This is a genomic window from Providencia vermicola, assembly GCF_020381325.1.
GTDB classification, from domain to species: Bacteria; Pseudomonadota; Gammaproteobacteria; order Enterobacterales; family Enterobacteriaceae; genus Providencia; species Providencia vermicola.
In genome coordinates, this window is record NZ_JAGSPI010000002.1 from 288,356 (window position 1) to 464,507 (window position 176,152).

General features: G+C 41.9%; 163 protein-coding genes, 1 tRNA gene and 1 pseudogene (1 of these 165 only partly in view). 73 read left to right on the forward strand and 92 right to left on the reverse strand.

Going from position 1 to position 176,152, the window contains the following annotated elements; translation table 11 throughout:
- Positions 1–59 carry the beginning of a CsgG/HfaB family protein gene (locus KDJ85_RS03915; protein WP_225818548.1) on the reverse strand. It extends 616 nt beyond the left edge of the window, so only the first 59 of its 675 coding nucleotides appear in the window; it begins with the start codon at positions 57–59; the stop codon falls past the left edge of the window.
- A gap of 596 nt (positions 60–655) precedes the next feature.
- On the opposite strand from KDJ85_RS03915, the gene KDJ85_RS03920 reads away from it, so the two are divergent.
- On the forward strand, positions 656–1,951 hold the full coding sequence (locus tag KDJ85_RS03920; protein ID WP_225818549.1) for an MFS transporter: 1,296 nt from the start codon (positions 656–658) through the stop codon (positions 1,949–1,951).
- A 245-nt stretch (positions 1,952–2,196) separates the two neighbouring features.
- On the opposite strand, the gene KDJ85_RS03925 is transcribed toward KDJ85_RS03920, so the two are convergent.
- Together KDJ85_RS03925 and KDJ85_RS03930 are read right to left on the reverse strand one after the other, a co-directional pair.
- Entirely contained in the window at positions 2,197–3,327 is a 1,131-nt protein-coding gene (locus KDJ85_RS03925; protein ID WP_225818550.1) for a thiamine pyrophosphate-dependent enzyme, read from the reverse strand.
- Positions 3,324–4,577 (reverse strand): hypothetical protein, encoded by a 1,254-nt coding sequence (locus tag KDJ85_RS03930; protein ID WP_225818551.1) that lies wholly within the window; start codon positions 4,575–4,577, stop codon positions 3,324–3,326. Before KDJ85_RS03930 ends, KDJ85_RS03925 begins: the two co-directional genes overlap by 4 nt.
- A gap of 276 nt (positions 4,578–4,853) precedes the next feature.
- On the opposite strand from KDJ85_RS03930, the gene KDJ85_RS03935 reads away from it, so the two are divergent.
- The gene (locus tag KDJ85_RS03935; RefSeq protein ID WP_225818552.1) at positions 4,854–5,567 is read left to right on the forward strand and encodes a UTRA domain-containing protein; all 714 of its coding nucleotides are present in this window, start codon (positions 4,854–4,856) and stop codon (positions 5,565–5,567) included.
- Between the two features lie 93 nt (positions 5,568–5,660).
- Here KDJ85_RS03935 and KDJ85_RS03940 read toward each other — a convergent pair whose 3' ends face one another.
- From KDJ85_RS03940 to KDJ85_RS03995, 12 genes are all read right to left on the reverse strand, one after another.
- A complete protein-coding gene (locus tag KDJ85_RS03940; RefSeq protein WP_225818553.1) occupies positions 5,661–7,343 on the reverse strand; it encodes an electron transfer flavoprotein-ubiquinone oxidoreductase in 1,683 nt (560 codons plus the stop codon).
- A gap of 9 nt (positions 7,344–7,352) precedes the next feature.
- Positions 7,353–8,303 (reverse strand): electron transfer flavoprotein subunit alpha/FixB family protein, encoded by a 951-nt coding sequence (locus KDJ85_RS03945; RefSeq protein WP_225818554.1) that lies wholly within the window; start codon positions 8,301–8,303, stop codon positions 7,353–7,355.
- A gap of 15 nt (positions 8,304–8,318) precedes the next feature.
- Complete coding sequence (locus tag KDJ85_RS03950) at positions 8,319–9,074, reverse strand: electron transfer flavoprotein subunit beta/FixA family protein (protein ID WP_225818555.1); 756 nt, start codon at positions 9,072–9,074, stop codon at positions 8,319–8,321.
- 152 nt (positions 9,075–9,226) lie between these two features.
- The gene (locus tag KDJ85_RS03955) at positions 9,227–10,666 is read right to left on the reverse strand and encodes a purine-cytosine permease family protein (RefSeq protein ID WP_225818556.1); all 1,440 of its coding nucleotides are present in this window, start codon (positions 10,664–10,666) and stop codon (positions 9,227–9,229) included.
- Positions 10,667–10,949: 283 nt separating this feature from the next.
- Positions 10,950–12,089, reverse strand: a complete 1,140-nt coding sequence (locus KDJ85_RS03960; protein ID WP_225818557.1) for an acyl-CoA dehydrogenase family protein — start codon at positions 12,087–12,089, stop codon at positions 10,950–10,952.
- Positions 12,086–13,270: a CaiB/BaiF CoA transferase family protein gene (locus KDJ85_RS03965; RefSeq protein ID WP_225818558.1), complete on the reverse strand. Its 1,185-nt coding sequence runs from the start codon at positions 13,268–13,270 to the stop codon at positions 12,086–12,088. The genes KDJ85_RS03960 and KDJ85_RS03965 overlap by 4 nt, the downstream gene beginning before the upstream one ends.
- A 51-nt stretch (positions 13,271–13,321) precedes the next feature.
- On the reverse strand, positions 13,322–14,989 hold the full coding sequence (gene hutU / locus KDJ85_RS03970; protein WP_225818559.1) for a urocanate hydratase: 1,668 nt from the start codon (positions 14,987–14,989) through the stop codon (positions 13,322–13,324).
- A 711-nt stretch (positions 14,990–15,700) separates the two neighbouring features.
- Positions 15,701–16,402, reverse strand: coding sequence for a high-affinity branched-chain amino acid ABC transporter ATP-binding protein LivF (gene livF / locus KDJ85_RS03975; protein ID WP_225818560.1), 702 nt, complete (start codon positions 16,400–16,402; stop codon positions 15,701–15,703).
- Positions 16,402–17,181: a high-affinity branched-chain amino acid ABC transporter ATP-binding protein LivG gene (livG, locus tag KDJ85_RS03980; protein ID WP_225818561.1), complete on the reverse strand. Its 780-nt coding sequence runs from the start codon at positions 17,179–17,181 to the stop codon at positions 16,402–16,404. The genes livF and livG overlap by 1 nt, the downstream gene beginning before the upstream one ends.
- Positions 17,178–18,449, reverse strand: a complete 1,272-nt coding sequence (locus KDJ85_RS03985) for a high-affinity branched-chain amino acid ABC transporter permease LivM (protein WP_225818562.1) — start codon at positions 18,447–18,449, stop codon at positions 17,178–17,180. The genes livG and KDJ85_RS03985 overlap by 4 nt, the downstream gene beginning before the upstream one ends.
- The gene (gene livH, locus KDJ85_RS03990; RefSeq protein ID WP_225818563.1) at positions 18,446–19,372 is read right to left on the reverse strand and encodes a high-affinity branched-chain amino acid ABC transporter permease LivH; all 927 of its coding nucleotides are present in this window, start codon (positions 19,370–19,372) and stop codon (positions 18,446–18,448) included. Before livH ends, KDJ85_RS03985 begins: the two co-directional genes overlap by 4 nt.
- A 103-nt stretch (positions 19,373–19,475) precedes the next feature.
- Entirely contained in the window at positions 19,476–20,585 is a 1,110-nt protein-coding gene (locus KDJ85_RS03995; protein WP_225818564.1) for a branched-chain amino acid ABC transporter substrate-binding protein, read from the reverse strand.
- 379 nt (positions 20,586–20,964) lie between these two features.
- Here KDJ85_RS03995 and panM point away from each other — a divergent pair, with 379 nt between their 5' ends.
- Positions 20,965–21,390, forward strand: a complete 426-nt coding sequence (panM, locus tag KDJ85_RS04000) for an aspartate 1-decarboxylase autocleavage activator PanM (RefSeq protein WP_225818565.1) — start codon at positions 20,965–20,967, stop codon at positions 21,388–21,390.
- Positions 21,377–21,766: a VOC family protein gene (locus tag KDJ85_RS04005; RefSeq protein ID WP_225818566.1), complete on the forward strand. Its 390-nt coding sequence runs from the start codon at positions 21,377–21,379 to the stop codon at positions 21,764–21,766. The genes panM and KDJ85_RS04005 overlap by 14 nt, the downstream gene beginning before the upstream one ends.
- 99 nt (positions 21,767–21,865) lie before the next feature.
- Here KDJ85_RS04005 and rpoH read toward each other — a convergent pair whose 3' ends face one another.
- The 4 genes from rpoH to ftsY form a co-directional block, all read right to left on the reverse strand.
- Complete coding sequence (gene rpoH / locus KDJ85_RS04010) at positions 21,866–22,741, reverse strand: RNA polymerase sigma factor RpoH (RefSeq protein ID WP_225818567.1); 876 nt, start codon at positions 22,739–22,741, stop codon at positions 21,866–21,868.
- Positions 22,742–23,013: 272 nt separating this feature from the next.
- Positions 23,014–23,991, reverse strand: a complete 978-nt coding sequence (gene ftsX / locus KDJ85_RS04015) for a permease-like cell division protein FtsX (protein WP_225818568.1) — start codon at positions 23,989–23,991, stop codon at positions 23,014–23,016.
- A complete protein-coding gene (gene ftsE, locus KDJ85_RS04020; RefSeq protein ID WP_206083498.1) occupies positions 23,984–24,649 on the reverse strand; it encodes a cell division ATP-binding protein FtsE in 666 nt (221 codons plus the stop codon). The genes ftsX and ftsE overlap by 8 nt, the downstream gene beginning before the upstream one ends.
- Before the next feature lie 6 nt (positions 24,650–24,655).
- Entirely contained in the window at positions 24,656–26,563 is a 1,908-nt protein-coding gene (gene ftsY, locus KDJ85_RS04025) for a signal recognition particle-docking protein FtsY (protein ID WP_225818569.1), read from the reverse strand.
- 275 nt (positions 26,564–26,838) lie between these two features.
- Here ftsY and rsmD point away from each other — a divergent pair, with 275 nt between their 5' ends.
- Both rsmD and KDJ85_RS04035 read left to right on the forward strand, forming a co-directional pair.
- Positions 26,839–27,420 (forward strand): 16S rRNA (guanine(966)-N(2))-methyltransferase, encoded by a 582-nt coding sequence (gene rsmD, locus KDJ85_RS04030; RefSeq protein WP_225818570.1) that lies wholly within the window; start codon positions 26,839–26,841, stop codon positions 27,418–27,420.
- Between the two features lie 9 nt (positions 27,421–27,429).
- Positions 27,430–27,726 (forward strand): DUF1145 family protein, encoded by a 297-nt coding sequence (locus KDJ85_RS04035; protein ID WP_206083495.1) that lies wholly within the window; start codon positions 27,430–27,432, stop codon positions 27,724–27,726.
- Between the two features lies 1 nt (position 27,727).
- On the opposite strand, the gene KDJ85_RS04040 is transcribed toward KDJ85_RS04035, so the two are convergent.
- A complete protein-coding gene (locus tag KDJ85_RS04040; protein WP_225818571.1) occupies positions 27,728–28,078 on the reverse strand; it encodes a DUF2500 family protein in 351 nt (116 codons plus the stop codon).
- 122 nt (positions 28,079–28,200) lie between these two features.
- Here KDJ85_RS04040 and KDJ85_RS04045 point away from each other — a divergent pair, with 122 nt between their 5' ends.
- The 3 genes from KDJ85_RS04045 to KDJ85_RS04055 all read left to right on the forward strand — a co-directional run bounded on the left by KDJ85_RS04045 (position 28,201) and on the right by KDJ85_RS04055 (position 32,540).
- The gene (locus KDJ85_RS04045; RefSeq protein ID WP_225818572.1) at positions 28,201–28,830 is read left to right on the forward strand and encodes a lysoplasmalogenase; all 630 of its coding nucleotides are present in this window, start codon (positions 28,201–28,203) and stop codon (positions 28,828–28,830) included.
- 155 nt (positions 28,831–28,985) lie between these two features.
- On the forward strand, positions 28,986–31,388 hold the full coding sequence (locus tag KDJ85_RS04050; protein ID WP_225818573.1) for a zinc/cadmium/mercury/lead-transporting ATPase: 2,403 nt from the start codon (positions 28,986–28,988) through the stop codon (positions 31,386–31,388).
- A 189-nt stretch (positions 31,389–31,577) separates the two neighbouring features.
- Complete coding sequence (locus tag KDJ85_RS04055) at positions 31,578–32,540, forward strand: Rpn family recombination-promoting nuclease/putative transposase (RefSeq protein WP_225818574.1); 963 nt, start codon at positions 31,578–31,580, stop codon at positions 32,538–32,540.
- Between the two features lie 138 nt (positions 32,541–32,678).
- Here KDJ85_RS04055 and tusA read toward each other — a convergent pair whose 3' ends face one another.
- Positions 32,679–32,933 carry a sulfurtransferase TusA gene (tusA, locus tag KDJ85_RS04060; protein WP_225818575.1) on the reverse strand — a complete coding sequence of 85 codons (255 nt, stop codon included), beginning with the start codon at positions 32,931–32,933 and terminating at the stop codon, positions 32,679–32,681.
- A 166-nt stretch (positions 32,934–33,099) separates the two neighbouring features.
- Here tusA and KDJ85_RS04065 point away from each other — a divergent pair, with 166 nt between their 5' ends.
- Positions 33,100–33,768 (forward strand): 7-cyano-7-deazaguanine/7-aminomethyl-7-deazaguanine transporter, encoded by a 669-nt coding sequence (locus tag KDJ85_RS04065; RefSeq protein ID WP_225818576.1) that lies wholly within the window; start codon positions 33,100–33,102, stop codon positions 33,766–33,768.
- An 86-nt stretch (positions 33,769–33,854) separates the two neighbouring features.
- Here the strand turns inward: KDJ85_RS04065 and glpC are convergent, their stop codons facing one another.
- Genes glpC through glpA form a run of 3 tightly spaced genes read right to left on the reverse strand, consistent with a single transcriptional unit; the run spans position 33,855 to position 37,985 of the window.
- Entirely contained in the window at positions 33,855–35,048 is a 1,194-nt protein-coding gene (gene glpC, locus KDJ85_RS04070) for an anaerobic glycerol-3-phosphate dehydrogenase subunit GlpC (RefSeq protein ID WP_225818577.1), read from the reverse strand.
- Complete coding sequence (gene glpB / locus KDJ85_RS04075; RefSeq protein ID WP_225818578.1) at positions 35,045–36,340, reverse strand: glycerol-3-phosphate dehydrogenase subunit GlpB; 1,296 nt, start codon at positions 36,338–36,340, stop codon at positions 35,045–35,047. The genes glpC and glpB overlap by 4 nt, the downstream gene beginning before the upstream one ends.
- A complete protein-coding gene (gene glpA / locus KDJ85_RS04080) occupies positions 36,330–37,985 on the reverse strand; it encodes an anaerobic glycerol-3-phosphate dehydrogenase subunit A (protein ID WP_225818579.1) in 1,656 nt (551 codons plus the stop codon). Before glpA ends, glpB begins: the two co-directional genes overlap by 11 nt.
- A 436-nt stretch (positions 37,986–38,421) precedes the next feature.
- Here glpA and glpT point away from each other — a divergent pair, with 436 nt between their 5' ends.
- Together glpT and glpQ are read left to right on the forward strand one after the other, a co-directional pair.
- Positions 38,422–39,771, forward strand: a complete 1,350-nt coding sequence (gene glpT, locus KDJ85_RS04085; protein WP_225818580.1) for a glycerol-3-phosphate transporter — start codon at positions 38,422–38,424, stop codon at positions 39,769–39,771.
- Positions 39,772–39,864: 93 nt separating this feature from the next.
- On the forward strand, positions 39,865–40,938 hold the full coding sequence (gene glpQ, locus KDJ85_RS04090; protein WP_225818581.1) for a glycerophosphodiester phosphodiesterase: 1,074 nt from the start codon (positions 39,865–39,867) through the stop codon (positions 40,936–40,938).
- Between the two features lie 72 nt (positions 40,939–41,010).
- Here glpQ and epmA read toward each other — a convergent pair whose 3' ends face one another.
- Positions 41,011–41,988 (reverse strand): elongation factor P--(R)-beta-lysine ligase, encoded by a 978-nt coding sequence (gene epmA, locus KDJ85_RS04095; RefSeq protein WP_225818582.1) that lies wholly within the window; start codon positions 41,986–41,988, stop codon positions 41,011–41,013.
- Positions 41,989–42,820: 832 nt separating this feature from the next.
- Here epmA and frdA point away from each other — a divergent pair.
- From frdA to KDJ85_RS04120, 5 genes are all read left to right on the forward strand, one after another.
- Positions 42,821–44,617, forward strand: coding sequence for a fumarate reductase (quinol) flavoprotein subunit (gene frdA / locus KDJ85_RS04100; protein WP_225818583.1), 1,797 nt, complete (start codon positions 42,821–42,823; stop codon positions 44,615–44,617).
- Positions 44,610–45,344: a succinate dehydrogenase/fumarate reductase iron-sulfur subunit gene (locus KDJ85_RS04105; protein ID WP_004258616.1), complete on the forward strand. Its 735-nt coding sequence runs from the start codon at positions 44,610–44,612 to the stop codon at positions 45,342–45,344. Before frdA ends, KDJ85_RS04105 begins: the two co-directional genes overlap by 8 nt.
- A gap of 14 nt (positions 45,345–45,358) precedes the next feature.
- On the forward strand, positions 45,359–45,754 hold the full coding sequence (frdC, locus tag KDJ85_RS04110) for a fumarate reductase subunit FrdC (protein WP_004258617.1): 396 nt from the start codon (positions 45,359–45,361) through the stop codon (positions 45,752–45,754).
- A gap of 15 nt (positions 45,755–45,769) precedes the next feature.
- The gene (gene frdD, locus KDJ85_RS04115; protein ID WP_225818584.1) at positions 45,770–46,123 is read left to right on the forward strand and encodes a fumarate reductase subunit FrdD; all 354 of its coding nucleotides are present in this window, start codon (positions 45,770–45,772) and stop codon (positions 46,121–46,123) included.
- A gap of 345 nt (positions 46,124–46,468) precedes the next feature.
- On the forward strand, positions 46,469–46,867 hold the full coding sequence (locus KDJ85_RS04120; protein WP_225818585.1) for a hypothetical protein: 399 nt from the start codon (positions 46,469–46,471) through the stop codon (positions 46,865–46,867).
- Positions 46,868–46,939: 72 nt separating this feature from the next.
- Here KDJ85_RS04120 and tetR read toward each other — a convergent pair.
- Positions 46,940–47,541: pseudogene (gene tetR / locus KDJ85_RS04125) on the reverse strand (tetracycline resistance transcriptional repressor TetR).
- A gap of 81 nt (positions 47,542–47,622) precedes the next feature.
- Between tetR and tet the strand changes: the two are divergent.
- The gene (gene tet / locus KDJ85_RS04130) at positions 47,623–48,825 is read left to right on the forward strand and encodes a Tet(A)/Tet(B)/Tet(C) family tetracycline efflux MFS transporter (RefSeq protein WP_225818586.1); all 1,203 of its coding nucleotides are present in this window, start codon (positions 47,623–47,625) and stop codon (positions 48,823–48,825) included.
- 93 nt (positions 48,826–48,918) lie between these two features.
- Here tet and KDJ85_RS04135 read toward each other — a convergent pair whose 3' ends face one another.
- The 3 genes from KDJ85_RS04135 to KDJ85_RS04145 form a co-directional block, all read right to left on the reverse strand.
- Entirely contained in the window at positions 48,919–49,242 is a 324-nt protein-coding gene (locus KDJ85_RS04135) for a cupin domain-containing protein (RefSeq protein ID WP_225818587.1), read from the reverse strand.
- Positions 49,243–49,270: 28 nt separating this feature from the next.
- Entirely contained in the window at positions 49,271–50,566 is a 1,296-nt protein-coding gene (locus KDJ85_RS04140) for an MFS transporter (RefSeq protein WP_225818588.1), read from the reverse strand.
- A gap of 65 nt (positions 50,567–50,631) precedes the next feature.
- Positions 50,632–51,792, reverse strand: coding sequence for a mandelate racemase/muconate lactonizing enzyme family protein (locus KDJ85_RS04145; protein ID WP_225818589.1), 1,161 nt, complete (start codon positions 51,790–51,792; stop codon positions 50,632–50,634).
- Positions 51,793–52,030: 238 nt separating this feature from the next.
- Between KDJ85_RS04145 and KDJ85_RS04150 the strand changes: the two genes are divergently transcribed.
- The 5 genes from KDJ85_RS04150 to KDJ85_RS04170 all read left to right on the forward strand — a co-directional run bounded on the left by KDJ85_RS04150 (position 52,031) and on the right by KDJ85_RS04170 (position 58,178).
- Positions 52,031–52,759 (forward strand): GntR family transcriptional regulator, encoded by a 729-nt coding sequence (locus tag KDJ85_RS04150; RefSeq protein WP_225818590.1) that lies wholly within the window; start codon positions 52,031–52,033, stop codon positions 52,757–52,759.
- A gap of 175 nt (positions 52,760–52,934) precedes the next feature.
- Positions 52,935–53,516 (forward strand): TetR/AcrR family transcriptional regulator, encoded by a 582-nt coding sequence (locus tag KDJ85_RS04155; protein WP_225818591.1) that lies wholly within the window; start codon positions 52,935–52,937, stop codon positions 53,514–53,516.
- Positions 53,517–53,768: 252 nt separating this feature from the next.
- Positions 53,769–55,910 carry a TonB-dependent siderophore receptor gene (locus KDJ85_RS04160; protein WP_225818592.1) on the forward strand — a complete coding sequence of 714 codons (2,142 nt, stop codon included), beginning with the start codon at positions 53,769–53,771 and terminating at the stop codon, positions 55,908–55,910.
- A gap of 16 nt (positions 55,911–55,926) precedes the next feature.
- Positions 55,927–57,063, forward strand: coding sequence for an ABC transporter substrate-binding protein (locus tag KDJ85_RS04165; protein WP_225818593.1), 1,137 nt, complete (start codon positions 55,927–55,929; stop codon positions 57,061–57,063).
- Between the two features lie 11 nt (positions 57,064–57,074).
- On the forward strand, positions 57,075–58,178 hold the full coding sequence (locus KDJ85_RS04170; RefSeq protein WP_225818594.1) for a hypothetical protein: 1,104 nt from the start codon (positions 57,075–57,077) through the stop codon (positions 58,176–58,178).
- Between the two features lie 74 nt (positions 58,179–58,252).
- Here the strand turns inward: KDJ85_RS04170 and KDJ85_RS04175 are convergent, their stop codons facing one another.
- Together KDJ85_RS04175 and KDJ85_RS04180 are read right to left on the reverse strand one after the other, a co-directional pair.
- A complete protein-coding gene (locus KDJ85_RS04175) occupies positions 58,253–59,437 on the reverse strand; it encodes an MFS transporter (RefSeq protein ID WP_225818595.1) in 1,185 nt (394 codons plus the stop codon).
- Between the two features lie 57 nt (positions 59,438–59,494).
- Complete coding sequence (locus KDJ85_RS04180) at positions 59,495–60,271, reverse strand: hypothetical protein (protein ID WP_225818596.1); 777 nt, start codon at positions 60,269–60,271, stop codon at positions 59,495–59,497.
- A 185-nt stretch (positions 60,272–60,456) separates the two neighbouring features.
- Between KDJ85_RS04180 and KDJ85_RS04185 the strand changes: the two genes are divergently transcribed.
- Complete coding sequence (locus tag KDJ85_RS04185) at positions 60,457–60,678, forward strand: helix-turn-helix domain-containing protein (RefSeq protein WP_225818597.1); 222 nt, start codon at positions 60,457–60,459, stop codon at positions 60,676–60,678.
- Between the two features lie 94 nt (positions 60,679–60,772).
- On the opposite strand, the gene sugE is transcribed toward KDJ85_RS04185, so the two are convergent.
- Positions 60,773–61,087, reverse strand: a complete 315-nt coding sequence (sugE, locus tag KDJ85_RS04190) for a quaternary ammonium compound efflux SMR transporter SugE (RefSeq protein WP_004258648.1) — start codon at positions 61,085–61,087, stop codon at positions 60,773–60,775.
- Positions 61,088–61,354: 267 nt separating this feature from the next.
- Between sugE and KDJ85_RS04195 the strand changes: the two genes are divergently transcribed.
- From KDJ85_RS04195 to KDJ85_RS04205, 3 genes are all read left to right on the forward strand, one after another.
- Positions 61,355–62,263 (forward strand): EamA family transporter, encoded by a 909-nt coding sequence (locus tag KDJ85_RS04195; protein WP_225818598.1) that lies wholly within the window; start codon positions 61,355–61,357, stop codon positions 62,261–62,263.
- A 342-nt stretch (positions 62,264–62,605) separates the two neighbouring features.
- A complete protein-coding gene (gene cstA / locus KDJ85_RS04200) occupies positions 62,606–64,699 on the forward strand; it encodes a pyruvate/proton symporter CstA (RefSeq protein ID WP_225818599.1) in 2,094 nt (697 codons plus the stop codon).
- 245 nt (positions 64,700–64,944) lie between these two features.
- Positions 64,945–65,142, forward strand: a complete 198-nt coding sequence (locus tag KDJ85_RS04205; RefSeq protein ID WP_004908094.1) for a YbdD/YjiX family protein — start codon at positions 64,945–64,947, stop codon at positions 65,140–65,142.
- 78 nt (positions 65,143–65,220) lie between these two features.
- Here KDJ85_RS04205 and efp read toward each other — a convergent pair whose 3' ends face one another.
- Positions 65,221–65,787, reverse strand: a complete 567-nt coding sequence (gene efp, locus KDJ85_RS04210) for an elongation factor P (protein ID WP_004258667.1) — start codon at positions 65,785–65,787, stop codon at positions 65,221–65,223.
- 43 nt (positions 65,788–65,830) lie between these two features.
- Here efp and epmB point away from each other — a divergent pair, with 43 nt between their 5' ends.
- Positions 65,831–66,859, forward strand: a complete 1,029-nt coding sequence (epmB, locus tag KDJ85_RS04215; RefSeq protein ID WP_225818600.1) for an EF-P beta-lysylation protein EpmB — start codon at positions 65,831–65,833, stop codon at positions 66,857–66,859.
- A 47-nt stretch (positions 66,860–66,906) separates the two neighbouring features.
- Here the strand turns inward: epmB and KDJ85_RS04220 are convergent, their stop codons facing one another.
- From KDJ85_RS04220 to KDJ85_RS04235, 4 genes are all read right to left on the reverse strand, one after another.
- Positions 66,907–67,251: a DUF4156 domain-containing protein gene (locus KDJ85_RS04220; RefSeq protein ID WP_047756639.1), complete on the reverse strand. Its 345-nt coding sequence runs from the start codon at positions 67,249–67,251 to the stop codon at positions 66,907–66,909.
- A gap of 411 nt (positions 67,252–67,662) precedes the next feature.
- Positions 67,663–69,306, reverse strand: a complete 1,644-nt coding sequence (gene groL / locus KDJ85_RS04225; RefSeq protein ID WP_225818601.1) for a chaperonin GroEL — start codon at positions 69,304–69,306, stop codon at positions 67,663–67,665.
- A gap of 51 nt (positions 69,307–69,357) precedes the next feature.
- Positions 69,358–69,651 (reverse strand): co-chaperone GroES, encoded by a 294-nt coding sequence (locus tag KDJ85_RS04230; protein ID WP_206083465.1) that lies wholly within the window; start codon positions 69,649–69,651, stop codon positions 69,358–69,360.
- A 162-nt stretch (positions 69,652–69,813) separates the two neighbouring features.
- Positions 69,814–70,329, reverse strand: coding sequence for an FxsA family protein (locus KDJ85_RS04235; RefSeq protein ID WP_206083464.1), 516 nt, complete (start codon positions 70,327–70,329; stop codon positions 69,814–69,816).
- Between the two features lie 440 nt (positions 70,330–70,769).
- Between KDJ85_RS04235 and aspA the strand changes: the two genes are divergently transcribed.
- The 6 genes from aspA to KDJ85_RS04265 all read left to right on the forward strand — a co-directional run bounded on the left by aspA (position 70,770) and on the right by KDJ85_RS04265 (position 76,220).
- A complete protein-coding gene (gene aspA, locus KDJ85_RS04240; protein ID WP_206083463.1) occupies positions 70,770–72,194 on the forward strand; it encodes an aspartate ammonia-lyase in 1,425 nt (474 codons plus the stop codon).
- 146 nt (positions 72,195–72,340) lie between these two features.
- Positions 72,341–73,663, forward strand: coding sequence for an anaerobic C4-dicarboxylate transporter (locus KDJ85_RS04245; RefSeq protein WP_206083462.1), 1,323 nt, complete (start codon positions 72,341–72,343; stop codon positions 73,661–73,663).
- 674 nt (positions 73,664–74,337) lie between these two features.
- Positions 74,338–74,631: a helix-turn-helix domain-containing protein gene (locus KDJ85_RS04250; RefSeq protein WP_225818602.1), complete on the forward strand. Its 294-nt coding sequence runs from the start codon at positions 74,338–74,340 to the stop codon at positions 74,629–74,631.
- Positions 74,632–74,845: 214 nt separating this feature from the next.
- On the forward strand, positions 74,846–75,418 hold the full coding sequence (gene dicD, locus KDJ85_RS04255) for a division control transcriptional repressor DicD (RefSeq protein ID WP_412990682.1): 573 nt from the start codon (positions 74,846–74,848) through the stop codon (positions 75,416–75,418).
- A gap of 126 nt (positions 75,419–75,544) precedes the next feature.
- Positions 75,545–75,620: transfer RNA gene (locus KDJ85_RS04260), tRNA-Phe, on the forward strand.
- Positions 75,621–75,812: 192 nt separating this feature from the next.
- Complete coding sequence (locus KDJ85_RS04265) at positions 75,813–76,220, forward strand: DUF2628 domain-containing protein (RefSeq protein ID WP_225818603.1); 408 nt, start codon at positions 75,813–75,815, stop codon at positions 76,218–76,220.
- A 111-nt stretch (positions 76,221–76,331) separates the two neighbouring features.
- Here the strand turns inward: KDJ85_RS04265 and KDJ85_RS04270 are convergent, their stop codons facing one another.
- On the reverse strand, positions 76,332–77,903 hold the full coding sequence (locus KDJ85_RS04270) for an AbgT family transporter (RefSeq protein WP_225818604.1): 1,572 nt from the start codon (positions 77,901–77,903) through the stop codon (positions 76,332–76,334).
- A gap of 455 nt (positions 77,904–78,358) precedes the next feature.
- On the opposite strand from KDJ85_RS04270, the gene KDJ85_RS04275 reads away from it, so the two are divergent.
- Positions 78,359–78,733: a DnaJ family domain-containing protein gene (locus tag KDJ85_RS04275; protein ID WP_225818605.1), complete on the forward strand. Its 375-nt coding sequence runs from the start codon at positions 78,359–78,361 to the stop codon at positions 78,731–78,733.
- A gap of 2 nt (positions 78,734–78,735) precedes the next feature.
- Here KDJ85_RS04275 and KDJ85_RS04280 read toward each other — a convergent pair whose 3' ends face one another.
- The 18 genes from KDJ85_RS04280 to KDJ85_RS04365 all read right to left on the reverse strand — a co-directional run bounded on the left by KDJ85_RS04280 (position 78,736) and on the right by KDJ85_RS04365 (position 93,943).
- Positions 78,736–79,437, reverse strand: coding sequence for an AraC family transcriptional regulator (locus tag KDJ85_RS04280; RefSeq protein ID WP_225818606.1), 702 nt, complete (start codon positions 79,435–79,437; stop codon positions 78,736–78,738).
- A 254-nt stretch (positions 79,438–79,691) separates the two neighbouring features.
- Positions 79,692–80,027 (reverse strand): tRNA-binding protein, encoded by a 336-nt coding sequence (locus tag KDJ85_RS04285; RefSeq protein WP_206083449.1) that lies wholly within the window; start codon positions 80,025–80,027, stop codon positions 79,692–79,694.
- 193 nt (positions 80,028–80,220) lie between these two features.
- Complete coding sequence (locus tag KDJ85_RS04290; protein ID WP_206083448.1) at positions 80,221–80,547, reverse strand: DMT family transporter; 327 nt, start codon at positions 80,545–80,547, stop codon at positions 80,221–80,223.
- Positions 80,548–80,569: 22 nt separating this feature from the next.
- Complete coding sequence (locus tag KDJ85_RS04295) at positions 80,570–80,995, reverse strand: DMT family transporter (RefSeq protein WP_225818607.1); 426 nt, start codon at positions 80,993–80,995, stop codon at positions 80,570–80,572.
- 53 nt (positions 80,996–81,048) lie between these two features.
- Entirely contained in the window at positions 81,049–81,738 is a 690-nt protein-coding gene (locus KDJ85_RS04300) for a hypothetical protein (RefSeq protein WP_225818608.1), read from the reverse strand.
- A 14-nt stretch (positions 81,739–81,752) separates the two neighbouring features.
- The gene (locus tag KDJ85_RS04305; RefSeq protein WP_225818609.1) at positions 81,753–82,397 is read right to left on the reverse strand and encodes a phosphate propanoyltransferase; all 645 of its coding nucleotides are present in this window, start codon (positions 82,395–82,397) and stop codon (positions 81,753–81,755) included.
- On the reverse strand, positions 82,394–82,810 hold the full coding sequence (locus KDJ85_RS04310) for a BMC domain-containing protein (RefSeq protein WP_225818610.1): 417 nt from the start codon (positions 82,808–82,810) through the stop codon (positions 82,394–82,396). The genes KDJ85_RS04305 and KDJ85_RS04310 overlap by 4 nt, the downstream gene beginning before the upstream one ends.
- A 13-nt stretch (positions 82,811–82,823) precedes the next feature.
- Entirely contained in the window at positions 82,824–83,774 is a 951-nt protein-coding gene (gene cutD / locus KDJ85_RS04315; RefSeq protein WP_225818611.1) for a choline TMA-lyase-activating enzyme, read from the reverse strand.
- Between the two features lie 77 nt (positions 83,775–83,851).
- On the reverse strand, positions 83,852–87,283 hold the full coding sequence (cutC, locus tag KDJ85_RS04320; protein WP_225818612.1) for a choline trimethylamine-lyase: 3,432 nt from the start codon (positions 87,281–87,283) through the stop codon (positions 83,852–83,854).
- A 59-nt stretch (positions 87,284–87,342) separates the two neighbouring features.
- A complete protein-coding gene (locus KDJ85_RS04325; protein ID WP_225818613.1) occupies positions 87,343–88,473 on the reverse strand; it encodes a 1-propanol dehydrogenase PduQ in 1,131 nt (376 codons plus the stop codon).
- Between the two features lie 8 nt (positions 88,474–88,481).
- The gene (locus tag KDJ85_RS04330) at positions 88,482–88,739 is read right to left on the reverse strand and encodes a EutN/CcmL family microcompartment protein (protein ID WP_047757248.1); all 258 of its coding nucleotides are present in this window, start codon (positions 88,737–88,739) and stop codon (positions 88,482–88,484) included.
- A 26-nt stretch (positions 88,740–88,765) separates the two neighbouring features.
- Complete coding sequence (locus KDJ85_RS04335) at positions 88,766–90,379, reverse strand: acetaldehyde dehydrogenase (acetylating) (protein ID WP_225818614.1); 1,614 nt, start codon at positions 90,377–90,379, stop codon at positions 88,766–88,768.
- A 69-nt stretch (positions 90,380–90,448) separates the two neighbouring features.
- Complete coding sequence (locus tag KDJ85_RS04340) at positions 90,449–90,727, reverse strand: BMC domain-containing protein (protein ID WP_006658501.1); 279 nt, start codon at positions 90,725–90,727, stop codon at positions 90,449–90,451.
- A gap of 14 nt (positions 90,728–90,741) precedes the next feature.
- Entirely contained in the window at positions 90,742–91,026 is a 285-nt protein-coding gene (locus tag KDJ85_RS04345; protein WP_206083438.1) for a BMC domain-containing protein, read from the reverse strand.
- A gap of 20 nt (positions 91,027–91,046) precedes the next feature.
- The gene (locus KDJ85_RS04350) at positions 91,047–91,325 is read right to left on the reverse strand and encodes a BMC domain-containing protein (protein WP_004249182.1); all 279 of its coding nucleotides are present in this window, start codon (positions 91,323–91,325) and stop codon (positions 91,047–91,049) included.
- Between the two features lie 616 nt (positions 91,326–91,941).
- A complete protein-coding gene (locus KDJ85_RS04355; protein WP_047757242.1) occupies positions 91,942–92,460 on the reverse strand; it encodes a FidL-like protein in 519 nt (172 codons plus the stop codon).
- Positions 92,457–93,314: a transcriptional regulator gene (locus KDJ85_RS04360; protein WP_225818615.1), complete on the reverse strand. Its 858-nt coding sequence runs from the start codon at positions 93,312–93,314 to the stop codon at positions 92,457–92,459. Before KDJ85_RS04360 ends, KDJ85_RS04355 begins: the two co-directional genes overlap by 4 nt.
- A 56-nt stretch (positions 93,315–93,370) precedes the next feature.
- A complete protein-coding gene (locus KDJ85_RS04365) occupies positions 93,371–93,943 on the reverse strand; it encodes a TetR/AcrR family transcriptional regulator (protein WP_225818616.1) in 573 nt (190 codons plus the stop codon).
- Positions 93,944–94,258: 315 nt separating this feature from the next.
- On the opposite strand from KDJ85_RS04365, the gene KDJ85_RS04370 reads away from it, so the two are divergent.
- A complete protein-coding gene (locus tag KDJ85_RS04370; RefSeq protein WP_225818617.1) occupies positions 94,259–94,819 on the forward strand; it encodes an NADPH-dependent FMN reductase in 561 nt (186 codons plus the stop codon).
- Between the two features lie 83 nt (positions 94,820–94,902).
- On the opposite strand, the gene potD is transcribed toward KDJ85_RS04370, so the two are convergent.
- The 4 genes from potD to potA form a co-directional block, all read right to left on the reverse strand.
- Positions 94,903–95,952 carry a spermidine/putrescine ABC transporter substrate-binding protein PotD gene (potD, locus tag KDJ85_RS04375; RefSeq protein ID WP_225818618.1) on the reverse strand — a complete coding sequence of 350 codons (1,050 nt, stop codon included), beginning with the start codon at positions 95,950–95,952 and terminating at the stop codon, positions 94,903–94,905.
- A 163-nt stretch (positions 95,953–96,115) separates the two neighbouring features.
- Positions 96,116–96,901, reverse strand: a complete 786-nt coding sequence (gene potC, locus KDJ85_RS04380) for a spermidine/putrescine ABC transporter permease PotC (protein WP_206083433.1) — start codon at positions 96,899–96,901, stop codon at positions 96,116–96,118.
- Positions 96,898–97,761 (reverse strand): spermidine/putrescine ABC transporter permease PotB, encoded by an 864-nt coding sequence (gene potB, locus KDJ85_RS04385; protein WP_225818619.1) that lies wholly within the window; start codon positions 97,759–97,761, stop codon positions 96,898–96,900. Before potB ends, potC begins: the two co-directional genes overlap by 4 nt.
- Positions 97,748–98,857, reverse strand: a complete 1,110-nt coding sequence (potA, locus tag KDJ85_RS04390) for a spermidine/putrescine ABC transporter ATP-binding protein PotA (RefSeq protein ID WP_225818620.1) — start codon at positions 98,855–98,857, stop codon at positions 97,748–97,750. The genes potB and potA overlap by 14 nt, the downstream gene beginning before the upstream one ends.
- 986 nt (positions 98,858–99,843) lie before the next feature.
- Here potA and KDJ85_RS04395 point away from each other — a divergent pair.
- A complete protein-coding gene (locus KDJ85_RS04395; RefSeq protein WP_225818621.1) occupies positions 99,844–101,490 on the forward strand; it encodes a fumarate hydratase in 1,647 nt (548 codons plus the stop codon).
- Positions 101,491–101,604: 114 nt separating this feature from the next.
- Here KDJ85_RS04395 and KDJ85_RS04400 read toward each other — a convergent pair whose 3' ends face one another.
- From KDJ85_RS04400 to KDJ85_RS04425, 6 genes are all read right to left on the reverse strand, one after another.
- A complete protein-coding gene (locus KDJ85_RS04400) occupies positions 101,605–102,570 on the reverse strand; it encodes a fimbrial protein (RefSeq protein WP_225818622.1) in 966 nt (321 codons plus the stop codon).
- A 13-nt stretch (positions 102,571–102,583) separates the two neighbouring features.
- Positions 102,584–103,102 (reverse strand): fimbrial protein, encoded by a 519-nt coding sequence (locus tag KDJ85_RS04405; protein ID WP_206083428.1) that lies wholly within the window; start codon positions 103,100–103,102, stop codon positions 102,584–102,586.
- Positions 103,103–103,145: 43 nt separating this feature from the next.
- Entirely contained in the window at positions 103,146–103,874 is a 729-nt protein-coding gene (locus KDJ85_RS04410) for a fimbrial biogenesis chaperone (RefSeq protein ID WP_225818623.1), read from the reverse strand.
- Positions 103,875–103,884: 10 nt separating this feature from the next.
- Complete coding sequence (locus KDJ85_RS04415) at positions 103,885–106,380, reverse strand: fimbria/pilus outer membrane usher protein (RefSeq protein WP_225818624.1); 2,496 nt, start codon at positions 106,378–106,380, stop codon at positions 103,885–103,887.
- Positions 106,381–106,463: 83 nt separating this feature from the next.
- Positions 106,464–107,021, reverse strand: a complete 558-nt coding sequence (locus KDJ85_RS04420; protein WP_206083425.1) for a fimbrial protein — start codon at positions 107,019–107,021, stop codon at positions 106,464–106,466.
- 200 nt (positions 107,022–107,221) lie between these two features.
- Positions 107,222–107,458 (reverse strand): helix-turn-helix domain-containing protein, encoded by a 237-nt coding sequence (locus KDJ85_RS04425; RefSeq protein ID WP_225818625.1) that lies wholly within the window; start codon positions 107,456–107,458, stop codon positions 107,222–107,224.
- A 1,279-nt stretch (positions 107,459–108,737) separates the two neighbouring features.
- Between KDJ85_RS04425 and KDJ85_RS04430 the strand changes: the two genes are divergently transcribed.
- The 9 genes from KDJ85_RS04430 to KDJ85_RS04470 all read left to right on the forward strand — a co-directional run bounded on the left by KDJ85_RS04430 (position 108,738) and on the right by KDJ85_RS04470 (position 117,692).
- On the forward strand, positions 108,738–109,727 hold the full coding sequence (locus KDJ85_RS04430) for a nitrilase family protein (protein ID WP_225818626.1): 990 nt from the start codon (positions 108,738–108,740) through the stop codon (positions 109,725–109,727).
- An 87-nt stretch (positions 109,728–109,814) separates the two neighbouring features.
- Complete coding sequence (locus KDJ85_RS04435) at positions 109,815–110,699, forward strand: LysR family transcriptional regulator (protein ID WP_225818627.1); 885 nt, start codon at positions 109,815–109,817, stop codon at positions 110,697–110,699.
- Positions 110,700–110,796: 97 nt separating this feature from the next.
- Positions 110,797–111,795 carry a 3-oxoacyl-[acyl-carrier-protein] synthase III C-terminal domain-containing protein gene (locus KDJ85_RS04440; protein ID WP_225818628.1) on the forward strand — a complete coding sequence of 333 codons (999 nt, stop codon included), beginning with the start codon at positions 110,797–110,799 and terminating at the stop codon, positions 111,793–111,795.
- Positions 111,792–112,793, forward strand: coding sequence for an NAD-dependent epimerase/dehydratase family protein (locus tag KDJ85_RS04445; RefSeq protein WP_225818629.1), 1,002 nt, complete (start codon positions 111,792–111,794; stop codon positions 112,791–112,793). The genes KDJ85_RS04440 and KDJ85_RS04445 overlap by 4 nt, the downstream gene beginning before the upstream one ends.
- Entirely contained in the window at positions 112,793–113,596 is an 804-nt protein-coding gene (locus KDJ85_RS04450; RefSeq protein WP_225818630.1) for an MBL fold metallo-hydrolase, read from the forward strand. The genes KDJ85_RS04445 and KDJ85_RS04450 overlap by 1 nt, the downstream gene beginning before the upstream one ends.
- Positions 113,597–113,604: 8 nt before the next feature.
- Positions 113,605–114,870, forward strand: a complete 1,266-nt coding sequence (locus KDJ85_RS04455; protein ID WP_225818631.1) for a F390 synthetase-related protein — start codon at positions 113,605–113,607, stop codon at positions 114,868–114,870.
- On the forward strand, positions 114,867–115,478 hold the full coding sequence (locus KDJ85_RS04460; RefSeq protein ID WP_225818632.1) for a phosphatase PAP2 family protein: 612 nt from the start codon (positions 114,867–114,869) through the stop codon (positions 115,476–115,478). Before KDJ85_RS04455 ends, KDJ85_RS04460 begins: the two co-directional genes overlap by 4 nt.
- A complete protein-coding gene (locus KDJ85_RS04465; protein WP_225818633.1) occupies positions 115,475–116,599 on the forward strand; it encodes a sterol desaturase family protein in 1,125 nt (374 codons plus the stop codon). Before KDJ85_RS04460 ends, KDJ85_RS04465 begins: the two co-directional genes overlap by 4 nt.
- On the forward strand, positions 116,589–117,692 hold the full coding sequence (locus KDJ85_RS04470) for a fatty acid desaturase family protein (protein WP_225818634.1): 1,104 nt from the start codon (positions 116,589–116,591) through the stop codon (positions 117,690–117,692). The genes KDJ85_RS04465 and KDJ85_RS04470 overlap by 11 nt, the downstream gene beginning before the upstream one ends.
- Before the next feature lie 38 nt (positions 117,693–117,730).
- Here the strand turns inward: KDJ85_RS04470 and KDJ85_RS04475 are convergent, their stop codons facing one another.
- A complete protein-coding gene (locus tag KDJ85_RS04475) occupies positions 117,731–119,047 on the reverse strand; it encodes a polysaccharide deacetylase family protein (protein WP_225818635.1) in 1,317 nt (438 codons plus the stop codon).
- A gap of 341 nt (positions 119,048–119,388) precedes the next feature.
- Between KDJ85_RS04475 and KDJ85_RS04480 the strand changes: the two genes are divergently transcribed.
- The 3 genes from KDJ85_RS04480 (at position 119,389) to KDJ85_RS04490 (ending at position 122,897) form a co-directional block, all read left to right on the forward strand.
- On the forward strand, positions 119,389–120,501 hold the full coding sequence (locus tag KDJ85_RS04480; protein ID WP_206083414.1) for a mandelate racemase/muconate lactonizing enzyme family protein: 1,113 nt from the start codon (positions 119,389–119,391) through the stop codon (positions 120,499–120,501).
- Positions 120,502–120,692: 191 nt separating this feature from the next.
- Positions 120,693–122,003 carry an MFS transporter gene (locus KDJ85_RS04485; RefSeq protein ID WP_225818636.1) on the forward strand — a complete coding sequence of 437 codons (1,311 nt, stop codon included), beginning with the start codon at positions 120,693–120,695 and terminating at the stop codon, positions 122,001–122,003.
- Positions 122,004–122,162: 159 nt separating this feature from the next.
- Positions 122,163–122,897, forward strand: coding sequence for a Crp/Fnr family transcriptional regulator (locus KDJ85_RS04490; RefSeq protein WP_225818637.1), 735 nt, complete (start codon positions 122,163–122,165; stop codon positions 122,895–122,897).
- On the opposite strand, the gene exuR is transcribed toward KDJ85_RS04490, so the two are convergent.
- Positions 122,898–123,659, reverse strand: a complete 762-nt coding sequence (gene exuR / locus KDJ85_RS04495; RefSeq protein WP_225818638.1) for a transcriptional regulator ExuR — start codon at positions 123,657–123,659, stop codon at positions 122,898–122,900.
- A 237-nt stretch (positions 123,660–123,896) separates the two neighbouring features.
- Here exuR and KDJ85_RS04500 point away from each other — a divergent pair, with 237 nt between their 5' ends.
- The 7 genes from KDJ85_RS04500 to KDJ85_RS04530 all read left to right on the forward strand — a co-directional run bounded on the left by KDJ85_RS04500 (position 123,897) and on the right by KDJ85_RS04530 (position 130,278).
- Complete coding sequence (locus KDJ85_RS04500) at positions 123,897–125,390, forward strand: UxaA family hydrolase (protein ID WP_225818639.1); 1,494 nt, start codon at positions 123,897–123,899, stop codon at positions 125,388–125,390.
- Positions 125,391–125,582: 192 nt separating this feature from the next.
- A complete protein-coding gene (locus KDJ85_RS04505) occupies positions 125,583–126,434 on the forward strand; it encodes a MurR/RpiR family transcriptional regulator (protein WP_206083409.1) in 852 nt (283 codons plus the stop codon).
- Between the two features lie 187 nt (positions 126,435–126,621).
- Entirely contained in the window at positions 126,622–127,053 is a 432-nt protein-coding gene (locus KDJ85_RS04510) for a PTS sugar transporter subunit IIA (RefSeq protein ID WP_225818640.1), read from the forward strand.
- Between the two features lie 9 nt (positions 127,054–127,062).
- Positions 127,063–127,536: a PTS sugar transporter subunit IIB gene (locus KDJ85_RS04515; RefSeq protein ID WP_206083407.1), complete on the forward strand. Its 474-nt coding sequence runs from the start codon at positions 127,063–127,065 to the stop codon at positions 127,534–127,536.
- A 45-nt stretch (positions 127,537–127,581) separates the two neighbouring features.
- Positions 127,582–128,373 carry a PTS mannose/fructose/sorbose/N-acetylgalactosamine transporter subunit IIC gene (locus KDJ85_RS04520; protein ID WP_225818641.1) on the forward strand — a complete coding sequence of 264 codons (792 nt, stop codon included), beginning with the start codon at positions 127,582–127,584 and terminating at the stop codon, positions 128,371–128,373.
- The gene (locus tag KDJ85_RS04525) at positions 128,370–129,221 is read left to right on the forward strand and encodes a PTS system mannose/fructose/sorbose family transporter subunit IID (protein ID WP_206083405.1); all 852 of its coding nucleotides are present in this window, start codon (positions 128,370–128,372) and stop codon (positions 129,219–129,221) included. The genes KDJ85_RS04520 and KDJ85_RS04525 overlap by 4 nt, the downstream gene beginning before the upstream one ends.
- A 13-nt stretch (positions 129,222–129,234) precedes the next feature.
- Positions 129,235–130,278 (forward strand): tyrosine-protein phosphatase, encoded by a 1,044-nt coding sequence (locus KDJ85_RS04530; protein WP_225818642.1) that lies wholly within the window; start codon positions 129,235–129,237, stop codon positions 130,276–130,278.
- A gap of 187 nt (positions 130,279–130,465) precedes the next feature.
- Here KDJ85_RS04530 and araD read toward each other — a convergent pair whose 3' ends face one another.
- A complete protein-coding gene (gene araD, locus KDJ85_RS04535; protein ID WP_225818643.1) occupies positions 130,466–131,164 on the reverse strand; it encodes an L-ribulose-5-phosphate 4-epimerase in 699 nt (232 codons plus the stop codon).
- A gap of 454 nt (positions 131,165–131,618) precedes the next feature.
- On the opposite strand from araD, the gene KDJ85_RS04540 reads away from it, so the two are divergent.
- The 7 genes from KDJ85_RS04540 to KDJ85_RS04570 all read left to right on the forward strand — a co-directional run bounded on the left by KDJ85_RS04540 (position 131,619) and on the right by KDJ85_RS04570 (position 139,712).
- Positions 131,619–132,431, forward strand: coding sequence for a DeoR/GlpR family DNA-binding transcription regulator (locus KDJ85_RS04540; RefSeq protein WP_225818644.1), 813 nt, complete (start codon positions 131,619–131,621; stop codon positions 132,429–132,431).
- A 213-nt stretch (positions 132,432–132,644) separates the two neighbouring features.
- Positions 132,645–133,637: a substrate-binding domain-containing protein gene (locus tag KDJ85_RS04545; RefSeq protein ID WP_206083796.1), complete on the forward strand. Its 993-nt coding sequence runs from the start codon at positions 132,645–132,647 to the stop codon at positions 133,635–133,637.
- A 157-nt stretch (positions 133,638–133,794) separates the two neighbouring features.
- Positions 133,795–135,312, forward strand: a complete 1,518-nt coding sequence (locus tag KDJ85_RS04550; protein WP_225818645.1) for a sugar ABC transporter ATP-binding protein — start codon at positions 133,795–133,797, stop codon at positions 135,310–135,312.
- Positions 135,305–136,294: an ABC transporter permease gene (locus KDJ85_RS04555; RefSeq protein WP_206083400.1), complete on the forward strand. Its 990-nt coding sequence runs from the start codon at positions 135,305–135,307 to the stop codon at positions 136,292–136,294. The genes KDJ85_RS04550 and KDJ85_RS04555 overlap by 8 nt, the downstream gene beginning before the upstream one ends.
- 13 nt (positions 136,295–136,307) lie before the next feature.
- Positions 136,308–137,342, forward strand: a complete 1,035-nt coding sequence (locus KDJ85_RS04560; protein WP_225818646.1) for an ABC transporter permease — start codon at positions 136,308–136,310, stop codon at positions 137,340–137,342.
- A gap of 19 nt (positions 137,343–137,361) precedes the next feature.
- Positions 137,362–138,225: an L-ribulose-5-phosphate 3-epimerase gene (locus tag KDJ85_RS04565; protein WP_225818647.1), complete on the forward strand. Its 864-nt coding sequence runs from the start codon at positions 137,362–137,364 to the stop codon at positions 138,223–138,225.
- 11 nt (positions 138,226–138,236) lie between these two features.
- Positions 138,237–139,712: an FGGY-family carbohydrate kinase gene (locus KDJ85_RS04570; RefSeq protein WP_225818648.1), complete on the forward strand. Its 1,476-nt coding sequence runs from the start codon at positions 138,237–138,239 to the stop codon at positions 139,710–139,712.
- A gap of 58 nt (positions 139,713–139,770) precedes the next feature.
- Here KDJ85_RS04570 and KDJ85_RS04575 read toward each other — a convergent pair whose 3' ends face one another.
- Positions 139,771–141,114: a phosphoethanolamine transferase gene (locus KDJ85_RS04575; RefSeq protein WP_225818649.1), complete on the reverse strand. Its 1,344-nt coding sequence runs from the start codon at positions 141,112–141,114 to the stop codon at positions 139,771–139,773.
- A 512-nt stretch (positions 141,115–141,626) separates the two neighbouring features.
- Here KDJ85_RS04575 and KDJ85_RS04580 point away from each other — a divergent pair.
- The 4 genes from KDJ85_RS04580 to KDJ85_RS04595 are packed head-to-tail and all read left to right on the forward strand — an operon-like array spanning position 141,627 to position 145,653.
- Positions 141,627–142,379 (forward strand): sugar phosphate isomerase/epimerase family protein, encoded by a 753-nt coding sequence (locus KDJ85_RS04580; protein WP_225818650.1) that lies wholly within the window; start codon positions 141,627–141,629, stop codon positions 142,377–142,379.
- Between the two features lie 3 nt (positions 142,380–142,382).
- The gene (locus KDJ85_RS04585; RefSeq protein ID WP_225818651.1) at positions 142,383–143,366 is read left to right on the forward strand and encodes a sugar kinase; all 984 of its coding nucleotides are present in this window, start codon (positions 142,383–142,385) and stop codon (positions 143,364–143,366) included.
- A 13-nt stretch (positions 143,367–143,379) separates the two neighbouring features.
- The gene (locus tag KDJ85_RS04590) at positions 143,380–144,660 is read left to right on the forward strand and encodes an MFS transporter (protein ID WP_225818652.1); all 1,281 of its coding nucleotides are present in this window, start codon (positions 143,380–143,382) and stop codon (positions 144,658–144,660) included.
- Between the two features lie 12 nt (positions 144,661–144,672).
- Positions 144,673–145,653 (forward strand): NAD(P)-dependent oxidoreductase, encoded by a 981-nt coding sequence (locus tag KDJ85_RS04595; protein WP_225818653.1) that lies wholly within the window; start codon positions 144,673–144,675, stop codon positions 145,651–145,653.
- A 49-nt stretch (positions 145,654–145,702) separates the two neighbouring features.
- Here the strand turns inward: KDJ85_RS04595 and KDJ85_RS04600 are convergent, their stop codons facing one another.
- On the reverse strand, positions 145,703–146,725 hold the full coding sequence (locus tag KDJ85_RS04600) for a LacI family DNA-binding transcriptional regulator (protein WP_225818654.1): 1,023 nt from the start codon (positions 146,723–146,725) through the stop codon (positions 145,703–145,705).
- Between the two features lie 80 nt (positions 146,726–146,805).
- Positions 146,806–147,759, reverse strand: coding sequence for a DNA-binding transcriptional regulator DsdC (dsdC, locus tag KDJ85_RS04605; protein WP_225818655.1), 954 nt, complete (start codon positions 147,757–147,759; stop codon positions 146,806–146,808).
- Between the two features lie 209 nt (positions 147,760–147,968).
- Here dsdC and dsdX point away from each other — a divergent pair, with 209 nt between their 5' ends.
- Positions 147,969–149,306 (forward strand): D-serine transporter DsdX, encoded by a 1,338-nt coding sequence (gene dsdX / locus KDJ85_RS04610; RefSeq protein ID WP_206083389.1) that lies wholly within the window; start codon positions 147,969–147,971, stop codon positions 149,304–149,306.
- 12 nt (positions 149,307–149,318) lie between these two features.
- Positions 149,319–150,653, forward strand: coding sequence for a D-serine ammonia-lyase (gene dsdA / locus KDJ85_RS04615; protein ID WP_225818656.1), 1,335 nt, complete (start codon positions 149,319–149,321; stop codon positions 150,651–150,653).
- Between the two features lie 41 nt (positions 150,654–150,694).
- On the opposite strand, the gene KDJ85_RS04620 is transcribed toward dsdA, so the two are convergent.
- From KDJ85_RS04620 to KDJ85_RS04645, 6 genes are read right to left on the reverse strand one after another with little or no spacing between them, the layout of a single operon-like run.
- Positions 150,695–151,744: an osmoprotectant NAGGN system M42 family peptidase gene (locus KDJ85_RS04620; protein ID WP_225818657.1), complete on the reverse strand. Its 1,050-nt coding sequence runs from the start codon at positions 151,742–151,744 to the stop codon at positions 150,695–150,697.
- Between the two features lie 5 nt (positions 151,745–151,749).
- Positions 151,750–152,520 (reverse strand): FadR/GntR family transcriptional regulator, encoded by a 771-nt coding sequence (locus KDJ85_RS04625; protein WP_225818658.1) that lies wholly within the window; start codon positions 152,518–152,520, stop codon positions 151,750–151,752.
- 18 nt (positions 152,521–152,538) lie between these two features.
- The gene (locus KDJ85_RS04630) at positions 152,539–153,333 is read right to left on the reverse strand and encodes an ATP-binding cassette domain-containing protein (RefSeq protein WP_225818659.1); all 795 of its coding nucleotides are present in this window, start codon (positions 153,331–153,333) and stop codon (positions 152,539–152,541) included.
- Entirely contained in the window at positions 153,330–155,147 is a 1,818-nt protein-coding gene (locus KDJ85_RS04635) for a dipeptide/oligopeptide/nickel ABC transporter permease/ATP-binding protein (RefSeq protein WP_225818660.1), read from the reverse strand. Before KDJ85_RS04635 ends, KDJ85_RS04630 begins: the two co-directional genes overlap by 4 nt.
- On the reverse strand, positions 155,144–156,091 hold the full coding sequence (locus KDJ85_RS04640) for an ABC transporter permease (RefSeq protein WP_338050579.1): 948 nt from the start codon (positions 156,089–156,091) through the stop codon (positions 155,144–155,146). The genes KDJ85_RS04635 and KDJ85_RS04640 overlap by 4 nt, the downstream gene beginning before the upstream one ends.
- 18 nt (positions 156,092–156,109) lie before the next feature.
- Positions 156,110–157,669: an ABC transporter substrate-binding protein gene (locus tag KDJ85_RS04645; protein ID WP_225818662.1), complete on the reverse strand. Its 1,560-nt coding sequence runs from the start codon at positions 157,667–157,669 to the stop codon at positions 156,110–156,112.
- A gap of 162 nt (positions 157,670–157,831) precedes the next feature.
- Here KDJ85_RS04645 and KDJ85_RS04650 point away from each other — a divergent pair, with 162 nt between their 5' ends.
- From KDJ85_RS04650 to KDJ85_RS04665, 4 genes are all read left to right on the forward strand, one after another.
- The gene (locus KDJ85_RS04650; protein ID WP_225818663.1) at positions 157,832–158,494 is read left to right on the forward strand and encodes a DUF1028 domain-containing protein; all 663 of its coding nucleotides are present in this window, start codon (positions 157,832–157,834) and stop codon (positions 158,492–158,494) included.
- An 883-nt stretch (positions 158,495–159,377) separates the two neighbouring features.
- Positions 159,378–160,796 (forward strand): NAD(P)/FAD-dependent oxidoreductase, encoded by a 1,419-nt coding sequence (locus KDJ85_RS04655; RefSeq protein WP_206083381.1) that lies wholly within the window; start codon positions 159,378–159,380, stop codon positions 160,794–160,796.
- 124 nt (positions 160,797–160,920) lie between these two features.
- Positions 160,921–161,421 (forward strand): RidA family protein, encoded by a 501-nt coding sequence (locus KDJ85_RS04660; RefSeq protein ID WP_225818664.1) that lies wholly within the window; start codon positions 160,921–160,923, stop codon positions 161,419–161,421.
- A 212-nt stretch (positions 161,422–161,633) separates the two neighbouring features.
- Entirely contained in the window at positions 161,634–163,100 is a 1,467-nt protein-coding gene (locus tag KDJ85_RS04665; protein ID WP_225818665.1) for a hypothetical protein, read from the forward strand.
- 388 nt (positions 163,101–163,488) lie between these two features.
- Here the strand turns inward: KDJ85_RS04665 and KDJ85_RS04670 are convergent, their stop codons facing one another.
- The 14 genes from KDJ85_RS04670 to KDJ85_RS04735 all read right to left on the reverse strand — a co-directional run bounded on the left by KDJ85_RS04670 (position 163,489) and on the right by KDJ85_RS04735 (position 175,493).
- Positions 163,489–164,247 carry an iron ABC transporter ATP-binding protein gene (locus tag KDJ85_RS04670; RefSeq protein WP_225818666.1) on the reverse strand — a complete coding sequence of 253 codons (759 nt, stop codon included), beginning with the start codon at positions 164,245–164,247 and terminating at the stop codon, positions 163,489–163,491.
- 1 nt (position 164,248) lies between these two features.
- Complete coding sequence (locus KDJ85_RS04675; protein WP_047757179.1) at positions 164,249–165,238, reverse strand: iron chelate uptake ABC transporter family permease subunit; 990 nt, start codon at positions 165,236–165,238, stop codon at positions 164,249–164,251.
- Positions 165,225–166,187, reverse strand: coding sequence for an ABC transporter permease (locus tag KDJ85_RS04680; protein ID WP_047757178.1), 963 nt, complete (start codon positions 166,185–166,187; stop codon positions 165,225–165,227). Before KDJ85_RS04680 ends, KDJ85_RS04675 begins: the two co-directional genes overlap by 14 nt.
- Before the next feature lie 3 nt (positions 166,188–166,190).
- Positions 166,191–167,159, reverse strand: coding sequence for a siderophore ABC transporter substrate-binding protein (locus tag KDJ85_RS04685; RefSeq protein WP_206083376.1), 969 nt, complete (start codon positions 167,157–167,159; stop codon positions 166,191–166,193).
- Positions 167,160–167,516: 357 nt separating this feature from the next.
- The gene (locus KDJ85_RS04690; protein ID WP_206083375.1) at positions 167,517–167,789 is read right to left on the reverse strand and encodes a helix-turn-helix domain-containing protein; all 273 of its coding nucleotides are present in this window, start codon (positions 167,787–167,789) and stop codon (positions 167,517–167,519) included.
- A 14-nt stretch (positions 167,790–167,803) separates the two neighbouring features.
- Positions 167,804–168,646, reverse strand: a complete 843-nt coding sequence (locus KDJ85_RS04695) for an MrpH family fimbial adhesin (protein ID WP_225818667.1) — start codon at positions 168,644–168,646, stop codon at positions 167,804–167,806.
- Between the two features lie 17 nt (positions 168,647–168,663).
- The gene (locus KDJ85_RS04700; RefSeq protein ID WP_206083373.1) at positions 168,664–169,194 is read right to left on the reverse strand and encodes a fimbrial protein; all 531 of its coding nucleotides are present in this window, start codon (positions 169,192–169,194) and stop codon (positions 168,664–168,666) included.
- Positions 169,194–169,679 carry a fimbrial protein gene (locus KDJ85_RS04705; protein ID WP_225818668.1) on the reverse strand — a complete coding sequence of 162 codons (486 nt, stop codon included), beginning with the start codon at positions 169,677–169,679 and terminating at the stop codon, positions 169,194–169,196. Before KDJ85_RS04705 ends, KDJ85_RS04700 begins: the two co-directional genes overlap by 1 nt.
- A gap of 11 nt (positions 169,680–169,690) precedes the next feature.
- Complete coding sequence (locus KDJ85_RS04710) at positions 169,691–170,245, reverse strand: fimbrial protein (protein ID WP_206083372.1); 555 nt, start codon at positions 170,243–170,245, stop codon at positions 169,691–169,693.
- Positions 170,238–170,819 carry a fimbrial protein gene (locus tag KDJ85_RS04715; RefSeq protein ID WP_225818669.1) on the reverse strand — a complete coding sequence of 194 codons (582 nt, stop codon included), beginning with the start codon at positions 170,817–170,819 and terminating at the stop codon, positions 170,238–170,240. The genes KDJ85_RS04710 and KDJ85_RS04715 overlap by 8 nt, the downstream gene beginning before the upstream one ends.
- 13 nt (positions 170,820–170,832) lie before the next feature.
- Positions 170,833–171,585 carry a fimbria/pilus periplasmic chaperone gene (locus tag KDJ85_RS04720; protein ID WP_225818670.1) on the reverse strand — a complete coding sequence of 251 codons (753 nt, stop codon included), beginning with the start codon at positions 171,583–171,585 and terminating at the stop codon, positions 170,833–170,835.
- A gap of 35 nt (positions 171,586–171,620) precedes the next feature.
- Positions 171,621–174,311: an outer membrane usher protein gene (locus tag KDJ85_RS04725; protein WP_225818671.1), complete on the reverse strand. Its 2,691-nt coding sequence runs from the start codon at positions 174,309–174,311 to the stop codon at positions 171,621–171,623.
- Between the two features lie 20 nt (positions 174,312–174,331).
- Positions 174,332–174,883 (reverse strand): fimbrial protein, encoded by a 552-nt coding sequence (locus KDJ85_RS04730; protein ID WP_225818672.1) that lies wholly within the window; start codon positions 174,881–174,883, stop codon positions 174,332–174,334.
- Positions 174,884–174,962: 79 nt separating this feature from the next.
- The gene (locus KDJ85_RS04735) at positions 174,963–175,493 is read right to left on the reverse strand and encodes a fimbrial protein (protein ID WP_206083367.1); all 531 of its coding nucleotides are present in this window, start codon (positions 175,491–175,493) and stop codon (positions 174,963–174,965) included.
- Positions 175,494–176,152: the final 659 nt, after the last annotated feature.

Below are 176,152 nucleotides of genomic sequence, written 5' to 3' on the forward strand. Positions count from 1 at the left end.
CCACTAAGTACTGCGCTTGCAATAAAAATGAATGCAATGCTGAGTTTTGATATATTCATTTAGCTATCTCAATTAAATTTAATTAGAATTAATTTTTTGCAAGTCTATTTTGCATCAATTATTGAGTAGAATCTAGTTATTATTACTCATTCACTTTGATTAATAAAGCCAACAGTAATTGAATGGGTATTTAAAAACCGTAAAACTATTGTATTAATTATTTAATCGACGTAAAAACCCCATTAAGCCCATGTCATCATCATTAATGATGACTCAATTAAAATCATCATTAACATTCTATTTATATAAATACGATGAAGTAAACAAGGTTAATAATTGTCGATAATAAAATTATCATCTAAAGTGAAGTCAATTATTCTATTTATGTTTTATATTATTTTTGATTATTTTTTACTCATATGCATTCTATTAATTATTACTGTTAGATATCTATGAGATATAACCCTATAAAATTTATACATGTCCCCGAACTATCCAATAGGGTTTTCTGCACACTATATCCATATCCTGCATTATTTTAACTTTTTATTAACATTAGTGATTGTGCTTTCTCTCAGAAACAGTAAGTGTAGGGAGGAGATGTTATGACCATAAAAATAAAAATTATTAAACCCTCATGAGAAGAGAGTTAATTATGACGATGCAAACAATCGCTGTGAAATCATTCACTTCCACAAAAACAACATCAAAAGTTTTGCTGATTTGCTGGATGAGTATTTTGTTTGAAGGATACGATGTTGGCGTAATGGGGGCGGTACTCCCTACCCTTGCCGAATACAAGCAATGGAGTTTATCGCCTCTTGAGCTAGGAGCTCTAAGTAGTTATGCATTAATAGGTATGTTTTTTGGTGCCTTTATTATCGGCACACTAAGCGAATTATATGGTCGGCGGCGCATGTTATTAGCCTGCGTAACGTTATTTTCAGTCACCATGTTAGGCGCTGCATTGGCGCCCACACCATGGGTTTTTGGGATTATGCGTTTTATTGGTGGAATTGGTTTAGGGGGGGTAATTCCTGTTGCCGCAGCTTTAACCATTGAATATTCCCCCAGTGAAAAACGCTCATTTAATTATGGCATTATGTATTCTGGTTATTCATTGGGGATCTTAAGCGCAGCGCTAGTCGCTATATGGTTGCTTGAACAATTCGGCTGGCGAAGCGTGATTGCTTTTGGTGCATTACCATTATTACTTATTTGGCCAATGGCACGCATTCTCCCTGAATCACTCGAATATTTAACCCATAAAGGCTTACACAGTGAAGCCAAGGTATTAGCTAAAAAGCTTAATATTGATTACCAACCGACATCGGAACATGTGCAACATAAACACCAAAGTATTAAAGAAATTGTTGCCGTTGTTTTTGCTTGGCGCTACTTACGAGCTACAGCTTGTTTTTGGATAGCTTTATTCTGCGGTATGTTATTAGTCTATGGATTAAATACTTGGCTACCTTCTATCATGCGTAAAGAAGGATATAACTTAGGTTCTAGTTTAACATTTTTAATTGTATTTAGCTTAGCCTCTGCACTGGGGGGATTATTCTTAGGAAAAATTGCAGACAGATATGGTGTTCGGAATTCTGTGGCCTTTTTCTTTTTACTTGGTGCTATTGGTGTGGGAAGCTTGATATTCAAGCAAAATATTTATATGAACTATGTGCTCGTCGCCTTTGCAGGGGTCGGTAGTATTTCAGCTGCATTGATATTAACAGGTTATATTGCCAATTATTACCCATCCAATGCGCGCGCATCTGCAACGGGTTGGGCACTTAGCTTCTCGCGGATTGGTGCTATGACAGGACCAATGTTTGGTGCATATATTGCGAGCCTTGGAATTGCCACCAGTTGGAATTTCATTGCATTTGCTATTGTTGCCATTATTGCTGCGATTGCTGTTATCTTATTACCAACCAAACAGATCGCATAATATGATTAAAAGGATAGAATATATTCTATCCTTTTTAAAACTCCATCAATTTTAATGCTAATCTAAATAATAGTATTAGCTTTAAAATAATGAACAGGGTGTATGTGAAGTAAAAAATAAAAAAACAGAATACTTAATTCATTAAATATTGTTTAATAGTATCAATCTATTATGAAAATATTAAAACATTATGTAATTATACTATTAAATAGAGGTGTGATAACACACCTCATAGATTAGCTATATTAAAAAGCAGATTGGTAAGAAACCTGAGCACCTTTAGTGAGAGTCCCCTCATTTGAGTAAGTACTTTCTACTTCAATAAAAGACTGGTTTTCCCCATTAAATATTTTATTGTATAGTGGGAGATCTGGACGATAGCGGATTTTCTTTGTAGCAATATCCATCATCAAATATTGTTGCGAACCATTACCTGAAATCGAAACAATTAATCCTTGGTTGCCAACGTTTAAACTATGTAAATTGTTATAGCCACTCTCTGCGATTAATTCGAAGTTTCCATTGGGGTGAAATTGCATTAACGAAAACAATCGGCGAGACGGTTCTTGAGCAATAACAAAAATATCACCATTGCGATTTTGTGCCACTTCATTAATACGTACTGGTAGCCATTTACTGCTAATCACCTGCTTGCTTGGAATATCCATCACCACTTCCAGTGATCCCATTTGATGGCCATAGCTATACCACATGACGATTTTGTCTCTATAAGTAGCAAAATTAAATTCAGATCGACTATCAATTTCTTCAGGATACAATGACTTAGCTAATTCACGAACATCCATAAAATGTTCCCATGACATGCCTTTATCTTGACTGATAAAAATCTTTTCATTACTCGCCACAACATAAGCTGGATAATTTTTAGATTGATAAATTTTACCGGTTATCAATGCAGAAAATTGAACGCCTGATTTATCTTCCCATGGAATAATTTCACTTGCTGATAGCGTCGTTAAATCAATAATTTGGTAGCCATCTCTAAGAAATAATAAGCATTTTTTTCTCTCGCATATCGCATTATAGAAGCTTTTATCACCACGAGTAATAAAACGAACACCTTGATTATCTGCAAATAATACTTGATAGTCATATTCTCTTTCATATGCGTATGGATTATATGATGAGTAGTAATAATTTGAACTCTGGCTTTTTTGCGTCACAATTAATGTGCCATTTTCAGCAGGAAAAGTCGTCGCCCAATCATAATTAGTAATTGCAGAGCGGTTTTCTTGATGATGTTCTATTTTCCAAGCAATACTGCCGCCTCGCACAAAAATTAAAACGGTCGATAACAAACTTAATGTAAAAACTACAGTTAATAAAATAAAGCGCTTGCTAAGAAAGGGGTTCATGAACGCACCTCCGTCACATAATCTGTTTGACCATGTTGGCGACGTAAATGTTTCAAAATATATTGTGACTGGTAATAAGCATTACCTCGTCGGGAAAATTGGTAATATATTGCAACGCCTAAACCAATTGAAAAGCTTATCCCCAATAAAATGGTTGTTGTAACGCTAATATACATCCCCCCTGTATCTAGGATATTAACCCAATCCCAATAGTCCCAATAATTGCCTTTTTCTATTGTTTCAGAAGTCGTCAGACCGACAGCAATAAGAACAAAGAAAATTAAAAGAAAGCAGGTAAATCCCCATAAGCCGAAATAAAAACCACGTTCTTGTGGAGCACCTCGGCCAATTAGGCTGTAGGCAAGCCCGTCTTGGTGATTATAGATGCCAAATATTGCCTGCTCATTTGAATGGTCTCGAATATTTTTATGGAGAACTTCGAGTTTATCCCCCTGTGCGATAAATAAGCTATGATTATTAAATAAAGGCTCATTTGCCGAAACCAAAACATCCATATGACTTTTATTTATTTGTAAACTAATAAGGTTCAGTGCTTGTTCTGTGTCCCCTGCTTTAACAGTCAAACTTCGGTTATCCGTAATATTTACTTTGCCACAAGTCACCGATAATGATGTTTCATCCATGTTAACATCGACTGCCTTGCTTATTTTACTGGCCTTAGATGTTGCATTTTTAATACTATCAATCTCAATCAATGGGCTATGTTCATTAATTTTAAATCGCCCTTCTATGACGAGATCTAACGCGGTTAAAATTCGTTTTCTCCTCGGGCTCATAATGCGCTTCGTTTCGGCAAGCGCAAGGCCAAACAAAACAATACCACAAAAAGCGGCACAACCCAGAATTGCCACCAGCGCTATCATTAGAAAGCTATCTTCAGCAGCCATAAAGCAATAATACACTACAGGGATTAAGGCCATTAACACGAGCGAAATGATATATTGCTTACCAAGAGAGCGTGTAAAACTCACATTTCTATCGGGCTCTAATCGACCATGTTTTTCATGATAGACCCATTCTAACCAATAGCTGCCATCGTTCAGTTCTTCTGCACAAATAATCAAAGAGTCGCCTTCTTGTAGGCGCTCCAAAAAAATCCTACTATTTTTAAAGTCATCTTGATTAAAGAAAAAAACCTTCCCTGACGCTATCAGCCTTGCCATACCAATTGGACTGACATTTTGATAATCACACTGAGTAAGATTGACATGGAAATATTGAACTCGCATGAATAATGCCTATTTCGCTAAGTAAATTTAACATTATGATAATAAATAAAGGCATATTGCCCTAGCGAAACTTATCTTATAATAAAATAATTCAGATAATGACGAGTGCCCTTAAGCACCTATTTTTCGAGGTTTTATACTTCTAAATACGCGCCATCTACTAGTAAAGCCAATAATTACTGATAAACTTGCACTCACAAAAAAGTCTATACATATAATATGGCAATAGAATCGATTTACTCGGCCTTCCTCTAACGACAATTTTGAATAAAAGCGATGACATCACAACCTGCTTATAAGCAAATTCAGTCTTACATTTTACGCAGCATTGATTTGGGTATTTTTAAACCCGAAACACAGATTCCCACAGAGCTTGAGCTATGTGCGCAGTTTAATGTCAGCCGTATGACAGTAAACAAAGCCATTTCTGAATTAAGCCAAAAAGGGATTTTAAACCGAATTGCAGGTAAAGGTACTTTTGTTGCGACACAAAAGCATGAGCTTCCAGTGACAAAAGCATTTGATATCTTTGATGAAATATCTCTAAGTGGTAAGAAGTATAGTGGGCACCAATTGCAATTAAAAGTCATCCCTGCATCTGCAGAAATTGCGCTACAACTCGGAATTAGTGAAGGAAGTGAGGTCGGCTATTGTAAAGTGCTACATTTTGAAAATGATATCCCTCTCATGTTGGAAGAACGCTACGTTAACCACGTAATCGTTCCTGAATTTGTTAAGCAAAAATATGGGGATACAGAAACACCAAGTGGCTATTTACAACGCCATTTCCCTGTAAGTGAAATGGAACACACCATAGAAGCGGCATTAGCCACAAAATCTATCGCGCAATCATTATCGATTAAAGAAAATTCACCTTGCCTGCAACTTAGGCGTCGAACCTGGACTGGAAATACGCTGATTAGCTACGTCAATATGGTCACAGCAGGTTCTCGCTACAAATTAAAATTACATTCGCGTATTGAGAATTAATGCAAAGATAAAAAAATGGGGCAAAATTGCCCCAAAGCGACTGATAAATATAAAAAAGACATCAAGCACATCTACATCACAACAAATTTGTTTTCACATCCCCTGATATATTGGCCCTTCCCCACCTTGCGGTGCAGTCCAAGTAATATTTTGCAGTGGGTCTTTAATATCGCAAGCTTTACAATGCAGGCAATTTTGCGCATTAATCTGTAACTTCTCTTGGTGTTGCTCGCCAATAATTTCATAAACCCCAGCAGGGCAATAACGCGTTTCTGGCGCAGCATATTTCTCTAAATTGACTTGAATCGGTACATTTATATCTACCAGTTTAAGATGGCAAGGTTGATCTTCTTCATGGTTAGTATTTGATAAAAACACAGAAGAGGGTCTGTCAAAGGTCAGTTTTCCATCAGGCTTAGGGTAAGTGATTGGTTTGAAGTTTTTAGCTTCTTTCAATCTTTCATGATCCGCTTGTTTAATCTTTAATGTCCATGGGCTACGGCCTTTTAACAATAATTGCTCTACACCAAATAACATTGAGCCCATCACTAATCCCTTTTTCATATAAGGTTTAAAGTTACGAGTCTGGTAAAGCTCTTGATATAACCAGCTCTGCTCAAATCTTTGGCGATATTCAAGTGTAAATTGAGTAAAATCAATCGACTGATTTTTAAAGCACGCTAAAAAAGCGTCTGCAGCCAATGATCCACTTTTTACTGCGCAATGCGTTCCTTTAATTCTGGCCCCATTAAGAAATCCAGCATCATCACCGATTAATGCGCCCCCAGGAAAACTCAATTCAGGGAGTGCGGATAATCCTCCAGCAACCATCGTTCGTGCGCCGTAACTAATCCTTTCCCCACCCGATAAAAAAGTACTAAAGGAGGGGTGTGTTTTTAAGCGTTGAAACTCTTCAAATGGGGATAAATACGGGTTTTCATAATTCAGACCAACAACTAGCCCTACCGCAACTAAATTCTCACCGTAGTGGTAGGCAAACCCACCGCCGTAAGTGTGGTTATCTAACGGCCAACCAACAGAGTGAATAACTAGTCCTGCTTGATGTTGTTCTTTCGGGATCTGCCAAATTTCTTTAATTCCTAAACCATAGCTTTGTTTGCTGCTATTTGAATCTAAATTAAAATGATTTATCAATTGCTTACCTAATTGACCACGACACCCTTCGGCAAAAAATGTCATTTTAGCCAGTAAGTTCATTCCAGGTTGGTACATCGCTGTTGGGTTACCCGATTTATCTAACCCCATATCACCCGTTGTCACACCAGTGACCTGGCCAGCATCATCAAAAAGTACCTGCGTTGCAGCAAAGCCAGAAAAAACGTCAACCCCCAAATCCTCGGCTTCACCAGCCAAAGCCGCGCTCACTTGCCCTAGACTACCAATTAGATTTCCTTTATTTTTTAGACAATTAGGTAATAGTGGTAACGGTAATTGGCTTGAGCTATTTGCTTTTAACCATAAAAAACTGTCCTGACTGACGGGGGTTAGCGGCGTCGAAATTTTATCTTGCCAATCAGGTAATAATTCATTTAATGCACGAGGATCTATCACTGCACCTGACAGAATATGGGCGCCTATTTCTGCACCTTTATCAATCAAACATACTGACAGTTCAATATCTTGCTCAGCAGCAACCTGCTTTAAACGGATCGCCGCTGATAATCCCGCAGGCCCACCACCGACAATCAGGACATCAAATTCCATCGATTCCCGCTCAGGAGCCTCGTTTACATTTTCTCTATTGTCGATAGCCATATGCACCTCTTACGCAAGCGCTTTATCAAGTTCAGGTAAGATTTCAAACAGATCACCGACAATACCGTAATCTGCGACTTGGAAGATTGGCGCTTCTGGATCGCTATTTATGGCAACGATCACTTTGCTCTCTTTCATCCCTGCAATATGTTGAATTGCACCAGAAATCCCAACGGCAATGTATAACTCTGGCGCGACAATTTTCCCTGTCTGCCCCACCTGATAATCATTGGGCACATACCCTGCATCTACCGCAGCGCGGGATGCGCCGACAGCAGCACCTAATTTATCTGCGATGGTTTCTAATAACGCAAAGTTTTCACCCGAACTTAACCCCCTCCCTCCCGAAATCACGACTTTCGCTGAGCTCAATTCTGCGCGACTAACTTGTGTGAGTGACTGGCTTTTCAGTTGAGCCCGTTGAATAAGTTTATTTGGTGTGATGTGTTCAATTTCTGCGCTATGTTGTGCTTCACATACGCCACTAAATGCCGAGCTGCGTACAGTGATCACCACCTGCTGCCCATTATTTTGTACCGTTGCCAACGCATTCCCTGCATAAATAGGTCGAATAAAATTTTGATCATCAATGACTTGTGTGATGTCAGAAATTTGTGCGATACCTAATTTTGCGGCAACACGTGGGGCGATATTTTTACCAAAGGTTGTCGCAGGAAACAGTAAATGGCTATAATTTTGTGCAACAGAAACAATCGCACTGGTCATGGGTTCCGCCAGTTGGTCTTTCAAAGCATCTGATTGAATCGTTAATACTTTATTTACACCTTTTAAGCTCGCTGCTTGTTCCACCACGTTTTCAGTGTTGTCTCCCGCAACAAGTAAATGCAATTGTCCACCCACAGATAGAATATCCAGTGCAGCCGTAATACTATGAAAAGTTGATGATTTTATTGTTTGGTTATCATGCTCAACAATAACTAAAACTGATGATTGGCTCATTGTCATTCCCCTTGGTTAAATCACTTCTTTTGCTTGTAAGGTGCTCACTAATGCCGCTGCATCATTGAGTAAAGTACATTGCCCTGCCCGTTTTTTCGGTTCAGACACCTTGATAGTTTTGGTTTGCCCCAAGGGAGAGAAGTTCATATTCGAAATATCGATGATATCTAACGGCTTTTTCTTTGCTTTCATGATGTTCGGCAAAGTTGCATAACGGGGTTCGTTGAGGCGTAAATCGGTTGTCACAACCGCAGGGAGTTCCATTGCCAGCGTTTCCAAACCGCCATCAATCTCACGAGTAACTTGCAGTGAATTACCCTCAACAACAATTTGTGATGCAAATGTCGCCTGACCACAATCTAATAATGCGGATAACATTTGCCCTGTTTGGTTACAGTCATCATCAATCGCTTGTTTGCCTAATAAAATTAAATCAGGTTGTTCATTTGCCACCACTTGCTGCAATAAACGAGCGATATCAAGTGATTCTAAAACTAACTCTGTTGGGCGTTGAATTAAAATGGCGCGGTCTGCCCCTATCGCCATCGCACTGCGTAAGGTTTCTTGATAACTGATATCCCCAATAGAAACGGCAATAACTTCAGTCGCTTTACCCGCTTCTTTTAAGCGCACCGCTTCCTCAACCGCAATTTCATCAAAAGGATTCATCGCCATTTTGACGTTAGCTAGCTCAACTCCCGAACTATCGGCTTTAACTCGTACTTTAACGTTGTGGTCAATCACTCGCTTCACTGCGACTAAAATTTTCATAGCAACTCCTATCCCAATTCTATTAACGATTGGCTTTTATAAAGGTGGTTTGAATCGTTTTTAGGTTGAAGGAAGCCTTAGCAGTGAGAATTTCACTGCTATTGGCTAGCTCAATGTGTTCTTTTATTAATTAAATCAAATAATGTATTTGGTTATTTCGAGGTTGGTAATATCAACCTATCCGCCACAGACATTGGCCATATTTTAATCGCGATATAATAAATAATACTGGTCGCAACTAAGCCCACAATCCATGAAATATCCACGCCACCAAGTTGTTCGACTAGTGGGCCAGTGTAGAAACCCGTTGAGATAAATGGCATTTGGATCAGTACGCCAATGATGTAAGTGAAAATCCCCACTTTGTTCCAGCGACCATAACGACCGTTCGGGTTTGCAAGTTCAGGCACATCGTAGCGGCCCTTTGTCACCCAGTAATAGTCAACCAAATTGATCGCACTCCATGGAGTGAAGAATGCCAGTAAAAACAGTAAGAAAGCGGAGAATAGTTTTAAGAACGAGTGCTGGCCAGCTAACCCTAATAAGGTTGAAAAACTCACCATTAAAACGATAAAAAACAATCTTTGCCCTTTCGTAATGGTGTTTTTCCCTCTAAAACCGCAAACAATCGCTGCCATTGACATAAAACTGCCATAAGCATTTAATGCCGTGATGGTCACTTTCCCAAAGAAAATAGTGATATACAAAAGCGCTGCAATTAACCCTGTACTTCCCAAGCCCACAATGTAGGAAACCTCATTACCCGCAAACTTATCCCCTGCTAAGGCTGCAGCAAATACCCCTAAAATCATTGACGCTTGCGTTCCGATAACAGTCCCTGAGCCTACCGCCATAAAGGCTTTAATGGTTGGTGTTTTGGTGGGTAAATAACGGGAATAATCAGCAACATAAGGGCCGAAAGCAATTTGCCAAGATGCCGAAAGGGACATCGCTAGCAAGAAATGTGTCCAATCAAAATGGCGATTTTCCATTAATATGGATACATCATTCATGTAAAACAGACGGAAGAATAGATAAAAGAATGCAATGACACCAACTACGCTCGCGACCTTACCTAAAATATGAATGATCCGATAACCACAGATAGTGATCCCAATAATCACCGCACCAAAAATTAAGATCCCAACCCAATCCGTCACATGAAGCAACTGCCCAACCGCTTGGCCTGCTAATACCGTTCCACTGGCAGAAAACCCAACATACATCATACAAACCAATAAGATAGGAATAACCGCACCATAAACACCAAATTGTACACGGCTTGAAATCATTTGAGGCAGTCCCAGTTTAGGCCCTTGCACCGCATGCAATGCCATCACAGCTCCACCTAATAATTGACCAATTAATAAACCAATTAATGACCAAAACACATCGCCACCAAGCACAACAGCGAGCGCCCCTGTAACGATAGCGGTAATTTGTAAGTTAGCACCAAACCAAAGTGTAAACTGGCTAGATAAGGTGCCATGGCGTTCAGATTCAGGAATGTAATCGATGGAACGCGCTTCAATAAGCGGGACATTGTCCTGCCGACCTTTTTGCCCTGTTGCGATGTCGTTTGAAACTGTCATGGTAACTCCTCTTTAAGCAGGCTGGCTTAAAGAATGAACCAATTAACTGTAATGAATCCGTAAAAACTGTGACGGTAAGTACAGTGATTACACATTACATTGGGTGATGTTTTATCTGTTATCCACCCATAATCAATAATTGAAATACATTCTTAAACCTGATTGTTGTTGTGTTTTTAATTCCATGATCCTGTTGTCAGGTAGTGCTTCCTATGTTGCTTGACTCGCGAGTAGCCGCCTGTCCCGTCTACCCGCTTCTGGTAAAAATAATGATTTCAATGAATTACACTGCATCCAATACAGCACGCGAAATAATAATTTTTTGAACTTCGGATGTGCCTTCAAAGATACGCAAAATACGTGCGTCACGAACATACCGCTCAAGGGGTAAATCACGAATATACCCATATCCCCCATGAAGTTGCAGCGCAGCATCAGTGACAAACCCCGCACACTCTGCCGCAAACAGTTTTGCTGTCGCCGATTGCAAACTAAAACGCTCACCTGAATCACGCAGCTCTGCAGCACGCCAAGTCAACATCCGAGCAGCTTCAAGCTGTGTATGCATATCCGCAAGGCGCCATTGTGTGCCTTGGTATGCCGCTAATGGTTTTTTGCCAATTTGACGCTCTTTCACCCAGCCCAGCGTGCTTTCCATTGCCGCACGAGCAATGCCCAGTGACGTTGCAGCGACTTCAACACGGCCTTTGTCTAAGACTTCCATTGCAGTATGGAAACCTTTATTTTCTTCACCGAGTAAAGCAGATTCAGGTAACCAGCAATTCAGTGCTAGCTCGTAAATTGTACTGCCGCGTAACCCCATAGTTTTTTCTGGCTGAGAAAATGCCACACCCTCAGTACCTTTTGGGATCATAAATGCGCTAATACCCCGAGCCCCCGCTTCAACATCTGTTTTGGCATATAACACAATAAAATCCGCTTCTTTGGCGTTAGTAATATAGTGCTTATTCCCGCGAATACGCCAGCCACCATTTTCACGCGTTGCAACAGTGCGCATATCTGCAGGGTTCGAACCCGCAGCGGGCTCCGTTAAACCAAAAGCACCCAGTAACTCACCTGAAGCCGCTTTCGGTAACCAATACGCTTTTTGTTCTTCCGTTCCACCAATCAAAATAGAGTCAGTGGCTAAAAAATGAGCGGTTAAAGAGGATGATGTCGAGGCACAAGCTGCCGCGACGGCTTCAACAATCATACTCATCGCAATACTGCCAAGGCCAAAACCGCCATATTGTTCAGGTAGGTTAATTCCCCAAGCGCCCATTTCGCCTAATGCGGTTAAGCTTTCTGCACAAAATGTTTCCGTTTCATCGTAACGCTGTGCGTTGGGTTGCAAAATATCGCGACACACTTTTTCAATCGCATCCACAATAGCTTGTTCTGTTTCATTAATTTCAAAACTCATTGTACGGCCTCCCTATTTTTGCTTGTTGTTCTTGCCGATTTATACAGTGCATTTGCTTCGCCCAAAACAGGAGCTCTTCGTGTTGAATGGGGTTTTTTGCCATTAAAGAACACTGGCTGAGAGATCAGTGGAGTCCCACCATCATTCAGGTGTGTAAGAACCTGCCGAACTTGAGCATGCTCGCTTTGTGTCGCTTGCTGTAGGTTATGAATTGGCGAGGCGGGAACCCCCGCATTTAGCAGTAAATCACACACTTCATCTACCGTTTTTTGCGCAGTCCACCCCTCAATTTCCCCCCTTAACTCCCCATGGTGGCGTGTACGGCTTGGGTCATCTTGAAAGCGTGAGTCCTGACATAAATGCATTTTTCCCATACATTCACAAAAACGTTGGAACAGTTTTTCACTTGCAATGGCTATCACCACTAAACCATCTTTGGCATGGTAAGTATCAAATGGTGTGGATACAGGGTGACGATTACCCACTAAACTCGGTGCTTTATCATGTGCAAATAGGTTAGAAAGTCCCGTTAGTTGCATACTGAGCAAAACATCCACCATCGCAACATCGATATATTGCGCCTCTTCGTTATGGCGCTCTCTGGCAAATAACGCACTGCTAATCGCCCAAGAAGCAAACATCCCCGCACACACATCGCCAATAGATTCACCACTGCGCGTAGGCCCCGTTTCAGGGAAACCCGTCACGCTCATCAACCCTGACATGGCTTGTGCCACTATGTCGTAAGCGGGGTAGCTCGCGAGTGGGCTATTTTGTCCAAAACCGGAAATGCTCGCATAAATTAATTTTGGGTTGTGTTGCTTTAAGCTGTCAAAATCGATGCCAAGGCGCTTCGTGACGCCAGGGCGAAAGTTTTCAACTACCACATCACTTTCTTTAACTAGCTGAAATAAAATGGCGCGATCTTCCTCTGCTTTGAGATCCAGCTCAATGCTGCGTTTTCCTCGATTGATCAACCCGTAATAAACACTTTCCCCCCCAATAAAAGGCCCTAAGTGACGGCTATCATCACCATGATCGGGCACTTCAATTTTGATCACTTCTGCACCGAGGTCGGCCATCATTCCTGTGCAATAAGGCCCTGCTAAAACACGACTTAAATCAATAACTTTGATCCCAGCCAGTGGCCCTTGTCTTTTCTGAGTTGACGCAGCATTCATACTGAATTCCTTATTTTCCAGAAAGTTACCGACCTAAGTCGGCAAACGACATTACTTCACCATTGGCAAATTCAAACCTTGCTCTTTCGCACACTTAATGGCGATGTCATACCCCGCATCCGCATGGCGCATCACCCCTGTCGCAGGGTCATTGTGCAGAACACGCGCTAAGCGCTTATCCGCAGCATCAGTACCATCACAAACAATCACAACGCCCGAATGTTGAGAGAAGCCCATGCCAACGCCACCGCCATGATGCAAACTCACCCATGTCGCACCACCTGCTGTATTCAGTAGTGCATTCAGTAGTGGCCAATCAGAAACTGCATCAGAGCCGTCTTTCATGGATTCTGTTTCGCGGTGAGGACTAGCAACAGAGCCTGAATCTAAGTGGTCACGGCCAATCACAATAGGGCCTTTTAGCTCGCCATTTTTCACCATTTCGTTAAAAGCGCGTCCTAATCTTTCGCGGTCTTTTAAGCCAACCCAACAAATACGCGCTGGTAGCCCTTGGAAAGCAATTCGCTCACGCGCCATGTCTAGCCAGTTATGTAAATGCTTATCGTCAGGCAGTAATTCTTTGACTTTTTGGTCTGTTTTATAGATGTCTTCAGGGTCGCCAGACAACGCGACCCAACGGAATGGGCCAATGCCTTCACAAAACAGAGGACGAATATAGGCAGGAACAAAGCCTGGGAAATCAAAGGCATTTGCGACACCTTCATCTTTTGCCATTTGGCGAATGTTATTACCGTAATCAAACGCGGCCGATCCACGTTTTTGCATGGTTAACATGGCATCCACTTGCTCGGCCATACTTTTTTTCGCAGCGCTGGTCACTTCAGCGGGTGCAGTTTCTTGTTTTTCGCGCCATTGGCTTAATGTCCAACCTTGCGGTAAATAACCATGTACTGGGTCATGAGCACTAGTTTGGTCGGTGACTGAGTCAGGTGTGATATTGCGTTTCACTAATTCGCTATACACATCCGCTGCATTGCCTAATAGGCCAACAGAAACAGGCTTGCCAGAAACTTTGGCTTCCTCAATGTACTGCAGCGCTTCATCAAGAGAAGTCGCTTTTTTATCCACATAACGTGTTCTTAAACGGAAATCGATACGGCTTTCATCACACTCGACAGCAATCATACTAAACCCAGCCATAGTGGCCGCTAATGGCTGTGCACCGCCCATCCCGCCTAATCCACCAGTTAGGATCCAACGCCCTGCGGCCTTACCATTAAAATGTTGTTTTGCTAGTGAAACAAAGGTTTCGTAAGTACCTTGGACGATCCCTTGGGAACCGATGTAAATCCACGATCCTGCCGTCATTTGGCCGTACATCATCAAGCCTTTACGATCTAACTCATTGAAGTGATCCCAATTTGCCCAGTGTGGTACGATGTTGGAGTTAGCAATCAGAACGCGAGGCGCATCAGCGTGGGTTGGGAATACACCAACAGGTTTACCTGACTGGACTAACAGCGTTTGGTCGTCTTCCAGTGTTTTTAGCACTTCTAAAATTTTGTCGTAACACTCCCAATCACGGGCTGCACGACCAATGCCACCATACACCACAAGGCTTTGCGGGTGTTCAGCCACTTCAGGGTCAAGGTTGTTTTGGAGCATGCGGTAAACGGCTTCAGTCAGCCAACTTTTGCAGGTTTTTTCGCTGCCACGGGGTGCGCGGATCACACGTGTTGAGTCAGTACGGTTTAACATGGTTGTATCCCCTATCATCCATTTTTAATTAACGCTAAATTAACAACTTTTGGTGATAATAATCTGTGAGGTACTTTGTTAGTGACTGTACACTTTTATTTTAAGTCGATTAATCAATTGAAAATCAATTAATTAATGATTCACCAACTTGCTCAAAGCTATTTATTCACTGAAGCTATTTCTCTTGCATTTAAATATATATACATTTACTTCACAAAGTATATACATTTAATTTTGAAATTTTATACGAAGAGTGGAGGTCTGAAGGAAAGGGGAGTTATACAACAATAAGTAGCTCTCTGTTTCTATAGGAAAAGTTGTATATACATTTAATTTTATGTATATAAACAAGCAAATAATGGATTTGCGAGTCGCTTCACAGAACCTTGCAACAATGTATAGAGGTCAAATTTAAAGCCTCCTCCAAAATGCAGTACATAAAAAAACAAAAACGGGCCATCTATATTCATAGATGACCCGATAACCAAAAAAAGTGATTGATGACTTAATTTTCTAAATCATTCGCGTTGTGGCTAGGCGGCAAGTGAAGCTAAGCCCTAGGAACATACACAAGTATGTGACTAGGGTTAGCGAGTGAAGCCAACACCGCCACAGCACGAAGGATGACGAAAATTGGGAGCATACACAAGTATGTGACTAGAGTTAGCGAATGAAGCCAACACCGCCACAGCGCGAAGGATGACGAAAATTTTAGCCACCGAGATAAGCGCTGCGTACTGCCTCATTAGCCAATAACGCTTTCCCGCTATCTTCCAGCACTATGTGCCCATTTTCCAATACATACCCACGGTCAGCGAGTTTTAGGGCTTGATTCGCATTTTGCTCCACGAGGAAAATTGTCATTCCCTCTTCTCGCAGCTGCAAGATAGTGTCAAATATCTGCATAATGATGATTGGCGCTAGCCCCAATGAAGGCTCATCCAGTAGCAACAATTCAGGTTGGCTCATCAATGCTCGTCCGATTGCCAACATCTGCTGCTCCCCACCAGACATCGTCCCTGAACGCTGAGTACGACGCTCATATAGCCTAGGGAACAGCTTATACACTCGCTCAATGCGTTCTAGATACTGTTGGCGCGTGGCAAAAAAGCCGCCCATGGCAAGGTTTTCTTCCACAGTCATACGGGAAAAAACTCGTCGCCCCTCTGGTACAAGCGCAATATCTTCACGCATTATTTTTGAGGTCGGTAACTGAGTAATATCCACATCACGATACAATACTTGCCCTTCAGAAGCCCTTGGATCACCACAAAGCGTGCTTAAAAGCGTGGTTTTACCCGCCCCATTTGCCCCAATCAGGGTGACAATCTCCCCCTTTTGGATATTTAAGCTAATCTCATGTAATGCTTGAATTTTCCCATAATGAGCAGAAACTTTTTTAAACTCTAACATCAGTAAGCTTCCCCCAAATAGGCTTTAATAACATCAGGATGCTGACGTATTTCACTTGGTGTGCCATTCGCCAATGGTGTGCCCTGATTGACGACGTAAATGCGATCTGAAATCCCCATGACCAGCTTCATATCATGTTCAATCAATAAAATTGCAACATTATGATGAGTACGTAATTCGGCAATTAACTCATCCAAGTCATTGGTTTCTTTTGGGTTAAGCCCTGCTGCGGGTTCATCTAACATTAAAATTTCAGGGCGTGTCACCATGCAGCGTGCAATTTCTAACCGACGTTGCTGCCCATACGCCAAGTTACCCGCTTGCCGATTGGCAAATGGCAGTAAATCCACTCGTTCTAACCACTTAACCGCATTATCTAAAGCCGCAGACTCTGCACGGCGAAACGCTGGGGTTTTCAACAGCCCTGAAAAAATGCCACTTTTTAAATGCTGATGCTGCGCGACTAGCAGGTTTTCGATGACAGTCATTTCTTTAAATAACCGCACATGTTGGAATGTACGGATCACACCAAGACGCGCAATAGCTTGCCCTGTTAGACCTTCGAGATGCTTTTCTCGATACAAAATCGTTCCACTAGTTGGCTTATAAAACCCTGTTAAGCAGTTGAAAATAGTTGTTTTTCCTGCGCCATTGGGCCCGATTAGAGAAACAATTTCCCCTTGATTAATGGTTAGCTCAACATTATTCACAGCAAGTAGACCACCGAAGCGCATGGTTAAACCGCTGACTTGTAATAAAGGCGTGGTTAATTGGCTCATACACCCTCTCCTTCAGGTATTTTTTTCACCTGAACCTGACGGCGTTTCATCGGCAATAAGCCTTGCGGCCGCCAAATCATCATTAGCACCATCAATGCCCCCAGCAGTAACATGCTGTATTGGTTGAGGTCACGCATCATCTCCCTTGATACAACTAAGATAATCGCCGCTAAAATAACAGAGGTTTGTGAGCCCATTCCACCCAGTACCACGATGGCTAAAACAAACGCGGACTCAACAAATGTAAATGATTCAGGGCTAATAAACCCTTGCCTTGCGGCAAATAACGTTCCCGCAAACCCCGCAAATGCGGCACTGATAGTGAATGCAGTGAGTTTGATACGCGTCGGGCTTAAGCCAAGTGAACGGCACGCAATTTCATCTTCACGCAGAGCTTCCCAAGCGCGGCCTAATGGCATCCGCAGTAATCGATTGATCACAAATAGGGTTAAAACCACCAGCAATAAAGCGACAAAATAAAGGAAAATGATCCGATCGCCTGGATTGTAATCTAACCCAAAAAAGTTATGGAAAGTATCCCAGCCATCTTTTGCTGTTCGGCTAAATTCAAGGCCAAAAAATGTCGGTTTTGGCAATTGGCTGATCCCATTCGGCCCTCCCGTAATCTCCGTATTATTCAGTAATAAAATACGAACAATTTCCCCAAAACCCAACGTTACGATGGCGAGGTAATCTCCCCTTAACCTTAGAACTGGAAAGCCCAGTAAAAAACCAGCCAATGCGGCTGTTAGCCCTGCTATTGGTAAGCTTTCCCAGAAACCAAAGCCATAATAATGGTTTAGCAAACCAAAGGTATAAGCGCCAATCGCATAAAAGCCGGCATAACCTAAAACCAATAAGCCAGATAAACCCACAACCACGTTTAACCCCAACCCTAACATTACATAAATAAGGGTTAAGGTGGCGATATCAACGCTTCCACGTGAAACAATAAATGGCCAAATGATGGCTGCGATAATGATAACAACAGCAAGAATTTTTTGCTTAGTCGTCGAGCCGTCAAAATCAGGGATCGACCACGCTTTTTTAGGTACACCTTGCCAAACCTTGCTTAAGGTTGGGCGAACCAATTGATAAACAAAAATGATCGCAATCCCAGCGATGATCCAGTTCCAACGAACAGAATCTCCTACTGTTACCACCAACTTTGTACCATCCAAGGAAAGCTGTAAGCCCATCATAAATAAGGCTAAAATAAAGAAGGTTACCGATGCCACAATGGCATTAATCCAATTTTCTTTTCTCATACCTTTTCGACCTCCGGACGTCCCAGAATGCCGGTTGGCATGATTAACAGAACACCAATTAATAAACCAAATGACACAACATCCTTGTATTCAGTACTTAAATAAGCAGAAGTCATCGCCTCTGCAACTCCAAGGATCAAGCCACCTAACATAGCACCTGGAATACTGCCAATCCCACCTAATACTGCAGCAGTAAAAGCTTTCATGCCTGCCATAAAGCCAATGTAAGGATTGATCACACCATAAAATTGCCCCAATAAAACCCCTGCCACAGCAGCCATTGCAGCACCGATCACAAAGGTGAGTGAGATAACACGGTCAGTATTGATCCCCAATAAACTGGCCATTTTGAGATCTTCAGCACAAGCACGGCAAGCACGCCCCATTTTCGAATAACGAATAAAAAGGGTTAATGCCAACATGGCAAGGAGCGTAACTACCCAAATAGTGAGCTGCATTTTTGTCACAGTTGCTTCAAAACCGTCGCTTTCCCCTAATATCCACTGGCCTGTAATTAAGCTAGGTAGTGCAAGATCGCGGGAGCCTTGAGACAAACTAACGTAGTTTTGCAAGAAGATTGACATCCCGATCGCTGAGATTAATGCGATCAGACGTTTAGAATGGCGTACTGGCCGATAAGCAACTCGCTCGATGCTCCAACCATAAGCACTGGAAACGATGATCGCCGCAATAAAGGCAGCTGCTACAAGGATCCAACCAACATCAATCCCTAGCATCATCAAACCTGCAATCACGATAAAAGAGACATAGCTCCCGATCATATATACTTCACCGTGGGCGAAGTTAATCATCCCAATGATGCCATACACCATCGTATAACCAATAGCGATCAACGCATAGGTGCTGCCAAGGGTTAATCCATTAAGAAATTGCTGAATAAAATAAAGAATTTGATCTGACATAAGACTTTCCTTTCGAACTGCTTGTCCTGAATAGAGAACAGAAGCCGGAAGCGAGTCAACTCACTTCCGGTTATTGTTCACTACGTTGGAACACTACTGGGTACTATTTTATAGGAGTGGAAGTCCCATCTTTGTGCCATTCAAACACGCCAAATTCGAACCCTTTCAGGTCACCATTTGGTTGCCAGCTCAGTGTGCCCATTACGGTATCTACTGGATTTGCTTTCAGATCTTTGACTAAATCTTCAGGTTCAATGCTCCCTGTACGTTCCATTGCTGTGGTTAAGCCTTGGATTGCTGCATAAGTTGTCCACACAAATGGCCCCGTTGGGTCTTCTTTTTTCGCTTTGATGGCATCAACAATTGGTTGGTTAGTTGCGACTTGGTCATAACGTTTTGGCAATGTCACTAACATCCCTTCAGACGCATCACCTGCAATGTTAGACAGCGAAGAGTTACCCACACCTTCAGGCCCCATAAAGCGAATATTCAGGCCTGCCTGTTTTGCTTGGCGTAAAATTTGCCCCATTTCTGGGTAGTAACCACCAAAGTAAACAAAGTCCACGTTCTCTTTTTTCAGCTTCGCAACTAAAGCAGAGAAATCTTTATCTCCAGCCGTGACACCTTCAAACATCACTTCTTTCGTACCTGCTTTATTGAGGCTTTCACGAACAGAACGCGCTAAACCTTCACCATATTGTTGTTTATCATGAACAACAGCGATACGTGATGGCTTAATTTCTTCAAGAATATATTTCGCTGCCGTAGGGCCTTGGTCAGAGTCCAATCCCGTTGTACGCAGCACCATTTGGTAACCACGTGTCGTTAAATCCGCATTGGTTGCCGCAGGCGTGATCATGATAATGCCTTCATCTTCATAGATATCCGATGCAGGTTGTGTGGAAGAGGAGCATAAATGACCAATAACATGGCGAATTCCGTCATTGATGACTTTGTTTGCAACCGCAACCGCCTGTTTCGGGTCACATGCATCATCGTATTCAACGGCAACTAATGTGTTGCCATTGATCCCACCCTTTGCATTTATATCTGCAATCGCTTGGCGAGCACCTGTAAACTCCATATCACCATATTGTGCGACAGGGCCAGACATCGCACCCACAACGGCTATTTTAATTTCCTTCGCCCATCCTGCTGAGCTGAACGCCATTGCGATACAGCCCGCTAATAATGCTTTATTCATATTCTTCATTTTATCGTCCCCGTCTTCATGGTTCTGAGTGTTTGTGTTTGATTTATAATCGTTTATTATGGTTGACAGGTACAATGCCTGATATTTCAAAATACAGCTAATAAGGCTATATATTTCATGGTATTAAACAAGATAATTATGCTAAATAGCAAATGGATATGGTAGGTTATTACGTTAGATGCAGAATAAAAAACTGATGTGTTTAAGTAGGTTTTTTGTAAATACTAGTGTTATATTCTAGTTAAATTTAAATTAATCCGAGCGAAACTCGGAAAATGCAGTCTGACAAAATTTTTCTCTCTAAAATCAAAAAATCGGTTACAGATCACTCTGGCAGGACGAGTAGCTGCAACCCTTGCAGGGAAACAGATAAAACATCATGAGACTCACTATTATCCCTTTGGTCAATCCTACTGAGCAGCAGTATCAAGACTTGGATAAAATCTGGCCAGACCAGAACATTGATAAACGTGTACAACCGTTCGGTGAAATGCACTTAATTTATGCAGCCCGCTTTAATGATAGATTACTTGCCGCAGCAAAAGTCACCATTAACCAAAGACAAGGCATTATTGATGATTTTTGCGTGCGAGAAGTTACTCGTAGGCGCGGTGTTGGCCTTTATTTATTACAAGAAATACGCCAAGCACACCCAGAAGTCATGGTATGGCAATTTAAGTTTAATCAGTTAGATGAAAAACAAGTTCAAGTCATGCATGCATTTTTAACCACTTGTGGATTTCACACCACTTCACAGACTGGTGTATGGGAATTCATCGTAGGCCATTTTAATGAAATTAAATAAAATTCACCATATTGCGATTATTGCTTCCCACTATGAAGTCAGTAAAGATTTTTACTGCCGCATTTTAGGGCTGAATTTACTTAGTGAACATTATCGCCCTCACAATGACTCATGGAAGGCCGATTTAGCATTTGGTGAACACTATCAAATTGAATTATTTGGCTTTCCAAACCCACCAGCAAGGCCTAGTTACCCAGAAGCAGCAGGGCTTCGCCATTTGGCTTTTAGCGTTGATAAGTTAGATGAGTGGATTGCCTATTTAACAAAACAAGGTATTGCATGTGAAGCGGTGAGAACTGATCCCTATACACAAAAACGATTTACGTTTTTTGCTGACCCTGATGGCCTGCCATTAGAGCTGTATAGCGAAGAATAAATAAGAAATATAATCTGTTATATAAACGAATGAAAACAATTATCTGCATCTATATCCCCTTAAAGGCAATAAATGCAGATAACTTTAGAATGAAATAAACTACATTTCGTCGTCGCTTTCTTCCATCGCTAAACGCAATTTTTTCATTGCGTTTTTTTCCAACTGACGAACACGTTCCGCAGAAACACCGTATTTATCGGCTAATTCCTGTAATGTGGTTTTGTTGTCGTCATCTAACCAACGAGCACGAATGATATCTTGGCTGCGCTCATCTAATGAGTCTAGCGCATCCGCTAAACGATCAGTTGCATGACTTTCCCAGTTATCATCTTCAATTGAGCCAGCAAAGTCAGATGATTTATCCTGTAAAAATAATACAGGCGCGACAGGGCCTCCGAAATCAGCACTGTCATCGTCATCTGACATATCAAATGCCATGTCTTGCGCCGCCATGCGTGATTCCATTTCGCGGACATCTTTGGTACTCACACCAAGCTCTTGGGCAACCATATCGACTTCGTCTTGATTAAACCAACCAAGACGCTTCTTATTTTTTCTTAAGTTGAAAAATAATTTACGCTGCGATTTTGTGGTGGCAACTTTAACAATTCGCCAATTACGCAGAACATATTCATGAATTTCCGCTTTGATCCAATGCACAGCAAAGGAAACGAGGCGCACTCCCACTTCAGGGTTAAAACGGCGCACAGCTTTCATCAGGCCGATATTGCCCTCCTGAATTAAGTCCGCTTGCGGTAAACCATAACCTGCATAACTACGAGCAACGTGAATAACAAAGCGCAAATGCGATAAAATCAGTTGCTTTGCAGCATCCAGATCGCCGTTATAATGCAGCCGTTCAGCAAGTTCCTTTTCTTCCTCAGCGGTGAGCATTGGGTAAGCATTAGCAGCCCGAACATAGGCTTCAATACTTCCTTGCGGAACAAGCGTTAATGATTGCATGTCTTTGGTCATTCAGATCCTCTATAAATATTAGGAATGAAATTTATTCGATGTTGATAACCATATAGGTTAACAATGAAAAAACGATATGCTGTAAACAAGTAGATAGTCTACCAGTTTCACCGCATTAAATAAATTATATACAAGAATTGTTAACGGTGGGTCAATATAGGACAAAACAATTCAGACTAAGTTCATTTTTAAAGCCAATATCTAATATAATCAAGGGCTAGGGTAACATAACCACCAATAGCCCTTACTAAAAATGACAAGAAAACAAACGGTTACTCAGGTGTAAAATGACGTAAATGTTGTAATGTGGCTAACCATGCTGCAATCCACCCCACCATCGCTGACAATAAAAGGATTAATAGGGATTCTTCCCAAAGTAACCCCTCAATATGAAATTGTGTGCCAAACACACTCGCGACTTGTGCCACACCACTACCTAGTTGCCAAACCAATAAGAAGGTCATGATCAGCGAAATAATCGCCCCCACACCACCGAGCACAATGCCGCCATTTAAGAATGGCCGCATAATAAAGCCATCTGTCGCACCAATTAATTTCATTACATTAATGGTGTCTCGCCTTGCGAAAATGTTGAGACGAACACTATTACCTATCACTAAGAACAAAGACACAATCATGAGAATACCAATGACTGAGGCTATTTTGCCCACCAGGCTCGTCAAGGCAGCAAGCCGCGCAAACCAGCTATCATCCATACGTACTTCTTCAATACCATCAACTTGGCCGACTCTATCCCTTAATGTCGTTAAGACATCCGACCCTTCAAAATCAATTTTGGGTGTGATGATAGCCACAGCAGGCAATGGGTTTTCTTCTAACATATCCAATGCGGTACTAAAGCCTGACCAGCTGCGAAACTCGCTCATGGCTTGATCCCGTGATAAATAATTCACATGATCAACGCCTTCAAGTGCTTGCAGTTGCGTCACGACATTTTGCCCACCTTGTTCATCAAGGGATTTATCCAGATAAACCGTAAGTTGTGGCGTCGGATACCACTGTGCCGCAGCTTGAGATACGTTTTTCCAAACCACATAACATAAACTTGGCAAAGTTAATGAAATCGCAATCACCATGATGGTCAAAAAGGTTGCCAAAGGCTGTCTGAGCATATCTGCCAGTGCATTCAACCAAGAATAACGCCATTGTTCGCGCCATCCCCCTTTGAGTGCCTTGCTTTTTGATTGCATTGCACGTTCAGGCTTGGCTCTTCGAGCATTCTTAGCCATGTTGACCTCCAAGCATCCGACCTTCACTTAATGTCAGAACACGGTAGTTACGACGCTCAATCAACGCAACATCATGGGTTGCCATCAAAACCGTCACTCCCACACGGTTAAACTCTTCAAACAACCGCATAATCCCTTCCGATAATTCGCCATCAAGGTTACCCGTTGGCTCATCAGCCAAGAGCATTGTCGGCTTATTAACGACCGCGCGAGCAATACCCACTCGTTGTTGCTCACCGCCAGATAATTGAATCGGAAAATTTTTTGCTTTGTCTAATAAGCCCACTTTATCCAATGCTGCAGAAACACGCCGACGAATATCTTCCGTGCTTGCACCAGAGATAATCAAAGGCATCGCAACGTTGTCATACACGGTTCGGTCAAATAGTAAGTGATGGTCTTGAAAAATCATCCCAATCTGCCGACGCAGAAAAGGGATCTCCCGATTTTTCAATCGACTAATATCATGACCATTAAACAGAATATGACCCGCACTTGGGCGTTCTATGCCGCAAATGAGTTTGAGTAACGTACTTTTACCTGCGCCTGAGTGGCCTGTTAAAAATGCCATCTCCCCGGGTTGTAGATGAAAATCAACCCCTTGGAGAGCTTGGCGGCCACCGCGATAAGCTTTACTAACGTGTTCAAAGCGAATCATCGAAAATTATTCCTCTCGGGCAAATAGGGCCTCGATAAAGTCATCGGCTTTAAATGGACGTAAATCTTCAATCCCTTCACCGATACCAATATAACGAATTGGAATACCAAATTGATCGGCAATCGAGAAAATTACGCCACCTTTTGCTGTGCCATCGAGCTTAGTCAATGTTATACCTGTCAGACCGACCGCTTCATCAAAAAGTTTCGCCTGACTCACTGCATTTTGTCCAGTGCTCGCATCCAGCGTTAACATAATTTCATGCGGAGCATTTTCATCCAGCTTTTTCATCACTCGGACAATTTTTTTCAATTCTTCCATCAAGTGTGATTTATTTTGTAAGCGGCCTGCGGTATCCGCAATCAACACATCTACACCTTTGGCTTGGGCTGACTGAATAGCATCAAAAATAACAGACGCTGGATCTGCGCCTGTGTGCTGCGCAACAACAGGTATTTTATTGCGTTCACCCCAAACCTGTAATTGCTCAACCGCAGCGGCACGGAAAGTGTCCCCTGCAGCCAACATCACGCTTTTGCCTTCAGACTGATATTGGCGAGCTAATTTACCAATCGTGGTGGTTTTACCCACACCGTTAACCCCAACCATAAGAATAACATAGGGTTTTTTATCTTCGATCACGAGCGGTTTATCAACTTTCGCTAAAATATCAGACATTTCCTCACGCAATTTGCCATACAACGCTTCGGCATCTTTGAGATCTTTACGGCTTGCATGAGCCGTAAGGTTGTCGATAATTTTACGTGTTGTCTCAACGCCAACGTCCGCAATGAGTAGCTGTTCTTCTAATTCATCAAATAAATCATCGTCAATTTTCTTACCCGTAAATAAGCTAAGAAAGCCTGATCCCAGATTTTGGCGAGTTTTTAATAACCCTTTCTTCAGCCTAGCAAAGAAACCCTCTTTTTTCGGTTTTTCTTGCTCTTTTGATAAATTATTTTTTTCCTCTTCCAAACGAAGACGTTCAGCTTCTTCTTCCGCTAAACGCGCAGCTTCGGCAGCTTGGCGTTCTTGTTCCGCTTGTTCTTCCGCTAAACGCGCGGCTTCAGCAGCTTGGCGTTCTTGTTCCGCTTGTTCTTCTGCTAAACGCGCGGCTTCGGCAGCTTGACGTTCTTGTTCCGCTTGTTCTGCCGCTAAACGCGCAGCTTCAGCAGCTTGGCGTTCTTGTTCCGCTTGTTCTTCCGCTAAACGCGCGGCTTCGGCGGCTTGGCGTTCTTGTTCCGCTTGTTCTGCCGCTAAACGCGCAGCTTCAGCAGCTTGGCGTTCTTGTTCCGCTTGTTCTTCCGCTAAACGCGCGGCTTCGGCGGCTTGGCGTTCTTGCTCTGCTTGTTCTTCCGCTAAACGTGCTGCTTCTTGCAGTTCACTCTCAGCTTTGTCCTCTGCTGCTTTAATCGCAGCCAAATCGGCTTGACGTTGCTGCTCTGCGGCGTCTTCTGCGGCCTTGACTGCCGCCAATTCAGCTTCACGCTGACGTTCTAACACTTCTTCAGCAAGGCGTTGAGCCGCTTCTTCTTGACGATCACGCTCTGCCTTTTCTTCAGCTAAACGCGCTTCTTCTGCTGCAAAACGTTCCCGTTCCGCTTGCTCCTGCGCAGCTTGGATCGCCTCTAGCTGCGCCTTACGTTCAAGTTCTGCTTGTTCTGTCGCGGCTTCTATTGCGGCTTGTTGCGCTTCATACTGGCGCTCAGCTTCATCCTCTGCTGCTTTAATCGCAGCTTGCTCCGCTTGGTATTGACGTTCTGCTTCTGAGGCAGCGGCATCTTCTACAGTGTGTTGATTTTCAACTTCGTTTGCAGCTTCTTCCTGCTGAGCTTGTTGTTTTTGAGTCTCTTCTTCATTTTTACGACCAAAACCTAGCCATGAAAAAAAGCCTTTTTTCTTGTCTTTAGCCATCTGCCACTACACTCCTCGCGGTAAAAATATGGCGCTCGATAATCAAATCGCAATCAAATTACATGCAGTCTATCATTTCATCGCCTCGCAACACATATCTGAAAGAAAAATCCTGGCAATTTAATCGGAATTTTTATGTTAAAACGGTGAAAATGACACGCTATAATCGAAATTCAGCCAATTGGGGATAACAACACTGCAACTTATCGCCTGACAGGTATACAATGGTAACAATCATTTTTAAGTACACAATTAGCTAAGTAGCAATACACATTATGGCAAAAAAACCACAATCAGCCCCTTTAGGGCAAATTCGTATTATTGGTGGGAAGTGGCGTGGTAGAAAGTTACCAGTCCGTGATAGTGAGGGCTTACGTCCAACTACAGACCGCATCAAAGAAACGTTATTTAATTGGTTAATGCCAGTTATTCGTGATGCACGCTGCCTTGATTGCTTTGCAGGAAGTGGCTCACTCGGTTTTGAGGCGCTTTCACGTTTTGCGCAAAACGTCACGTTTATTGAGTTGGATAAACAAAACTCACAATTGCTCACTGAAAATAAAGCGCGTTTACAGGCAGAGGATGCAACCGTTATTACTAACAGTAGCCTGACCGTATTGAGCCAACAGGGAAGCCCTTTTGACGTGGTGTTTATTGACCCACCATTTCGTAAAGGCTTGCTCACAGAAACAATTCAATTACTCGAAAAAAACCAATGGTTAGCAGACGAAAGCTGGATATACGTAGAGTCAGAAGCGGAGTCACCACTTACTGACCTCCCAGCAAACTGGCAGCTTCATCGTGAAAAAATTGCGGGCCAAGTTGCCTATCGCTTATTTATTCGAACCTCACTTTAGGAAAAAAGTATGTTAATTAACGTTGGTCGCCTGCTTATGATTTGCGTTTGGGGTTTTATGGTATTCAACTTGATCCACCCATTTCCTAAGCCATTGAAATATTTTATGGATATCGCAATGGTTTTTATGATTTTCATGCATGCATTGCAAACCATTTTCCTAAAAGCCACATTACCTAAAGGCGAAAAAATCTCAGGTTTAGTGCAAACTCGCATCTTTTTCTTTGGGGTATTCGAAATGTTAGCGATGCAGAAAAAAACCAAAGCTGCCTTAGACGAAGCGAAAAAAAAACAATCAGGGCAATAAGTTAATTTGGCTCAAAACGGATAAAGCGCGTTCCTTGCAGAGTGAGTTTACCTTCTCGACCTAACTCAACATCGCGATATTGTTCTTCTGTTACAATGGATTTAATCACTTCGCCACTGGATAACGTTTTAAAGTAAATCTCGTAGCGAAAAGTTTCAGGAGAAACCACATCCCGTTCTCTGGAACGCATATTTGGATAAGGGTAATCTTTTTTGTTATCTACTTTTACTAAGTAACTAACTGGTAAAGAATTATCGTTGATTTCATTTTGCTTACGTTGGTCAAAAAAACGTTTAGTCGCAAGCACAGCAATGATTGCAATAACGATAATCAATAATATTGGTTTATTCATAATTTGTGCATTTCGCTTAAAAAGTTCCTAACTATAGTTTATCTTATTTGCAGAAACAGAACACGTTATCTCAGTGAGCGGCTCTTTGTCGTTTCATTTATTGAACTTATAAGGATATGTGTATGATTAGTTGGCCATTTCTTGCAGTGCTTTTTTCTGGCTGGTTATATGTCGATGCCGCCTATCGCGGTCCAGGATGGCAACGTTGGTTATTCCGCCCTATTACACTGTTATTATTACTTTTTTGGGGGTGGAGCTCAGATGATTTAAATCTACAAAATTACCTTATTCTTGGTGGTTTATTGGTTTCACTGATCGCAGATCTCTCGCGAATGTTTTCAAGTGAACACTTACTAACTTCTGTCGCGCTCATGTTCCTTAGCTACCTGATCTACACGATTAGCTTTGGTATGCAATTAAACTTTGGTTTATTTTTGCCTTGGTTAGCCGCGCCTCTGATTGTTGCTGCTGTAACACTTGTTCTTATTTGGGGCAAGTTGGAAAACCTACAAGCCATTGTTTTTGCTTCTTTAATAATGTGTATGATTATGGCTTGGGTCGCTGGCGACCAATATTTTGGCCTTGGCCGTGAATATAACTTCTCCATAATGGTAGGGGCATCGCTGCTTTTCTTATCTAACTGCGTGTGGTTAATTGCCCATTTTCGCTTACCATTCAAAGCCTCAAAAGCGGTTGTTGCTGCATTATATTTCCTTGGGCAATTCTTTATTGTCCGCGCAATTTATTTATAATGCCTCCGGCAATAAGTGCCAATTGATAAAAAATGCTATTTGAGAATTTTATCAATTGGCTTCCCTCTTTTCATTTGACTCTGGAGTAGACTCCAGAGTGTAGACTTATCAACAATCAGTGATGGAACTCATTATAGTTGGATAAGGGGGCGCTTATGCACTCACACTCTCATAAAGAAAATCATACACATACAAGCTCTTGCTGTTCAAGCACAAGTGCATGTTCATCCACTGTGCCACAAAAAAGTGCACAGGCGAGTAATGACTCACATGTTCATGAGCATAGTGACGTCAAAAAACACCCTGATGACGATGAGGAATCCCACCGACACAGTGGTGGATGTCACTCAGGTCACAACCATGGAGAGCATGCCCATGGGGCTCACGAGCACCAACACGGCGGTAGCTGTGGAGTAGCGGCAAACACCACTGATGAAGTTGAGCCTTTGCAAGCCGCTGGACAGCGTTTTAGCTGGATTATCCGTGGGATGGATTGCCCAAGCTGCGCCAATAAAATTGAAAATGCGGTTGGCCAAATCGACGACGTCAAACAAGCCAAAGTCTTGTTTGCTACTGAAAAATTAGTGGTTGATGCAAATACTGACATCAGTGCAGCGGTTCGTTCTACCGTAGAAGCGGCTGGCTATGAATTACTCGACGTCGGTAGTAATAATGCGGCGGCTATTGCTCCACCACAAAGCTTACTTAGCGAAGCTAAGTCAGTCATTATCTTAGCAATATTGATGGCAATCAGCTGGGGAATTGAGGCATTTAGTCCAAAAGTCGGGAACATCGCCTTTATTTTAACGACGTTATATGGGTTATATCCAATCGCAAGCAAATCATTACGTTTAATTCGTACTGGTACTCCTTTTGCTATCGAAACATTGATGACCGTTGCCGCTGTAGGGGCAATTTTTATTCAAGCTACAGAAGAAGCCGCTATGGTTATCTTACTGTTTATGCTAGGAGAAATGCTCGAGTCCTACTCAGCAGGTCGAGCTCGTCGCGGGGTCAGCGCATTAATGGCTCTGGTTCCAGAAGATGCAATTCTCATTAAAGATGGGCAAAAAACCACAGTTCCTGTTGCACAACTGCGCCCTGGGGACATTATTGAAGTCGCACCAGGCGGGCGTTTACCAACGGACGCTGTGTTAGTTTCAGGTTTTGCGAGCTTTGATGAAAGTGCACTAACAGGGGAATCCGTTCCTGTTGAACGCAACGCAGGTGAAAAAGTCGCAGCAGGTTGCTTATCCGTTGACCGTGCAGTGCAAATGAAAGTGGTTTCAGAGCAAGGCCAAAACGCGATTGACCGTATTTTGCAGCTGATTGAAGAAGCAGAAGAACGCCGTGCACCTATTGAGCGCTTTATCGACCGCTTCAGCCGTATTTATACGCCGATTATCATGTTAATTTCAGCGTTAGTGATTATTATTCCACCGATTTTCTTTTCTGCACCTTGGGAAACATGGATCTACCGCGGTTTAACATTACTCTTAATTGGTTGTCCATGTGCGCTTGTGATATCAACGCCTGCGGCAATAACCTCAGCCCTTGCAACAGCAACACGTCGTGGCGCATTGATAAAGGGTGGTGCAGCACTTGAGCAACTCGGTACCATCACCACTATCGCATTAGATAAAACAGGTACACTGACAGAAGGTAAACCCCACGTTACTAACTTGGTTCCTGCTGATGGAATGACCGAAAGTGAATTAGTCCAGATCACAGCATCTGTTGAGGTTGGTTCACACCACCCATTAGCAAAAGCGGTGGTAAATAAAGCAGAAGAGCTCTCTTTAGTTGTGACTGAAGCACAAGGCCGTAAAGCGCTTGCAGGAAAAGGTGTCGAAGGGTTCCTGAATAATAAGCACATACTAGTCAGTGCACCAAATCGCTTAGAGGTGCCGTTAGAAAATGAATGGCAAAGCAAAGTTGAAGCATTGGAAGCTGAAGGTAAAACGGTCGTTGTCACATTGGAAGATAACCGAGTTATTGGTTTAACTGCGCTGCAAGACACACTGCGCACAGATGCTACTGATGCGATGAGCATGCTCAAAGCGCTCAATGTTAATGCCGTCATGTTAACGGGGGATAACCCGCGTGCTGCTGGAGCAATTGCAGGCCAGTTAGGTATGGAGTTCCGTGCGGGTTTACTACCAGAAGATAAAGTTACCGCAGTTATGGAGCTAAACCGCAACCATAGCACTATGATGGTAGGGGATGGCATTAACGATGCACCTGCAATGAAAGCTTCGAGTATCGGTGTGGCAATGGGTAGTGGTACTGACGTTGCGTTAGAAACCGCGGATGCCGCTTTAACTCATAACCGTTTAACGGGCTTACCAGAAATTATTGCGCTATCCCGTGCAACGCGGAAAATTATCCGTGAAAACATCACGATAGCGCTTGGACTAAAAGGCGTATTTTTAGTCACCAGTTTACTCGGGATCACTGGACTTTGGGTAGCAGTGCTTGCGGATTCAGGTGCAACCGCACTTGTAACCGCAAATGCTGTACGGTTACTTCGAGTAAAATTACCTCAAGTGAAAAAGTAGTGTTTCATCACCTAAGTAAAGCGCCCGATGTGGCGCTTTTTTTTCGAACCCTAAATTAATATAATCATTTATTACAATAAGTTAATTGTCATTTCATACGTGATTTTAGGACAAACTTTTTATCCGTGAGTCCGAAAGTTGCGTAAAATTACCCACATAAGCAAGCTCTCTGTTGAGTGGGAAATCAATATGGTAAAACAGCGCAATTCAACACCCCATGACGCCGCCTTTAAAGGGTTTATGTCTAAAGTTGATAATGCGCGTGACTTTTTTGATATTCACCTTCCCGCCAATATTAAGCAATTATGCCATTTCGATACATTAGCGATAACCAACACATCTTTTATCGATAAACAGCTGCGTTCGCGTTTCTCTGATGTGCTGTATACCGTCGAAACACAGCAAGGTGATGGGTATATTTATATGTTAGTTGAGCACCAATCATCGCCAGATAAGCTAATGGGATGGCGGTTGATGCACTACGCTTTTTTAGCCATGAATCAGCATCTACAACAAGGCAATAAAGACTTACCGTTGGTTGTGCCTGTATTATTTTACCACGGAAAAGTGAGCCCTTATCCATATGCTCAACCTTGGACACATTGCTTTCATTGGCCAGATATCGCAACAGATTTGTATAGCAAAACATTTCCCATTGTTGATATCACGGTTATTGATGACGATGAACTCGTCAATCATCGCAAAGTCGCCGTCATGGAGCTTGCAATGAAACACAAGGACTTACGCGATGAATTTCAACGGGTTGTTCCTTTGTTGGCTCAAGCGCTCAACCAGCACTATAATAATGACGATGACATCATCACGATTCTTAATTATCTCTTTATTACCGTGGACTCTATTCATTTTGAATACATTGTCCAGCAACTGAGTGAAACAACAGAAAAGCATCAGGGGGTTATCATGAATATTGCGCTGAGATTACAAGAAAAAGGCCGTAAAGAAGGCATTGAAGAAGGTATTGAAAGAGGTATTAAGGAAGGCTTTGGAAAAGGCATTGAGGAAGGCCGAAAAGAAGCTTATCAACAACAACTGGCCACTGCTCGGTGTCTATTAGAAAGCGGTATCAAATTGGAGTTGGTCATTAAAAGCACAGGCTTAAGCCGTGAAGAGATACACTCGGAATCAAAATAGATTAAGCACTTTAAAAACAAGCGATTAAGCTGTTTTTAAAAAAATATTACTTTTCACTGTTTAGCTATATGTATGCGTATGCGCAAGAACAGCTGCCGCCCTTAATGGCAACGGCCGCACTGTTTCTCACACAATAACCTATAATCCGCTGGCTTTTTTACGTAACAAATAACGGTAAGGGGCGCTTTCAGCTTCAACCGCCAGCAAGTCATGTTCCATAAAACGGCAAAAACCAGGAATATCACGGGTTGTCGCTGGGTCATCCGCAATAACCAGTAATGTCTCGCCTTCGGACATATTCCGAACCGTTTTACGCACTAACATCACGGGCTCTGGGCAGCGTAAGCCGAGTGTATCAAGGGTTTTGGTTGCGTTGGTAAATAAATCAGACATATAAACGACTTCTTAAAGGAATCAATAGATTGATTATATAATAAAATGCGCGTTGATAAATGAACAGTTTTGCTTTTGTTGCGCAACAGGCGTATGATGCGCTACTCCCGATTTAGGGATGAATATCATGGGTTCCCTCACCCCATTGCGACTAAAAAGGTACAATATGTTTGATTTTACTGTGCAGCAAAAAGCCACTGCGTTAATTTGGCTATCTTTATTTCATATTTTAATTATTACATCCAGTAACTACCTTGTGCAGTTGCCGATTAATATTTTCGGCTTCCATACCACTTGGGGCGCGTTTACCTTTCCCTTTATATTTCTGGCCACTGACTTAACCGTCCGTATCTATGGTGCACCGCTTGCTCGACGAATTATTACGGCAGTCATGTTACCTGCACTACTGATTTCCTATGTTATTTCTGCGCTATTTTTCCAAGGTGAATGGCAAGGTTTTACTGCGCTCTCTGAGTTTAATGTATTCGTTGCGCGTATTGCTGCCGCAAGCTTTATGGCATATGTACTTGGGCAAATATTAGATGTCAGCGTTTTCAATAAATTACGTCAAAATGCACGTTGGTATGTTGCACCTGCTTGCGCCATGTTCTTTGGTAATTTAATTGATACCATCGCTTTCTTCTTTATCGCCTTTTTCCGCAGTAGTGACCCATTTATGGCGGCAAACTGGGTGGAAATCGCGCTAGTCGATTACGTCTTTAAGTTACTTATTTGTATGCTCTTTTTCTTACCCGCCTATGGTGTTTTATTGAATTTCATCTTGAAATACTTCTTTGCTAATTCAGCAGAAAAACAATTAGTGCGCCAACATTGAACATAAAAAAGGAGATAGCGAAATGCTATCTCCAAACGGGTTAAACTGAGTTAAAACAAAGAATAACAACCCTACAATTCAGTTAACTATAATGCTTTTGCTAAGAGCGAAATCGGGTGTTCGCATTTCTTGCTTGTGGACATCTCAATTTGCCATTTACACGTTTCACAGTCTGTGATGACCATATCTGCCCCGCTTTCTTCTATCTGACGGAAGAGCCCTGCACCAATGCCTTGTGAAACTTCATAGTTCTCTTTCTTAAACCCGTATGTCCCTGCGATACCACAGCACTGGGAGTCAAGTACTATTAACTCAACACCAGGTACGCGTTTTATTAACTCAAGCGTATAAGATGTCCAACCCATTTTTTCCATGTGGCACGGAGTATGGTAAGCGACTTTTAATGGTGTATGTTTCAACTTAAGCTCCCGTCCCTGCTCTAAAAGACGATAAATATAACGCGTTGCTAGCTCGATATTGTCACGCATTTCCGAGGTGTCTACATCCAGCACATGGGTATATTCATCACGGATAGTAAAAGTACAGGTTGACGATGTTGCGACCACAGGTATATGTTTTTCTAGGATCGTTTCTTGGAGTGATTCTAAGTTAACATTAGCTTGGCGTTTTGCTTGTTTCATAAAACCGTTAGCAATCAATGCAACACCACAGCATTTCTCACGTTTAAGCAGTTGCACACCAATATTCATCCCATTAAAGACTTTAATTAAGTCTTTCCCTAACTGCGGGTGATTATAATTGACATAGCAACCATGGAAAAACGCGACCTGCTCTTCAAATTTAGCTTGTTCTGCCGCTTGCTTGGAATACCAACGACGGAATGTCCCAAATGAATATTTTGGCAATTCACGGCGATGGTCTATTTTTAACGCCTTATCCAAAATTTGGCGAACGGGTTTTAACCCTGTAATGGTATTTACCACGGGGGCAAACGGCGTAGAAAGTGAGCCCATTAAATCCGTATGGCTGAGGATTGCATCGCGGATTTTCGGTTTTTGCTGGCTGTAGGTATTTCTTGCACGGGCAATAATATCGCCAATTTTTACATCTGATGGGCAAGCAACTTCACAACGTTTACAGTTAGTACAATATTTAAGAGCTTCATCATAGAGCATTGGGTCTTTTAAACGTAAACGCTCACCATCGAGCCCGGCTTGTTTTGGGCCTGGATACAATGGATTTACTTTTGCAACGGGGCAATATGTCGTACACACGGTGCATTTAATACAGCTTTCAAAGCTTGCATCTTGAATACTCATTGTGCCACCTCCGCCTGCATTATTTTGTTTTTACTGACTTCATTAATGATTTCGTTCGCTGTAAATAACGCGCTAATCATTGATACTCCGGCACCGCAGCCTTGCGTTAATGGGTCAAATCCCCCGAGTACTGCGCCTGCAACATACAGGTTTTCAATCGACTGTCCTGCTTTTTGAGCTCGTAACTTTTCGTCCGTTTTCACGCCAAATGCCATATAAGGCTGGGAGGCAAAAAATTCTTTATTGGTCCATTTCGCTCGCTCAGAAATCTCGCATAAATCTAAATTCATCAATGGTTCATACACTCGGTCAAACGCTGCCACCAGTCCATTATTAAAAAAGCTACCCGTTGCCAACACAAAGTGTTTCGCCTTGAGCGAGATATCCCCGTGATTACGTGTCTGCACAGATTCAATACGGCCATCTGAATAATTTACCAATGTCACTTTGTCCCCTGGCATGACAATGCCACCTTGGCGGCGAAATTGGCGCAATAACATCTCATGCAGGCGAATACCCAATAATGATGGTGGTAAAGTAGGTAATAAATACAGTTGCTTACCTAACCGTTTTTGTAACTCCAACATCGGTTGCTCGCTGTCCAGCCCAATACAAGCCGGTATAAAAACAGCCTCTGCATCAGCGATTAATGGTGAAATCTCCCCAACGATTTGGTCCATGTTTTCGGGTCTATCGAGCCAACGAGCGACATTAATCGCTCTAAATTCACTTGGGTTTTCGCGCAGTCGGTCAAGTAGTGGCAAATGCACATAATGGGCACTTGCCTGTAACCCTTCTCGTTGTAACTCATCAGCCACCATTTGTGGCTGAAAATCCAAGAAACCTTCAATACCTACAACGGCAATTTTATTCACACCCATTTTTTGATGTAAGCCAACGGTAGGGACTGATTCAGGGCTCAGCCACGTCATACGTTTATGACCTAACGGTGTGATACGATAATGATTCTCTTCACATGAACCTTTTAAGCGAATTCCAGCTTGCTGCAAGATAGATTCTGCCATTCTAGCCAGCTCAGTCACTTGATTTTCCCCCATCAAACTATAGGGGTGAAAAGGCGCTTGCGATTTTAACTCACTGAGCATTGTCAGTGGTTTTTCTGCAATTTGGCCATCAGGTAAATGCGTTAATAAATCCAATGAGCCCGATGAAAAATGCAGCGCATTTTGCCCAGCACTCACCATCGCACAAGATAGACCAGATTGGGTTAGGCGAATACCGCAAAGTAGCCCCGCGAGGCCACCTCCCATCACAACCACATCATATTTCATTATCCGCCTCCTTCTGAGATGCTTTGCCTAATGTGGCTTCATTCATCCCACATAACCCATGATAAACCCAACTGGTAAACTCGCTTTCGCGCAGTGCATCCCCCCAAGCGATGGGGCGAACGCCCTTCCAACGCTCATTGAGAAAATGACCAAGTTGCTGCTCAGTTTCATGCGGTGTCGTGACATTAAACCGATTGAGTAAACCTGCCGCTCGACAAGCACACAGCTCCCCTTGGCAAGTTCCCATCCCAACGCGGGTACGGCGACGTAAATCCAATAAATTGTTTACAGTGAGCGAATTAACGGCATAACGTACTTCTCCTGCCGTTACAGCTTCACATTCGCACACTAAACTTTTATCTAAACGATCAGTACTTAAAATGGCGGAAGCACGGTCACCGTGGCGGTAAACCGCAGAGCCACGAATTGGTGCAGGAATGGAAATCACGTTGCGCAAGGCTTCTTCCGCGCTGTGTTGAGAACCTGGCAGTGCCGCTTCAGCCGTTGTACATTTTGCTGAATGACCGAGTTTTTCACAAACTTTATCCGTTGCCCATTCTGCCATCAGTCGATAAGTCATTAATTTACCACCTGTAATGGTGATAAAGCCTTCCATCCCATCGCGTTTCGCATGGTCTAAAAGCACTATTCCACGGCTCACATTTCGCCCTGATGGGTCATCATCGCTAGCCACTAAGGGGCGAACGCCTGCATAGGCGCGTAAAATGCGCGTTGTCGCCAATGCAGGTGATAACATCGAACCTTCACGAATAAGAATATCAACCTCTTCTGGGGTGACATACATATTGTCGATTTGGTCATATTCAATGTGTGTGGAAGTGGTTCCAATCAGCGAAATCGTATCGCCAGGCACTAAAATGTCCGCATCCGCAGGCTTACGGCAGCGGTTGATCACCATGTTATTTAACCGATGACCTAAAATGAGCAATGCCCCTTTTGCAGGGAACATTTTAATTTTTAGCTCGCCGTATTCGGCAATTTTTTGTCCCCAGATCCCACCTGCGTTAACGACAATTTCTGCATAAATGTCATACTGTTTTTTTGCCTGATGGTCGTAAACTGTCACACCACGAACAGTATCACCATCGCGAATAAGGCCAATAACCTCATGGTAAGTCAGTACTTTTGCGCCATGTTCTCTGGCATCTAGCATATTTGCAGCCGTTAGGCGGAATGGATCTACGGTGCCATCGGGCACGCGAACCGCACCAATTAATGCGGAGTTAACCGATGGCTCAAGACGGATAGCTTCTGCTGGGTCAATAGCATTGGCGTCAATACCTGCATTTTGGCAAGCCGTGATAAATTTCTGCTGATAATCGAGGCTGTCTTCAGGCAATGTAATAAACAAGCCATCCGTTCGCTCAATACAATGATGAGCAATTCGCTTTAAGATTTTGTTCTCTTCAATACATTCTCTTGCGGATTCGCTATCAGTTACCGCATAACGAGCACCACTATGGAGCAAACCGTGGTTTCGCCCTGTTGCGCCAGTCGCAATGTCGTGCCTTTCAAGTAAAACGGTTCTCAGACCTCGGCGAGCGCAGTCACGAGCGACTCCTGCACCTGTTGCGCCACCACCGATAATGATGACATCCGTTTCAGTCACAGATGAGCCATTCATGTCGCATCCCTCACATTAATAAACATTTCTATAATCGATAAGTATAGATTCTATTTTTATAATCTATTATTAAATATAGACCAGAAACGCGATCAATGTTTGATAAGGAACAAAAACGAAAGCGATTGATACATTTTTAGTGTTATAAAGAACAATATCGTGATGAAAGTCACAAAATAATTAACATTTCTAGTTCCATTCCATTCACAAATGTCATTTACTATGCAATCTAATAAACAAAATCAATAATTGTGCGTTGGATTACAGATAAAATGTTTTCTAATAGATACAATTTAGAGCAATTAAGAAAATAAAAGCTCTTAAATTACTCGATTGTTTTCGTTTTTGTTACTTCACCAATAATAAACACTCAATCTCTCTCAGCACTGAGAGCGATCAAGTGTAAATAAATATTAGCATGCCATCGGAGGCGTATATGTTAAGCATTTTTAAACCAGCACCTCATATAGAGAGGCTGCCAGCTGATAAGATAGACCCTGTCTATCGTAAGCTTCGTTGGCAGATCTTCATGGGTATTTTCTTTGGTTACGCAGCGTATTATCTCGTCCGAAAGAACTTTGCCTTAGCAATGCCATACCTTGTTGAGCAAGGGTTTTCTAAAGGTGACTTAGGTTTCGCCTTATCAGGGATTTCAATTGCTTACGGTTTTTCTAAATTTATCATGGGGTCATTCTCTGACCGTGCGAACCCTCGTTATTTCCTACCTGCTGGTTTGATACTAGCCTCCGCAGTGATGTTGATCATGGGCTTCGTACCATGGGCGACATCAAGCATCATGGTAATGTTCGTATTACTGTTCCTTTGTGGTTGGTTCCAAGGTATGGGTTGGCCTCCTTGTGGACGTACCATGGTTCACTGGTGGTCACAAAAAGAACGTGGTGGTATCGTTTCTGTTTGGAACTGTGCGCACAACGTCGGTGGTGGTATCCCGCCATTGCTGTTCCTACTCGGTATGGCATGGTTTAACGACTGGAAAGCTGCACTGTATATGCCTGCATTGGCTGCTATCCTCGTTGCTATTATCGCGTTTGCGTTAATGCGTGATACCCCTCAATCCTGTGGTCTTCCACCAATCGAAGAGTACAAAAACGACTACCCAACAGACTATAAAGCGTCCGATGAAGAAGAGTTAACGGCAAAAGAAATCTTCATGAAATACGTTTTCCCTAACAAACTGTTATGGATGATTGCGATTGCGAACGTATTCGTATACTTATTACGTTACGGTGTTCTTGACTGGTCACCAACTTACCTGCGTGAAGTGAAACACTTCGCAATGGATAAATCTTCATGGGCTTATTTCCTATATGAATACGCTGGTATCCCAGGCACATTATTATGTGGTTGGATGTCGGATAAAGTGTTCCGCGGTAACCGTGGCGCAACAGGCGTATTCTTCATGGTTCTTGTAACCATCGCGACTATCGTGTTCTGGATGAACCCAGCGGGTAACCCGAATGTTGATATGGCATGTATGTTGATCATCGGTTTCTTAATCTATGGTCCTGTCATGTTAATTGGCTTGCACGCCCTTGAACTTGCACCGAAAAAAGCAGCGGGTACTGCGGCTGGCTTTACGGGGCTATTCGGCTACCTCGGTGGTTCAGTAGCAGCAAGTGCTATCGTTGGTTATACCGTTGACTACTTCGGTTGGGACGGTGGTTTCGCTGTGATGATTGGTGGTTCAGCCCTTGCTGTTGTTCTGCTGTTTATCGTTATGATTAGCGAAAGCAAACACAAACGCGAATTAGCGAACTCTCAATAAACATTTCGTTTATGAATAAACGCTAAACCTGAGGGCTATATCATAATGATATAGCCCTTTTTTTATCCAAAAAAGTGCCAAGGAGATATAATCATGAGCTTTCCATTAAAAACATTGGTGGCAAGTATGGTTTTAGTGATGTCAGTGTCCGCAACCGCGCAAGCGACAAATAAAGTGGTCATTGCCCATCGTGGTGCAAGTGGTTACTTACCTGAACACACCTTACCCGCTAAAGCGATGGCTTATGCACAAGATGCTGATTTTCTAGAACAAGATTTAGTGATGACGAAAGATAATGAGCTGGTTGTACTGCATGACCATTATCTTGACCGCGTAACAGATGTGGCTGAGCGATTCCCCGATCGTGCACGAAAAGATGGTCGTTATTACGCGATTGACTTTACGCTGCCAGAAATTAAATCCCTGAAGTTCACAGAAGGGTTCGATATTGTTGATGGTAAGAAAGTCCAAAGCTATCCGAACCGTTTCCCTATGGGTAAATCTGATTTTCGCGTTCACACCTTCCAAGAAGAAATTGAGTTTGTTCAAGGCTTGAACAAATCAACGGGTAAAAACATTGGTATTTATCCAGAAATTAAAGCACCTTGGTTCCACCAGCAAGAAGGCAAAGATATTACCAAGAAAACCCTAGAGGTGTTAAAAGCGTACGGTTACACAGATAAAGACTCAAATGTTTATCTGCAATCCTTTGATCCAAATGATCTAAAACGCATCAAAAATACATTAATGCCTGAAATGGGAATGAACCTTAAATTAGTTCAATTGATTGCCTATACCGATTGGGAAGAAACACAAGAGAAGAAACCTGATGGAACATGGGTAAACTATAACTACGATTGGATGATGAAACCAGGTGCGATGAAAGAAATTGCAACTTATGCAGATGGTATTGGCCCTGATTATCATATGTTAATTAATGAAGATTCCACTCCAAACAATATCAAAGTGAATGGTATGGTAAAAGAAGCCCACGAAAACAACATGGCGGTTCACCCATTCACTATTCGTGTCGATAAGCTACCTAAATATGCCAAAGATGGGCAACAGCTTTATGACATCATATACAATCAGGCCGATGTCGATGGTGCCTTTACCGACTTCCCTGATCTAGGGGTTAAGTTCTTAGAGCAGCAGAAGCAGAAATAATCGCTTCCGTGCCAAAAACAATAATGCAGCCATTTGGCTGCATTATATAACGAGCTATAAGCTTGATAATCGTTATGCAATCGTGACAGGAAAAGCAATCACATCACTGATCCTTTCAGCATTTAATGCAATCATAATCAAGCGATCAACCCCGACAGCAACACCCGAGCAATCAGGCAATCCATGTTCTAATGCCGCTAATAAATGTTCATCAATCGGTTGAACAGATAGCCCCATCGCTGCTCGCTTACGGTTATCTTGTTCAAAACGTTGGCGCTGTTCGCTCACATCCGTCAATTCATGGAAGCCATTAGCCAACTCCATACCTTTATAATACACTTCAAAACGTTCTGCGACGCGATGGTCTTCAGTGCTAATCACCGCTAAAGAGGCTTGAGTTGCAGGGAAATGATACACAACGGCGGGCTTTTCTTTACCAATATGTGGCTCAACTCCCATCGTAAATAGCAACTGTAAAAGCGTATCTTTATCTTCTTCATGATCAGCTATATTGCTTAAATCAAGGCGTGCCGCCACTTCGCGCAGTTCACTTTTTTCTGCGGATAACGGGTCAATATCTAAATGGCGTAAAAAAGCCTGTTGGTAGGAAAGAAGCTCTGCACTTTCACATTCCAACACTTGTTGCAATAAGTCATCCACTTCATTAATTAAGCGATACATATCAAAGTGTGGGCGATACCACTCCAGCATCGTAAATTCTGGATTGTGGTGCCTACCCGCTTCTTCATTACGAAAGCTTTTGCCAAGCTGATATATCGGCCCACTGCCAGCAGCAAGTAAGCGTTTCATATGATATTCAGGACTGGTCATCAGGTAAAGATTGATGCCTTGCGCAGCGCCTGGGCCCACAAAACGTGTTTCAAATGGCACGAGGTGAAAGTCAGTCACAGTAGCCTGACTCATTGCGGGGGTTTCGACCTCTAGTACACAGCGATCAGTAAAAAAACGTCTGATTTCAGCAATAATTTTTGCGCGCTGTAACAGGTTAGCGATGGGGGCTGTTGGCTGCCAATTCGCTATATCACTCATTAAGATGACTCCAAAATAAACTTAGTCGTGCAGTGTACTCACCTCTCGGACGACGCACAATGCATTCGTATGCTTAAAAGCACATTTATCTAGTGCAAAACACCGTCAAGAAATAATCAGGCTTCTTCATTCCAAGGGTGAGTAAAGATGGCATGATTATCCTAGGCTTTACTCGATTAAGCAAACCTTTACAGATAACGGGGCTTTTACCTAAAAATAACGTCACAAGGTCATGTTAATCGTCTGAGGTTATGCGAGGGAAAACATGATTATTCCTTATATTATGTGATAAAGCTGTTAACAAAAAATGAAACAATTCGCTTTCTCAATACGTTAAAATAGAGAAATTAAAAAATAAAAACGTGTATTTAAATAAAGAGTGAAGCAAGTCCCAATTTAATATTCGAGATGAATTAAAATCTTCACAGCAAATAACAGTATTATTCTCTTACTTTGAATAAAACCCGACTAATTTACTTGGTTTTTAATCCTGTCTTTTTGTGTAAAAATAATGATAATCATTTGAAATTTCTTTTTATTCATTCTTAACACACTAAAAATACTCTCATTGTAAAAACATTTTATAAAAAGATGACCCACCTCACATTTCGTGGGTAAATTCACCCAAAACCCCCCTCTATATCAAATTTATCTCTTGGACTATTCGTTATAATTCACAGCACGATAAGTCATTATTAGCTATTATATTATTTACTATTAAAAAAGAGAGATTTGACAATTTGACATTAGGTTGAATTGAAAATGACCTAGCTAATTATCAAAAGTATTTAAAAGAATTTATCAATTTACACTTGAACAATGGAGAAGCGCAGTGCAAACCTTCAATGCCGATTTAGCGATTATCGGGGCCGGGGGCGCAGGCTTACGTGCAGCGATTGCTGCCGCTGAAGCAAATCCCAATATCAAGATTGCTCTGGTCTCAAAAGTATACCCAATGCGTAGCCACACCGTGGCAGCAGAGGGAGGATCAGCCGCAGTTACTCAGGCTCATGACTCCTATGACTATCATTTTAATGATACTGTCGCAGGTGGGGATTGGCTGTGTGAGCAAGATGTCGTCGATTATTTCGTCGAACATTGCCCAACAGAAATGACCCAACTCGAATTATGGGGCTGCCCGTGGAGCCGTAAACCAGATGGCTCAGTTAACGTTCGCCGCTTTGGTGGAATGAAAATTGAGCGTACGTGGTTCGCTGCCGATAAAACTGGCTTCCACATGCTCCATACACTCTTCCAGACATCATTAAAATACCCTCAAATTCAACGTTTTGATGAGCATTTTGTTCTCGATATCATTGTTGATGAAGGTCAAGCTCGTGGACTCGTTGCACTTAACATGATGGAAGGTACGAAAGTTCAAATTCGTGCAAATGCGATCGTGATGGCGACGGGTGGTGCTGGCCGTGTTTATCGTTATAACACCAATGGTGGTATTGTGACTGGTGATGGTATGGGTATGGCATTCCGCCATGGCGTACCACTGCGCGATATGGAATTTGTTCAATATCACCCAACAGGGTTACCAGGTTCAGGTATCTTAATGACCGAAGGTTGTCGTGGTGAAGGTGGTATTCTGGTTAACAAAGATGGCTACCGTTACCTGCAAGACTACGGAATGGGCCCTGAAACACCACTTGGTAAACCAGAAAACAAGTATATGGAACTCGGCCCTCGTGACAAAGTTTCTCAAGCTTTCTGGCACGAATGGCGTGCAGGACGCACCATTAGCACGCACCGTGGTGATGTTGTGTATCTGGATCTTCGCCATCTGGGGGCAGAAAAACTCCATGAGCGTTTACCGTTCATTTGTGAATTAGCGAAAGCTTACGTGGGCGTTGACCCAGTAACAGACCCAATTCCTGTTCGTCCAACCGCTCACTACACCATGGGTGGTATCGAAACAGATCAACGCACTGAAACACGCATTAAAGGCCTATTTGCAGTCGGTGAGTGTTCTTCTGTTGGTTTACACGGTGCAAACCGTTTAGGTTCTAACTCACTGGCAGAACTGGTGGTATTTGGTCGTTTAGCGGGTGAAGAAGCTGCACGCCATGCGGCAGAAGCAACCCCTGCAAATGCCAGCGCCATTGAAGCACGTACCCGCGATATCGAAAATGACCTGCAAAAACTCATGAACCAAAAAGGGAAAGAGAGCTGGTCGAAAATTCGCGATGAAATGGGTATGTCAATGGAAGAAGGTTGCGGTATCTACCGTACACCTGAGTTAATGCAAAAAACCGTTGATAAGATTGCCGAACTGAAAGAACGCTTTAAACACGTCGAAATTACTGACCATAGCAGCGTCTTTAACACTGACCTACTGTACACCATTGAATTAGGCTTTGGCCTGGATGTGGCGGAATGTATGGCTCACTCTGCAATTAACCGAAAAGAATCACGTGGTGCTCACCAACGTCTCGACGAAGGCTGTACTGAGCGTGATGATGTGAATTTCCTTAAACATACTTTGGCATTCTATAACCCAGAGGGCTCCCCTCGTTTAGAATACAGTGATGTGAAAATCACGAAATCTCAGCCAGCTAAACGTGTTTACGGTGCCGAAGCTGAAGCTCAAGATAAGGCAAAGAAGGAGCAAGCTAATGGATGATATGAAACACCTAAAAATGGAGATCATGCGTTACAATCCGGAAACGGATAGTGAGCCCCATTTGGTGACGTATGATGTCCCTTACGACGAGCAAACTTCTTTGTTAGATGCATTAGGCTATATCAAAGATAACCTCGCTCCAGACCTGTCTTACCGTTGGTCTTGTCGTATGGCGATTTGTGGTTCTTGCGGCATGATGGTCGATAAAGTACCTAAACTGGCGTGTAAAACATTCCTGCGTGAATACCCGCAAGGCATGAAAGTTGAGCCATTAGGTAACTTCCCAATTGAGCGCGACCTTGTTGTTGATATGACCCACTTTATTGAGCGTTTAGAAGCCATTAAACCGTACATCATCGGTAATGATCGTAAACCTTCTGAAGGCCCAAATAAACAAACGCCTGCACAGATGGCTAAATACCATCAGTTCTCAGGCTGTATCAACTGTGGTCTGTGCTATGCAGCTTGCCCACAATTTGGACTGAACCCAGAGTTCATCGGCCCAGCAGCAATCACATTGGCAGAGCGCTACAATTTAGATAACCGAGACCATGGTGCGAAAGAGCGCATGACCTTATTAAATGGTGACAATGGTGTCTGGAGCTGTACGTTTGTAGGCTACTGTTCTGAAGTCTGTCCTAAGCATGTCGACCCTGCTGGCGCTATTCAGCAAGGAAAAGTTGCCAGCGCGCAAGACTTTGTTATCGCCATGCTGAAGCCACGATAAGGAGAATTGAAGTCATGACTACGAAACGTAAACCCTATGTCAGAGAAATGAAGGGCGACTGGTGGCAAAAGCTGGGTTTCTACCGCTTTTACATCATGCGTGAAAGTACCTCCGTCCTTCAGGTCTGGTTCAGTATTTTAGTCCTGTATGGGGTGTTTGCGCTAAAAAGCGGTCCTGAATCATGGGCTGGCTTTGTTGGGTTCTTAAGTAACCCAATCATTCTTATCATTAACATTATTACACTGGCTGCTACATTGCTGCACACCACGACGTGGTTCAACCTTGCACCAAAGGCCGTCAGTATTATTGTGAAAGATAAGAAAATGTCTGATGAGCCTATCGTTAAAGGCTTCTGGGCTCTCACGATTGTTGTTACCGCAGCAATCTTAGCTATCGCATTGTTATTTTAATCTAAGGAGAATCTGATGAATCTAACGCCTAAACGTTCCGATGAGCCGATTTTCTGGGGATTATTTGGTGCAGGTGGTATGTGGAGCGCCGTAATTGGCCCTGCTATCATCATTCTGTTAGGAATTTTAATTCCACTGGGTGTTGCACCAGAAATGCTGAGCTATGAGCGTATTATGGCATTTAGCCAAAGCTTTATCGGCCGTATTTTCTTACTACTGATGATTATTCTGCCTGTTTGGTGTGGGATGCACCGTATTCACCACACACTGCATGATTTTAAAATCCATGTCCCTGCGACAAAATGGGTTTTTTACGGCGGTTCTGCAATCATTAGTGTTATTGCTCTGATTGGTGTATTCACCCTGTAATCACGCAATAATTTAGATGCATATCAATACCCCATATGTGAAAGCATATGGGGTATTTTTTATTGCTAGAAAATTAAATTTTAATCGCAAATAAAAATAGAAAATAATACTTAAGCTACGCACAAATAGAGATTATCTGTTCTTAAATGGCGTTTATTTTAAATCCATAATATTCAGACTAACCTCAGTTGTTATAAAAAAAGCAGCTTGCTATGATAAATAGAAGATAAAAATATTGATTTTATTTCAATAAAATCAATACATTAACAAAAATTATGTTTACTTGAATAAATAAGAGATTTAATTATCTCTATTTTTCTATCACTCATGGTAAGAGAAAATTAAATGAAATTTAAAGGATTATTTATTTCGATATTTCTTTCTGGCGCAATGATATTACCCGCCCATGCAAACTCATTTTCGGTTAAAAATAAAACCGTTGATGAACTGCCCACTGAAACAGATTTCTATAATGAATGTGTCAGCACAAATACCTATACTTATCTACCCATGGCAGGGGAACCGCAGTCTTCGGTAGATAAAAAACGGGCAAAACAACAAGCGGCCGTTAAGAAAAAATGCAAGTGTGCTGCACCGCTTGAATATAAATTGTTCTATGAGTTGGTGGGTAATGACCCTGAAGCATTCACTAAAAAAATGCAAGCAGACCAGCAACTCGCAATGCAAACAGCGCAAAAAGTCGTTGATAGAAAACGTCAAATTGATAAGCAATGCACTAAATAGTTTTCCCCAGCTTAAGGTATGGCTCTGCATTTATTTACCATACCTTAAAGCTTAAGGTTTAAGGTTTAAGGTTTAAGGTTTAAGGCCTTGAATTAACGCATCTAAACCAAATAAAAATGCGTCAGTTCCATCATCATTATCCATAATTTGGATAGCAGATTGTAACAATGGAGGCATTGCATTCTCATTGTTCTGCTCTCTCTCTCTCCCTGCGCAGCACGGTGTTCTTGCTGTTCAAGCACACTTCCTAATGTAAAATGCCCCACTGCACTAATCGCATACAAACCCATTTTTAATGAAAAACCGTTATTCACCATAAATTGCAACTGGGTTTCTACCGTGGAATATTGCTCCGCGCTAGGCCGAGTCCCTAAATGTACTTTTGCCCCATCTCGGTAGCTCAATAGCGCTCGACGGAAGCTTAACGCATTATTTCGCAAAAATTCCTGCCATGTCTCACTGTCTTTCGGCAATGGGTGGTCATGATGGCGCTTTAGCATTTCAACAGATAATTCATCCAACAAAGTCCGCTTATTTTTCACATGCCAGTACAACGTTGGCTGCTCTACACCAAGCTTTTGAGCTAACTTTCGTGTTGTTACCCCTTCCATACCGACTTCATTTAGTAAGTCTAATGCAGCGGTAATAATGGTCTCTTTATTTAGTCGCGCCATGAGCATCCCCTTATTTTTTCATTGACACTCTATCATTGATAGAGATATATTCAAAATCTATCACTGATAGAGAAATGAAAAATGAATAAATCTGCAATTACCGCCTTAACAATTACCAGTCTCGATGCCATTGGAATCGGGCTGATTATGCCTGTATTACCTGCATTATTGCGGGAATATGTGTCTGCTGAAAATTTAGCTCATCATTACGGTATCTTGCTGGCGCTGTACGCTATCATGCAGGTTTTTTTCGCCCCTATATTGGGGAAATTGTCAGATAAATTGGGACGCCGCCCCGTACTACTGCTCTCCTTAGCAGGTGCCGCAGTTGATTACACCTTGCTCGCGCTCTCAAGCACACTGTGGATGTTGTATTTAGGTCGGTTAATTTCAGGGATCACTGGCGCAACGGGGGCGGTCGCCGCCTCAATAATTGCTGACAGCACCGAACCTCATGAACGAACGAAGTGGTTTGGACGACTAGGCGCTGCTTTTGGTGTTGGCCTTATTGCTGGCCCTATGATCGGGGGTCTTGCAGGTGAATATTCCCCTCATTTACCGTTCATCATCGCGGCCATCTTGAATACAGGTGCTTTTATTGGAGTATCTTTGATCTTTAAAGATAGAAAAATTAAGTGTAAACAAGAAGATACAAGTAAATCTCCAGTAGTATCCATCTCTTTTATGCAAGTCATAAAACCAATCACACTGCTCATATTCGTCTTTTTTATGGCGCAGTTGATAGGTCAGATCCCCGCGACAACTTGGGTGCTATTCACCGAAAATCGCTTTCAATGGGGCAGTATGGAAGTCGGATTATCTTTGGCGGGGCTTGGCGTGATGCATGCACTATTTCAAGCATTCGTTGCAGGGGCAATTGCTAAGAAATTTAATGAAAAAACAACGATTTTGGTGGGATTTGTTGTCGATGGCAGTGCATTCTTGATCTTATCATTTATCTCACAAGGCTGGATGATTTACCCAACGCTAATCCTGCTTGCAGGGGGAAGTATCGCGCTTCCCGCTCTTCAAGGGCTAATGTCCACTCAGGTAAACCAAGCAAATCAAGGCAAACTGCAAGGTGTTCTCGTCAGTTTAACCAATACCACAGGCGTCATTGGCCCACTCCTATTTAGCTTTATTTTTGGTCAAACATTGACTGTTTGGGATGGCTCGGTGTGGTTAATTGGAGCGATATTATATCTTCTCTTAATCATGGTTTACCCTTATTGCCAATTTAAAATCAACAAAAGATCAAACCAAACGAAAACCTATTCTTATTAACGAAACTAACAATAAAGGGCTGTATCGACAAAAGTACGACGTCAGCCCTTACTTATTAAAGCAATATATTTAAAGTCACATTAATCTTTATTTTTAGATCAAAAAGTCTTTTCTCATAGGGACAAAAACATCTAATATTTCACCACTAATTAAACATTCGCTTTGATGTTTTTCATTCGATGGAACGTACACAACATCACCGCTACTCACTATTTTTTCGCGTTCTCCAATACGGAACTTAAATTTTCCCGATAAGATATAGCTCATTTGCTCATGCTGATGTTCATGCAGTTCACCCATTGTTCCTGTGATTAAAGAAACCTTCACCATCATCATATTTTCACTGCCTAAAAATATCTTTCTTAATGTTCCTGGTGCAATATTTTTAGCCTCGATATCGTTGTCAAAAATAAACATAATTTCTAATAGTCCTCTGTCTATCGGTTTAATGAATATGCTGAGTGTCGTTTTCAACAGAAGGAACAATAGGTTTAATATCTCTTAGCATCACTAAATAAACCAGTGCACCAATAGCACAAGCCGCACCCGAAACAACAAGCGCCCACATAAATGATCCCGTAGCAGCAATAATGTAACCTGTCACAATAGGACCTAAAATACCGCCACAATTTGATACTGCACTTTGCATTCCACCCAGCACTGACGTCATATTGCGTGGTGCCACATCACCAGGAAGTGACCAAATTGCGGACGCTGCAAATGCAAGTGCTGCATAAGACAGGCACAATAAGAACATCATTAGTGTGACCGATTCTACCAACCCAGAAAATGCAATGCTGGTTGCAATTATCATTCCCCCGACAATTGGCACTTTGCGCGCAAGGCTCACGTTATTATATTTAATAAATAAGTAATCCGTCGTCCATCCACCTAGCCACTGTCCTGCGATACCACACAGTGGGGGTAACATTGCTGCGAATCCCATTTCCTCAAGGCTCATTCCTCGCTCCATCATTAAATAGGCGGGAAACCATGTAATAAAGAAATAGATAGCATAGTCCAACATAAAAAAGCCAATGCACATTGCTTGTACATTTCGATAACGAATCAGTTGATACCACTTCATTGGTTGAATATTATCGATACCTTCCTTCTTAACCTGCCCTTCACGGATATAAGCCAATTCTTCGGCACTAATTTTGGGGTGTTGTTCTGGATCGTGATACACCTTCAACCATGCGAACACCCAGAGAACCCCAAGCGCCCCACAAATAATAAAAGCGGCTTCCCAGCCCCACTTAGCAATAATCCATACCACTAATGGCATCGCAAAAGCCGTTCCAAACTTTGAACCACTATCAAACAACGCGGTAATACGGCCCCGTTCACGATCTGGGAACCATTTTGCCGCAATGCCACTATTACAAGGGTATGCGCCAGCTTCCCCCATTCCCATCAAAATACGTGTAGAAATAAAACTCAGAGGTGTTTTCGCTAAGGCTGTCGCCGCTGTCGCTAAAGACCACCACAAGACTGAGCCTGCTAATGTTTTTCTTTGCCCATACTTATCGGCAATGAAACCTGCGGGTATTTGACACAATGCATAGCTCAGAAAAAAAGCAGACATTATCCACCCCATCATTTCGGGTGAAATTTGCAGTTCAGCTGAAATGGTGGGGGCTGCGGCAGACATCACCGTTCTGTCTAAATAGTTAATCACAATCGCAAGTGTCATCAGTATTGCAATTGAAAATCTGACTTTTGTTCCTTTATTTTTCATCGTAACTAAACCTTTTCAAAGAATGGAGGCCAGATAAACCCATCATTACCTGGCCAATCATTAAGTTACTTAAATAAACGCTCTGGATTTACAGTAAATTTGGCTAATTTATCGACATCAAGCTCAATACCGAGTCCAGGCTTGTTTGGAATAGCTAAATACCCTTGCTCATCAACTTTAAATGGTGTTTTAACAATCCCATCAATATATTGGCTTCCACCAATAAACTCGACGAAATCAACTTGTGGGAAAGCCGCCGCCATTTGCAGATCCGCCGCAAGCCCCATTGCCGTATTCCAGCCATGACCAACATATTTCACACCAAAATCATCCGCTAACCATGCAATTCTGCGCTGCTCAGAGATCCCCCCAACTTTCGTTACATCAGGCTGTACAATATCGAACGCGCCTTGAGATAACCAAGGTAAGAACGCTTGGCGGCGAGTAAGCACTTCACCGCCTGCAATAGGCACAGGACTTTCTCTACGAAGAATTTTAAAATCTTCAATATCATCAGGGCGCAATGCTTCTTCGAACCAACCCACTTGGTATTCTGCTAACATATGCGCAGTTTGAATTGCCCATTTCAATCCATTTGGCCAATAAGCATCACTCGCTCCAGCATCAACTAATAATTGTGAATCATTCCCTGCCGCATCCCTTGCCGATGCAATTATTGCCCGATCTAACTGCGCATCATTACGTCGACCAAACGGCCCCCAACCAATTTTAAATGCCTTAAAACCAAGAGATTTATACTGGCAAATGACTTGATGCATTTTTTCAGGCTCTTCCATGAGTAACGAACAATAAGGCTGAACTTTAGAACGATAATTTCCGCCCAATAATGTACTCACAGGTAATCCCGTTGCCTTCCCTAAAATATCCCATAATGCGATATCAATACCGCTAATCACATGAGTGAGAGTGCCGCCTCTTCCCATCCAAAAAGTATTCTGCCTTAATTTTTCGGATACTCTTTCTGGCTGTAGTGCACTTTCGCCAATACATAAAGAAGCGAGTAACGGTAATGCGGCTTCAACTAAACGCCCATCTGTAAACACACTGCCATAACCTGTGATGCCTGCATCCGTGTGAATGGCAATAATGGCGTGAATGGAATCTTCGGGCTTGATTTCATTCGACCAGCCACCTTTTGGGCTTTCACCAAATAGAGGGACAGCAACAATTTCTGTAATCTTGATGTTTTCTAACATGCGTTCCATGTAATTTCCTTTTTAAACCAGTACATTTCTAACGCATTAAATCTCTTTGTAAGATTGTATACAATATTCAATTGTTCGTTTTGTGATCCAATCGAAATTTAAGATGAAGCAGGATAATCCTAGATATGTTGTTTTTAATGGTCTAATAAAGGAAAACGTGGTACTTTTGTTCGCGATAACACCAAAGTGAAAAAATCATTAATCCATTGATTAATAAATAATTTAATAGGCATTCACTATGACTGTAAGTAAGAAGCGACACTCTTCTCAAAAATCATCAAAAGAAGATTATTGGCAACCCATAAAAGCACGAACGCTGACGGATGATGTTGTTGATAGAATTGTTGAAGCCGCAACTCGTGGGTTTATCTTGCCTGGTGACCGCATTGTGGAAACTGAAATTGCAGAAAAAATGAATGTGAGTCGTGTGCCTGTTAGAGAAGCATTACGTGTCCTTGAAAGCCAAGGTATTGTCATTAACGAGCCTTTCAAAGGAATTCGAATGGCCCCCGTTACGAGTGAACGTTTAGATGAACTCATTGATATTAGGGTCTTATTAGAATCACATGTGCTCAATATGTTTATCGCTAAAGGTCTACACCGAGACGCTACATCTATAGAAAAACTCAATCAATGCATTGATCAAATGGCTCAAGCCGCAATCGTACAAGATAGCTATGAATTTTCACTTAGCGATGTTAACTTTCATCGGACACTCTGCCAGCTCAGTGGAAATAATACGCTAACAGCCTTATGGGAAAATGTATCAAAACAATTAACCATTATTATTGGCATATCCACATTTACCAAACCAATGGAAAAAATTGTCGATGAGCACAAAAAATTGCTCGATATCATCTGTTCTGGTGACTTATCTAAAATAAAAGTTGAAATTAAAGAGCATATTCGCAATCAAAATAAAAAAGTCAATTTTGAACAGGCGATCGACAAAAAAAGAGAGCAGTAATTTCAATTAATCAAGAGATACTCTCAATAATTAAATGAAGGCAATGGCGTACCAAACAATAAAAATTGCTATCAAAGATCAACAGGCTCTAGGAAAATTTTAGCCTATTCGCTTTCAATGGTATGATGCACTATTGCGACTATTCTTTAGGACAAAATATTAAGAGACAAGTCTAATGACACTCCCCCCTAAAAAGCCAAGAACAAAACCCGCTGAAGAAAGACTTGATGACCTAATGAATGCAGCGGAAAAACTTTTTCTTTCTAAAGGATTTGTCAACACGACGGTCAGTGAGATTGTGCACGATGCAGACGTGGCGAAAGGGACGTTTTATCATTACTTTCAGTCAAAAAATGACATTATGGAAGCCTTACGCACTCGTTATATGGATTGGTATTTAGAAAATATTGATGACGCGCTCTCTCAGCAAAAAAGTGCGGCACAAAAGCTCCAGTCTTGGTGTGAGAATAGTGTCAAATATTATGTTGAAAAACAACAGATTCACGACATGCTGTTTCACGATGAATACCACGGTCGTAGTAATGACCATGAAACACGTGCAGTCCTTCAAATTCAAGAAATTCTCACTTTAGGCGAAAAAAACCAAGAATGGTCAGCGCTTCCCCCTGCACTTCTCGCTACGATGATTTACCACTCTATGCATGCTGCGGTCGATAACCTCTCAAATAGCCACGAATACACTCAGCATAATTTAGGTGAAATATTGTATAAGCGATTTAGCCAGCTGATTAAATAAAAAATAGAGCGAGAAAGTCATTCTAACGTACTCGCTTTATTTTAATCCCACATTCGCACAAACAAAAAACCACTCCGAACATAGCTGTGTTTATCATTTAGTATTAATAAAATAAACGGCTTATCATCTACCAAGCAAATTAACCCCTCAAGATTAAATGCAAATGATTATTAATTAGGTTGACCGATGGTCGGTCGTCGATCTATGCTAGCGCCATTGAATTTCAACGTTTACTTTATTGGCTAAAATTTCATGCATAACTTCACTCATCGAACCTACACACTTTCCACGCTAAGTTTATTGGTTGCTGCTCTAATTTACTCAAATACCGCAAATGCAAAACCTAAATCAGACATTTTGGTCGTCACCGCCGCAGAAAACCAAGGCCAAGAACCTATTGGCTATGCCCAAAAAAAACAATCCTCTGCTACAAAAAACTCTGCGACCTTATTGGAAACGCCACAATTTGTTTCTGTGATTAATCGCGAGCAGATGGATACATTACCCTCTGAATCAATTAGCCAAGCCTTACGTTATAGTGCGGGTGTTACCAGTGAAAAGTTTGGTGCTTTCGGCAATGGAATCGATTTTTCAAAAATTCGTGGCTTTGATGCCGATTATTACTTGGATGGGTTGCGTGTTATTGGCAACAGTGGCATTTGGGGGCCGCAAATCGATTCATGGACACTCAATAGCATCGAAGCCGTTCATGGGCCATCATCCGCGCTGTATGGGCAAGGTGGCGCAGGGGGCGTTATCAATATGCAATCACGCCGCCCAAGTGCCAATGAATCACATCAAATTCAGTTCCAAAAAGGCAATTTCGATAATAATGCCGTCAAATTTGATACCACAGGAGCCATAAATGACGATGAAACATTGTTATATCGTATGAATGGATTAGCACTGTCAACGGATTCACAAGTCAATTCCTCAAAGCAATCTCGCTACTTACTGACGCCGTCCATCACATGGCAACCTAATGAAAAACTTAATTGGACAGTGTTGAGCCAATATCAACATGATCCCCATATTGGCCACTATAATACCTTGCCTGCTCAAGCAATCGGCCTGCTACCTAATCCAAATGGAAAGTTGGATTTTACTCAAAACTACAGTGACCCAAAACATGAAAAATCCACACGCACGCAGTGGTCAGTGACCTCATTAGTTGACTACCAAATCAGCTCGTCCGTTGCATTGAAACAAAATATGCGTTATTCCGATGTAGATACTCACATTAAACGTGACTTTACTCGGGGTTTCTTAGCAGGTGACCGTCTGCTCACTGCGGTTTACCAAAACTCTCCAAGTAAATCCAAAACTTTTGTTGTTGATAACCAGCTGGTTTATAACGTCAAAACTGGCAATATTCACCACGAACTTCTTACTGGATTTGATTATCAAACTGGAAAGCTGAATAAAAACTGGTGGGGCTCACAAACCGTCAGTTTCGATCCGTGGGTAAAACCCCATCACCCTGAATTTAAACCTTACCCCATTACCCGCACATCAACGACCCAACGTTTTGATCGCTATGGCGTTTACCTGCAAGACCAACTTAGTTGGCAGCAATGGGATTTGATCCTGAGTGGGCGCTATGATTGGTCTTATTTAGATACTGACAATAACCTCACTCACACAACACAAAAAAATGACACTTCCGCTTGGAGCCAACGTGTTGGGCTAACCTATGCTTTTGAAAATGGTTTTTCGCCATGGGTCAGTTTTTCCGATAGCTTTGACCCCGTTTTAGGGACGGATGCGGATGGAAAATCCTTTATCCCAACTGAATCAAAACAAGCCGAAATGGGGCTTAAATACCAATCGGATAACCTCATGGCAAGCGTAGCCGCATATGAGTTAGAACAAAAAAATGTCACCACCCATAACCCGCTAAATCCAGATTATTATAATCAAACAGGGAAAATTCGCTCTCGTGGGGTTGATTTTGAAAGCCGTATGGCCTTAACGCCATCGGTGAATGTTATGCTGAACTACGCTTTTACTGACAATAAAATCACCCAAAGCCAAGACCTTTCCGTCCTAAATAAACACCCTGTTCAAGTCCCTAAACACAGTGGGTCTGCATGGGTTGACTATCGTTTCCATTCCCCTTACTTCGAAGGTGCCTTAGTCGGCGTTGGCGTGCGCTATTTAGGTGAAACCTGGGGAGACAACACCAACACATTTAAAGTTCCAGCCGTCTGGCTTGGTGATATCAGCGCAAGATACCAAATGGATGCGTTAGTCCCTGAACTTACAGGCATGGAGTTGGGTTTAACCGTCAGCAATGTCACCAATAAATCCTATGTTGCTAGCTGTACCAGTTCTACCTATTGCAGTATTGGCACTAACAGAACGTTATTTGCCACACTCAATTACTATTTTTAATTAAAAGGGCCAGTTAATGATGGAAAGCACGAAAAGGCATTTGGTCAAAGCAGGCTTAGCAATAGCGATGTTAAGTGTAGTACCTCGTCCTGTTTTCTCCGCCTCGCGGCCCAAGGTGACCGATATCCTTGGGCGCTCTATTGCTTACCCAGAAAATGCACAGAACATTTATTTGGCTGATCCCTCTCTCGTTTTTCTCTTTGCAACCTTAGGGATACACGATTTTGTTGAAAAACTCGTTGCGCTCCCAAGTAACTTTCGTACTGCTGATTTGCGCAGTTATCAACAATATTGTGCAGCTTTTCCTAAGTTAGAACAGTTACCCCTCCTCCCTGCGATTGGCGGGGCACAGGCTAATTTGGAAACTCTTTTAGCACTCAAACCAGACATTATTTTTACGACAACGGGCACATTTTCAGGTTTACAAGCCAATGGACTTCTCTCACTTTTACAGCGCGCTAATGTACCAGTTATCGCTCTTGATATGAGTGTTGACCCACTCACCAATACACCAAAAAGTATTGCGATTATGGGTAACGTATTTGGCTTACAAGAAAGAGCTCATCGCATCAATCGATTTATTAAAACACAGTTAGACCATGTAAAAAATCGTCTAATCAATACAAAGCTACTAAGGCCTAAAGTGCTTCTTGAGCGTGCAGCAGGTTTTACGGAAGAGTGCTGCTTAGCCTATGGAAATGGAAATTTTGGCCAGTTTCTCACATTTGCAGGTGGAGAGAATATTGCTAACCAATACATTCATGGAACATATGGTGTTCTAAACCAAGAGACGATTATTCACACTCAAGCTCAAATGGTCATTGTCACAGGTACCGATTGGAGTGGCTATAACCCGAAAGGCAGTTGGATTGGACTAGGCCCAGGGGCGGATTTACAGCTAGCGAAACAAAAGCTCAAAGTTTTAATGGCGCGTAATGCCTTTAAAACTCTGAATGCAGTTAAACAGCAGCATGTTCATGCCATTTGGCACACCTTTTACGATAGCCCATTTGGCTTTATCGCCGTCCTAAAATTTGCGACTTGGTTGTACCCCAGCTTATTTCGAGATTTAGATGTAAATGCTGTTTTTAAAGATTTTACGGAACAGTTCTTACCCATCGAGTGGCAAGAAGGCTACTGGGTTTCCCTTTAAAATAGAGACTGATGATGACAACAATTTATTCCCCCGACCCACTAAGAACCCAAGTTGAAAAACAAAGTCATGGGCAACGAACCATTATTTACAGCCCTAAAGGGCAGCCTAACTATGTCTTTATCGTACCCCAGTTTAATTTACAAGAAATTAGCCCCTCTCTAGGCACAGGTATCCATCCAGCTTTTATCATTAATGAACGCCCTATTGATGCCTTTTTCTACGCCTGCTATAGCGCAAGCTTGCAAGATGGTGAATTAGTCAGCCAGCCCAATCAACCACCTGCGTGTAATTTAACTTTAGTGCAATTTCAAGCATTAGCGCAGCAATCAGGTAAAGGCTGCCATATTAGTACTAACGCACAATGGTGCGCGATATCTGCATTAGTGAATCAACATCATAGCCTTGTTCAAGGTAATACAGATTACGGTCGTAATTATTTTAATCATGATGAGTTCATTCCACGAATTGACGGGCGTGTCACTGGTGATTTGCAAGGTACACCAACAACGCCAACCAATGAACACTGGGAAAATTGGCACCATAATCACCAACGTTCAGGGATCAGCGATTTGGTCGGTAACCTTTGGGAGTGGCAAACAGGGGTGCGTTTAGTAGCTGGCGAAATTCAAATCATAAAAAATAATGATGCCGCAATTAATATTGATGATTCATTATTAGATTGGCGAGCTATTGATATGCACAGTGGTGAGTTAATCCCTTTAAATAGCCCATCAAGTGCAAAATATGATTCTCCAATAGCCAAGCTTGATGGTAATGCAGGTGCTCCCATAATCTCGAAAGAGATCCGCCATTTTAATGGTGATCCAACGGATTCAGGCTATCCGCCAGGCCTGCTAGACAGCCCATTTCGATTGGTTGGAACGACTCAAGGTGAGCAAATTCCAGCATTATTGAAAATATTAGGCCTCGCCCCCTATAACGTTAAACAATCAGACGACCAAATCTATCTGCGCAACTATGGTGAACGAGCCCTGATGCGCGGCGGTGCATGGTACTCACAACACAGCGCAGGCATTGATGCATTTTGCCTTAGCCATACTCGGTTGCACAAAAGCACCACAGTTGGCGCCCGAACAGCATGGGTTTTATAACTGTTTTTCTACGCCCAAAAGCAGCATTCATTCCCTCATTCACGTCATTAAACGAGGGAATGAATGAAAAAAAGCTAAGTATGAACAGGCTTTGGTAATAAATAAGATATAAAATAGGACAATCCACAAACAGCGATAAATGCCCCAACGTAAACTAAGTGATATTGGCTGAGGTAGCTTACAATTAAAGGCGTGATCCCCCCAAGAGAAGCCGAAGCACCATTGTAACCAATGCCTAAAATTGCTGCCTGTCCATTTGACTTACTGATGAGAACCGCTGATAAATTACACAATATCATTGCTGAATAAACAGACATTAACAGTTGAGCCATTAGAACGAGTAATAGGCTATTGGTTTGTAATATGAGATAAAGCGGCATAGAGCAAAAGACCATTATCATGACCCCCATATTAAAAACCCGCTTAGCTGAACTATATTTATCCGTAAGCCAACCACATATTAACATGAGGATCAAAAGTAAACTTGATGATAAGATTGCATAATAGTTTTTTATCTCTTCAATTTTTAATTGCTCTATTATCAATGATGTCGATAAGTTTTGAGAATAAAAGGTGACAGTCCCAGGAATTGTGAATAAAAAAACCCAAAAAATATTTTTCCAATTTATTGATTTTTTATCTGTAGAAATAACTTTATAATTTGGGAGATTAAATCTAAACCAAAAACTCATTAGAATATTTATAACCCCAATGAATAATGGGATTCGCCAGCCTATTGATTGCATCACATCTTCGCTCAACGTATTTTTTAGAATAAGAACAATACCTAAAGAGGCAATGACACCAAACAAAGAGCTGCCAACAATAATAGATGAAACTCTAGCTTGTTCTCTAAAATGAGCATCTTTAAATAAGTAAGTAATTAAAGATGGATACTCCCCTGCGAAACTAAATGACAAAGCCAGTTGTAATATTAATATAGCAGCTGGTGTATAGTTACCTAATAATTCAATTGGTAATAAAGCCATCATTAATGTTGCAATTCCAGTAATTAGACTTGTCAATATTAAAGCGGATTTTTTCCCAACCGTATCGGCATAACGTCCAATAATATATCCCCCTAAAGGCCGTATTAAAAAACGAAGAGCAAAAATTCCCCAAACCATTTCTGTCGCTTGTGTATAACCCAAATTTGTTAACTCAGCACTCAAATAAGTTGATATTGCAGCAAAAACAGCAATGTCATAATATTCAAGTGCATTACCAGCCACGGCGCCAAACCTGAATTTCCATTTCATTTTATTATCCTTATCATCCCTAATATTTCAGACATCAATTAATTTACATATTGAAAGTTAAGGGTAATTTACTAAAGTTTCTAAGCAAGCAAGTGTAATTCCATTTTCTTTTAATGCGCTAAACAACCCACTTGAAGATGCATGGGGACAAGAAAGTTTTTCTTTAATCCGTTGAATTCGTTTATGTTCACATACCTCTGAACATCCTTGCGCATAACTAATTTCCTTTACTTTACAGTGGGATAATAGCAATCTTATTGTAACAATTTCCTTTCGAGTAAACCGAATGTTTCCAAAACGCATATATTGGTGGATATCTAAAATCTCACTTTCTGAATCATTAATACTGTTATTACTTTCGATCGGTATATCTAAACTATTTCTTAATGGCAAATAATTTTCATCACTTTGTTTCCATATTCCGTGAGTATAATCAGAAATAATAGGTCGGCATTTATATATGGCCATTATATCTTTTATCGATAATTTTCTTCTTGAATTAATTGACGTAATTTCATATACACTTCCATATTTAGTACAGAAATCAACTTTTAATTCACATTTATCTGTTCTTAATAATGTATTCATATATTCTTTTGAGTAGTTATTCCAGTACTGTATCCCTGTTGATAGTCGTTCACTAATAATTCTATCTAGATCTGCATCCCAATACATCAAAACCCAATCATAATTACTCGAAGTGGTATGAACCTGCCTATTTATAATATCTACTTTTGAAAAAGACAGATCAATATCATTCCAATCAAAGTAATTTGAAAAGGTATTTTTTAAACCTGAACACGTTTTTTCCAAAAGTTCACTCTTAACATCCATAATAATTCCTTTTAATATAATTAAATGTTAATAAAAAATAAAAACCAAGGATATATATCACTATCACAGAATAAAAAACTTTCAAAGTATAATTTAATACTAGTATTAAAAAAACAAAATAAAAAATACAGTAATATTAATCTTAAAATTACTAATCATAAACTACCTACAATATTGGAGATATCATGAAAAAAGATTGGCACCCTGCTGACATCATTGCGGCAATAAAGAAAAAAGGCTCTTCCCTTGCTGAGTTATCACGTTCCGCAGGGCTAAATTCATCAACACTTAACAATGCACTATCACGGCGTTGGCCAAAGGGAGAAAGAATTATTGCAGAGTTTTTAGGTATGGAACCCGCTGAAATTTGGCCATCTCGTTATTATCATCGAGACCAAAAGGGCTGAAAAATTTATGCCTGACGATAAATCCAAAAAGCAATAACGGCGGATAGCTATAATATCATCCGCCGACGTTACCTTAAATACAACGTTTGAATAACTAGCTAGACACTTTAAGGCCTATTAACCCTGTAATAATCAAGGCAAGGCTCAATAAGCGGAACATATTCGCAGACTCACCTAGGAAAATAATCCCAACAATAGCCGTACCCACCGCGCCAATTCCCGTCCAGATTGCGTAAGCCGTTCCGACAGGTAAGTCACGCATGGCATAGGCTAATAAGCCCATACTGGCGATAATCGCGATAATGGTAATGATACTGGGTGTTAAGCGTGTAAAGCCATGGGTGTACTTTAACCCTACAGCCCAAACCACTTCGAGTAAACCTGCAAATAAAAGGACGATCCATGCCATGGTCGTTGCTCCCGTATATAACTCGGGGTCGTCCCCATAATTGAATGACGTGATTCAGGTCGTCCTGAATACGTGTGATGTGTACCTCATTATAAACATTCACCAGCACAGACTCAAGCAACGAAAAATAACAAATAAATATAAATTAGCGACCTTTTTTAACCTGTTTATGCTGTTTTTTGCCAATAAGCATCATTGACATCGCACTCTTTCCTTAGCAAAGGTAAAGTAGAAAATCTTATCGAGCCTATCCACCGAGAAATTAGCATGAATTTCAAAGATATATTACTTGCCCTCTGTGTGGTCATTATTTGGGGTGTTAATTTTGTCATTATCAAGCTCGGTGTGACCGCGCTTCCCCCATTACTCCTTGGGGCATTACGCTTTGTTTTTGTTGCCTTTCCTGCCATTTTTATTTTCAAGCGGCCTAAAATTCCGTTCAAATTGTTATTATTGTATGGGTTAACCATCAGCTTTGGTCAATTTGCCTTTTTATTCTGTGCTATCCGCGTTGGTATGCCAGCAGGAATCACTTCCGTTATTTTGCAATCTCAAGCCTTTTTCACCTTATTACTTGGTGCCATGATTTTAAAGGAAACGCTACAACCAACCCATTTTATTGGCATGTTTATCGCTATCGCAGGATTAACGGTGTTAGCCAATGGTGCGACAGCTGGCGGGTTAGATGATATCCCATTGCTTGGTTTAGCATTTACCTTAATTGCTGGTTTATCATGGGCTTGTGGTAATATTACCAACCGAATTATTATGCAAAATCAAGGTGCAGAAAAATGTAGCGCGTTGTCTCTCGTCAGTTGGAGTGCGCTTATCCCTATAATTCCTTTCCTAATTAGTTCGTGGATACTTGAGGGCGAGGATGCCATTGTGGACGGATTAACAGGCTTTGATTGGCCTGTGCTCGGTGTGATTTTGTATTTGGCGTATTTATCCACTTTTGTCGGTTACGGCCTATGGGGTGTACTGCTCGGGCGCTATGAGGCATGGCGTGTTGCACCATTTTCATTATTAGTGCCAGTGTTCGGTTTAAGCAGCAGTGCATTATTCCTTGGTGAGCACATTAATGGCGTACAAGTCGCTGGTTTAATTTTGATCATGCTTGGTCTTATTACGACGCTTTTTGGCAAAAAAATTATCCAACGTTTAAGACACGCTTAAGATAACTCATTTGATTACCGAAGGTTTTTAACTTTCGGTAATCAACACTCTCATTCATTTCCACCTTATCCCTCCTACTTTATATTTTAGATAATAATACTGCCTTATAAAGAAAATTCAGATAAATACCCACACCATTAGCTATTCGCTAGTTCAAAACCAGATAAAATCCAATAAATGATCTTGGATTAGTGATATTCACAGCAATTATCGAATTTATCTAAAATTTCAATTAGGTGTCTCGTTTTAGCTACTTTTTCTTTAACTTAACTATCGCTATATCTTCCTCAGTTTTACTTAAATAAATAACAGATATCATTCATTGAACAGATGGGGATGACTATGGGTAAACAATTTATTTGGATTGTGCTCGCTCTGCTCGGTGCTTTTTCACTCGGTTACATCGCCTTATATCGTGGTGAACAAATAAATGCGCTGTGGATTGTGGTCGCAGCAGTTTGTATTTATCTCATTGCGTACCGTTATTACGGGTTGTTTATCGCGAAAAAAGTCCTGCAAGTTGACGAAACACGTATGACACCAGCAATTCGTCATAATGATGGATTGGATTACGTCCCAACGGATAAAAAAGTGTTATTTGGTCACCATTTTGCCGCGATTGCAGGCGCTGGCCCCTTAGTCGGCCCAGTACTTGCTGCGCAAATGGGTTACCTCCCAGGTATGCTGTGGTTGCTTGCTGGGGTCGTACTCGCAGGCGCCGTACAAGACTTTATGGTGTTATTTGTTTCGACACGTCGAGATGGACGTTCGCTCGGTGAGTTAGTCAAAGAAGAGATGGGCAATACCGCAGGTATTCTCGCTTTGATAGCCTGCTTTATGATCATGGTGATCATTTTAGCCGTACTTGCGATGATCGTGGTAAAAGCCTTAACTCACAGTCCATGGGGAACCTACACTGTTGCATTCACTATTCCACTAGCGATTTTTATGGGGATCTATACCCGTTATATTCGCCCAGGGCGCATTGGTGAAGTGTCGATTATTGGGCTGGTATTCCTTGTTTTCGCTATTATTTCAGGAGGATGGGTTGCCGAAAGTGAAACCTGGGCACCGTACTTTGACTACACTGGCGTCCAATTAACGTGGATGTTAGTCGGATACGGCTTTGTTGCCGCTGTTTTACCCGTTTGGTTGCTGCTTGCACCGCGTGATTACCTTTCAACCTTCCTAAAAATCGGGACGATTATTGGTCTCGCTATTGGTATTTTAATTTTAAATCCAAACCTGCAAATGCCATCACTCACGAAATATATTGATGGTACAGGCCCTGTGTGGGCCGGAGATTTGTTCCCATTCTTATTTATTACTATTGCCTGTGGTGCTGTTTCTGGCTTCCACGCGCTGATCTCCTCGGGTACAACACCGAAAATGTTAGCAAATGAGAACCAAGCTTGTTTTATCGGCTATGGCGGTATGTTAATGGAGTCATTTGTTGCCATCATGGCGTTAGTCGCAGCGTGTGTGATTGACCCTGGTGTGTATTTCGCCATGAACAGTCCAATGGCAATGTTAGCACCAGCAGGTACCGAAGATGTGGTCGCTTCTGCCGCACAAGTGGTAAGCAGCTGGGGCTTCCAAATCACCCCAGAGCAGCTCAACACCATTGCCAATGAAGTAGGTGAAACCAGTATTATCTCCCGTGCTGGTGGTGCGCCAACGCTTGCTGTTGGGATGGCCTATATTCTGCATGGGGCGCTTGGTGGTCTGATGAATGTGGCCTTCTGGTATCACTTTGCAATTTTATTTGAAGCTCTGTTTATCTTAACCGCGGTTGATGCAGGAACACGCGCTGCGCGCTTTATGTTACAAGACTTACTTGGCGTGGTTTCCCCATCGTTGAAACGGACTGATTCATTACCCGCCAACTTGATTGCAACGGCATTGTGTGTGCTCGCATGGGGATATTTCCTTCACCAAGGTGTCGTCGACCCACTTGGCGGTATTAATACCTTATGGCCGCTTTTTGGTATCGCAAACCAGATGCTCGCGGGTATGGCGTTAATGCTGTGTGCTGTGGTACTGTTCAAAATGAAGCGCCAAAAATATGCATGGGTTGCCCTTGTCCCAACGGCTTGGTTGTTGATTTGTACCATGACGGCTGGCTGGGAAAAGACCTTCAGTGAAGATGCCCGCGTTGGTTTCTTAGCTGTAGCGAATAAATTCCAAGCGATGATTGATAGTGGCAATATTCCAGTGCAATATACCGAATCTCAGCTTACACAGTTGATTTTCAATAACCGTTTAGATGCTAGCTTAACGATTTTCTTTATGATTGTCGTCGTTTTACTGGCTCTGTTCTCCATCCGCACTGCGCTTAAAGCGTTAAAATCAAGCGAACCGACTGCGAATGAAGTGCCATACGAACCAATGCCAGCCAACTACGAGGAAATCGTGGCTAATACGCGCCATCATTGATTTTCGCGAAAAAGCTTTTCATGTTTTGGGTACACACTCTTTCTCCAAAAGAATTCATGCTGGAGCAAGGCGGCAAAGAAGATAATCCCTAGGAGCATACACCAGTATGTGACTAGGGTTAGCGAATGAAGCCAACGCTGCAACAGCGTGAATTATGAAGGAGAAACTAGGAGCATACACAGTATGTGACTTGGGTAGCTGAGAGCAGTCAACAACGCTGCAGCGCGGAATATGAAGGAGAAAAAATGTTTGGAGAACTAGGAAAAGCAGCGAGATACCTCGGCCAAGCGGCAAAAATGATGGTCGGCGTCCCTGATTACGACAACTACGTCGCCCATATGCAACGGACTCACCCTGATCAAACTCCGATGACTTATGAGGAGTTTTTTAAAGAGCGCCAAGATGCACGTTATGGCGGAAAAGGTGGTTTTAAGTGCTGTTAGGCCTGAAAAAGATGCAAAAAAAGCCGTGGTACTCGACCACGGCTTTTTATTTTTAACGATTCCGTATAGGATACGCCGTTATTTTACGCGTGAAACGTATTCGCCTGAGCGAGTATCAACACGGATAACTTCACCGATCTGAACAAACAGAGGAACCTTAACCACTGCGCCAGTGCTCAGTGTTGCAGGTTTTCCACCTGTACCTGCGGTATCACCTTTCAGGCCTGGGTCAGTATCGGTAATTTCTAACTCAACAAAGTTAGGTGGCGTTACCGCGATAGGACGACCGTCCCACAGTGTTAAAATACATTCTGCTTGGTCAACTAACCATTTTGCGTTGTCGCCAACGGTTTTTTCATCCGCGGCTAATTGCTCGAAAGTTTCGTTGTTCATGAAATGCCAGAACTCACCGTCGTTGTACAGGTAAGTTAAGTTCATATCCATGACATCTGCACCTTCAACAGAATCAGTAGATTTAAAGGTTTTTTCTAACAGTTTGTTAGAAATCAGTTTACGGATACGCACACGTGCGAACGCTTGACCTTTACCTGGTTTTACGAATTCGCTTTCTAAAACGACACAAGGCTCGCCATCTAACATGATTTTAAGACCTGAGCGGAATTCATTGGTACTATAAGTAGCCATGGTGATCCTCTAATTTATAAACTAAAAATGGCATAGCCAAAAAATGGTCGATATTGTAACTCAAAATACCTCATCCAGAGAAGTCTGGATACAACAACTTGCTGAAGCAATCACTAATCCTGATGAATTGCTGCAAATACTGAACTTGGAAAATCATCTTGCTTCGCAAGAAGGCCGTGAGGCGCGTAAATTATTTCCATTACGTGTCCCAATGCCATTTATCTCACGAATGAAAAAAGGCGATCCACTAGACCCGCTGTTATTGCAGGTATTAACCGCAAAAGCCGAGTTTGATGTCCATCCTGGTTTTTCCACCGACCCGCTGGAAGAGCAGGATAATGAGATCCCAAGTTTACTGCATAAATACCACAACCGCGCATTACTGCTCGTTAAAGGTGGCTGTGCAGTGAACTGTCGCTACTGTTTTCGCCGGCATTTTCCTTATGAAGATAACAAAGGAAATAAAAATAACTGGTTGATGGCTGTGGATTATATAAAAAACCACACCGAACTCAATGAAATCATCTTCTCAGGGGGTGATCCATTAATGGCAAAAGACCATGAACTCGATTGGTTGATAAGCCAATTGGAGGAAATTCCCCATATCACCCGTTTGAGAATTCATACACGTTTGCCTGTTGTGATCCCTGAGCGTATCACAGATACCTTGTGCGAAAGACTGGCACGCTCCCGTTTACAAGTGGTGATGGTGACGCATATCAACCACGCTAATGAGATCGACAAAGCATTCACAAACTCAATGCAAAAGCTCAAAAAGGCAGGTGTAACGTTATTAAATCAAAGTGTTTTACTGCGACAAGTCAATGACAACGTGACGGCGCTGATGAATTTGAGTAATGCCTTATTTGACGCAGGAATTTTGCCTTACTACTTGCATGTATTGGATAAAGTGCAAGGTGCGGCCCACTTTCTCGTCAGCGATATTGAAGCACGGCAATTGATCCAACAATTATTGAGCAAAGTATCTGGGTATCTCGTGCCTAAGCTTGCACGGGAAATTGGAGGAGAACCAAGCAAAACACTGCTCGATCTCAATTTAAGGCAGAGCTAATCAGCAAAACGCCCAAATAATCGGTATTTGGGCGTCGCTAATTCATTTTAGGGGCACTTGTACACTTGGCCAACCATTTTGCTATCTAGCGGGATAAAGCTAGATAACACGGTTTCACTTGGGCTAGTTGCACCGAAGATCACATTTCCGCCCATTTCAGCCGCTTTATTGCGCAAATCATTCGCTGCGCTACGCATGGAGCTGGATTCATTATTTACGCCACTCAACCAGTTGCTTTGTGTCCCTGCAACCTGACCGAGAAGTTGGCAATCACTTCCAGGTTGATTCTCAACAAAACGAACTTGTGAGCCTGCCGCAGTCAAGTTAGTTGACGTTGAACAACCCGCTAATAGCAGTAATGCAGCAGCACCAAGCAAGACTTTAATTCGCATGTTTTCCCTCATTTTTCATTGTGTTTTTGCAGCTGGTTTGAAAAATTATTAGCCCTAATACGGTATATCATAAATCGCTAGGAGGTGCTCCGCATACTGCGTCACAATTGCCACACATCACCAGCCGAATAGAGTCTACCACAAATTAATCAAGAAACTGCCCTATTCTTTGCTAATTCAAACCACTTACCTTACGTTAAATATAACCCGCTAAGCAATGTTGACGCAAAAATAAATCGTGTTTCGCATCAATTGTACATTGATTGGGGATATTAATTATTATCAATAATTAATGGTTCGATATAATTAAAAAACAAAAAGACCAGCACGACGAGATAACTTCACCGTGCTGGTCTTATTCAGGCTAAGTCACAAATATTTGTGACTAGTGCATGATGTTTGCCAAATGGCTTACATCATACCGCCCATTCCACCCATGCCGCCCATACCAGCGCCACCTAAGTCAGGTGCATCTGATTTTGGCAGGTCAGTGATCATCGCTTCAGTGGTGATCATCAGGCCAGCGATAGAGGCTGCAAATTGCAGAGCAGAACGCGTGACTTTAGTTGGATCCAAGATACCCATGTCGATCATATCGCCATACGTATCCGTTGCTGCGTTGTAACCATCGTTACCTTTAGCCGCTTTAACGTTGTTAACTACCACAGAGGCTTCTTCGCCTGCGTTAGTCACGATTTGACGCATTGGCGCTTCCATCGCACGCAGAGCAACACGGATACCCACGTTTTGTTCTTCGTTATCACCTGTTAGTGCTTCCAGTTTCGCTGCAACGCGAACCAGTGCGGTACCACCACCAGCAACAACACCTTCTTCAACGGCTGCGCGAGTTGCGTGCAGAGCATCGTCAACGCGAGCGCGTTTTTCTTTCATTTCAACTTCAGTTGCTGCACCGACTTTAATTACCGCAACACCGCCAGCTAATTTCGCTACGCGCTCTTGCAGTTTTTCACGGTCGTAATCTGAAGAAGATTCTTCGATTTGTTGACGGATTTGAGCAACACGGCCAGCGATCGCATCTTCTTCACCGATACCATCAATGATAGTGGTGGTGTCTTTGTTAATCACGATACGTTTAGCTTGACCTAAGTCTTCTAATGTTGCTTTTTCTAACTCCATACCGATCTCTTCAGAGATAACAGTACCGTTAGTCAGAGTTGCGATATCTTGCAGCATTGCTTTACGACGGTCGCCGAAGCCTGGTGCTTTAACCGCTGCTACTTTAACGATACCACGCATGGTGTTAACCACTAAGGTAGCCAGCGCTTCACCTTCAACATCTTCAGCGATGATCAGCAGTGGTTTGCTTGCTTTCGCAACGCCTTCTAATACTGGCAGTAATTCACGGATGTTAGAGACTTTTTTGTCAACTAACAGGATGAATGGGTTTTCTAACTCAACAGCACCAGTTTCTGGTTTGTTGATGAAGTAAGGAGACAGGTAACCGCGGTCAAACTGCATACCTTCCACGACATCCAGCTCATCTTCCAGACCTGTACCTTCTTCAACGGTGATAACGCCTTCTTTGCCGACTTTATCCATTGCTTCTGCGATTAAACGACCAACGGTTTCGTCAGAGTTTGCAGAAATAGTACCCACCTGTGCAATCGCTTTGGTGTCTGAACATGGAACAGACAGTGCTTTCAGCTCTTCAACCGCAGCAACAACCGCTTTGTCGATACCACGTTTCAGATCCATTGGGTTCATACCCGCAGCAACCGCTTTTAAACCTTCAGTGATGATAGCTTGAGCTAACACTGTTGCTGTTGTTGTACCGTCACCCGCAGCATCGTTTGCTTTAGAGGCAACTTCTTTGACCATCTGAGCACCCATGTTTTCGAATCTATCTTCTAATTCGATTTCACGTGCAACAGAAACACCGTCTTTAGTGATAACAGGTGAGCCAAATGATTTGTCTAAAACAACATTACGGCCTTTAGGGCCTAAAGTAACTTTAACTGCGTCTGCCAGAACATTCACACCACGAAGCATTTTCGTACGTGCATCACTACCAAATTTAACGTCTTTAGCTGCCATTATCTCTTTCCTTCAAATTCTTTTCGTTCGTTGAGAAGTTTTAAGTGAAAATTACGCTTCAACAATTGCCAGGATGTCACTTTCAGACATGATCAGGACTTCTTCATTGTCGATTTTTTCAGCTTTCACGCCATAACCGTCGTTAAAAATAACGATATCGCCAACTTTCACATCCAGCGCTTTAATTTCGCCATTTTCTAGGATGCGGCCTTGGCCTACTGCCAGAACTTCACCACGCGTTGATTTGCCTGCCGCAGTACCGGTCAGAACAATGCCACCCGCAGATTTAGATTCTACTTCTTTACGTTTAACGATAACACGGTCATGCAATGGACGAATTTTCATTAATAGTTCTCCTATAAATAAAGTCCACACTAGGTAAAAGGACGATACCAGCATGTCTTAATAAACTAGTACCATGTTTGAGCAGATTGGGGCTAGACAGAGGGACTTCAAGGGGGGAGATAAAATATTTTTCATTTTTATCTCCCCACAAATACGAAGGATTTACGGTTTCGGACGGTCGTCTTTATCTGATGAGTCTGATTTATCAGTGTTATCAATAGTAAAAGACGGGTCATCTTGTTTACGTTGGAATTCCCCATCAAACGTATTACCGTTTTGATATCCGCCATTTCTTGACTGATTAAAACCCGCGCCAGGTTGATAGAAACGAATATGCGGGATTAATCGCATTACGATAAGTTTTTGTACTGGTGGAAGTAATAACAATAAACCAATAAAGTCAGTGAAAAACCCTGGCACGATGAGTAAAAAGCCCGCTAAAACGAGCGCAACGCTTTTAATCATCTCTGCCGCTGGACTCTCACCAGATGCTAATTTTTGTTGGATTTGCAGGACATTTTTCATTCCTTGGTTTTTCACCAAGGAGACCCCCAAACAGGAAGTTAAGACCACTAAAATTAGCGTCATTAGAACTCCCACTTCGGAAGCGACTCTCACGAAAATAACCGATTCAATGTAAATGAGAATACATATCAGAATTAGTGGTAACCAGCGCACAAGTTCTCCTTTATTTCAATAAGCTATCAACTATTTTACGCCCCTCGGAAAACCTTTGTGAACTGCATCTAAGAGACAACTATCAATATTCGCTTTTTTCTTTAGTATAGCCATAATAATTGGGGCAAAGATAACGCTTTTCAACTCATAGAGTTTTTTGATTAACCAGACTTATCTGTGACGAATGTCACACAACGTAAAATCTGTTGCATAAATCAAACTATATAGTGATCTAGGTTCAAGGCATTGTTTCATTAAAGGCATATTATCTACCCATAATTCAGTAGATCATAATGCTGATAACGTAGTAGAAGGTGTTAATCGCTTGTAAAGTTTTATTTTACAATATTAATCACCTGTGAAGTTTTGTTTTTACGATATATGGATTTTTAAAAAGCGCATAAACGGACAGTAACTGTAATCTAATTAAGAAGGTTCTCATGTCAAACAATACTCGTATCGAAGAAGACCTGTTAGGTAAAAAAGAAGTTCCAGCCGATGCCTATTATGGTGTTCATACTCTGCGTGCGATTGAAAACTTTTATATCAGCGACCGCACTATTAACGATGTCCCAGAATTTATTCGCGGCATGGTTATGGTTAAAAAAGCGGCGGCTTTAGCCAACAAAGAACAACACACAATTCCACGTAACATCGCGGAAACCATCATCAAAGCATGTGATGTTGTTTTAAATGAAGGCAAATGCATGGACCAGTTCCCTGTTGACGTATTCCAAGGTGGTGCGGGCACATCACTGAATATGAATACCAACGAGGTTCTTGCAAACATCGGTCTTGAACTGATGGGGCATAAAAAAGGGGAATATGAATTCCTAAACCCTAATGACCACCTGAACAAAAGCCAATCCACTAACGATGCTTACCCTACTGGGTTCCGTATCGCAGTGTATAACTCTGTACTGAAGTTAATTGAATCTGTTGAATACCTGAAAAAAGGCTTTGAAGCTAAAGCTGAAGAATACAAAGACATTCTGAAAATGGGTCGTACCCAGTTACAGGATGCCGTTCCAATGACCGTCGGCCAAGAATTCCATGCTTTCGCTACCCTTCTGAAAGAAGAAGAGAAAAATCTGAAACGTAGCATCGAATTACTGCTCGAAGTTAACTTAGGCGCGACTGCTATCGGTACTGGCCTAAATACAGCGCCAGGTTATTCTGAGCTGGCAGTTAAAAAATTAGCTGAAGTGACTGGTTTACCATGCGTTCCTGCTGAAGACTTAATCGAAGCAACTTCTGACTGTGGTGCTTACATCACTGTTCACGCAGGCTTAAAACGTCTGGCAATGAAACTGTCTAAAATCTGTAACGACTTACGCCTGCTATCTTCTGGCCCTCGTGCAGGTCTTAAAGAAATCAACTTACCTGAGTTACAAGCAGGTTCTTCTATCATGCCAGCAAAAGTTAACCCAGTGATTCCAGAAGTGGTTAACCAAGCGTGTTTCAAAGTTATTGGTAACGATATCTGCGTAACAATGGCAGCTGAAGCAGGCCAATTACAGTTAAACGTAATGGAACCAGCTATCGGTCAAGCAATGTTCGAGTCTATTTCTCTGATGAGCAATGCATGTCGCAATCTGCAAGAGAAATGCATTAGCGGTATTACTGTGAACAAAGAAATCTGCGAAGCGTTTGTCTTTAAGTCAATCGGTATCGTGACCTACTTGAACCCATTCATTGGCCACCATAATGGTGACATCGTAGGTAAAATCTGTGCAGAAACAGGTAAGAGCGTCCGTGAAGTTGTACTTGAACGCGGTTTACTAACTGAAGCAGAGCTGGACGATATTTTCTCTGTTGAGAACTTAAAACACCCTGCTTACAAAGCAAAACGTTTTGATGACTAAAAGTTTATGTTTATCATAAATAACACTTAAAAAAATAAAGGCACGCCTCTCATCGGAAAGCGTGCCTTTTTTGATTCATGCACACACAAATAATTAACATAACAGTTTCATAATTTTAATTTTCATTTTGTCGAGGAGTAAACACTATGTTAGCCGTAGAATTTGTCATTGTTCTGCTGGCCATTTTTTTGGGGGCCCGTCTTGGTGGGATAGGTATCGGCTTTGCCGGTGGCCTTGGTGTACTGGTACTCGCTGCAATTGGCGTGAAACCAGGCACCATTCCATTTGACGTTATCTCCATCATCATGGCTGTTATCGCCGCTATCTCTGCAATGCAAATTGCAGGCGGTTTAGATTATTTAGTTGCTCAAACAGAAAAATTACTGCGCCGCAACCCTAAATACATCACTATCCTTGCCCCAGTTGTCACTTACTTTCTGACGCTCTTTGCAGGTACAGGTAATATCTCTTTAGCCACACTACCTGTCATTGCAGAAGTCGCAAAAGAACAAGGCGTTAAACCTTGCCGTCCATTATCAACAGCGGTCGTTGCTGCTCAAATTGGTATTACTGCATCACCAATTTCTGCTGCGGTTGTCTATATGGCATCGGTCATGGAAAACCCTGCAATGATGGGTGCTGGTAATACAGTCAGCTACATCACTCTGCTGGGAATTTTACTGCCATCAACCTTCCTCGCGATTATGTTGATGTCATTTATTATCTCTTGGACGTTTAACTCTAAGCTTTCTGATGACCCAATCTATCAAAAACGTTTAGCAGAAGGCTTAATTGAACTGCGTGGTAGCCAAGTCAAAGAAATCAAACCAGGTGCTAAATCTTCCGTTATGCTGTTCTTATTAGGTGTTATCGGTGTTGTCTGTTATGCCATCATCAATAGCCCAAGCTTAGGGATCGTCGAAACACCATTGATGAACACCACCAATGCGATTTTGATCATCATGCTTACTGTAGCAACGTTGATTACTATCCTTTGTCGCGTAAATACCGATGCTATCTTGAACTCCAGTACCTTTAAAGCAGGTATGAGTGCATGTATCTGTATTTTAGGTGTGGCTTGGTTAGGTGATACTTTCGTACAACACAACCTTGAGTGGATCAAAGCAACTGCGGGTGACTTAATCCACGAACATTCTTGGATGCTAGCGGTTATCTTCTTCTTCTGTTCTGCGCTTTTGTATTCACAAGCAGCAACAGCAAAAGCATTGATGCCAATGGCACTGGCTTTAGGTGTTAGCCCACTGACTGCAATTGCGTCTTTCTCTGCGGTTTCTGGTCTGTTTATTCTGCCGACTTACCCAACACTGGTTGCTGCGGTACAAATGGATGATACAGGGACAACGCGCATTGGTCGCTTCGTCTTCAACCACCCATTCTTTATCCCTGGTACCATTGCTGTCGCATTAGCCGTCACTTTCGGCTTCCTGTTCGGTGGAATGATGCTCTAGTCCTATTCATCAAATTGAACAGCCTAAAAACCCGTGACATCATTCACGGGTTTTTTCTGTTCTAAAATATTTTTATCATTGCCACTAAAGTGGTAATAATAAATATAAAACCTGCAAAGTTCATTTATCAATATTATTTTAGTTTCATATTATAAATTTAATAAAAGAGGTAAATATATAATCCATAGATATCTTATATATTCGACACGCCAAAATCAGATATGAAAATCGAATAAAACAAACCAAATTTTTCCCATGAAACATTTATATTAATAACCTCAATATAAGTGTAACAAGCAATGAATATATTGATTAAAATTCAGTGTGAATCCACAAATTTCATCAGAAAACAGCAAAAACAATATAACTAAAACAATGATATTTTTAAATATATAATTCCAAAAAATAGATACTGACGCAATAAAACTTATATATAATCCTTTAAAATCGACAACGCATACTCTTTTATTGTGTATTATAAATAGGCACAATCTATTGATACCCACAAATCCATCCGCCATAAATATTGGTAATGCTAACCTCATCCTTGTCTAATAGGTATTAGAAAACCATTCAGGTTCTCTTTTAAATCCGTTAAACGAGCGCTAAATTATAGAGTAAGCCTATTATTTGAAATAATTTATCTCATCAGCATTAATTTATTTGGAGGAGGAATGTTAAGTACTCAACGAAATGATAATACCGATGTTTCCATTTATATTGGAACCTATCTAAAACACCGAAGAAAAGCAGTTGGTTTAACAGGTGCGCAATTAGCATCACGATTAAGCATTAGCCAGCAACAAATTTCTCGTTACGAAAGGGGTAAAAATGCCATCACCATACAAGGTCTGTTAGATATCTTACAAGCCCTCGAGTTAAGAAAGCATGATGTCGATGATTTTATGAAGAACATTTTTCAGTTTTATTATATCGATGTTGCACTAGAGGCGAATTTGATTAATTAACGTTCCAATCTAAATTTGATATTCACTGTCAACTTAGATTCAGGGGGGATATTTCCCCCTCCTGTTCCTCCCGCCTTTCAACAAAAAATGCCCCGTTTATTCATTTATGTAGCTCCGCCAGCACCATTGCTATTGAGCAAAGCGCTATAATTCAATATTGATCATTGCTATGATGAAAAAAACAGACACGATGCCGATGGAGTTTATAATGCCTATCCAGCGCGAAACAATTTTAAGCCATGCATTAAACCAGTTAGAAATTCAGGGGTTATCCGCATCAACAGAGAATTTACTCAGTGAAATTGAATCTGATTTTTCGACTATTCGCCAATTTTGGCCTGATGATGAAGCCCTTATTTATGATTGCTTGCGCTTTCACGGACAGCAAATTGAAGTATGGCAACGCCAAACGCTCCTAGAGGAAACGCTAAGCCCACAACAGAAATTAATGGCCCGTTACCAACAATTGTCCGAGAAAGTGAGTGAGGGGCGTTTTCCAGGCTGTTTATTTATCTCTGCTTGTAATTATTACCCCGATTCAGAACACCCGATTCACCAGCTCAGCCGCCTACAAAAAGACAATTCCTTTAATTTTACCAAAAATTTATTGGATGAACTTGATATCGAAGACTCTGAGCTTGTTGCAAACCAAATGGAACTGGTTCTCGAAGGGTGTTTAAACCGTTTATTAGTCCAACGTGACATTCAAGATGTCGAAACAGCGCAGCACCTTTCTGAAGATATTTTGACGATCGCATTATGCCGTAAAAAAGGGGCGCTAAGCTAAAAAAGCCGCATTAGCACGTTAAACAATCACCTTTTGCTGAAAAAGAAAACACTCAGTAAAAAAAAACGTTTTTTTATTAAAAACTCATTGACGCAAACAGCTGAATACGGTTTAATGCGCCCCGTTGCCCGGATAGCTCAGTCGGTAGAGCAGGGGATTGAAAATCCCCGTGTCCTTGGTTCGATTCCGAGTCCGGGCACCACTTATTTAAAGAACCCGCCCAAAAGGCGGGTTTTTGCGTTTTCCCCTTCTAGGTTTATGTCATTCCTTTCTTAACCCTTTATTAAGAAAAATCCAGAATCCATCATATTAAGAATGTTCGCCTCTATGCTTGTAACTATTTCCAAGTATTATCGGTTCTTGATTTTATATTTACATGACTAAGGGATGGAAAATGGAACAAAAACAATATTCTAATAAATGGCAGAAGCGCTTTAACTTTTTTGATACTCATGGAGCCCCCGATACGCCAGAGTTTAAAGCCGCATTGAAAGCAGAATCTTTCGGTGGACGCCTGCTCATTAGCATGAATTTCTTCGCCTTTTTCTTCGGTATTATTTATTTTTTAATTTTAGGATTGTGGAAAAAAGGGTTAGTTCTACTGGGGATTTCTATTGGTTTAGGTCTAGTGCTCAATATTATTGATTTTATGGTTGGTGGTACGATCCCTAACGGAGCTTATACTGGCCTTTCCGTCGGGATTTCTGCACTTTGGGCGATGATTGCCAACTATGCATACTATATAAAAGAAACCAAGGGACTTGATGGGTGGAATCCGTTCGAAGGGATCCGCATGGTATAGGGAAAATATTACCTAATAATATATCGAATAAAAAAGCGGTTATAAAAGTACCCCCAATAGTTGGACAACCAATTATTGGGGGTTTTTTATGCCATAAAAGTTAAATAGTCATTAACTTCCTGGCGTAAAATAAATTGGGGAACCTGGGCCAACTGGAATACCCAAAACAAATACCCAGACAATAAAGAATAATGACCAACCGATTAGGAATATGACAGAATAAGGCAACATCATCGAAACTAACGTTCCAATCCCTGCATCTTTTTTATATTTCACTACGATTGCCATAATTAAACCAAAATAGCTCATCATCGGGGTAATAATGTTAGTCACCGAGTCACCGATACGGTATGCCGCTTGAATCGTTTCTGGTGCATAACCCGCAAGCATTAACATTGGCACAAAAATAGGCGCAGTGACTGCCCATTGTGCAGATGCAGAGCCAATCATTAAGTTAATAAACGCGCAAATCAGAATAAAGCCTATAAACAGTACACCACCATGAAGGTCGATACTGTTTAGGAAGTTTGCGCCTTTTACTGCAATGACTTGGCCGATGTTTGTCCAATTAAAAAATGCAACAAATTGCGCCGCAAAGAAAATAATAACCAGATATAAACCTAAGGTACTCATAGATGCAGCCATCGCATCAACGATATCTTTATCTGAACGCATAGTTTTTGCTATATACCCATAAACAATGCCTGGGATAGCAAAAAAGATAAAAATAAAGACAACAATCCCTTTTAAGAACGGCGAATTACTAACCAAACCAGTTTCTTGATTACGTAAAATACCGTTTTCTGGTACCACCATCAGCGCTAAGACCGCGGCTAGTGCCCAAAATGTTGCTGATGCCCAAAATAACGCTTTTTTCTCTAATGATGTTAACTCTGCTGAGGCGCGTAAACTGTCTTCGTCAGTATCGACACCACCACCCGTATATGGTCCTAACTGTGGCTCTACAATTTTTTCGGTAATAAAATAACCTAAAATGGTAATTAAAAACGTACTGGCAAACATAAAGTACCAGTTCGCTTCTGCGCCTACGATATAAGTTGGGTCTATAATTTGAGCGGCTTGCTGCGTGATCCCTGAAAGCAATGGATCGACTGTACCGAGTAACAAGTTTGCAGAATACCCGCCAGATACCCCTGCAAATGCGGCGGCAAGACCCGCTAATGGGTGGCGACCTAAAGAGTGAAAAATGATAGCGGCTAAAGGAATCAATACAACGTAGCCAAGCTCTGATGCTGTATTCGACATAATCCCTGCAAATACAATCGCGGCTGTTGTTAGCTTGCGTGGAGCCTTAATTACCACTAAACGCATTGCCGCTGAAAGTAACCCTGCTCGCTCGGCGATCCCTACCCCAAGTAAAGCAACCAGTACAGTTCCTAGAGGTGCAAACCCCGTAAAATTGGTCACGATATTCGCAAGAATTTTACGGATACCTTCAGGGTCTAATAAGCTAACAATATGAATAATGCCGTCTTCAGCTCGCCCTTTAGCCCCTTCTGGACGTGGATCAATGACGCTAACCCCAAAGTATTGACCAATTGCTGAAGAAATTAATAAAATTACAATCAATATAATAAATAAAATAACCGGATGTGGCAGCGCATTTCCTAACCACTCAACCGTTCGTAAAAAACGGCTTCCCTCTTGCTTTTTTTGTTCCATGTTTTCTCCTTATAAACAAGAGAAATGGACATTACACAATGTTTTCTCTTTTTGCTATTTACAAGTAGATAGCTTCACCAAAACATCTCAGTTACATTTTAGAAACATAAACCATAAATTCTTTTAATATAATTATAAAAAACACCAATAAAAAAAATATTCATTCATTATCAGACTTAAAAACCACATTAAGTTAAATTTAATTAATTTCAATAAATGTGCTCAACATAACAATTTACATACAATATTTAGCGGTTTTTCATTATTAATCACTATACATATATCAATTTTTGTATGTTTTATTTTATAAAAATGGGAAAACACCTATATTAACAACTCGATTAAACCTTATTTAAAGCTCGGAATAATTAACGCAATAAAGCTCATTTAACCAATTTTACGTCTATTACTTTCAAGGATATAATAAATAAAAATATATTAGTGGGCTCAATTTCATGTCAATTATCGATCACTGGGCTGAACGCCATATCCAAGAAGCCTTAAATAAAGGGGAATTGTCACAGCTTAATGGCGAAGGCAAGCCACTATACCTTGAAGATGACAGCTTGGTGCCTCCTGAGCTAAGGGCTGGATATCGCTTATTAAAGAATTCGGGATATTTACCTGCTGAATTACAGCAAAGAAAAGACGCGCTAACACTGAGCCATCTACTTCAAGGACTTTCAGTTGATGACCCTAATTATGTCAATGTGAGCAAGCAACTCGCGCTGCTTGAATTGAAACTAAGGCAAGCGGGGATCAATACCGATTTTTTACAGGGTGAATATTCACAGTCAATTTCAACACATATGGCAAAAACGCAGAGGTAGCTCTAACGGGGTATTATCGCCTGAGTTCGATATTCAAGAGGGGTTTTGCCATAGTATTTTTTAAACGCATGGCTAAATGCAGAGTGAGAATCATAACCCACACAAAGGCCTATGGTTTCTATACTGCTATTTGTGAGCAATAAACTCCCCGCAGCTTCCATCCGCTTTTGTTGAATAAATTGCATCACCGTTAAGTGTGTTTCTGCTTTTACTTTTCTTTGTAACGTACTGACTGACATACAAAAAGCGAATGCCATATCTTCACAACTAATGGGCAAATGTAACCGCGTCTCAATCCACTGAGAAACGGTATCAATCCACTGACTTTCGGGTTTTAATTGCGCCAACAGCAAACGTGCCACCGCAAAATTATTTTCAGGTGCTTGGGGAAAGCTTTGTAACCAATGAAGCAAACCAATTGCTGAAGGTGTCAGAGAAAATTGGGTCATTTTCTCGTCCAATGCCCACTGTGCCGTTGCAGGCATTTCCAAAACATAGTTTTTATTACCGTCTTGGCCGCTAAACGCATGGCTAACACTTGGCGGGATCACCATGCCTTTTCCTGCATTCAATTGAAAATGCTGCCGATACATATTGATTTCCATTTGCCCAGATAACGACAAGACGACTTGCCACTGCCCATCATGTTGATGAGAAATAACCTCGTCAGAATATTGTCGAAAATGCAGTTCAGGTAATCGCAAAGGAAACACTCCTACTGATACAGATAATAGCAGTATAACCTTTTTACCTATAAATGGCAGTGATGCCAATATGGCATCACTTGAGGATTTCAATAAATATAATGAAAAGTTATATCAAATTAAATGCTCTAAATAGTTCGTGTTGTAGCAAGGCGGCAAACACAGTTATCCCTAGGAACATACAAAAGTATGTGACTAGGGTAACTTTGTGTAGCCAACACCGCTACAGTGCGAAATATGACGAGCATTGAGCATTAGGCGAGTAAAGCGCCGTTTGGAAGAGGCAGGTTAAACTCTGCTAACACAATAGCACCCTTTTCATCAGGAGCCCCTGTTATTAACACTTCAGATTTAATCCCTGCTATACGTTTTACTTCAAAGTTACAGACGCAAAGAATGCGCTTGCCAATTAGGCTTTCAGGGGTGTAGTTCACGGTAATTTGTGCGCTAGAGCGTTTGATACCTAGCTCACCAAGATCAACTTCCATCACATATGCGGGTTTCTTTGCTTTACTATTTAGCTCTGCACTAATAATAGTGCCAACACGCATTTCAACACGGGTAAAATCATCCCACTCAATAATTTGCATACTTTCATTCCTAAACTAAATCACTGTTGGTCACTAAATTAGCATAGGACAAGCCAAAGGCATTATCGCCAAACAATCATTTTATATTGCAAAAACATCAGTGACGCCAGATTATTTGCAAAAAAATAACCCTCAACAAAAAACAATTGAGGGCAAACAATGAACGAGATAAAGATCAAGAATAAAATAAGACTTACATTGTTGAGAATGTATTCATGATTATTCCACCAGAGATAATTAACCCCATTGCAAATACCGCAGGGAAATCTGGTTTTTGTTTATATAAAATCATAGAAACTAATGTCACACCAACAATACCAAACCCACACCATAATGAATAGGCTACACCTACAGGGATATACCCCATTGCACGGGTCAGAGCAAAATAACATAAACAATAGGCAATGATCACTAAAATAGACGGCCCTAATTTACTAAAGCTATTGGTTTTTTTAATCATTGAGGTTCCAGTTATTTCAGAACCAATCGAAAGTGCTAACCATAAAAATCCAGTAAACATAATTTTTCCCCTTAAATTTTAATTAATGAATGGCTTTATTATTGGTGGATAATAATGACTCTTTCGTTTCTTTATTTGGCTCTTCTGTATCTTCTTCATCTGCCCCCATTTTGGAGAACAGATTCATGATCACAATTCCACTGGCAATCACCGCCATACCGATCATTGCTGCGGTATCAGGGTGTTGCCCATAAAAGAGCATGCCAAGCGTAGATACCATAAGAATCCCAGTACCTGACCATGTTGCATACGCTAAACCTACAGGGATATATTTAACAGCTCGAGAAAGTGAGTAATAGCAAACAACATACAATACAACAATAAGAGCTAATAATAAGGACTTCGTACTCCCTTCACTATTATCAAACATTTTCAATGTAGAGGTTGCTGAAGTTTCTGAAATAATAACCGCCAGCATCCAAAGCCATGATTTTGCTTTAGGGGACATAGATAATACTCCTACAATAAATAGAAAAATTAGATTTAATTAATTTTGATATTTTATTTCTTTAAAGACTTTAAATAATCGATAGCTGAATCAGTTAATTTATTATCATTCGCAATATACCCTCCAGGGTTTTTCATTACTTCCTTTAAAGTAATATAGCGATTTTCTTGATGGTTATTTTTAGGTTTCAATTCTTGGTTAAAATTATTTATCAATAATTTACCTTCAATTTCATTTAGTGTATTAAACTCCACGCCTAATGAAATAAGTTTCGACATATTTTCTTTAATAACCCTATTATATTTTTTATTTTTATCTAAACCTAAAATTTGGTTGAGTTCACTTTCAGGGCAACAATGATGTTTCAATGCCAGCACAGGAATATTTTGTGCAAGCGCATGCAAAATCAGTTGGCTTTCTTCGCTGGTAAATAAGCCATTTGCAACTTCACCAACCACCTTGGCATCAATAAAAGGTAAAAATACACAGTGATAGTTTCCTAATGCATTTAGATGTAACGTATTTTTATCTAATATTGTTCCCAATGTTGCCCACTGTGCAAAATAAGGTGTTGCAGGCATTAATTGGGTGGCATAGAGCGAAAAAGAAACCGATAAAAATTGCGTTAACCGTTGGTAAATCGCCTGTTGGTAGCCTTCTACAGGGGATAACACCACAAGAACATGCTGGTTTAGTCGCCTTAATACCTGTTCAACTATCCGTTCAATCTGTTTTTCATTCACCTTGCCACCGTCCCTTAACCGACAATAAATACGCTGTCATTATTCCGCAGACCCGCTGCATTGGCTTCGTCAGTATCAATATGAAATTCAAGAGAAAAGCGCTCATCTACACGCACAACAACTTCATCAAATACTAAACGACGCTCACCTTCCGTACGAATATTGACCTTTTGTCCATTAACCACGTTTAATGCTCTAGCATCTATCGTATTCATATGAATATGTCGTTGCGCACAAATCACCTGAGATTCAAGGTTTGCATGACCAGCTGGGCCAATTAACAATGCACTACCTGAATCAATTAAATCCCCTGATTCCCTTACGGGTGCTTTAATCCCTAAAGCAAAACAATCGGCCTTCGAAACCTCTAATTGGCTTTTTGGGCGCACAGGGCCTAACACTCTGACTTTGCTGATTGAGCCTTTTGGCCCAACCACCATCACACATTCCTTCGCCGCAAATTGCCCTGGCTGCTTGAGTTCTTTAAATGGTGTGAGCTGGTAGCCCTTGCCAAATAAGGCTTCAACATCCTGCTGCGAAAGGTGTACATGGCGATTAGATACCCCCACAGGGATTGCTATAGCAGATTGCATTCTATTCGCTGGGTTGTATGCTGAAAGACGAGACAAAATTTTGCCCATCAATTGCTCATTCATCATGATTTTTTACCTTTGCGCAGGTCATTTTTAGGCTCTTTAATGCTATTTTCCGTTACCTCTGGCTCGGATTTGCCCTCAACCACAAGCTTTTCTTGCGTTTTTTCAGCTTGTTCAACGCTTTTTTCTAACTCGCCCTTTTTACTTTTTACTGTTAATAATTTTGTAATTACACTTTCTTCAGGGCGCGCAATCACAAGTGAGCCTACGCATAATTGGTTATCGCTGATCACCGCAATACCGTGATCAACGGCGGTGCGCACTGCGCTGATTTCCCCCTGAAAACAGACGGATACTAAGCCAGAGCCAATTTTACGGTAGCCGACAATTTCTACACTGGCGGCCTTACACGCCGCATCAGCTGCCTGTATCGCGGATGTCAGTCCCCGCGTCTCAATCACACCTAAACTTTTCATCTGTCTCTCCTACTTAGTGACGAACCAGTCGAATATCAAAATCAAACTGTTTAAAGAATGCTTCCAATTGATCGAGTTCTTCTGCGCTATAGGTTGGGTCTTGTTTTACGGGGTAAATCATGTCCAGTTTGTCGTATTTACCGCGTCCCAACTGGTGGTAAGGTAGAATATCAATACGTTTTACATTACCGCGTTTGGATAGCGCCATCGCGTATTCAATGGCCCCCGTGATTGCGTCATACGAATCGTTATACCCACGCACCAACGGCATCCGCACCACCACGTTTGCACCTAATTCAATAAGTCTTTCAAGGTTTTGGCGCACATTTTCGTTGCCAATACCAAAGATACTTTTATGCTGTGCGCTATCGATGTGCTTGATGTCATACAAAAATAAGTCAACGACTTGAGCGAGCTTTTCATAGTTAGCTAATGATGTTGTCCCTTGGGTCTCTACCGCGGTATTGATCATCATTTTTTTGCATTCACGCAGCAATTCAACGGCGAAATCGGTTTGTAGACTCATTTCCCCACCACCGATCGTGACACCACCACCAGAAGAAATATAAAAATCATAGTCTTGCATGATGATTTCCATCATTTCGGCAACCGTGACATCTTTACCCATAATGTCCAACGCACCGCCAATGCACACCTCTTCACACTTACGGCAACCAATACAATCAATGCTGCGATTAACACGGTGAATTTGTTCACCTTGTTCATTGGTTGTTTTGTAATGAATACCTGTTGGGCAAACATCGACACACTTACCGCAATTGACGCATTTATCATGGGAAAACATCACTTGAAACTGGCTGCTTAATCCCTCAGGGTTAGCACACCAAGGACAACGAATATTGCACCCTTTAAGAAAGATCAGCGTGCGAATACCATCACCGTCATAAATGGAATATTTTTGGATATTAAATATCCGACCTTTAATATCTGCCGCGCTCATCATCACACCTCAACACATTGAAAAATTTATCGTTTTTATTATGACGTGGCAGGTATGTTGCCATACCTGCCGATATCGATTTAGAACTTCTCAATCACGGTACGGCTAATAATTTCATCTTGAACTTCTTTGCAGAGTTCGACGAAGTAAGCACTGTAACCTGCAACCCTAACGATTAAATCACGATATTTTTCAGGTTCTTGCTGCGCTTTTTTCAGCATTTCGTTATCGACATAACTAAATTGCATTTGGCCATTCCCTAAAATAGAAGCCGTTCTTAGCAAAGTAATCAAGCCGTGGCGGCCTTCAGGCGTGTCCAACAAGCCTTTTAAGAACTTAAAGTTATGCACCATGCCAATGTTCATTGTTTCCACATTCATCTTACTGATGGATTTAATGATGGCAGTTGGGCCTTGTTTATCCGCACCTTGCGTTGGGCTGATACCATCTGATAATGGCATCCAAGCTAAGCGTCCATTCGCACTCGCTGCGGTTAATTCCCCGATTGGAGTATTATTCGAAATCGATAAGGTTCCGTGGCTAAGTGTGGAATACAACATGTCGTATTTGCGGCACTCGCGCTCTGTCCACTCCGTAATATCCAGCGCATACTGGTCGACATAGTTGTCATCGTTACCAAATTTTGGCGCGTTCAAGCAGTCGCGGCGCAGTTCGTCATAGCCTTCAAAGTTGGCTAATAGGCCATCACGTACTTGTTCAAGGGTATAGCGTTTGTCTTCATAAACCAGCTTACGAATTGCTGCCATTGAGTCGACGTAGGTTGCAAGACCAGAGAAAATCAAGCCTGGGCCGTGGTTAATCATCGCACCACCTGCGGCAACGTCTTTCCCTTTTTCCATACAGCCTTCCACCAGCAAAGACATTAATGGTTTTGGTGCAACATCACGGTGTACACGTTGGCTTATCACCGTACCGACCGCGGATAATCTGACGATATGAGCAATTTGTTGTTTCACGGCGCGGTCAAAATCTTCAAAAGTTCTCAAGTCGCGCAGTTCACCTGTGTCTAAGCCTTGGTAACTATCAAACAGCACCATGCGCCCACGGTTTAAGACAAACTCAATCGCGATTGGCCATTGGGTGTAACCTGTTGAGGTCCATTGATAAATTCGGCCTGATTTTTGAGGTTCAACGCAACCCATCAAGCAATAATCACGTGCATCTTCAAAATCAAAACCTTTACGTAACATCATTTTGATGTGGGAATCATCGAAGTGGCAGGCAGGGAAGCCCATGCCAGCTTTAACGACATCGACAATTTTTTCCATATACTTTTGTGGTGATTGGTTATGGATACGGCAAGCCAGTGATGGCTGGTACACCTTAACGAAACGCACCGCATCCATAATTAAATAAGTTAAGTCATTACACGCATCACCCCCTGAGCGTTTTTGCCCGCCTACCGTTAAGTTGATAAACGGCTGGTAACCCGCAAAATATTTCGCCCCTAACTCACTGGACATCCACATTAATTCAGCACATTTGATAATAAATGCCTGCATCATTTCCAGCGCTTGGTCTTGTGTTAAACGGCCTGTCTTGATGTCATTTTCATACATCGGCAAGCAATATTGGTCGAGGCGCCCTAAAGACAATCCCGTTTGGTTTTCTTCGATTTCAAACAGGGACTCCACCGTCCAAATGCTTTGTAAGGCTTCTTGCAAGGTCACTGGCGGGTTTGCTGGCACATTTTCATTTACTTGTGCGATAGTCAATAACTCTTCACGACGTTTTGAGTCTGTTTCTTTTGCGGCTAACTCACGAGCATGTTCTGCAATACGGTGCGCGTAAGACACAACACCTTCACAGGTTTCAATAGAAGCTTTGTAGAAATAGATGCGGTCGATATCCTCTGGGTTTTCCATGCTAAGCTCAGCCAGTTTCGCCTGTGCATCTGCTTTGATCCCATTCATACCTTTGGTGAATAACAAGACATCGTAGCCTGGGCAAGTATCACCCCCACCGTTGATTTGGTGATAAGACAAGTCACTAACAAACGTTTCACCACTGAATTCCCACACGCCCGCTTCACGGTATTGTGCTTCACAGATTTCATCTAATGAGCGACCTTCCCAGAATGGTGCAATATCTTCACGAATGACTTTTTTGTCTTCTTCAGAGATAACAAATGGGTCTTGTGGACGAGTGCTCATAGTGTCGAGCTCTTCGACTACCCAGCGCCATGCGATATCTGGGGAGAACGCACCCGCACGCGGCTTACCACACGGGTGCCCAACAATTAACTCTTCTGGTTGGATTAAGATTGGTGCGGTTTCACATGCGCGACGGAACGCTTTTGCACGCAGTAAAATCGGCGGCAAACCTGGGTTATTTTTGACAACGTCAGTAAAGGCTAAAGCGCGGTAGATAGAAACGCTTGGGCGCGCTTCTAAATAGCGGTTACGCAGGCGTTGCAAACGTGGGGTTAACCCTTCCATTACTTTAAATTCTGTCTCAGCTTGTGCAGACGGTGCAACATAGCTGGCGTTCGGCGCAGAATATTGTGGCTGCGTGCTTACTTGGCCGCAATATAAGCGAACTTTTAACCCATTATTGACGGCCATGATATTCTCATGAGCCGATAACATCATGGCGGATAGTTCGTTAATGCATACGTGAGGGTCGGTTAAATATACGCCGCCTTTCAGTGCATCAAACATAGGGTAACCATCCACCACTTTTGTCGAGCGCACTTCAGAAAGCTCAGCCAATTTCAGCCATAAACTTTCAACCACTTCATACGCTTGGGTTGGTGTTAAACGGCCTTGCTCGATATCTCGTTGATAGAATGGGTAAACCGCTTTGTCGAAGCCCATTGGATTAACGGCGTAGCTGCCGTTTTCCAGATGCAAAATAAGCTGCAATAAATAGAATGCTTGGCAAGCTTCTTTAAAGGTTTGTGCAGGTTTGGCAGGAACATTACGTAAAATCGCCGCGCTTTCTTGCAGTTCTAAACGGCGATATTGGTTTGATTCCACCGCTGCCATGCTTTCTGCTTTTGACGCGAGGGATTGTGCAAAATGAATTGCTGCATCACATGCATAAATTGCAGCGCGGCAATTATTTGCCTCATCAATACTATTACGACTGACTGCACTACCGATGTTTCTGACTCGGTTTTCCAATTGGGATTTAATTTCTAAAAAACCGATGTTCAGTACCGCTAAATAGTCAGGGGCATCTACTGTGCTGTCCCCTGCTAAGAAGGTGTAAATACTGTTGCTGTGAATTTCGTTTTCAGTGAAGAAAATCGCGCCACGCGGTGTGGACGATTGACTACCAATAATCAATTCATCTTGCGCAATAAACGCAGGGAAATGGCGGATAAATTCATAAAAGCGTTGAGCAGGTTTTATTGCCTGCGGTGCACCCGAGAGTTGGTTTTCCAGTGCTTCTAAAATGTTGGCACGTTCAGTAATAATTGAGCTATTGCGGGCACTTAAGCGTTCAGCCAGCATTTTTACGCGTGGGGTCAGAGCATATTTAGTCATGTTAGCCTATCCTGATGTTCGTTCTAGTTTGTTGTTCATCACCTAACAGCTTGCGGCTGTTAAAAAGATTGCCGATATAGCGTTTCAAGTTGCACTTGGTTCACATCCCGTGGATTGGTCGGAGTGCAACTATCACGCAGTGCTTGCCCCACCATTTCCCCTAAACGGGCGTTAAAATCGGTTTCATTAATGCCTGTGGCTTGAATGCCTTTTGGCATATTCATTTCATCTTTTAATACGTTGATTGCCATAATTAAGCTTTCAACGCCTTCACGTATTGTTGAAGCGGGTAAATTCAAGTTTTTCGCGAGATGAGCGTAACGTTTTGCGGCTTCACTATCACAACTCCCTTCTAATTCGGCATTAAATGCCACCACATGTGCCATCAATAGCGCATTGGCACGGCCGTGTGGAATGTGGAATACACCGCCTAATGCGTGGGCTAAACTGTGCGTGATCCCAAGTGAAGCATTGGTAAATGCCATTCCTGCGATGCAAGAGGCGTTATGCATTTTTTCGCGAGCAAGCAAATTGCCACCTTCGCGGTAGCAGTCAATTAGGTGACCGAAAACCAGCTGCACCGCTTTTTCCGCTAACGCATCAGAAAAATCAGACGCCGTGCGCGAAACATATGCTTCTAATGCATGGCAAAGCACATCCATCCCCGTATCTGCAGTAATCGACGCAGGCACAGATTTCACGAGAACAGGGTCGAGGATCGCCACATCGGGCAACATAAACTCATCCACTAGCACCAGTTTTTCAGAGTGGGACTTAATCACTGAAAATGAGGTAACTTCAGAGCCTGTACCGCTGGTTGTTGGGATTGCAATAAACTGTGGTTTTGCCCGATTGGCGTCGCTTTTCGTGTGCCATAAGGAGTAAATAATCGCTTTCGCCGCATCAATCACTGAGCCTCCACCCAGTGCAATCACCACATCGGGATATTGCACGTCCATGACTTTCATGCCTTTTACGATGGCTGAAATATCGGGGTCTGGCAGGACATCGTCATACATTGAAAACGCAATGCCTGAGTGTGTTAACCGACGAGTAACTTCCTCTGCTAAGCCAAATTTCACCATGGCTTTATCAGTCACGATAAAAGCCTGCTGAGCTTGCATTTGTGAGATAAAATCCAGTGCATTAGCACCAAATTGAACTCGCGGTTTAATGAGAAACTGGTTCATGCTGTTGTTTACTCCTTGGTATAAACCTTTTCAACAATGGCAACCACTGACATGGCTTTGTATTTGTCTTTGTTCAACGCGAAGTACGCTTCGGCTAACACAATGTCGTTGATACCTGCACCGACGCTATCTACCGCCACATACGTTCGGTCTTTCAACGGTTCAAGGTCATCCCCCAGCGCAGCGACCATCAATAAGTTGCTTCCGCTAAGTTCTTGGCATTTCTGCGTTGCGACAACATGTCCGATTACTTTTGCCAAAATCATGGTTTATACCGCCTTATTTCAATGAATTACTTATTTAGGCGACCGAGAACGGCCTTGATAATTTGCTCAACATTTTCCTCAGTGATATCACCTTGGGAAACCACCGCTTCCGTAATTGCCGCCGTACTAAAACGGTTGTCTGCTACATGAGAAACGGGTGCAGAAGCCGTCACTGGCTGACGAAAACGGTCATCATCTAAAATACTGATTTGCGATTGATTCACTGTGGTTGAAGCTGCAGGCTGAGCAACTGGGCACGGCTGTGGTGGCTGTCGTAAATCATCAATAGAACGCACGCCATAACCCACTTTACGAATGTTCAGTAAGTTCATTGGCCCGACGTTATCTGAACTCGAACCGCCACCGATTGCACCGCAACCTAAGGTTAATGCTGGCGTAATATTGGTTGTTGCTCCAATGCCCCCCAGTGCCGCAGGTGTATTAATCAAAATACGGTTAACGGGTTTTTCAAGGGAGAATTGACGAATGACATCTTCGTTTTGGGTGTGGATCACCAATGTGTGGCCTAAACCTTCATTGGTCAGCAAATCCACCACACGATGACAAGCAGATTGCCAATCTTCTTCGATATACATTCCTAAGATTGGGCACAGCTTTTCACGTGAATAGGGGTTTTTCGGTGAAACGGTGTCTTGTAAAGCAATAAGCACACGCGTATTGGCAGGTACGCTAAACCCTGCACGTTGGCTCAAGGTAATGGCATCTTTCCCAACTACTTCAGGGTTGATGGTGCCATTTGCCCGCAATAACATTGACGCCATACGCTTCGCTTCGTCTTCATTCATAAAGTAAGCGCCTTGCGCTAACAGCTCGCGGTGCACTTCGTTATAAATACAACGTTCGACGATAATTGATTGCTCTGATGCACAAATCACCCCGTTATCAAACGTTTTACTGGTGATAATGTCATTCACGGCTTGTTTGATATTAGCGCTACGCTCAATAAAGGCAGGGCCATTACCCGGACCGCCACTGATTGTTGGCGTACCCGATGCATACGCTGCACGCACCATGCCCTCCCCGCCAGTCGCTAAAATTAAGGAAACATCTTTGCTGTGCATCAGCTCTTTGGTCGCTTCAAGGGTCAACATTGTGACACCATCAACGATCCCTGCGGGTGCACCAGCTTCTAATGCCGCTTTTTTAACAATGTCTAACGTACGGAAACTACAGGCTTTGGCATTAGGATGCGGGGAGAAGACAATGGCGTTACCTGCTTTTAAGGCAATCAACGTTTTGTAGATGATGGTCGATGTCGGGTTTGTCGATGGCACCAATGCCGTGATCACCCCTAACGGAACGCCTACATCCATGACTTTGTTGACTTTGTCATCATTAATGATGCCAACAGTTTTGAGATCTTTAATGTGTTCATAGACACGCATTGAAGCGAAGGTATTTTTCAAGACTTTGTCTTGCCACTTACCAAAACCTGTCTCTTCATTGGCCATTTTCGCCAACTCTTCAGCGTGAAGAGCTGATTCAATCGCGATGTGTTTAACGATACTGTCGATTTTTTCCTGCGAAAAAGTCGCGAATACTTTTTGCGCTTGTTTCGCGTTTCTAACTAGCTCTCTTGCCAGTTGTCTGGATTGCAGATCTTTATCTAATGCAACCATGTCTTCCCCCGTATCGGAGCCAAAATTAACTAATTAACTTGTTGTTTTATTTACTTATCAGCCAACAACTTAGGCTTTGTGTTGCTGCGCAATTTTGCCGATATCGTTATGTGGTCTTGCGATAACACGTGATGTCACCACGGTGCCAACACGTTTTGCGGCTTCAACACCAGATTCCACTGCTGCGTTAACTGCACCAACGTCGCCTTTCACCATGGCAGTCACTAACCCAGAACCGACATTTTCATAACCAATCAATTCAACGTTGGCTGCTTTACACATAGCATCAGCGGCTTCAATACAGGCCACTAAACCTTTGGTTTCAATTAATCCAAGTGCTTCTTTCATAAGTAATTTCCTTTTTATTCCGAGACTTTATACTGGGCGACGATTTTCTGAATATCGCTGTGAGGACGAGCAATAACCAGAGATGTCACGACAGTGCCAACGCGAGAAGCAGACTCAACACCTGAATCAACCGCTGCTTTTACCGCACCGACATCCCCTTTCACCATTGCTGTCACTAAACCTGACCCAACATTTTCATAACCAATCAGCACAACATTTGCGGCTTTACACATCGAGTCAGCCGCTTCAATACATGCTACTAACCCTTGAGTTTCGATAAGACCTAATGCGTCACCCATGTTTTTTCCTCCGGAAAAAGTTATGCCTTATGTTTAATCACAATTTTGTTGATATCGTTATGTGGACGCGCAATGACCAGTGATGTCACGACTTCGCCAACACGCTGAGCAGATTCAACACCTGAATCAACCGCCGCCTTGACTGCACCAACGTCACCTTTAACCATTGCGGTTACGAGGCCTGAACCCACATTTTCATAGCCAATTAGCTCAACGTTTGCGGCTTTACACATTGCATCCGCCGCTTCAATGCAAGCTACCAGACCTTTAGTTTCGATAAGACCTAATGCATCACCCATTGTTGTTTCCTCCGAGAAGCCTTCTTCATTTTTCTTTACCGCGCTCTTTAAGTTGATGTGTCCGAATACATGTTTCTTGAAGAACCGAGGTAATCATTTACGCCAACAGTGTCTGCGCGGTGATTAATTGAACGCAGCCTTTGGCTTCAAATTCACTATAGAGGCGAAAAATAAAAACAAAATATAAATCCACAACATGAAGATACTTAGAATATTTAACTGATAATTAGATTTGGAAGACCTTTAATTCACACATCCATACTGAAAAAACGAAAAATTCACGTATCTGTCTGGTGAATAAAAAACACGAAAAATAGATTACGGATTAATCAGGTGGGATTGTTAACAGGATATTATTAAGCTGATACCAAGGGGTAATTTACACAATGATAACTGTGGGGTGGCTCACTGGCTTATAAGCTTTACTCGCAAATAAAGAAGCTCTTTTATATTAAGGTACTCAGGAAAAAGTGCTTGTCTGAGGCAAGCAGTTCACACTAAGAAGCCTGCGAATAACACTGAAGATATTGGGTATTTCAAAGAGAGTTAAAGACGGCTTGAAGGGGAAAATATGCAAAATGATAGGCCAGCGTTAATGCCCTAGCTCTGTATTTTATTAGTCAAATTTACTGCCAGGTTTTAATGTGCAGATATAAAGCGGGGAGTTAATTGAACTTAATAACAGCGCTTTATCATTCAGCTTTTGGGCATTAAGAAATAAGCCATCATGGCTATCTGACATTTCTCGCATAAAGTAGTCAAAAATCACATCGGGGGATTCATCTATGGAAGAGGCACTCGATTCCCATTGGCTAATATTATAATGACGCTCCGTCGGGGAAATGCGCTTGGTTGTATAATTAAATTTCACATAACGCTGTAAATACAACCATCCCGCTTTAGAATCTGTATAACCTTCAACCACAATTGACCCTTTACCATTCGCGCCAAAATTGAAGTGAATATTGCCATTAACGTTTTCATCTTTCATATTTTCAAAGCGCATGATGCCTTTGGTAGAACACACCATTAATCCATCTTGTTTATTGGAAAATAAAACCGATTGTGTGTAAACCACCACCACAATAAACAGCAAAGCACTCAGTAAACATAATACTTTCCCAGATATTTTCATGATGGCTTCCAAGAATAATAGAAATAGTTATCGCAATAGCTAAAAGGATTGTCTTCATTTACGGCACAGTGAGCTAAAAACACGCGGCCTAATCCATTAGTTTGTAATTTATCCCCATAAAAGAAAACGAATCGCTCTTTTTCTACACAGGCAAGGTTTAAGTTATTCCTCACCTTGTCAAAATTTTGCACATAATTTTGTGCGACGGTGCCATTAATCATTTTTTCATTTGAAAGCACATCGCAGTTAGCATGCTCCAGCATCGTCATATTAATCGGTTGAGATGGTTGATTTGATAAATAAGCCATAACTAATAACAAGATAGAGCACAGCAAAAATGCGCCACTGGCAAAATACCAACACATTTCTTTCTTTGCCTTTGTTAATGGCTCAGGGCTTTTAACGGGGGATATTGAGATTGTCTCTGATTCAATTAAGGGAGGGGCAATAATGGGGGATAATACAACTTCAGCGGCATCTATCTCACTCAAGTTTTTAATAAATTCAGCAGGGTGCATTTTAGCATCATTCAAACGCTCTAGTGTCACTGCTGAATTAAATTCCAATCTCCCTCTGGCCACCGTAATAATGATATTTTCAATGCCATACTGGCGAAATGCTTTTCTTAATAAACTTAAATATTGGTTTAAATTACTGTTGGATGAAACTAATCCATTATCATCCCACACGGCTTTTAATACATCATCACGGGATACCACGCCCCTATTTTGGATAAAATAATAAAGCAATGCATTGGCGGTAATAGACAATTGCGTATCCACCTCGTCTTCTTTCAAAGACAAAGTGCCATCAACTGCATCATATATAATGAAGGCATTGATTTTATATTTCACTGGCGCCCCATGTTTTTATTATATTAATGACGGTATTTTCGGTAGTTACCTATTTTTTAAGGCAGTTTTTCAAACGATATTTCCGTTAAACGGCTCACAATGGCATCACGCTCTTGTTTTGATAACGTTTCACCCTCTGTTAATGATGATAACCACAAGCCATCCGCACCATAACGCACTAGCGCCCCTAAATAGCTGTTATCAAAAGAATCACCTTTTGCTAAATGACCCAGCACCCAATCACGCCAACATTTGCGTAATACAGGCTCATTTGGCATAGCCAACGACAATAACGCGAGCTGAAAACTTTCATCTGATTCTTTAAGCTCACCGATATAGTGCAAATATGCACGGGAAAAACGCCCATAAGTATTGATGTCATTTTCCATAATGAAACTAATACGCTCATCCATAATGCTCAGTAATTGCAAAAATAGCGCATGGATAAGATCTTGCTTACTTGGGAAATGATGCATCAGCCCCCCTTTGCTGACACCCGCTTCCCGTGCAACCGCATTAAGGGATAATGCAGAAATGCCGTCCCTGCCAGCAATTATGCGAGCTGCTTTTAATAACTCCACTTGAAGTTTGACGGGATCTTTTTTTCTGTGCTGCGCTGTTTTGTTCATGCAATGGATGATACCGACCAGTCGGTATGTTTCATTTTGACCAAAATCAAGTAACCCTGTTTTGTTCAAGGTTAAATCAAAATAGTGGAATGGGACTCACAATATCTATTTTAGATAAGCCATAACCCTATAATTAGTTTAAAATTTAAAATTATTTTTGTATTTTAGTTTTACTAGTTTGGCTGATTTGCCATTTAACTTAGTTTTGCACCAGCTCGGGTTATGATGTTTAATAATGGGTGTAAAATAAAATTCTGACAAAGTACAAATTATTTGTCACATGCGTCACTAACCGTCGATAGAAGAGGTTTTACCATGTCAAAACAATATAATATTGGTGTTATTGTGGGTAGCTTACGTGCGGATTCTTATAATTTAACCGTCGCAAAAGCCATCACTAAGTTATTCCCCACAAATTTTTCATTCAAATTTATCAACATTGGCGACCTTCCTCTCTACAATCAAGATGCTGACCAAAATGTGCCTCCTGTTGTCGCCAATTTTAAATCTCAAATTAAAGCCTGTGACGGCATTATTTTTGCCACCCCCGAATATAACCGTTCTATCCCCGGTGTATTAAAAAATGCCATTGACCAAGGCTCTCGCCCTTGGGGAGATAATTCGTGGAATGCAATTCCTGCGGGAGTTTTAGGTGTTTCCATCGGTAATATCAGCACAGCAATTGCCCAGCAACACCTGCGCAACAGCCTCGCCTTTTTGAATATGCCAACGATGAACCAGCCTGAATGTTACCTGAAATGGTATGACGGTATGGTGGATGAGCAAGGCAATATTTCACCAAAAAGTAAAGATTTCTTGCAACCGTGGGCAGATACCTTTGCTCAGTTTGTTGCCCATAATGCTGTGAGTAAATAAGTTATCGAGTAAATAAGTTATCGCGTACACAACTCATTGATCAAAAAAGGCACCTACAAAGGTGCCTTTCATTTATCAAACCATTAACGCCCAGCTTTTAGCTTTTGGAAATACTCTTCGTACAGAACATTGGTATTCCCAACATCGCTTTGCCACTCACCTTTTTTCAATACCTCTTCACTTGGGTAAAGAGATGGGTCATTGGCAATTTCTGCAGGTAACATCTTTTTAGCGGCTAAGTTAGGGGTTGGATAGCCAATAGATTCAGCAACTTGCGCCGCAATTTCAGGGCGTAATAAGAAGTTAATCAGTTTATGGGCCCCTTCAACATTTTTCGCATTAGCAGGGATAGCTAGACTGTCCATCCAGAAAATACCGCCTTCTTTTGGCCACACCACTTCAATGGGTAAGCCTGCTTGCCTTGCAACGAACGCAGAGCCATTCCATAACATCCCCACATCCACTTCCCCTTCAATAAACGGCGTGGCTGGGTTATCTGAGTTAAACGCTAAGATATTCGGGCGAAGTTTTTGCAGCTCTTTATAGGCTTCTTCTATTTCTTTCGGATCAGTCGTGTTCCCTGAATAACCCAGTTTGTTTAATGCGACTTGGAATACTTCCCGCGCATCATCCATCATCAATAGGCTATTTTTATATTCAGGTTTCCAAAAATCTGCCCACGACGTGACAGAACTTGGGTCAACGGCTTCACCATTGATACCAATCCCTGTTGCGCCCCAAATATAAGGCACAGAATAGTCATTATTTGGGTCAAATTCTTTGTGAATTAAATTGGGATCGAGGTTTTTAAAGTTGCTCAATTTACTTTGATCGATCTTTTGCAGCATCCCTTCTTTACTCATTTTCGCAATAAAGTAAGTGGATGGTACAACTAAATCATAAGCCCCATCTTTATAGGTCTTCAATTTAGTGTACATGCTTTCGTTGGATTCGTAGGTGGAGTAAATCACCTTGATGCCCGTCTCTTTGGTAAATTGCTCTAATAAACCGGGGGGAACATATTCTGTCCAGTTATAGAAATACAGTACGTCTTTGTTATCGTCAGCGGCAGTCGCCGTGCCAATACTTGCAGCCATTAAACCTGCTGCCAGTAGATAGGACCATTTTTTCATGACTGAGTTTCCCTCAACAACGTGTTTTTATCCCTGCCTGCATCAAGCTGTAACTTGAATGATTTAGGGTTGATATCTTATAGGCTCAATTGGAGCCCACCCTCTCGCCTTATGGCATTTAAAAAGCACGATAAAACAGTAATACCGTGCCATCCTGTTATTGTTACTGCGTTTTTTTACCGTATTTATCCCGCATGACCCATTGGCTTAAGCAAACAAGCACCAACGACATAATCAGTAGCACCGTTGCCAGCGCATTCACTTCAGGTGAAACGCCGACTTTAACCATTGAGTAGATTTTTAACGGTAAAATTTCATAACTTGGCCCCGTCACAAATGACGATACCACGACATCATCCATCGACAATGTGAAGCTAAGCAGCCAACCCGCCACAATCGCGGGGAGCGCCAATGGCAGAATAATTTTACGTAAAATCGTAAATTCCCCCGCGCCAAGATCCCGCGCGGCTTCCAGCATTTTCACATCAAAGTCTTTTAACCTTGCATACACCGTTACCACCACAAAAGGCAGGCAGAAGGTAATGTGCGAAAACAGCAACGACCAAAAACCTAGTGAAACACCCAAGATCATAAACAGCACTAATAACGATATTGCCATCACGATATCGGGGGACATCATCACCACAAATAGCATTCCACCCACAAAGGGCTTGCCGCGAAAACGGTAACGAAATAGCGCAACCGCCGTTAATGTGCCGATCACGGTGGCAAATGTGGCGGATAACACCGCCATGGTTAATGAGTGCCCCGCCGCTTCTAATAAGCTGTCGTTATTACTTAAAAGTTCATACCATTTTGTTGAGAAACCCTGCCACTGAATACCAAAACGCGATTCATTAAAGGAGTTAACAATCAAAATGATGATTGGAATATAAAGATACGCATAGACGATGGCCATAAAGCCACCTCGCAAAGTACGCCCGATCATTCTTCATACGCCTTTTTATTCAAAAGCTTAGCCGCTCGGTAATACACATACAGCAACAGCCCCATCATCACCGTCAGGAAGATACTGGTTGCGGCACCAAATGGCCAATCACGAATATTAAGGAACTGGCTTTTTATCACGTTACCAATTAGGAGGTTTTTCGCGCCGCCCATTAAATCGGCGACATAAAACAGCCCCATAGCAGGCAATAAAACCAATAAACACCCTGCAATAATACCTGGCATCGTTAATGGAATGATGATTTTCACAAAGGTCTGAAATTTATTAGCGCCGAGGTCCCTAGCGGCTTCTAAATATGACTTATCCAATTTCTCAATACTCGAATACAGCGGCATCACCATAAAAGGTAATAAGATATAAATCAGCCCAAGTACAACCGCTTCTGGGGTGTACATTAAGCGTATTGGTTTATCAATAAGGCCAATCCATAACAGAAAATCATTCAGATAGCCTTTGGTGCTTAAGAAAACTTTCAAACCATAAATACGGATCAGTGAATTCGTCCAAAACGGAACAATCAACAAAAACAACATCAGAGGCTGGATGCGTTTAGGTAATTTCGCCAAAATAAATGCAAATGGATAGCCGATCACAAGGCAAAAGAATGTCGCGATCAAGGCCATATTCAGTGAATGCAACATCACTTCCGCATACATCGGATCGGATAAACGGATGTAGTTATCCCATGTGAAGATCAGATCCACTAAATTGGTATCACTGCGTGTTAGAAAACTGGCTCCGATGATCATGATATTTGGCAAGAAAACGAACAAGACTAGCCAAGCGACAATCCCAGTGATAATCACATTTTGCAGGATCTTGTGTTTACGAATGATCATCCAGCACGACCTCCCAGCTTTCCACCCAAGTTACAGCAACTTTTTGATTCAAGGAGTGGTCAACATCGGGGTCGTCTTCATTAAAGAATTCGCTCACCATGACAATTTTGCCGTCTTCCATCTCAACCACAGAGTCCAAAGTCATGCCTTTGTAGTTACGTTCACGCACGTACCCCATCAGCCCTGGGTGATTTTCAGTATCGTTCACTTCTTCAACACGTAAGTCTTCAGGGCGTAAAAGCACATTAAGATGCTGCCCTTCTTTGACTGAGAGCTCAGTAAAAATATCGCACTCATGGCCTTCAACATTGGCACGAATACGTTTTTCATCAATGCGATACAACACTTTCGCATCAAAAATATTAATTTCACCGATAAACTGAGCAACAAACAAGTTTTTAGGCTCCTCATAAATTTCACGAGGTGTACCATCTTGCTCAATTTTCCCTTCACGCATGACGATGATCCTGTCAGACATTGCTAAGGCTTCTTCTTGGTCGTGGGTAACAAAAATAAAGGTAATCCCCAGTTTCCGCTGAAGGGCTTTTAGCTCATTCTGCATTTGCTTACGCAGTTTGTAATCCAGCGCAGACAATGATTCATCCAGTAATAAGACTTTTGGGCGATTCACCACGGCACGGGCGATTGCCACGCGCTGCTGCTGCCCGCCAGAGAGTTGATTCGGCCTTCGCTGCGCAAAATCTTCCAATTGCACCATACGCAGTGCCTGATCAACGCGCTTTTGAATATCAGCTGCAGGCGTTTTTTGCATACGCAAGCCAAAAGCGACGTTGTCATAAACCGTCATATGAGGAAAAAGAGCATAGCTTTGGAACACGGTATTCACGAAACGTTGTTCCGCTGGAATATCCGTAATATCTTGACCATCAAGAATAATTTGACCTTCATCGACATCTTCAAGCCCAGCAATAAGACGTAAAACCGTCGTTTTACCGCAACCAGAAGGCCCCAGAATAGTCAAAAACTCACCATTTCGAATGGTTAAGTCAAGTTCAGAAATAATTTGTTTGCCATCAAAACCTTTATTTAAAGATTTTAATTCGACGAGTGGTGTCAGAGAGGTTGTCTCAGTCATTTATAATACACTCTATCCCTAGGAATAATGCAGATAGAACCGCCACCGTTAAAGACTGTATAAGCTTGTCGGAGGTTTACTCTTCGTACTTCAAGTGATAGGGGTGTTCGCTTCCGCTGCCATTCGAATCACATACTTATGTATGCCCATCGAAATACCATCGTTTGCAGTCTACATATCACTGGAATTATTTTGAGTAAATAATTTTCCCCAGCAAAGCCCAAAACCAGTAGCGCCATTTTTCAAATTCATTGAGCCCTGCATGATAAACACAGTTTTTATAAATTGAAAGCCATTTTCGACACTTCGTTTGCCTTTCATTATGAATTCACAATAAATAAAAATGTTTTTTGATAAAAATAAGCAACATAGCGATATATATTGTTACTATGCCGTTATCTATAGGTTTCCCTTATACATCAAAGTTCGACCCTTAAGTTAAATAGCTTACAATTCACAAAGTTAGTTGCTAATAGATGAATAATGAAATTCATTTAAAATTTAATTACTTCTTAAATTAATATATAAAGAATATATCTAGCTACAAACTCATAAAATATCCCACTGATTAAAATAGAATTATCAAAAACTGAATCGTTTAAACTTACCAAAACAGCTTGAAATGTAATTTATCCTAATGAAAGACTTAAAAACCAATAATTCATAATTACAATGACAGAGAGAAAAACATCATTAAATATAATTTAATGTGATTTATATCTAATTTTTATCGTGAAGTAGTTTTTATCTTGATAACTTTAACCAACATCATATTATCAACCGCATCTCTTTGAATATAATGGTCAAATTGGTATAATTTCAGCCTAAATTGTTTCTTTTCGTGATTTCTTTTGTGGTTTTTGTTTCATTATTACACTTATAAATTTTACTTTGTTCCTTTGTACTGAATTTATTAAAGAATAAGCATAAGCCTACGGGCGATTATTTTTGGATATTCCACTGAAATTAATATGTGAGTGAGCAAAATGGCTAATAAAGAGTTTTTTTATCAAGAACCTTATCCGCTATCTGAGGATAAAACTGAATATACCCATGTTTCTGATAAATATGTTTCCGTCGAGCAATTCGCAGGGAAACCCATTTTAAAAGTTGAACCTGAAGCACTAACACTGCTTGCTGAACGGGCAATTTATGAATCGCAATTCTTCCTAAGAGCCGCACACCAAAAGCAAGTTGCGGCTATCTTGCATGATCCAGAAGCTAGCGAAAATGACAAATATGTTGCACTGCAGTTGCTACGTAACGCTGAAATTTCCGCAAAAGGTATTTTACCAAACTGCCAAGATACAGGAACCGTTGCGGTGGTTGGGAAAAAAGGCCAGCAAGTTTGGACGGATTGCGATGATGAAGAGTATCTCTCTCGCGGAATTTATAACGTCTTCCAACACGAAAACCTACGTTTTTCTCAAAATGCTCCGCTAGATATGTTTAACGAAGTGAATACGGGTACTAACCTACCCGCACAATTTGATATCTTTGCGACCACAGGCGACGAATACCACTTCCTGTTCGTCAATAAAGGTGGGGGTTCTGCGAATAAATCTGCGCTTTATCAAGAGACAAAAGCAACCTTAACCCCAGCTAAGCTAAAAAATTTCTTAATTGAAAAAATGCGCAATCTGGGAACAACGGCTTGCCCGCCTTATCATATTGCTTTTGTTATTGGTGGAACTTCAGCCGAAACAACGCTGAAAACAGCAAAACTGGCTTCTGCAAAATACTATGATAATTTACCGACAACAGGTAATGAATATGGTCGTGCATTCCGTGATATTGAGCTAGAAAATGAGTTGTTAGAAGCCTCTCGTCATCTTGGTTTTGGCGCACAGTTTGGCGGTAAATACTTTGCTCACGATGTCCGCGTTGTACGTTTACCTCGCCATGGTGCATCTTGCCCAATCGGTTTAGCCATTTCTTGCTCAGCAGACCGTAATATCAAGGCAAAAATAACCAAAGACGGCCTATGGCTGGAGAAAATGGAACATAATCCAGCTCAATATATCCCTGAATCGATGCGTACCCAAACCGAAGGAAAAGTGGTTCATATCGACCTTAACCGTCCAATGAAAGATATTTTGGCGGAACTGAGTAAACACCCTGTATCGACCCGTGTTTCCCTCAGTGGTCCACTGATCATCGCGCGTGATATTGCGCACACCAAGCTCAAAGAACGTTTAGATAACGGCGAAGAGTTACCGCAATACTTCAAAGACCATATGGTGTATTACGCAGGACCTGCCAAGAAACCTGAAGATATGGTATCTGGCTCATTAGGCCCAACAACGGGTAACCGTATGGACCCTTACGTTGATCTGTTCCAATCCCATGGCGGTAGTATGTTAATGCTCGCAAAAGGGAACCGTACCCAAGCCGTTACTGACGCGTGTAAAAAACACGGTGGTTTCTATTTAGGTAGCATCGGGGGTTCAGCGGCAATCTTAGCACAAGAATATGTTAAGAGTTTGAATTGCTTAGAGTATCCAGAGTTAGGTATGGAAGCAATTTGGAAAATGGAAGTAGAAGGTTTACCTGCCTTTATTCTTGTTGATGACAAAGGGAATAACTTCTTTGAGCAAGTTCAGAATGCAAACTGCCAAAAATGTGTAAAATAGACTCGTCGCACTATGTCAACGGAATGCGCTGACCTCGGTTAGCTTGTGTCGTCAATAAGTAGTGTAATTAGAAGAGCAGGCAATATGCCTGCTCTTTTTTATCCGCTAGTTCTATCAATAATAGTTAATACGAACTATCGTCGATGCTTGAAAGCCACCCGTTTTTACTGTGCCCGTTTTCTTTACCGTTGCACTGTAATCACGTGTTACTGATGTACTTCCTTGCGGTAAACTACCGAAAAACTGGAAGTAATTAAACTTGATGTCGCTGTTTTTATCGTCCTTGATCACAAGGTTCATGCCATTTTTCAAATCAATTGCATACTCACCATTAAGTGGGTCAGTGGTTTCAAAATTGATATTCATGGAGAAATTATCCAAGCACCCTCTTTTTACCGCTTGAACCTGAAAATCCTTTTTAAACTCTTTACCTTGATTAAGGTCTGTGATCATCAATTGGCCAAAGTCTATTTGCTGAGATTCAGGAAAAACCTTGATATCAGCACCACATTTTAAAAAGCGGATCCCTTGAAGCCCTGAAATAGAATAGCGTAAGTTTTTAGCCCCTGGAGTGGTATTAATCCCGCCACTTCCATCGAATTGGAAAACGGTAAATTGGTTATCACCCAAATAGTTACCAGATGGTGGAACCACCCCAGTCACTTTAATGTATAAAGTAAACGTCACCGTCACGGTGACATTTTGCTTACCGCTAATCGGTGGTGTACCTAAACTGACTTTTTGTTTGTCGTGTTCAAGTTGTTCACCTTGATAGTTCGCTCCAAGTAACAAACCTGTCCCTAACTTTTGTGACGTCGGGTTAAAATACATATGAACAACGTCAACCATGTTTCCCAATACGTTATCGCAATATACCGTGACGGTCAGTGGGTCTGATTGCCAAATAATCGTTCCCGCAGGGGTATCCGCTGGTATAGCAAGTTGTCCGACTGGAACCGGCGGTTTAATCACAACCCCCGTCCCTTTTTCAACACAATCCAATGCAAATGTCTTTGGGCTGATAAAAATAAATAAGAATAAAAAGTAGAACCCATACTGCTTAATAAACTTGTGTATCATAATTTATACACCTTTATATATAGGTAATATTTAAGGTAATTTGCGTTTTAATATTACCCACTGTTAATTCACTTCTTGAAAGATAGCTTTCCAACATGGAATAAATCACAATCTGTTGATTATCATCGAAATAAACTGGGTAATTTCGATATTCACCATTTGGGATTGTATTGCCCTGTTTATCCAGTAAGCGAATGCCATAACCATTTAAAATCGTTTTACCACCAAATAAATTACGGTCAGTGCTCGCTGTGGGTTCTGAAATGAACATGATCCTAACGACAGGATCTCGGTCATCACGATCCCGCTTTGGGAAAATGCAGTCATCAAATTTCAATTTGATCTCATGTTTAGGACTTCTATCCCCGATCTCATTGAAATAATTAAGAGAAATTGGGCCTAATTCAATATTTTGATCCATCGAGGAAAGCGTGATTTTACAAGGCAAAGCCACGACATTACCGGTAAAATTGAGATCGCCTCGCATCATGCTGCTGTCTGCGTATGCATGACTCCCAAACAGGGATAGCATGAAAAAACCTATTGAAAAGCAATAATTTCTCATCTCTAAAATCCTATTGGCTTTCTTTTGACAGCTGGCATACCGATGCCGCACACTGATACGTCAACATTTTCATTCCGCCGTAGTCATCCATATACCCTGCGTAAAGTTGGCTAAAACTTGCACTTGGTACAGAAACACTTTCTTTTGATAATGGCGCTACCATAACACTCTCAAAACCTGGAAAGTTATTCTTATTGTTGTGACTTAAATAACCCAACGTGACGTAGTATTTTGTTGGATTTTCAATGAGTAACTGACCACCAGAATGAGTAAACTTCAGTTCTTTCGCCCACACCTTATCGCTGTTATTTTCAATTTGAGGTGGCCGATAAAACATTTTTAAACGGCTCTGAATCGCAATTTGCACCACATTTTCTTTATCTGTAACAGGGGGAATTTCACGCACATTCAGGTAAAACAGCGATTCTCTATCCTGAGGCAACGCATCAATCCCTTCAGTCTTAATAATTTTAATTTGGTTTTTTGCATTCGGCTCAACACGTTGCATAGGAGGCAAAACGGTAAAAGGCTCTGAGACTTTGTTCCCCTTCGCATCTTCCATCCATGATTGCGCCAAATACGGCATTGTTTTACTTTGGTTATTAATCACTAAGCTAATCGATTTATCTTTGCCTGGAAAAATAATACGGGTGCGATCAATATTAATTGCCGCAGAGGCGACTTGCATGCCAGCAAAGATTAATGAAAACCCAAAAACAACTGCATACTTTTTACTCATACATCATTCCTTATTGGCAAGGGATCAAGACTTTACCTTGATTCTTTTCTGTCATATTCGGTAAGTTCAAGCGACATTGATTTGTACCACTTGCCCACTTAACAATGTAACTTTCATCTGGGTCGACCCCAGTCAAATAAGCGACACCACTGTCTGCGATAATGCCAACTTCCCTAGACGTATTCACTTCGATGACACTCGTCCCCAGAGGTGGATAGTTACCGTTACTCAAACGGATCACCGCTAAAATACGTTTCCCTTGGTTCGCTTTTATTTTTTGATAACCAATTGAGCCTTCAGTTAATGTTTTACCAATAATGTTGTCATTCACATCAACATCATCGGGCAGCGTATTCATATCAATGTACACATCCGAGTTTGAAAAACTGTTCAAACTTGTTGCAACACCGATACCGAAGCGGTTGGTGACGGACTCGCCATTATCAATAGAAATACCCGCAACGTTATCGCTATCAATCATGACGCGCGGTTCATTATTTGTGCCATTACGGTGCATCGCAGCACCATACTTAGTGGCTGTCATAGAGCCATACCAGCTCCCGCCAAAGGCGCGGTAAGAATTCACATTTTCCGTTGCGTTAACGTTTAATACGCCATATGGGGAAGAACGTTGATAGCTACCACTAATATTTGGTTCTGCACGCCCGAGTTCATGCTGATCGCCACCTACTCGCATACTCCAGTAATTATTTCGCTCATTTGGGCTGTAATAGGCGACAGATTGCCCAAAATTATGATCATTATCTGCATATTGGGCGTCATAGCTTACTGATCCACCATTTTCTAACGGAATTGAAAATGACAGATAAATTTGGTTGTCATCGGTTTCTTCGTATTTAATTTTATTTAGAGATAGTGTTCCTGAGATATTTTTAAGCTGCCCAACACTAAACAGTTTACTTAAGCTCATTCCAAAGTTTGTCGTCGACTCACTGTTCCAAAACTGGTGGTGGGAGGCATTAAAGTAAACCGTTAAATCCAATGGGCTAATGTATTGGTTAAAAGAGGCGGTATACACATTTTTATCACGCCTAAAATCAAGAACACCATTGGCAGCATCAATATATTGCGGCATGGTTAGGAATTCTTTTTCAGAGAATTTATAGCCCGCAAAAGTGACTTGTGAGTTGGTGGATTCGAAACGTTTCGAATAATTCAGACGATAACTGTTTCCTGAATAAGAACCAAAATGATCTAAATTTGCATGGGTACGCGTAATATCCAGCGATATTGCCCCAAACACATTCATATTTTGCCCAATACCCAGGTTGACGGCTTGATAATTATTATTATCGACAGTGGCAATTAACCCGCCAAAAATGGAAGTGTTGCCAAATAACCCATAAGATAATTCACCCGCAATAAACCGTGGCTCGACTTTCTGAGAACGCCCAAACGGATCCGACTGCCCCATCGTCAATTTATAAAGAAGCTGACCTTGGCGCGTTAAAAATGGCAATGATGCCGCCGTCACTTGGTAAGTCGTTTTTGAGCCATCCTCTTCCTCAATGGTTACATCTAACGTACCTTGTACTGCTTCCGTAATATCTTGAATATTAAAGGGACCAGGCGCCACTTTAGCTTGTTTAATGACACGCCCATTTTGTGAAATAATCACCATGGCATTGGTTTTAGCAATACCCGTCACCTGTGGTGCATAACCACGCAATGAAGGCGGGAGCATACGATTATCACTAAAGAGAGATGCCCCAATAAAACGGAAGCTATCAAACAAATCTGTTTTTAAATAAGACTCCCCAAGTAAAACTTTTGCGCCCATTTCAGGTAATGCACGAAATGCATAAAGCTGAGTCCAATCAAATCGTTCATTCGTTTTTCCTTGAGAACGATTATATTGATACTGATAATCTGCACGGAAACGCCAAGCACCTAAGTTCACGCCAGCCGTACCATTACTGCTACCGCTAAATGTTTCACTTGTGTTTTTAGGGGAGGTGTAATTTAAAAATAGGTTGTAATCGAGAAATGCGCCTGCGATTCCATTTTCCCATTGGGACGGTGGAACCCAGTACGGATCATCATATTCTAACCAAGCTTGAGGAATAGAAAATAAGATATTCTGGTTCTCTTTATCAAAGCGATAATGAATATCTAGCTTTTTAGATAGTTCAACACACTGGTTATTATTATTTTGCAGAAGTTCTTCCTGAACTTTCTTTTTTAATGCAAAAAGTGTAACCATCTCTGGTGTAACACAGAGTGTTGAATTATCTTTACTCTCTTCAATAAATTTAATTAGATGTTGACCCGCTAATTTTCTACCATTCAGTGTGATATCCGTAAGATATTCACCAGCAGGGATAAAATCAGGATTTGAAAACTGGCTTAAATCGATATTATCTCTGTCCTTTGCATCAATAATATTCATATTAAATTCGACCGCACTGGACATTCCTGAAAAAGAAAATGCCAACACAATAGAAAATAATATTTTATTCATTTTAAACTGAGGCAATAAAGACATGATGTTCCCTGTCAAAAAGATAAAAAATCAAAATAAAAAGGGAAAATAACAGGCAAAAATATGCCTGTTATTTAAGGTATAGATTAGAGGTAATTTAAAGCGTAAGTCGCTTGAGAAATGATGCTACCTGTTTCTACTTTGTTACCATTTGCTTCTACACGTGCGCTAAATGCTAATTTGTTAGGGCCGTCAGCTAATGGCAATTCAACACTTGTGTCACCCACTTTCATTGTTGCGCCATCAGCATTAATCAGACGAACACCAACACCTTTAGAAGTACCAGTGTTTGCTAACAGTTCTTTTGCAGTTGTATCTGGCGTACCAGTGAAAGTCACTTTAACTTTGCTAACTGCAGGGAAAATAACTGTATCTGAAGCATCTTTAACTTCACCTAAATCACAGTTCTCTAATTGAATATTATATTGAACGCTTTGGCTAAATTTATTACCAGTTTCTAATACTTTATTAGCAACTTGGCCAAGGTCAACGTTAATTGTACCATCACCTGGGATTGAACAAGGTGCATTGATAACTTTACCAGTGAAGTTGATGATACCACTTCCTTGGTCTACAGGTGCTGCATTAGCAATACCAAACGAAGAAGCGATAATTGTAGCTAGTGCAATTTTAGTTAATTTCATTTATATTTTCCTATAAAAAGACGACAGATGTACCAATCACTTAATAATCAAAATAATTATTAAGTTGATATTTTTTTTGCTGAGGATAGAATAAATACAACATTTACCCTTATAATTAAGAAATAAATGAGTTTTATTTAAATGAATTTATTTTTAAATTATTTTTATATTGGATACTAGAATATCCTTAACTTTCTTATTTAAATATTTTCTTTATTTAAGAACACATCGTCAATAAAAAAGCAAATCATCTCTGTTTCTAGAGCACTAGCTAATATATGCAAATTTTCAATATTAATGTTGCACTCCCCTCTTTCATAGCGAGAGATCTGCTGCTGACTTACACCAACAAGATTTGCAAGCTCAATGCCAGAAAGACCTAAATGCTTTCTTCTTTTTCTTATTTCTCTGCCTACAATACGATTTACATTTATCATCAATTATAGCCCAACAAACTTAAAATATTAAACGGCTAAACTATATTACAGATCAAAAACCTTTAGACCATAAAAAATTATTTTTTAAATGCAAATTAAAATATTGCATATAAATTAAAACACGAAATTTGAGTTAATTATAAATTTGAAGATATAAAAGTAAAACTGTTTATAACGATCAATAAAATAGATTAAAGCCAGAGAAACCTATCAATATTAGAGTATTTTAAATTTAAATAGTGACTAATGAAAAACAACTCAATAAAGTTAAATTTTTCAATATAGAATAATTAGAAAAATAACAGATAACCATTTGATTTATTTAAAATAAATCTAAGTTACCATTAACAATGGTAACTTAGATAAATACAGGTTTATTTTAGATTATCTAACTTAGTGATTAAATATTTACTATTCAAAATAGACATCTTGATTAATAAGCTTTTTTACATGAAAAATAGATAAATTAATTTTTAATTTACATTGTTTTAGTTTATATCAAAAATACCACTCTCAATGGTATTTTAATTTTTATGATTTTTAAAAACTAAATATGCAGGGAAATCTCATCAACTCATTAAACGAGTACGAGATATAAGAAAATTGATTTAGGAGAAGGTAAATCACTTTGAATACGTAAATCTAACAAATTATCGCGACCTTAGGCAGAAGTGTTAACGATATCATTAAATAATGCCACTTTAAGTAAAGTAGTCACACCAAGCGACTAAAATACCTTTTATTTAACATACAGTTAAATTTGCTACAAATTGTAACCAAATGATAAATATTATTAATGAAATTGGACGTTTTTTTTCTAGTAACAAAAATAAAACATAATAATTAAGTAATTAGCTCACGGAAAAGGTGTAAAACAGGTATTTATACTTAGTTAATTACCGTGTTTTAGGTAAAAAAACTGCGACGATCTAGTAACAACAATATTCACCAGCTCAGTCTAGACGGAAATTAAGCGCTTAATCACAAGAATAGAGTGCTTTTTTAGTGCTAATTAAGCCCTTTTGCGGCTTTTTTAGTTAAATAACTAAATGCTAATCAATGCGTTATTTTTATCCCCGCGGATTATATAAGAACATTTCACCTAATAAGAGGTTTTTTTTCGAAGAATATAATGCATCTCAACTTTTTCACTCGATTTAAATCATCAATATTCGACTGGTTTTTCTATTTCGATAACCAATGGTTATTAAAATGGAAAATAACTCATTATTTTTTTTCAAAATAACGTGTTTTTATTTTGCTAATAAAGGAGATATTGATGAATAGACAACCATTACTTCGCGCTGCAACGGTGCAATTCCAACACCAAGCAGGTAATAAAGAGTACAACTTAGCCTGTATCCACAACTTCATTACGCAAGCTGCACAAAAAAAGGTCAAAATGCTCGTATTCCCCGAAATGTGTATTACTGGGTATTGGCATGTCCCAAAACTGCCTGATGAAGACGTTTATGCACTCAGTGAAATCTTGCATGACAGCCCTTCATTAGCCCCTATTCGCCAACGTGCCATCGAATTAGATATGCTTATTGGCGTTGGATTCATTGAAAAAGGCCTCAATGGTAAATGTTATAATACCTGGGTCGCTTGTATGCCTGACGGGCAGTTATATGCGCACCGCAAACTGCATGCCTTTGAGCATCCAGTTATTCAAAGCGGTGATGACTATACGGTGTTTGACACCCCGTGGGGTGTCAAAGTCGGCATATTGATTTGTTGGGATAATAATCTGATTGAAAACCCGAGAGCCACTGCATTACTTGGCGCTGATATTATCCTTGCGCCTCATCAAACGGGTGGAACGAACTCCAGTAGCCCGTATGGAATGAAGCGCATACCACTGCATTTATGGGAAAACAGAGAACGAGACCGACAAGCGCTGATAGATGCATTTCAAGGGGAAAATGGTCGGAACTGGTTATTACGCTGGCTACCTTCACGTGCCCATGATAACGGTGTTTTTTACCTGTTTAGTAATGGTGTTGGCCGTGACGATGACGAAGTTCGAACAGGAAATGCGATGATAATCGACCCTTATGGTCGCATTATTCAAGAAACGGCTGCCACTGAGGATGACATGGTCATTGCTGATTTAGACCTTAACTTACTTCCTAACTCCAATGGGCGACGTTGGTTAATGGGACGACGTCCCGAGCTCTACACAATTCTTAATACTACAATGGGTTACGAAACAGATATTCATCAGGTTCGTTTCGCATCTCAAACAACGCCTTTTATCAAAAAATAAATCAGGCCCTGTAAAATAGCGAATGCTATAGTGGTTTATTCATTATATAGATACTATAGCGTTTATCATTTTCTGTAAGAGGTAATTATGGATACCCGACTTCTTCGCGCCTTTATTACTCTTGCGGATACAAAAAATTTCAAAGAAGCCTCAACACGCTTATGCATAAGCCAGCCTGCATTAACAAAGCAAATTAAGTTATTAGAAGAGCAACTCAATTTACGGCTATTTGAACGAGGCCGTCACGGCGCAATGCTGACAGAGTATGGCCTTACATTGCTACCCCATGCAAAATTAGTCCTGAACCACGTACAAGAATTATTGAATCAAGCATTGACGCTCAACGAAGAACCCCCGAAAGTTTTGAATGTCGGTTTTGGGATCTCATCTTTTCAAGAGGCCTCTTTATTTGTTGCTCACTTACGGGAGAAACTGCCCAACGTCGCCATTGTGTTGGATGATATGCCATCACATATTATGAGAGAGAATCTCCTTACTCATCAATTAGATATTGCATTTACTCGCCATGTCTCCCATGATTCAACAACAAATATTATTAGCCAACCCTTAAAAACAGAAGTTTTAGCCCTCGCGATATCACGCGAATACGCACAGCATAATTCGATACGGGATTATTTAACACAATATCCATTGCTGATGTTACGTGCAGAGCGCGGCCTTGGGCTTTACCAACAAATTCAGCGTTATTTGCAATCGGAAGAGTTACATCTCTCTCCCTTACAAGAGGCCAGCGATATACAAACGCTCATTGCATTGGTTGCCGCTAAAGTGGGCGTTAGCCTTATTCCTTACAGTGCAAAATATATTGCACAAGAAGATATCCTCTTTATTCCTCTTCACCACTGTGAGGCAGCAAATTGGCAAATCGATGTCGTTTGGCAGACTTCATTACCCGAAGCATGGCAACGCACTTTCCGTACTTTGATTGATGAAATGCATGAAACCTCGTGAGCGATAGGCAATAAGAATAACTCCGTAATTCCTATATATTAAATAAATGAACTCTGATATTTATTGTTGTTATCTTGGTTAGATAGGCACTTTATATATGTCCGCTAATAGGTCAATTGCTCCACTTAAAATCATCGCGTCTGGCGTTGCTTTGCCTGAAAACAAAATTTACTCCTCTATGCTCGATGAAAAACTCAATAAAATGCAAGGGTTTGTGGAGAAACATTCAGGTATCGAATATCGCTATCATGCAAATAATACCGATTCACAAGCACAGCTAGCTGCACAAGCCATTGCAAATACATTACAGCATAATGAGTTATCACCACAAAGTATTGATATGCTGATTAACGCCTCAGCGATCCCTGTTCAAGCATTACCTTGCTCTGCTGCCCACATCCTCGAACAATCAAATTTGAATGATGGCATTGCCTGCTTTGATATCAACTCCAGTTGCATTAGCTTTATTACTGCACTACAAGTGGCTGCGGGCATGTTAGCGACAAGCCAATACCAACGAATAGCCATTGTCTCTGCTGACATCGCCTCACGGGGTATCGACTGGCAAGATAAGGAATCATCGCTCATTTTTGGTGATGGTGCAGCGTGTGTGATTGTTGAAAAAGGGGATGGTACCAGTGGCATTCTTTCTTACACTCACACCACGCACACTGACGGGATTGATTTTTGCGAAATTCGCGCCGGCGGAACACGGAAAAACCCACGTTCAGGAATGACTGAGGATGATTTTCTATTTCATATGCAAGGTAAAAAACTTTTCCGCATGGCATCTGCCTTAATTGAAGAATTTATGCAGCGGGTCTTCACCGAGTCAGACTTACAACTCGAACAAATTGATACTGTCGTGCCCCACCAAGCGAGCCATTTATCGTTAGAACATATGCGTCAACGTGTTGGCGTGACATCCGATCAACTTATTGACATCTATCGCCATCGCGGTAACCAAGTTGCAGCATCGATTCCATCGGCACTGCACGAAGCGATTATCACAGGCCGTTTTTATGAAAAACAACATGTGATGTTAATTGGTACTGCTGCAGGTTTAGCGCTGTGTGCCATGGTATTGGTACCATGAAAATCTTAGTCACTGGTGCCACTAGTGGGCTTGGCCGAAATGCTAGTGAGTACTTACTGGGGCGAGGTTTTGACGTTGTCGCTTGTGGGCGAAATCCGCAAGCAGGAGAACAGTTAATCAAAATGGGTGCTGAATTTGCCCCTTGTGAACTGGCGACGCTCTCTTTGCAAGAAGCAAAAGAGATGATGACTGGCTGTGATGCCATTTGGCACTGTGCTGCACTCTCTTCACCATGGGGCAAGCGCCAACATTTTGAAAATATTAATTTTCATGCGACTCACACATTAGCCACCGCAGCTGGTGAGTTAGGAATAGCTCGTTTTATTCATATTTCGACCCCTGCTATTTATTTCAATTTCACCCATCAACGTGATATTGCAGAAACCACCCAGAATACTCATTTCGCCAATCAATATGCGAGAACAAAATATTTAGCAGAAACAGCTATTCAGCAATGTGTTAAGCAGTATCCCAATACCCGCTATACCCTATTACGGCCTCGTGGGTTGTTTGGCCCTCATGACCGCGTGCTACTGCCGAGGCTATTGGCACAAATCAAATCTCGTCAGGGTAAGTTAGTACTTCCTAACGGGGGAAATAACCATTTTGACTTAACCTATGTGGGGAATGTGGTTCACAGTATGCAACTGGCCACGCATAAAGAAGCGTTACAAAGCGGCGCAACCTATAATATTACCAACCAACAGCCGCAAGCGCTAAAATACACATTGCAGCAACTCTTCCATGAGCTTCAACTCGAGTGTGAAATTCGTTCTGCACCTTATCCCTTGTTATATAGCATTGCTATGTTACTTGAGGGCATCGGCCATCTCACTGGAAAAGAGCCTCTCCTCACCCGTTATAGCCTCGGCGCAGCTTATTTCACCATGACGCTTGATAACCAAAAAGCCCAGCAAGAATTAGGTTATTATCCGTTATATTCCATGGAGCAAGGAATTCATTTAACCGCTAACTGGCTAAAACAGCAGGAGAATTGATGTTAACCATTCACCAATATGAAGTCGGGTACTGCACACATCCAGGCTGTGTGGCTCTAAAAGGTGCCAGCTTTAAGTCTTGCAAATTCCCTGCTCGTGCATGGTTGATTGAAGACGAAAACCAGCGTTGGTTATTTGATACGGGATACGCCACCCATTTTTATGATCATACACGCAAAGGCATCATGCGGTTCTATCGTACGGTAACCCCTGTTTATTTCGAAAGCAAAGATGCGTTAGTCAATCAACTGGCAAGCGACGGACTTAAACCGAAAGACATTAATGGTGTGATTTTATCCCATTTCCACGGTGACCATATCGCAGGGCTGCGCGATTTTCCCGAAATGCCAATTATTTGTTCTGGTGATGGTTGGGCAAAAACACGTCCATTAACGGGCTTTGCCGCCCTGAAAAGTGCGTTTGTTAGCGGCTTATTACCTGATGACTTTGAACAACGAACCGTATTTTATGAAGGCTTTGAACCTGTTGCCCTCCCCCGTGAATTACAAATACTCGGTGAAGGCTTTGCTGTGAATAAGTCAAAAACCTTATTGATTGTACCACTCCCAGGGCACGCAGCAGGCCATATTGGCTTATGTGTGTTAACGGAAGCAGGATGGGTGCTGCTGGCAGGGGATGCGGCATGGTCGCCCACCAACTACCGTGAATTACGAGGCCCGATGGCCATCGCTAATATCATCATGGATGATAAACACGCCTATTATGAAACACTGAATAAATTGCATGAAATTGATAAGCAAAATATTGTTATTCAGCTCTGCCATGAAGGTGATTTACAGTGATATTGTCGATGCTCTGGCACTATTGGCGAGCACGCCGTTTGTCGTTCAAAAACCGCACAGATTTAGAGGCTTACCAGCAAAAGTGTTTGGCTCAATTTAAACGCAAAACACTGGCAAAAAGCCCTTATTTTCGAGCCTATATCCACCGCCCTCTACATGAATTTCCTATCATGAATAAATCCATCATGATGGAAAATTTTGACCAAATGAATACCGCAGGCCTCTTAAGCCAAACACTTCTTGAATGTGCACAAAAAAGTGAGCAATCGCGAGATTTTGCGCCGAAAGTTGGCCGATATAGCGTTGGGTTATCTTCTGGTACATCAGGGCGGCGCGGCATATTTGTGGTGAGCCCACAGGAACAAAGTATCTGGTCTGGCAGCATGTTAGCTAAAATGTTGCCCAAGGGACTATTCCACGGTGAGCGGGTTGCTCTCTTTTTACGCGCCAATAACAATTTGTATGAAAGCGTGAATAACCGCTGGATATCCTTACGGTTTTACGATCTGTTTGCGGATTTTCAGCAGCAACTGTCCGCCCTTGAAGAATATCAACCCTCAATTATTGTCGCACCTGCACAAGTGTTGTGTGCCATTGCTGATGCCATTATCCACCAGCAAATCCAGATGACCACCCATAAAGTGATTTCAGTGGCAGAAGTTCTTGAACAGCAGGACAAAGAGAAGCTTAAGCGCTGTTTTCCACAAGTGGGTGAGGTATACCAAGCCACAGAAGGCTTTCTGGGTTGTACCTGTTCACATGGCACATTGCACTTAAATGAATCTTTCCTGCATATTGAACCTAATTGGCTAGATGAAACGCGGTTTTCGCCGATAATCACCGATTTTACCCGCCAAACACAGCCGATTGTGCGTTATCAGCTTGATGATGTATTGGTGGTCAAACAAACGCCGTGCCCCTGTGGCTCTCCAGAGCTTGCCATTGAACGTATTGAAGGGCGTTGTGATGACTTACTGCAACTGCCTGATCAACAAGGTAATATGACCACAATTTTTGCCGACCCCTGTGCGAGAGTCATCGTAAATAATTTACCCCTCACTGCGGATTTTCGGCTTACCCAACAAGGTTACCATTTATGCTTACAAGCTGAGTGTAGTGAAGAAGAACTTGCTCATTGCCATCAACAACTGGAAAATTACTTAGCCAGTCAACGCGTGGATATTCAGCAGTTACATTGGGAATTATTAGCTAAGCCTATTGAACAGTCACTTTCCATCAAAAAACGCCGCATTACCCGCAAGGAACCGCAATGACAAGCAACGCCTTATTTCAGCGCTTAACCTATTGTTTGATTGGCTGGGGAACCGTTGGCATTGTGTACAACTACACAGGGCAAATTGTTGAGAATGCCAATATCTTAAGCCCAAGTGCCGTTGATAACATCGTGCCATTCTCCCCACATGCAGTTTGGTTTTATTTGTCGTTCTTTTTATTTATTCCGCTAGGTTATTTTTGCAGCCCCATTGAGCGCGCCCGTTTATTAATGTTCGCCATGCAATTGTGTGCGTTGGTTTCTGGCGCAGTTTATTTACTGTACCCCACCACGATGCTGTACCATGAATATGATTTAACGACATTTTCTGGCCATGCATTATCGGTATTAATCAATATCGATAGCCCACAAAATTTATTACCTTCTCTACATGTCTCATTGACTCTTGTGGTACTGAATGCATTATGGTCAGTAAAATATAAATTTCGTACATTAACTTATTGTTTATGGGCCGCCGCTATCTGCGTGTCCGTATTGGTGTTAAAACGCCATTTGTTTATTGATGTTGTCACTGGAGCAGTAACGGCTTGTTGCGCGCTGTGGGTTGTCCACGCTGCAAAATACCGCTTAGAGAGAAAAAGCTCATGAATGAATTAACCTTTCCCATTATTTTTATGTTAGCGATCGTCGTCGCAGAAGGCTTAGTGATCGCCAAAACACAAAAGGGTACGGTAAGCTGGCAAGAATTGGTGTTCAACCTGAATTCTGGCCATATTATGTTGTGGTTATTTAGAGGGTTAGAGATTTTTTGCTATGGGTTTGTGGTCACTCACTACTCTTTCAACCTTGTTGAAAGCTGGCCAACAGTTTTAGTTTGGATTTTTACAATCTTAGCGTGGGACTTCGGTTTCTATTGGCTACACCGATTGCACCATACTTATAGAATACTCTGGGCAGTACACGTTGTGCATCATCAAGGGGAGCATTATAACCTGTCGTTAGGGGTGAGAAATTCGTGGTATTCATCACTCACATCAATTCCCTTCTTTATGTTATTAGCGTTAATGGGGATTCCGCTAGAGGTTTTCCTTACTGTGTCGATTTTGCACTATACCATTCAGTTCTTTAACCACAGCGCCCTGATCCCGCGTTTGGGTTGGTTAGAGAAATTTATGGTGACACCGCAGCACCACCGTGTTCACCACGTCAAAGAAGGGCATTATTCCAATCGCAACTTTGCAGGAAGTTTTATTTTTTGGGATAAACTGTTCGGTACATTTGCTAAACTCCCTGAAACTGAACATCATTTTGGTATTAAAGGTGCTCCAGCCTCTGAAAACCCATTTATTGACAGTAACTTACCTTTCTGGCGGATGATTAAACGTGCCAGTAAACCCGCCCAAAAACCAACGCCACTATTTCACGTAAACCAAGTTGCCTTAGTAATGGGAACATTACTCTTATTCTCCCTGGTTATCGGCTATGTCTACCTTTACGGTTATGGCTACCAAGGCACTACGCTGCAACAAGTCGTTTTATTTGTGCTTTTGGCACTAGGAACCGTGGCATTATCAGGGATTTCTGATGGGCGAAAATCAGGGTTAATGAGCTGGTTTTTTATCGCCTGCTTACTGCTGATTTGCGTGGTATTTATTTGGCAATGGACGACAGCCTTCTGGGTCATTTTTACCAGTGCGTTGTGGTTGCACAGCTTATTGATGTTAGTTGGGATTGGCCGAAAACCGATAGCGGTGGCGAATGTCGCTTAAACCGCTTAGGCCACTCAGTTACCAGCACCGCCATGATCAAGACTTCCAAAAAGCCTTGAACAAGGCGGCTAAACAATATTTGCATGATAATGCCGATCATCGATTTGCTGACGGACGTTTTTATGCCAAAAGCGCCGTGTTGGTATTGTGCTGTTTAGGCAGTTATTTTGCGGCACTGTCACTCGATGCACCTTGGGCCTTTTTTGTTTTTTACCCCTGTTTTATCTGCTTCGCTTTATTATTGGCCATTAATTTAGTACACGACGCCTCACATAATGCGATTTTTAAACACGCCAAAACCAATTATTGGCTCAACTTTTGGGTCACCATTCCCCTTGGCTTAGACCCTGAATGTTGGCGCGTGCGGCATATTATTTTTCACCATGCTCATACCAATATTCACCATTACGATTTGGATATTGAAGAGAATTTTGTTTTACGCCAAACTCCTTACCAACGTTGGTACCCCTTTATGCGGGCTCAGCACCTGTATTGGCCATTAATTGCAGCAATGACATTCCCTGCACTCATTTGGTTTTTTGATTGGATGGACAGGTTTCACTTTACCCGCGTAGCGCCCCATATGCGTCATCAGGGGCAGCAAGGCATATTGGCGTTTATCATGGCAAAATTACTGCATTTGGTGATGGCCATTGTGATCCCAGCAATGGTTTTACACGATATCAGCCTCGGCACACTGCTCTTGACCTACATACTCAGCCAAATGTTTGCATCATTAATATTTGTTGTACTAATACTCGGCACCCATTGGGCAAAAGCCACCTTCTATACCCCGCCTAAAGAAGGAAACATGCCCCATGGTTTTTATACTCACACATTTTCAACCACTTATGACTGGCAAACCACACCACGCTGGCTAACCTATTGGCTAGGCGGGCTAAACCTTCATCTGACTCATCACTTATTTCCTAACTGGAATCACCGCCATTATCCTGCTTTGGCAAAAATTATTGAGCAAACCGCAAAACAGTTTTCAATGGATTACCACTGTATTAGTGCCAAAGAGTTGTTTGTGTATCAGCAGCGTTTCTTAAAAGAGATGGGTTCAGGCAAACAGCTCGATGAGCACTGAGTTTTCAGAGCGTAAAACTCAGTGCATGACAAAATGCGTTACCTATCAACAATAATGTTTTGATTCACGACGTTTTGCTCGCTGTTACCTACCATTTGGGCAAATTTATCCAGAGGGTCGGTACGAAACGCATATAAGCGTTTTAAGGCAAATGGGTTATCCCCCAGTTTCACTTTCCCTTGTATCGTCGTTACCGCAAGATGTAACCCCGCCTCTTTCGCCGCTTCCATCGCCGATGCATTATAGCCACCAAACGGGTAAGCTAAATAACGTTGATCTGGCTCGAAGTGGCTCAAAATCGTCATCGATCGTTTAAAATCCAACATGATCGTGTGTTCTTTGCGGCTAAATAAAATGGGAGAATTGTGATTATCCAAACGGTGCAAAAAATGTGTATGGGACTGAATATTAAATACATCTTGGCTATCTTTAATTTCTTGTTTACTCATAAATTGTAATGAGTCAGCCGACCACTTTTGCGGCTGGGTTTTAATCCGTGAAGAAATCACAAATAACGTCGCTTGCTGCTGGTTATTCCTTAAAATAGGCAGCGCATAGCGGTAAACTGACTTCAAACCATCATCAAAGGTGAGTACCACGGCTTTACCTGGCAGATTGGCCGTTTGATTTAAATAATCTTCCACATCTTCTAGGGACAACGTTTGGTAACCTGCATTTTTCAGGTAATTCATTTGCTCACTGAATGCCTCAGCGGATGTCGTCGTCGAGGTGTGACGGAAGTGTTTATTTTCGCTATCTTGCAAAATATGGTGATACGTTAAGATAGGAATACCTTTATCCAGCGCGACATCCTGTAAACGCACATACCCTAAGCGATCACCAAGACGAATGGTTAACCATGCTGTTTTCTCACCCGCTTTATCAGTTTTAATCATTCGAGCCAAAATAGGGTAGCGCAAGTCATCCCACAAAGAGGCAATTTGCGGGCTATTACTGTCGGTCGTTCGGTAAACAGGGGTTTTTTGATGCGTGACCAAATAATCATAAATCGGGTTTTGCAAATCATTGAGCCGGTCTGCATCTGGTGCATAACGCGGTTTTTTATTCGCAAAAGAGCTAGTTTTAACAAAGGCATAATCATTGCCAAATTGCATCGCACAATAGTCCCCTGCGGGGGAATAAGCGTAAAAACCATGGTCTGCATTTAACTCAGCGACCGCTCTCATTTCACCCGCTATGAGCGAAAAAATAATTTCATTTTCTTTCGTTTGTACTAATTTAGGCGGAATATCCGCAAGCTTCCAATCGTCGGTATTGCTTATCTCAACCGCCAACGATTGAGAAATTGAATTTACAAATAACACGCAAATTAGCAAAAAAAATCGTTTACACATTTGTCATCCATCATCCGCTGAATTTTACCGCAATTATTCTAAACCGACTCAATAAGTAACCCTATACTTTGATAAAAATTTTTATTTTTAATTAAAAACAATAAATTAGTGACATTATTATGCATTTTTTAAACTTTCTTTTCCAAAATTCAGTGTTTCAAAGAAAGTTGTTATACCAATTTTAAGTTTTTTTATGAGTTATCATACAAAATAAAGAGATCTAGCTCATATTTATCATTTAAAAACGCGGCATTAGTACAATCTGTAAATCATTTGACAGTTAATTCCAATTCTCACTGCTAGATTGACATTCAAGTACTTTTCAACACTTGGGAATAGCAATGAAAATAAAAGAAATTAGCACCTTTATCATGCACGTTCCGGTCACTAATGACCTGATTGGCGATTCAACCCATAGCATTACCCACTGGGGGATGCCAGGTGTGATGATTAAAACAGAGTGCGGTTTAGTGGGTTATGGCCACACTGGCACACATGCAGATATTACAACGGACCGTTTAATTACCACCATTATTGAAGATGTTTTTGGCCCAATGTTACTGGGTGAAGACCCGAACGAAGTGCGTTATTTGCACCGTAAACTTACTCGTAGCTCAACCAATATTTGGGTGGGACGTGGTGGTTTAATGCAAATGGCTATCTCCGCCATTGATATCGCACTGTGGGATTTAAAAGCCAAAGCCGCGCAGCAACCTCTGTGGCAATTATTTGGTGGTTCTAAACATAATAAAGTCAATGCATACAATACCGACTGCGGCTGGTTAGTCCGCAGCCAAGACGACCTTGTCGATGACTGTAAAAAAATGATCTTCGAGGAAGGCTTTAAAGCGATAAAAATGAAGATTGGCAAGCCTGACCCGCGTGAAGATTTACAACGTATCGAAGCCGTTCGCAACGCAATCGGCGACGATATCGACTTAATGGTTGATGCAAATGGTAAATGGGATATCAGCATCGCCAAACAATATGGCCACCGTTTAAATGATTTCAATATCAAATGGTTTGAAGAACCACTGTGGCACGATGATGTGGCTAGCCATAAGCAATTAGCTGCTTATATGGATACGCCAATCGCTTTAGGTGAATTACTGTATCACAATGATTCATTTAAAGAATTTGTACTCGCTGGCGCTGTTGACTACTTACAACCCGATGCAACTCGTTGTGGTGGTTTAACCGCAGTGTGGGAAATTGCTGACTTAGGTATGGCATTTAACCTGCCAGTCACTCCGCACCATGGCGATATGATGCAAGCACAGCTGCATCTCGTGATGGCGCACCCTGCCTGTTCATTATTGGAATTTATTCCATGGACGCTGGATTGCTTTGTTGATCCCGTGGAAGTGGTTGATGGTGTGTACAGCACCCCAACCGCACCAGGCGCAGGCACAACGTTAAAACCAGAAGCATTAGCAAAATTTAACGTGAAATAATAAAAATCCCTTTCCTGATATTTTAATTATTCACAGCAAAGGAAAGGGAAATATATAACAAGAATTATTCATTTAAATTACCTATTTAATAGCCCTATACTCTACTCTGCTGATTTCTCAGTGGTGGGCTAAACACGTAATAAAAATGAATAGATAACATCATTACCTTATAAAAAATACTGGGGTGAACCATGTCCACCAATATTGATCACTTATCATCAGCGACCAGCAAAGCGATACGAAAAATAATACCAATGGTGGTATTAATGTTCATATTAGCTTACTTAGATCGCTCAAATATTGGCTTTGCTAAACAAGAATTTCAGCTAACAACAGGGTTAAGTGACGCCGCTTATGCATTCGGCGCAGGGATTTTCTTTATCGGTTACGCATTGTTTGAGGTACCGAGTAATATCTTGTTATACCGCATCGGAGCGCGAGTTTGGTTATCACGCATCATGGTCACGTGGGGGTTAATCTCTGCGGCAATGATGTTTGCCCATGATGAAACTACGTTTATTGTTTTGCGTTTTTTACTCGGTGTGAGTGAAGCAGGCTTCTTCCCTGGGGTTATTTTATATTTAACCTTCTGGTTCCCACAAAATATCCGTGCACGAGTCACTGGCTACTTCCTGTTTGGTGCGCCATTGGCATTCATTATTGGTGGCCCATTATCAGGCTCATTGCTTGCTTTGGAGGGCTCATCATTTGCTTTCGGATTATACGGCTGGCAATTAATGTTTGTTGTGGAAGGTTTATTAGCTTCTATTGTCGGGATCTGGGTATTCTTCTACCTTGATGATCGTCCAGAAAAAGCAAAATGGCTGACAGATGATGAAAAAAATGCCCTTGCTTCAAAACTTGCACTAGAAGAAGACGCGAAAAAAGGCCACAGCCCGAAAGGTGCTCTGAGTGCCCTACTTGACATGCGTGTGCTATACCTGTGTTTGATTTGGTTCACCGTTCAGGTCTGTGGATACGGCATTTACTTCTTCTTACCAACACAAATCGCGACCTTGTTAGGTAGCAAAGTGGGTGTATTGGTCGGCTTTGTGACAGCAATTCCACCATTATGTGCCGCTATCGCAGTGTACTATGTACCCCGTATTTCTGAGCGTTTAAAAGAACGCCGTAAAGTGGCTGCAATTACCTTTATGTTAGGCGCTGCGGGGATTGCAGTATCTGGCTTGTTCGATAGCATCCCAGTGATTGCCATCATTGCATTGTGTGTGGCTGCTGCGGGTCACTTAGCGATGCAACCGCTGTACTGGAGCTTCCCATCGGCTTATTTAGGCGGAACGGCGGCGGCATCGGGTATCGCTTTAATTAACTCGGTAGGTAACTTAGGCGGTTTTGTGGCACCAAACTTAAGGGTCTGGGCAGAAACCACCTTTGAATCCGCGCGAGCTGGCTTATATTTCATTGCCTTAGTCGCCTTTATCGGGGGCCTATTAATCCTCACATTAAGAAAACTCGGCATCGAAAAGAAATTTGAAGATTAAGTTCAATTGATGTGAGCTCCTCCCGAGTCATCTTTGGTGGCTCGGGATTTTCTATTTTTAGATCAAACCCATTGAATTACCTGTTGCTGTTGTTCATGATTGAACATAACCCCACCCAATGCCATGATAAAGTTTGCGATTCATGCAGGGAGCATTCAAATGAACATAGTTGTACAAAACAGTCAGTTAGTTATGACGCATGATGATGTGCTAGACGTTTTACAAACCAATAGCTGGTTCAGTAACTTACCAAACTATTTGATTAGTGCGCTAATGGAGTGCGCTACACTGCGTTTTTATAATGATAGTGAGATGGTTCATTACCAAGGCGATCCCGCTCGTGGGTTGTACGCGGTCATCCAAGGTTCAGTAAAAGTCAGTTCGATCTCCACCGATGGACGCGAATGTGTGTTTCGCTACCTGTCCCCAGGCAACTGGTTTGGTGAAATTGCGATGTTAGATAAATCAGCGCGTACCCACGATGCAAAAGCCATTAGTCCAACAATCTTGCTGACCATTTCCCCAAAAGATCTTTCTCTGATCTTGGAAAAGTACCCTGTTTTCTATCAGTTTTTAAATATTCTGCTCTGTAAAGTAATCCGCAATGCGTTCACTATTATCAATGACAGCGCCCTACTTTCTGTTTCGGCAAGGCTTGCAAAGCGCCTCCTGAGTTTAGCGGAAGGATATGGAGAACCCCATGAAAAAGGCACTCAGTTGAGCCTATACCTTACTCAAGATGACCTTGCGACCATTATTAATACCACCCGCCAAACTATCAATAAGCGCTTGGTAGCATGGGAAAAATTAGGCTGGATTGATGCAAAATACGGGAAAATTGTCTTAGTCAACCTTCCCGCATTAAAGCAAATTTCAGAGGATGATGAGGACTAACTAGTCGTTTTGGTCAACAGGCGGGCTATCCGCAAAAAAATAGCGATCCATGGTAAATTCAAAATCATCACTCGTGGCGTTAAACAGCATCTTTTTGGTATTTTCCAAATGCTGCCACATGGCTTGCCTTGCGCCTTTTGGGTCTCGACGGGCTAACGCTTGTAAAATTTGGTCGTGCTCATCACACCAACTTTCAATAGAGCGGTTATCGATGTGCTCATGTAGTTTTAACCAATACGGGTTAAGCAACCGCTGGCTCCACATTTGTTCAACAATCACCACCATCGCGCTGTTATGGGTCGAAGCCGCAATTTGCATATGAAATGCCAGATCCCACGCAGAGTCACGAAAACGGTCTTCTTTGCGCGCATTCTTTTGGATTTCAAGCAGTTTTAAAATATCTTCTTTGGTGGCTTGGGTCGCTGCAAACTCCGCAATATGGCTTTCGATCAACTGCCTTGCTTGCAATAATTCAAACGGCCCACAGCGGCTAAACTCCAAGCCCCCCTCGGTATTGACAGAGTTATTAGACCGATTACTGATAACATGTATACCAGAGCCTTTCCTAACATCCACATAGCCTTCCACCTCTAACATGATAATAGCTTCGCGGATCACTGTGCGGCTGACATTCATTTCGTCTGCCAATAGCCTTTCTGCGGGTAATTTAGTGCCAACAGGGTACTCATCATTTTCAATACGTTCTTTAACCAGTGCAGCCACTTGCTGGTACAGGCGCGGTTCGCTCTCAGCTGAGCTCATGATTTTCTCCTTTTGCAGTATGGCTTAACTCGGCAATGCTTTTATGGCTTTAGTATAACGAAATAACGCAATGATGGGGAAGTGAGAATATGACCAAGAAATAATTTCACCATAATTGGTATAACACCTTTTAAAGTTATAAACCAGATCGTATAATGCATGAAAATTAGGCAGTAAAATTGAAGATAGTCACCCTACTGATCTTTTCAGTCCGATGTATCACCCTGGGAGCAAAACATGCAAAAAGAAATAATTAAAATACACACTAATGACAATGTCGCCGTCACACTAATCGATAGATTCGCTGGGGATACATTCACGATTGAAGATCAATCAATTACATTGAAAGAAGATGTGAGCCGCGGCCATAAAATTGCCTTAACCGCCATTGAAACAGGCAAAAATGTCATGAAATATGGGGCGCCAATAGGCCACGCCACCGTAGACATTAGCATTGGGGAGCATGTGCACACCCATAATACCGCGACCAATCTTAGCGCATTAAATGATTATGAATATCACCCTGAGCATAATGCGATTAAGGCAACTATGGACGATCCAGACGTTCAACTCTATCGCCGCACCAATGGCGATGTGGCAATTCGTAATGAGATCTGGGTGATCCCAACCGTAGGCTGCGTCAACGCCTTAGCCCGAAAAATGATCGAACGATTCCAAAAACAAAATAGCAACGCTGATGATATTGATGGCGTGTATTTATATAACCACACATTAGGTTGTTCCCAATTGGGGGATGACCACTTAACCACCCGAACAATTTTACAAGATATGGTCAAGCACCCTAATGCAGGGGGCGTATTAGTGATTGGATTAGGCTGCGAAAATAACCAAGTTGCGGCCTTTAAGGAGACCCTCGGAGAGTTTGACTCGGAACGTGTTCAGTTTATGGTCTGCCAGCAACTAGAAGATGAAATCGAAGCAGGCGTCGAGCATCTTAATGAGTTATATCAAATTGTTAGGCAAGATAAACGTGTTGCAGGCAAACTCAGTGAAGTCAAATTTGGCCTCGAATGTGGCGGCTCCGATGGGTTATCGGGGATCACTGCAAACCCACTATTAGGCTGTTTTTCTGACTTTTTAGTGAGCCATAATGGGACAACTGTATTGACGGAAGTCCCTGAAATGTTTGGCGCAGAACAAATTTTAATGAACCACTGCCATGACGAGAAAACCTTCGAAAAAACAGTCGAAATGATCAACGATTTCAAACAGTACTTTATTGCCCATGACCAACCTATTTACGAAAATCCATCACCCGGTAATAAAGCAGGTGGTATTTCAACCCTTGAAGAAAAATCCCTTGGCTGCACGCAAAAAGCGGGAACCAGCCAAGTCATGGATGTCTTAAAATACGGTGAACGCCTGACAACACCAGGATTTAACTTATTGAGCGCACCCGGTAACGATGCCATTGCAACCAGTGCATTGGGTGCTGCAGGCTGCCATATGGTGTTATTCACCACAGGTCGTGGAACGCCGTATGGCGGTTTCGTACCAACGTTAAAGATTGCGACAAACAATGAGTTAGCGACGAAAAAACCCCACTGGATTGACTTTAACGCAGGCGCACTGCTAAACGGTAAATCCATGGAGCAATTGCTGGCTGATTTTATTCAGCATGTAGTAAAAATCGTCAATGGCGAACAAACCAAAAATGAAATCAACGATTTTCGTGAATTAGCCATTTTCAAAATGGGTGTCACTCTTTAATATCAAGTTCATCCCTATTGTTTTGCTGTTGTGAAACAATAGGGACTCTTTCATTATTTTTCTCCTAAATGCAAATTATCACCCATTGTTATTCACTTGCGCACAATAAAGAAAAGTCATCATTTCGCTATTTTTAAGATATGGTAGGATCACGCTGAGATAACGATTTTCAATTTATTAGCAAGGTGAACGATGATAGATCTAAAACTTAGGGAAGCCAGGGACAGCCTATCAACCAAGGAAAAGCAGGTCGCTGAATACATTATTGCTAATAAAAAAAACATGCAAAGTATTAGCATTCAATCTTTGGCACAAGAAAATAAAGTCAGTACCACCACTATTTTGCGCCTGTGTCATAAGCTTGGTTACCAAGGCTTTAGCGAGCTAAAAATTGATTTAATTTCATCGATAAACAACAAGTCATACGGCACGCTGCTACAAGAAGATATTGATATTAATGATTCAATGGAAACCGTGAATTTTAAAGTCAGCCAAATCGAAAAGTCATCGATAGAAGAAACCTGTGCTTTAGTGAATCTTAATGCTTTTGCGCAGGCTAATGCGCTGATTAGCAAAAGTAAAAAAATAGTTATTTACGGTGCAGGTAGCAGTGGATTAGTTGCAAAAGAGTTTGAATATCAACTAATTAAGATTAAAAAAGACGTTAACTGCCACCTCGACTACAGCATTCAATTTAGTATCGTGAACACATTAGATAAAAATGACTTGGTGATTGTGATTTCCCATTCAGGTGAAAACCATGAGTGCATTAAGTTACTCACATTAGCCCGTGAATTACAGGTGCCAACTATCGCCATAACTAAGATGGGGCAAAGCTCAGTCTCTTCTTTGGCAGAAACTATTTTGCATACCACATCAACCGAAAATATCTCACGGATTATCCCTATTCGCTCAAAAATTTCACAGCTAACTGTTATTAATATGTTGATTACTAACCTATTTATTAATCAATATGATGAGCGTATCCAAAAGCAAATTAGCACCCGTGCAGAGCGTTTCTCCCGCTTAAATAGCAATAATTAATTTTCATTTCTCTTCTTTATCTTATCGGGGTGGCACAGTGTGGCCACTTCGATCTCGCTCACAAAACTGACCCTTTCTTGCTGGCTGATCCTTTTCATTCCTCTTTTTTGTGATATTGTTACTTAAAAATAAATATATAAAAGTAATTTTATTACTAAAATAAAAAGCAAGATATAAAGGGGAAAAAATGAGCTCTCAACTACCCATCATACTGGCAAGTCACGGCCCTTTTGCACAAGGGTTACTGGAGTGCGCAGAAATGCTAATTGGCACTCAGGAAGATGTCAGCGTGATATCTATCCAAAGAGAAAGCAATATTAATGAGGTCAAAAAGCAATTATTCGATACCTATCAGCGAATCAACCAAGGCAATGGTGTTCTCATTTTAGTTGACCTGCTCGGTGGTTCACCGTGCAACTTAGCCAGCGAACTGGTGTTAACTCAAAATGATGTTGCGCTGTATTGCGGGATCAACGTCCCTACTTTCCTTGAGATTTTAAGTAATCGTGATTTGCCTTTACATGAAATTCATCAAGTTATCACTGACGTGTTCCCAGACAGCTGCATTAATGTAAGTGAACAACTTAAACCTGTAATTCAAGATGAAACCGAACTTTAGGAGTAAACCATGCCAATTAATGTTGCTCGAATAGATGACCGACTGATCCACGGACAAGTGATTACCACGTGGGTAAAAAACTTCGATATTGAACAAGTCATTATCGTGAATGACAAAGTTGCCAATGATAGCGTACAGCAATCTGTTCTCACCATGGCTGCACCACCTGATTTGAAAGTGGTCGTTTTTGGTGTGGATAAATTTATCGAGGTATTAAAAAAAGCTGAAATCAAACGCCGCACCATGCTGCTTTTCACCAATAGCGTCGATGTAAACAAGCTGGTTGAGAATGGCTTAAAACTTGAAAAACTCAATGTGGGCGGAATGAGAATGCAAGAAGGACGTCGCAATTTATCCCGCGCCGTTGCAGTGACACCTGAAGAAGAACAAGCCTTTAAGTCATTAATCAACAATAACGTGGCCGTTGAAATTCAGATGGTGCCAAAAGACCCGATTGTTGAATTGAAAACATTACTCAATTAATTCATTTAATTATGCTTATTTTGACTAATAAGCAAGGAGCCTATTATGTTGGTTGAGGCCATTTTAATCGCAATTTGGGCGGGGATTTGTTCGCTGGATGATGTTGGTCCACAAATGCTCCGACGCCCACTGTTAACGGGTACTGTCGCTGGTATTATTATGGGCGATATGGTTCAAGGGTTAGCTATCAGTGCTACATTAGAGTTAATGTGGATGGGTATTGGTAATGTGGGCGCGTATTCTGCACCTGATATTATTGCAGGTTCAATTATTGGTGTTGCGCTGGGTATCGCTTCAAATGGTGGGATAGCAGCAGGTATTGCTCTCGCCGTTCCTGTCTCCATTTTATGTCAGCAATTACTGATCATTTGGCGCTCGTTTGCTAGTTTTTTAAACGTCTGGGCCAGTAAATCGATACTCGATGGTAACTATAGCGGTTTAACGAAAGTCCATTATTTTTCAACACCATTGTGGTTTTTCATTCGGGCAATTCCATGTTTCATCGCTGTCTACTTCGGTAGTGACTTAGTGAACAGTATCTTAAATGCCGTTCCAGAAAGTATCCTAACGGGTATGGGCGTGGCTTCTAAACTGATCCCAGCCGTCGGTATTTGTATCCTGTTATTGATGTTACTCAAAGGCAGAATGTGGTTCTTTTTCCTTCTCGGATTCATGCTCACCACCTATTTAAAACTGCCAATCATTCCAATTACTTTTATCGCCCTAGCTTTCGCCGTCCTGTATGACATGGCGTTCGCTAATGGCATGCGCCAAGCACCAGAGGAAAAAACAACTCAAACCTCCCAGAAAAATGAAGAAGAGGAGTACGACCTATGACCGATATCACTACCGATACTGTTTCAGATACGGCTTCTGAACAGAAAAAACTCACGAAAAAAGAGTTAAATGGGATGTTTTGGCGAATTCAGACCATGTCATTTTCCTATAACTACGAAAAGCTGCAAACCATTGGTTTTGCCCATTGCATGGTGCCAGTACTCGATAAGCTGTATGAAAAGGCTGACCAAGAAACACGTATTAAAGCGATGCAACGCCACTTTGAATTCTTTAATACTCAAATAAACGCAGGGGCACTGATCCTCGGGGTGACCGCGGCATTAGAAGAAAAAACCACTGAAGAAGAAAAAGAGGCCGTTGTTTCCGTGAAGGCTGGCCTTATGGGGCCTTTTGCGGGGCTTGGAGACAGCTTATTAAAATTTACGTGGTTGCCAATCTGCGGAAGTATCGGTGCGGCCTTTGCACTTCAAGGTAATATTATCGGCCCGATACTGATGTTTCTACTGTTTAACATCGTCAACATCGGTACCAAATATTTCTTTATTCATTACGGATATAACAAAGGGGTTGATTTAATCGAGCAATCGAAAAAATCAAATATTATTCAACGTATTACCAATATAGCGAACGTCGTCGGGGTGATGGTCCTAGGCTCCTTGATAGCGACCACCGTCAAACTCTCCACCCCGCTAACTATTGCCGTGGGTGAACAATCCATCAAAGTACAAGAGATGTTTGACAAAGTTATCCCTAACTTACTGACCCTGCTGTTTGCACTCGGTATTTTCTTCCTAGTCCGTCGATTACAGGGGAAACACACGGTTGCATTGATTGTTGCCATTATGGTTCTCGGCGTAGTGTGTTCTATGTTTGGAATTTTAGGATGATTAAGGAAAATATATGGAAATCGCAGTAAATCGAATTAGCACGTCCACGCTGGAGATTAAATTCAGCGAAATACCCAGCTCACCAGCGGCTCTATACTGGACAAACGAGGCGAATACGCAAATTCGCCCTGAAAATTTTATTACCGATAAACTGGAAAGTGCACTGACTGTGCACGACCCTTTTAATGCCAAACAACGTATTTATTTTATCTTACAAACCGAAGGTGGGTGCCAACTGTTTGCTGAACGAACCTTACCCATTGAAGGGTTAAATAACTTTCGTGACTTTGGGGGTTATACCACAACGGAAGGGAAGCAGGTCAAATGGGGGATGTTATATCGCTCTAATCACCTGTTTAATTTAAGTGAGCAGGCAAAAAACTATATTTCTCACCTCGGTATTAAAAGTATTATTGATTATCGAACCCAGAATGAAATCAATAAATTTCCCAACTGCCATATTGGTGAAGATAAAACCTATCATTTAGATGCAACGGCACAAACAGCAGAACTTGCCGCACAGTTTGCAGCCTCACCAGATAATGAAGACAAAGCGTTGATTGAGAGCGTTATCCACCATATTCCCAAAGAAATGGTTAATGGGGATGGACTGCAAATATTGGAGCAATATCGACAATTTGTTGTCAGCGAAAAATCCAAAGTTGCTTTCCACCAAATGGTTAAGGTGCTGCTTGATGAGCATAATAGCCCGAGTATTCAGCACTGTAGAGGCGGCAAAGACAGAACAGGTTATGGCGCGTTGTTGATTCTTTCAATGTTAGGCGTACCAAAAGAAACCATTGTTCAAGACTACATGGTGACCCATTTTAATCGGCTTGCGCGCAATGAAATTAAAATGGCAGGCTATCGAAAGATCACACAAGACCAAAATGTTTTGGATTATTTACTTTCATTAATTGACACCAAAGAGGCGTTTATTATTGAGGTCTTTAATGCAATGGAAGAAATGTCAGGCTCAGTTGAAGCTTATATTAAAAATGAGCTTAAATTTACCGATGACGATATCAAAAAATTAAAAACTATTTATTTAGATTAATTTTTATTTAAATAGAAAAGTAAAATAGATTAATTTAGCTGATTAAACGCTAGGGGATTTCATTTTCAAAAAATGACAAAATAGCCACGCTGAATCTTTCTTTGTGGCTATTTTAAAAAAACAACGGTAATGATTAAATACTCAAAATCATCATTAACTATTTTATTGAATATAAATTATTAAAAATTTACTTTTGACCATAATACGCATTTTTGCCGTGCTTACGTAAATAATGCTTATCTAACAATTCTTGCTGCATTGCCCCTATCGCAGGCTGTAATTGGCGAGTAAATAAATTCATATAGGCAATTTCCTCCAGAACGACCGCATTATGCACGGCGTTGTCAGGGCTCGTTCCCCATGCAAAAGGGCCGTGGCTATTGACTAATACCGCAGGAACATCTTTTGCTGTAATACCTTTTTCTTTAAAAGTTTCAATGATGACGTTGCCCGTTTCCCTTTCATAATCACCGCCAATTTCGCTTTCAGTCATTAAACGCGTACACGGAATTTCACCATAAAAATAGTCAGCATGTGTGGTGCCTAACGCGCTCAATGGTTGCCCTGCTTGTGCCCAAATGGTTGCGTGGCGCGAGTGAGTATGTACAATGCCACCAATTTCTGGGAATGCATTATAAAGTGCCAAATGGGTATCTGTATCAGAAGAAGGACGGTATTTCCCTTCGAGCACTTTCCCCGTTTCTAATGAAACGACGACCATGTCTTCTGCCTGCATGGTTTCATAATCCACGCCAGATGGCTTAATCACCATTACCCCTGCGTCACGATCAACACCACTCACATTCCCCCATGTGAACGTCACTAAGTTGTGCTTTGGTAAAGCAAGGTTCGCTTCAAAGACTTGTTGTTTGAGTTTTTCTAACATAATGATCCCCTAGCTATAAAATTTTCTTAAATATCAACAACAAAAATTTATTCTCTGGGTGTGTTTTGTGTGTTGATAACCTGTCTCTACCTATTAAGGTAAACAGATTCTGCTGATTTAAAAAGCAGTCACATTTACAAACTCGCAACAATTCAGGCTAATTAAGTCATACTCGGGCACTATTGGTCATACTTGGTCAAAAATCATCTGTGGAAAAATGACTGAGTTAGCCCATTTTTTTTTGTTTCTCATCGATTACACCGAAAGATAACGCAAATAACTAGACTCAAGTCACATTTAAAATGTAATTAGCTAATGAATATTTCATATATAGACAACATAGATCACTTTAAAATACTTTGTTTTTTCCAAAAAGGGATTACTTGAATCCAGTCACGACAAAAAAAAAGTAACGCAGGCAGAATAAATATCGTGGAAAGAATAGGAGCTAAAAATGTTACAAGCCGAACGCCATAAATTAATTTGTTCCCATGTTGCTCAAAATGGTTCGGCGTTAGTGCGTGAATTAGCTCAGTTATGTCTAGTTTCCCAAGAAACTATTCGCCGTGATTTAACGGTACTGGAGCGCGAGAATCGCATCATTCGTAGCTTCGGTGGCGCTGTCGCCATTGACCAAGAAGAAATGCCGATGGTCAATGTAATGCCATCTTCAGTCAAACTCAGTCAAATGGTGGATGGTGCAGAGTCTTTTCGCAAAAGAACAGAAGAGCACCCCGATGCGAAAATGAAGATTTCTAAAGCCGCGCTAAAATTTATTCAGCCTGGCGACTGTATTATGTTAGATAACAGCAGTACTTGCTGGTTTCTAGCCAGACAGATCCCTGACATTGATATCACCGTGGTCACGAATTCTGTCAAAATTATCCAAGCGTTAGCGTGCCGTGACCGAGTACGTGTTATTGGGATTGGCGGTGAATATTCAGAACGCCATGATGATTTCCATGGCCCAATTGCAGAAAGTATTATCCGTAGCTTCCAAATTAAAACCTTATTTTTATCGTGCCAAGGTTTTAATATTGAAAATGGTATTCGTGATGGTAGCGAAATAAACTCAAAACTGAAAAACATTATGTTGCAGGTCTCTGAGAATACTGTTTTGCTCGCCGATAATAGTAAGCTTGGAAAATATGCGTTTAGCCAAGTTTGTACATTTGATAATATTAATGTGCTAATTACCAATAAGCTTAATGATACTAATTTTCAAACACAATTTCCGAATTTGAATATTATCGAGTGCGATAAATAATTTATTAAAATATAAAAAATCCGTAACCGTGATGTAAGTAAAATAATAATTGTTAATTTATTTTCTGTATTAAAAAAGTGCAGGGATATTATGTACCCATAATTCCTAAGCACTTAATTATAGGCATACCTAAATTCGATAATAACATTGACCCTACGTTGATGAGATAGCCGATTTTAGTATCCATCTACACTAAGGAATACAACTATGAACATGAAGAAGCTAGTTTTACCTTGTTTAATGAGCGTTGCACTGTTTTCAAATGTTGCGATGGCTGAATCTCAAAAAGCACAAAAACCCTTTACCATGGGTGTTGTGGTGAAAGTCGGTGGTATTCCTTGGTTTAACGTGATGGAACAAGGGATCACAGAAGAAGGTAAAAAACTCGGAGTGAATGCATTCCAAGTTGGTCCAACAACCGCTGATCCTGCGGAACAAGTTCGTGCAATCGAAGATTTAATCGCGAAAAAAGTAGATGTTATCGGTGTCGTGCCAAACGATGCAAAAGTGCTTGAGCCAGTACTAAAACGAGCACAAGAAGCGGGTATCAAAGTGATCACCCACGAATCACCAAACCAAACTAACGCAGACTGGGACTTCGAATTACTCGACACCCAAAGTATGGGTGCTAACCATATGAGAGATATGGCAGCCTGTATGGGTGAAGAAGGTAAGTACGCCATGTTTGTTGGTAGCTTAACCGTTCCTCTGGTAAATGAGTGGGCAGATGCAGCTATCGCTTACCAAAAAGCCAACTACCCGAAAATGCAAATGGTCGATGACCGTTTCGGCGTAGCTGAATCCGTTGATGACTCAATGCGTACCGCCAATGACCTGTTATCCAAACATAAAGACTTAAAAGGCATCATGTCATTCGGTTCACAAGGCCCTATCGGTGCGGGTCGTGCTATCGATAAACGCCGTAAAAATGCTGAAACATGCGTATTCGGTACCTTTACTCCAGGCCAAGGCATCAAATTACTGGAAAAAGGTGCAATTGATGGCGGTTATATTTCCAATCCAAAAGTGGCAGGGCAAGTTTTCGTCCAAGTTGCAACCGCAATGATGAATGGTGAAGCGATCAAAGATGGCGTTTCAATCGGGGATATGGGGGAAATTAAAGTCAGTGGCAACACAATTTTAAGCGATAACCCAGTCAACTTGAATATTGAAAACACCAAAAAATTGGTTGAAGTCGGTCTGTAATTACCATCTGTAAAATATCATATAAAACAAAAAAATAAGATTTACCCAGATTTTAAATTTTCTGTTTTTAAATCGTTCGAGTTGCCACCCATAGCGTGGCAGCTCGAATGATGAAGAACAAGCCAACACCAATTTATTTGCAGTAGGAATTGTACTTATGACAACCACCTCAAAAGCTGACAAATCCGATCCACTCATTACCTTGCGCGACCTTTCCAAAAGCTTTGGCGGCCACCGCGCGCTACGCAATATCGATTTGACGCTCAACAAAGGTGAAGTGCACTGCTTAGCAGGCACAAATGGGTGCGGGAAGAGCACACTGATCAAAACCATTAGTGGTGTCTATGCCCCTGATGACGGTAGCAAAATTGAGATAGACGGCAAAAGCTACAACCGTCTTACCCCAGACAAAGCCCGTGAATTGGGCGTGCAAGTTATCTACCAAGATTTATCGTTATTTCCAAACTTAACCGTTGCGGAAAATATTGCATTTGAACTGAATCTCAAAGGCTATTTTGGTTGGTTTCGCCAAAAACAACTGCGCGAAAAGGCATTAGAGATCTTAAACGAACTCGCTTTTACCATTAATCCAGACACGCCTGTGCAGTTTTTAGCCATCGCCCAGCGCCAGCAGGTCGCAATTTGCCGTGCATTAGTCGCAGACGCACGTCTGGTTATTATGGATGAGCCAACAGCTTCCTTAACCCGTACCGAAGTAAACCAGCTTTTATCTACGGTTAACTACTTAAAAGATAAAGGGATTACTGTCGTATTTGTTAGCCACCGTTTGGAAGAAGTGAAAGAAATTTCAGACCGCATTACGGTTATCCGTGATGGGCAAAAAATTGGCACATGGCCAGCAGAAGGCCTCACTACCCGTAAAATCACTGAACTCATGACGGGTTTAGACATCGTCCATGAGCGTAAGCCACCAAATAATGCCGAAGACCGCCGTTCCGTGTTAGAGCTGAAAAACGTAAGCCGTGCGGGGCAATATAGCGATGTTTCACTGAACTTAAAACGCGGTGAAGTACTGGGTTTATGTGGTTTGTTAGGTTCTGGCCGTACTGAGCTCGCCTTATCACTGTTTGGGATCACCCATCCCGATAGCGGTGAAATGAAAATTGAAGGCAAGCCAGTTAAGTTAAAAAACAATACCGATGCGATTAAACACGGCATTGGTTATGTCTCTGAAGACCGCCTGACATTAGGTGCGATTTTGCAACAATCCATCGCGGACAATATGGTGATTTCGATTCTGGATCGCCTTAAAACCCCACTGCATTTAATCGATGAAAAACAGTGCCAAGAGATTGTGCAAGAGTGGATTGCCGACTTAGACATCAAAGTCACTGACCCCAATAACGCCCTTTCGACGTTATCAGGCGGTAACCAACAAAAAGTGGTACTGGCGAAATGGATTTTAACACGCCCTAAAGTGTTAATTTTAGATTCCCCCACCGTTGGGGTCGATATTGGTGCAAAAGACAGTATTTACAAGCTAATCCACCGCTTATCAGGTGTGGGGATTTCCATTTTATTAATTACCGATGAAGCCTCCGAAGCTTATTACAACTGTGACCGAATTCTACATATGAAACAAGGTTCTATCGTTAAAGAGATTGTGACGGATTCCATCAATGAGCAGCAATTGGAGGAAATCATCAATGGCTAATTGGCAAAAACTTCGCCCCCAATCTGTCGAAGGTTGGTTAACGTGGGTCATCCTGATTATGGTGATTTTCTTCACCACCATGAGCCCACAATTTCTGACGATCCAAAACTTACTCGACCTCAGTGAAAGCTATGCAGTCACTGGTATCTTTGCATTAGGGTTATTTGTTGTCTTGGTCACCGGCGGGATTGATATTTCCTTCGCAGCTGTGGCCTCCGTCGTTCAATACGTCATTGCCACGTGGCTACTGCAAGGCTTTATTGCCAGCCCTGCATTAAGTATCACGCTGGCGATTATCATCGGGATCACTTTTGGCTTAATCAACGCGATTTTAATTTACTCGCTGAATGTGGTGTCGATCATTATCACCATCAGTATGCAATCACTGCTATTTGGCATGTTGATGTGGCTAACTAACGGGCACAGCATTTATGACCTGCCTGATTGGTGGGTTGACCCTGTGACCATCTTACCTTTTGAGGTAGACGGGGAATATTACCAAATTGGCTTGCCACTGGTTGTCATGTTGGGGATCGCCTGTTTAACGTGGATTTTAATGAACAAAACCCACATTGGCCGCCAACTTTATGCTGTAGGAGGTAGTCAAGAATCGGCATCTCGTATCGGTATTCGGGTATGGGTTATCTACCTATTTGCGTACGGTTATCTTGGTGCAATGGCAGCCATTGGCGGCATGTTGCAGACCTACCGTATGAGCGAGGTTGTACCAAGTGCCCTTGTCGGTGGTGAGTTAGATGTGCTCGCAGCGGCCGTATTAGGTGGCGCTAGCTTATCTGGTGGGCGTGGAAGCGTTATTGGTACGCTGATGGGAGTATTCCTCATCGGTATCTTGAAAAATGGCCTTAACCTGATTGGTGTCTCAAACTACTTCGTCAATATCGTCATCGGTATGGTTATTCTCATTGCGATTTGTATTACCCACTATAAGAAACGCAAAGAGACGGACGTAGGTTTTGTTTAACAGGAATATCACCATGAAAAAACAAGCTTTTTTTAAAATTGATGGCTCTGTTATCGGACTGCTTTCAATCTTTGTACTGGCTATCGCAGCCTTCAGTATCGCAATGCCAGGGCACTTTTTCACTCAAAATACCTTTTTAAGTATTACCTTCCAGCTCCCTGAGTTGGGCTTACTGACATTCGCCATGTTCGTTCCTATGTTAAGTGGCGGCTTGAACCTTGCGATTATCAGTACCGCCAACTTAACTGGGTTGTTTATGGCGTGGGTATTTATCAACTACCTCCCCGTCGATGCAGGTACTGGCACACAAATTATGTGGCTCGTTCTTGCGTTAGTAGGAGCAACCGTCATCGCGGTGATTATCGGTAGTCTAACGGGGCTAATGATTTCCCATATCGGTGCCCACCCTATCCTCGTCACATTAGGGACAATGACTATCATCAGCGGTATTGGCGTATACCTGACCAAAGGCGCTGCACTCAGTGGAATGCCTCCGATTGTACGCGCTATCGGTGCGGATACTGTCTTGGGTGTACCGATTGCTATGATTATCTTTATTATCACCGCTATTTTATTAGCACTGTTTTTAGGCTGTACCCGCTTGGGTAAAAACATCTACATGAGCGGCAGCAATATTAACGCAACGTGGTTCAGTGGCATTCGAACTGACCGTGTGATGATTGCGATTTACACCATTTCGAGCCTACTGTGTGTATTGGCAGGGCTAATTATGATGGCGCGTTTTAATTCTGCGCGTATGGGCTACGGTGATTCTTATTTATTACTCACCATCCTTGCCATCGTATTAGGCGGAACTAACCCATTCGGGGGAGTTGGTAAGGTGAGCCGTGTATTCTGTGCACTCTTGGTTTTGCAGGTGATTGCAACAGGTTTAAGCCTGCTTGGTATCAGCTTACACTTTAACCTTGCAGTTTGGGGTATCACCTTAATCTTGGCGTTAGCGTTCAAATTCTTCAAAGAAAAATGGAGCGCCAAACGTGCGATGACCCGTAATCAAAAACTCAATAAAGCATCGCCACAAAGTTAAATTTTTCAGGGAGATTATTATGCGCAAACATCCGATTGGAATTTACGAAAAAGCTTTACCGAAAAACAGCAGCTGGTTAGAAAAGTTAGCCATAGCCAAAGCCGCGGGATTTGATTTTGTTGAAATGTCAGTGGATGAAACTGACGAGCGCCTTGCACGATTAGACTGGAGCCAAGCAGAGCGCTTAGCACTCGTTAAAGCTATACAAGACACTGGCGTTCGCATCCCAAGTATGTGTTTATCTGGCCATCGTCGCTTCCCATTTGGTAGCCATGATGAGACCACGCGCTTGATGGCATATACCTTAATGGAAAAAGCCATCAAACTGGCTCAAGACTTAGGTATCCGCACTATCCAGTTGGCTGGCTACGATGTCTACTATGAAGAGCAAGATGCCCAAACCATTGCAAACTTTGAAAAAGGGATGCAATGGGTCAGTGAAATCGCGGCCGCTTCCCAAGTCATGTGTGCGGTGGAAATCATGGATACGCCATTTATGAACTCTATTAGCAAGTGGCAAGCATTGTCCGACAAAATTCGTTCTCCCTGGTTCAGCGTTTACCCTGATGTAGGCAACCTAACGGCCTGGGGTAATGATGTAGAAAAAGAATTCACAAAAGGTATTGAACATGTCGCGGCTATTCATTTAAAAGATACTTATGCTGTCACTGACACCTGTAAAGGGCAATTTCGCGATGTGCCATTTGGTGAAGGTTGCGTCGACTTTGTGAACTTATTCAAGCTGTTAAAACGTCTAAACTACCGTGGTACTTTCTTAATTGAAATGTGGACGGAAAAAGCGGATGAACCACTAGTCGAAATTATTAAAGCACGCCAGTGGATGGAAGATAAAATGCAACAAGCGGGTTGGAACAACGCGTAAAGGAGCCCAAAATGAGCACATTTTTTATGGGTGTTGACCTCGGTGGGACAGTCATTAAAGCGGGGATCTACACACCTGAAGGCCAAGAAATTACCGTTGCTGAGCACCCATTTCCCACCGAAAGCCCTGAGGCGGGTTTCAGCGAACGCAATATGGACGAATTATGGCAAGCTTCTTGCCATGTTATCCGCGATGCCATCAAAAATAGCCGTTTAAATGCATCCCAAATATCTGGCGTCAGCTTTTCTTCACACGGAAAAGGCCTGTACTTATTAGATAAACAAGGTAAACCTGTCCGCAAAGGGATTGTGTCCTCAGACTCACGCGCCCAAGCCATTGTCGATAAATGGCATCAAAATGGCACAGCAGACAACGCTTATCCGCTGAGTTTGCAGCAGTTGTGGGCTTCACACCCTGTCGCATTACTGCGTTGGTTAAAAGAAAATGAGCCTGATAATTACCGTGATACGGCCCATGTTCTGATGGTACACGACTATATTCGGTACCGCCTAACTGGACAAATCGCGTGTGAAGAAACCAATATTTCAGGTAGCCAGCTGTTTAACCAAATTCAGTCAGGTTATGACCCTAAACTTTGCCAACTCTTCGGCATTGATGAGGTGAATGACAAACTCGCTCCTGTTATCAATTCCGCAGAGCTTGCGGGGACGGTTACTCGCCAAGCAGCTGAAGAATCAGGCCTTGTGGAAGGAACACCTGTCTTTGGCGGCTTCTTTGATGTCGTTGGCGCAGCATTAGCATCGGGTGTCAGTCAAAAAGACAAACTCAGCGCAGTTGCAGGGACATGGACAATTTCCACTCGTGTTTTCGACGAAATTGTTCCCTCAGACTACCCGTATGTTTGGAGCAAATACTGTATTCCAGGCACCTATTTTGTCCATGAGGGGAGCCCAACGTCAGCCAGTAATTTGGCGTGGTTTACGCGCCATTTCTTCAACCAACGGTTGCAAGATTATGACGTACTAAACCATTGCGTTGCCGAAGGGGCAACACGGAAAAACGATATTTTATTCTTTCCATGGCTGTACGGTTCGAACTACCACAGTAACCTGCATGGCGGGTTATTAGGGTTAAGCTCACACCATACCGACGCTGACATTGTTTACGCTATTTACCAAGGTATCGTGTTCTCGCATCTGCTGCACCAAGACCGCATTGTTGGCCTTGATAATGCCACTGAATCCATCCGTTTCACGGGTGGGCCAACACAATCACCACTGTGGATGCAGATGTTCTGTGATGCCAGTAATTTGCCGCTAGATGTTGTGAACGTGCAGCAATCAGGCTGCCAAGCTGCGGCATTGTGTGCTGCGGTAGGGAGCGGGTATTATTCAGGTTTTGATGCAGCGATTGCCGCGAGTACGCCCAAAATCACTACTTACCAACCTAATGCGCTAGGCCATCAGCAATTACGTGATAAATTCACGCGTTTTAAAGCGGTCGCGGATGCATTAAGTCGTCATTAAATACACGTAAATCATAAAGGCAGCGCGGATATTAAGCCCTGCCTTTATTTTTGTTCAATTAATCCGCAACAACTTTTGTGTTAACCGTTACAGGAGAAAGTACGGTATCCTGCGGCAAGCTATCGTACTTCACAAACTCATCTCGTGGGAAAACAAACACATCGATATCTTTTTCTGGTGTGATGGTGTCCGCGACAATACTTTTAGCTGGTGATGTCAGGTTCGTTTCAACCCCTAACCAAGACGCAAAGTAATCAAACAAATTCCACTCACTTAACGTTTCATCACGAAATTCCCGTTGTGTATCGTCCGAATTCATCACCACTAACGGAATTTGATACGCCCCTTTCACCAATTGTCCGTGGCGTAGATACAAGTTGCCCTCTTTAATGAAGCCTTTATATTCTGCCTCCAAAGCCGCAACGTGTTGCTTATTCGCTTTCACTAAACCTTGCCCATGGTCAGCAAAATACAAGATGGAGAATGGGTTTTCACCATTTTTATTGTTTTCTTGCAAAATGTTATACACATCACCAATAAAATCATCACTGAGTTTTATCCCTGATACATAACAATTCACCAGACTACCCCACCCTGTATCAAACTGCTCAGGATTGATGTTGTAGTTCTCTTTGATAAGCCCACATGCGCCTTTTGGCCAGCCATCATGATGTGGCCCCCACATATGCACAAAAATCACTTTTTCTTTGTCTGACGGGTTATTTAATGCAGCTTTAAAGGCAGGCAACATTTTGAAGTCGTTAGTGAGTTTATTCACACTATCGTCAACCGTGAATTTCTCTTGTACAAACAAGTTTTCAAACCCGACTTTGCTGTCCCTTACAGGTAAAAAATAATTGGCTTTTAAAAAGTAGTTCGTAAAGCCAATTTCGTCGTCCCCAAAACTACCGTTATTACCAATATAGTAGGTTTCATAGCCCGCTTGGTTGGCAAGGTCAACAATGGAGTTATTGTTGTAATATGGCTTTTCGTGGTGCTCAGTGATAGTGCTGAGATCATTTTTGGCTAATGCACGAGTCAGCGTTGGCACTGTATTCGACGCAGCGCTGATAAAGTGGTTAAAAAAACGGCCATTTACAGAAGACAGAAATGGCGTGTTTTCTAATGGGTAGCCATAGGTGTGCATATAGTTTTTATTGGTACTTTCCCCGATGATGACGACTTTTATCTTGTATTTGTCCGCACTTTTTTTGGTAATTTGAATATCTGTTTTGGTATTCACGCCATAACATAGATCCGCGTTGGATTTTGCTGCTTGTATGAGTTCAGGCGTACATGCTTTGGTATACACCCCTGCATTTTCGGTGGTGTTCGCCTGCGCCCATGAAACTGTGGTCAGTAACAGCGTGCTGTAGAGTGCAGTGGTATTGATTAATTTCATCTCCAGATCCTTCATTTTTATCGTTTATTTTTTCTATACTGATGGAGCAAACCGATAAAATTTTTTGCATGGCTTTTCGTACAATTTTTTCCATTGTGCTATTGCCTAACAGCATGCACCAAAATTTCATCATTAAATTAATATATTGAAATAATATTTCATTAGAAGCGTTAGGTTAAGAAATTGGGATACAAGTACCAATAAAAAATATCTAAAATGGAAGGCAAAATACCTTGTTTTTATTATTACAGCCTTTACTCAGCTTTTAATTTCTTTATTAAACAAATAATTACTGAGTTATAACTGCCTTCCTATTCGGCATTTTTTTACTTGCATTCATTACATTAAGAGTTGTGATGGAGATCGGTAATTCAGCGTTTACCGAGTCTGGATTAGTGATATAGCTCTGATTTTCCATTTTCCTCGCTAGAAACCAAAATGGAACCGATTCCATAATAAGTTATTCGCAATGGTAATGGGGTTTGTCCCTTCCAAGAAGGCAGAGGAAAGTCATGAGCAAAGAGATTATTGTCGTCACCGCCGCCTACGGCGCACAAACCGTAAAACAACTTGGTGGTCAACAGGCTTTATTTGATGTTATTCAAGGAGCAAATGCGGATGGTGTCGAGATCCGTCAAGAGTTACTGCTCCCTAACGATAAGCTTGATGATATTGCTAATGGGCTGCAAGCAAGGCAACTCAGTGCGGTCTATTCTGTGCCAGATACCTTATTTCAGCACCATTCACCGATTGAAATCACAAAGCTACAGCGTTATTTCGACGATGCAAAAAAGTTGAATGCCCGCTTCCTTAAACTCTCGTTAGGTGACCTGCCAGAACAGTACAATTTAACGGACGTTATTAACCTACTCAAACATTATTCCACCCAATTAGTTATCGAAAATGACCAAACAAAAGTCGGTGGTCATATTGCTCCACTCAAACACTTTTTTAAGGATGTCGTGGCGCAAAATATGCCAATCAAAATGGCATTCGATATGGCCAATTGGCACTGGCTCGATGAAAACCCTGTCATTGCCGCGCAACACTTTGCCCCTTTGGTCGCCTACATCCACGTAAAAGCCAGCCAGTTACGTGCAGATAATAAATGCGTTGCTGTTGCCCTTGATGATAGCGACGGGTTATGGAAAGCCGTCTTAAGCTTACTGCCTAACGACGTTCCCCGCGGGATTGAATTCCCTCTTGAGGGTGATGACCTACGTGCAGTAACCGAACACTATGTTTCTCTGTTAAAGGAGATTTAATTTATGAAAAATCAATTAGATGTTGTGACCCTCGGCGAAGCCATGATGATGTTTGTGGCGACAAATACCGGTGAGCTCCATGAAGTTGAAAGCTTTGTTCGCCGTGCTGCGGGGGCAGAACTGAATGTGGCGATAGGCCTTTCCCGTATCGGCTTAAAAAGCGGTTGGGTAAGTCGCCTAGGCAATGACTCTTTTGGCCGCTTTATCCAAAGTACATTAGATAAAGAACATGTTGATCATCAATGTGTTAAATTCGATGATAATAACCCAACGGGCTTTCAACTCAAGTCTAAAGCTGAAAATGGAACCGATCCCAAAGTGGAGTATTTCCGTAAAGGTTCAGCGGCAAGTCATTTAGATCTCACTGATTTCAATGAAGATTATTTTTCCTCTGCACGCCACTTACATTTAAGCGGCGTCGCCGCAGCGCTTTCTGCCACCAGCTACCAATTATCACTCTATGCAGCGAAATGGATGCAAAATGCAGGAAAAACATTATCTTTCGACCCTAATTTGCGCCCATCTTTATGGAAAAGTGAAAGTGATATGGTAATGCAATTAAACCAGCTAGCCTTTCATGCCAATTGGGTCTTGCCCGGTTTAAAAGAGGGAAAAATCCTCACAGGTTTTGACCAACCCGAAGCCATCGCTGATTTTTACCTCTCCCAAGGGGTAGAAGCTGTAATCATCAAAACGGGCGAGCAAGGTGCTTACTATAAAACATCGAATAACCAACAAGGTATCGTCCCTGCTTGCTTAGTGAAAAATGTAGTGGATACCGTTGGCGCTGGTGATGGCTTTGCCGTTGGGGTTATTAGCGCGCTTATTGAAGGGTTATCTTTACCTCAAGCCGTCGAAAGAGGAAACTTTATCGGTGCAAGGGCTATCCAAGTGATTGGTGATAGTGAAGGCTTACCGACCAAAGCGCAGTTACAGCAAGAAATGATGACATTTTCCCCCTCAACTACCGCAGATGCTGCGTGCTAAGAAGGAGTAGATTATGACAACTAGAGCACCTGCGATGTCACGTTGGTGGCGCATTATGCCAATCGTGTTTATCACCTACAGCCTTGCCTATCTCGACCGCGCTAACTACAGCTTTGCCGCCGCTGCAGGGATCAACGCCGATTTAGGTATCACCAAAGGGATGTCCTCTCTGCTTGGCTCCCTGTTTTTCTTAGGGTACTTTTTCTTCCAGATCCCTGGCGCTATTTATGCGGAGAAACGCAGCGTCAGAAAACTGATTTTCGCCTGTATTTTCCTATGGGGTATGTTTGCTAGCTTGACAGGAATGGTCAGCAATATCCCCATGTTGGTGATTATCCGTTTCAGCTTAGGTGTGGTCGAAGCCGCGGTCATGCCCGCCATGCTTATCTACATCAGTAACTGGTTCACTCAATCCGAACGCTCACGAGCGAATACCTTTTTAATTTTAGGCAATCCCGTAACAGTGTTATGGATGTCAGTGTTATCGGGTTACTTAATCCAAGCTTTTGGTTGGCGTGAAATGTTTATCATCGAAGGTGTTCCAGCAGTTTTATGGGCATTTTTCTGGTGGCGAACTGCACGTGATAAACCAAGCCAAGTTAATTGGTTAAGCCAGCAAGAAAAAGCCGATTTAGACAAAATCCTCAGTGATGAACAAAAAAATATTAAACCTGTACGCAATTACCGCGAGGCGTTCAAATCACGTAATGTTGTGCTGCTGTGCGCACAATATTTCTGCTGGAGCATCGGGGTTTATGGCTTTGTGTTATGGCTACCCTCGATTATTCGCGGTGCATCAAACTTAGGCATGGTAGAAACTGGCTGGCTCTCTGCGGTGCCATATCTTGCCGCCACATTGGCGATGATTTTGGTATCATGGGCTTCAGACCGTATGCATAACCGTAAATTATTTGTCTGGCCAATGCTCTTAATCGGCGCAGTGTGCTTTCTTGGTTCTTACATGCTAGGCAATTCCAATTTCTGGTTATCTTATACATTACTGGTGATTGCGGGTGCCGCCATGTACGCACCTTATGGCCCATTCTTTGCGATTATCCCTGAAATGTTACCGAAAAACGTCGCTGGGGGCGCAATGGCGTTGATCAATAGCATGGGGGCCTTGGGGTCATTCTTTGGCTCATGGTTTGTCGGTTACCTCAATGGTGCCACCGGTAGCCCAAGTGCTTCCTATATGTTTATGGGTCTGGCATTGTTAGCCTCAGTGTTCTTTACGCTAATTGTGAAACCCAACCAAGAACCGAGCAGCGGTTCCGCTATCGCCAAACACGCTTAATAAGGGGCAACCATGAAAAAGAATGTTATTTTGTATAAAACGATCCCCGATACGCAACTTGCACGCTTACAGCAGCAATTTAATGTTACTGTTTTTGATGAAATGACAGAAGAAAACAGAGCGGGTTTCCAGCAAGCATTAAGTACCGCCGAGGGTATTATTGGCGCAAGCTACCCGATTACAGCAAAAGAGCTGGCCCTTGCGCCACACCTAAAAGCAGCTTCAACCATTTCAGTAGGCGTTGACCAGTTTGACATTGACGCAATGAATGCGCGGAAAATCCCCTTAATGCACACCCCCAATGTGCTTACTGAAACCACCGCAGACACTATTTTTGCCTTAGTACTTTGCAGTGCCCGCCGCATTATCGAAATGGCGGAAATGGTGAAAAATGGTCAATGGACAAAAAGCATTGGCGAAAGTGATTACGGCAGTAACGTGAATGGTAAAACCATCGGTATTTTAGGTATGGGTCGCATTGGTTATGCCGTGGCAAAGCGTGCAAATGCCGGCTTTGGCATGCCAGTTCTCTATTACAGCAACCATGCACATGCAGAGGCTGAGACAAAACTGAATGCCCGACGCTGTGATTTAGATACGCTACTGAAAGAGTCTGACTTTGTTTGTGTGGTAGTCCCATTGTTGCCATCCACGGAAAAACTGATCGGTAAAACCGAACTGGCGAAAATGAAACCTAGTGCGTTTTTGATCAATGGTTCTCGCGGGAAAATTATTGATGAAGCGGCGCTGATCGCAGCCTTAGAAAATGGGACGATACGCGGTGCGGGCTTGGATGTGTTTGAGGTGGAACCACTACCAACAGATTCTAAACTGCTCACATTACCAAATGTGGTTGCCCTGCCCCACATCGGTTCTGCCACCCATGAAACGCGCTATGCAATGGTCGAATGTGCAGTCGATAACCTCATTGCCGCACTAAACGGCGACCTTAGCGAAAATTGCGCCAATATAAGCGCGATACAAGCACGCTAGTTTCTATCAATAACACAAAGAGGGGCTCCCCTCTTTGTTCTATCCTGCCCTACAATGTGGTTGAATTCCTCACCACTAACTCACCATGGAACAGATATTGTGTTGGGGCTTTTTCGGGGTTTTCCAGCTTTTCTAATAAACACTCAACCGCTTTATGGCCCATTTCCGCTGTAGGTTGTGAAACAGAGGTAATCCCTTGCCCAGCAAAGGCCGCCCATTCGAGGTTATCAAAACTGAGAAAACCAATATCTGCTCCCCAACGTAACCCTTGTTGGTTCATCACATAGGCAAGCTGCAAGGTTAACACACCATTTGCCGCCACAATCGCTTTACGCATACCACGGTGCGAAGCGCAAAAGCTGGCAACGATGGAATCTAATTGCGCTGGGTCTGGTAAGGTGATTTGGTGAAACTCGCCTTTTACTTGCCCTTGCTGGTTTAGCAAGCGTTGGAAAGTTTGCAGGCGCTCTTTACGCGCGCTGTTATATTCAATGGGTTCGGTCACAAAGCAAATGGCCTCGAAACCTTGTTCTATCAAGTGGTTAAATGCCATTTCAGCAGATGCAGGGTTATCTAAACCGACCATATCACATGGGAAATCCTCGATTTTTCTATCGAGTAAAACAAAAGGCAATGTGGTTTGGTTTAGCACATCAATAAATTGTGCGTTCACCCCCGCTGAATTAATAATTAACCCATCAACACGGTAGCCTTTTAATAACTGAATAAATTGGCATTCCAGCTCAATGCTATTGTTTGCATTGCACACCACCGTCATAAAGCCTTGCTTGATGGACTCTGACTCGACCCCTTTGAGCACCTCCACCGAGAATGGGTTTCCGATATCGGCAATAATCAACCCTATCAACCCTGTACGGCCATGCTTTAAGCTACGCGCCATTTGGTTTGGGCGATAATTCAGTTCTTGGATTGCAGCTTCAATACGTTGGCGCATGTTATCCGACAGCAAATGCAATTCACCGTTTAAATAACGTGAGATACTGGTTTTCCCTGCCTGTGCTTTGGCAGCCACATCTTTGATTGTTGCTACTTTTTGAATTTTTGGTGCCATCGCGCGCGTTTTTTCCATGTGATGAAAAGAAAGGCTAATGCCTTATCTTACTCGAATTAATAGCAATTTACTTGCCATATTCATCTAACTTGCTGTTTTAGCCACTGAATAAAAATATCTGCTTTGGGGTTACGTTTTTCATTTAGCATCGCAAAATAGTGGCGTTGTTGACACTTGAGTGCAATGTCACCAAAAGGCATCACCAACTCTTGGCGCTTAATGCGCTTTTCAACCAACTGCTTGCGTCCCATTGCCACGCCCGCATGGTTCATGGCTGCTACAATCGCCAAATCTGAGCGGTCAAAACACAGGTTACGACGATGAGGAAATAACGATAACTGGTAGTGTTCACTCCACGCTTTCCATTCATCATAATCGGAGTTACTGCTCCAAGCCTGCCTATCATGCAACAAAGTGCAGTTTTTGAGTTGATGAATATTGTCCATCAAATCATGCTGCTTGGCATATTGTGGGCTGCATACAGGTACAATGGATTCAGGCATTAAATCTTCGCAATACAAGTTAGGCCGCGTAATATCATCGTAATAAATCGCCACATCAATACCATAACCACGAAAATTAACGTCATCATTCCCCGTTAATAAATTGAGCTGAATTGACGGGTATTGGTTGGTAAAGTCAGCAATTTTAGGGATAAGCCAACACTGGGCAATAGAAGGCCGTGAATACACGGTCAATTCCCCTGAAATCTCTTGGTTTTTAATATCCAGAATTTCTTGGTTGATATCATCCAAGTTTTTGCGCAGTGCCCAATAAATCCGTTCGCCGTCGGCGGTTAACTCAATACGCCGATGAAAGCGCTCAAATAACTTAAAACCTAATTCCTCTTCAAGAGTATTAATTCGGTGACTCACTGCACTAGGCGTTAACGCCAATTCTTGTGATGCAAGGGCAAAAGAGCAATGACGCGCCGCCGCTTCAAAAGTATGTAAACGAGAAAGCTGATGGCTCGACAACCGTTTATGCCATTGAATAAAACCCGATTGCTCAAAGGGATTAAGATTAGGTGACATCGAACCTCCTCGGTCAGTCCTGCTTTTTTCCAGAATAGCGCATTTAACATGAATTGTTATGATGCAAATCGGTGAATCCCCCTTTTTTATGACCAGTATCACGCCATTGAGTTAATTTAATTCATCTAAGAGTTAAGTTTCATCGTTTGTCACCCCTGCATATTTATTATCCAATAGAAGCACAACAACAAAATGATTAGGGGTAGGATATGGACTCTACAATGTGGATGCTCGGCACTTTGGTTATTAGTATCTTGCTGATCATCGTTTCGATTATTAAATTTAAGTTTCACCCTTTTTTAGCCCTTTTACTCGCCAGCTTCTTTGTCGGTATCTCCATGAAAATGAACCCATTAGAAATGGTAAATGCCATTGAAAATGGGATTGGCGGTACACTTGGTTTCCTCGCCGCGATTATCGGGTTGGGGACTATCCTCGGAAAAATGATGGAAATCTCGGGGGCAGCGGAACGCATCGGCGTCACTTTACAAAAAAGCCGCTGGTTAACCCCCGATGTCACGATGGTGTTAATTGGTTTAATCTGCGGTATTACCCTGTTTGTTGAAGTCGGTGTAGTGTTATTGATCCCACTAGCGTTTTCCATTGCCAAAAGAACCAATACGTCGTTATTAAAACTCGCCATTCCACTGTGTACCGCACTGATGGCAGTGCATTGCATCGTGCCACCACACCCTGCGGCGCTGTTCGTTACTAATGAATTAGGTGCAGATATTGGTACGGTGATTGTTGCGGGGCTTGCTGTGGGGCTAGTGGCTTCGTTAGTCGGTGGGCCATTATTCCTGAAATTCTTAGGTGAGCGTTTACCGTTCAAAACCGTACCCGAAGCGTTTTCTGACCTCGAGGTGCGTGACGAAAAAGACTTACCTTCTTTAAGCGCGACATTATTTACGGTTTTACTGCCAATAATTCTCATGTTAATCAAAACAGCCGCTGATTTAAACATGAGTAAAGACAATCAGTTATATACCTTACTACAGTTTATTGGTAACCCCATTACCGCCATGTTTATTGCCGCGTTTGTGGCGTATTACATGCTGGGTATTCGCCGTAACATGGGCATGAGCGTATTGCTCAGTAAAACCGAAGAAAGCTTTAGTTCGATCGCCAATATCTTACTGATTATTGGTGCGGGTGGTGCATTTAACGGCATTTTAAAAGGTAGCGGACTGAGTGATTCCCTTGCGTTAGTGCTTTCTGGTATCGACATGCACCCAATTTTGCTCGCATGGCTAGTGGCGATTATTCTTCACGCTGCTGTCGGCTCCGCCACTGTTGCTATGATGGGCGCCACCGCCATTGTGGCACCGTTAATGCCAATGTACCCACACATCAGCCCAGAAATTATGACATTAGCCATTGGTTCTGGTGCGATTGGTTGTACTATCGTCACAGACTCCCTGTTCTGGCTGGTTAAACAATATTGTAATGCCACATTGGCTGAAACATTCCGTTTTTACAGTGTCGCCACCCTTATCGCATCCCTTGTTGCGCTGGCAGGCACCTTTGCACTTTCATTTGTGATTTAAAAGAGAGTAATTATGACTCAGATAAACGTGAATAAGTTAATTGCTGACTACCCTTTAGTTCAGGACTTAATCAATTTAAAACACGTGGCATGGTTCAACCCTAACGCCACCACCACAGAAGCGGGTTTACCTTATGTGGGGCTCAGCCTTAGCGATGTTCAAGATGCCGAAGCGCGTTTAAACCGTTTTGCACCGTATTTGATGAAAGCGTTCCCAGAAACACAAGCTACTCAAGGGATTATCGAATCTGATGTCGTTGCAATCGCCAATATGCAAACCGCGCTCGAAGCGCGTTACCAAACGCCAATCACTGGGAAAATTTTATTAAAGAAAGATAGCCACTTGCCTATTTCTGGCTCTATCAAAGCGCGCGGGGGGATCTATGAAGTACTCACTCACGCCGAAAAACTAGCACTTGAGGCAGGGTTGTTATCCATTGATGATAATTATGAATTTCTATTTTCTGATAAATTCCGCCAATTTTTCAGCCAATATAGCATCGCGGTAGGCTCAACGGGTAACTTAGGGATGTCTATCGGCATCATGAGTGCCAAGTTAGGCTTTAGCGTCAGCGTGCATATGTCTGCGGATGCGCGCCAGTGGAAAAAAGACAAATTACGTTCACATGGCGTTAATGTCGTTGAATATGAACAAGATTACAGCATTGCTGTTGAACAAGGTCGTAAAGAAGCAGAGCAAGATCCAAATTGTTTCTTTATTGATGACGAAAACTCCACAACCCTATTTTTAGGTTATGCCGTCGCGGGGCTGCGTCTGAAAAAACAATTTGCGGAGCAAGGTATTATTGTTGATAAAGACCACCCACTGTTTGTCTACCTGCCTTGCGGTGTTGGCGGTGGCCCTGGCGGGGTTGCCTTTGGGTTAAAACTGGCATTTGGTGATGACGTACACTGCCTGTTCGCAGAACCGACGCATTCACCGTGCATGCTTTTGGGCGTCCATACTGGGTTACACGATGGTATTTCTGTACAGGAAATTGGTATTGATAATATTACAGCCGCAGATGGCCTTGCTGTAGGGCGAGCCTCTGGCTTTGTCGGCCGTGCGATGGAGCGGTTAATCGACGGGTACTACACCCTTGATGACCAAGACATGTATAACTTATTAGGGTTACTCAACAAAACAGAAGGCATCAAACTAGAACCCTCTGCTCTTGCAGGTATGACAGGCTGCGTGCATGTCACACAGAATACTGATTACCAGCAGTCTAAAGGCCTTAGTGCGCAGCAAATGGCGAATGCCGCTCACCTTGTTTGGGCAACGGGTGGCGGCATGGTACCGAGTGACGAAATGCAAAAATATTTAGCACAAGCCAAATTGAGTTAATCACTCTCCCCCCTTCAACACTGTGAAGGGGGATTTCCCCATTACTGCCCAGGCAGTGGCACTAAATCACTTTCAATATAACGTCTGACTAGCGTGGCTAATGCCACCAATGAATCCATGTGTGTTCTTTCCCAACCATGGGAACTGTCGAGTGCAAAACACGCTAATGCTGCGCGAATATCCCACCCAGCATCAATCGCCGCAGCACTGTCTGAACGGTAATGTTTGAACGTATCGCGAACATGGGGAATATCGTATTGCTGGCACAGCTGCAATAAATGACGGGTGATTGCCAAATCAAATGGCCCGGTTCTATCGCGAAACGCTAGCGTCAGTGAATCATCCCGCGTTGCTTGGTCGGGCCCTGAGACTGAGTTATCTATCGCCAATAACTCTTGCACTTGTGAGCCAAAACCATGGGTTCCACCAATGCCAACTTCCTCAGAAATCGTGAACATCATTTGGCAAGAAACCGCGGGTACAACGCCATCATCCACCAGCGATTTCAGGGCAGCTAACATGACGGCGCAGCCTGCTTTGTCATCCAAATGACGAGAAACAATAAAACCGTTATCAATGAATTCAGGTTGAGCATCTACCGCAACAATGTCTCCCACATTCAAACCGTGAGATTGCAGATCAGCAAGGTTATAGCAAGGAGCATCTAAGCGGATTTCGAGGTTATCCCAATCCGCCACTTGAGTGTCAACCTCTGTATTGAAACGATGCCCTGACGCTTTTAAAGGCAAAATTGTGCCGCGGTACTGATGGTTATCACTAAATACTGTCACCCTTGCGCCTTCTGCAAAACGCGCAGCCCATGTCCCCGTGTTACGTAACGCTAAGCGGCCGTTAGACTTTAACTGGGTGACCATGGCCCCCAAGGTATCCAAGTGAGCGGCCAGTGCACGTTTGGGTTCATCCCACCCTAATGTAATGTGCAGCACCCCACGACGCGTATACTGTGGCTTGAAGCCCAATTCGGTCAGCCATTGGTGAGTCTGCGCAACCGCTTTATCGGTCATGCCAACAGGGCTCGGGGTTTGTAACAATGTGCGTAATACATTCGCTAGATATACTGTGTCGATCATGATAATTACCTATCTTCACTTAAAAAACGTTCTTGTAAGGTGGCTTGTAGAGCCAACATGGCGTGTTCCGCATAATCCATGTGCGCTTCCATGACCGCTTGTACTTTTTGTGCATCTTTGCGGCGCAAGGCTTCGATCAATTGGTATTGGTATTCAATACCTTGGCGTCTATCAACGGGTTCAGGTTTCAAATAAATATCTTTACAGATGGCTAAATCTTTCAGTAACCGCTGAAGGAAATGACAAATAAATACTAAAAGCACGTTATCCGAATAGCTCGCGACAACCGTGTGGAAATCCAGCTCCGCCATCCGCTGCTGCCAACGCTCGTCTTCGTCAGCAGGTTCATGGTCGTAAATAGCGATGATTTCGTACAGTTTTTGAATGCCTGCATTATCGATTTTTTCCATCGCACTCACTGCCACAACAGGCTCCAACAATTTTCGCAATGTATAGATATCCTTGATGGAAATATCCCGCGTAAATAAATAGTTAGATAACAAGCTCATGGCACGAGATTCCGTCATTGAATCGATAAATGCACCGCCGCCTGGGCCTGTTTTTGTTTTTATCAGTCCTTGAACTTCAAGGGATTTTAACGCTTCCCTGACGGTACTTTTACTCGCGCTATAGCGCTCAATCAGGTCTTTTTCTTGGGGTAACCGATCACCGGGGCTGAGATTGTCCGCCATAATGGTTTCTTTAATGGCATTCACAATTTCATCTGTCCGTTTAATGCGAACCGGCTCAATTGCCGATGGCTTATCGATGCTCATAGTTGCTCTCAACAAGTTTTAATAGGTCCGAATACGTGGCGCACTCGATAATAGGTTTTGAGTATACGCATGTTCAGGAGCCGCAAATAGCTGACGGGTTTCACTGCACTCAAGCAAATCCCCTAAATACAGCACGGCAACTCTGTCAGCGATTGATTCCACGACGGCTAAATCATGGCTAATAAATAAATAGGAGAGTGAAAATTGCGCTTTTAACTCTTCCAGAAGCAGTAAAACTTGGGCTTGAACGGATACATCCAAAGCACTTACGGGCTCATCAAGCACCAATACCCGCGCATCAGCAGCAAGTGCCCTTGCTATCGCCAAGCGTTGAGCCTGCCCACCTGAAAACTCATGGGGATAGCAAGCCAGAGAATCCATTGGCATATTGACGGCTTCAAGCAATTCTACCAATCGATTAGTACGTTGTGATGGGGTCATGTGCTTTAAATATTTCAATGGAACCGATAAAGTTTCCCCAATGGTTTTTCGTGGATTTAACGATGCAACGGGGTCTTGAAAAACGTACTGAATCGCTTGTCCAAAGGCCTTAGCACCTTGCTTTTTCCACTGTGCCTTGCTTTGACCTAAAACCTGAATGTCCCCTGAGGTGGCATTTTCCAGTCCCACTAAAATACGGGCGAGCGTACTTTTCCCTGAGCCACTTTCGCCAACAACCGCCAATGTTTCCCCTTCATACAATGACAGTGAAATATTTTTCAGAGCATGGACTTCCCGCCCTTTGGGATGAAATAGGCTACGAGGCTGCCCAAATGTTTTCACTAGCTGATTCACTTCAATCACAGTATTCATGGTGCCTCCTGCGCTGCGTTTAGACTTTTATCATCGGTTTCATTACGATAAAGCGCTGCCACTTGCGTTAAAAATTGACGGCCTTCCCCCAATTTTGGAACACTGGCAATTAACCGTTGCGTGTAAGGGTGTTGCGGGTGCTGCAATACCGTTTGAGTCACGCCCGTTTCCACTATTTCCCCTTGCTGCATCACAGCAACCCGATCGCAAATTTGGTTAATCACGGCGAAATCATGGGTAATAAACAACAGTGCTACACCTCGTTCGCGGCGCAGTTTATTTAGTAATTCTAAAATTCTTGCTTGCACAGTCACATCCAGCGCCGTTGTCGGTTCATCCGCAATGATAAGCACGGGGTCGTTTGCCAGCGCCATGGCAATCCCCACCCGCTGACGTTGCCCACCTGATAACTCATGGGGATAAGCACTGAACCTATCAGCTGCATCAGGGATCCCCACGCTATCAAGGAGTTCAATGGCTTTCGCTTTTGCTACTTGGTTGGATAACGCTTGATGAGCGGTGATAGCCTCCTGAAGCTGTACGCCAATCGTAAACTGCGGATGCAGTGTCGTCAGTGGGTCTTGGAAAATATACGACACCCGTGCGCCACGTCGCCTTTGCATAATAGAAAGCGGCAAGGACAACATCTCTTCATGCTCCACATACACCCCACCCGCCGTAATCACCGCAGGAGGCGAAGCCAACAACCCCATAATGGACAGCGCGGTCACGCTCTTACCCGAACCACTTTCCCCTATGAGACCAAGGCACTCACCAGCACCAACAGTAAAACTAATCCCTTTGACAGTTGGACGTAGCTGGTGGCCTTGGCGAAATGCCACCGCAAGGTCTTTCACTTCCAGCACTGCCTGACTGCCTGCCGTTTTAGCTGGGATATTCACGCGATCTGTTTGGGTCATTGGCTGTGAACGGTGTAAAGCCCCTGATTTTAAACGCGGATCGAGAATATCACGCACGCCATCACCCAATAAGTTAAAGCTGATAACAATTAGGAAAATCATAATACCAGGCACTAAAGCGACATGAGGTGCCACAAACATTTGTGCACGACCTTGCCCTAGCATCGAACCAAGATCAGCATTCGGCGGTTGTGTACCTAGGCCTAAAAACGAAAGCCCTGCCGTTTCTAAAATCATCCAACCAATGGTCGTCGACATAGTGACCACGATAATTGGCAGTACATTAGGTAAAACTTCAGTTAATAACACCTGTAAATGATTTTTACCTGACAACCTTGCTGCTTGAATGAAATCTCTATCACGCAGCCCAACCGTTAACCCACGGATATTTCGTGCAAAAAAGGGAATATTGACTAAAGCAATCGCATATAACGCATTTAATAAGCCAGGCCCTAATACTGCGACAATGGCCAGTGCCAATAAAATATAAGGGAATGCCATAAGCATATCGATACAACGCATCAATACAGTATCTGTACGGTGACCAACATAACCTGCAATTAAGCCTATCAACGTCCCAAAAACGGCGGCAATAAGCGTGGCAGAGATCCCCACCATCAGTGATACTCTGGTTCCCCATAATAAACGCGATAAAATATCACGCCCCAAATGGTCGGTACCTAAAACATGCCCCGAAGAAAAAATAGGTAATAAGCGGTTCACGAGATTGGTTTCATCTGGGTCATCCAATGGTAACCAAGGCGCCAATAATGCCAGTAGTATGATGACCATTAAAATTACCAACCCAATCGTCGCAAGACGGTTCGCCAGCAATAGCGAGCCAATAGATTGTCGATGGCGATGTTGAATAATCGGTGTTGTCGTTTGGCTCATGATTTCAACCTCGGATCTAACATGGCTTGCAGGACATCAGCAAACAAATTGATAAACACATAAGACGCCGCTGCAATCAAGACGCCCCCTTGAACTAGGAATAAGTCTCGGGTTGCCACGGCTTTGACCAACATTGCACCTAGCCCTGGCCACTGAAAAACAGTTTCGATATACACCGCGCCACCAAACACAAAACCCGCTTGAATCCCAATAACGGGGATAACGGAAACCAGTGCCATACGAAAGGCATGACGGAAAATGACTTTACGCTCACTGAGCCCTTTGGCTCTCGCGGTTCGAATAAAATCGAGGCGTAAAACTTCTAGCATGGCTGTTCGTGTTAATCGGGCAATGACGCCAGTGGCAACAAGTGATAGCGTAATCACAGGTAATACAAGGTGATGCAATAAATCCCCTAAGCCACCACCTTGCCAAATATCGTACATCCCTGATGCAGGGAACCATTGCAGTTGAACGGAAAAAACCATAATCATCAATAACCCAATCCAGAAGGATGGCATTGAAATCCCTAATAAAACCGCTAAGGTAATGAATCTATCACTCCAACTAAACTGGCGAATAGCAGAAATGATCCCTGCCAATAAGCCCAACACGGAGCTCAATAATAAAGCGCTTCCTCCTAGGACTAAGGTCGCCGAAAAGCGTTCTAATACTTCATCAACGACGGGGCGGTTCAATACAAACGAGCGGCCAAAATCCCCCGATATTAAATTCTGCATCCAAATAAAATACTGCTGGTATAACGGTTTATCTAAACCAAGTTCCGCTTTTACACGCGCAACATTCTCAGGTGTCGCCCAAGGCCCAAGGAGCGCTTGAGCTGGGTCACCAGGGATCATCGCCATGATCAAAAAGACAATCAGCGTCAAACCAATCAATATGGGAATGGTCGCTAAAATGCGCTTTAAACAGTATAACCACATCATTTTTTCCCCATAAAATTAGTCTTTACGAACATTTTTAAGTAATAAATTAAAGTTCGGTTGTAATTTGAAGTTCTGAACATGCTCACTTGCCACGGCATTTTGCTTCCAGTTAGCGACAAATAACCAAGGTGCATCTTGATGAACAATTTTTTGCACTTGTTGATACAGTGCAGCACGCTCGTTAAGGTTATTGGTGACCCGCGCCTTATCCAGCAATGCATCAAGTTGTTTATTACTGTAATAACCTGAATTGAACCCGCCTTTATCAGGCCAAGAGGCAGAATGTAAGGTCAAGAAGGGCAATGTATCAGGATCATTAGTCATCCATGCCATCTCCGCCATATGCGCCTCTTTTAGCCCCGCATTGACTTTCGACAGATAGGTATTCCATTCAAAAGTTTGAATTTCCACCGATAACCCGACCGCTTTTAAATCCGCTTGGATTGCTGTTGCCATCGGAATAGGGTCTAACATGCCGGAACCCCCTTCGGTCACGTAAAAAACAATTTTCTGCCCTTCGGCCCCAGCCTCTTTTATAAGCTCGCGGGCTTTTTTCGGATCATAAGGATATGCTGAGGTTTCTTTATCAAATGCCCAATCGAATGCAGAAGGGATCGGGCCTTCCGCGACATCCGCAGAGTCTTGGAGAATATATTTAACAATATTTTGCTTATTCACTGCATAGTTCACCGCTTGGCGAACGCGCACATCATCAAACGGTGGTAATGAAGCATTTAACATGCTGTACCACACATGGGGGCCTGTTGCTTCGTATACCCGAAAGCGACTATCCCTTGCAAAAAGGGGAACATTATCCGCAGGGACTTCAACCATTGCATCGATGCCCCCAGACAACATCTCTGCTACGCGCGTATTGGCATCAGTGATTGGACGAAAAACCACGTATTTTAGGTTCGGTTTACCCTCCCAATAAGTGTCATTGGCTGACACAACCACTCGTTGGTTGGCTGTCCACTCATCAAATTTAAAAGGCCCTGTACCACTTGGGTGGCGACTAAAATCTTTACCGTATTGCTTAACTGCAGCAGGTGACACAATTAGCCCTGCGGGTGTCGCTAAATTCGACAAAAAAGGTGCAAAAGGTTCTTTTAACGTGAAAACCACAGTTAAATCATCGGGGGTATCAATCTTGTCGATAGCTGAAAAGAAAAACGACAGCGGAAATGGCCCAGTAAAATAGTAAGGGTGCTGATTATCCAACATGCGTTCAAATGTAAACTTCACGGCCTGCGCATTAAATGGGCTACCATCATGAAACCGAATATTGTCGCGTAACTGGAAAGTATAAGTTAGCCCATCATCACTGACGTTCCATGACTTTGCGAGCGCAGGTTCAAGCGTCAACGTACCATCCGCATTGCGTACCAACCCTTCATAGATATTGACTAAAATCCGTGAGTCATTCGCTGCCGTTGCCACTTGAGGGTCTAGAGATTGCGGCTCTGCAACCTGCCCTAACAGCAGCACATCACTATGTTTTGACGCCTGAGTCGGTAATGAAAACAAAGAGAGCAGCAAAACAGCTGCAATCCACCTACCTAAACGTATTCTCATACAACCTCCCCAGTGTTAACCGTGCTATGTGATATTTGAAATGTGATTTGTGTCAATTTTGTTAATTATTTTATCTTTTTCTTTATTTATGATGATAAATTATATTTCACGCAACAATTTATAATGATAAATTTGATCGATGTCTAATTTATGAGGTGTAAAATGACATTTTCAATTGTGGCGCGTTGTCCACAAACAGGGAAAATTGGTGCTGCAACGGCAACTGGCGGCCCTGCAGTGGGGGCGTTAGTCCTGCATGGTGCAAGTTATGCTGGCGCAATCGCCACACAAGCCATGACAAATCCCATTGCAGGTTTAAGGGGCATTGAGCACTTACAGCATGGCCTACTTGCCAGTTCATGCCTCAACAGATTGTTAACCGAAGATGAAGCCCCTGAACGACGGCAGTGGGTTATTATCGACCATGCTGGCAATAGTGCAGATTGGACTGGGCAAGCTTGTTTACCTTGGTGCGGGAGCTTGTCAGAAAAAAATGTTGCAATAGCGGGGAATATGTTAGTGGGTGAACAAGTCATTGATGCCATACACCAGTGCTACCAGAAGAACAGCAGTCTTGAGCTCGCCGATAGGCTATTACTCGCTATGCAAGCGGGCGCAAAATCAGGTGGAGATTATCGTGGCATACGTTCTGCCGCGCTAAAAATATGGAGTAACCGCCAATATGCCGATATTGACATACGCTGCGATTGGTCAGAGAACCCCTTAGCCGAACTGGGCATTATCCTCCAACAAGTTCGTTCCGAGGATTATGCTAACTTTTTTGCTCAAATTCCCACAGGAAATGAATATATCGCTAATAATTAACCTCAGTACGGTGTATATCCACTAATAAAGTAAAATAACTGAATGATATACACCCTATTATTAGATGGTTATTTTCCATCTAAGTGATAGGTGCTTAATATTTTTGTATTTTTGTCACAGGCAATTTTATAAATATACTATTAATTAATAGATTTATTAATAATATTTAATTAAACAATTCGTTCTTTTAATCCCACTATATTTATCTCGTCTATTTCATATTCTGATATATCTGATTATTCCCTCAAATAAACAACGCGTTGGTTTTATTTATTTTTCATCGTGAAATAAATCATTTTAAATCCTCCGGGTTATTACCCTCATCAACACCAGGCCATTCACCAATTAAAAATTCATTTAAAAACCATTATTTTTCATAATGATAGATTCAAAAGTGAATCAAAAAATAAAGTTAATACACTAAACCAGAGTATTGCCATTCAGAAAATGAAATCTGTCGTTTAATTCACCAAAAACTGAATGAAATTAGCGCAAGTATTTAATTAAAAAATTATTTTTATAATATATGATTAGATACATGACTTAACCTATATTTAGAATTTTGTTCTGTCATTCATTATTTTAATTTTTCACTGTATTAATACCAAAAAGCACAACTTAAGTACAATAATTAACTTTACACCCGTACACTTTTAATTACATTAACATTTCAAAATCATTAATTAGCCAATACATAAATTTGAATGATCTCCGACAAACCCTTTACAGCACTGAGCACACCAATTTACGTTCACATTCATTTCATCGACTTTTATTAACAAATGCTACCCCCACTTAACAATTTCAAAATATATGATAAGATCATCATCTCAATTTGAAATTATTTACTATATAAAAAACAAGATTGTTATTGAGGTTATAGATGAAAATCTCGAGAAGAAAGCTATTATTAGGGGTTGGTGCTGCTGGTGTTCTAGCAGGGGGTGCAACAGTTGTTCCGATGATCCGTCGTGAAGGCCGTTTCGAATCTACACCATCGCGCGTACCAGCTGTTGCTGGCACTGAAGGCAAATTACCTGAGTCTGCAGATGCAGTCATCATCGGTGCTGGCCTTCAAGGGATCATGACAGCCATTAACCTTGCTGAAAAAGGTCTGAATGTTGTTATTTGTGAAAAAGGCGTTGTCGGCGGTGAGCAATCAGGTCGTGCATATAGCCAAATCATCAGCTATAAAACCTCCCCAGCGATTTTCCCTTTACACCACTACGGAAAAATCCAATGGCTCGGTATGAACGAAAAAATCGGTGCTGATACTAGCTACCGTGTTCAAGGCCGTGTTGAAGTTCCTTCAAGCGAAGAAGATTTAGAAGTTTCAAGAGCTTGGATCAAAGCTGCTTCTGAAAACCCAGGTTTCGACACCCCATTACGTACCCGTATGATCGAAGGTACTGAGCTGGCAAATCGCCTGGTTGATGCTCAAACTCCATGGAAAATCGGTGGATTTGAAGAAGACTCAGGTAGCCTTGACCCAGAAACCGTCACCCCAGCAATGGCGAACTACGCAAAATCAATCGGTATTCGTATCTATACCAATTGTGCAGTACGTGGCATTGAAACAGCGGGCGGTAAAATTTCTGATGTTGTGACTGAAAAAGGCGCTATCAAAACCTCTCGCGTCGTTCTGACTGGTGGTATTTGGTCTCGCCTGTTTATGGGTAACTTAGGTGTTGATGTTCCAACATTGAACGTTTATCTGTCACAACAACGTATTTCAGGCGTTCCGGGCGCACCGAAAGGCAACGTCCACTTACCTAACGGTATTCACTTCCGTGAACAAGCAGATGGTACCTACGCGGTTGCACCACGTATCTTTACCAGCTCTATCGTTAAAGATAGCTTCTTGTTAGGCCCAAGATTCCTACACGTATTAGGCGGCGGAGAATTACCATTAGAATTCTCTATTGGTAAAGACTTATTTAACTCCTTCATGATGTCGACATCTTGGAATTTAGATGAGAAAACACCATTTGAAGAATTCCGTACTGCAACCAATACACCAAACAACGAACACTTAGATGGCGTTCTGGAAAGACTGAGAAAAGAATTCCCAGTATTTAAAGAGTCTAAAGTCGTTGAACGTTGGGGTGGTACCGTTGCGCCAACAGATGATGAAATTCCAATTATTTCAACAGTCGAACAGTACCCAGGTTTAGTCATCAATACCGCAACAGGTTGGGGTATGACTGAAAGTCCTGCGTCTGGTCGCTTAACGGCTGAATTGTTAATGGGTGAAACACCATTTATCGATCCAACGCCGTACAAACTTTCTCGTTTTAACTAATAAGCGAAAAAGTCGCGTTTTTTTTTACTGGGATCTATCAGACAATGGAATTAGGCTAAACTAAAAGCTGGCCTTAAGTGAAACTGATAGTTCCCGTTTACTTTGATAATGTTAAGGAGTTTACATGCGCTATAAAACTTTATTGCTTTCTCTGCCTTTGATTTTAGGTGTAGCAAGTGCAAATGCAGCTGAAGATGTTAAACGCGTTCCTGTGAAAGGATTCCCTATCTCTGAATCAGTAGAAATCAGCGCGGGCAACCTTATTTTCCTAAGCGGAAAAGTTCCTTCTAAAATCTCTGCAGATGCAAAAGAAGGCGTTTTAGAGTCTTACGGTAATACCGAAGCACAAACTATCAACGTGTTAAAACAAATCCAAGCTAACCTTGAAGGTATGGGTTTGACTATGAACGACGTTGTTAAAATGCAAGTATTCTTAGTTGGTGGTGAAGAAACTCAAGGCACTATGGACTTTGCTGGCTTTATGGCTGGTTACAACAAGTTCTATGAGTCTGAGAAAGTGACTAACCTGCCAGCTCGTTCAACTTTCCAAGTCGCTAAACTGGCTAACCCAGCTTGGAGAGTGGAAATTGAAGTAACAGCGGTTCGTCCTGCTACGAAAAAATAAGTTATTCTAACGAATAGCGAATCGATAATGGGGCATAGCAATATGCCTCGTTATATTTTCTCTCTTCCCCCTTCCCTCGCAATACTTTTTCATTGTCTTTCACAGACTGTCATTATGATTTGCGCTATTTTATTGTTTTAATAAAACCATGTTATGCTTCTATGGCGAATAAACATGTCAAAAAGCATAAAAAGTTCCCGTAAAGGCGTAATATGATTAAAGAATCTCTCAAGATCCACGGAAAAAAACAGTTTGAAATCAAACAAAAAGTTTTGTTTCCACGTAAATCTAAAGAGATCCGCTATCAAGTTGAAACGTTTTTCTTCTTGCCTTCCTCATTGCAAGTTAATCCAGACCTTTATACTGCATCAAACCTCCAGCGTAGCCTCAAAAATTATATTCGCCTTAGCCCACCTACGGTAAAACTCTCCACCTTATCTGAGGAAAATGGGGAGTTAAACGAGTTAAGACGTTGGTTGGAACAGTGTGACCCGTTGAGCCCGCCTTCTCTAGACGAATATGAGAATAAGCTCAAGCGCTATGCACTCACCATCAAAAGAACAGTACGTATTAATGTCAAAATGGTGAGCCAAAACCCGCAACGGCAAACCGCGGAATACCTGACAGATCTCATGGCCGATATAGGGAAATGCCTAAACGCATACCGTGCATTGCTTCCTCTCGCAACAAACATAGAAGAAGTCATTCACTCCAATGCTTTTTCCTATTGCGATGAATTTATGACTTACTACACCATTAATTACTTACGTGATTTATTGGCAGATAAACAGATACCATTGCGCGAAGAAATACGTCACTTTTGGTACCAAGAGATGCGTTACTTGAAGAAAAACTATCCTGACTGTTTTCCAAGTGATGAAACAGACATTGAGTTAGTGACCTATCGACGCAATTTATTGAAAAAGTATATTAATCGCTATCTCTATTTAGAAATTCGTCATAAACGCGGTTTACCCCTGCTGCTGCACTCTATTTATGGTATTGCAGCCGCAATTTCGATGATCTTTGCCACCCTGATTGCGTTCCTTTGGCAGGGAAAATACGGCGCTTTAAGTGCCAACCTCTTTTTAGCAATGGTCATTGGCTATATTTTCAAAGATAGGCTAAAAGAAATTGGCCGAGAACAACTGTATCGAGTGTTCCAAAAATGGATCCCTGATCGCCAACTGCGCATTTACCGTGAAGGTGTTAAGGCCCCTGTTGGGGTCTGTAAAGAATCTTTTCGGTTTATCAGTGAGTCTATGCTATCCCCCGATATTCGTGAAATGCGTCAGCAATCCCACTGGGTGAATTTGGTCAATGTGCAGCGCATGGAAGATATTTTGTATTACCGAAAGGATGTTCTGCTGCATAACCGCCAAGCAGTATTCGAAAAAAATCAATCTTCGATAGCGGATATCACCCGCTTTAATATTTCAGATTTTTTAAAATACATCGATATTAGCTATGAAGAATTAACGGTGAATGACGAAGAACCCGCCATGATTGGCGAAAAGGTCTATCATATTTACCTATGCCGCCGAGTCACCATCAGCAAGAAAACCTATAATGAGCTAGCGCGTTTGGTGGTCAATGCAGATGGAATTAAACGCTTAGAAGTGATTCAATCATTGGATTTACTGACAACCGATGACGATATTGAGATTTCACCGTCGTAGTTTTATGGCTTTTATCCCCTTAACACAAAACACAACCTAAATTAGGACGAAAATTTAATTTTCTAAATCATTCGCATTGTGGCTAGGCGGCAAAATGAGGATAGCTTGGGGAGCATACATAAGTATGTGACCCGAGTAGCCGAATGAAGCCAACACCGCCACAGCGCGAAGGATGACGAAAATTGGGCGCATACAAAAGTATGTGACTAGGGTTAGTAAGCGTAGCCAACGCAGCTACAGCCTAAATTAGGACGAAAATTTCATTTTCTAAATCATTCGCGTTGTGGCTAGGCGGCAAAATGAGGATAGCTTGGGGAGCATACATAAGTATGTGACCCAAGTAGCCGAATGAAGCCAACACCGCCACAGCGCGAAGGATGACGAAAATTTAGTAATAGAGGGCGATAAACTGCTTATCAACCTGCTTAATCTCAACTGGCGTATCAAAAATATCCTCAATAATATCAGACTTCATGATATCTTCGGGCTTGCCATGATAAGACAAACGGCCATTTCTTAATGCGACAATGTAGTCTGAATATACGGATGCGAAGTTGATATCGTGGATCACTAAAATAATCGTTTTACCCAGCTCATCTGCGGCGCGGCGCAATAACTTCATCATGATCACTGCGTGTTTCATGTCGAGATTATTTAAGGGCTCATCCAGTAGAACGTATTCGGTATCTTGACACAGAACCATTGCCACATAAGCACGCTGGCGTTGCCCACCAGAAAGCTCATCTAAATAGCGGTGACGTAGATCAGATAAATTTAGAAATGATAGTGATTCATCAATTTTCTGTTTATCTTCAAGGTTTAAACGCCCTTTAGTGTAGGGATAACGCCCAAACCCCACAAGCTCTTCTACTGTTAAACGGCTCGCAAACTGGTTTTCTTGGCGCAAGACGGATAAACATTTGGCTAACTTATCACTTGGCGTTGTCGAAACATCTAATTCATTGACCTTTACATGACCGCCTTCATCGGGTGTTAACAAACGGCCTATAATCGACAGTAAGGTGGATTTACCTGCCCCATTGGGCCCAATAATCGAAGTGATACCGCTATTTTTAATGGTTGTTGTGACGTTATCTAAGACTTTAGTATCCTGATAACTTTTCGATATCTGACTAATTTCAATCATACTAAAACCTTCTTAACACCATATAAATAAAGAATATTCCGCCAACAAACTCAATAACAACGGACAAGGTTCCCGCCATATTTAAGCCGTATTCAAGGACGAGTTGCCCGCCAATCAGCGCTATCACACCTAACAAGAAAGACACGGGTAATAAATAGCGGTGCTGGCTACTCCCACTGATAAAGTAAGCTAGGTTTGCCACCATCAGTCCTAAGAAGGTTAAAGGCCCAACCAAGGCGGTTGAGATAGCGACTAAGATGGAAATCAGTAGTAAAATAACCGTGACTTGTTGGCGATAATTAATCCCTAAATTAACAGCATTGGCCTGCCCTAATGCCAAGACATCAAAGCAATAACGCATCCGCCACAAGAGAACGCCAACGACAACAGTAATAAGCAAGGTAAAGAAGATAAGCTCTGGTGTACCTCGCGTGAACGTTGCAAACATGCGGCTTTGTAAAATGGAAAACTCGTTGGGATCCATTAGACGCTGGAGTAATGTGGCCACACTGCGAAATAACGTGCCTAAAATGATACCGACCATCAATACCAAGTTGATATTCATTTTCACAGAGACAAATAACCAGCGATAAAGCAGAACCGAAAACAGTACAAGCAAAGTCGATTCCAACAGGAACTTACCGATATTGAGTAACCATGAAGCAGGGAAGCTGTCGGTATAAAAAATAAAGACGGTTTGCAACAAGACAAACAAAGCCTCAAGCCCCATGATTGATGGCGTCAATATTTTATTATTTGCGATGGTTTGGAACAATACTGTCGATACCCCCGCTGCAAACGCCACAACAATCATGGTCAACACAATATAACCACGATGCGGTAGAATATACGCAAGGTTATTGCCTAAGTTGATTGTCATATAAAGCACAATGGATAGCAGCGATAAGGCCAACAATATCCATATTCTTTGCAGTGGCGTTAACCCTTTTTTAGGTTTTGCTAACGCAATTGCGGAGTTAACTTTTTGCATAACGTTGTTGCTTCAACAATAAATATAAGAAAATAACAGCGCCAACCACACCTAGAATCACACTTGCAGGGATTTCAAATGGATAGCGGATCAAACGCCCAATAATGTCGCACAATAAAACTAAACCACCACCCGCAATACATATCCACGGAATGGTTTTGCGAATGTTATCCCCCATCACTAAGCTCACAAGATTTGGAATAATTAAGCCTAGGAAAGGTAACGCACCAACCACAACGACCACGACACCGCTAATCAGCGCGATAATGGATAAGCCGATGGTCATGACTTTACGATAATTGAGCCCCACATTAATGGAAAATTCACGGCCCATACCCGCAACAGTAAAACTATCTGCAATCCAGCAGGCGATTAACGTGAGAATACCCACCAGCCAAAGTAATTCATATCGACCTTGAATAATGCTAGAAAAGTCGCCGCTCATCCATGCCCCAAGGGACTGAAGTAAATCAAAATAATAGGCTGTAAAGATAGTTAACGCGCTAATCACCGCACCTAACATGATACCCACTAATGGCACTATCAACGCTGATTTTAAAATGACACGGCGTAATAACAGCATAAACAGCATCGTGCCAATCAGGGCAAAGCCACTTGCAACGACCATTTTGGTCATAATACTTGCCGCTGGGAACAGGATCATCACGACCAGTAAGCCTAAACTTGCAGACTGTGTCGTACCCGCAAGCGAGGGCTCAACGAAGCGGTTTTGGGTGAGTAATTGCATGATAAGCCCTGCAACACTCATGGCGCTGCCGGCTAGAATTAGGGAGACGGTTCGGGGAATTCGGCTAATAAAAAAGATGTCTTGCATCTCTGGGTCGGTGAAAAGCGAAACGGGTGACACGTCACCCGCTCCTACAAACAAGCTTAATACCGCTAAAACCAATAACGCGATAATTCCACAAAAAAGATAAAGCGTTTTCATTGGTTATTTTGCTTGGCTCTTCTCTAATGCGTTATTGATATCATCCATTAATTTGGAATAGGTCTGGATACCGCCTGAGATGTATACCGCTGTTGGGTCAAGGTATGTAATCTGGCCTTTTTCCCATGCTGCTGTTTTTCTCACTAATGCGTTATCAAGTACTTCCGCTGCAGGTTGTGCATCTGCTTTACCAATCGCGCTATCACGGTCAATCACAAACAGCCAGTCTGGGTTTAATTTTACCAGTAATTCCGCATTGACGATGTTACCGTGACGACCCGTGTTTTCTTCAAAGACATACGCCGGCTCGAAACCTAACACATCAAAAATAAAGCCAAAACGTGAACCTGGGCCATAGGCAGAAATTTTACCGCCACTGACTAAAATCACCATCGCTTTACCCGCAGTTGGGGCTTTAGTTTTAATACCGTCAATTTTGGTATTGAAATCAGCAATCAGTTTTTTTGCTTCTTCTTCTTTACCAAACAGGGCACCAAGCTCATTAGTACGCTCAGTTAAGCTACCGATAAAGTTTTTGTTATCGATATCTAAAGAAATCGTTGGAGCAACGCCGCTCAATTTATCATATGCGTCACGAGCACGACTACCACCTAAAATCAGGTCAGGTTTTGCGTTACTTAATGTTTCATAAGCAGGTTCAAACAGCGTTCCGCCATTCACATACTCAGAGCCACTGTATTTCGTTAAGAATTCAGGAAAACGTACGTTGGTTTGTGGAACCCCTGCGACAGGTGCACCTAATGCATCCATGATGTCCAGAGTTTCCATATTCATGACAATCACTTTTTGTGGATGGCGAGGAATTTCAGTTTTGCCTTGTACATGTTCAATTGTAATGGTTTGTTTCTCTGCCGCTTGGGTTGTTTCTGGCGTTTCTTTTGCGTTATCGCAACCCGCCAAAACTAAAGCGGATAATAAGGCAAGACCTGAAACTAATGATTTTGCAAACATCTCATTTCCTCCATCCATCTATAAAAGTACTGACGATAAAATGTCAACGTCTCGAAGAGGGGGTATCTTACACGTTATTAAGCGCTAATGATATTAGTTTGCATTTGCATTTGCCAAAAAGGTGTTAGAACGCACAAAATCACCAATTCTATAAATGGATATCAATCAAAATAAAGTGTAGGAAAGAAATATTAGAAAGGAAATCATTGAAATGAGGGATAATTAACGCCCTAAATACAGGGCAAAAATAAATAGGCTGAGTCTTCAACTACATTTGCATTCTGGCAGCTCAATTATAACGAATGACAGAAATTATAATCCCAGCCTATTTATCATTAATACCAATTTAAACGCTCATCAATGAATGTCATCTAGTCGCCCATTTTCAATGAGTTGGGAACTAATATCTTCGAGAAACCAATCAATTGGTGTTTCCATCAAAAATGAAAGTTTAAATAAATGAAACAGGTCAATTTTGATCTTCCCTCTTTCATAACGAGAGATTTGTTGCTGGCTTACGCCTAGCAGTTGAGCCAGTTGAAAACCCGTATAACCGAGCTCTCTGCGTTTCTCTAAGATCCTTTGACCGACCATATAATGGATTTTTTCACTACCGTTTTCTGAATACATATTTTCACCATTTATTAAGGTACAGTTAGAATAAGGGCTGCCGCGCCTTCAAATGTGCCAGGTTGAACACGACCATTCGTCCCTAATACGGCTTTCAGGTTGACGGTATTTGTTCCCCCAGCAGGTACATAAAATTTATAACCCGCCTCTCCTGGCGTGTTATTCGCCCCTAAAAATAAGTTGGCATATAAACTACCATCTGGCTTTAAGTTAACCCGACCATTTGTAACGTTAACCCCTGTTGCGACAACCAGCACATCCATCGCTAGATTACATGTTACAGTGATGGGGACTTCTTTTGCTTGCCCTGCGAGATCAGCTTCACTAATTGCACCAAAGTTGATATCTGGGATACTGTTATTGATCTTACAGGCACCAATTGGTGGAGGTGCAATACCACATAATGAGCCAGGGATTAACCCTCCACTATTTGTCACGCCTGTCGTCGCTTGATAAAATAATCCCACACACTCTTGGTTATTCTGTAACCTAACACCTGTGTGTACAGCCCATTGTGTTGCAGGAGCCAGTGCTTTAGTCATCACTCCAGGGATGTTCTGAACCTCTCTCATCGTCCGGTACTTAGAAATTTCAGCAATATTTACTGTTGCCGCACCAGGCGTCCCATTCGCCGTATGTTTATGGCTAATGGTGAGGTAACATTGAGCCCAACCATAGCAAGGGTTCATCACACTGGGTGATTCAGGATCCCAACGTGCTATAACATATTTATAATCTGCATCCCCGTTATTAGGGTTATTCCCTGGCCTTGACTCCGTGATATAGGAGAATATGGATGCCGATGCAGAAGATGAAAACATGACTGCACCAATTAATAGAGATAAGAAAACTTTCATATTAGTTCACAGCCTTATTATTCATAATCTAATTTAAATGTGGCCACTGCACTGTATGGCCCCACTTTAATTGTCTTGTTCTTAATCGCTTCAGGCTCACCTTTTAAATAGGCATAAAAGCGCAGTTGGTTAGCCCCATTTTGTAGTGTGATCTTCGCGCCTTTTTTTTCGATATCGAGCGCTGTTTTATCACTATTTTGCAGTCCCACAGCAAAACCCGATGCCACACTGCTTGTTGAAAGCGCTAAAAAACCAGGTAATGCGAGGTTTGGCGTTCCTGAGAAAGTCACCTCAACAGATTTACCAATTGTGGTATCACAGTCTGCTAATTTAATCGCAAACTCCCTCGGTACCGTTTCGCCATAGGCATAAAAATTCTTTTCTGGCGTATCAAAAAAATCCATCGGGATATTTTCATCACCAGGTAAAATTGTGCAGGGTTCTTCCACTAAGTTACCGATAATTTTTAAGTTATCTGGTACAGCAAAAGCCGCATTCACATTTATAAATAAAGCACCAGCAACTGCACATTGAATTAATTTGTTCATTATTGGTACTCCGCGAGCAATGTCCCTGTTGCGGTAAAGCTTCCTTCTGGCAACGTAATACCTGGTTTCTTCACAGGCACCACCGCGAGAACAGGCGCTTGCCCATAAACAATTTTCATTGGTTTATTAATTTCAAAACCAAGGCCATTTTGTGTAATGCGCATGCCAAGGTCTTGAATATTGGTTTGCAGAGCGGCTTTGTCAAAATCAGTTGCCGTCCCCTTAATAGTGAGTATCAAATCCCAACCTTTTAAATTCGCATCACATTTCAACGCATAATTAATCGGTTTAGTGAAGTTAGTACCATCAATTTTATGTAAGCCAATATCTTTATAATCAATAACTTCCACTTTATCTTCAAATACAGTACACGGAGGTGGTATTAATAAAGTGCCGGTAAATTCCACGTCATCAGCAATAGCCATACCCGTAGGTATAACTAACAAACTCATTACCAGAGGAAGTTTTTTTATGAATTTTTGCATTGTTCTTCCCCTTATTGATAATCAAGTTTGATAGTGACACCTGCACGAAAAGCACCACCTTGTGTCAATGTTTTCGATAAATCGCGAACAGGTATCGCTTCAAATTGAGGTGCATTGGGATAAACAAACTTAATTTCTTGATTTAAGCGAAGTTTGTTTCCGTTATAACGAAACGCAATACCTAAGCCAGGAATATCCGTTTCAACTGCCCCCGAATCAAAAGATATTGGGATCCCAACAAGGGTCATTTTCATTTGTTCAGTAGGTCTTTTATCGCACTTTATATTGTAATTAACAGGCTTAGCATAAGCAGAGCCATCAATCCGCGTGCTCATGATTTCTTGAAAGTCCACCTTGACAATATTACCGTTATTAATGACGCAAGGTGGTGGTGCTAAAACAACGCCTTTAATCGGAACGGTCACCATACCAGGAGTTATCGTTGCCCTTGTTCCCGCTGAAGGGCTAATACGTGAGTCTGGCAGCCCTGCATATGAAGCTGACGTTGAAAATATTCCAGCAAGGCAGAATGCCAGCAGGTACCTCTGCTTATTTAAATCACTCATAATCCACCTTAAAGTCCATTACAGCGCTGAAACTTCCTTCCGTTAGTTTTTCGGGGGTTCTCACTGGCGTGACAAAATATTGAAGAGTACCCTGTGGAGCGTCAAGAAACTGAGGACGCCCTTGGCTTCCAAGCCGAATATCGCCTCTTTGCGCATCAGTGACTTCTAATGCCAAACCAGAGACACCTTTAACACTCAACATTTCAGGGAAATGTTTATCTGATACCGCAACAAAAGAAACGGTTATCACAGGTTGCATCGCATCCCAAATTGGCGTATCGGTTCGAATGTCTCTCATTCGGCTTGCTGTGCGAATGCAATGCCTAAATTCTAATTCGAATGAGACAGGCTCAGCTCTATCACCAGGCTTACGGAGTGAAGATGAAGGGATCTCCCCTAGAGACACTTCTTGGCGCATTGAATTAGTCACATCCATAGTACAAGCTGCTTCTGTCATCATGCCATTTACTGTCAAAGTTCCATGTAAACCCTCTATATCCCAACTATCTGCGCTGCTAGTAAACACAGGCGCGACGCTGAATATAATAGCGCTAAACAGGAGAGTCCTTTTCATACATTATTCTCCGTTATCTATCCGTCGAAGATTCAACTTTACATGTTGTGCCTGCACAGCCGAACGTTAATTTTGGCCTTCCGCCGTAGTCATTGATATACGTTAGAACTGGTTTTGCACCCATTAAACTTGCACTGCCTTTTAGCATTCCATTACTTTTTGGCGAAATCATCACTGGCTCAAATTGTTTAACCGTATCACCACCCACTTTTGAACTGGCATCCACAATGGTGACAAAATAAGCCGTTGGATTATTGACGACATAAGCATCACCTTTGCGCGTTAACGTAATTTTTTCCTGCCATGGGTTTTCGAGGTCAGTACGTGTGGCATATAGCGCTTTTGGTCGATAAAACAACTTAATGCGTGTCTGCAGTGCAATTTGCAATACGTTAGCTTCTTTACTACGTGGTGGAATTTCACGTAAGTTAAAGTAGTAAACACTTTCTCTATCTTGTGGCAATGCAGATACATCAGGGAGCGATTGAATCTTAACTTGGCTACTTTCACCTGCTTCTACGCGTTGAACTGGCGGTAAAACCGTTAATGGACTTTCAATTTTGTTACCATTCTCATCTTCAATCCAACCTTGCGCAAGATAAGGCAATTCAGTGTTTTCGTTTTTAATATTTAAGCTGATAGTCTTATCCGCACCATTATAAATGACACGGGTTCTATCCAGTGCAATGGCAGCTAATGCTTGGCCACACAGCACGGTCGATAACGTAATTGTTGTCGTAAAAAACGCAATTTTTTTAATATTCATAAATACCAACTCTTTTTAAACTCTAATAACCCGGTTTACTCGGTATAATCGATAATTTGAGTGAGATCCGGTGGCTTCAATAACCAACGCTGACTAGGTGCGACTCCCTGCTGAATTGGCGCTGGCTTATAAACTGGCGCTGTTTTCCCCACTGGCACCGCTTTTGCTGGCACGTAACCAGGCTTGGCATTCGGGCTGTTAGTACAAGGTAATAACAGGGAATTAAACTCTGCTGTGCTAATATTTTCAGGAATCTGAATCTTACATTGCACGCTACCATCCCAATAAACATCCAACACTTCATTTGGGTTCACACCTGAGATATACACAGAGCCATTATCCGTGACGATACCTAACTCTCTGTTTTTCTCATTTCGTACTGTTGCACCAAATGGTGGATAGCTACCATCTGCAAGCGCAAGCCTAACCATCGTTTTTATCCCTGATAACACTTCAAACTCACGGTAAGCGACGGCACCTTCTGTCAGTGTAATTGGCTGAGATGTTCGAACGGCTTCCACATTGTCTGGCAAATTAGTCACATCAATTCGCGTACTGGTACGGTAATAGTCACTGATATCCGCAACGACAGCTTTACCGAACATATTAGTTTCTGTATTTGGCCCAAAACCTTGAATAGGCACGTTCCCCACACCTTCTGTACTCACCATGACTCGGCTTCCACCTGGTGTATTGATACGGTGTAATGCAGCACCGTGGCCTGTTACAGTTGCACCACCCTGTAATGAGAATGCTGCTGAAGATGTATCACCATTGATATAGCTAGTACTCGCTGTCATCGTTGCCAAATCAGCATAACGCGTGTAGAAGCCATCGATAGTTCCACGACCACGACTACTCAAGCCTGTTCCAACACGATAATTTGTCTTATCATCAATGGCGTCAAAATAGCTGACAGTGTGTGAGTTACCGTCTTTTGTGATCATGTTGTTGTAGCTTATGGACGCTCTATCCGCCCAAGGCACAGACAGGTTCATGTATAACCCATCATCATTGTTTTTATTATCAAATTTGTTACGAAATGCCGTGAGACTTAAGTTAATATTTTTAAAACGACCAAGATCAAAATATTTAGCAACGGAAAGGTTGTAACGTTTTGCTGCTGGTTTATTCCAATATGTTTCATGGTTATAGTTCAGATATGCCGTCAGATCTGCAGTTGTAAAGTATTTATTAAACGTAATGGTGTATAACTCTTTACTGTTATCAAACTCTACACCTCTGTAGCGACGATCTAAGTATTGATTCATACTCATAAAGTCACGCTCAGAGAATCGGTAACCTGCGAACGTCACTTGGCTATCATAATCTTCGAAACGTTTTGAATAACTTAAACGATACGATGCACCCGTATAAATTTTGTTATCCGTTTTTAGTTTTGCGCGTGATTCAGTCACGTCGAATGAGATAGCACCGAAGGCTAGCAAATCTCGACCAACACCAAGTGATAATGCGTTATAGTCACCTGCTGCAAGTCCACCACCAAATAATGACCAACCGTTAGAGATACCCCAGCTGAATTCGCCCATGACGAACCCTTGCCCTTCGGTTTTATGATCCATATTATTTGGGCGACCACCCGCAACTTTGAAAAGCACTGAACCAGGTCGAGTCAAATACGGTATTGATGCAGTATTCATCTGGAATTCTTGTACTGAGCCATCTTGTTCTTCAACCCGTACATCTAACTTACCATTCACTGCATCACTTAAATCTTGGATACGAAAAGGCCCTGGTGCGACTTGGGTTTCGTAAATCACTCGCCCTTGCTGAGTCACAATGACTTTTGCATTTGTCCTTGCAACACCTGTAACTTCAGGTGCGTAACCACGTAAGTTTGGCGGCAGCATTCTCTCATCAGAGATCAAACTTGCCCCCATATAACGGAATGAATCAAACAGTCCTGAACGCAAAAACTGCTCACCCATTGTCAGCTTTGCATTTAGCTCTTTTACAGCTCGATAAGCGTAATATTGGCTCCAATCCCAACGACGGTCTGTAGATTGCCCATTAGTGCGATTATAACTTGCTTGCCAATCTGCTCTAAAGCGCCATGCACCTAAGTTAAAGCCAGTTGTTCCATTCCCTGTTAATGATTGGGTATTGGCTGAATCTGCAGGTCTTGTGATGTTAGCATTCAAGTTATAGTCAAAAAGTAAGGCAGGTACACCTTCGTCCCAGCGGGATGGCGGATCCCAATTATCAGAAGTAAACTCAATATAAGCCTGTGGTACAGTCAACGTGACAGTTTCTTTAGCCAACGAGCCAACTATTGTCATTCCAGGAATACTTTCAGGAATTAAACATTGCCCTTTGCTATCAAACTGAACCTTTTTTTTCCACTCGTCTCGTAAAGCAATGCTATCGACAATATTTGCCGTCAAACATGGCGTAGTGATACTAGGGTCATTAGGATCAGCGATATACTCAATATCAAAGCTATCAGCGAGGTCTCGGTTATTTAAATTAACCTTAAATGGATATTTCCCTGGCATCACATAGCCAGCACGAGAGAACTCATTTAAAGAAATATTGCTTTTATCCTGAAGATCTAAAACATCGGTATTAAACTCAATACTATCATTATTCGCATTAGCTAAATTTATATGAGCAATTGCAATGAACACCATAGCCGCTACAGGTGTTAAAAAATAACTTACTGAGTTATTAGATACTTTATTTTTACTTTTTAATAACAGAGCCATAATAGTCCCTTAGTAATAACTCAGTAATAATCCATCTTAAAACGGATAGTGGTCTGATAGTTTCCTGGCTTTAAACGTTTATTATTAGGCACAACACGCACGTTATAGTGAAGTGTTGTTTCACCTGCTTTGATAGGCAAATCAGGCATCGCCTTACCAGGTATTGCAACATTTCCATCAGCATCAGAAATTTTTACTGACAATCCATTTGCATGACCGAAAACATCAAAATTGCGGCCATCTGTCGGACCATCAAATGTAATATTGAAAGTTTGCCAATTAGGAGTTCCAGGCGTTACCGGTGTTAGAACACAATTAATAAGACGTATCGAGAAATTACGAACTGGGCTTTCTCTATCATGAATTATTTGACTAACAGGCACAGTAGTTATGCTTACTGATTGATCTCGGCTATCTGCATCAATTGCACAGGGGGTTTCGATAATTGAACCACCCATTGTGACGGTTCCTTCGAATGGACCTTGTGCCCGAGAAATTTGATTTTGAGCACTAACTATTGGGGCAAACATTATTCCTGAAAGCACCATGACAATTGTGCCAAAGTGATTCATAACGACTCCATTTCAACTTAATGAGCAATTTCAATTCATTAAAATTAGTGCCCATACATCCTTGTACGGGCGGTACCAATTACTGGTAGCTCAGAGCAAATGTTGCGATTGCATCAAATTCACCCGGAACAGCAGGTTTGTTTGTTGCGTCTGCATCACCTTGTAAGAATGCAGTGAAGCGCAGTGTGTTAGCACCAGTAAACAGAGTTTGAGATGGAGATTTAGCGCCTAAATCAATTTTGTCGCCATTAACGTCAGTGATAACGATACCCGCATTTTTAGCTGTACCAGCGATAGCTAAACCACCATTAACAGAAGTACTTGGCGTACCTGTGAATGTAGTTTGTACAGTTTTCAGAGTAGTGATATCACACTGTTCTAACTCAATATTGAAAGGACGAGCAACACTTTTACCGCCGCCGTTTAATGCTGAAGTTGCGATAGCACCCATCTTAACTTCAAATGCTTCAGAACCTGGTGGGATTGAGCAAGGAGCATCAATGATTGAACCTTTAAAAGTTACAGTACCAGAACCTTGGTTTGCAGAAGCTGAACCAGCAACAACAGCCAGACCTAAACCTAATACTAAAGCAAGTTTATTTAATTTCATTTTATACATTTCCATTAGATAAAAAAGACGACACAAATTAAAATAACGAGTTATTATTAATCTGATTATTTTAATTTTTTCTTAAAATATGTTCGGTTAGTAAACATTAAAAATTGACATGCTAACTATCCCTAATTCATTAGACTCCGCTAATAAACCAGATAATTAAACAATGTATCAATGCGAAGCCATTATTATATCTCATTTTAATTATGTCAAATTATAGAGATAATAAACAATCCAGAGGGTAAGCTTGTGAAATATATAAAATAATTAAAAAAACACAACCATTGAATACTCCAATATAGGATAATTAAGTAACCACATCTCAATTTAAATAGACTTTTTTTAATAAAAAACCACAAAATAACCCCATCCTTCAATAATAAAGTTTTTTATACTCATAAAACGGGTTCTTATTAGTGAAAAAAAATGACAAAAGATGAAATATGACCAAAACCTAGAAATAAATAATAAAAAAAACATTTAACCATGTTTTTATTTTAATAAGAAACATCTTAATTTTAAACATTAAATAATTTCACAATGTTTCCAGCCTTACTTCCTGTTACACATTAAACGTGTTAATAATAAATAAATAAACATTTTATTACAATAAGTTATGCGATACTTCCCATATCTGTCTCTTATACACATCT

Excerpts from the sequence above, each read along its gene's own strand:
- KDJ85_RS03920 (WP_225818549.1), top strand. The coding sequence starts at position 656 with ATGACGATGCAAACAATCGCTGTGAAATCATTCACTTCCACAAAAACA.
- KDJ85_RS03925 (WP_225818550.1), bottom strand. The coding sequence starts at position 3,327 with ATGAACCCCTTTCTTAGCAAGCGCTTTATTTTATTAACTGTAGTTTTT.
- KDJ85_RS03930 (WP_225818551.1), bottom strand. The coding sequence starts at position 4,577 with ATGCGAGTTCAATATTTCCATGTCAATCTTACTCAGTGTGATTATCAA.
- KDJ85_RS03935 (WP_225818552.1), top strand. The coding sequence starts at position 4,854 with ATGACATCACAACCTGCTTATAAGCAAATTCAGTCTTACATTTTACGC.
- KDJ85_RS03940 (WP_225818553.1), bottom strand. The coding sequence starts at position 7,343 with ATGGCTATCGACAATAGAGAAAATGTAAACGAGGCTCCTGAGCGGGAA.
- KDJ85_RS03945 (WP_225818554.1), bottom strand. The coding sequence starts at position 8,303 with ATGAGCCAATCATCAGTTTTAGTTATTGTTGAGCATGATAACCAAACA.
- KDJ85_RS03950 (WP_225818555.1), bottom strand. The coding sequence starts at position 9,074 with ATGAAAATTTTAGTCGCAGTGAAGCGAGTGATTGACCACAACGTTAAA.
- KDJ85_RS03955 (WP_225818556.1), bottom strand. The coding sequence starts at position 10,666 with ATGACAGTTTCAAACGACATCGCAACAGGGCAAAAAGGTCGGCAGGAC.
- KDJ85_RS03960 (WP_225818557.1), bottom strand. The coding sequence starts at position 12,089 with ATGAGTTTTGAAATTAATGAAACAGAACAAGCTATTGTGGATGCGATT.
- KDJ85_RS03965 (WP_225818558.1), bottom strand. The coding sequence starts at position 13,270 with ATGAATGCTGCGTCAACTCAGAAAAGACAAGGGCCACTGGCTGGGATC.
- hutU (WP_225818559.1), bottom strand. The coding sequence starts at position 14,989 with ATGTTAAACCGTACTGACTCAACACGTGTGATCCGCGCACCCCGTGGC.
- livF (WP_225818560.1), bottom strand. The coding sequence starts at position 16,402 with ATGTTAGAGTTTAAAAAAGTTTCTGCTCATTATGGGAAAATTCAAGCA.
- livG (WP_225818561.1), bottom strand. The coding sequence starts at position 17,181 with ATGAGCCAATTAACCACGCCTTTATTACAAGTCAGCGGTTTAACCATG.
- KDJ85_RS03985 (WP_225818562.1), bottom strand. The coding sequence starts at position 18,449 with ATGAGAAAAGAAAATTGGATTAATGCCATTGTGGCATCGGTAACCTTC.
- livH (WP_225818563.1), bottom strand. The coding sequence starts at position 19,372 with ATGTCAGATCAAATTCTTTATTTTATTCAGCAATTTCTTAATGGATTA.
- KDJ85_RS03995 (WP_225818564.1), bottom strand. The coding sequence starts at position 20,585 with ATGAAGAATATGAATAAAGCATTATTAGCGGGCTGTATCGCAATGGCG.
- panM (WP_225818565.1), top strand. The coding sequence starts at position 20,965 with ATGAGACTCACTATTATCCCTTTGGTCAATCCTACTGAGCAGCAGTAT.
- KDJ85_RS04005 (WP_225818566.1), top strand. The coding sequence starts at position 21,377 with ATGAAATTAAATAAAATTCACCATATTGCGATTATTGCTTCCCACTAT.
- rpoH (WP_225818567.1), bottom strand. The coding sequence starts at position 22,741 with ATGACCAAAGACATGCAATCATTAACGCTTGTTCCGCAAGGAAGTATT.
- ftsX (WP_225818568.1), bottom strand. The coding sequence starts at position 23,991 with ATGGCTAAGAATGCTCGAAGAGCCAAGCCTGAACGTGCAATGCAATCA.
- ftsE (WP_206083498.1), bottom strand. The coding sequence starts at position 24,649 with ATGATTCGCTTTGAACACGTTAGTAAAGCTTATCGCGGTGGCCGCCAA.
- ftsY (WP_225818569.1), bottom strand. The coding sequence starts at position 26,563 with ATGGCTAAAGACAAGAAAAAAGGCTTTTTTTCATGGCTAGGTTTTGGT.
- rsmD (WP_225818570.1), top strand. The coding sequence starts at position 26,839 with ATGGCAAAAAAACCACAATCAGCCCCTTTAGGGCAAATTCGTATTATT.
- KDJ85_RS04035 (WP_206083495.1), top strand. The coding sequence starts at position 27,430 with ATGTTAATTAACGTTGGTCGCCTGCTTATGATTTGCGTTTGGGGTTTT.
- KDJ85_RS04040 (WP_225818571.1), bottom strand. The coding sequence starts at position 28,078 with ATGAATAAACCAATATTATTGATTATCGTTATTGCAATCATTGCTGTG.
- KDJ85_RS04045 (WP_225818572.1), top strand. The coding sequence starts at position 28,201 with ATGATTAGTTGGCCATTTCTTGCAGTGCTTTTTTCTGGCTGGTTATAT.
- KDJ85_RS04050 (WP_225818573.1), top strand. The coding sequence starts at position 28,986 with ATGCACTCACACTCTCATAAAGAAAATCATACACATACAAGCTCTTGC.
- KDJ85_RS04055 (WP_225818574.1), top strand. The coding sequence starts at position 31,578 with ATGGTAAAACAGCGCAATTCAACACCCCATGACGCCGCCTTTAAAGGG.
- tusA (WP_225818575.1), bottom strand. The coding sequence starts at position 32,933 with ATGTCTGATTTATTTACCAACGCAACCAAAACCCTTGATACACTCGGC.
- KDJ85_RS04065 (WP_225818576.1), top strand. The coding sequence starts at position 33,100 with ATGTTTGATTTTACTGTGCAGCAAAAAGCCACTGCGTTAATTTGGCTA.
- glpC (WP_225818577.1), bottom strand. The coding sequence starts at position 35,048 with ATGAGTATTCAAGATGCAAGCTTTGAAAGCTGTATTAAATGCACCGTG.
- glpB (WP_225818578.1), bottom strand. The coding sequence starts at position 36,340 with ATGAAATATGATGTGGTTGTGATGGGAGGTGGCCTCGCGGGGCTACTT.
- glpA (WP_225818579.1), bottom strand. The coding sequence starts at position 37,985 with ATGAATGGCTCATCTGTGACTGAAACGGATGTCATCATTATCGGTGGT.
- glpT (WP_225818580.1), top strand. The coding sequence starts at position 38,422 with ATGTTAAGCATTTTTAAACCAGCACCTCATATAGAGAGGCTGCCAGCT.
- glpQ (WP_225818581.1), top strand. The coding sequence starts at position 39,865 with ATGAGCTTTCCATTAAAAACATTGGTGGCAAGTATGGTTTTAGTGATG.
- epmA (WP_225818582.1), bottom strand. The coding sequence starts at position 41,988 with ATGAGTGATATAGCGAATTGGCAGCCAACAGCCCCCATCGCTAACCTG.
- KDJ85_RS04105 (WP_004258616.1), top strand. The coding sequence starts at position 44,610 with ATGGATGATATGAAACACCTAAAAATGGAGATCATGCGTTACAATCCG.
- frdC (WP_004258617.1), top strand. The coding sequence starts at position 45,359 with ATGACTACGAAACGTAAACCCTATGTCAGAGAAATGAAGGGCGACTGG.
- frdD (WP_225818584.1), top strand. The coding sequence starts at position 45,770 with ATGAATCTAACGCCTAAACGTTCCGATGAGCCGATTTTCTGGGGATTA.
- KDJ85_RS04120 (WP_225818585.1), top strand. The coding sequence starts at position 46,469 with ATGAAATTTAAAGGATTATTTATTTCGATATTTCTTTCTGGCGCAATG.
- tet (WP_225818586.1), top strand. The coding sequence starts at position 47,623 with ATGAATAAATCTGCAATTACCGCCTTAACAATTACCAGTCTCGATGCC.
- KDJ85_RS04135 (WP_225818587.1), bottom strand. The coding sequence starts at position 49,242 with ATGTTTATTTTTGACAACGATATCGAGGCTAAAAATATTGCACCAGGA.
- KDJ85_RS04140 (WP_225818588.1), bottom strand. The coding sequence starts at position 50,566 with ATGAAAAATAAAGGAACAAAAGTCAGATTTTCAATTGCAATACTGATG.
- KDJ85_RS04145 (WP_225818589.1), bottom strand. The coding sequence starts at position 51,792 with ATGGAACGCATGTTAGAAAACATCAAGATTACAGAAATTGTTGCTGTC.
- KDJ85_RS04150 (WP_225818590.1), top strand. The coding sequence starts at position 52,031 with ATGACTGTAAGTAAGAAGCGACACTCTTCTCAAAAATCATCAAAAGAA.
- KDJ85_RS04155 (WP_225818591.1), top strand. The coding sequence starts at position 52,935 with ATGACACTCCCCCCTAAAAAGCCAAGAACAAAACCCGCTGAAGAAAGA.
- KDJ85_RS04160 (WP_225818592.1), top strand. The coding sequence starts at position 53,769 with ATGCATAACTTCACTCATCGAACCTACACACTTTCCACGCTAAGTTTA.
- KDJ85_RS04165 (WP_225818593.1), top strand. The coding sequence starts at position 55,927 with ATGATGGAAAGCACGAAAAGGCATTTGGTCAAAGCAGGCTTAGCAATA.
- KDJ85_RS04170 (WP_225818594.1), top strand. The coding sequence starts at position 57,075 with ATGATGACAACAATTTATTCCCCCGACCCACTAAGAACCCAAGTTGAA.
- KDJ85_RS04175 (WP_225818595.1), bottom strand. The coding sequence starts at position 59,437 with ATGAAATGGAAATTCAGGTTTGGCGCCGTGGCTGGTAATGCACTTGAA.
- KDJ85_RS04180 (WP_225818596.1), bottom strand. The coding sequence starts at position 60,271 with ATGGATGTTAAGAGTGAACTTTTGGAAAAAACGTGTTCAGGTTTAAAA.
- KDJ85_RS04185 (WP_225818597.1), top strand. The coding sequence starts at position 60,457 with ATGAAAAAAGATTGGCACCCTGCTGACATCATTGCGGCAATAAAGAAA.
- sugE (WP_004258648.1), bottom strand. The coding sequence starts at position 61,087 with ATGGCATGGATCGTCCTTTTATTTGCAGGTTTACTCGAAGTGGTTTGG.
- KDJ85_RS04195 (WP_225818598.1), top strand. The coding sequence starts at position 61,355 with ATGAATTTCAAAGATATATTACTTGCCCTCTGTGTGGTCATTATTTGG.
- cstA (WP_225818599.1), top strand. The coding sequence starts at position 62,606 with ATGGGTAAACAATTTATTTGGATTGTGCTCGCTCTGCTCGGTGCTTTT.
- KDJ85_RS04205 (WP_004908094.1), top strand. The coding sequence starts at position 64,945 with ATGTTTGGAGAACTAGGAAAAGCAGCGAGATACCTCGGCCAAGCGGCA.
- efp (WP_004258667.1), bottom strand. The coding sequence starts at position 65,787 with ATGGCTACTTATAGTACCAATGAATTCCGCTCAGGTCTTAAAATCATG.
- epmB (WP_225818600.1), top strand. The coding sequence starts at position 65,831 with ATGGTCGATATTGTAACTCAAAATACCTCATCCAGAGAAGTCTGGATA.
- KDJ85_RS04220 (WP_047756639.1), bottom strand. The coding sequence starts at position 67,251 with ATGCGAATTAAAGTCTTGCTTGGTGCTGCTGCATTACTGCTATTAGCG.
- groL (WP_225818601.1), bottom strand. The coding sequence starts at position 69,306 with ATGGCAGCTAAAGACGTTAAATTTGGTAGTGATGCACGTACGAAAATG.
- KDJ85_RS04230 (WP_206083465.1), bottom strand. The coding sequence starts at position 69,651 with ATGAAAATTCGTCCATTGCATGACCGTGTTATCGTTAAACGTAAAGAA.
- aspA (WP_206083463.1), top strand. The coding sequence starts at position 70,770 with ATGTCAAACAATACTCGTATCGAAGAAGACCTGTTAGGTAAAAAAGAA.
- KDJ85_RS04245 (WP_206083462.1), top strand. The coding sequence starts at position 72,341 with ATGTTAGCCGTAGAATTTGTCATTGTTCTGCTGGCCATTTTTTTGGGG.
- KDJ85_RS04250 (WP_225818602.1), top strand. The coding sequence starts at position 74,338 with ATGTTAAGTACTCAACGAAATGATAATACCGATGTTTCCATTTATATT.
- KDJ85_RS04265 (WP_225818603.1), top strand. The coding sequence starts at position 75,813 with ATGGAACAAAAACAATATTCTAATAAATGGCAGAAGCGCTTTAACTTT.
- KDJ85_RS04270 (WP_225818604.1), bottom strand. The coding sequence starts at position 77,903 with ATGGAACAAAAAAAGCAAGAGGGAAGCCGTTTTTTACGAACGGTTGAG.
- KDJ85_RS04275 (WP_225818605.1), top strand. The coding sequence starts at position 78,359 with ATGTCAATTATCGATCACTGGGCTGAACGCCATATCCAAGAAGCCTTA.
- KDJ85_RS04285 (WP_206083449.1), bottom strand. The coding sequence starts at position 80,027 with ATGCAAATTATTGAGTGGGATGATTTTACCCGTGTTGAAATGCGTGTT.
- KDJ85_RS04290 (WP_206083448.1), bottom strand. The coding sequence starts at position 80,547 with ATGTTTACTGGATTTTTATGGTTAGCACTTTCGATTGGTTCTGAAATA.
- KDJ85_RS04295 (WP_225818607.1), bottom strand. The coding sequence starts at position 80,995 with ATGTCCCCTAAAGCAAAATCATGGCTTTGGATGCTGGCGGTTATTATT.
- KDJ85_RS04305 (WP_225818609.1), bottom strand. The coding sequence starts at position 82,397 with ATGATGAATGAGCAATTGATGGGCAAAATTTTGTCTCGTCTTTCAGCA.
- KDJ85_RS04310 (WP_225818610.1), bottom strand. The coding sequence starts at position 82,810 with ATGAAAAGTTTAGGTGTGATTGAGACGCGGGGACTGACATCCGCGATA.
- cutD (WP_225818611.1), bottom strand. The coding sequence starts at position 83,774 with ATGATGAGCGCGGCAGATATTAAAGGTCGGATATTTAATATCCAAAAA.
- cutC (WP_225818612.1), bottom strand. The coding sequence starts at position 87,283 with ATGACTAAATATGCTCTGACCCCACGCGTAAAAATGCTGGCTGAACGC.
- KDJ85_RS04325 (WP_225818613.1), bottom strand. The coding sequence starts at position 88,473 with ATGAACCAGTTTCTCATTAAACCGCGAGTTCAATTTGGTGCTAATGCA.
- KDJ85_RS04330 (WP_047757248.1), bottom strand. The coding sequence starts at position 88,739 with ATGATTTTGGCAAAAGTAATCGGACATGTTGTCGCAACGCAGAAATGC.
- KDJ85_RS04335 (WP_225818614.1), bottom strand. The coding sequence starts at position 90,379 with ATGGTTGCATTAGATAAAGATCTGCAATCCAGACAACTGGCAAGAGAG.
- KDJ85_RS04340 (WP_006658501.1), bottom strand. The coding sequence starts at position 90,727 with ATGAAAGAAGCACTTGGATTAATTGAAACCAAAGGTTTAGTGGCCTGT.
- KDJ85_RS04345 (WP_206083438.1), bottom strand. The coding sequence starts at position 91,026 with ATGGGTGACGCATTAGGTCTTATCGAAACTCAAGGGTTAGTAGCATGT.
- KDJ85_RS04350 (WP_004249182.1), bottom strand. The coding sequence starts at position 91,325 with ATGGGTGATGCATTAGGTCTTATCGAAACTAAAGGTCTGGTAGCTTGC.
- KDJ85_RS04355 (WP_047757242.1), bottom strand. The coding sequence starts at position 92,460 with ATGAAAATATCTGGGAAAGTATTATGTTTACTGAGTGCTTTGCTGTTT.
- KDJ85_RS04365 (WP_225818616.1), bottom strand. The coding sequence starts at position 93,943 with ATGAACAAAACAGCGCAGCACAGAAAAAAAGATCCCGTCAAACTTCAA.
- KDJ85_RS04370 (WP_225818617.1), top strand. The coding sequence starts at position 94,259 with ATGTCAAAACAATATAATATTGGTGTTATTGTGGGTAGCTTACGTGCG.
- potD (WP_225818618.1), bottom strand. The coding sequence starts at position 95,952 with ATGAAAAAATGGTCCTATCTACTGGCAGCAGGTTTAATGGCTGCAAGT.
- potC (WP_206083433.1), bottom strand. The coding sequence starts at position 96,901 with ATGATCGGGCGTACTTTGCGAGGTGGCTTTATGGCCATCGTCTATGCG.
- potB (WP_225818619.1), bottom strand. The coding sequence starts at position 97,761 with ATGATCATTCGTAAACACAAGATCCTGCAAAATGTGATTATCACTGGG.
- potA (WP_225818620.1), bottom strand. The coding sequence starts at position 98,857 with ATGACTGAGACAACCTCTCTGACACCACTCGTCGAATTAAAATCTTTA.
- KDJ85_RS04395 (WP_225818621.1), top strand. The coding sequence starts at position 99,844 with ATGGCTAATAAAGAGTTTTTTTATCAAGAACCTTATCCGCTATCTGAG.
- KDJ85_RS04400 (WP_225818622.1), bottom strand. The coding sequence starts at position 102,570 with ATGATACACAAGTTTATTAAGCAGTATGGGTTCTACTTTTTATTCTTA.
- KDJ85_RS04405 (WP_206083428.1), bottom strand. The coding sequence starts at position 103,102 with ATGCTATCCCTGTTTGGGAGTCATGCATACGCAGACAGCAGCATGATG.
- KDJ85_RS04410 (WP_225818623.1), bottom strand. The coding sequence starts at position 103,874 with ATGAGTAAAAAGTATGCAGTTGTTTTTGGGTTTTCATTAATCTTTGCT.
- KDJ85_RS04415 (WP_225818624.1), bottom strand. The coding sequence starts at position 106,380 with ATGTCTTTATTGCCTCAGTTTAAAATGAATAAAATATTATTTTCTATT.
- KDJ85_RS04420 (WP_206083425.1), bottom strand. The coding sequence starts at position 107,021 with ATGAAATTAACTAAAATTGCACTAGCTACAATTATCGCTTCTTCGTTT.
- KDJ85_RS04425 (WP_225818625.1), bottom strand. The coding sequence starts at position 107,458 with ATGATAAATGTAAATCGTATTGTAGGCAGAGAAATAAGAAAAAGAAGA.
- KDJ85_RS04430 (WP_225818626.1), top strand. The coding sequence starts at position 108,738 with ATGAATAGACAACCATTACTTCGCGCTGCAACGGTGCAATTCCAACAC.
- KDJ85_RS04435 (WP_225818627.1), top strand. The coding sequence starts at position 109,815 with ATGGATACCCGACTTCTTCGCGCCTTTATTACTCTTGCGGATACAAAA.
- KDJ85_RS04440 (WP_225818628.1), top strand. The coding sequence starts at position 110,797 with ATGTCCGCTAATAGGTCAATTGCTCCACTTAAAATCATCGCGTCTGGC.
- KDJ85_RS04445 (WP_225818629.1), top strand. The coding sequence starts at position 111,792 with ATGAAAATCTTAGTCACTGGTGCCACTAGTGGGCTTGGCCGAAATGCT.
- KDJ85_RS04450 (WP_225818630.1), top strand. The coding sequence starts at position 112,793 with ATGTTAACCATTCACCAATATGAAGTCGGGTACTGCACACATCCAGGC.
- KDJ85_RS04455 (WP_225818631.1), top strand. The coding sequence starts at position 113,605 with ATGCTCTGGCACTATTGGCGAGCACGCCGTTTGTCGTTCAAAAACCGC.
- KDJ85_RS04460 (WP_225818632.1), top strand. The coding sequence starts at position 114,867 with ATGACAAGCAACGCCTTATTTCAGCGCTTAACCTATTGTTTGATTGGC.
- KDJ85_RS04465 (WP_225818633.1), top strand. The coding sequence starts at position 115,475 with ATGAATGAATTAACCTTTCCCATTATTTTTATGTTAGCGATCGTCGTC.
- KDJ85_RS04470 (WP_225818634.1), top strand. The coding sequence starts at position 116,589 with ATGTCGCTTAAACCGCTTAGGCCACTCAGTTACCAGCACCGCCATGAT.
- KDJ85_RS04475 (WP_225818635.1), bottom strand. The coding sequence starts at position 119,047 with ATGTGTAAACGATTTTTTTTGCTAATTTGCGTGTTATTTGTAAATTCA.
- KDJ85_RS04480 (WP_206083414.1), top strand. The coding sequence starts at position 119,389 with ATGAAAATAAAAGAAATTAGCACCTTTATCATGCACGTTCCGGTCACT.
- KDJ85_RS04485 (WP_225818636.1), top strand. The coding sequence starts at position 120,693 with ATGTCCACCAATATTGATCACTTATCATCAGCGACCAGCAAAGCGATA.
- KDJ85_RS04490 (WP_225818637.1), top strand. The coding sequence starts at position 122,163 with ATGAACATAGTTGTACAAAACAGTCAGTTAGTTATGACGCATGATGAT.
- exuR (WP_225818638.1), bottom strand. The coding sequence starts at position 123,659 with ATGAGCTCAGCTGAGAGCGAACCGCGCCTGTACCAGCAAGTGGCTGCA.
- KDJ85_RS04500 (WP_225818639.1), top strand. The coding sequence starts at position 123,897 with ATGCAAAAAGAAATAATTAAAATACACACTAATGACAATGTCGCCGTC.
- KDJ85_RS04505 (WP_206083409.1), top strand. The coding sequence starts at position 125,583 with ATGATAGATCTAAAACTTAGGGAAGCCAGGGACAGCCTATCAACCAAG.
- KDJ85_RS04510 (WP_225818640.1), top strand. The coding sequence starts at position 126,622 with ATGAGCTCTCAACTACCCATCATACTGGCAAGTCACGGCCCTTTTGCA.
- KDJ85_RS04515 (WP_206083407.1), top strand. The coding sequence starts at position 127,063 with ATGCCAATTAATGTTGCTCGAATAGATGACCGACTGATCCACGGACAA.
- KDJ85_RS04520 (WP_225818641.1), top strand. The coding sequence starts at position 127,582 with ATGTTGGTTGAGGCCATTTTAATCGCAATTTGGGCGGGGATTTGTTCG.
- KDJ85_RS04525 (WP_206083405.1), top strand. The coding sequence starts at position 128,370 with ATGACCGATATCACTACCGATACTGTTTCAGATACGGCTTCTGAACAG.
- KDJ85_RS04530 (WP_225818642.1), top strand. The coding sequence starts at position 129,235 with ATGGAAATCGCAGTAAATCGAATTAGCACGTCCACGCTGGAGATTAAA.
- araD (WP_225818643.1), bottom strand. The coding sequence starts at position 131,164 with ATGTTAGAAAAACTCAAACAACAAGTCTTTGAAGCGAACCTTGCTTTA.
- KDJ85_RS04540 (WP_225818644.1), top strand. The coding sequence starts at position 131,619 with ATGTTACAAGCCGAACGCCATAAATTAATTTGTTCCCATGTTGCTCAA.
- KDJ85_RS04545 (WP_206083796.1), top strand. The coding sequence starts at position 132,645 with ATGAAGAAGCTAGTTTTACCTTGTTTAATGAGCGTTGCACTGTTTTCA.
- KDJ85_RS04550 (WP_225818645.1), top strand. The coding sequence starts at position 133,795 with ATGACAACCACCTCAAAAGCTGACAAATCCGATCCACTCATTACCTTG.
- KDJ85_RS04555 (WP_206083400.1), top strand. The coding sequence starts at position 135,305 with ATGGCTAATTGGCAAAAACTTCGCCCCCAATCTGTCGAAGGTTGGTTA.
- KDJ85_RS04560 (WP_225818646.1), top strand. The coding sequence starts at position 136,308 with ATGAAAAAACAAGCTTTTTTTAAAATTGATGGCTCTGTTATCGGACTG.
- KDJ85_RS04565 (WP_225818647.1), top strand. The coding sequence starts at position 137,362 with ATGCGCAAACATCCGATTGGAATTTACGAAAAAGCTTTACCGAAAAAC.
- KDJ85_RS04570 (WP_225818648.1), top strand. The coding sequence starts at position 138,237 with ATGAGCACATTTTTTATGGGTGTTGACCTCGGTGGGACAGTCATTAAA.
- KDJ85_RS04575 (WP_225818649.1), bottom strand. The coding sequence starts at position 141,114 with ATGAAATTAATCAATACCACTGCACTCTACAGCACGCTGTTACTGACC.
- KDJ85_RS04580 (WP_225818650.1), top strand. The coding sequence starts at position 141,627 with ATGAGCAAAGAGATTATTGTCGTCACCGCCGCCTACGGCGCACAAACC.
- KDJ85_RS04585 (WP_225818651.1), top strand. The coding sequence starts at position 142,383 with ATGAAAAATCAATTAGATGTTGTGACCCTCGGCGAAGCCATGATGATG.
- KDJ85_RS04590 (WP_225818652.1), top strand. The coding sequence starts at position 143,380 with ATGACAACTAGAGCACCTGCGATGTCACGTTGGTGGCGCATTATGCCA.
- KDJ85_RS04595 (WP_225818653.1), top strand. The coding sequence starts at position 144,673 with ATGAAAAAGAATGTTATTTTGTATAAAACGATCCCCGATACGCAACTT.
- KDJ85_RS04600 (WP_225818654.1), bottom strand. The coding sequence starts at position 146,725 with ATGGCACCAAAAATTCAAAAAGTAGCAACAATCAAAGATGTGGCTGCC.
- dsdC (WP_225818655.1), bottom strand. The coding sequence starts at position 147,759 with ATGTCACCTAATCTTAATCCCTTTGAGCAATCGGGTTTTATTCAATGG.
- dsdX (WP_206083389.1), top strand. The coding sequence starts at position 147,969 with ATGGACTCTACAATGTGGATGCTCGGCACTTTGGTTATTAGTATCTTG.
- dsdA (WP_225818656.1), top strand. The coding sequence starts at position 149,319 with ATGACTCAGATAAACGTGAATAAGTTAATTGCTGACTACCCTTTAGTT.
- KDJ85_RS04620 (WP_225818657.1), bottom strand. The coding sequence starts at position 151,744 with ATGATCGACACAGTATATCTAGCGAATGTATTACGCACATTGTTACAA.
- KDJ85_RS04625 (WP_225818658.1), bottom strand. The coding sequence starts at position 152,520 with ATGAGCATCGATAAGCCATCGGCAATTGAGCCGGTTCGCATTAAACGG.
- KDJ85_RS04630 (WP_225818659.1), bottom strand. The coding sequence starts at position 153,333 with ATGAATACTGTGATTGAAGTGAATCAGCTAGTGAAAACATTTGGGCAG.
- KDJ85_RS04635 (WP_225818660.1), bottom strand. The coding sequence starts at position 155,147 with ATGAGCCAAACGACAACACCGATTATTCAACATCGCCATCGACAATCT.
- KDJ85_RS04640 (WP_338050579.1), bottom strand. The coding sequence starts at position 156,091 with ATGTGGTTATACTGTTTAAAGCGCATTTTAGCGACCATTCCCATATTG.
- KDJ85_RS04645 (WP_225818662.1), bottom strand. The coding sequence starts at position 157,669 with ATGAGAATACGTTTAGGTAGGTGGATTGCAGCTGTTTTGCTGCTCTCT.
- KDJ85_RS04650 (WP_225818663.1), top strand. The coding sequence starts at position 157,832 with ATGACATTTTCAATTGTGGCGCGTTGTCCACAAACAGGGAAAATTGGT.
- KDJ85_RS04655 (WP_206083381.1), top strand. The coding sequence starts at position 159,378 with ATGAAAATCTCGAGAAGAAAGCTATTATTAGGGGTTGGTGCTGCTGGT.
- KDJ85_RS04660 (WP_225818664.1), top strand. The coding sequence starts at position 160,921 with ATGCGCTATAAAACTTTATTGCTTTCTCTGCCTTTGATTTTAGGTGTA.
- KDJ85_RS04665 (WP_225818665.1), top strand. The coding sequence starts at position 161,634 with ATGATTAAAGAATCTCTCAAGATCCACGGAAAAAAACAGTTTGAAATC.
- KDJ85_RS04670 (WP_225818666.1), bottom strand. The coding sequence starts at position 164,247 with ATGATTGAAATTAGTCAGATATCGAAAAGTTATCAGGATACTAAAGTC.
- KDJ85_RS04675 (WP_047757179.1), bottom strand. The coding sequence starts at position 165,238 with ATGCAAAAAGTTAACTCCGCAATTGCGTTAGCAAAACCTAAAAAAGGG.
- KDJ85_RS04680 (WP_047757178.1), bottom strand. The coding sequence starts at position 166,187 with ATGAAAACGCTTTATCTTTTTTGTGGAATTATCGCGTTATTGGTTTTA.
- KDJ85_RS04685 (WP_206083376.1), bottom strand. The coding sequence starts at position 167,159 with ATGTTTGCAAAATCATTAGTTTCAGGTCTTGCCTTATTATCCGCTTTA.
- KDJ85_RS04690 (WP_206083375.1), bottom strand. The coding sequence starts at position 167,789 with ATGTATTCAGAAAACGGTAGTGAAAAAATCCATTATATGGTCGGTCAA.
- KDJ85_RS04695 (WP_225818667.1), bottom strand. The coding sequence starts at position 168,646 with ATGAAAGTTTTCTTATCTCTATTAATTGGTGCAGTCATGTTTTCATCT.
- KDJ85_RS04700 (WP_206083373.1), bottom strand. The coding sequence starts at position 169,194 with ATGAACAAATTAATTCAATGTGCAGTTGCTGGTGCTTTATTTATAAAT.
- KDJ85_RS04705 (WP_225818668.1), bottom strand. The coding sequence starts at position 169,679 with ATGCAAAAATTCATAAAAAAACTTCCTCTGGTAATGAGTTTGTTAGTT.
- KDJ85_RS04710 (WP_206083372.1), bottom strand. The coding sequence starts at position 170,245 with ATGAGTGATTTAAATAAGCAGAGGTACCTGCTGGCATTCTGCCTTGCT.
- KDJ85_RS04715 (WP_225818669.1), bottom strand. The coding sequence starts at position 170,819 with ATGAAAAGGACTCTCCTGTTTAGCGCTATTATATTCAGCGTCGCGCCT.
- KDJ85_RS04720 (WP_225818670.1), bottom strand. The coding sequence starts at position 171,585 with ATGAATATTAAAAAAATTGCGTTTTTTACGACAACAATTACGTTATCG.
- KDJ85_RS04725 (WP_225818671.1), bottom strand. The coding sequence starts at position 174,311 with ATGGCTCTGTTATTAAAAAGTAAAAATAAAGTATCTAATAACTCAGTA.
- KDJ85_RS04730 (WP_225818672.1), bottom strand. The coding sequence starts at position 174,883 with ATGAATCACTTTGGCACAATTGTCATGGTGCTTTCAGGAATAATGTTT.
- KDJ85_RS04735 (WP_206083367.1), bottom strand. The coding sequence starts at position 175,493 with ATGAAATTAAATAAACTTGCTTTAGTATTAGGTTTAGGTCTGGCTGTT.